We start from the raw sequence: 230,686 nt of genomic DNA, 5'->3' as shown, positions 1-230,686 counted from the left end.
ATTGTTTTCAGCCAACAGCGTCTCTGTGACGACTGTACCGAGAGTCCCTTCCAGTAAAACGCCGATATCTCCTGATCCAGTCTGCTGACTGCCTGTAAAGAAGCTTTTCATTCCATTGCCTTCTTCGGAAAATGCTCTGTACTCTTTCAGTTTTTCCAGCAATTCATCTTGATTGCGGGCAACGAGTGCCAGGCGGCAGTTCATCGCCTCACGGCCGGTCTGAAGCGTATAAGCAATATCCCGCAATGACGGAGTATCTCCAGTTTGCACAAAATCAGCCAGCTGACTTGCGGCCGCCTTAAGACGCCCTTCACTCTTAGCAGAAAGCACGATAAGCTGCGGTTCATGCGCAGATTCTTTGTCTTTATGGCTCGGGCTGTACTGTTCCAAGACGACATGCGCATTCATGCCGCCGAAGCCATAGCTGTTAATTGCGGCCCGGCGCGGGATCGGTCTGCCCGTATGGTCGGTGAGCTGTATCCATTCCTGATTGTCTTCGGTGAAACGGAAGCGGCTTTTCTGAATGGCCATTTGCTCATTTGCAGCTGTAAATCCGGGAATGCCCGGGATGGTATGATGCTTCATGGCCATCGCCACTTTTATAAGGGCGGCCAGTCCGGAAGCGAGTTCGCCGTGCCCGATGCAAGGTTTCACGGTACTGATATAACAAGGCGCGCTTTCCTCTTGATTTGCAGACTCGCCGTAACCCGCTTTGATTGCATTAAACTCCAGCGCATCTGCCATTTCGGAGGCAATGCCGTGCGCTTCAATATAAGTGACGGTTTGCGGATCAACGTCGGTGTCTTCGTACGCTTTTTTCATCGCGGCCTTCATTCCCGCCGGATTCGGTGCGTGAAGCGACATGCCTTTACCGCCGTGAGACACTCCTGTTCCTTTAATGACCATGTGAATATGATCGCCGTCTTCAATTGCCGCCTCAAGCGGTTTGATGATGATAATGCCCGTCCCTTCGCTTCTGACAAAGCCATCGGCATCTTTTTGGAACGATTTCGCCCGGCCGTTTTTGCTTAAATACCCCATTGAATCAAAACCGATAAAGCCCTTCGGCGACTGCAGAATATTGGCGGCACCCACGACAGCCTGCTCACATTCGTTATGACGTATTGATTGAACCGCCCTGTGCAATGCCACCAGGGTTGACGTGCAGGCAGCCTCGTAATATTCACTCGGTCCTTGTAAATTCAAGGCATATGATATTCTGTTCGGAATGATGGACGGAATGGCTGTTCCATTGTTCGGATCGCTGTTGCCCGCGGCAACGAAAACGCCTGTCGGTCTGCTTGATAACGCCTTATTTGTCAGGCCCGCATCCTCCATTGCCTTCCATGTATGCATCAAAAGCAGAAACTGCTCCGGCCCCATTTGTGATGCTTCTTTAGGAGAAATTCCGAAAAAGAGCGGGTCAAATTCGCCGACACCGTCAATAAAACCGCCCCATCTGAGACTCGTGTCATTCTCATCACCGGCGTAACGGCGCCAGTCCCAGCGGTCCGCCGGAATTTCGGTAATACAGTGATCCCCGTTTACGATGTGCTCCCAAAAAGACTGGATATCCGGGGATTGCGGAAACTGAGCTGACATACCGATAATCGCGATTCCTTGCTTGACATCGGCGTTATCACAAGGCGTATGCTGTTTCTTCGGTAAAGTGCGCTCTTCTGTTTCCGTGACCCTGGCCTCTTCTGAATGCTTATGATCGGCAAGCAATTGAGAAAACTTGCTCTCATATGCTGACGCGAAGTGGCGGGTCAGCTCCTCCGCGGTCGGATACTCGAAAAACAATGTTGGATTCACATCGATGTCCGCCTCTTGGCCGATCTCTTTTGTCAGCCCGATCAGGCTCGCTGAATCAAGTCCCAATTCCATGATATTCGCGTCAGAACGAAGAGATGGCCCGGGTTCATCCATCATCTTGGCGAGCTTGCCAAGGACGTAGCTGTGGATATCATCTGTCAGACTGCCGGCAGAAATCGGTGCTCCCGCATTCTTAACAGCCGTTCGGGCCGGCTGATTCATCTGTTCGGTTTTCGGGCGGAACCGTTTCAGGGCATAGCCTTCAAAACGCATCACCACTTCCGATCGGCTGCTGATGACATCTGCGTTAATCAGAATCATTTCCCCCGTTTGTTTGGTCAGCTTGATGTGCAGCCAGCAATCGGTAAGATCTTCAGGGCTGCTGAAGGTGACGGAATTAATGCCGAACGGCAGATAGCTTTCCGCCTCCGTTTGATCCAATAAAGAAAGCGAGGCCAAGTAAGCACTGTTGGCGATTAATGGATTTACGGCATAATGATGCGCTCGTTGTGAGTCGCTATTGTTCAGGTTCACTTTCGCTAAAACGGCATCAGAGCCTTTGTACAGGCGGGTGATCGTTTTAAATTCTTCTCCCCACACGACGGTTCCCGTTCCGTCTCCGTATAACTCATCTATCCGGCCGACTTCCCGGTAAGAGCGCTGAATGGCCGCCAGATCCGCGTGCTGCTTTTGAAACGGATACGGGCTGCACTCGGCATACGCCGCTATGCTCCAATCAGGAGACGTGCGGCTGCGGTGCATTATGCTCAGTTCAAATGCATTCCCATTTTGTTTCGATTCTGTTTTCAGCTCGATGCGATCGCCTTTTTTTACGGTAATGGGGCTGACGTAATTCAGTTTTTTAATTTGTCCTCCTTCCGCTTCAGGAAAAAGATCACAAAAATGATCGACTGCCAGACTGTTATATGTAGCGCCGACGAGTACCGGTTCTCCGCTGAATTGATGCCCTTTCACGTATGGATCGTCATCACTGTATACCGCCTGAACGCCGCCAGCGTTTTCTGATTCACCGAATTGAAAAGAAGTCCCGTGGTCAAAAGCGTAGGCCGGCAGATGAACAGCGTGCTCTTGCTGCAACTGATCAAACGCGATATTCTCTCCTTTTTCCCATTGCCGCGCACGTCGGCCAATATCAGAATCGGAGAAATTGAGATTCCGCTGATCCATACGGTAAGCGGCCAGCTTTTCCAACAGTTCCTGAATGGAGGAAGCCGTAAATGCCGCCCGATACTCCGAATGATGTGTTCTTTTTTGCAGCGCGGATGCGATGGCGGCCGGTTGAAGAGATGGCGTCTTTTCTAAAAAGGCCGCCAGTCTGTCAAGATAGGCTTCAAAACTCCATTTTGTTTTCGCTGACACAGGGAAAATATATTCCTCATCGCCGTGACGGGTCTGATCGGAATTCGGGCTGATATATTCTTCTACGATGAGATTTGCATATGCCCCGCCTGCCCCGAAGGAATTAATCATGCTTCTCCGCGGTATGATGTCCCCCGTTTCGGCATCCCTCATACGCTCCCAATACTCGTTTTTTTCCTGCAGGTAAAAAGCCGTTTGTTCAAGGTTGATATTCGGATTTTGCGGTTTTGCGTTAATCGTCGGGACTAATGTTTCCCGCTCCATTTGCAGCAGCACTTTCGCGAGCTGAGACATGCCGGAAGCCGCCTCTAAATGGCCAAGATTTGACTTGACGGATCCAAGCGCGCAAAAACGTTTTTTACCAGTATATTGCGCGAACGCATTTGTCAGGGCAATGACCTCAATCGGATCTCCCAATACAGAGCCGTTTGCCGCTGATTCAACATAACTGATTGTTTCCGGATTGATTCCGGCCTTGTCGATGGAAGCCGCCATGAGCTTCGCCTGCTGTTTCGGATCCGGAGCCGTGTACATCTGCCTTCCGCCGCTATGACACAACGCGCTGCTTTTAATGACCCCGTAAATATGGTCTTTGTCGGCAACCGCTTTGGAGAGCGGCTTCAAGAGCACTGCCCCGACTCCTTCTCCCGGCATCAGGCCCGTGCCGGTTCCGAAGCTTTTGCTTTCACTTCCCTGTTCAAGCAAATTCGCCCGTTCGAGCGCATCATATTTAGACGGTTCAAGCGTGAGATTGACCCCTCCGGCAATCGCCATGGAACAGCTGTTAAGCTTCAGGCTTTCACAGGCGAGATGAATGGCGCTCAGTGAGCTGGAGCATGCGGTCGTAACGCCCATGCTCGGGCCCGTTAAATTGAAAAAGTGGGAAATGCGGTTGGCGATATGCCAATCCCCTCCGTTAGAGCTGAGCGCAGCTTTTTCCAATGACGGGATATTCCAGAAATATTGATTGTACATACTGCCCATAAATACACCGATGCCGCTGTCTGATTCCTGCCATTCGTTTACTCTTTCTAACGAGTAGCCTCCGTTTTCAAATGTTTCCCATACGGTTTCAAGGCTTAGACGGAGCTCAGGCGTCATCTCCATCACATGGTCTTCCCGGATGTCAAACAAGTGATGGTCAAAAGCGTCAATATGCTGCAGAAATCCGCCGTACCTTGTTTTGCGTTCTTCTTTTCGTGTTTCTTTTGCCATTGTTTTCAGAAGACCGGATTTCCATCTGTTTTCCGGAGCTTCCGTAATACAGCTGTCTCCGGCTTTTAAATGCTCCCACAGCTCATCGAGGGTTTCAGACTCGGGATAGCGGCCGCTGATGCCGATAATGGCAATGTCGTCACAATCAGAACGATTAACGGTGACGGTTTCTGTTTCCGGCTTTGGCGCTTTTGGCTCTTTTTGTTCAGTGATAAACCGCCGCGTTTCCGTGACAAGCGGCACCGGTTCATTCATTGCAGGTTCCGGATGCTTTGTTTCAGGAGGCGCTTGTTCGGCTCCGAATGCCTGTTGCAGCTTATCCGGGTAAGTTTCCAGCAAATACTCGGCAAGTTCTTTCGTATTCGTGTGTTCAAATAAGACCGTTTTCGGCAGCTCGCCCGTCAATGTTTCCAGTTCGCGGATAAAATTCACCTGCAAAATGGAGTCGATGCCGTATTTTTCAAAGCTCGTTTCCGGCTGAATGCGCTCGGGAGCAAGCTTTATGGACTTGGCTAACGTTTCTTTTATGAATTGCACAGTCCGGTCTGTGACTGAGAAAGAGGGTTCTGTGAAATCAGCCGGCTCTTTGGAAGCCGCAGTTTCTTCAACCGCCTGCGCGTCCGGCTGCTTTTGCCTGATGACGCCGTCGCTTTCTGCCGCCACGATCTGCTGGCCGAGGTGGTGTGACGATTCCGCCATAAATGTAACGTACCGATATCCCTCGCTTTCCAGCGCAGACTGCCACGCTTCAGGATACAGCCCCGGGCATCCGGGAATGCGCAGTTCGGCGTCTTCATACAGCCACCAGCCTTCCAAAAGACCGAATGTCAGGTGAGAATAAACCGAATGGCTGCTAATCTCATTTAATAGCAAAATCCCATTCTTTTTCAGCACCGCTTTGGCATTGCGAAGTGTCCGCCTAATATTTTTTGTCGCGTGAAGCACATTTGCCGCAATTACCGCGTCATATGCGCCCGCCTCTATACCCTGCAAAGCCGGGGGCTCTTCCACATTAAACCGCTTATAAGTCAAATACGGATTGTCGGGACCGTATTCTTTTTCAGCATGCATGAAAAAGGCCTTTGACAGATCGGTGTAGCAATATTCTTTCACATGATGTTTGTACTCTTTTAATCTTTTGAACACGGCCGCGCTCGTCCCGCCCGTCCCCGCTCCGATCTCTAATATCCGGATTTCCGCGTTCGGGTCTTCTTTCAGGCGTTCTTCAATGAAAGCCGTCAATGTGTCAGCGAGCACCTCATTATAATAGTCTGCCGTTTCATTGTTTTTATAGATTCCTTCCACCAATTCCATTGAGGAATCAGGAAACAGAACATCAGTGGCAGAAACTCTGCCGGATAAAATATCCGGCAAAGCTCTGAGAGCGGTCTCCACTAAGGTGATCATCGCCTGTTTGCTGCTGTCCTTGAGTAAAGGAGCTTTCTTTTCATCCCATTCTTGCCACAGAACGTCCGCACGCTCTATCGGACCTGTTAACACATACGTACTGCCTGACTGTTTCAAAAAGCCTTTTTGCACCAAGATGGAGATGCTTTCTTCCAGCCACCTGCCGTAAAACCCCTGCATGACAGGCTGCGTTTCGTTTTCCGTAAAAAATCCGACAGATTTCAGCTGGCCTGCCAATAGTTTGTAAAGAAGATCTTCAGTGTTTTGCAAAGCCGTCCCCTCCTTAACTCAATTGTTGTACATGTCTTGTTACTTTAGGCTGATAGCTTCGCAGTTTTTGCATCGCCGAGCCGTGATGTTCAGGGTATACTTCTATCATTTCTTCCGGTTTTTCCTCCGGCTCTTCCGCCTGTTTCATCATGACGAACTGATTCAACGGGCCGCCGAGCAATCGTTCAAGCGCCGCCATTGCTTCCGGCGCTTCAATTGATCCGACTCCCGCCTGTTTCATCCGTTCTTGATAGTCGGCAGATGATACGATTCCGACACTGCCCCAGTAGCTCCAATTCATCACTGCCGCCGAATACGGCCGAACTTGAGCCAAATGAGCGGCAAAGGCATCTTTGAAACTGCATCCGGCAGCATAATTGCTTTGTCCGGCCGCTCGTGCAAATGATTGAACAGATGAGAAGAACAAAGCAAAGTCCAGCGGCTCATTTTGGAACACGCGGGCCATATTCACGCTGACATTGACTTTCGCAGCGAGCACGCTTTTCAAACGGCTTTCCGGCATATTTGCCAGGCTCTGATCCTCTAAAACAATTGCGGAATGGATGATTCCGTTAATTTGCGGGTGCGTGCGTTTGATCGTTTCATACGCCTGTGTGAGCTCATTCGGATTTGCCGCGTCAGCTTCAATATAAATCGGCGCCGGGCCGAATTGGCTGAGTCTGTCGATTTTTTCCTGAATGGCGCTGTTATGTTTTCGTCTGCCGATCCAAACGACTCGCGCCTGATATGTTTTCACGGCATATTCGCTCCATGCCTCGCCGATGCCCCCCGCGCCGCCGATGACGACATAAACGCCGCCTTTTTGGTAAGCGGGCCGGCTTGACACCGGCTGCTGTACAGGAATGAGGCGCTGTTTGTACCAGTGATTGTTCCGGTACGCCCAAGTATTGCCTTGCTCATCAAACGGCGCTGAGAACAGCTCCGCCTTTGAAACATCTTCCGGACAGCCGGCATCAATCAGCCTTGTTTGCCAGTTCGGATACTCTTTTGCGAGCGAGCCGACCAACCCGTGAATGCCTGCATGAGCCGGATCAATAATGTCCGCCGGCTGTACGGACTGTGTTTTTATTGTGACTGCAGTCAAGCTGATTCGCTTGCCTCCATATCCTAAAGCAAGCATGGCCTTAATCACTCTGTACATCTGGATGACGCCCGCATCCTGAGCTTTTACCATGTCATCAGCGCTGTGAAAAGGAGCGATCCATACGATATGCCCGAAAGACCCTGTTGCTTTCAGTTCAGCCGCAACAGCCTCTATTTTATCCTCCGGGTTGATATGAAGCCGTTTCGCAGAAGGATGATGCAATTGAAAAGCCGCGCTTTCCTCATCCCCCGCGATAAAGACAACCTCTTCCGTCTTATATGCCGGGCTTTGATCACGGAATTCCGCGAGATCCCACACCGGAGCCAGAAGGTTTGCTCCATTTAATGATGTTTCCGGCGCGGGGCCTTCCATCATTCTGGAAGAAATCCCTTTAATTTTGACACAGACCCGGCCGGTCTCATCGCATAAGTCAATGTCCATACGCTGTATTTTTTCATCCGTTCCCCGGGAGCTGACATACGCCCACATGCTTGTCGTGCATGGACTGAAAATGTCCAGTTCTTCAAGGGCGAACGGCAGTGACAGCTGGTTATCATCTGCGTGCAGCTTCAGACCGATTGTCGCTTGCAAAGCTGAATCAAGCATACACGGGTGAAGAACGTATTGATCTGCCGTTTCTTCGAGGAAGGAAGGCAGCCGGAGCTCAGCCAATGCTTGATTGCTTCCGATATGAATCTGCTGAATTCCTTGTTGTCCGGGACCGTAGTCAATGCCGATTTTGCTGAATAAGTCGTAACACTGTTCAGAAGTCAGTATACTGAGGCCGCATTGAGCTTTCAGTGCGCCTATATCACGGTGCGGAGCCTCCCTGGCGCTGAGAATGCCGGCAGCGCCCTGACAGTGTATCTGCCTGCCGCTTGCTTCTGTTTGTGAATCCGTGTAAATGTCATACACGATTTCACCGTTTCCCCTCGGGTTCAGGCTGATCTGCGCTTCAATCGGGCGGTGTCCCGCTTCGATCGGCCGAACCCAAACGATGTTTTTCAGGCGGGTGACAGAAGGACGTTCCTTTTGCCCTTTGACTGCCTGAGCAACCGCCGCCCTAGCCATTTCCAAGTAAGCAACGCCCGGCATAACCGGCTTGCCTTTAATAAGATGATCGGTGAAAATCGTCTCTTGTCCCGTAAATTCGGATCGGTACCGCTGCTCTGTTAAATCTGATACATTTTCGTGAAGCAGCGGGTGCAGCACCCGCGACGTCGGCACAGCTTGCGGTTTCTCTGCTTTCGGCCGATTGTCCGTGATCCAGTACCGCTCTTTCGCAAACGGGTAAGCAGGAAGACTCATCCGTTGAGGCTTGATATCAGAATATAGGCCGTCCCATTTGATATCCGCGCCCTGCACCCATAATTCCGCAAGCTTGTCATTCTCTCGGCGGCTTATCAGCTCTTCGATATCCGCCTCGCCGTTTGCACCTGCCAGAATGGATTTCAGGGAGGTTTTACCCGCTTTTCCTTTATAAATACCCGCTATATCATAACGTCCTTTCGCACAGCTCTTTAGCTTGTCCCGCAGTTCTTCGGCCGAGGAAGCGATAATGGCCGCTCTTTCTTCCATCGCATCACGCCCCTGCTGAAGCGTGTAAGCAACATCGGCAAGATCCGCATCCGTAAAAGAAGCTTGCGCCAGCTGCTGCGCCTGTTCCTGCAGACGCTCTTCTTCTTTGGCCGACAGCACAAAGATTTGAGGGTGTGTGAAAACAGCTGTTTTTCTTTCTACCTTCGGGATATATTCTTCAATGACGACATGGGCGTTTACGCCGCCGATGCCGAAAGAACTGATTCCCGCACGGCGCGGCAGATGATTGCCGTTTTCGTCTTTCAATGCCGTCCATTCTCTTTTTTCCTGTACGATGTAAAACGGACTGTCTTTCAGCTTGATATACGGGTTGATGACCTCGCTGTGGAGGCTTTTTGCAAGTGTTTTATGCTTCATCTGCATCAGCACTTTGATCACACCCGCGACACCGGCTGCCAGTGACAGGTGGCCGATATTGGTTTTGGCCGATCCCAGACCGCAGTGACTCGCGTAAACGGCGGGATCGCCTGTTTTTTCGTACAGCTTTTGAAAGGCGGATTTCAGGCCGTTGATTTCGACCGGATCGCCAAGCTCCGTTCCGGTTCCGTGCGCTTCAATATAAGTGACTGTTCTCGGATCAACGCCTGCTTTGTCATAAGCCGTTCTGACGACTTCCGCCTGGGCTTTCGGATTCGGCGTCGTCAAGGAGTTCGCACGTCCGCCGTGATTGACCGCGCTGCCTTTAATGACACCGTAGATATGATCGCCCGCTTTTTCCGCTTCTGATAGCTTTTTCAAAAACAGAATTCCGGCACCTTCACTGACGGCAAATCCGTCCGCCCTGTCGGAGAATGTTTTACATTTCCCTTCTTTGCTCAGCGCACCCGCTTTGTCATAAGCGATGTGGCCTTGCGGTGTGACGACGGTATTCACGCCGCCGGCGATCGCCATATCGCAGTTCCCGTTTTCAATGGCGCATACGGCGTGATGAATCGCGACCAGCGAGCTGGAACAAGCCGTGTCGATCGGTTCACTCGGCCCGTGCAGATTAAGCATATAGCTGACGCGGTTCGGCCCCGCTGACGGACTCATATTTGCGGCTGACGCACCGCCGATATCCAGGTCGGAAAACAGTGAGCCGTATCCGGTATTCCCCGTGCCGATATACAGGCCTGTTTTCGTGCCGGAAAGGCTTTTAGCGGAATATCCCGCATCTTCTATCGCCTTCCACGCATACATCATTAACAAGCGCTGCTGGGGATCCATCTGTTCGGCTTCCAGCGGTGAAATTCCGAAGAACAGCGGATCAAAATCCGCAACTCCGTCAATAAATCCGCCCCACTTTACATTTGTTTTATTGGCTTCATTAAGCGGGTCACCGTAATACTCACGCCAGTCCCAGCGATCCGCCGGCACCTCTGTTATACAATCTTTTCCCTCTTCTAAGTTGCGCCAATACTCATCAATATTTGCGGCCTTCGGAAACACTCCGCTCATGCCGACAATAGCGATCGGTTCCGGTTTATGTTCAGCCGCCGTCTGAACAGGCTGTACGGCAGTTTTTGCAAATCGTTTGTTCCCTGCCAGTCTGATACCGCCATCATCAGTTACGCTGCTTTGTTTTTCTTCTTTCGGCTGTGTGCTGCCGGCAAATTGTGTTTGATAGTCTTCTGCTAAATGATGCGCCAAGGCTTGAATCGTCGCATATTCAAAAAATACGGTCGGTGTCAGATCAAGCTGATAAGTGTCATTCAGCTTGTTGGCGAATTCCGTCAGCGTAATGGAATCAAATCCGTATTGATTAAACTCCAATTCGATATCGATTTCTTCAATGTTTATTTTCAGAAGCCCGGAAACCTCGTTTGCCAGCAATTCCTGAAGTTTTGCCGTCAGGTCTTTCGGCGCAGGCGTTTCATCCGTTTTCTTAACCGGTGCAAAAGCGGCTGCCGGAGTCTTTTGAAGCAGCTTTTCCCGCATTACGGCGCGGTTTCCTTCCATGACGAGCACGCTTGTTTTCCCCATGCTCCATGCTTTGTAAAGAGCTTCTATTCCGGTCTCAGTGCGCATCGGTATTACGCCGGTTCTTTTTTCGGTGAGCTTCGCCATTTCTTCATTGACTTGCATTCCGCCGTTTTTCCACAGCGGCCAATTGACCGACAATGTGTGACCGTGGCGGTACATTGCGGTAACCAGTGCGTTGCGGTATGCCGCATAGCTGTCCATAAATGCGTTTGCCGCCGCATAATCCGCCTGTCCCGCATTCCCGGTGACGCCGGAAATGGATGAGAAAACGATGAAAAAGTCCAGCGCTAAATGCTCGGTTGCTTCATCAAGGTTGACAAATCCGTCCGTTTTAGGAGCCAATACACTGTAAAGCTCTTCGGTTGTTTTCTTTGCGATATACTGATCTTTCATCACACCCGCGCTATGAATGATGCCGTGAAGGCCGCCATATTCCGTCTCAATCGTTTTGACCAGGTCTGCCGCAGTTTGAGCGTTTGTTACGTCAGCCTGCTTGTATTCCGCTTTTGCTCCGAGTGATTCAAGCGATTGCAGCTGCATCCGCTGATTCTCGCTTAATGCGGAACGGCCTGTCAAAACCAGTGTCGGCTCTTTGACTTTGCGGGCGATTTCTTTCGCGAAAATAAAGCCTAAGCCCCCGGCTCCTCCGGTAATGAGATATATGCCTCCGTCGTTCCACGGAATGCGTATTTTGCCGCCGGACACGGCCGTTTCTTTGACATCTGCGCTGTATCGGATGCCGTTTTCATATTTGATATGGCTGTCATCAGCCCGTGTTTTATTTTCTCTGATGATGTCTGTGATTCTGCCGTTTTCCGCCGGTCCTATTTCAATCAGCTGGGTTTTCAGTTTTTTATGTTCCAGGCCGGCTGTTTTTAACAGAGCTGAAATGCCTGAGAGCAGCTGATGCTTATCTGTTTTAGAGAGAACCGTCTGGATAAGGACGTCTCCATCCGTCTCTTCCTTCAGCAGTTTTTGCAGCGTCTCCAATATCCGTCCTGTATAATCACGGAAGCGCGCCGCCGCTTTCCCGTGCTGGGAGGTCATTTCAATACATTCAGCTCCCGCGGCTTCAACGGCTTGTTTCAATCCGGCGTCTGTGTCACAAAGCAACACGATATGCCGGGCAAAAACCGGTTCCGTTTGAACGGCGGTTTCATCGCTTCGGGTCCATACCGGCTCAAGCATGAGCGTTTCCGGAGCTTTTTCTTTTTTCTCAGGTTCTTTTTCAGCCGTTCTGAATGACAAACCTTTCAGCCTTACGCAAACCTTGCCGTTTTCATCACAAATATCAAGATCGCGTTTTTCAATCTGGCCGGCTTTGTGGTCTTCAGAAAGTCTGGCGTAAACCCACATCTCAGCAGCGCATGCGCTGAATACTTCAAGCTCCTGAACCGCAAACGGAAGCATCAGTTTTTCATCATTTGTTCCGGTTAATATGCTTGATGCCTGCAATGCAGAGTCCATTAAGCCCGGATGCATGACATACTCCTGTACCGTGTCCGCACAAGCCGCATCAAGTGACAGTCTGCCCAATACGAAATCATCACCTGTATAAATCGCTTTGACACCCCGGAAAGCCGGGCCGTAATCAAAACCGATTTTGCGGTACATATCGTACACTTCATCTGCAGAAAACGGTGTCTCGGCGGATTGTGATCTCAGCTTTTGGAGATCAATGACCGGAGCCTCGGCGTCAGGGCGGACTGATACTGCCCCTTGGCTGTAAACGGACGGCTGATCTGTTTCCCGGCCGCTGTAAATGTCGAATTGAACGTCATTTGCCGTTTCAGGAATGAGACGGATGTTGACATGAACCGGCTCGTCTTCAATGGTGATCGGCCGCACCCAAACCGTATTCTTAAGCTTGACGCTTCCTTGTCCGGCCGGAACTTCAGATGCCTGTTCCATTGCTGCGCGCGCCATTTCAAGATGTGCCACTCCTGGTAAAATCGGCACGCCTTTTACAACATGGTCCGCAAGGTAAAATTCTTTTCCTGTATAGATTGAACTGAACCGCTGTTCTGCAAGGTTTGAAGTATTTCTGTGCAGAAGCGAATGAAGCGCGTCTTGTTTTCCCGCAGATACAGTGCTTGTTTTTTCGTGTTTTCCGGTGCTTTTTGCCGCCCAATAGCGGTCTTTTGCAAAAGGATACGATGGCAGGCTCATGCGTTTAGGCGGCCGGTCTCCATACAGCTTCGCCCAATCGACGTTCAGCCCTTTGACCCATAATTCAAGCAGCTTCGCGTATTTGCCGCGTGCCATCCATTTTTCAACGGCTTCTTGAATTTCTTCATCTTCCGTCAGCATTTTCAGCGTGCCTTTGTCTATTCTTCCTCTGTACAAGTCCGCGTGCTTATCTCCAGTGATAAACTGTGACAGTTTTTCCTGCAGTTCTTCTGCAGATCCGGCAATAACCGCCAGGCGTTCTTCCATGGCGTCCCTTCCGATTTGGAGGGTATATGCCATAGAAACGAGGGAGGATTGATCGTACCGTTTTTCAGTAAGCGCACGTTTCAGCTGTTTTGCCTGCTCTTTCAGGCGTTTTTCATTTTTGGCGGACAGAACGAAAAGACATGGGTCGATATGAAAATCATCTGCTTCCTCTCTGTCTTCTGGAATGTATTCTTCGATGACGACGTGGGCATTCACGCCTCCGATGCCGAATGAGCTGATGCCCGCGCGGCGAGGCTGTTCGTTTCCGCGTTCGTCCGTCTGCGTCTTCCATTCCATTGTCTCCCGCACCAGATAAAACGGGCTGTCTTCAAGCTGAATGTAGGGATTTACCGTCTCACAGTGGAGACTTTTTACTAGTGTCCGATGCTTCATCTGCAGCAAAATTTTAATAATGCCCGCTGCTCCCGCGGCAAGGGATAAATGGCCGATATTCGTTTTGACCGACCCTAAGCCGCAATAGCCGGCCGCTTTCTCTTTTCCGTCTGCAAACGAGCTGAACGCTTGTTTCAGGCCGTTAATTTCAACGGGATCTCCCAGTTCTGTTCCGGTGCCGTGCGCTTCGATATAAGAGACTGTTTTCGGATCAATGCCCGCTTTTTTGTATGCGGCTTTAATGACTTCCGCCTGTTGTTTCGGGTTAGGCGTTGTTAAAGATGCCGCGCGGCCGCCGTGATTCACCGCGCTTCCTTTAATGACGCCGTAAATATGGTCCCCATCCGCCTCAGCGGCTTTCAGCTTTTTGAGGAAAAAGAGACCGGCTCCTTCACCATGGGCAAAACCGTCAGCCTGATCAGAGAACGTTTTGCATCTTCCTTCTTTACTCAGCGCGCCCGCTTTGTCAAAACTGATATACACATCCGGAAGAACAATCGTATTGATTCCTCCCGCCAAAGCCATGTCGCACGTTCCTTCTTCAATTGAAGAAACGGCATGATGTATGGCAACGAGTGAGCTTGAGCAGGCGGTATCAATCGGCTCGCTCGGCCCGTGAAGATTGAGCGTATAGCTGACACGGTTCGGTCCGACAGACGGACTTGTATTCGCCGCGGATGACCCTTCAATTTCCGCATCGGCATTGGCTAAAAGAGAACCGTAGCCGGTATTTCCGGTCCCGATAAACACACCTGTCTTTGTGCCTGAGAGACTCTTTGACGCATATCCGGCATCTTCGATCGCTTTCCACGCGTACGTCAGCAAGAGGCGCTGCTGAGGGTCCATTTGCTCCGCTTCCCGGGGTGAAATCCCGAAAAATAACGGATCAAATTCAGCAATTCCGTCAATAAACCCGCCTTGGTTGACGTTTGTTTTATTGGCTTCTTTTGCGGGATCCCCGTAATAGTCCCGCCAGTCCCAGCGGTCTTTCGGAATCTCGGTCATGCAGTCTTTGCCTTCTTTCAGGTTCTGCCAGAAAGCTTCAATATCTTCTGCCATCGGGAAAATCCCGCTGATGCCTACGATTGCGATCGGTTCCGGCCCTTGGCCCCGCTGCACTGTCTGCGGAAGTGTCTCAGGCAGAGTGCGGCGCCGCTTAACGGCCGGGCGCGTGATTTGAGTCTCTTTTACCGGTCTTGCCGATTGAACCGTTTTTGTATTTACCGCAAACCTTCCGGCAAATTCCTCTTCGTATTCACTGATTAAATGAACGGCAAATTCATGGATTGTCGGATGATCAAAGAAAATCGTCGGCGTTAACGTAAGCCGGTACGTTTTGTTTAACTGGTTCGTAAACTCAGTCATCGAGATGGAATCCAGCCCGTATTTTGTCATTTCTTCATGAGGGTCAATTTTGTCAATGTTTACTTTTAACAATGAGGCCGTCTGCTGTTTTAACAGATGCTTCACTTTTTCAAGCAGGCTGTCAGCATCAATGTCATGACGTACGCCGGTCTCTGCTTCCGGATGATCATTCTCTTTGCGGAACAGTTTTGCTTTCATATGTTTCACATCTCCTTCAACAACCGTCATCCGGGTTGTCCCGCTCATCAAGCCTTGATATAAAGCCTTGATGCCGGCATCTGTGCCGAGCGGTGCGATTCCCGCCTCCTGCATCAGCATATCTTCCGTTTGCTTTCCTGCCTGCATTCCGCCTTCTTTCCATAACGGCCAGCTGACAGAAAGCGTCTTTCCGTATCTTTGTCCCGCGGCTTGTAAAGAACGGCGGTACTCGGCATACATCTCCATAAAGACATTTGCAGACGCATAATCAGCCTGGCCGACGCTTCCAAGCACACCTGATAAGGATGAAAAGACAATAAAGACATCTAATTTCTCATGTTGTGACGCTTCATCAAGATACACAAGGCCCTTCACTTTCGGAGCGAGAACGTGTTGGTATTCCTCTGCCGTCTTCTTCACCATGTAGTTGTCTTTTATAATGCCGGCACTGTGAACAATCCCGTCCAGCTTGCCGTGCCGTTTGCGGATATTGCGGATCAATCGGTATACTTCTGCTTCGTCCGTGACATCGGTCTGCTCGTAGAAAACAGAAGCGCCGGCAGCACGTACTGTTTCCAGCATGTCTTTCTGCTTTTCTCTGAGAGCGGACCGGCCGGTTAGTATGATGACGGCGTCTTTTGTACGGTTTGCGATCTCTTTTGCAAAGATCAGACCTAAACCTCCCGCACCTCCTGTAATGAGATAAACACCTTCGTCTTTCCACGGAATATCCGGCTCCGCTTGAGAAATCTCCATCTCTTCCCAATCAGCGGCAAAGCGCTTGCCGTTTTCATATTTCACATGGACGCTTTCGGCATGCATACGGTTTTCGGACGCTTTTTCCGCTATGCCTTCAGCACTTTCTTTCTCCTCGGCTTCGATCATTTGACAGATCAGCTTGGAATGTTCAAGGCATGCGGTTTTGAAGAGGCCGGTAATGCCTGAAAACACCCGCTGTAAGCCTGCTGACCGCGTAACAGCCTGAAAAAGAACGCGGCCCTTCGGCTTGCCTTTCATTATGGTTTTGATATGGTCAAACAGCTGGCCCGCATAAGAATGATACCGCTCTGCAATAGATGCGGGACGCTCGTCCAAGATAATGACGCTTGCATGTTCAAGCTTTGCTTCGACAGCTTGTTTTACGGCTTCATCGTACTCACAAAGGAAAATGATATGCTCTTCATATGAAGGCTCGTGATCGGCCGGTTCCGGCTGCTCTTTCCAGACCGGTTCAGCGAGCAATGTGTCCGTACGGCTGACAGGATCGCCTGCACCCGCGTTTTCTTCCATGATCCGTGTTGAGAAACCTCTCACCCGCACACAAAGCCCGCCGTTATTGTCATATAAATCAATATCGGCTTTTTGGATAGGATCGCCGGCTTTATTGTTCGCACTGAATGTGACGTGCACCCACATATCATCAGCGCACGGATTCAGAACGTCCAGCTCCTCTAAAGCAAACGGCAATGCGGCTTTGAATGGTTCCCCGCTTTCTGCAAGCAGCGCTCTCGTCACGTTTTGCAAATATTCGGCGGCCTGAAGCGCACCGTCCATCATACTCGGATGAAGGATATAATCAGCTTTTGTATGAGAGACGGATTCAGGAAGCTTCAATTTAGCAAGCAGCCGGTCTTCGCCTTTGTATACAAGCTGCACCCCTTTGTAACCCGGCCCGTAATCAGCACCGATCATTCCTTTGTAAAACGCTTGAGATTCGATTGTTCCCTGTGTGCACCGGCGCTTCAGCTGCTCAATATCCGCCGCTTCCTCCGGTTCCTTCCGGATGATTTCAGCGATGCCCTGATTATAAAGAGGAGCTTCTTCACCGATAGAATCGTTACCCCCGTACATTCTGTATTGAATCTGTCCGTCCTCTTCTTCATAAAGTCCGATATGGACACGGACAGCCTCCTGATCGGCTATCACCGGACGGACCCATACAATATTCTTTAAGCGCAGGCCCAGAGATTCCTCTGTTGCCCCGCCGATGCTTTTCTCCGCCGCGGCCCGTGCCATCTCAAGGGTAACGGCAGCCGGCACGATCGCCATTCCTTTAATGATATGCTCGGCAATAAAATACTCTTTTCCCGTGAATTCCGAACTGAACCGCTGCTCCTGCAAGACGGATGTATTCTGATGTACCAGCGGATGCAAAAGCTTGGTATCCGTTTGCTTCACAGTTTCCTCCGGCCAGAAGCGCTCTTCTGCGAACGGGTAGGTCGGCGCACTGATTCTTTGCGGCGCGGAATCCGGATACAATAAGCCCCAATCGACACGCGCTCCTTCAACCCAGAGCGCCGCGAGTGCTTTCAGCTTTTCATCCCGTGTCTGACATGCCGCAAGCTCTTCCATCTCCTGAGCTGACACTTCTCTGCTTCTCACTTTTTCGCCCCGTAAGATGTTTTGGTCATTGCCGTTGATGAAATCCTGCAGCTGACGCTTCAAATCGTGACGATCATGACTGATAAAAACGGCCCTCTCTTCCATCGCTTCACGTCCGGTCTGATACGTAAATGCCAGATCATGCAAGGAAACATCGTTTTCGGCTTCATCCAGAAAGCCGGATAAACAAGATGCATAGGCAGTAAGACGCTGCTTATTTCTCGCTGACAGCGGAACGATATAAGGCGGCTGTCCGTCATTTGATCCGCTGATCGTTTTGTTTTCATACTGTTCAAAAATGGCGTGTGCGTTTGTTCCTCCGAGTCCGAATGAGCTTAACGCTGCGCGGTGCGGCGTCTCCCTCTCCGGCAGCGGTTTTCTCTTATCCGCCACATAAAACGGCGAACCGCTGAATTTGATATTCGGATTCGGTGACGTGTAATTAATGGTAGGCGCCAGCTCCCGATGATATAAACTCATGGCGACTTTGATGCACCCGGCCAGACCTGCTGCTGTATCCAAATGTCCGATATTCGTTTTTACGGAGCCGATCCCGCAATACTGCTCCCGGTCCGTGTAACGTTTATACACTTGCTGCAGCGCGGACATTTCAATCGGATCACCCAATGTCGTTCCTGTGCCGTGCGCTTCGATATAGGAAATCGTCTCCGGGTGAATATTCGTGCTGTCTAAAACATGCTGGATGACGTCAGTCTGACCTTTTACACTTGGTGCGTAAAAACCGACTTTATCCGCTCCGTCATTGTTCAGACCGATGCCTCTGAGCATGGCGTATATGTGATCTCCGTCCTGAACGGCTTGTGACGCCTTTTTCAGCAGAATGACGGCCGCTCCTTCTCCGCCCGCCATACCGTCGGCTGAAGCGTCAAATGCTTTGACATGCCCGTCGCTTGAAAAATTCAATCCGTTTTGGTGCACATAGCCGATGCCGGTCGCTGCATGCAGAGTTGCTCCGCCGACGAGCGCGTATTCCGATTCTCCGCTCGTTATGCTTTTGTAGGCTGAATAAAGACCGACTAATGATGATGAGCAATTGGAATGAACGAAATAGCTTGGCCCTTTTAATCCGAGCTTATGGGAAACCATCGTCGGAATCGTACCGCTCTGCGCTAACACCCATGACACATAGCCGTCGGGAGATTCATGGCCTTCTGTCGTTTTTTCCGGCAAAAGCGACCGATACGAATTATTGCTTGCCGACATATATACGCTTGTCTTCGGAATCTCTTTCGATACATATCCCGCATCCTCGACGGCTTTCCAAGAATGAAGCAGCAGAAGCCGAAGCTGAGGATCCATAAATTCTGCGTCTTTCGGAGAAATGTGAAAGAACTCAGGGTCAAAGAGATCTTTTCCTTCTATCGTCGATAATGCCGGCACATAGTCGGGATTTTCGATCAAATCTTCAGGCACGCCGGCTTCCCGAAGTTCTTCTTCCGAGTAGAACCGGACGCTTTCCTTTCCTTCTCTTAACTGCTTCCAAAACTCATGATGATTTTTCGCGCCGGGGAACTGGCAGGAGATCCCCACTATCGCCACACTGTCAACAAAGTAAGACGGCACCCCGTTTTGCGGTGTTTGTTCTCTTTCTCTCTCATCTTGTCCGGGCGCCACTGATTCAGCCGCCTGTTTTGTTTCAACAATAAATCGGCTGATCGCCTGAATGGTAGAGTGTTCGAATAAATCGGTGACGGTAAAATCGCATTCCAGCTCCTGTTTAATGCGTTCTGCTGCCGCAACAGCCAGAAGCGAGTCGCCTCCCACATCGAAAAAGCCGTCTTCGATTTTGATGCCCGCCGTATTCAGCAGGTCTTCCCATATTGCGGTCACTTTCGCTTCCGCTTCTGATAACGGCAGTCTGCCCGTCTTTTCAGACCGGTGAACGATTACCTTGCGCTGTTTTAGGTCTTTGCGGTTCACTTTTCCGCTCGGTGTTAACGGCAGCGCATCCAGACGGATAAAATGGGCAGGCGCCATATAATCCGGCAGGCTTGATAAAAGATGGTTGCGGAGCGCTTTTTCGTCTGCCGCATGACCGGAGCGGGCCGTATAATAAGCAATCAGCTTTTTATGTCCGTTCTTTTCCTGAACCACAACCGCCTGGTCAAGGATATCCGGATGTTCGCTCAATTTCGTTTCAATCGCTCCCAATTCGATGCGGAAGCCGCGAATTTTCACCTGACTGTCAATCCGGCCGGCATATTCTATATTTCCGTCAGGCAGCCATCTGGCCAAATCACCTGTTTTGTAAAGTTTTTCTCCTTCACTAAACGGATTATCAATAAATGATGCCGCCGTCAGCTCAGGCTGATTGTAATAGCCTCTGGCCAGACCGGCGCCGGCCACGCAAAGCTCCCCGGCCACACCGTCAGGGACGGGGCTGAGCTTTTCATCAACGATATAAAGCCGCGTATTGTGAATCGGTTTCCCGATCGGCGTATTCCTGCTTGTAATTTCCTTTTGGCCGCAGCTGTAGTAAGCGGCATAAATGGATGTTTCCGTCGGGCCGTATATGTTTTCAATTCTGGCATGTTTGAAGGTGGAAACTGACTTTTTGACTAAATCTTTCGGAAACGCCTCACCGGCCACCATCACATATTTCACAGGGCCGTCTTCTGTAAATGCCGTATGCCGCTTTACCGTTTCCAGAAATACATTAAACACGGCGGGCGCAAAATTCAGATGCGTGACCTGGTGGGTTTGGATATGTTCCATGCAAAGCTGCGGATTTTTTTCTGCACCAGGCGGCAAAATGACAAGCCGTCCGTTTCCAATAAACCAGCCGAATAATTCAGAAATCGAAACGTCAAATACGTAATTCGTTTTTAACAGATAGGCATCCTCTTGATCGACCGGGTACTCAGCTTCCAAAAACTGCAGCGTATTCATGATGGCCCTGTGCTCAACCATGACGCCTTTCGGTTTTCCCGTGCTTCCGGACGTATATAGAATATAAGCGAGATGATGCGGTTTTGAACGCGGCGTCAGTTTAGCCCCGCTGACAGAACGTCCGCTGTTTTCAATTTCCACCGTGCTCACACCGCCGATGGCCAACTGTTCAATCATGCCGCGCGTCTTTTCCTGCGTTAATACGATTGACACGCCGCTGTCAGTCAACACGTGGGCCATCCGTTCGTTTGGAAAAGCCGGGTCCAGCGGTACATACGCGCCTCCCGCTTTTAAAATGGCGAGGATGCCGATGACCATCTCAAAAGAACGCTCCGTACAAATGCCGACCGGGCATTCCGGTGTGACGCCCTTTTCTTGCAGGTACACAGCGAGCGCCGTGCTTCGTTCATCTAATTCGCGATATGTAAGACTGTTTTCACCGAATGTGACGGCTTCTCTGTCAGGGTGGCGTCCGGCTTTTTCCGCAAACACTTCATGAATGCAGCGCTCATTCGGCTGATGGGATGAACGGCTTTCATCCCGTTTTTGATTGAGCAGGCCGGAACAGGCTTCAAAAGCGATCTCCGGATCAGAAAGCACCTTTTCTGCCAGTTTCATATAATGCTCCGCCATTCGTTCGATGAAAGAAGGGCTGTAGACATCCGGGTTGTACAGAAATTGCAGGACGGTTCCCGTTTCTTTTTTATAGACTTCAAGCGCAAGCTCAAATTCGCCTTCCTGATGAATGTCTTCTATCATTTCAATGCCGAGTGATTGATATAGTTCCGCCAGCTTTTCCGCTCCTTCTGTCCGGAAGAAGTTTTGATAGAAAAACGCGGTTTGAAAAACAGGCGACACCGCAGGCGAGCGTTCCGTCTTCAATTCTTTGACAAGCGCGGGAAACGGATACGCGGCATGGTCCAGCCCTTCTGCCAGTGTCAGCTGCAGCTCCTTCAAAAACGCCGTAAAAGATTTGGCGCCCGTCTCCCTGCTCCTGACCGCGATCATATTAATAAAGTATCCGATGACAGACTCAAATTGAGCCTCAGAACGCCCCATCGTCGGCATGCCGACGATGACATCTTCCTGATTCGTATATTGATAAAGCAGCCCTTTGAAAATAGCGAGATACACAACGGATTCATTGACATTATGTTTTTGGGCGCAAACTTTAATCTGCCGGTTCAGTTCATCAGGAAGCAAGCGCTGATACGCCTGCCCCCTGCAAGTTTGAACCGATGATCTCGGATAATCCGACGGAAGCTCAAGCACCGGCAGCGGTCCTTCCAGCTGCTTTTTCCAATAAGAGAGATGCGTTTTTCCCGCTTCGCTTTCCAGCAGCTCTTTTTCCCATTTCACAAAGTCATGATAATCTGCGGACTGCTGAAGCATGACAGGTTCTTTGCCTTCACTTGCTTTTGCATAAGCGTCCAGCAGCGCCGACATAAACGTCATAAGAGAGACGCCGTCAAAAATGATATGGTGAATGGTGATTAACACAATCGGCTCCCGCTTCGCCCGCCGGAATACTTGAACACGCAGGAGCGGCCCGGTTTCAAGCGAGAACGGTTCTTTTGCTTTTTCTTTAATAAACGAAAGAGCGTCACGCCCGCTTAATTCAGAAAGATCCATTTCTTCAATCGGAAAATGCCGATCCGTATCTTCTATCTGATACGGAAGGCCGTTTTCCTCTTTTATCACACTGGTCAAAATAGGGTGCTGGTGCTGCACGGACAAAAGGGCGTTTTTGAATGTCTCGATATCCAGCTTTTGAAAACGAAAGCATAACGGAATGTTATATGCGCTCATCTCCGGAAACATTTTCTGAAGCATCCACAAACCTTTCTGGCCTTCAGAAAGCGGACGTTTTGCAGTTGTCCGCTTGAAAGCCTGAAGCTTTTGTTCTACTTCAGCGATGGTGAGCGTTCCTGATCTGTAGGCATCGAGAAGTTCTTTATGATTCATAGGTCTTACTCCCTTCTATGATGTCTTGCACTCTTTTAAAATCTAATGTCCCCTCAGAGACCTGTTTCATCATGGCGATGATCTCCTGATCCGTATACTCCTTGTTATCCGGAGCGGCGGCTTCTGTTTCGGTTTCTTCCGTTCGGTAAAACGTTTCGATCGTTTCTTTATGTTCTGTCAGGTAATAGCTAATGACGTCTCCGAGCGTGGCATAGCTGTAAAATAACGCCGGAGTGACTTCAATGCCGTAATGACTCGTCAAAAGAGCGGCAAATTTGGCTAAATAGATGGAATCAAATCCGAATTCCGCCCAGTTTTTATGCAGGACGAGTTTATCTTTGGATATTTTCAGCAGACTGTGTATCAGCTCTTTCAAATCCGCTTCGAGCCGTTTTTCTGCGCTTTCTTCCGGGATGCGGCGGCTCACGGTTTCCAAAAGCGCATCCGGTTTTGATGAATCGTCCCGCCGTATGCCTAAAAATCGTTCGGCACGGCTTCTTTCGCCGGCAATGACAAGGCACTGGGTGTTGTCTTGAGAAATGATGCGCTCAAACAGCTCAATGCCTTCATCTGTTTCTAACAGGCGCTGGCCGCTTGATTTCAGGTACATGCCCGTCGTCTCTTCACCGCCGACGGCCATTCCGCCGTTTTTCCAGACCGGCCAGTTGATGACAAAAGCGTTTCCGCTTTCTGATTGTTCGTTTTTATAGTGGGCATACGCCATTTGGAACCTGTTCGCGACCGCGTAATCACAGCAGCCGAAATCTCCTAAAACAGCCGATGTGGATGAAAAGTAGCAGATGAAATCAGGCGTTTCGTTTTTCAGCCACTCGTCAAGAAGCAGGCTTCCGTTTATTTTCGGTTCAAGCGTACTGCGGAAATTCCCGATTTCATTTTCAAAGACGGATGTTCTGCTTTCGATGCCCGCCGCATGAATGACGCCGTGAATGGCTCCGAATCGTTCTTTCGCGCGCTTGATGCAGTCGCCCATTCCGATCGGATCACAAACATCGGCTTCGGCGTAAAGAACACCCGCACCGAGATTTTCCAGGTCTTTCATTTTTTCTTTCTTTTCTTCATTGATCGGCGACCGCCCCGTGAGAATGACATTTGCCTGGTAGTTCCGGGCGAGATGGCGGGCAAATAAGTAGCCGAGCCCTCCTAATCCGCCTGTAATGAGATATGTTCCGCCGGTTCTGATCCTGCTGTTTTCTTTCGTTAGTCCGGTTGGTTCGGAGTGATAGACATATCGTTTTCCCTCTTCCAAGAAAACGGTATGGTCTGTTTCAGCTTTCAGCTCGTCCCAAATGGTTCTCATCCAGTCCGTTATGGCCGCACCGGCTTTTCTGAAGTGGCCGGTAACACTTGTTTTCGGGAGAACAATGCCGAGCGAACGCTCAAAGCCGATCCATGATTCCAAGTAGCACTTTTCCAGACCGGATGCATATTCCCCCGCCAATAACAGCCTTTCCGGCTGCAGACCGGTCTCAGCCATTGCTTTGAGAATATGGACGATACATGAATAATCTTCGATGCAGCTTTTATCTTCAAGCGCCCATAAATACAAAATGGCAGAAGCTTCACCGTACTCTTTTTGAATATCCGCAAAAGCGTTCACATATGATTGCGGATCTTCCCGCACCACTTGGCAGCGGCCGGCGGACAGAGCCTCATACCGGTCTCCCTGAGCGATAAAAATAACGTCAATGCCACTGTCATACGATTTGATCACAGAGACGGCTTCCTGCTGCTTCTTCTGATCAGATAAGAAAGAAATCACCGTTTTGACTTGCTTTTCTCCGTCAGCCGGCAGAGCCTGTTCTTTAAGAACTTCTCTAAAAGCCATCACTTCAAACTGTTCCGCCGGATCATTTTCATCAGCCGGCGCCTTAACGGGCGCGGCCTTGCTTTGTACAGGCTGCTGATGCCAGAAGCGTTCTTTCGCAAACGGATAAGCAGGCAGGCTGATGCGGGCCGGAGGACGGTCTCCGTATAATTTCGCCCAATCGATGTCCAATCCTTTTACCCAAAGCTCAAGCAGCTTAGAATATTTCCGTTTGCTGATCCAAGCGTCTATGATTGTTTCCATATCATCATCCGCCGAAAATACGGCAAGCATCCGTTTGTTTTCTTCCGTGCCGTCACGGTGCAGTCCGGCGCTGTTTTGTCCGGCGATAAATCCATTCAGTTTTTCCTCAAGTTCATGAAGTGAATGGACGATAAAACCGAGGCGCTCTTCCATCGGCACCCGGCCCGTCTGAAGAGTAAAGGCTATGCTCATAAGGTCGCGGCCGCTGTATCTTTTTTCACGGATGGCGTCTCTGAGCTGTTTTGCTTTTTCAGTGAGCCGTTCGCTGTTTTTCGCGGACAGGACGATGATGGCGGGCTGATCTGCCGGCGTCTCATCAGGTTCTTTGTCTGCCGTATATTCTTCTATGACGAGGTGGGCGTTTGCTCCTCCCGCGCCGAAGCTGCTTAACCCCGCCCTTCTCGGAAGCTCTTGGCCGCCGATGACGGGACGTTTCCACTCACCGAGCTCCTGCTGAACGGCAAACGGCGTATACGCGAAATCAATATTCGGATTCAGCTGTTCCGCGTGCAGGGACGGCGCAATTTGTCGGTCTTTGAGCTGGAATAATATTTTTGTCAGACCCGCAATGCCCGCGGCGCTTTCACAATGGCCGATATTTGATTTTGCGGAGCCGATGGCGCAAAACTGTTTGTCTGTTGTATCCTCTTCAAATGCTTTCGTTAATCCGGCGATTTCAATCGGATCTCCTAATGCGGTCCCCGTACCGTGGGCTTCAATATAACTGACGGTGCGCGCCGGGACGTTTGCCCTTTCGAAAGCTTCTTTTATTAAGGCGGCCTGCGCATTCGGATTCGGAACGGTGTATCCGTTCGTTTTGCCTCCGCTGTTAATGGTGCTTCCTTTAATCACACCGTAAATGTGATCGTTGTCGGCAATCGCTCGGTCCAACGGCTTTAATACGACCGCTCCTACCCCTTCTCCGTCGACAAAACCATCCGCGCGGTCTCCGAACGATTTGCACGTGTCGCCTGCGGAAAGCATGTTCATGACTGACAGATTCATATAATGGATCGGGTCGGTCACTATGTTTACGCCCCCGGCAATCGCACATTCGCTTGAACCGCTGTATATGCTCTCAAGCGCCAGATGAATGGCCGTCAAAGAAGAGGAGCAGGCTGTATCAACGGCAATGCTCGGCCCTTGGAAATCAAAAAGGTAAGATACCCTGTTGGCAATGGACCAATAGCCGTAGCCTGTCGGGTAGTTTTTGTTCATCGCGCCGGCAAAAACACCGATTTTTCTGCTCTGGCACAGGTTGTCAGGCGTATAGCCGGCATCCTCGATACTCGCATACGCCGTTTCTAAAAATAATCGCTCCTGGGGGTCCATTCGCTCCGCTTCCAAAGGAGAAATCTGAAAGAACAGCGGATCAAACTTGTCCATATCCTCAATGAAGCCGCCCCATTTCGTATAAATAGAGCCTTCTTTACCTTTCTCTTCATCGTAGTAATCCTGCCAGTTCCAGCGTTCCCGCGGGATTTCTTCTATGCAGTTTTTTCCTTTTTTAATATTAGCCCAAAGCTCAGCCGCTGTTTTTGCCTGCGGATAGCGTCCTGAAACACCGATGATGGCCACGTCGCGAACCGAAATTTGCCGGACGGTCTCTTTGGCTGCCCGTTTTTCCCTCCGCCGCCAGTCAGTGCGAAGCGGCTTAGCAGGCTGTACAGCCTGCGGTTCTGGTGATGCCTTCCGTTCTTCCTGAACAGGCGTTTGTCCCGTCAGTTTGATCATCGCGTCTTTTTTCGTTTTGATTAAGTGAGCGACGAGCGCCTCAATCGTCTGATATTCAAAAAATAAAGTGCTGCTGACTTGGTCCAATACATTTCGTAACGCGTTTGTCAGCTGTACGACGACGATAGAATCAATTCCGTATTTTTCAAGCGGCGCTTTCGGATCAATTTGAGCCGGCGGAATTTTTAATGTTTCTCCGATTAACGTTTTCAAGTACTCGGTGCTTTTTTCTGTTAAAGACGTGTCGCCTTTTTGCACCGTTGTTTGCGCCTGAAGTTCCGGCGCATGTGCTGCTTTTGGCGGAGCGGTCCGTTTTCCGGCCTCTGCTTTAAACGTTTTTTGGCGAACAATGCCGTTGCTTTTTGCCGCTATAATCTGATGGCTTAATTCATGTGCCGCTTCTGCCGGGAAGAAGACAGAATGCCAGCCTTCACTTTCTAACACGCGCTTCCAGCTTTCCGGATACAAGCCCGGGCACCCCGGAATACGAAGGGCAGAATCTTCATGCAGCCACCAGCCTTCAAGCAGTCCGAAAGTAATATGCGGGAACAGGCTGTTTCCCGCCATTTCATTTAAGAGCAGCAAACCGTTGTCTTTTAAAACGGCTTTGGCATTTCTCAGCGTCTGGCGGATGTCTTTCGTCGCGTGGAGCACATTGGCCGCAACGACGATGTCGTATGCGCCCGGCTCTATGTCTTGGCCGGCAAGCGGCGCTTCTGCGTTAAAAAGCTTATACGTCAGATAAGGATTCTGTTTGCCGTATTCCGTCTCCGCATGCACGAGAAAAGCTTTTGATACATCGGTGTAACAGTATTCTTTTATATGGTTTTGATACGGCCTAAGCTTTTCAAATATGCCTGCGCTTGTGCCGCCTGTGCCCGCTCCGATTTCCAGTATGCGGATCTCGGCTTTTGAATGTTTACTGATGTTTTCTTTCACATAAGCCGTTAATGTATCTGACAGGGCGCTGTTAAAGTAATCCGCGACTTGATTGTGCTTATAAATTCCTTCAACAAGTTCCATTGAAGAGTGCGGGAACATGATATCTGTCGCCGGCACGTCTTCGCGCAGAATGTCCGGCAGTGCTTTAAGCATCGTCTCGGCTAAAACAGTCATCGCTTTTGTATCGGCGTTATTGAGCCATTCCTCTTTTTCCCGCTCCCATTTTTGCCATAGCGAGGCGGTTGTGTTTTCGGCTCGCGCCGACAGTTTATATGAATCCGCATTCCCTTCCAGATAGCCATGTTCCAGAAGGAAAGCGATCGTTTGATTGAGCCATTTTTTAAAGTATTCATGTTCGGGCTCATACGCTTTAAGGCTTTGCGGCGTCAGCAAGTCTGCTTCTTTAAGCTGGGCGATCAACAGCTGATACAGAAAATCATCAAGCTCCTGATGTTCAGCCTCTCTAACAAGACGTGCGCCGGGCGGAGCGACCTTCGGCTGTTGTGAAAAGACAAGCGGCTGAGGCGGATAAACGGAAATCTTTTCTCTTTCATTCATCCCTTCGACTGCGACCGGTTTTGTCGTATGAATGAAAGCCGCCTGATCAACCGGCAGCGTCATAAGGGTTTCAAGCGCCTCCATTGCAGCGTCCGGTTCGATTAATCCCAATCCGATCTGATCCATCAGCTGAATAAAATCCCCGTCTTCAGCCGCTTCGCTATTGCCCCAATAGCCCCAATTCATCACTTTGACCGGACAATTCCATGTCTGATCAAGTTCTTTCGCAAATGCGTCACTGAAAGCGCATCCCGCGGCATAATGGCTTTGTTTCACGTTATGGATAAATGCCACAAGCGAGGAGAAGAAGAGCGCAAAGTCAAGCGGCTCCCGTCCAAATACCTCCGCCATGGACACACTTATATCGGCTTTTGCCCGCAGCACCGATTTGAACTCTTCTGTCTTCATATTATTTAAGCTTTGCTCAGACAGATCCATTGCCGAGTGGATGATTCCGTTCATTTTTGTGTGGCGCTCTTTTATGAACTGATAAGCCCTCTCTAAGGAAGCACTGTCGGCGGCATCGGCGGAAACATATTCAGGCGCCGGGCCGAATGCGCTGAGCCGGTCGAGTTTCGCCTGTATGGAATCATTCAGTGTGCTTCTTCCGATCCAAATGATGCGTGCTTTGTAGCAGCGGATCATGTATTCACTCCATGCCTCGCCAAGATACCCCGCGCCTCCGATCACGGCATAAACCCCGCCTGTTTGGTACAGCGTGCCGTTTTTCGGCATATTGTCAAGCGGTATCAGCTGCCGCTCAAACAGCTGCTGATTGCGGTACGCCCAAATTTGACCGTTTTTCCCGGCAGAAAGACTGAGCGCCTCTTCGATCGGCCAGCTGCCGTCCGTTTCTGTGTCAATCATGCGGATATGCCAATGCGGATATTCTTTCGCCATTGTTCCGGCAAGTCCGCTGACTGCGGCTTGTGACGGGTCGGCGCTGTCTTGATCCGAAAACGGCTGGGCATTTGCTGTGACGATGCACCAGTCCAAACGTTTTTCTCCGTACCCTAAGGCAAGTAATGCTTTCATCAGCTTGAACACATGAAGAACGTTTCTTTCCTGTTCTTTGAGGCTGTCCGCACTCTCAGCCTGCGGAGCAAGCCAAATGATTTGCTCCAGTTCTTTTTGTCCTTCAAGCATGTGCGTAAGAGATGTGATATCATCCGTACTTCTGATCGGATAATAGGAAGCGTTCGGCAGATGTTCTTTTATGCGCGTATGTCTCGAATCCGTTCCGCCGAATACTGCCGTCTGCTTATCCGCCGCTGCTTCCCCGGCTTTTTCAAGCGCAACAGGCTCCCAAGCCGGAATCAGCATCGTATGGCCGACAGGCGCCTCCGAGGTTTCTCCGCCCGCTGTTTGGCTTGTGTCAAGCGCCCGGACGGACGCGCCTTTCATCCGGACATAAACCGTACCGGCATCATCGCACATATCAATGTCAAATTTTCTTACGTTGTCATCTGCTTTGCTGCCTTCTGTGTACCGGATATATGACCAGATATGTTCAGGACACGGCCCGAACACTTCCACTTCCTGCATCGCAAACGGCAAAGAAAGCTCGTGGCTGTCTGCATCATCATGTATTGAGCGGACAAGCAGACCGACGGAAGCGTGAAAAGCGGCGTCCATCATACTCGGGTGAAGCGTATACTGTTCTTTTTTGTCATGTACGGCTGCTGGGAGTGAAATACGGGCCAATAATCGGTCTTCTCCGATCAGCAATTGCTGTACGCCCCTGTATGCCTCTCCGTAATCCAGACCGATCTTCTCAAAAGCACCGTAACATTCTTCCGCAGTCACAATTCCTAAATTGCAGGAAGTTTTGACAGACTCGATATCAATCTGGGCGCTTCCCGGTTCGGTAATGACCGCTTCACCCTGGCTGTGAATAACCGGATCTTCGCCGTTTTCTGCCTCACTGTATATTTCATAGGTAATCTCACCATTATCTTCTGGGTAAAGGGCAATATGTATTTCCTTCGGTTTGTCTTCAACCATGACCGGCCGGACCCAAACAACCTGCCTGAGTGTGACGCTTTGGCCTTTTTCCGTCACGGCAGCGGCCTTTTTGACCGCCTCTCTGGCCATTTCCAAATAGGCGACGCCCGGCAGTATTTTTTGCCCGTTGACGACATGGTCAGATAGGAAAAATTCATCTCCAGTAAAAAGAGACGTGAAGCGCTGCTGCGAAAAATCTGACGTATTTTCTTGTAAAAGCGGATGCAGGCCTGACAGGCTTTTCTCCTGTTTTTTCTGCTGCGGAATCCAATAGCGTTCTTTTGCAAACGGATAAGTCGGAACGCTTGTTTTACGCGGTTTACCCGAAGCGTACAGCTTATTCCAATCTATTATTTTCCCTTCTGCCCATAACGCGGCAAGCCGTTTCGGATCGTCCGTCTCGGGAGCGGCTTCGCTCATCTCCGGCAGCTCGGCTTGTCCGCGCCAAAGACCGGGGATGTTTTCGTTTCCTTTTACGAAATCATTCAGCTTTTCTTTCAAGTCGCGGGTGTCATTTACAAGGAAGACAGCTCTTTCCTCCATTGCTTCACGTCCTGTCTGAAGAGTATAAGCCAGTTCAGACAGCACCGTCTTTTCTGAAAGCGATCGGGCTAGTTTTTCCGCATAGGCCAGAAGCCTGTCTTTATTTCTTGCTGACAGCGGGATGAGTTTTGCTGCATCGTTCTCAGGTGCAGGCGCTTTTTGTTCAGGCTGAATGTATTCTTCTAAAATGATATGGGCATTCGAACCTGATGCACCGAAGGAACTGAGCCCGGCCCTGCGCGGATAATGTGTGACTTTACCGTTTTCTTCGGCTGCCGGCTGCTTCCACGGAGCAGTCTGCTGCTGTACGTAAAAAGGAGATTCCTCAAATTTCAGGTAAGGATTTAATTCCGCAGAATGCAGTGATTTGACAAGCGTTTTGTGATGAAGCTGCAGCGCCGCTTTTGTTAACCCGCTGATCCCCGCCGCTGATTCTGCGTGGCCGATATTTGATTTGACCGAACCGATGGAACAAAATTGCTGATCCTGCGTCCCTTGGCTGAACGCTTTTGACAGACCTTCAATTTCAATCGGGTCTCCTAACGAAGTACCCGTGCCATGGGCTTCCACATAACTGACGGTCCGCGGGCTGATACCTGCTTTTTTCAGACAGGCCTTAATGACTTCTGCCTGTGCAGCAGGATTCGGGACGGTAATTCCGCTTACTTTCCCGACGTGGTTAACGGCGCTTCCTTTAATGACCGCGTAAATGCGGTCGCCGTCTTGTTCGGCTTTTTCCAGCGGCTTCAGCAATACCGCACCGACTCCTTCTCCGGAAACGTAGCCGTCCCCGCCCTCGCCGAATGTACGGCAGCGGCCGTCACTTGAGTGCATGCCCACGCTTCCGTAGCTGAGATATTTCGCCGGGTGCAGCGACAAGTTCACCCCTCCCGCAAGCGCGGCCTCACATTCGCCGCGGCGAATGCTTTCGATGGCCAGATGGACGGCGGTCAATGATGAGGAACAAACGGTATCCACCGCGATGCTCGGCCCGTGGAAGTCACAATAATAGGACACTCTGTTGGCGATCTGCGCATAATTCAGTGAAACCGGAAAAGGATCAGTTTCAGATAATTGTTCTGCGCCGATTAAGGAATAATCTTTATGCATCACCCCTGCAAATACGCCGATCGGATGCTGTTTCTCCCCTTTATTTCCCAGCGTTTCAGGCGTATACCCCGCATCTTCAATCGTTTCCCAGCATGTTTCTAAAAACAGGCGCTCCTGCGGGTCCATCGTTTCCGCCTCACGCGGTGAGATTCTGAAAAACTGGGGATCGAAGCAGTCGGCATCGTCAATGAAACCGCCCCATTTTGATACTGTTTTTCCAGACGGGGACGTTACGTTTTGATATGTTTTCCAATCCCATCGGGACTTCGGAACTTCAGTGATGCAATCCGTGCCTGCCTTCAGGTTTTCCCAAAACTCCGCCACACTTTTCGCTTTCGGATAGCGGCCGGCCATTCCGATAATCGCGATGTCTCCGGTGTTTTTATGATGTTCTGGCGCGTCCGGCGCTTCAGCTTCAGACCGTGATGGTTCGGCTGCACGTTCCGCACATTCAAATGAAACGGTCTTTTTCAGATAGGCTGCGAGTTCTTTTATATTTGTATATTCAAAGAGAAGAGTGGGCGCGAGGTCCGCACCCGTCTTTTTATTGATATCCTGTACAATCTCAAGCAAAGAAGATGAATCCAGCCCAAGCTCATAGTAGCCTGCAAGAACGTCCAGCGTCTCCCAAGGCTGCCCAAGCTTATCAGCCAAAAGCTTCTTTAAAAACAGAATGATGTCTTTTTCATCTGCGCTTTCCGGCTCAGCTGCAGCCTGTTGATTCTGTTCGGCTGTATTCTCGTCTTCTTCGAACCGAACCGCTTTTCCCGTAATGTTTTTAAGCTCCGCCACCTTTTGTCCGGATCGGCTGAAGTACTCGATCGTCATCGTTGTGAGTTCTTTTTCCTGACGGACGCCGGAAGCGGCGATACGCGACGTGCACTCAGATTGCAGTCTGTCGGCGGCCGTGAACGATTCATAATATAAAGGCAGGTGAAGCCGGTTTGTTTCAGAAAGCAAACCGCTCCCCCCGATTCCGCTTGCATCCAAAAGGGCCGGATGGAATAAAAAGAAACCTTTTCCTTCTTTGCAAGAAAGCTCAGCCAGCATGCCGTCTTCTGTTTCGTACAATCGTCCGTTCGATTTCATCATGCCGGAATGAACCAAGTCATGATCCAGGCAGCGGTTATACATGTCATCAAGATTCAGAGATCTGCCTGACTGCTTCACATCGCCGAAATCAATGGTTTCGTCAAATGTCACAGCGTCTCTTTTCACCATTTCAGCTGTCGCATATTGTATATTGTCTGACAGCTCGTCACCTTGCTGTTTCTGCCCTGAAAGGGAGATGAGCCACTTTCCATCTCCGGTTTCAGAACATTGAATGGTCAGAATGATTGCAGCCGTTTCACTGACGGTTAAAGGCTGATAAATCGTAACGTGCTTCAATTCGAGCTCATTGTATACATAACCGTGTTCCTGAAAAACCTGATAAATCAAATCGATATAAGCAAGACCGGGCAATACCGCTTCACCAAAGACCATATGGCCCTTCATGATGGGATGATCCAGTGAGATATTGATTTTTTCCGATATCATTCCTTCCCACTCCTCTCTCATTTAAATGCTTTCCAGAACATTTTTTTCGCAGGAAGCTCTTGTTTCTCCGCCGGTGCGTCAGGCTCTTTTACCAGAGCCTTACGTCTTAATGACGGTACCGGCAGCGGCTTTCTTTTCATTCGGGTGTCTTTTTCTTCCCAAGCTTCCAGAATGACGTGGGCGTTCGTTCCGCCGTCGGCAAAGCAGTTGATGGCTGCTGACGGTCTGGATGCATCCCATTCGCCGGCTGTTTTATGAAAATGAAAATCTGTCTTTGTTATATCAAAATGCGGCATCGGTTCATCTCCTGAGAGGAACGGAACCGTTTGTTTATGCTTCAGCATTAATACGACTTTAATGAAGCTTGCGATGCCTTCTGCGCAAAGCGGATGCCCGATGTTCGGCTTAATTGACCCGATGCCGAGCGGAACATGCTGGCCAGAGCGGTATACGGATTGAATCGCCTTCAGCTCAAGCAAATCAGTTACAGCGGAACCCGATCCGTTTGCTTCGATATAACTGATGTCTTCCGGCTTTTTGCCGCTTTTGAAAAGCGCGCTTTGCATGACGTCTTTTTGCGCCTGCATATTAGGAGCTGACGGGCCTGCCGTTCTGCCGTCATTGTTCATGGCGGCAGCCTTAATGACCGCGTGTATCGTGTCGCCGTCTTTTTGCGCCTGGCTTACTGTTTTTAACAGCACCATGCCGACGCCTTCACCGAGGACAACTCCGCCTGAACGCTTGTCAAATACGTGAAATGCCGGCTTTTCGTTTAACAGCCCGCGCTCTTGGAACATCCGGTGCGCCGCATCCGTGTTCAGCAGGCTGACGCCGCCAACTACCGCCGCTTTGATATCGCCGCTTCTCAGTGCCTGAACGGCCATGTTCATTCCTGTCAAAGCCGATGAACAAGCCGTATCAAGCACGATGCTCGGCCCGCGCAGATCAAAAAATTGCGAAACGTTTGCCGCTAAATAATTCTGCCCGCCCGCAACGATCGGGTTGCGGGTATTCGCAAGAATTTCAGGATCAGGCTGATGCTGGCTTCGGCCTCCGATATACACACCGGCCTCTATACCCTTGATTTCTTCACGGGAATAGCCGGCATGGCACCAAAGTTTCAAGCTCTCTTCCAACACCGCCAATGCCTGAGGGTCCATCGCTTTCGCGTCGTTTTCCGGAATGAAAAAGAATTCGGAATCAAAGTGATCCATATTGTCAATCAATCCCGCAACGTATTGATTTGCATATCCGAAACGTTCCGCCGGGACGGAGCCGATTGCGGACCTGCCGCTTCTCAGCAAGTCCCAATATTGTTCTAACGATTCCGCTCCCGGAAAACGGCAGCTCATTCCGACGACGGCAATGTCTTCAGTTACGGCATCACGCTTTTGTTCAGTATGAACCGTTTGTACGGCAGCCGGAACCAAGATTTCTGTATCCGGTTCCTCCCTTTCTGCAAGCAGCGGCTGTCCATTGGATACAAGCCATTCGGCAAACGCGTCAATCGTCGGATGTTCATATAAAACAGACGGATCTAAGTCCTCTTTGAGCGCTTGATTCATTTGCTGTAAAAGCTGCGCTAAAATGATCGAATCAACCCCGTAATCCTGAAACGGTTCGTCTGTTTCCAGTTCTTCCGGAGCGATTTTCAGCTCATCGGAAAACAGTTTCACAAGCCACGTCTTCGTATCAAGAAGCAGTTCTCTGTCTGAATGTTTTTCAGCGGCTTTGCCGTTTATTACGGCTTCAGTCTCTTTTTGTTTTTTCTCTTGACAGAGCAGCCTGTCAGGATGCCATTCGCTCCGATCAATGATAGCCGGCAGAACGGACGGGCGGATGTTTTCAGATAAAATGCGGTCCAGCAAGTCAAGTCCTTCCGCGTTGGACAGTCCCAGCAGCCCGGTCTGCTTCAAGCTTTCTGTGCGGACTTCACCCAATCCGGTTTCCTTCCAGTTCGGCCATTGAATGCTGACTAACGGATATTGATGCTGATGAGCCGCCGCGAAATAATCCATGTACGCATTTGCCATCGCATAATCCGACTGTCCCGCCGCGAGCGCCGGAACGACTGCAGATACTGAAGAAAATAAGACAAAAAATTGCAAAGGATCATTTGTGAAAAGGCTGCTTAATGTTTGAAGCCCTGCGACTTTCGGTTCCAGCACTTCTTGTATATCGTCAGCAGTCTTTCTGATAAACGCCGGATTTACTGAATTAACAGATCCCGCACAATGAATGACGCCGCCGATCGGTCCCATCGTGCGCCGGATCGTTTCAATTTCCGCTGCCGCCGCATCATGATCAGACAATTTCAGACTGATCACCGCCACTTGCACTCCTTTTGCTTCAAGCTCTTCAATCGCCCGTATCTTCTCTTTCAGCCTCGTATTAACGGCTGACCGTTTATGACGGGGAGGAATCGGCTCCCTGCCTGTCAGCACTACTTTTTTCACGCCGTGTTTTTCTGTGAAATGGCGGGCGCATAAGAGACCCAGTCCCCTCGTGCCTCCGGTAATGAAAAGCACATGGTCTTCAGGAAACGGTGCGGGCTTATGTTCTGCTCGCTTCCCGCTTGGAATCTCCCTGAATAAAGCACGGTATCTCTGTCCGTTTCGGCGGCAGATTTCCGGTTCTGTGCTGTCCGCCGAAAATTCATCTGCAATCTGTTTGGCAAGCGTCTGCTGATCCGTATCTGTATCGGCATCCATGTGTCTGGACGTCACGTTTTGATACTCATTTTGAAGCATTCTGTACAGGCCGCTTTTTGCCGCTCCTGCAAGTTGAATCGTTTTCTGCTGAAATGGCTCCAAGCCTTTTGTTACATATAGCAGCGTCAGCGGCCGCGCTTGCCGGCGGCTTGTATCAATCAGAGTCTGGAGCCGGCTGATCCCTTCCAGTGAAGGGTCTTCGTCTCCGCATCCCGTCAGATCGATTGCGCCATCTATGTGATTCCAATCGCTAGCTGCAGTGTCAGCCGAATCGACCGGGAGAATGAATGAGTCAGTGAAATGCTTTGCAGTCTCTTCGGCTAGCTCCGCTGTTCTTGCATCAGCCAGAATCATGACAGTCTTGCCGCTTTTCTCACCGGCCGAATCGATCTCACAAGGAACCCATTGCTTTTCTAAAAGCACAGCCTCGCGCCGGTCTTCTGTTTCCTGCGGTACAGCTTTCGGCTCAGGCAGCCAGTACGGCTCCTTCGCAAACGGATAAGCCGGCAGACTGATTCTGCGGGGTTTTTCGCCTTGATAGAGTCTGTCCCAGTCCATCTGAAGCCCTTTGGCCCACAATTCCGCTATTTTGGCGTATTTTTTCTTATCGAACCATGACCTCACAAGCTGCTTCAGGTCATCGTCCGTTTCAAATGCTTTGATTTCTTTTTTAGCCGTTTTGATATGGGCTTCATATATCCCTTCACCCGTATTTCCGTTTACAAAATCGGTTAAACGGCTGATCAGTTCTTCTCTCGAACCGGCTGTAACCGCAAGACGGTAATCCATCGCATCACGCCCGGTTTGAAGCGTGTACGCCATATCTGAAAGATTGATATTCTGATTGGCTTTTGCAAATTCGATCACAGACTCGGCATAGGTTTTTACCTGGGGCGCTTTTTTCGCCGACAGCACAAAAATGTTTGTCTCATCAGGCTTACGGCTTCCCCGGTCTTTCGGCTGATACTCTTCGATAACGAGATGAGCGTTTGTGCCGCTGTAGCCGAATGAGCTGACACAGGCCCGCCGCGGTGCTCCGCCTGTTTCCCAAGGTTTGAGTTCGGTATTGACAAATAAAGGCGAGTCATCGAAATCAAAATGTTCATTCGGCGTGCTGAAATGAAGGGTCGGCACAAGCTGCTGATGCTTCATCGACAGCAGAACCTTCTGGACGCTTGCTACACCTGCCGCCGCCGACGTGTGCCCAATATTCGATTTAACCGAACCGATGGCGCAAAATTGTTTGCGATCCGTTTTTTCCTTAAATACAGAAGACAGGGCTTCTAATTCAATCGGATCCCCCTGCTTTGTGCCGGTGCCGTGCATTTCCGCATAGGTGATGCTCTCAGGGTGGATGTTGTGCGCTTCATACACTTGGCGCTCTAAATCCATTTGGCTTTTCGCGCTTGGTGCGGTAATGCCGTTGGTTTTTCCGTCCTGGTTAATTCCAGATCCGATAATGACTCCGTAAATATGGTCTTGATCGGCTTCCGCATCTTTCAGCCTCTTCAAAACGAGCGCCCCCGCGCCTTCGCCAGGCACAAATCCGTTCGCACTGTTATCAAATGCTTTACATTGGCCGTCAGGAGACAGCATTCCTGCTTCACACATGCTGATGTATGATTCAGGCGTTAAATACAAGGTCACACCGCCGACAAGCGCCATGTCAATTTCATGATTCAACAGCGCCTGACGCGCCAAATGAGTCCCGACGAGAGATGAAGAGCATGCCGTATCGATCGGAATGGCCGGCCCTTTCAAATTGAGATAATAAGGCAGGCGGGCCGCCGCGATGCTGAAACTGTTGCCCGTCGCGCTTCCTCCTGTCTGATGTTTGTTTAACATCATGCCGTATTCATTGTTCATAATCCCCAAATAAACGCCGCAATTTTTCCCGTTTAATTCTTTTGAGCTGTAACCCGCATCTTCAAAGGCTTTAAAACCTTCCTGTAAAAATATCCGGTGCTGCGGGTCCATAAGTTCCGCTTCAGACGGAGATATATTAAAGAACAGCGGATCAAACTCTTCAATGCCGTCAAGCATACCGATTGATCTGCAGTATACTTTGCCCTTCTTGTTTAAGGCCGGATCATAGTATTTGTTTACATCCCAGCGGGAAAGCGGGATGTCGCGAATGGCGTTTTTCGCACGGGCTAAGTTGTCCCAATATGTCTTTAGGTCCGGCGCATCCGGGTACTTGCCCGACATGCCGACGATGGCTATCGCGTCCGCTATCTCGTCTTCAGGCTCCCGTTTGGCCTGCACCGGTTCAGGTTCCTTTTGAACCGTTAATCTCTCCGGCTCGGCAGGTGTTTTCTCCTGCGGGGCATGTTGCGTAAGCGGCTTTGTACGTACGGGAACCGCCTGTTTTTTTCTTCCGCGGACAGACGGCTGCGTACGCAGAAAATCGGCAAATTGACGGATTGTCGGATAATCATACACTTTCGTTACGTTACAGTCCGTGCCGTACCGTTTATTGACGGCCTTTATCCATTCAAGACCGGTAATCGAATCCATACCCAAGTCAATAAAGGCCTCATCAATATCTACTTCATGCCGCTCCATGTACAATACATCAGCCAGTGCTTTTGATAACTCGTCATGCACCGCTTCAATCGGTTCTTCCGGTTCGGCGGAAGCTGCCGTTTCAGACATCGCCTCCAGAATATCCGCTTCTGCTTGTGTCACATGCTGCTTATGAGCGTTTAAAGGCTGCAGCATGATGTTTGATGGTTTTTTCACGGCCTCTGTTTTCTGCGGTTCGGTTGCTTCCTCAAGGATCGGTTCTGTCCCGAGCTCTTTTTGCAAGAAAGCCGCAAACTGGCGGATTGTCGGATAATCATATACTTTCGTCACCGTAAGGGACGTGCCGTATGCTTTATTAACAGACTTTATCCATTCAAGACCGGTAATTGAATCCATGCCGATATCAATAAATGTGTCGTCTGCGTCGATATCGTCGGCATCCATATATAAAACGTCTGCCAAACTTTCGTTCAATACGGCACTTACTTTTTCAGCGGAAACCGCCGGACGGGAAGCGGGCTGTACGGTTCTTTTCGGTTTCGCGCCGCTCAAAGTCTGCAGTGTAATGTTTGACGGTTTTTCTTTGACAGTCTCCTCGTGAAGAGTTGTTACTTCAATGACCGGTTCCGGGGCGGCCGCCGGTGCGATCGGCGCAGACTGTGTTTCGGCCGGTCTTTTGACAGCTGCATCAGCTGATGTGTCGATCCAATAACGGTCTTTTGCAAACGGGTAGGCCGGAAGACTGATTTTTTGCGGTCTGCCCATTTGATACAGCTTATCCCAATTCAGCGGAAGGCCCTTCACCCAAAGCTCTAATACCTTTGCGGCTTTGCCTTTTTCAAGCCACGCCTCAATGGTTTTTTCCATGTCCTCATCAGCCGTAAACAGCGCCATCGTGTCTTTATTCTGTTTGACTTGTCCGCGGTAGAGCTGGTCAATTGACTCCTTGCCGCCCGTAAATTCGTCAAGCTTCTCTTCAAGCTCGCGCAAATTGCTGACAATCATTCCGAGACGCTCTTCCATCGGTTCACGTCCGACTTGAAGCGTATATGCGATCCGGCTCAGATCCGCTTCCCGGTAACGCCCGCTCCGCAGTGCATCAAGAAGACGTTTCGCCCGTTTTTGAAGCCGTTGCTCATTTTTCGCGGAAAGGACGATCATCGACGGATGAGGTGCGGCAAAAGCCGTCTCCTTATCCTCATCAGCGGAATATTCTTCGATGACGATATGAGCGTTGACGCCGCCGGCTCCGAATGAGGAAAGCCCCGCGGTTCTCGGCAATTCTTTATTTACTCCGTTTTCATTTATGACCGGTCTTTTCCACTCTTCAAGCGTCTGCTGCACTTTAAACGGCGTAGCGAGAAAATCAATATTCGGGTTAAGCGTCCGGGAATGCAGTGACGGTGCGAGCTGCTTATGTTTCATTTGCAGGAGCACCTTCGTCAGACCCGCGATGCCCGCGGCGCTTTCACAGTGGCCGATATTGGATTTCGCTGAGCCGATGGCACAAAACTGTTTATCTTGTGTTTGTTCTGAAAAGGCTTTTGTCAGACCCGTGATTTCAATCGGATCGCCGAGTGAAGTTCCGGTGCCGTGGGCTTCGATGTAGCTGACCGCCCTCGGATCGGTTCCCGCGTCTTTTAACGCCTGTTTGATCACCGCGGCTTGGGCGTTCGGATTCGGTACGGAATACCCGTTTGTTTTTCCATCATGGTTCACGGCCGTTCCTTTGATCAGGCCGTAAATATGATCACCGTCCGCTTTCGCTTTAGAAAGCGGCTTAAGGAGTACGGCTCCCACTCCTTCACCGGGCACATAACCGTCTCCGCCTTCTCCGAAACTTTCACATCTGCCTTTGCTTGATAAAAATCTGTTCTGGCCGAGCATCAAATATTTATTCGGATGAACGGATACATTGACGCCCCCGGCAAATGCTGCCTCGCATTCCCCGTTCCGCAAGCTTTGGCATGCCAGATGAATGGCTGTTAAAGAAGAAGAGCACATCGTATCCAGAGCCATGCTCGGGCCGTTAAAACCGAATACATAGGAAGCCCTGTTCGCGATTGATGACGGATTTCCGGTCAGCGCTAGCGATTTTCCGCGCGCCTGTTCTTCGGCTCCGTAAAGCTGATATTCCTCGTACATGACGCCGACGTAAACACCGACATTAGCGCCAAGCAAATCACCCGATTTGTCCGTGAGCTTTTTGCGCGTGTAACCGGCATCTTCCATCGTTTCGTAGACACATTGCAGGAATAACCGCTCCTGCGGGTCCATCAATTTTGCATCCCGGGGCGAAATAGAGAAGAATTGCGGATCAAATTTGTCCACGTCTTTCAAAAATCCTCCCCATTTTCCGTACGTCTTGCCTTCTTTATCTTTATCAGCGTCGTAATAAAGACTGTGATCCCAGCGATCGTTTGGAATTTCGGTTATGCAGTCAGTGCCTTCACTTAAGTTCTTCCAAAATTCATGAAGATTTTCGGCCTGCGGATATCGTCCTGATATACCGATAATCGCGATATCTTCACGCTCTGTCAGCTGCTGATTTTTCCGCGTGTCTGGACGGACTTGCGCAAAGCTTTTTTTGCCTTCATTCCGTTTGAAAACGGGCTTTACTTTCGCTTTCTCAGACAGCGCAGGTTTGGCTGCAGGGGTTTCTTCTGTTTTCATCCCGGTCACTTCCAGCAGCGTGTCCCGGTGTGCTTTCATAAAATACTGCGCCAGCGATTCGATATTCTGATATTCGAAAAACAAAGTTTTTGACAATGAGCCGAAGCTCTTTTCCAGCCGGCCCGTCAAATGCATAATCATAATCGAATCAATTCCGTAATCTTCCATAGGCGCCTTGGCGTCAATTTTGCCGACAGGAAGTTTGGTCACTTCCGAAAGCACTTGTTTCAAAAAATGCCCCGTTTTTTCTGCAAGCATGTTCTCTCCGCCTGCTGTAAGACCTGCCGGTTCTTCTGTTTCGCTGCCCTTATCCGGCTGATCATCCGCTGATTTTTTCAGAAACGCCCGGATTTTTGCGGCGTAGCCTTCCGTCACCATGACTTGGGATGTGTTTGCCGCCCACCCGCGGTACAAAGCCTGAATGCCGTTTTCTGTTTGCATAGGGACCATGCCGCTTTCTTTTGTCAGCATGGCTTCCGTTTCAGCATCAACCGTCATGCCGCCGTCTTTCCAAAGCGGCCAGCAGATTGAAAGGGTGTGTCCATAGCGTTCATTTCGGGCTTTTTTACGGTTTCTTTTTTCACTGAAGGCGTTCATAAACGCATTGGCCATCGCATAATCAGCCTGGCCCGCGCTTCCGGCGCTTCCGGCTCCGGAAGAGAAAAGAATCAGAAAATCAAGCTCAATGTCCTTTGCCGCTTCATCAAGATGAACCAGCCCGGAGACTTTCGGCGCCAGTACATCACGGATTTCATCTTTGTGTTTTTTGAGAATATAGTTGTCTTTTATCGTTCCGGCGCTGTGTATGATACCGTTTAATCCGCCGTACTGCCGACAGATGTCCGCTATGAGCGATTGAACTTCTTGTTTTTCCGTCATGTCCGTTTGTTTGTACACAGCTTGCGCGCCGAGATCGGACAGTTCTTGAAGCTGGGCTTTTTTACGGTTATCCAACAGAGAACGCCCCGTTAAAATAAGAACGGCGTCTTTTGCATGCCGGGCGATTTCTTTGGCGAATAAAAATCCGAGTCCGCCCGCACCGCCTGTGATCAGATAAACACCTTTATCCTTCCACGGCTTTTCGGCGCCGAACTGTTCAAGCCCTGTTTCCTGCCATTGTGCCGTATAGCGCCTGCCGTTTTCATAGCGAATATGCTTGTCATCAGGATGAGCGCTGCATTCTTTTACATATCGGGACAGAATTTCTGCCTTGACGTCCGGCTCCAATTCAATCAGCTGGCCGGTCAGGTTCGGGTTTTCAAGCGCCGCTGTTTTCAAAAGCCCCGTTAAGCCGCAAAGGAGCTGCGTATCCGCTTCTTGAGGCACGACAATCTGTATGAGCTCGCGCCCGCCGGAATTTGAAGAAAGGATTTTCTTCACTTCTTCGAACGCCTGAAGCGCACAAGCTTCAAACCGTTCGTCTTCACTCTTATGCTGATCACGGAGCACATGACAGCTGAAGTCCGTCTGTATGCTGTTCATTTGATCCGTAAACCTGTCAGATATCATCACGTGACGGGCTTTGAAATGGATCGGCGCTTTTTCATGTACAGCGGCCTCCTCTTCCCATACGTGTTCAAAAAATAGTGTATCTGATTTATCCGTTTCAATTTCCCGTGCGGAATAACCAGTCATTTTCACACATATATTGCCTTGTTCGTCACATACATCAATATCCAGCTTCTGCACGGCATCTTCAGGCTTACTTTCGCCGCTGTACGCAATGGAAACCCACATATCGCTTTTACAGCTTTTCAACACATCAATCTGTTCGAGAGCAAACGGCAGCATCGGCCGTATGTCAGTCCCGTCTCTGTCAAGCATTAACCCGATTGTCGCGTGGAAGGCCGCATCCAAAAGGCTCGGATGGAGGACAAACTGATCTTTTGTATGAGAAATAGATGACGGGAGTGAGAGCTTCGCGAGCACTTTGCTGTCTTTTGCATAGATTTCCGTGACCGCTTTGTGAGCATCCCCGTATTCAATCCCCATCTGTTTGTATGCCTGATAGCAAACGTCAGGTGTGATCAGACGGCGTGACTCTCTTAATTTTTCAATCTCGATTTTGGCCGGTTCGCCCGCTCGGACAAACGCTGCGCTTCCTTGCGCATAGAGTACGGGTTCTTGTTCCGAGGAAGCCGATTCACTGTAAACCGTAAATCCCATCTCTCCATTTTCTTCGTCATAAAGGCGGAGATACAGTTCTGAGGACTCATCCGCCGTTGTAAACGGACGTATCCATACGACATGTTTCAGACGGACTGTTCCTTCTTCCTTCGTTTCTGCCGCGTGTTCAACGGCCGCCCGGACCATTTCCAGATAAGCCGCGCCCGGTAACGTCCGCTCGTTTTTGACGATGTGATCTTTCAGGAAAAATTCTCCGCCGCTAAACGAGGACCGAAAACGGACGCCTGACATGTTTGATACATTTTCATGCAGGAGCGGATGCAGCATGCCTGCATTTTTTTGCGGCAGCGATTCTCTTTTCTCCGCCTTCGGCACCCAATACCGGATTTTTTCAAACGGATATGTCGGCAGGCTGATCCGATTCGGTTTGTTTTCACCGTACAAGAGATTCCAATCCATCGTTCCTCCGCCGGCCCACTTTTCGGCAATCATCTCCAGAGTTCCGGAAGAAAGCCATTTATGTATCAAGTCCGGAGCAAGCTCTGCCTGTTTGCTTTTATCGGCTCGGTTCCGCCAGCACCCGCTGACCGTTTTACCCGCCAGAAAGCCTTCCAGCCGCTCTTTGAGCTGTGTCATATTCTGAGCGGTGAACGCAACCCGCTCCTCCATCTGTTCACGGCCGATCTGAAGTGTATACGCCGCATCCTCAAGCGGCAGGCCGGGATGAATAAATGCAGACAGCTTCGCAACATACTCTTTTAGCCGTTCTTCATTCCGGGCTGAAACCGGGAAAATGAATGTCTGTTCTTCTGCCGGTTCATACGCTGTTCCGTGTGATTCTTCAGGGATAAATTCCTCCAGAATGAGATGCACGTTTGAACCTGTCGCCCCGAAAGAACTGATCCCAGCACGCCGGGGATATACGGTTTCGTTTCCGTTTTCCTTTACTGAAGGCTGCTGCCACTCTTCGGTATGATGCTGGACGTAAAACGGTGATTGTTCAAAATCTAAATACGGATTCAGCTCCTCGGAATGAAGAGACGGCACCAAAGTTTTATGGTGAAGCTGCAGGGCAACCTTGCTTAAGCCGCTGATGCCCGCCGCCGATTCCGCATGGCCGATATTGGACTTCACTGATCCGATCGAACAGAACTGTTTGTCCTGTGTGTACTGGCGGAACGCCTTGACAAGGCCTTGAACCTCAATCGGATCGCCGAGAGAAGTTCCCGTCCCGTGCGCCTCAATATAACTGACCGTGCGCGGATCGATGCCCGCTTTGCCCAGGCATTCTTCAATCAAATCGGCCTGCGCGACAGGACTCGGCACGGAAATTCCGCTCACTGTCCCCACGTGATTGACGGCACTGCCCTTTATCACCGCATAAATCCGGTCTCCGTCTTTTACCGCCTCTCGCAGCGGTTTTAATAAAACGGCACCGATTCCTTCAGCCGGTACATAGCCGTCTCCGTCTTTCCCGAATGTATGACAAACCCCGTCTGTTGAAAACATGTCCCATAAACCGTATGTCAGATATTTATTCGGATGCAGCGACAAATTGACCCCTCCGGCAACCGCCGATTCACATTCCCCGCGCCGAATGCTTTCCGCAGCAAGGTGAACCGCAGTCAGCGAAGATGAACAGACCGTATCGACCGCCATGCTCGGCCCGTGAAAATTGCAAAAATATGAAACTCTGTTTGCGATTTGCGCATAATTAAGAGAAAGCGGGAATACATGATCTTCAGAAGAAGCTTCAGCCCCGACCAACGTATAATCCTTATGCATCACCCCTGCGAAGACGCCGACGCGCTGTCTCTTATTCCGTCCGCGCGCCTCTGCGAGCGACTTCGGCGTATATCCGGCATCCTCAATCGTTTCCCAGCATGTTTGTAAAAACAGCCGTTCCTGAGGGTCCATTGTTTCAGCTTCCCGCGGCGTAATCCGGAAAAATTGGGGATCAAAGCAATCCGGATCATCAATAAATCCGCCCCATTTTGAAATGCTCTTTCCGGAAGGCGACTTTACATTTTCAAACCGGCGCCAGTCCCAGCGAGACTCCGGGATTTCGGTGACACAGTTTTTTCCTTCTTTCAGGTTTTCCCAGAATTCATGAATATTTTCGGCCTGCGGATAGCGGCCGGCCATGCCGATAATCGCGATATCTTCATCTTGCGGAACACTGCTTTTCCGTCTTCTCTCTGTTTGCGTCTCAACCGGCTTCTCCATTTTTGCCGGAGACGCGCTGAAATGGCTCCCGTACTGCTCAGTCAGGAAAGCTGCCAGCTCTGCTGCCGTCGTATATTCAAACAGCAAAGTCGGAGAAAGGGTTTCGCCGATTTTTTCGCTGATCGTTTCGACGACGTCAAGCAGTCCGGACGATGTCAGCCCCATTTCATAGTAGCCGACTTGAGAATCAATCTGTTCAAGCGGCTTGCCGATTTTTTCCGCCATCAAATTCATGACATACCGCTCTGCTTCCTCATGCGGGTGTCCGCCTTCAAGCGATGCCGCAACTTCCGGTAAACCGGCTTTTTCAGGAGACTTCTCAGCAGTCTTTCGTTCTGTATTGATCAGCTCGGCATCCCGCACGAGCTTGCTTGTGAAATCTTTCAGCTCGGCTACTTTCCGGCCGGATGCGTTAAAAAACTCCAGTGTAATGTAAATGAGCTCCTTTTCCTGCCGAAGCGACGAACGTTTGATTCTCGTGATGCAGCCGCTCTGCAAAGGTTCGGAAGCTGTAAAAGATTCGTAGAAAAGAGGCAGAAACAGCCTCTTTTCCCCATTTAACAGCGATGAGATCAATAGGTTTGCGCCGACGCCGCTTCCGTCAAGGAGAGTCGGATGGAACAAAAACCCCCCGGCCTGTCCCATCGCGTCTTTTCCGAGCGATACATCAAAGATGACGCCGTCCCGCTCCTCAAACACTTCTCCTTCTGCTTTCATATATCCGCTGTGAACCAATTCCTGGCTTCTGCATTGTGCATACAGCTCATTTAAATCGATGGTGCGTTCCGCCTCGCGTTTGACAGAGTCAAGATCAAGCGTGTCACTGAAAATTGCGGGTGCCGTCTCGTGCATTTCCGCTTTGACGTAAATACGTTCTTCCGGCTGTACTCGTCCGCCGCTGACCTCAGCCCCTTTTGCGGTAAGTTTCCAGCGCCCTTCTTTTACCTTTGTACATTCAACCGTAAGCTTGACGGCGCTGTCTTCTTTCGCAATAAGCGGCTGATATATGGATAAATGGCGCAGCTGAAGCCCGTCGTATGAATAGCCGCGCTCTTTGAAAATCTGATAAAACATATCAATATAAGCCAATCCCGGAAGGACTTTTTGTCCGTAAACGTCATGATGTACAATAAACGGATTTTTCAGCGATAAAGTGATTTGCTTATTGAAGTTCTTCACGTTAAACCTCCACTTCATAGGTATCCCAGATGTTTGCCGCAGCTTTTTCGTTCGTTTCTTCTTTGCTGTCCGGCGAAATCAGCCGCTTTTTTAATGCAGGCGGTGTTAAAGGATGGCGCTTGATTCGGCGCCCTTCGTCTTCCTGCCACGCTTCCACAATGACGTGGGCGTTTGTTCCGCCGTCGGCAAAGCAGTTAATTCCTGCCGCCGGTATTGGTGACGGCCAGTCTGCCAGAGTGCGGCTGAACTGAATATTGGCCTTTTCTCTATCAAAATGTGTGTTTTCATGCTCGCCTGATAAAAACGGAATAAAGCTCTTTTCTTTCAGCATGAGAACAACTTTTATGAAACTTGCAATTCCTTCCGCGCAAAGCGTGTGCCCGATGTTCGGTTTCACAGATCCGATTCCGAGCGGGCCGGCGTCTTTTGAACGGTAGACGGATTGAATGGCCTTCAGTTCTAACAGATCCGTCACGACCGTGCCTGAACCGTTCGCTTCAATATGAGTAATGTCTTCCGGCTGTTTTCCGCTTTTTTCAAGAGCCGTCTTCATGACGGATTTTTGCGCTTCCAGACTCGGCGTAGCCGGGCCTGCCGTTCTTCCGTCATTATTGACGGATACCGCCTTCACTACGGCATAAATAGAATCTCCGTCTTCAATGGCCTGAGACACGGTTTTTAATAGAACCATTCCGACACCCTCGCCCAGCACGACTCCATCGGCGCGTTCGTCAAATACATGGAACGACTGCGCTTTACTTAATATGCCGCGCTGTTCAAATAATTTATGGGTTTCTTCTGATTCAAACAGGCTCACGCCGCCGACGACGGCCGCTTTTATTTCTCCTGTTACAAGAGCCTGCACGGCCATATTCATTCCGACTAAAGCAGAAGAACAAGCCGTATCGAGGACAACGCTCGGGCCGCGCATATCAAAGTATTGAGAGAGATTGGCGGCCAAATAATTCTGGCCCAGCGCGACGATCGGGTTTTTCGCGTCCAGCAGTTTCTCTTCACCCGGTCTGTGACGGCTGCGTCCGCCGAGATACACACCTATTGCTTCTCCCTTTATCTCATCCGGCGTATAGCCCGCGTGATACCACAGGTTAAGGCATTCTTCCAGAGCGGCCAAAGCTTGAGGGTCCATTGCCTTTACATCTTCTTCTGCCAGTAAAAAGAAGTCCGAATCAAATTGATGAATTCCATCAAGCATTCCCGCGTAATAAGGTGTCTTCAACCCCCATCGCTCAGCCGGAACAGGATCGATAGCCGAACGGCCCTCAGCCAAAAGCGACCAGTACGCCTCTAAGGAAGCCGCCCCCGGAAACCGGCAGGACATGCCGACGACCGCGATATCTTCCCGGTGAATCTGTTTTCCGGCCGGCTCTTCTTGCACCTTAACGGCTTGTGTTTCAATTACCGGCTCAGCCGGCTTCTTCAGAACAGGCTTCGCCGCCGCCAAATCAAACCGTTCTGACAAAACTTCTGTATACCCTTCGAGAAGCCAATTTGCGAAAGATTGAATCGTCGGATATTCATACAGAATGGACGGGTCAAGCGATGCCGAGAGATTCCGATTGATCCGCTGCAGAAGCTGAGCGAGAATAATGGAATCCACTCCGTAATCTTGGAATACTACGTCTGTCTCAAGCTGATCCTGGTCAATCCGCAGCTCTTCAGAAAATAATTCTTTCAGCCATTCTTCTGTTTTCCTTGTTAATTGAGCGTTGTCTGCGGCAGTATAAGCGGTTTTTTCCGCCGGTTTTACCATAGCCGGACTCATTGGCTGATCCTGCCTGCTCCGCCGCAGGAATCGCTCCGGCTTCCACAGCTTAGGATTCAGAACGGCCGGCAGCACCGGGCCCCTTGCTGATTCAAGAAGTATGCCGTCAAGGAGCTGTAATCCTTCTGCATTCGTGATGCTGTATAGCCCGCTCTCTTTATAAGCTTTGTTCGTTACTTCGCCCATTCCGGTTTCTTTCCAGTTCGGCCACTGAATGCTTACGATCGGCAGCTGCTCTTTGTATGAGTTTGCAAAATAGTCCATATACGCATTGGCCATGGCATAGTCGGCCTGTCCTGCCGAAAGCGCCGGTATCGCAGCTGACACGGAAGAGAACAAGACGAAAAACTTCAGCGGCTCTTCTCTGAGCACACTGTATAACGCCTGAAGCCCGTCTACTTTCGGCTCGAGCACGCGCTGTATGTCTTCATCGGTTTTTCTGATGAATGCGAGCGTCTCTTTATCGGTCACACCCGCGCAGTGAATCACGCCGCCGATAGGTCCGAGCGTCTGTTTTATCTGACTCAGTTCCTGTCTCAGCCCGGCTTCATCAGCTAACGGGACTGACAAAACCTTCACTTGTACACCTTTGGATTCCAAGTCGAGAACAGCTTCAGTTTTCGCTTTTACAGAAGCCGTCACCCCATTCAGTCCGCCCGTCCACTCACTTCGCGGCGGAAGGGTCTCGCGGCCTGTAAGCACCAGTTTTTTCACTCCGTAATGTTCGGCAAAATGGCGTGCGCATAAAAGACCGATCCCCCTCGTCCCTCCGGTGATCAGAAGCACATGGTTGTCCGGAAAATCAATTCTCTCGCCTTGCATATTCATATTTTCTGAGCCGCTTAATACAGCGCGGTAACGCAAGCCGTCCCTCCGGCAAACTTCCGCGTCATCAGTGCGGGCATGAAACTCATCGGCAATCTGCTTCGCCAGTTTGTCATCCGAAAGCGCTCCTTCAAGGTCGAGATGCCTTGAAGACAGGTGACCGTACTCGCATGCCAGCATTCTGTACAGACCGGCCCGTTTTGCTCCTGTTGTTTGATTGGCCTCTTTATTTAATGACTCAAGGTCTTTTGTGACACAAAGCAGTGTCATCCCTTCTTTATGCCCATGCTCAATCAATTGCTGAAGCCATTTGATTCCGGCCATGTCTTGAGAATCTTCTTTCGCTGCGCCGAGGAGGTCGATGACTCCGTCAAACGCCTGCCAGTCATATTCACCGGTAAGGTCTGATGCGGTGATGATACGGTGATTCGGCATGTGCGCTGCGATCTCTTCTGCGAGATTGATCGTGTCCCCGCCTGTCAAAATCGCAACGGAACGTGCGCACGGTTCGCCCAGTTCGAGCGGGCTCAGTTCCCATTGTTTCGTCAGAATACGTTTCATCCGTTCCTCTGTATGGACCCTCTTTTTGTCAGGATTCTCAGGCACCCAATACGTGTCTTTTGCGAACGGATAAGACGGAAGACTGAGTAAACGCGGCGTACCCTTTTCATACAGCCGGTTCCAATTCAATACGCCGCCTTTCACCCATACCTCTGCCAGCTTGGCGAATTTGCCTTTTTTAATCCAGGCGTCAATGACGATGTCCATATCTTCATCGGCCGTGAACAAGGCAAACGTATCTTTATTGCGGTGAGACTGGCCGGTGTACAGCCCGGCGATGTTTTTCTCATTTTTCGTAAATGCTTCCAGCTTTGTTTCCAATTCCGCCATCGTCGCTGCAAGAATGGCCAAGCGCTCTTCCATTTCGTCCCTTCCGGTTTGCAGCGTATAAGCGACGCCCGCCAAGTCTTGATCTGTATACGGCGTTTGACGGATCGCTTTTTGCAGCTGCTGCGCCTGTTCAAACAGTTTTTCTTTTGATTTGGCGGACAAAAGGATGATTGCCGGATTTTCCGGGCTGTGCTCAGGCTGAGCGGCTGCTTTCGGGACATACTCTTCAATGACGATATGGGCGTTGACCCCGCCGATGCCAAATGAGCTGACCCCGGCCCGGCGCGGAATGGCATTTCCGTTTCTATCTTTTGCTGCCGCCCATTCCTGATTTTCCCGCACGATGTAGAAAGGACTGTCATCAAGCTGAATGTACGGATTGATCGTTTCGCAATGCAGGCTTTTCACCAGCGTTTTGTGCTTCATTTGCAAAAGCACTTTCATGACGCCTGATACTCCCGCGGCAAGCTCTAAATGGCCGATATTGCTTTTGACCGAACCGATGCCGCAGCGGTGACCGGAGACTTCAGGCTCTTGATTTGTTTTCGCCAGCTCGTGAAACGCCGCTTTCAGACCGTTTATTTCAATCGGGTCGCCCAATTCCGTTCCTGTACCGTGCGCTTCAATATACGTAACGGTGCTCGGGTCCACTCCCGCTTTCCGGTATGCTTTCACTAATAAATCAGCCTGCAGGTTCGGATTCGGCGAGGTTAGCGTATTCGCCCGGCCGCCGTGGTTTTCAGCCGTACCGCGGATCACGCCGTAAATCGGATTGCCGTCACGTTCTGCATCTGTCAGTTTCTTCAGCATCAGAATTCCCGCGCCTTCTCCTCTGACATACCCGTTGGCATCTTTGGAGAAGGTTTTGCATTTTCCGTCTTTGCTGAGCATGCCTGCTTTGCTGTAGCTGATATGCGCTTCTTCCGTCAGAATCGTATTGATTCCCCCGGCAATCGCCATGTCGCATTCTCCGTTTTCTATAGCGGATACCGCCCGGTGAATCGCCACAAGCGAGCTTGAGCATGCCGTTTCAATCGGCTCGCTCGGCCCGTGAAGATTTAACAAATAGCTCAAACGGTTCGGACCAATGGAAGGAATCATGCTGCCTGTCGCCGCATGTCCTTCCGGCGCAAGACCTGCCCTTGTGAACAAATCTTTATAACCGGTATTTCCGGTGCCGATAAAGACGCCCGTATTTGTGCCGGAAAGGCTTTCCGGCTTACAGCCCGCATCTTCTATCGCCCGCCATGCATAAGTCAATAACAGCCGCTGCTGCGGATCTAAATATTGGGCTTCCCGCGGTGAAATCCCAAAGAACAGCGGATCAAATTCAGCTATTCCGTCGATAAAGCCGCCCCACTTGATATTCGTTTTGTTCCCTTCAAGATTCGGGTCGCCATCAAACGCTTGCCAATCCCAGCGTTCTTTCGGAATGGTTGTGATCGAATCCTTTCCTTCTTTCAAATTGCGCCAAAATTCCTCTATATCCTTCGCGCCCGGGAATCGGCCGCTGATTCCGACAATGGCAACCGGGTCAAAGCGGCGCGGCTCTTGTGTCGCTGCCGCAGCGTTCATTACCGTTGCGAAGCGCTTTTTCCGCTGCATTTTCGGTTTTTGGGCTTTTGGCTGCTCTTTTTTCGGAGACTCTTTCTTCTTTTCGCCGAAACGGCCCGGATGCTCTTTTGCCAAATATCCGGCGAGACCGCTGATCGTTCCGTACTCAAAGAAAATCGTCGGCGCCAGCTCCAGCTGATACGCTTCATTTAATTGATTCGTAAAGACGGTAAAGGATACGGAATCAAAACCGTATTCACTCAATTCCGTATCTGTATCTATGTCTTCACGGTCAACTTTTAAAATGCCGCTTACCATGGCTGTCAACTCGGTGTGAAGCGTTTGAAGAGATTCTTCTGCATCGTGTTTTTCTTCCGGCTGAGAAGGAAGGCCGGCTTCTGCCTCATCCGTCAAATACTCTGCTAAACTGCGGATCGTCCCGTGTTCGAAGAAGATCGTCGGCGCCAGCTCCAGCTGATACGCTTCATTTAATTGATTCGTAAAGACGGTAAACGATACGGAATCAAAACCGTATTCACTCAGTTCCGTATCAATATCAATCTCGTCTTGGCCGACTTTTAAAATTGAACTGACCATTCGGATAAGCGCACCGTGCCATTTGTCTCCCGAAACGGCGGATACAGGCTCTATTTTCTCCACCTGCGGCTTTTCAGTTTCAGAAACGGATAGGAACGACTGTTTTAATTTTGCAGCTTGTCCTTCAGCTGCTAAAAGCTGCGGCTTTTCCTGAGCCATTCCTTCATAAAATGCAGCCAGGCCTGACGCCTTTTGAAGCGGAACCATGCCGAAAGCTTTTTTCATCATTCTCTCCGTCTCGTCTCCCGCCTGCATACCGCCATCTTTCCACAGCGTCCAGTTAAAGGCGACCGTTTTTCCGTGCCGAAGGCCATTCTCCGTAAGGGATTGCCTGTAAGCGGCGTATGCATCCATAAACGCGTTGCCGGCGGCATAATCAGCCTGCCCGACGTTGCCGAGAACGCCGGAAACACTGGAGAACAATACGAAAAAGTCAAGATTGCAGTCTTTGCTGGCTTCATCTAAATAAGCGGTTCCGTTGACTTTCGGATCAAGCACTTTCCTGAACTCTTCCTTCGTTTTTTGCAGCAGGAAGCGGTCTTGTATCACTCCCGCAGCGTGAATAATTCCGTTAAGCTTTCCGAATTCCGCCGTAATCTCTTTGATCAGCGCTTCGTTTTCCCGCCGGTCCGCCGCATTCAGCTTTTTGTAGACGACATTTGCGCCTGAGTGCTGAAGCATAGCAAGCTCACGCTGTTTGGCTTCTGCCAGATTTGAGCGGCCCGTCAGAATGATTTTCGGGTGTTTTACGCGACCTGCGATTTCTTTTGCGAACATCAAGCCCAGGCTTCCTGCGCCTCCGGTAATCAGATATACACCTTCGTCCTTCCAGACGATGCCGCCCCCTGCGGGATGCATTTCTTCCCAAGCCTTCACATACCGTTTTTCTCCTTTATAACGGATATGTTTATCATGCGGCCGATGACTGTCGTTTTTCAGTTTTTGAGCGACAGCCGGCATTTCGCCGATTGATTCCATTTCGATGAGCTGACAGTCAAGTTTTCCGTATTCCAGCTCGGCTGTTTTTAACAAACCTGTTAACCCCGCAAACAATTGCTGGCTGCCGTCTGCTGAGATAACGGTCTGAATCAGAATGCGGCCCTGCCTTTTTTCGCTGATGATCAGCCGGATGTGTTCGGCGATTGTCTGCGCGTAGCTTTGGAAGCGTTCAGCGGCTGTTTCACCCTCACCTTCTGCAATCAGCAGTTCGGCGTCTTTCAGGCCGGATGCCGCTTCATCTTTTATACGGCAGGCATCTTCGCAAAGTATGATCAAATGCTCATCAGCACGGACAGCAGCTTTCTCGGATGCGGCGGCTTCTTTCCAGACCGGTGCAAACAAGACCTTTTCCGATCCTGATGGCGGCTGAGCCGATTCTGCATCGCCTTCAAGCACTCTCGTAGAGAATCCTCTCACCTTCACGCAAAGCGCTCCTGTTTCGTCGAACAGGTCAATGTCGGCTTTCTGCACGGAATCACCGGTTTGATATCCTTCACTGAAGCGTGCATGCGCCCGCATAGCCGGTGTGCATGCTTTGATGACTTCAAGATATTCCAGCGCAAACGGCAGAATCAGCTTTTGTCCGGAAAACTCCTGCATAATGCAGATCGTCGCCGTCTGAATAGCTGAATCAATGATGCTCGGATGAAGCGTAAATTTTCCGTTCGTGTGAGAAACAGAATCCGGAAGCTGTATGTCCGAAAGCACTTCTTTCTCGCCGATAAAGGCGGACTTAATGCCTTGGAAGGCTTTTCCGTGGAACATCCCCCTGCTCCGGCCTTCCCGATAAAAGGCCGCCGGATCAAGAATGTCCGCTGTGCATCTGTTTTGTATGGCAGAAAGGTCTCTCTCAGGCTCTTGTTCAGCCTTAATGATTTCGGCCCGTCCTTGGCTGTGCAGCACTTCTTCGCCGTCAGCGTTGACGCTGTAAATGTCATATGAGATGATGCCGTCCTCTTCAGGGAACAGCGCAATATGGACTTGGCGCTCTTGTTCGTGAACGACGATCGGCTTCATCCAGACGGTATGATGGAGCGTTATTCTGTCTTGGTCTTTTAATAAGCCGCCAAGCGCCCGTTTTACCGCTTCATAAGACATTTCCAAATATGCCGCTCCCGGCAGCACCGCTTTTTCCCTGACCACATGATCCTTCAGGAAAAATTCTGAGCCTGTAAACCGTGAGCTGAACCGCTGAACGGCCAAATCTGACGTATTTTGCTGCACGAGCGGGTGTAAAACTGAGACTCCGGTGTGTGCGGCAGATGTGTTCTTTTCTGCTTTTTTCGGCCAGTACGGCTCCTTTGCAAACGGGTAGACCGGCACGCTGATTCGTTTCGGATGCTTGTCTTTGTAAAGCTTGCGCCAATTGATGGCGACACCTTTACTCCACATTTCACAGAGCTTCGGTCCTTTTCCTTTCGCAAGCCATTTCTCAATGAGTTCAGCGCTGTCATCATCATCAGAAAGCCAGGCAATATCTTTCGCCTGCTGTTTTTCTCCTCTGAAGCAGCCTGTTACAGCCGGCTTATCATTGATAAAATCGGCAAGCTGCCGCTTGAGCTCCGCAATGCCGCTTGTGATAAAGGCCGCGCGCTCTTCCATCGCTTCCCTTCCGACTTGGAACGTGTAGGCAAGATCAGCGAGGTCTGTGTCCGTTTTTCTTTCCAGAAAAGCCAGCAGCTGTTTTGCGTACTCCTTCAGACGATCTTTTTTTCTGGCAGACAACGGAATGATGAACGGACCGGCAGCGTCTGCTGCTTCGGATGCATCCGGATATTGTTCAAAAATCGCGTGTGTGTTTGTTCCGCCAAGACCGAAAGAGCTTAAAGCCATGCGGTGCGCTCTGTTCTCACGGGTTAACTCTTTCTTTTCTCCCGCTACGTAAAACGGAGAGTCTTCTAAATGAAGATTCGGATTCGGCTCTTTGTAATTGATGCTCGGCGCGATTTCCTGATGATATAAGCTCATGACAACCTTGATGCAGCCCGCCATTCCGGCCGCTGTATCCAAATGCCCGAGATTTGTTTTGACTGAACCGATGCCGCAGTATTGTTTTTTATCTGTATATCGGCCGTACACCGATTGAAGTGCGGACAGTTCGATCGGATCGCCGAGTTTTGTTCCTGTGCCGTGAGCTTCGACGTACGCGATCGTTTCGGGATGGATGCCCGTCTGATCAATGACCTTCTGAATGACCTCAGCTTGTCCTTTGACGCTCGGCGCATAAAATCCGACCTTATCCGCTCCGTCGTTATTGACGCCGATTCCGCGCAGCAGCGCATAAATATGGTCGCCGTCCTTAACCGCATCAGACGCTTTTTTCAAGAGCACGGCGCCGGCCCCTTCACCGCCGATCATTCCGTCAGCATTCGCGTCAAACGCTTTAATATGCCCGTCGCTTGAAAAATTCAGCCCCGGCTGATGAACATATCCGGCGCTTGATTCCGTATGAAGGGTCGCACCGCCGACAAGGGCGTACTTGGCTTCGCCGGACTGCAGGCTTTGAAAAGCCGAATGCAGGCCGATTAACGAAGATGAGCAGTTGGCATGGACAAAATAGCTCGGCCCTTTCAACCCGAGTTTATGAGAAATCATCGTCGGAATCGTACCGCTTTGGGCAAGCACCCATGACACGTAGCCATCCGGCGTTTCCAGCTGTGCTGTCGTCTCCTCCGGCAGCAGGCTGCGGTAAGAGTTCGTGCTGGCAGACATATACACGCTTGTTTCCGGAATTTCTTTGGAGGTATACCCCGCATCCTCGATTGCCTTCCATGAATGGAGCAAAAGCATTCTCAGCTGAGGATCCATATATTCCGCATCTTTCGGTGAAAAGCCGAAGAAACCGGGATCAAACATTTCTTTCCCTTCTAAAACTGATTTAACCGGAACGAAGCCGGGATGATCAGCCAGTTCTTCAGAAATACCGAATCGGAGGAGCTCTTCTTTTGAAAAGAAGGTGATGCTTTCTTTGCCTTCTTTGATGTTATTCCAAAATTCATAATGATCTTTCGCTCCCGGAAACTCACAGGATATACCGATAATCGCAAGGCTGTCCTCGTAATAATCGGGAAATTCTCCCGCCGGGTGTTCCCGATCTTCTGTATTCACTTTCTTTTGCGGCACAGGAGCCAAAACGGTTTCTTTCGGTTTTTGTTCTGTGATGTACCGGCTGATGTCTTTTACCGTCGCGTATTCAAACAGCTCCGTTACACTGAATTCACAATCCAGTTCCTGCGTCATCCGGTCAGTGACCGTCACGGCAAGAAGCGAATCTCCCCCCGCATCAAAAAAGCGGTCATCAAGCTCTATATCTTTGCTTTTCAATACATCCTGCCAAATCGCCAGTACCGCCTGCTGGATATGAGTTGATGAAAATGTTTGTGTGTCCGGCTGCTTTTCCGTCAGATCGCGGGCAGCAAGAAGCTTGCGATCCACTTTTCCGTTCGGCGTAAGCGGCAGCTCTTCAAGACGGACAAACGAAGCTGGCGTCATATAGGCCGGCAGCGCTTGTTTCAAATGATTGCGCAATTCCTTTGCAGACGGAAGCGGCTCTCCGTTTTTCCGGATATAAAACGCGCAAAGCTTCTCATTTCCGGAGTGATTGTTCACAACAACTACACTTTCCTGTACAGCCGGATGGGCATTCAGCCTGCTCTCAATATCTCCGGGTTCAATGCGGTAGCCGCGGATTTTGACTTGGGTATCCATCCGTCCCATGTATTCAATGCGGCCGCCGGGAAGAAAACGCGCCATATCGCCTGTTTTATAAAGCTTTGATCCCAGTTCGAGCCGGTGACTGACGAAAGCTTTATCTGTCAGCTCAGGCTTGTTGAAATACCCTCTTGCCAATCCGTCTCCCGCAATACAAAGTTCTCCCGGCACCCCTTCTAAAACAGGGTTGAGACCGGAATCCATAATATACACGCGGGTATTGGCGATCGGGCGTCCGATCGTAAGCGCGCTCTCATTCTCCGTTATCCGCTGCACCGCGGACCAAATTGTCGTCTCTGTCGGCCCGAACATATTCCAAGCCTCACTTTTCGTATCGAGAAACTGCTGCTTCAATTGTTCGCTAAGCGCCTCTCCGCCGCAAAGGATTTTCACATTTTCTTCATTTGACCATCCGGAATGAAAGAGCATTTTCCATGTAAACGGCGTCGCCTGCATGATCGTCGGTTTGTACTCTTGAATCAGCTCTTTCAGCTTCCGTGCGTCTTTTGTGACTTCTGTCTTACAGATGTTGCACTCCGCTCCTTTGATTAAAGGAAGGTAAAGCTCCAGTGCCGCGATGTCAAAGCAATATGTCGTGACGGCAAGCAGTTTGTCTTTAGACGAAAGCCCCGGTTCATTCGCCATCGAGAGTAAGAAATTGGTCAGCGCCCGGTGCGGAATCATCACGCCTTTCGGTTTGCCCGTGCTGCCCGACGTGTAAATGACATACGCCAGATCGTCAGGTGTCACTAACCGCTTCAGCGACGTTCTTTCCGCGGCTGTACTTTCAATATGAGACCAATTGCGGTCAATGGCAGTGGTCTGCACGCCTCCCAAATTCAAAGAGTGCTCTAAATCAGCTGTCGTCAGGCACATTGAAATCCTGCTGTCGGCGATCATATATTCCAATCTGTCAGCGGGATAAGAAGGATCAAGCGGCACATACGCTCCCCCGGCTTTTAAAATGCCGAGAAGGCCGACAGCCATATGCAATGAACGGTCTGTATAAATGCCGATGAGATCATCAGGGCCTGCACCGTGCGCCTGCAAATAGAGCGCCAGCTTCGTGCTTTTTTCATCAAGCTCACGGTACGTCAGCTTTTGCTCTTCATACACGACCGCACAAGCGTCCGGCGTTTCTGCCGCCTGACGTTCGAATAATTCATGGAAGCAGGCATCCGGATATTCACGGCTTGTCTCATTCCAAGACTTAAGAATCATGTGCTCCTCTCTTTTTGTCATGAGAGAAACGTTCTCAAGCGGCGCATCCGGATTCGCCGTCAAAGCTTCAGCAGCTTGTACAAATTGGCTGAAAAGCCTGGCCGCCCCTGCTTCGTCGAATAATTCGGTGCTGTATTTAATCGTAAGATCCATGCCTGATGCTTCTTCCCACATTTCAAATACAAGATCATATTCCCCCTCCTGATGAATGTCTTTTACAAACTCACAGGAGAATTCCTTGTATTCATCAAGCATCGATTGATAGCTCGAATGCTGCAGAAAGTTCTGATAGAAAAAGGCATTGCTGAAAACAGGCGAACCGTTCTGCCGGGGTTTCGCATGCACATCACGCACCATTTTCGGAAACGGATAAAAGGAGTGATCCAGTCCGTCCAGGACGGCATCCTGCACCTTTTGAACAAAGTCAGCAAATGTTTCTTTTCGTCCGGCTCTGCTCCGTATGGGAAGCATGTTAAGGAAATGGCCGACCACTCCGTCAAAGCGTTCTTCGGGTCTGACCATTGCAGGCATGCCTGTCACAATATCTTCCTTATCCGTATATTTGCTTAAAAGCACCATATAGCAGCTCAGCATGACGGTAGACAAATGAATCGAACGGGATGCGGCAAACGCCGTTATATTATTCAGCAGCCGTTCGGGAAGACGGCGTGTCAGCGTATCTTCTGTAAACTCCGGAACACTGCTTTCCGTGCGCATCGGCGGAAGCTGAAGGTCAGGCAGATCGCCCTCGAGCTGTTTCATCCAGTAAGCGCGGGCAGCTTTGCTTTCTTCACCCGCTAAATACCGCTTTTCCCAAGCCGCGAAATCGGGATGAATACCGGGAGCGGCAGCTGTAAACTCTTCTTTTCCCTCCAGCAGCGCCTGATAAAGATCCAGCAGACTGTGAATAAATGTAATGGATGAAATGCCGTCAAACACGATGTGGTGAATGACCGTCAAAAGATAATGTTCCTCGGCGGATTTTGAAAGCAGCTGCACGCGCAGCAAAGGCCCGCCTTCTTTGACAAACGGCTCTTTCACTTTTTTCCGTATCAGAGCGGATATTTGTGATTCATTGACGTCAGAAATATCTTCTTCCGAGAATACAAAAGGATCTGCCGCTTCTATGAAATAAAACCCGCCGTCTGTTTCATTCACGGCGCTTTTGAGCATCGGATGCTGCTTTAATACGAGCTGAAACGCCTGTTTCAGTTTCTCTTTGTCGATTCCGGATGTGAATCGGAAACAGAGCGGGACATGGTATGCAGTCGTTTCAGGCGACATTTTCTGCAATGTCCACAGCCCTTTTTGGACTTCTGAAAGCGCTGGCGCCGTTTGCCGTCTCTCCCGTTCTGCCGGCGGTTCGGCTTTTTGGGGATGATGGTCCGCTGACATGTTTGCCGCTTTTTCAGCAGTATAAGCCGCTAAAGCGCCAATCGTCGGGTTTTTGTGCAGCTCTCTTGCCGTCAGCCGGATGTGATACGTTTTTTCAATTGATCTGGCGAGTTTCATCATCTTGATGGAATTGACGCCAAGACTTTGAAACGGTGTATTTGGATCAACGAGCTCATCCGCGATGGAAAGTTCCTCTTTCAGAAAACGGATAAAATCCCGTTCAATTTCTTTCTCTGCAGAAGCCGTGTCTGAATTGCCCCCTTCTTGTCTGTTATTATGTAATGAATCAAATTGCCCTTGTTCAAATGAATGTTTCAGCTGAGTGCGCTGGATTTTCCCGATCGCCGTCTTAGGAATGTCTTCTTTTGCGACCGGAAGCAGATAATCAGGGGTAACGCCGATTCTCTGTGTCACGTGCTGGTGAATGTGATGAAGAAGCTTCGTCATGCGGTTCTCATCCAACGGAACAGATGTCACAAAGAAAATCGCCAGCTCATCTGTCGTGCTTTGATTCGGCCGGACGGCGCATGCCGCTGTATATGACGTTTCAATTTCCGGCAATTCCTCAACGGCTGATTCAATGGCGTGGCTGTAATAATTCACACCGTTGATAATGATGGCATCTTTCGTGCGCCCCGTTATCGTCAGGCGGCCTTCACGCAGAAATCCGAGATCTCCCGTTTCAAACCAGCCGTCTTCTGTAAAGACACTCTCATTTAAGTCCGGGCGCTCATAATATCCGCTCGTTACAGTCAGACCTGACACTTGGAAGCGGCCGATTTCTCCTTCTTCCACCACTTGATTGCGGTCATCCGTAATTCTCATATTAAATCCCGGGATCGGCAGACCGATCTCGACGAAACGATCGTCGTCACTCGTGTTTTCCAGTGTAAACTCATCTGAGAAAATAACGCCCGAAGACGTTTCGGACATTCCCCATGCGGGACGGATGGCATTAGCCGGCAGACCGTGCGGCTCTAAAAGCTCCATAATTCTGCGTCCGACTTTCGCAACCGCGGCCTCCCCGCCGTTCAGCATGTAACGCATGGAAGATAAGTCCCATTTCCGCGTTTGAATCTCTTCTGCAAAATCAGCAAGCAGTCCAAAGGCAAAATTGGGGGCCCACGTAACCGAAGCGCGGTAATGATCAATCAGGTCGAGCCATTTTAAAGGGTCCATCAAAATGGATTCGCTCGGTATGTTGATTTCCTCACATCCGAGATAAACATCACGCAGATGAAGCATTCCGATGCCGCCGACATGGTCAAAAGGCATCCAGTTAAACGTGACATCCTCACTTGTATAGCCCTGCATCTGAATATTTCCTTTGACCATGCAGACGATGTTTTCATGGCTGAGCATCACGGCTTTCGGCGTGCCCGTGCTTCCCGAGGTCAAAAGCAGCATCGCCAAATCTTCCGGACGGGGATGATGACAGTCCGTATCCATTTCGTGCGCACTGAGATCTTCTGCCGCCAAAGCGCAAAACCCGGAAAGCTCCTGCTCCTCCGCCCATTCAGTCATCTCCGGCAGCACGTCACGGCTTGTGATGACATACGGCCGATTCAAAAGCGTCCAGGCGTCTTTCAGTTTTTGCGTCCCGCTGTTCATTTCTGTATAAGCCGGAGCGGCCGCAAGCGGAACCGGGATCGCTCCTAAAAAAACACAGCCCCAAAAAGCAGGAATCAGCTGGGAATTGTCACTGAGCTGTAATATGACTTCATCCTGAGCCTTCACTCCTGATTGGCGGAGCCCTTTCACAATCGAAAGAGCGATCTTTTTCAGGCCGCTGTAAGTCTGGTACACTTTGGTGCCGTCAGGCTGTATATATGTGATGCCCTTTTGATCTCCCGCGGCCGCGGCGGTTTTGTGCAGGACTTCAGGAATCGTCATCGGCTGATCCGCTGAAAGCCGCAATGATTTTCCATAGCTGACAGATGGCTTGAGTAACCCGCTTGCCTTCATATCACTTTTCATAGAGCTGCCTCCATTTCATCTGTATGTAAGATGTATGCCTTATACTCCGTACATCGTCGTGATTCGTTTTTTCACTTCATCATCATGAAACGTCTCATCGTGCATGATTAACTCCTTCTCAATGACGGCCGGAAGCTGCTCGCGAAACGGCTTCACCAAGTGCCTTTTCAATGTAATTAAAGAGTTTCTCGGTTTTTCCGCAAGCTCACGGGCCAATTCCTGCGCATAGTCTAGTACTTCCTGCCGAGGAAGTACCGGAAAAGGCACCCCTCTTTTCTCCAGGTCACCGCCGCGGTAGTGGCCGCCGTTTAACAGCATTTCATGGCCGAGGCTTGCCCCAAGCTTCTCCGGAACGATAAAGGTAGCGCCCATTCCGGGGGTGAAACCGTATTTCATAAAGTTTGCGGTATACACGCTTTCTTTGCTTAAAATGACAAAATCACTGAAAAGCCCCATGACAAATCCGCCTCCGATTCCGTGTCCCTGCATGGCGGAAATGACGGGGATATCACATTCCAGCGCCAAAGAGTACATGCGGTCTTCCGTAAACTTCGTGATGCCCTGCTGAATCCTGAGCAGGCCTTCCTGTGTGCCTCCGGAAGCAAAGTAATGGCCGTATCCTGTTAAAATCACAGCTTTATAGACTGACGATTTTTTTATACGGGTGAATGCTTCCATCAATCCATCCGTCAGTTCTTTGGAGAAGGCGTTTTTATGGGCTTTATCCTGCATTGTCACTTGGATAATATCCGGTTCAATTTCGAGCAGTTCAACTGCGGCGTTCGGCATGATATCCTCCTAACTGTTCTCCGTTTCCCAAGGAAGCCGCCCCGTTTCTGCATAACGGGTGATGGCTGATTGGTTATCCGGATCTGAAAACATCGCTTGATTTTCGGCTAAAGCAATGGATTTCGAACGATGAACAAGGTCGTTTAAAGAATCCATGTATTGTTTATAGCGGACGACTGCTTTTTTCGACAGCGGGCGGAGGCGCAGCAAATGCTTTCTCAGCTCTGTTGCTGAGTCCGGGACGCATACGTCACAAAGTCCCCATTCAAGCGCCTGGCGTGCCGGCACGGGCTTTGTCATGATCGTCATATAATGCGCCTTTTGAAATCCGATTCTTTGAATTAAAAACGGCAGAACGCAGGCCGGATAAAGTCCGAATAACAGTTCAGATAAACTGAACGAAGCATTCTCCTCTGCAATGACGATATCGCACGCGGCGGCAAAACCGACACCTCCCGCATTTACTTTTCCGCGGACGCGGGCGATTGTGATGTACGGCCCGGATTTTAATGCCAGCCACAAACGGTAAAGCGGCTCCTGCGATTCCGCATGCTGCATTCCCTGCCTCATTTTCCGGTACATCTCATCAAAATCCGCCCCGAAACAAAATACCTCCGGCTGCCCTTCAAGCACTACGGAGGTCACGGAGTCTTCACATTCAGAAAGAACATGCAGGCATTCCTCCACTAAACGCTCATTAATCGTATTGTTGGCTTCAGGCCGATCAAAGGTGATGAAGCAGACATTTTGCTGAAAACGGACGTTTATCGTTTCATAGGTCACGATATCCACCTGTATTTCCGATGAAATTCCGTGATTTCTTCCAAATATAAACGAGGGCTCCCGGCATGATGGTCTAAAATGTTCGGAATCATATTCATATCCAATTTGACATTCCGGGTACCGAACTTCACCAGACCGCTGCCTTTAAACAGTTCTTCATACTCTTCCATGGACAGCCTGTACCTGTTGTTCAGATGCTCTTCTATTTTGAAAGAATGCTGCCGCGCTTGCCCTTCAGGCGTCACAACGCCGCTGTAAAATTCTGAACAGCATCCGGAGCCGTAGGAGAAACAGCCGATCCGCTTAGAAGTGTCGAATCCCCCTTGGTCAATCGTGCTTGCAAGAGCCAGTAAAGAGGCTGCCCCCATAATGTTTCCGACTCTTTGGCAATAGCGGAGCCCCGGCTCTACCCTGGTTTGAAAATCCTGTTCGATTTCAGCGTTTTTCGCTTTTGCAAGCTTGCGCATCATCGTCCGGTGGGCCCCTTTGACCATGCCGCCAAACGGTGTATGGAAGGCTAGATAGTGAAACGTCTCTTTGTAGTCAGCGCCCGGCACACGGTTTTTGTACTCGCGAAATGTCTGTTCACAGCAATCGAGGTAAGACATCAATGACAAATCGGCGTCACCGGCTTCACTGTCCGGGATCGGACGGCATGTATCCATCACCTCATAGCCGTAGTATCCGTTAGCGCCCGCATCCGCCTGAAATACGATTGGATTTTCACCTATCAATAAGGCGACGGCACCCGCTCCAGCGCTCGGTTCTGCGTAAGACCAATCCTCGCTTAACGCATCACCGCCTTCGGCAATTAAAAACCGGGAAATATCCGTCGCGACGACAAGCGCCTTCGCTCCGGGGGATGTCTGCGACAAAATAAAGTTAAGCGCCATCTGCAAACCCGCCGTTCCTGAATAACAGGCTTGTTTCAGTTCAAATAAACGGCAGTTCCGGTTGAGGCCTAAGTAATCATGAATATATGTACTGAGTGATTTTCCGAAGTCGATGCCGGACTCCGAGCAGGTAATCAGCAGCTCGATTCTGTCTTTTTCAGCCTCTGTCAATCGGTCGATAATCGGCTTTGCCGCGTTAACGCCGAATGTAACGGGGTCTTCGTACGGAAGCGCCACCGCTTTTTCTTTCATCAGTAAATTTTCAAATCTGGCAGGGTCTAAGTTTCTGTACTCCGCCAGCTGCATGACATCAAGGTATGCTGTCCCGCCAAACACATTTATCGCTTCTATTCCGGCAGCCGCCATGAACTTCGCCTCCAATATGAATTTTGAGTTTCCGATTATTTCACCGTTTTATCAGACAGCCTGTACCTTTTCATAAAGCTTTGCCGCCAATTCGCCGATGTTTGACACTCCCGTCAGCTCAACACGCGGGATCTGCAGTGATAATTCTTCAAGCATCATCGTGATAATTTCGGCGCGGTCCACTGAATCCGCCCCCAGATCAACTAACCGGTCTTCCTGTGAAAGCTGTTCGCCTTCTAAATCAGGCAAAACCTCGTAGATTGTGTTCTGCAGCAATTCAAAGATTTTTTCTTTACTCATTGTCAGTTCCTCCCTGTTTCATCTTTTATGAATATTCCATGTTTTCAATCTATCATTTCGTCTTGTCAACACGTTTGCAAAAATGAACCTAACTTCTGATTCAAAAGCGTGGCCGTCTCTTCCATAAGCCGCAGGCCGATACCATCGGCATGGCGGTTTTTCCAGGACTCCAGCTCCGTACCTTTCACCCATTGATTAAAGGCGCCTAATGCCGGGCCGCAATGAATCTGGAAGTCTACCTTGGCATCCGGGTCACCTTTAATCGCCGAAGCAGAACTTTGCCTGAAATACCATTTGAATATGAGCGCCATTTTCTGTTTCGGATTCCGTTCGGCTTTTGAAATGTCTTCATTTGAATAATGAGCCTTCACTTTGTCATAAATACTGCTTACACTTGCCTTAAAATACTTCTCTTCTATTTGTCTGAGTGTCTTTTCATCAATTTCTTCAATTGAGCGGTGACGCTGATACAGTTCATGCAGCTTAGAGGCGCGGGTCGGAAAGAACAGCCCTTTCTTTAATACCTGCACCTTGCTGCCTGATTCAAACATATCGCCGGCCGGCGCGTAGGCCGTGTCCTGTACATTCATCTGCTGCAGGAGGTCCTTTACGAGGCTGCTCGTCGCTGCCTCAACGGTGCATTGGTTAATAGATCCGGTCACAATAAAATCAGCGCCGAGCATAAATGCGGCCATGGCAGCCTCGGGCGTTCCGATTCCCCCTGCGGCTCCGATGCGGACGGTTTTGCCGTATCGGTATTTTTTCATCATGTCATCTCGTAAACGGATGATCGCCGGCATGAGACTGTAAGCAACTCCGCCGTCAGTGTGGCCGCCTGAATCAGCCTCTACGCAGATGTCATGCGCAACGGGTATTTCTCTCATCAGACTTGCTTCTTCAGCGGTAATTTTGTTTTCGGCTGCAAGTTTCTGCAGAATGTGATCAGGCGCCGGGCTGAGAAACGCTTCCGCTACTTCCGGACGGGACAGCTTGGCGATAATCCGCTGACGCGCTATTATTTGTCCGCCGGCACCGCGTTTTAACCCCTTAGCGCGAAACCTTACTAAAGCGGGAGTAACCGTTAAAAACGCTGATGCTTCCAAGTTCTGAATCCCATGCTTCAGTAAAAGATCAATCATTTTTTCTTCTGAATCTGTATGCTTCATGTTATGTACAACATTTATGCCGAAGGAACCGCCGTCACGAAGCTCATGCTGAATTGACAAAATGGCGTCCTCAACGTGCGCGATGTTCAAACCGCCCGTTCCGAAAAAGCCCATCATTCCTTTTTCAGCCAGTTTGACAACCATTTCCTTCGAAGAAATTCCGCGGTACATGCCGCCGGCCAAGTAGGCGTATTTCAATTGATAATCGCGCTTAAACTCTTCATTTCCTAAAGACGCCGCCGTAATTGAGCTTTTTCCAGCCTCAGCCGGGACTTTGATTTCATCTGTTATCGGCTCCGCTTCAGCCGTAATTCTTTGTATCAGCCCCGTCAGCACTTTTCCGGGACCGATTTCCTCAAAGCTCATGTTCTTTCTTCCCATTAAGAAACGGATGCTGTCTGTCCAGTTCACCGATCCCGTTATTTGTCCGGTGAGTGTCTCTTTCAGCTCTCTCTGCTCATAGGGTCTTGCCGTCACATTTGAAATGACCGGGATGGACAGCGGCTTAAAATGGAAAGATTCAATAAACCGTGAAAACTCTTCCTTCGCTTCCAGCATGTATCTGGAATGAAAGGCGCCGCTGACATTTAAGCGGTGAACCATTTTTACGCCGGTTACGGCTTCAAAAACGGATGCTGCTTTTTCAATATCTTCTTTATATCCGGAAATGACAATTTGCTGCGGTGTGTTCATGTTGGCGATATCAATCATATCCAAGTGATTTTCTCTTAAAACATCCGTCACCTGCTCATGAGTCAGGCCGATCACCGCTGCCATGCCGCCTCCTTTTGCGCGGCTCATCAGTTCGCCCCTTTTTTTGACCAGCTGTAAGCCTTCTTCAAAATCAAAGGCGCCCGAAGCGTATAACGCGTTATATTCGCCCAAACTGTGTCCGGCGGTAAAATCCGGTTTCAAGCCGGTTTCTTCTGTTTTTTTCAAATAACTGAGGGCATTGACGACATAGAGCGCCGGCTGAGTGAATTGAGTCTGATTGAGACGTTCTCCGTCCCGGCACAGCTCCTGAATGGAATATCCGAGAATGTGATCGGCCTTTGCGGTTAATTCAGGATAGCGGCCGAACAGGTCCTCCCCCATCCCTATTCTTTGCGAGCCTTGGCCTGGAAAAACAAAGCTGATCATCTTACAGTCTCCTTCCGGGCGGTGATAAAATGCTGTCTTCGATTTGCTGCAAATGTGTTTGTTCTTTATGAAACGGCGTCATAATGGCACGGATGCGTTCAGCCGATCCTGCGGGAAGAATCTGTTTGGCAAATGCGGCCAATGTTCCGGAAGGCCCGGCATCGATATAGAATCCTTTTTGGCGGCTGTCTGCGAATTGAAGCGCTTCGCGGAATCGAATCGGCTTTCTTACGATATCCCAGAAAAAGTCCGCTTGTATATCGGTCTCAGCCTCTCCGGTCGCACTGGAGATGTACGGTATAAACGGAGTCCGGATTGATTTCTGAGCTAAAAAGCGCTTGTACGGCTGTTCCGCCTGATCAACCAGCGCTGAGTGAAACCCGTAAGATACCGGCAATAGCTGATGAGGAATCTGCTTTTCTCTCAGATCGTCCATGATCTTTTTGATATGTTCCCGCTCTCCAGAGATGACAAAGTGAGAATGATAGTTTACAGATGCCAATTCACTATGTTCGCCGAGCAGCGGATCATTTTGATATAAAGCCGGATCACCCAGTATCGCAAGCATGCTGCCGTTACGGCAAGTTTCCGTAACGATTCGGGCCTGTTCCAGAACGCAATCTAAAGCATCCTCGGCGCTCAGCACGCCCGACACAGCGGCCGCTGCATACTCTCCGAGGCTTGCTCCGATCACATAATCGGGACGTATGCCTCTTTGCTCCAAAGCATATGCAAGTGCGTACTCAGCCATAAAAATGGCAGGATGGCTGAAAAGAAGGCGGTCAAATGGATCAGACAGACGATTGCCTGTATGATACATCTCTTTAAGGACAGAGTAACCGAAACGGCTGACTGCAAAATCGTCCAAGTCAAGCATTTTCTGCCGAAAAGCGGCGTTATGTGCAAACAGCTCTTTCCCCATTTGATAGTATTGGGAACCCTGTCCAGAAAACATGAAAACAATTGGCTGGTTCATTTGTTCTCCTTTTTGCTCTTTATTTTTTCAAAATATTGATTTGTGAGTTTTTCGTGATGTCGTGTGCAGGTGAAGTGGTCGTGATGCTGTATGGCTGGCACTATTGTGTGAGATAAGAATTTTGACTTGCGTTCCGCTACATGGCGGGTGAAGCTTCAGTTTCTTTTTTGATGCGGTGAATAAGTCCTGTCAGCACATGGCCCGGGCCGACTTCTTCAAATTCCATCCGCCCTTTGTCCAGCAGATAGCGGATGCTGTCGTTCCATCGCACTGAATGGTCGATCTGATCGGCCAGAACGGAGTGGATTCCGTCTTGCTCATAAGGTCTGGCATGCACATTAGAAATGACAGGAATTGATATAGCAGAAAAATGAAATGACTGTAAAAATTTTTCGAACTCTTGTTTTGCTTCACTCATATACCTCGAGTGAAAAGCGCCGCTTACGTTTAACGGATGAAACATCGTAACGTCTTTTAATCCTTCGAATACGCTTTTGGCTCTTTCAATGTCTTCTTTGCGTCCGGATATGACAACTTGGTGAGGAGAATTCATATTGGCAATATCAATCGTATGTAATCCGTGCGTTTGAAGGGCGTCTGACACTTGAGCTGCAGTTAACCCCATAACAGCGGCCATTTTTCCGTCAGTGGCCATACTCATTAATTCGCCTCTTTTACGGACAAGCTGCAGGCCGGTAATAAAATCAAACGCACCTGCTGCAAACAGCGCATTATATTCTCCCAAACTGTGGCCGGCCACATAATCCGGCTTTATGTCGTTGTCTTGGATTTTTTTCAAATAGCTTAACGCGTTTACAACATATAAAGCAGGCTGGGTGAACTGCGTCTTGTGAAGGTTGGAATACGGATTCTCAAGACAAAGCCGTTTCATGGAATATCCGAGTGTTTCATCAGCCTGCTCCGTTAAGTCTTTAAATTCATCAAACAATGAGCTCCCCATTCCCTGCTTTTGAGAACCTTGTCCGGGGAATAAGTATGTGATCATTTTCTCAGCCATCCTTTCTCGGATTCAGATAAGAAGCATGTTCAAGTTGATAGTAACTTCACAAAAATACCATGTCAAGTTAATTTATCCTATGCGAACTCCTGAATAATGCCTATTTTTCCCTGTCGAAAGGCGGGCTCAGGGCTTTCGGAACAGGCGTAAGCAGAATGTCCCATCCGGCCTGCCCGGCGTTCTCTTCCGCAAACTCCCGTTACTCAGCCATTCATCACCAGAAATCTAGTAATAACTACCATTCCATTTCAAAACTTCTTTGCCTCAAAAGAAAAGCTAGTTAGAAAGAACTAAATCACACATTACTTAAAATGAAACAGCCCTTTTTGATTTTTTCTGTTGCGGAAATTCACAAAATGTTCTTTTTTTTCAATCTGAAAGTAAATATTGTTTTTCAAAAGACTCTCCATTTTTTGACCCGGCTTCTCCCCGAAGGAGTGCCCCGGATACACACGCACATGCGGCGGAATGGAGGCTTTGATCCTCTGTATACTGTGAAACATATCTTCAGCTGAGCTGCCCCTGTCCTCACATATACCACACCCTTCTGTAAACACGGTGTCACCGGTAAAAAGATGATCAGATAGCAAATAGCACATTCCCCCGGCCGTATGTCCCGGGGTCAGTATACTTCTGATGATAAACCCTCCGGCCGCAAAGGTTTGGCCGTCTTCAAGCGCTATTAAGTTTCTGCACCGGAATTGATAGAAATCGATTTCCGCCGACGACATGTATATATCAGAATGATAGATTTGCTGAAGCGGCTCCGCCAAGTTTACATGGTCATAATGCGAATGTGTTAATAAAATAGCTGATAAATCAACATCCAATTCATGCAGTTTATCGGTTATTTTATCGATTTCCCAGGACGGGTCCACCGCTATCGCAGATTTTTTTGAGCGGTCTGCGATAATATAGCAATAGTTGGACCACATCTGGTGATAAGTTTTGATTTGATGCACTTCATATGTATGATCCATTGTCACCATTCCCATTTAAAAGATCCGGGCAGACTGCTGCCGCCGCCCAGCCGACTGTAACCACTTTACCAGATGACACCACGTTTTTCCATGGATTTTCCGGTAAAGATAAAAAACTGTTCAAATCAACCAAAAGAACCAGCCGAAGTTTTTAAAATTTGTTATCGTAATATATAAGGAAATAAGAATATTCATTTACATGAATACTTTAGGAGATTTTATTCAGAAAATGAAGAAGGTATAATTTTCGAATAAAAAGAAAGAAAAACAAATCGAGTTTTTATTTTGAAAAGAATTGTCGAAGTAGCCTGAGAGGATACTCAGTCTTTAAATGACTCTCAATCTTGATTCTTATTTCAATTCTTTTCTTCAAGCTAAACTAAAACCATACGGCGGCTTCCCCAAAATATATCAGAATACCTTAGCTCCTTACACCGAATAACAATGTTATGCTTATGAGTTGGCACTAACACACAATTCGAATTAGAAAAAATACGACGTAATTCACACAAAAGATGTTGTTTCTTCACTTTCTTTTGCCAGAATACAGTCCAAAACTTGGAACAGCCGGAGCATTCTCTCCTGAGTATTCTTTTATGCTAGAGATAAAGCATCTTCTGGACCAAACGGCACGTACGCCGCTTGGCGGATTACTTAACCCCTTATGTTTTCCCTTTAAACGGGACTATTGTTGGTGATTATCAAATTTAACCTGTGTTAAGCTTAGACGGGAGGTAATTATGGAAAATAAAAGAAACGCTGAACCGAGCCCAAAAGCTATAAGAATTCTAACTTACATCATTCCTATAGTTTTAATAGGGCTTATCCTTGTTCTTAAGAATATTAATACCGCAGCAGCAGAAATTTCATTTTATATTGTTGCTGTCGGTGTGGTTCTCTTAGTGGTTTTCAGTTTAATCAAAAACAGAAAAAAACGCAGGAAGAACTAAATGTAAGGGGGGCTAATTACTAGTCCCCTTTGACTTGCACATTGTCAACTCTCCAAATTCCAATTTTATTCAAATTCTTCCCCCATCTCTTCCCATGAGAATCATCTTGCTCTTTAAGAGATTTTTCACAAGTAATATTCAATGAAAAATTCGGGACCATACAAAAAGACCCCTTGCTTTTTTTATTGTGCTTCCAGGTTCATCTTCAGTGACAGCAAACTCTTGCAAGTATGGAAATCCTTCCTCTTTTGTTTTAAAATGTTTATGTTCGCAGATAGGAGAGGAGATCATTATGGCTTTATTTATTGCATTGTTTGGTGGTTTCATGGTTATAGGGGCATTTATTGGGGTAATATTGCTGGTTCCGGGAAAAACAAGAAGAACTGGACTTCGGCTGTCTCTTACATGTATCGTTATATTACTTTCAATAGGGTTCATTAATAAGCATTTTCTTAAATATGAAGATGAACCTATTGCGACCATTACGCCAGGCGAATATAAAAAAATAAGAGAAGATATGACTTATGATGAAGTCAAAAAAATTGTTGGCGGGAAAGCGAAATCTGAATATAAAATTAATAAATATTCATCACCAGATTATGATTTTGATGGAGAGGACGGCTTGGAAAATGATGCAACGGTATCTCTTCATTTTGTTGATGATAAGTTAAGTGTTAAAAGTGAATATGGGTTAATTACTAAAAGTGATCAATCAGAATTAGATGACTCACCGTATGTGGATGTAACGGAAAACCCCGAAAATAAAATTAAAGAATTAGTAAATGAACACCTACATAACGTTTCTGTCGAAGATATTGAAGTCAATCAGGATCTTGGAACTAAAGAAAACGGTCAAAACATTGCACTGGTTCACTTGTCCTTTGATTTAAAAAATTCATTAGCAAGAACTAAGAAAATGATTGAATTATATAGTGATGATTTAGCTGCTCGCACAGCAATAGAAGACAAAAGCGTTAGTGAAATCTCTGTATTTTGGAAAGCTCCATACATAGACGAAAACGAAACCCTAGCAAAAGTCTCTTACAAAAGATCCGGTGAAAAGATGAAGGTCAGTGCGAGAAACTATTCTCAACCTTTAAGTTATTAATCAATTTAAATGAAAAAAGCCCTCTCATTAAGGGAGGATTTCATTCCTTCGTGTTACGATGAAATCAACAACAAAACCAGTCGTACCAAGCCCTCTCGGCAAATTTGCTGAGGGGGCTTTCTGCTGTTTCCGGAACTTTGAAAAGCGGTGTTTGTTTGCAGAAGGGGGAGCGCCGTTCTCCGTTCGTTTCCCTTTCAAAGATTTGTTAGCGGGAGGGTCACTTGCCCTTGCTGCCGTGAGCCTTGTTGTGACAGGCGTTACACAAGCTTTCAAGGTTCTTTATGTCTAATCGTTTTGACCAATCTTGCTTTACTTCCACAATATGATGCACCATATCAGCCGGAGTGAAGCAGTGATCTTTCAAACAATGCTGACAGAGATAATTGCCTCTTATCAAAGCAAGTTGTCTTGTTCTTTTCCATGCAGTTGATTTGTAAAAACTTGTTGTTGTTTTGTTTCTTGAATGTTTGTTGTAATGTTTTGTTTCTTCTTGTTGTTGTGTCTTGTGTGCTTCACAGTACCTATCCCGGTTAAAGAGCACGGCAACCACGGAAGCGCATTCCTTTAGTGGCTTTGGCGTCAAGCTATTTCACCTCCGTTCATAATTCACAAAATAAAAACGCCCTTTTAAAAAGGCGCATAACAATATATCCTATAGTTACTCAATTTCAAGCTTTCCATTTATTCTTTTAACACATATTATTTTTGGAAATGTATAAGGACTATCAAATTTATCCAACTTTTTTATTCTTTTATAATTATTTTTACAGCTAAGGACAGGGAATACCACATCAATAATTTCTTTTTGTTCTTTCGAAACTTTAACCGAACCTACTAATACTATTTTCTTACTAGTAATACCTAAACTCAACTTACCTATTTCTTTTTTCTTGTGATAAATTTTAATGTCTTGCAGAATGGAAAGAAGGCATAGCAAAAAGTCATTAATAATATCTATGTTTAATTCCTCTAAATTGAATTTTTTAAAAACAGAATTCAAACCATTTTTTATTTCTTTGAAAGTAAACACTTCTTCAACTTTAATTTTCATCTGTTTTTCAACGGAATTATTATATATTTTATTAAATTTATCTTTTAATTCTTCCAAATACTCTTTTATATATCCTCTACTTTTATCTCTATGAGCTATAAAATCTGCAAGTTTGTTTATACTTCTATTATCAGGGCAATGTCGCCTTATTAAAATTAAAAAAGCATAAACATCATATTCTTCAAATGTGGAATTCCTAAACTTTTCGTAATAGTAATAAAATAATTGTTTTTCTTTTGAATCCATAAATTATGTATCCACCTCTATACCACGCAGAGTATTTTTTATTCTTATTCATTTCAATAGCTCTTACTTCACAGACATTCTTGTTTGGAATTGTAGGAATGGCCCTATCTGTTTATTACCTATTACCATAATACCTTATCTAAAACAAAATGGTGTGCAGTTATCGTGCCATCTTTCTGCCAAAATCTTTTTAGTACATTCCTTTTTGCTCTGCCACAGTCATGCCGCTCACCTCCTGTAACACGATGGTACCACAAAAAACACCCAAATTTTCCATTTATCCACAAAATCCACGAATTACCCCTATGTTATATACTGTGCAACTGCCCGAAGTACCGTCAGCCCTTTCCACCCTTGTTTTCAAGCGATATCCCTAAAATGAATTCCACGTTTGCTTTTTGAAGGGAATCAATAAAAATATGCAGAAAAAAGACTCATCTTGTTATGAGATGAGCCTGTTTATATCTTGAATTTCTTCATGGCGTTGTTCATGGCATCCTGATTGATTCCAATGTATCGAAGGGTTGTCCGCTGGTCCGAGTGATTAAAAATCTCCTGCAGCATGGCAACATCTTTTGTTTGCTTGTAAAAATGGTACCCGAATGTTTTCCTCAGCATGTGCGTGCCTATATCATCCAAACCGACATGCTCAGCGGCAACCCTTAAAATTTTAAAGGCCATCGACCGGGAAATAGGCTTGTTGATCCTTTTGCGGCCGAAAAGATATTCAGCATTAACCGGTTTGATGAATACCTAAACAGCTAAAATCCGTGGGCAAAATGTGGGCACGAAGGGTACAACCCACACAGAACCCTGCTACATCACACGCTTAAACATCTTCTCCATCTCATACGTACTGTGGTGAATTATAATCGGCCTGCCGTGCGGGCATGTGAACGGGTCTGTCGTTCGGCGCAGGTCGTCCAAGAGCGCTTTGATTTCATCGTTTCGCAAATGGCGGTTCGCTTTGATTGAGCCTTTGCAGCTCATCATAACGGCCGCTTCCTCCCGCAGTTTTTTAATATCGATCTGTTTGGCGTCAAGCACCTGCTGAATGATTTCTTCAATCAGTTCAGCTTCTTCCCCTTTTGGAAACCAGGCCGGATGGCAGCGAACGATGTAGCTGTTCGTGCCGAATGCTTCTAAAAATACTCCGACGCTTTCAAGCTCATGCTGATGCTGGTCAATGATCAGCGCTTCATTTGCCGCATAATGAAAGGTGAGCGGCACGATCATATCCTGCACTTCAGGCTCGACCTGCCCGACTTTCTCCCGGAAATATTCGTATTTAATCCGTTCTTGGGCCGCATGCTGGTCAATGATATACAAGCCGTTTTCGTTTTGGGCTAAAATATATGTCCCGTGCATTTGGCCGATCGGATACATCACCGGAACTCTTTCTTCACGTATTTCTTCAGAGACAGCTTCCGGTTCCGGAGTATCGGAAACAGGCGCTTCCGTTTCGGGCATGCCGATCTCCGGCGGCACATCGTGATCCGCTTCATTCGGGAGGATCTCTTCTTCTATTATTACCGGCTCAGGCTCTTTTACGACCGAACTCAGCTTCATTGGTGAGTAAGACGGCTCCGGCGTTTTTTCAGGAAGTTTCCGCTCAGGCGCGCTTTCCTCGAATGTCATAAATTGCTGTTCGTTTTTGGCCGGTGCCGGCGCGGATTTTTTCGGGAGCTGGGCGCTCGGAATAAGCCGCTGCTTTTGAAACACTTCCTTTATCCCGTCACGGATCAGCTCATGCAGCTCCGTCTCTTTGCTGAGGCGGACTTCAAGCTTCGAGGGATGGACATTGACATCGACCAAAATCGGGTCCATCGTAATTTCGATAAACGTAATCGGATGGCGGCCGATCGGCAGTAGTGTGTGATAGCCCTCATGCACCGCTTTTACAAGCGGGAAATTCTTAATGTATCTTCCGTTAATGACAGATGACATGTAGTTTCTGGATGCACGCGTGATTTCCGGAAGCGCAATGTAGCCCTTGACTTCAAAATCAAGCGAGCTGACATGGAGCGGTATCATTTTTTTCGCAACCGCCGTCCCGTAAATTGCGGCCAGCACATGGCGCACGTCCCCGTTACCGTTTGTCTGCAGCAGATTTTTCCCCTGATGGCGGAGACGGATCGATACTTCCGGATGCGCAAGAGCGATCCGGTTGACAACATCCGTAATATTGCCGAGCTCCGTATGCACGGTTTTCATATATTTCAATCTGGCGGGTGTATTGAAAAACAGGTTGGTAACGATAATCTCCGTTCCTTTTCTGCTGGAGGATTTCTGCTCAGAAATGATATTCCCGCCCTGAAGAATGAGATGGGTTCCCGCTCCCTCGCCGATGCTCGTTTTGATTTCCAGATGAGAAACAGACGCGATACTTGGCAAAGCTTCTCCGCGGAAACCGAGTGTTCTCACCCGGAACAGGTCGTTTTCATCTTTGATTTTACTGGTCGCGTGGCGGCGGAAAGCCCGCTTGCAATCATCGGTTTCCATCCCTTCGCCGTTATCGAGCACCCGAATCGACGAAAGCCCCGCTTCCTCTATGTCGATTTCAATGACTGTGCTGTTTGCGTCGATGGCGTTTTCCACCAATTCTTTAACGACTGAGGCAGGCCGTTCGACCACCTCGCCGGCCGCTATTTTATTCGAGAGTTCATCTGACAGCTGGATGACTTTTGCCAAGTCCGTCACCTCTTTCTATTTTAATTTTTTTTGCAGCTTGTACATTTCGTTCATCGCTTCAAGCGGCGTCATATCGAGAATATTGATTGACTTAAAGGCTTCAAGCACTTGTTTTTCTTTATTAGAAACAGCCGGTGCCTTCTGTTCTTTTTCACCGTCAGCAAAAAAGGACAGCTGTGCCGGTTCTTCTCTGACGGCGGGCTTTTTCTCAGATACCGCCGGAAGCTCCGGTTTATCTCCCGTCTGCTCAAGCTGTTTCAAAATCTCCTGCGCGCGGCTGATCAGATCGTCCGGGAGCTCGGCAAGCTGGGCGACATGAATGCCGTAACTTTTATCTGCGGCTCCTTCTTTGATTTGATGGAGAAACACGACCGTTCCGTTATATTCCTCTGCGCGCACATGAACGTTTTTCAGCTGAGGAAGCTTATCTTCAAGCACCGTCAGCTCATGATAATGCGTGCTGAACAGTGTTTTAGCGCCGATATGATCATGGACATACTCAATAATCGCCTGTGCCAGCGCCATTCCGTCGTACGTTGATGTCCCGCGGCCGATTTCATCAAACAGGATCAGGCTGTCTTTTGTGGCGTTCACAATCGCGTTTTTCGCTTCCAGCATTTCCACCATAAAGGTGCTTTGTCCGGAAATCAAATCATCCGCTGCCCCGATTCTCGTGAAGATTTGATCAAAAATCGGCAGAACCGCTTCTTTTGCGGGCACAAAACAGCCGATCTGAGCCATGATCGATAGAAGTGCGATCTGTCTCATATACGTGCTTTTACCTGACATATTCGGACCCGTAATCAGGAGCATTTCCCGCGAATCGCCCATCAGGCAGTTGTTCGGGACGTATTCTTGACTGTCCATCACCTTTTCAACGACGGGGTGTCTCCCTTCAATGACTTTTACTTCATTATCAGAAAAGACAGGCTTTGTGTAATGCCTGTTTTCACTGATCGTAGCAAAGCATTGCAGTGCGTCCAGCTCACTCATTTGTTTGGCAAGACGCTGCAAGCGCGGAATAAATTGTTTCACCTTTTCACGCAGTCCGGCAAAAAGCTCATATTCCAGCTCGCAGATGTTGTTTTCCGCTTCTAAAATAAGCGCTTCTTTTTCCTTCAATTCCGGCGTAATGTACCGTTCGGCGTTTGTGAGGGTCTGTTTCCGCTCATACCGTCCGTCTTCAAGCAGATGAAGGTTTGCTTTTGTGACTTCAATATAATAGCCGAACACTTTATTGAAACCGACCTTTAATGAACGGATGCCCGTATAAGCGCGTTCCTGCTGCTCCAGTCTGGCAATCCAGTCTTTACCGTTTTTGCTGGCGTCACGGTACTCATCGAGCTTCTGATGATAGCCGTCTTTAATTAAATTGCCTTCTTTTAACGATAACGGCGGGTTTTCATGAAGGGCTTCTTCTAACAGGTCAAGCAAATCTCCGCACGGATCAATCAAGCCGGCGCGTTCTTTTGCTTTTTTATGGTTAAGAGACCCTACAAGCTCTTTGATGCTCGGCACTTGTTTTAAAGATTCTTTCAGCTGAATTAAATCCCTTGCGTTGACGTTTCCGAATGCGACCCGGCCCGCCAGACGTTCTAAATCGTATACTTCCTTCAGGCGCTCTCGCAGATCTTCACGCTCAAACAGATGATTGATCAGCGTCTCGACCATTTCCTGGCGTTCTTCGATTTGGGATGCCCTGATCAGCGGGCGGTCAATCCATTGTTTGAGAAGCCGGCCGCCCATCGCTGTTTTCGTCTCGTCTAAAAGCCAAAGCAATGACCCTTTTTTGCTTTTCGAACGGATCGTTTCCGTCAGCTCAAGATTCCGTTTTGAATACAGGTCAATTTTCATCGCTTCTTCCAATTCATATACTTGAACCGGCTGCAGGTGATCCAGGCTCCGTTTTTGCGTTTTTTGCAAATACGTATATAAACGCATAAACGTCTCTGTCAGCTCTTCGCCCGGCAAGTGCTTTGCGATTTCAATGCGTTCTGTTATTTCCCCGTCTTCGATGGAAATCGTGGCGCCGCACCGTTCTTTCAGCTGAGCAGCTGTATGTTCGTTAAACTTGCTCGATACGACAATTTCCTTTGCGCCGACTGAGTAAATTTCTGACATGACATCTTCAATCCGCTCAATAAATACGGCCAGGTTTTCTCCGGTCGTTAAGTCCGATAAAGCGAGACCGTATCCGTCACGAAATTCGGAAACGGAAGCGATAAAGTTGTTTTCCGACTCGTGGATGCCTTTTCCATCCATCACGGTTCCCGGTGTGATCAGCTGGACGACTTCTCTTTTTACAACGCCTTTAGCCGCCTTCGGATCTTCCGTCTGTTCACAGATCGCCACTTTATAGCCCTTTTTAATCAGCTGTTCAATATAAGCCGCCGCGGAATGATAAGGCACGCCGCACATCGGAATTTTATCAGCCGAACCTCCGTCTCTGCTTGTCAGTGTAATTTCAAGCTCTTGTGACGCTTTTTTTGCATCTTCAAAAAACATTTCATAAAAGTCACCAAGCCGAAAAAATAAAAAGGCATCTTGGTGCTCTGCCTTTATCTTCAAGTATTGCTGTATCATAGGCGTGTAACTAGCCATCATTTAATCCCTCACTATGTATCTTCTCTTATCCGAATCCCATTATAACATAAACAAAAGAGTGATATCTTTATATATAAAAAAGAGACTTGGGGTGTTAAACTCCCCTAGCCTCAACTTATTCTTCAGGATCTCCGACTAAAAATTCAGGGTTAATGTCCTCTAATTCTTCATCAAGATCGTCTTCCCAATCATCATCATCGTCTTCTTCCCAGTCAGGATTGACTTCGACGACGACTTTCGTTTCACCGACCACTTCTGCTAAAAATTCTCTCTCTGCCTGAACCACGATTTTATTTCCGTTAGGAGAAATGGTGACTTCAAGACAATTCGGCTGCTGCAGCACTTTGGCAATGACTTCGTGTTCGTCATCTAAGTAATTTGTGTCTCTGTATCTGAGTTTAATCACATCGACATACTTTACTCTCTCGGTTACAACTTCCGTTTTTGTATTATCGGCGTAAGAGTACCAGACGTTTATATCATAATACCCTTCAATTTCTACAGTCTTCCCGATCTTTTCGGCATCGTACTTGTGGTTGATAATCCAGCCGCCCAATATACTTGACGGTTTTTCTCCAGGTGAGATCGTGTTGGTGCATTGGGTGAATTTTCTTCCTTTCGCAACTACCGCTTTCGTAATAATTTCCCTGTATTCAGACATTCCGGCAGGCCTCCTTGTTCTTCTTCGTGTTATCTTATGCTGGGCATTTGTCTCATGTGCATTTTTATAATAAAAATATAAAAATACAAAGTTTCTGTTTCATTGTATGCAGCCCTGCCCAGAAACTTTACTTTTAAGCATGATAAAACTTTCCAGTAAAATGGGACAAAACGGTGAGTCAATGAAAATTTAGTACATATTACAATTAGTTCTCAAATAACAAAAAAAAACACGGGCCGATGAAGGCCCCGTGTTTAAATAGAACAGCTGTTATTCGAATGTTTTACTTTTGAACCGGTTTCTCCCGTCAGCAGGTTGCCTCCGGTAGATGTAATGATTTCGTTTGTCACCTGATTTGAGATCGTATGTGCGACAAGCTGAAGAAGGTCATTGACCTCAATCTGGGAATCTCTGAATTCCTGAATGATCGGAATCCCTTCAAGCTCTTCCTGCAGGGCGTCAATTTTACTTTCCACTTGTTTCAGCGCTTCAAGCTTTTCGTAGTGCTTCAGGTTAACGGCTTGCTTTTGCAGAGTTTTAATCTGATTAATAATCGCAGAGACTTTTTCATTTTCGTTAATCTGCGCCTCGGCACGTTTAAAAAAATCAACTTCTTCTGTTTCAGAAATCATTTTCGCAAGGTTCCTAGCCTGCTGTACAATGTCTTTCTTAGAGTAAAGCGTCATTATTATTTCACCTCGATTGCTTCTCCTGCCATCACACCGTCAAGCGACCATGTTTTCGCCTGTTCGATTTTGACGCGTACAATCTTGCCGATGGCGTCTTTCGGCCCTTTGAAGTTGACGAGCTTGCTTTTTTCCGTATAGCCGGCAAGAATGTCAGGGTTATTTTTGCTTTCTCCCTCAACTAATACTTCGACAGTCCTGCCTTCATATTCCTTCATTTTTTTGGCTGAAATTTCTTTCACCAAATCATTGAGGCGCTGAAGACGTTCTTTCTTGACCCTCATCGGAACATTGTCTTTCATCTTCGCTGCCGGCGTGCCTTCACGAGGAGAGTAAATAAACGTATATGCGCTGTCAAATTCCACTTCGCGATATAACGAAAGCGTTTCTTCAAATTGTTCATCGGTTTCATTCGGAAAACCGACAATAATATCGGTCGTCAGTGAAGCGTTCGGCATCGCCGCTTTAATTTTTCCGACAAGCTCCAGATAGCGTTCTCTGTCATATTTGCGCGCCATCATTTTTAACATCGCTGAGCTTCCTGATTGAACCGGAAGATGGATATGGTCAAGAAGGTTGCCGCCTTTGGCGAGCACTTCGATCAGATGATCATCAAAGTCACGCGGATGACTCGTCGTGAATCGGATTCTCGGAATATCAATTTTACGCAGTTCGTCCATTAAATCACCGAGACCGTACGTCATATCCTCAAAATCTTTTCCGTACGCATTCACGTTTTGACCGAGCAGTGTGATTTCTTTATAGCCTTCGCTTGCAAGTCTTCTGACTTCCTGGATAATTTCCTCAGGACGGCGGCTTCTCTCTTTTCCGCGGGTATACGGTACGATGCAGTATGTGCAGAACTTGTCACAGCCGTACATAATGTTGACCCAGCCTTTAATTTTCCCGTTGCGGACTTTCGGAAGGTTTTCAATGACATCCCCTTCCTTCGACCACACTTCAATGACCATCTCTTTTGATAAATATGCCTCTGATAACAGTTCCGGCAGACGGTGAATGTTGTGCGTGCCGAAAATCATATCGACAAACGGGTGCTTCTTAAGGATGCGGTTTACGACTGATTCTTCCTGTGACATGCAGCCGCAGACGCCCAGAATCAGGTCCGGGTTATTTTTTTTGAGCGCCTTTAAATGGCCGAGCTCTCCGAACACTTTGTTTTCAGCATTTTCCCGGATAGCGCAAGTGTTTAATAAAATAACGTTCGCGTCATCAACCGAATTTGTCGCTTCATAACCGAGCGCCATAAAAATACCCGCCATGACTTCCGTATCATGCTCGTTCATTTGGCATCCGTACGTGCGGATATAAAATTTCCTGCCTTCACCGAGGCCTTTAAATTCTTCTGAGATTTTAAAATCGTTATGATATTGAACGGATTCTTTGCCCCGTTTTTTCGCATCTTTTAAAGAAGGCGGAATATATACGGCTTCAAAATACTTGCTGTAATCCTTTTCGGATGTTTTGTCCGCCGGATTCACTTGTCCGCTTTCCTGCTTTTGCTTTTCATTCATGTTCGAATGTCTCCTTTCAACCGAAACTTCCACCCTCAAGTATACTGGTTAAAAGCGTTTGGCACAACCGCCAGCCTATTATTGTACACCTTATTGAGAATAAGAATCAATAAGAAATAAAAAAGAGGGAATCATTTCCCCCTTACACAAGCTGAAGCTCTTTTGCGGCTGAACGGATTACTTCCAGCGCCCGGTCAAGCTCCTCTTTTGTATGCTCCGCCGTAATAATGGTGCGGATTCTCGCTTTTCCTTGGGCGACCGTCGGATACACGATGCTTTGTGCAAAGACGCCGCGGGTCAATAAAAGGTCTGATAATGCCTGGGCTTTTTCTTCCTCCCCTATTAATATCGGCACGATCGGTGTTTCGCTTTTTGTGAGGGTCAGCCCCATTTGAACCAGTTTGTCTTTGAAATACGCCGTGTTCTCCCATAGCTTTTCCATATGCTCCGGCTCTTCCAGCAGGACGTCAATGGCTTCTATGCATGCGGCCGTTACCGCAGGCGGATGAGAAGTGCTGAATAAGAAAGGGCGCCCTTTATGGCGCAGGTAATCGATCAGAACCTGCGACCCTGCGGCGTAACCGCCAAGCACTCCGATGGCTTTGCTTAATGTGCCCACCTGTATGTGGACTCTTCCGTCAAGCCCGAAGTGATTAACCGTTCCCCTTCCGTTTATTCCGAGTACGCCGGAAGCATGCGCGTCGTCGACCATCACAAAGGCATCGTACGCCTCTGCAAGTTTGACGATGTCAGGCAAAGGAGCGATGTTGCCGTCCATTGAGAATACGCCGTCGGTGACGATCAGGCGCATGCGGTAATTCATTGATTTTTTCAGCACCCTTTCCAAATCGTCCATATCAACATGGCGGTACACCTTTTTATCTGCTTTCGTCAGCCTGATCCCGTCAATAATGGAAGCATGGTTCAGTTCGTCAGAGATCACGATATCCTCTTTTGTAAGAATGCTTGATAAGACGCCCTGATTCGTTGTGAACCCCGATTGAAAAACAAGTGCCGCTTCTGTTTTTTTAAAGTTTGCCAATTTTTTCTCCAGCTCATTGTGCATTGTGAATGTTCCGGCGATTGTCCGGACGGACCCCGTACCCGCTCCGAATTCTTCCGCGGCGCGTTTGGCCGCTTCGACAAGCCTTGGATGCGACGTCAAACCGAGATAATTGTTCGATGAAAGCTGTATCACGTTTTCCCCTTTGACTGCCACCGACGGACCCTGCTTCGTTTCAATTTGTTTCATTTGCTGCCACGTTTTATTTTCTTTCATTTTATCAAGCTCTGCTTTTAGAAATTCAAATTCTTTCATTATAGAACCCTCCCCTTATGGAATCAAAATGACTTTGCCGCACTGGCCCTTTCTCATCAGGTCAAACCCTTTTTCAAAGTCTTCAAGCGGAAACTGATGCGTGATCACCGGCGTCAGATCAACAAGGCCGGATTCAAGCAGGTGCGATACCTGCCGCCATGTTTCAAACATTTTTCTGCCTGTGATGCCTTGGACGGTAAGTCCTTTAAACACCACGTCATTTGTCAGGTCAACCGTCACCGGACGTTCCGGCAGACTCAGCATGTGGAACCTTCCCCCGTTGGCCGCCATCTTTAATCCTTGTGCTATAGCTGCCGGGTGGCCTGACATTTCGCAGACAAGGTCGATCCCTTCTCCGCCTGTTAAGGTGTCGATCACCTCAAGCGGATCTTCCTTATCAGCTGAAATGGTGATCGTGGCTCCCAATTTCTTCGCAAGAGCCAGCCTGTAATCATTTTTATCAATGGCCGCAATACGGGATGCACCGGCCGCTTTAGCCACCGCCACCGCCATCAGCCCGATCGGTCCGCAGCCGATAATTGCAGCGGAACCGCCCGCAAGCTGGCTGCTTTCCAGCACTGTATGCACCGCGTTGCCAAGCGGCTCTTGAACAGAAGCGACGGCTGGGTCCATATCAGCGGGGTTTTTCCAAACATTTCGAGCCGGCACTTTGACATATTCAGCGAAGGAACCGGCTGTATCTACGCCGAGGATCTTTGTATGGGTGCACACATGATGTTTTCCTGTTAAACAAGGGACACAAGTACCGCAGACGAAGTGGGTTTCAGCCGAAACGTAGTCACCTGTTTTGACATTTGTGACGTGCTTGCCCGTTTCCGCTATGATACCGCTGAATTCATGTCCGAATACTTGAGGTGTTTTGATTCGTTTCTGCGCCCATTGATCCCAATTATAAATATGCACATCTGTACCGCATATAGATGCGGCCTGTACTTTAATGAGAACTTCATTCTCATTAATGGAAGGTATGGGAATTTCTTTCAGAGTTGCTCCGAAAGCGTTTTCATTTTTGACGATAGCTTTCATCTTTCCTCCCAACACGTACACTCCTCCTCGAAAAAACACTGTAATAACTGGATTGTAACATGATATAAAAAGGAGGTAAATACCAGTGTCCACTCCAAGAAAACAACTGCTTCCGTCCGGAAAAATGGGCGGGATTTTTTTTGAATATTATATGAATAAAGCCATTTATCATCTCTTCGTACTATCAATATAATATTGTGAGAAAATATGACAACAATAAAAACAACCCGCTCGCCTTACGCAAGCAGGTTGAGAATGTCATGTTTTTGTTTTTAACGGGGTTCGACGATTAACTTAATCGCCGTTCTTTCTTCTCCGTCAATCTGTATATCTGTAAAAGCCGGAATACAAATCAAATCTACGCCGCTTGGCGCGACAAAGCCTCTGGCAATCGCAACCGCTTTAACAGCCTGGTTTAAGGCGCCCGCCCCAATTGCTTGAATTTCGGCGGCTCCGCGTTCCCTCAATACACCGGCAAGCGCGCCTGCTACTGAATTTGGACTTGATTTTGCTGAAACTTTTAAGATTTCCATTTCTGCTCCCCCTTAGTTTTACAATGGATAAGTGAGTGTTCATTAGAACAATCATTATTAGATGTTGCTATCCAAAAAGCCATCCCCACAATGCTTTTCAAAAATAGCGGGCTACCTTCCATTTCTACTATATTCACTAAGAAGTTGCTATATTCCTGCTTTTCCTTTTAATATTTTTATAAAATAAACACATGATCACCTATTCAAAGAACATATGGTCATCATTGATTAATATCCGTTCGATATTTACGGCCTTTTTCGTTTGATCGTCGATGTCAATGAGCACTCCGCTCAGCGTAGTTTTACCTTCCGCCACCGTAAACCGGACGGGAAGATTGGTTTTAAACCGCTTGATGACCGTTTCTCTGTCCATACCGAGAATTCCGTCGTACGGACCCGTCATGCCTACATCAGTAATATATGCCGTTCCTTTCGGCAAAATGCGGTTATCTGCCGTTTGCACGTGTGTATGGGTGCCTACCACGGCAGAGACTCTTCCGTCTGTGTACCAGCCGATCGCAATTTTTTCGCTTGTCGCTTCGGCGTGAAAATCAATAAAAATGTACGGCGTGCGCTTTTTCGCTTCTTCTATTAATTCATCCGCTTTAGCAAACGGATCATCAAGCGGCGGAAGAAACGTCCGCCCCTGTAAATTAATGACGGCAAGCTCTTTTCCGTTCGATTTAATATAAGTAATGCCTTTGCCCGGCGTACCTTCCGGGAAATTCGCCGGCCGGACAAGATGCGGCACATCATCAATAAAGTCGAAGATCTCTCTTTTATCCCACGTATGGTTTCCCATTGTAATGGCATCTGCTCCCGCTTCCATCAGGCTGTGGTAGATCTTTTCTGTCAGTCCTTTTCCATGTGCTGCATTTTCTCCGTTAATAATTGTAAAATGCGGTTTATGTTTCGCTTTCAGTTTCGGGACATATTCTTTTACCATGTCGCGGCCCGGGGAACCGACAACATCTCCGATAAATAAAATTCTCATACATTCCATTCCTTCCTTTTCAGGGACTCAAAAAAATAAAGTGATGCGCTAAGCATCACTTTATTTTGCATACTCTACGGCTCGAGTTTCTCTGATTACGGTCACTTTAATGTGGCCCGGATAATCAAGCTCGTCCTCAATTCGTTTACGGATATCACGTGCCAAACGATGGGCTTCTAAATCATTAATGGAGTCCGGCTTCACCATGATGCGAACTTCACGGCCGGCCTGAATCGCAAATGATTTTTCAACACCTTCGTAAGACTCGGAGATTTCTTCAAGCTTTTCAAGTCTGCGGATATAGTTTTCGAGCGTTTCACTTCTCGCGCCCGGTCTTGCGGCTGACAGTGCATCAGCGGCAGCGACCAGAACGGCGATAATGGAAGTCGGCTCTTCGTCTCCGTGGTGTGACGCAATACTGTTAATGACGACTGGATGCTCTTTATATTTGGTCGCAAGCTCCACTCCGATTTCCACGTGGCTTCCTTCCACTTCATGGTCAATTGCTTTTCCGATGTCATGCAGAAGACCGGCCCGCTTGGCAAGTTTTGCATCTTCTCCAAGCTCGGAAGCCATTAAACCTGCTAAAAACGCAACTTCCATTGAATGTTTCAGTACGTTCTGCCCGTAGCTTGTACGGAATTTCAACCGGCCGAGGATCTTGATCAGATCCGGGTGGAGTCCGTGAACGCCGACTTCAAACGTCGTCTGCTCACCCATTTCCCGGATATAGTCATCTACCTCACGGCGGGATTTTTCAACCATTTCTTCAATGCGCGCCGGGTGAATACGGCCATCCTGAACGAGTTTATCAAGAGCGATTCTTGCCGTCTCCCGTCTGATCGGATCAAATCCGGAAAGAATGACTGCTTCAGGTGTGTCATCAATAATCAGGTCAATACCTGTAAGCGTTTCAAGCGTACGAATGTTACGCCCTTCACGGCCGATGATACGTCCTTTCATCTCATCATTCGGAAGATTGACGACCGATACCGTCGTTTCGGCAACATGATCTGCTGCACAGCGCTGCAAAGCAAGCGACAGAATGTTTTTCGCCTTTTTATCTGCCTCTTCTTTCGCACGGTTTTCGGTTTCTTTTGTCATGATGGCGATGTCATGTGAAAGCTCATTTTCAACCCGGTCAAGAATGATTTGTTTCGCTTCATCCCGTGTCAGGCTCGAAATGCGTTCGAGTTCTGACTGCTGCATACGAATCATCTCATCCACTTTGCTTTCCATCTCTTCAATATGTTGTTGTCGTTCATTCAGAGAATGATCTTTCTTCTCCAACATCGCTTCCCGTTTATCAATTCCTTCATGTTTACGGTCAAGATTTTCTTCTTTTTGAAGTAAACGGTTTTCTTGTTTTTGAAGCTCATTTCGTCTTTCACGAACTTCCTGTTCAGCATCTATTCGAAGTGTATGGATTTCGTCCTTTGCTTCAAGCAGAGCTTCTTTTTTCAGTGCTTCAGCATCACGCTTTGCATCTTCAAGGATTTGCTCGGCAGCACCGCGTGCGCCCGCAATCTTTGCTTCGGCAATGGTTTTACGAACATAGTAGCCAACAACTAAACCGAGCAGAGTCAGCAAAATGGAGATGAGAACCGTCATTGGGGTCATACTTTCACCTCCTCTTGCTATGAACTTGGTTTTTGCTTAAATAAGTGCCGGCATGTACATTGTCTGATTTTCTCAACATACAGAACCTTCACAGGGAATGAGTCTCTCATGCCCTTGTCAAGTTTAAATGGTTTAACAATCATGTTAAAAAAACAAATGTTACAACTTCATTGTAATTGTGTCGGAAATACTTGTCAAGCTTGCCAGCTTAACGATTCGCCTTCAGCTCGGATCTTCGCCCATGTATATATCATACCATACCTTCATCCGCTTTTCGTGAATGACGGCTCTGTTAGTCCGGCTGGTTAAGCAGTTGGTAAATTCTATTGTTTACCTGTCCTAATTTGGCGTTATTCTGAATGTTTGACAGTAATATGACATATTTGCTTGCCGAATGGCTGAAGCTGTTCAAAATGTTGTAACCGGGCATAACACCGTGATTGGAATAGCTTCCCGGATCAATGTAAAACCCCATGCCGTAAGCGGCACTGCTTCCTGCTGTAAACATTTTTGTGAAGCTTTCTTTTGAAAGGAGCGTGCCATTTACGATCGCTTTATCAAATTTATAGAGATCTTCAGCGCTCATATACATGTCGCCCGCCCCGTACAGCTGCGATAAGTCCAGAAGGTGCGGCGTTACAAGACTGCCGCTCTCATCGACTTTGTAGCCGACGGCAGGATATTTGGCTTTGACAAATGTTTTGTAAAATCCGGCATGCTTCATTCCGGCCGGTTTGAACACGTGTTCTTTTATATATTGTTCATAAGACTCCCCGCTGACTTGAGATACGATATAAGCAAGCACTGAATAGTTGGAATCCCTGTAATCCCAAACCCCGGGCTGCCGTTTAATTCCGCGGTATTCTATATCCTTGATTAAATCAATTGGAGAAATCGGTCCCTGTCCCTCAATATGCCCGTTTATGCCGGACGTATGATTGAGCAGGTTTTTCAATGTGATGCGCGTGCCGTTAGGAAAATTCGGCAAGTATGTACTGACGGGGTCACTCGTCTGCAGCAGCCCTTTTTCTTCAAGCTGCAGGACAGCCGTCGCGATTAACGCTTTTTGTGAAGAACCGATATAATATGATGTCTCCGGATTGTTTTTAATTTTTTGTTTTCGGTCCGCATAGCCAAAGCCTTTTTTCAGCACAACTTTTCCATCTTTTACGATCATTGCCGTGCCGCTGAACCCGATCTGTTGTAAGTAATTGCTGATCTGTTTATTGTGATCGATTGATTTAGGTGTTTTCTCTTTTTGCGTCTTTTCTTTTTTCTGTTGAGTCTGGTCTTTTGAAGTATCAGATTGAGCGGCGGGAGCGTTTTTAACGGATTCCTTCTCCCGGTGATGCGCTGTGACGGTCCAGATCATAATAAAAACAGTGACAAGCAGCAGAAAAAGAAACAGCCCTCCCGTTTTCATCAGCTTCTTCTTTCTTTTTTTGTTAATTCTTGTGCGGCGGGGGCTCGTCATCTTTTTTCCTCCTCAGATATAATTTCAACTTTCGCCATGATGTTAGACGAGTGAAGGGTGAAAAAAGTTGTAACATTCCAGATAAAATTTTCCGAAACAGCCAGTGTTTTTTTGAAACACACAAAAAAAGAGCGGAAATTGCTTATTCCGCTCTTTTGATCGTGTTTTTATTCTTCTAATTCCATCTCTTCCTGAACTTCTTCCGCTTTGTCCGTTACACCGTTATTGTCTAAACCGTAATGTTCACGGATTTGTTCCTGAATCATCAGCATGATGTCTTTATTTTCTTTTAAGAACTGCTTGGCATTTTCACGGCCCTGACCGAGGCGTTCTTCTTCATAAGAATACCACGAACCGCTTTTTTGCACGATATCCAGTTCAGTTCCAAGGTCGATGATTTCCCCTTCTTTGGAGATTCCTTCACCGTACATAATGTCCACTTCAGCCGTACGGAACGGAGGAGCGACTTTGTTTTTTACGACTTTAATTCTCGTTTTATTCCCCATCACGTCGTTGCCCTGCTTTAATTGCTCGGCACGGCGCACTTCAAGGCGCACGGAAGAATAGAATTTCAGCGCGCGGCCGCCCGGTGTCGTCTCCGGATTTCCGAACATAACGCCGACTTTTTCACGAATCTGGTTAATAAAGATTGCGATTGTTTTAGATTTATTGATGGCGCCGGAAAGCTTACGGAGCGCCTGAGACATGAGACGCGCCTGTAAACCGACGTGTGAATCACCCATGTCACCTTCAATTTCAGCTTTTGGAACAAGCGCCGCAACAGAGTCAACGACTACGATATCAACAGCTCCGCTTCGCACCAGCGCTTCAGCAATCTCTAGCGCCTGCTCTCCCGTATCCGGCTGAGAAAGCAGAAGCTCTTCGATATTGACACCGAGCTTTTGCGCGTAAACAGGATCAAGAGCATGCTCAGCATCAATAAATGCTGCCTGTCCGCCTTTTTCCTGAACCTCAGCGATTGCGTGAAGCGCTACAGTCGTTTTACCTGAGCTTTCAGGTCCGTATACTTCAATAATCCGTCCGCGCGGGTATCCGCCTATTCCGAGAGCGGTATCAAGTGCAAGGGAACCGCTTGGCACCGTTGAAATTCTTGTATCCGTTTTTTCTCCGAGCTTCATGATGGAACCTTTGCCGAATTGTTTTTCTATTTGCTTAAGAGCCATATCTAAGGCTGCCTGACGATCACTCATTTATTTTTTCCTCCTTTATCTTGCCACTACATATACTATACCTTGTTTACTGGCATTTGCCAAGAAAAAAGCGAACGCATATTCGGATTTTTTCCGCGTTCGCTTTTCTGCAAAAGAGCATAATTTCCCTTGTAAAACTTAAAAATCAGAGAAAACGCCTCTTTAAAACTTTATTTTTGATCCAGCATTTTCAAAATGAGATGGCAGCCGTATTTAGCGGCGCGCTTTCTGATTCCGGTTCTTGAGCCGGCAAAGTTAAATTCGTGCACCTCTTCTTTTCCTTCCGCCGCAATGCCGATAAAGACGCGGCCCGGCGCATGCCCTTCCTGCGGGTCGGGACCCGCCACCCCGGTAAAGCTGATGCCGATATCGCTTCCGGTCAGCTTTCTCACACCGGCTGCAAGCTCTTTCGCACACTCTTTGCTGACCGCTCCGCTTTCTGCGAGCGTCTCAGCTTTCACGCCGAGCACATGCTGTTTCACGCTGTCGGAATAACAGACAACGCCCCCTGCAAATAGTTGAGACGCACCGCTTAAATCAGTCACCCACTCTGAAAACAGGCCGCCTGTAAAGCTTTCGGCAGAGGAAATCGTAATTCCGTTTTGTCTGCATGCTGTTGAAAGCTCCTTCACCAGAGACGTATCATCATATCCGTAGAAAAATTCACCGACACGCTCTAAAATGGCGGCTTCCGTTTCTTTTAAAAGCCGTTCTGTTTCTTTTTCGTCGGCATGTTTCGCCGTTAAACGCAGCGTGACCTCTCCGTCAGCAGCAAGCGGCGCAATCGTCGGGTTCGTCTGCGCATCAATAATATCTTCTAAATCAGCTTCAAGCTGGGATTCACCGATTCCGAAAAACCGCAGCACGGTTGAAACGATTTTCTCATTAGAACCGAGCCTTTTAAGAAGCAGCGGCTTCGCTTCATTTTCAAACATCGGACGCAGCTCGCTCGGCGGCCCGGGAAGCAGCATATAAAGCCTTGAGCCGTGCTCTGCAAGCATTCCCGGCGCCATGCCGAAATGATTCGCCAAAACGTCTGAGCCCTCAATGACGAGCGCCTGTTTGCGGTTATTCGGCGACATGGTCCGTTTTGTTTTCGCGAAATATTCTTCGATCGACCGGAATGCTTCGTCATTCAGAACGAGCGGGCGCCCCAGTGTGTTTGCAATGGTTTCTTTCGTCAAATCGTCCTTGGTCGGTCCGAGGCCGCCTGAAAAAATAATCAGGTCTGAGCGCTCTTCGGCAATGCGGATGACTTGCTTAAGCCGCTCCGGATTGTCACCGACAGCGGTATGATAAAACACGTTCACACCGATTTCCGCCAGCTCTTTACTGATAAACTGCGCGTTCGTATTGGCGATCTGGCCGAGCAGAAGCTCCGAGCCGACTGCAATGATTTCTGCTTTTTTTGCTATTTCCATCTTTAAGTCCTTCTTTCTTAGTTAGATGTTTTTAACGCATCCCAGTTCTTCGCAAAATAATCCCAGCCGGAAATGACTGTGAAGAGCACGGCCACCCATAAAGCGATATCGCCGAACGGGAAAGAAACGAGCTCAAACGGAAGATTATGCAGCAAAAGCGCGGCAACAGCGATGATCTGAGCCCATGTTTTAATTTTCCCCAGCATATTGGCGGCTACAACTTCCCCCGTTCCCGCCAGCACAAGTCTTAATCCCGTTACGGCAAATTCGCGGCTGATGATGATGATGACCATCCACGCCGGCGCAAGGTCAAATTGCACAAGCGTAATTAATGCCGCGGACACCAGCAGTTTGTCAGCCAGCGGATCTAAAAATTTCCCGAAGTTTGTCACGAGGTTCAGTTTTCTGGCATAGTAGCCATCCACCCAGTCAGTCGTTGATGCGATAATGAACAAAACAGCTCCCGTAAGATGCGCGACCGGAATCGATTCATCCCCTATATGAACGCTGCCCCACTGAAAAGGAACAAGCATGATAATCATAAATACAGGAATTAAAGCGATTCTTGCCAGTGTGATTTTATTCGGTAAGTTAAACATAAAGCCCCTCCAATATATGTACTCGGACGTGAAGAAAAAGTCATCTTAATCGTTCAGATGACTTTTCCCCTTTTATTTTTTCATCTTGATTGTGATGGTCTGCGCCATCACATCATGCGGATTGAGTTCATAGGACAGAACCTCTCCGTTGATTTTAATTTTCAGGTTAGGGGCATAGCCCGTGCGGATTTCAATCTCCTTTTGATCCGTGACGTCTTTTTTAAAGGTTTCGCCTTTTTGCAGCGTTCCTTCTTTTAAAGAACCGCCGCTGTCATCACGGACGCGGATCCATGCGCTGTCAGAAGCAATCAGTTCAAGCTTATACTTATCTGCCCCGGAGACGTTGTATGAAGAAGCCGAGCCTTCCGTTCCGGCCGCTTTGATCTCCGTCTTTTCACTGCTTTTTTCTTTCTTTTTCTGCTCTGACGCTTTTGTGTCCTTTTTGTCTTTCTTGCTGTCAGATTGCGCTTCGTCATTTGTATTGCCGTCGTTTTTCAGCGCAGAATCCTTAGGAATCTCATACTTGCTCTCACTTTGGGTGACGGCCTTATCTCCGTCTGTCTGCCCGGATTTGCTCATTCCGAGCTGAATAATCGCATAAATGATCGCGATGACGATAATGACACCGATGACGACAAGGACGGTCGGAAGCCATTCCGCCGCCTTTGAAGCGGACTTAGGAAGCTCCCTTTGCATGGCGAGACCGGAGATTTTTTCCGACACATCGTCATGGTACGTGTTAGGGATGTCTTTTTTATATTCTTCAAATAACTGATCTGAATCAAGCCCGACAGCTTCAGCGTATTGCTTGATAAACGCCCGCACATAAAAATTGCCGGGAATGACGTCATAATTGCCTTCTTCCAGAGCGGTTAAGTATCTTTTCTGAATTTTCGTCGCCGCCTGGAGTTCATCCAATGACATCCCTTTTTCCTCTCTGGCTTCTTTAAGCCGGATTGCTAATTCTGTCACAACAAACACCTTCCAATATTAAAAATCAAAGCTTGAAAAACCGGTCTGATCAAATATTTGCGGTTCTTCTGCATGTTCATATGTAATAACTTCGTCAGGATCATTTCTGAGTTCGATAATATAATCGAAATCATCGAGCGTATACTCCGAATTTTGAACAAAAATATCGGGGTGCTCCACGACCTTTGTCGCCGGAAGCCGCATAATTTCACTGACGAGCTGAAGATGGCGCTCAGATCCCCGTCTTGTCGAAACGATGCCGTCGAGGATAAACACGTTTTCCGTGCTGTATTCATCGGCAACCAGCTGGCTCCGGATCGTTTGTTTTAGCAGCGTTGATGATACGAAAAGCCATCTTTTGCTGGCACAAACGCTTGACGCAACGATGGACTCCGTTTTTCCGACCCTCGGCATTCCCCGGATTCCGATCAGTTTGTGCCCTTCTTTTTTAAACAGCTCGGCCATAAAGTCAACCAGAAGACCGAGCTCGTCTCTTTCAAAACGGAAGGTTTTTTTGTCATCGGCATCACGCTGAATGTATCTTCCGTGGCGGACTGCGAGACGGTCGCGAAGCCTCGGTTCTCTCAGCTTCGTTACTTTAATGGTCTCCATTGTTTTTAAAATTGATTCCAATCGTTTAATTTGATCTATATGCCGGCATCTGAGCAGCATTCCCCTTCTGGAAAGGTCGACACCGTTAATTGTGACAATATTAATTGACAGCATCCCGAGAAGAGATGAAATATCCCCGAGCAGGCCGGGGCGGTTCACTTGAATTTCATATTCAAAATACCATTCGAGCTTTGCCAAATGATATACCCCCTCCATTGTGGCAAATTTTTACCTTCCTTTATCATAAAACATTTTTCTCTAATTAGAAAGAAGAATGTTGCTCTATAGAGGAAAACATAAAAAAAGAGAGGAGAAATCCCCCCTCTTAATGAGTGCTGTTATTTTCAACAAGCTTCACCATCATATTTGCGATGGCGCGCTGTTCATCTTCAGAAGCAACGCTCCAAAGATCAGCAAGCACTTTTTCCTGATGGTTTTTCGAGTCGACTTCGTTCGCAAGGTAACCGCCGATTTCTGTAGCGAGGTCAGTGATCGTTTCATCACTCATCCCTTTTTCCTGCGCATAGTTCAATCTGTCGCCAAGGAAATTCTTCCAATTATCCCAGTTTTCTAATACTGACATGTTGGGTTCCTCCATTTCATCTGTTGTTACAAAATTATTTTGTCCGTACAGATGCAAACTATACACACATTTTTTTCAGCAGTGCCAGCCGCCGTTTACGGATAATATATGCCCCGTGATATAGGAAGCCTTGTCCGATAATAAAAAGGCCGCCGCTTCGGCGATTTCCTCCGGCTTTGCCAGCCGGCCCGCGGGAATTTCCTCTGCCAACGCTTCTTTTTCATCATACGTGAACTGATCAAGCATATTTGTGTCCACGGCACCCGGCGAGACTGCATTCACGCGGACGCCGCTCGGAGCAAGCTCTTTGGCAAGCGCTTTGACGAACGAATGCTGCGCTCCCTTGACCATGCTGTATAATACCTCGCACGATGCGCCTGTTTCTCCCCAGACGGAACCGATCGCGACGATGCCCCCGCTTTTTTTCCGGATCATGCCGGGCATCAGATTACGCGCCAAAAGAAACGGACTCGTTACATGCAGCTGCACCATCTCCCGCGCCGTGTCATCCGTAACGTCCGTAATCAGGCCGAAATGACTTTTGCCGCTGTTTAATATCAGAGCATCCACAGGCTGCTTAACGGAACGGCTGAGTGTCTCCGCGCCATCCGGTGAGGACAAATCCGCCTGAATTACGGAGGCTTTTACGCCGAAGGATGCGCTCAGCCTTTCCGCAAGCCTGTGTGCGGCTTCCTTATTAGAATGATAATGCAAGAGGACGTCATATCCGTTTTTTGCGAGGACTTCACTTATACTTTGTCCGATTCCGCCGCTTGCTCCGGTTACGAGCGCTGTCTGTTTCATCAATCAATACTCCTTCTTTCCCCAGAAAAACATCCCTCAGGGCGTGAGGGATGTTTTTGTTATGATTTTGGCACGACTTTGCAGACTGTCAGCCTGTCTTCTGATATTTCTTCTTCAATGACCCGCTTTACGTCATCCAGCGTAATCTGCTCCAGTACGGTTACGACATCAAACAGACTCATATCTAAAAAGGCGTAGCGTGTGAATTGGTTGGCGATATATTCAGGCGAATTGAGCGCTTTTAAGAATGACCCGATCTTCTTTTTTCTCGCAAGATCAAGTTTTTCCGCAGTCACGGCTGATTCTGCATCAAGCAGCATGTGTTTTAATTCGTCAGCGAGCTTATCCGGCTCCGGTGTATCTCCTCCGACAGAGGCAAAACCGAATCCGTATTCAGCCGTGTAATCAAAGCTGAAAGTTTCATCAATGTAGCCTTTGTCGTACAAGTCACCGTAATGCGGTGAGCTTTTTCCGAAGAGACATTCAAGCATGAGGTTCATGCTGAGCTCGTGCTTTAACAGCTCCCGCCCCGTTTTATAAGGGTCTTTCGCCTTTAAACCGACAAGACATTTTGAGCCTTGCACGTTCATTTTTAATTCCTGCTCCCGGCGGAAAACCGCTTCCTGCTCCTGAACTTCTTCACGTTTGATTTCAGGCTGGTCTGTAAACGGCTTTTTCTCCTGGTTTTTCCGCACCTGGCTGATGACCGCTTCAGGATCTACGGGACCGACGATAAAGAGCAGCATATTGCTCGGGTGATAAAACGTTTCGTAGCACTCATACAGCAGATCTTTCGTAATATGAGAGATGCTCTCCACCGTTCCGGCAATGTCAATTTTCACAGGGTGGTCTTTATACATATTTTCGATAAGGCCGAAAAACAGCCGCCAATCCGGATTATCATCATACATATTGATTTCCTGGCCGATGATGCCTTTTTCTTTTTCAACTGATTTTTCCGTGAAATACGGGTCCTGAACAAAATCTACGAGTGTTTCCAGGTTTTTCTCCACATTAGAAGTGCTGGAGAACAGATAAGCGGTTCGTGTAAATGATGTAAAGGCATTTGCCGACGCCCCCTGCTTACTGAAGTCCTGAAACACGTCGCCGTCCGCTTTTTCAAACAGTTTATGCTCCAGAAAATGCGCGATTCCGTCAGGGACGTGTACCATTTCTTCCTTATTTAAAGGAACGAATTGATTGTCAATGGAACCGTACTTTGTCGTAAACACGGCGTATGTTTTATTAAAGCCCTGTTTCGGCAGCACATAGACATCAAGGCCGTTTGCCATTTTTTCATGATACAGCGTTTCCTGAAGCTGTTCGAAGTTTATCGGTTTAGTCAAGATGCTCCCCCCGTCCCTTTTAAGAAATAAGTCGTATCCAGCTTAATGTTCTTTCCGACATTGATAATGTCCTCTTTTGTCACTTTCTCGATATTGTCAAGGAATTTTTCGATCGGTATCTCTACTTGGGCTGAGGCCTGCTGATACAGAAATTCCGCTAAGCCGTATGCCGTATCAATGGTTTCTAATACTTGATTTTTAATAACGGCTTTCGTTTGGGCGATATCATCTTCTGAAAAGTCACCGTTTTGCATAGCCTGAAACTGTTCTTCAATGATGGTGACGGCCTGCTTGTAATTTTTCACCTCAATGCCCGACATGACCATCAAAAGCCCTTTGAAGCTTTCCACCCTTGAGGCTGCATAATAGGCGAGGCTCGCTTTTTCACGGACATTTATAAACAACTTTGAATGAGAGAAACCTCCGAACAGCCCGTTAAACACCTGCAATGCCGGATAATCCGGATCTGTATATGTCGTATTGGTCCGGAATCCGATATTCAGCTTGCCCTGCTTGACGTCCTCTTCATCAATGACTTCCTTCGGATCGGGCTGTTCATTCGCCGCGCTTCTTTCAAAAGGCTGCAGCTCCCGTTCTTCCGTTTTAAAATACGTATCAACGGCCGTTTTCACCTGATCTGTATCAACATCGCCGATGACGTACAGGTCCAGCTGATCTTCGCGTATGGCTTTTTGATAGGCTTCATACAAATCTTGCGGTGAAATGTGTTCAACATCATCGAACTCGCCGTTGACGTGAAGGGCATACGGTTCGCTTTTGCACATTTCCTGAACGAGACGCAGATTAGAATATCTCATCTTATCATCATATACGGCTTGAATCCGCTGTTTCAGCGTCCGTTTTTCCTGCGTGACATAAAGGGGCAGGAAGGCGCCGTTTTCCAAAGCGGGCGAAAAGACAAGCTCTGATAAAAGCTGAAGGCCTTTTTCCAATAACGGTGTGCGGTCCTTCAGATACTTTTCATTAGGAATCTCAAGCCTGAACGTAATGACATGACGTTCTCCCTTTTTTGTCAGATCAGCTGAAACGGATGTGCCGTACAGTTCATCAAAATAAGACCGCAGATCAGCGGTTTTCGGGCGGCTTTCTGTTCCGCGCAGAAGCACATGCGGAAACAGCGCCCTTTTTGTTACGAGCTCTTTCGTTAAAGGAGCCAGCATTTTAAACGTCAGCGAAACGGTTTTAAATTTCTCGGTCTTTACGATGTGGGCGGTGATCCCGCCGTGCTTTGACTTCATTTCATTTACGTAAGTCATGTGAAACCTCCTTCGTTCATTCTTTCATAGTATGTATTATGACCAAATTTCAGCATTCGCAAAAAAGAGTGCGCAGATGTAATTATATCAACTGGAGGATTTATAAGGAAACAAAAAAACCTCTGCCCGAAAACAGGCAGAGGCATTGAACGTTATTTTTTCAAATTGAAAGGCCACCAGTTGGCTCTTCCGAATATTTTCACCATGACCGGTACAAAAAACGGAAGGACGACAATTGCGTACATGAGAAGGCCTGTTAATACCACGGTTGCAATCTGTAATAAGGAAAGAACGCCTGACGGCAGCATGGCCGCAAAGGTTCCCGCTAAAATAATGGCTGCAGAAATGATGACGGAACCCATATTTTTCATACTGCTGATCATTGCGGGTTCCGTTCCTTCTTTTTTAAGCTCATTAAAGCGGTCCATTAAAAAGATGGAATAATCTACGCCTAGAGCCATCAAAATGACAAAGCCGAAGAACGGCACGGCCCAGTTTACGCTCGGGTACCCGAAGAAGTGTGTAAAGATGTATTCCGTCACGCCGATGGATGCGAAATACGTCAGTACGAGCGACGCCACTAAATAAACAGGCATAATGAGGGAGCGCAGCATCACGATGAGAATCAGAAAAATTCCCGCCAGCATAAACATGGCCGTCCGTTTGAAGTCTGAATCCGATACTTCCTTCAGATCGGCATTCATGCTGGAGACTCCCGAAACGCCGAAGGAAGCATTCTTCAGATCCGTGTTCGGAATGGCTCTTTTTACGCTCGCTTTGATCGCTTGAATATCTTGAATGGCCGTATTTGAGTAAGGATTGTTATCAAGAACGACGGTCAATTCTGTCGTTTTTCTGTCATCTGACATGTACGTATTAAACACGCTTGTGAAATCACTGTTTGTCAACGCGTCTTTCGGCACAAACCAGCCTGTCATTTCTTTGTCTGACGCCTTGTGAAGCTCACCCAGGTAATCATTCGCCCCCATCATGCCGCTTGATACTTTCTTAAGCCCTTTTACACTGTCGTTAAGGCCGGAAGAAAGTTCGCTGAGCCGGGAAGAAAAATCACCGAGACCGCTCTTCATTTTTTTCTGGCCCTCCGCGAGCTGTCCTGCCGCCGATTCAAGGCGCGGCATTTGTCCCGCGAGAGCCCCCTGTCCGTCTGACACTTGCTGCAGACCGTTTTCAATACTGGTCAGACCATTGATCATTGCGTTAATTTGAGTGTCAATCTTCTTCTGAGCGGCTGCCAGTCGGGCAAATTGTTTTTCCGCTTGCTGCAGATGAGCCTTTTGACTGTCGACCTGTTTAGAAAACGCTTCTGCATCCGCGTTTGCCTTGGAAACGGCTGACTGTACACCCGTAAAGGCTGATTTGATTTCTTGGTAAGAGGGATCGGTTTTGACTGACGGTATTGACGCTTCCAATTTTGCAAACGGCAGCCGGGCAAGCTGCTTGTTCAAATGGGCAAGCTGTCTGCTGGCTTCATCTTTCATCGGCAGGACGGTTTTTACCAATTTTAAAGCGTTTTGCGTTTCTGAAGCGAGACCGCTGTTTTGTTTGAGCTGTGAAGTCAGCATTTGTTTTTGCTCTTCAATCCGCTTTCTCATCTGGGCGACGCCGGCTTTATTCTCGTTCACGCCAGCCTGCAGTTTATTCAGGTTTTCTCCTATATCAGAAAGCCCGGATTTCAGAGACAATGTTCCATCAATAAGCTGATTGACGCTTTTGCCCGACTCTTCGATCTGCGGCTGTGAATCAGCTAACGACTTTGCGGCATGCCCTAATCCGTCCGTGATTTTTTCAAGTCCTGTATTGCCTTTATCAAGCCCTTCTTGAAGCTGCTTTGCCTGATTTGTGACAAATAATTGATTCAATCCGTTTCCAGCGGGGCGCGTGGCGCTTCTGACCGTTTTTACACCCTCTGTTTTTTCAAGTTCTCTGCTGATTTTTTCGATATCAATCAGGTGTTTTTCGGTATTTAATGTCTCATCATTTTTGATGACGACTGTGGCCGGAAGAAGTTCTCCCGGGCCGAATGCGTCTGAAATCGTATGAAACGCGCGGACGGATTCATATTTATCCCCGATTTCGTCAAGACTGTTGTAAGACAGCGACCCTTTGTAAAGAAGGATAGGCGGGACGGTGAATACCGCAACGATTGCAAGACTGATGAGCGGCCTTTTAAATGAAAACCGCCCTGACGATTCCCATGCTTTGCTTTGAGGATGCGAAATATCGCCCTTAACAGGCCAAAACAGGCTTTTTCCTAAAACAGCCATAAAAAACGGCACGATCGTCATGAGCGCAAGCAGCAGCACCGCGACACCGACCGCAACGGCCGCTGCCGACTGATACAGCTTAAATGTCGCAAATCCGATGCAGGCAAATCCGATCAGCACCGCACCGCCGCTGTACAAAACCGTCTTTCCGGCCGTTTTGTAGGTGACGACGATCGCTTCTCTTATATCAGCGCCATGCGACAGCTCTTCTTTAAATCTGCTGAGAAGCAGAATGCAGTAGTCTGTGCCGATCCCGAACATAATCGCAACCATAAAAATCTGCGTAAAAGTTGAGAGCGGAAAATTCAGCTGATCGACTAAAAATGCGACAATCGACTGGCTGACTAAATAAGATATCAATACTGATAAAAGCGGCACGAACGGAGCGACCACTGACCGAAATACAAGGATCAGCACGATCAGGATAAAAGCGACCGTTATATATTCAGTCTTTTTCAAGCCGTCCTGTGAGCTTTTTAACACATCTTCGTCGATCAGCGATTGGCCTGTAATGCCGTATGATACGCCGTACGGTTTCAGCTCTTTATCAATTTTATTTTTTATTTCGATGATATCGTTTTTGGATGTATCAAGCTGCAGCTGAACGAGCATCGTTTGTCTGTCTTTTGAGAGCAGCTGTTTTTTAATATCGTCATTTTTCTCCCCGAAGTATGAAGTCACCGTTTTAATCTGAAGCGCTTTTTTATGTTCAGACAAAGTGCTGACGGCTTCTTCCAGACGATTTTTTTTGTCTGTCATTAAGCCTTTTTCGTGAAATACGATGACGGCAGAAGAAGACGGTGCATCGGAATCAGACATTTCATCAAGCAATTCATGGGCGTAAGAAGAGGAATATCCGTCCGGTACGGAAATCTGCCCTTTCTCCCGTGTCAATTCAGCCATATCAGGCGCTGTAAGCATAAATATCACCGTTGCGGCGACCCACACCGCGGCGATGATCCAGCGGGCTCGGATAATGTTTTTCATTATGTCTGCTGATCCTCCTCAGTCATCATCAATCGATATAATTTTTCATATGTATTTACGAACATTTCCGCCTCGTCTTCATCAAAATACATAATATATGATCGGACGAGTTCCTCAATCCGCCGCTCCACACGGTGAAATACTTCCGTCCCCTTTTCCGTGACATTTAAAAGTATGCTCCGGCGGTCGCTTTGGCTGCGTTCTCTATTGATGTAGCCTTTTTCATACAGGCGGTTCGTCATAGATGTAATGGCGCTTTTATTGACGTGGCACACCGCGGCCAGTTCAATTGATTTGCAATCGGGATTGAGCATAATATAGCGGAGGATGTAATATTGATCCAATGTCAGTTCTTTGTTCACTTTTTCAGCGATAATGCTGTCAATTTTTTTTAAGACGTGCAGGTATACATCGGAATAACGCTGAATCAGCTGCTTTACTTTTTCTTCATGCACCTTTTCCCCCTCCTTCCAATAGTTAATATGTTTAACTATTAAAAAGGATAACGACTTGACGGTATCATGTCAATCTTCAAAATAAAATAAAAAAAGACAGTGCAGATTACACCGTCTTTAATGATTCCTTTTTTTCTTTTGCTTGTGATGAGATATTTAACAGCGCTAAAAATACAGACACAATGCCGCAAAAAGCGGATAAAATAAAAATCAGCCAGCCTGCATTTGACATCAGGGCAGCAAAGATCGGCGGTCCCGCCGCTACTCCGATAAACCGCATGCTGTTATAAAATGAGGTGATGGTTCCCGATTCCTCGTTGTCTACGCCTTCTGTGATGACAGCGTCTAAAGCCGGCAATGCCATTCCGATACCGATACCGCTGACACACAAAAAGATAAATAATAAATAAAAACTGTGATTCCACCATAGGCCGATAAACGACAGTGTCACGGCACTCATTCCGAAAACGATGCAAAACTTCATTTTGCCTTGGTCTTTTCCGATTTTCCTGCCTGCTATATATGAACTGACGGATAGAAATAAAAGCGGGATTGCCAAAAGCGCTCCTTTAGCCACACCGTCAATGCCGTATTTCTTCTCCAGAGAGTCTGATAAATAAAAAAGAACCCCGAACAGCAAAAACATAATCACGCAGCCGATGATAAAAACCGTAAAGAGCCAGCGTCCGTCACGCTTAAATATGCGGCCGACATTTTTCACAAATTCGGAAATAGAAGGCGCTTCTTTTTGTTCCTCCGGCTTTGCCACCAAAAACAATACGAGAAAAAAACTGATGAGCGAAAAAAACGGAATGAACCAAAATGGCATAAACCAAAACCATGCAGCCAAGAGCGAACCGAGAATCGGGCTTATTACTTTCCCGGCAGTGTTAGACGTCTCAATATCGCCGAGCCCCGCGGTAATCCGCTCATCATCCCCTTTGAATAAATCACCGATAAACGGCATCACTACAGGAGCCGCCCCTGCCGAACCGATTCCCTGCAGCACCCGCCCCGCCAAGATAATGGGATAAGGATGCTTGAACGCGGTGGAAGCTATCGCGGCAAGCGCTCCGCCCGCACCGGCTATGAGAAGACAAGGCAGAAGAACCTTTTTTCTTCCGAATTTATCGGACAGATATCCGGCAATCGGAATACAAATAATCGCCACAATCGAATAGACCGTTATAATTAACGATACTTGAAAAGACGATATGGACAGCTTCTTTTCAATCATCGGAAGCACAGGAATCAGCATGGAATTCCCGAGTGTCATCACGAGCGGTACAGAAGCCAGAGCAATGATATTTTTCGTTCCATTTTTCTTCTTACTCAACTTATTCACCCATTCACTATACTTGGTTGTTTCCTGTTTTATTGTGCCTTGCAGAAAACAAAGTATGTACTGAAACGGCAAATAAAAAAACAGACACATGACGCGTCTGTCTTAAAAACGTTTTCTTACAACATGAAAACTGAACTTATCAGCCCGGAAATAATTTAATGAATACAGCACAGGTTCATCATTCTGATTATAGTGGGTTTGCTTCAGCAATAAAAGCGCCGTCTCCGGCTCGCATTCCAAAACCGGTGAAATCGTATCGTGATATCCGATCGGTTCGATATCAGCAACGGCATAGCTGATCACAGATCCGGAGTTTTTTTCCAAAAGATCAAAAATAGACTCCTGTTCATGACAGAAAGAATTCGGCAGAATGTGCATCGGAATCGTATCTAAACAGTAAACGACCGGAGTGCCGCTTGCCGTTCTCACGCGTTCCAAATAAAAAAGCTCCTGCTCAGGCTCAAGCCGGAATCTAGCGATATCTTCATCAGACGGCGTGATGACCTGAGACGACAAAAAAATCGTACCCGGCACCATGTTCGCCTGCTGAATCGTTTTCGTCACGCTGTTGAGCTGTTCAATACCTGAAAGAAACAGCGGTTTTGTATGGACGAAAGTGCCCACACCGTGCCTTCTGATAATCACATGCTCCTCTTCAAGGATACGCAAAGCTTCACGCAGAGTTGCCCGGCTGACACCCATTGATTTTGAAAGCTCAAATTCAGAAGGAAGCTTTTCCTTTTCGGTGTAAATTCCGTTTTGTATATCCTCTTTGATTCGCTCAATCACTTTTAGATACAAGTGACGATTGTCAGCTTTTGTAGACATGTTTCCCCTCCGTAAACCACTTTCATAAATTATTGAACAATTGGGACAACTATATCATGTTTTGATAAAAAAATAAATAGGAATGATTTTGGTGATATCATTTTCAGTGAAACTCTCTCCTTTTTAAGAAGAGAGCTCATCATATTGTTCCTTAGATAATAGTACTTCCCTCGGTTTGCTTCCTTCATACGGCCCGACGACGCCCCGTTCCTCCATTGCGTCAATCAGACGGGCAGCTCTCGTATATCCGATTCTGAACCGCCTTTGAAGCATGGAGACTGATGCCGTCTGCATGCCGATAATCAAATCGACCGCTTCGTCATAGAGATCATCCGTTACTTCACTGTGTGTTTCCGAAACTTCTTCCGGAATCATCTCTTCTTGGTACTGCGCTTTTTGCTGCGTAATGACATGATCAACGACATGCTCAACCTCTTCATCGGATAAGAATGCCCCTTGCACACGCACCGGCTTATTTGCGCCTACAGGCAGAAACAGCATGTCTCCGCGCCCCAGAAGCTTTTCAGCGCCGCCCATGTCTAAAATTGTCCGTGAATCGGTCTGAGATGAGACACTGAAGGCGATTCTTGACGGGATGTTGGCTTTAATAACACCGGTAATAACGTCGACTGAAGGCCGCTGTGTCGCGATAATCAAATGAATTCCCGCCGCCCGCGCCATCTGTGAAAGTCTCGTAATTGAATCTTCCACGTCGGAAGAAGCGACCATCATCAGATCGGCAAGCTCGTCAACGATGACGACGATGTACGGCAGCTCAGGCTGCTTGACTTCTTCTTCGGCATTTGACCGCTTAATATGATCGTTATAGCCTTCTATATTTCTCGTACCCGTATGGGAGAACAGCTCATAGCGGCGCTCCATCTCATTGACGACCTTTTTCAAAGCCTGCGAGGCCTTTTTCGGATCTGTCACGACCGGCGCAAGCAGATGAGGAATGCCGTTATACACATTCAGCTCAACCATTTTCGGGTCAATCATCATCATCTTCACTTCATGCGGTTTGGCCCTCATCAGAATGCTCGTAATAATACCGTTGACACAGACGCTTTTTCCGCTTCCCGTTGCCCCCGCTACGAGCAGGTGGGGCATTTTGTTCAGTTCGGCAAGCACGGCTTCCCCGGAAATATTTCGTCCCAAGCCGATCAGAAGCTTTGCGTCCGGCTTGTCATTGAGCTTGGATTCAAGCACTTCTTTTAACGAAACCATCGCAACTTCAGCATTGGGTACCTCGATGCCGATTGCCGATTTACCCGGAATCGGCGCTTCGATCCGGATATCCTTCGCGGCAAGCGCGAGCGCGAGGTCATCGCTCAGATTCACGATTTTACTGACTTTGACCCCGACGTCCGGATACACCTCATATTTTGTGACCGCCGGACCGAGATGAACCTGCGTCACTTTCGCCTTTACGCCAAAGCTTTGAAAAGTCCGTTCGAGTTTTCTTGCATTCTCGTAAATGTTTTTCTTATCGGTCTGCTGGCCGGTATGTTTCGGGTCAGCCAGTATGTCCAATGAAGGCATTTGATAATCTTTATTTTCAAGCTCTGTAAACGTCATCGGCGGAGCCGCAGCCGTTTCGCCACTGTCTTGAGCGCCGCCGGAAGGCTCATCTTTTACCGCTTGTGCAGCCTCCTGCGTTTTTTCCGGAATCAGCGGTTCGGCGGGCTCTTCCTGACGGTCTGAAAAGCTTGAAATAATCGGCTCTGAATGGATGATCGGCGAAATGATTTCCTCATCCTCTTCCTCCGGTTCAGGCTCTTCTTTTTTCTTTTGAACCCGTTTTTGTTTTTTGCCCGATTTTGTTTTTGTTTTCGGCGAAGACATATTCGTTCTGACCGTCTTCATATCCTCAAGAAATGCCTGCCATTGACCGCGGATAAACCGGCCGACGGGGCTCGTCCACTTTTTGAGCGTTTCCTGCAGTGAACGGCCCGTTACAAGAATCAGCCCCATTAAGATCAGCACGATCGCCATGATCTGTGAACCCGTTGATGCAAATAAAAAGTGGGAAGCTGCAAACAGTACCGCGCCGATCATGCCGCCGCCCAAATCAGGGGAAGCAGCCTGCTGTTTCATGTCAATCATAAACAGCTCCCACGTGTTGCCGATGACACTTGCCGACCGAATCGACCCGTGATGAGACAGATTTTTAAAGAGCTGCACGTGAGACAGCAGCAATATACTGGCGATAATACAGTACAGCCCTGCCTTTCTTCTCGTTAAAAGGCTTGGACTCTTCTTTTTCCAAAACAGCGAAATTCCGAGAAGGAAGAGCGCAATTAAGCATAAAATAAACCACTCTCCGGCAAAAAAACGGAACAAGTACACAAATGTCTGTCCCACAACGCCGAGCTGCAAAACAGCAATAATTGAGATTGCAACACAGAGCAGTCCGCTTAGTTCGTATTTTAGATTGAGCTTACTCTCTTGTTTCTTTTTAGATTTCCGTTTTTTCTTTGCCACACTCATCACCTTACTGCGTTAAAAAATGTAAAATCATACATCATGAAGAAAAGCAGCCTTTTGCCGGCTGCATTTTTCTGTAGGATTCCCCTATTATAGCATATTTTGCCCCCGAGAAACGGACTGAATGCCGGTTAGATTTTCAGCTTGATTTTTTGTCCCGGAGCGATGTCCGGATTCAGAAAATCCATCGGGTTCGTACTTAAAATCTGTACGACTTCAGCTTCATTTCCCTTCATCTCAACTAGCAGCGGCACGCCGGCGTAATCTACCTGTTCATGCACGCTTTGCTCTATTTCCTGACCGTAAACGACTTCTTGGGGCATGACGGTATAAAGGATCATTGAATCATCCTTCCTTCCTCGCCCTTTCGTTCCTCAATCAGCTGATTCAGCTTTTTTATCGCCTGTCCGACGCCGCCCACGGCATCAATTAATCCGTAATCAGCCGCATCTTTCCCGACTACGTTCGTCCCGATGTCCCTGGTTAAGTTTCCTTTTGAAAACATCAGCTCTTTGAATTTTTCTTCGGAAATATTTGAATGATGGGTCACAAAGTTGACGACCCGCTCCTGCATTTTGTCCAAGTATTCAAATGTTTGCGGAACCCCGATAACCAGACCTGTAAGCCGAACGGGGTGGATGGTCATAGTCGCTGTTTCCGCGATAAAACTATGATCACATGACACGGCGATCGGCACACCTATCGAGTGTCCCCCGCCGAGTACGATTGAGACGGTCGGTTTTGATAAGGATGCGAGCATTTCCGCAATCGCAAGCCCCGCTTCCACATCGCCTCCGACGGTGTTTAAGATGATCAGAAGTCCTTCGATTTTCGGATTTTGCTCAATGGCGACGATTTGCGGAATGACGTGTTCATATTTGGTTGTCTTATTTTGCGGCGGGAGCTGGACGTGCCCCTCAATTTGGCCGATGATCGTCAGGCAGTGAATATTGCTATCTTGGGACATTTGCGGCAGAGATGTCTCTCCCAGCTGCTGAATTTTGCTCATAATGCTGTCTTTCGCATCTGATTTTTCGGGCTGCTGTTCTTCGGTGTTTTCCATACGATGATCCATTTTATCTTTCACCCTTTCCGAATGTCTCTTTGTATTATGAACAAAGATGATGATTTCCATCCGGGACATGAACAAAAACAAAGCCGGAGCATCATGCGCTCCGGCTTTGTATACATTATACTTCCATAATGATCGGAATGATCATCGGCTTGCGTTTTGTTTTTTCATAAAGGAATTGATTCAGCGCATCACGCATGGCTTGTTTCAGCGTGGACCATTCTACGGCAGATGTTTCCGTCGCTTCAGTCACGATAGAGCGGACGAGCTCAGTAGCTTGTACAATTAGACCCTCTGATTCTCTGACATACACGAAACCGCGCGTAATGATCTCAGGACCTGATACGAGGTTCTTTTTCTGCTTATCGAGTGAAATCACGACGATGAGAATGCCGTCTTGTGACAATAAGCGGCGGTCTCTCAGCACGATGTTGCCGATGTCGCCGACTCCGAGGCCGTCAATCAGAACGTTTCCGTACGTGACTTTATCCCCGATTTTCACATTCTGGCCGCGGAATTCAACGACGTCACCTTTTTCAATCAAGAAAATGTCGCTGCGTTTCATGCCGATCTCTTCTGCGATTTTGGAATGCGCTTTTTGCATTCTGAATTCACCGTTAACCGGAATTAAATATTTCGGTTTCAGCAAATTAAGCATGAGTTTCAATTCTTCCTGCGAACCGTGACCGGACACATGCACGCGCTTTTGGGCGAAAATGACTTGAGCGCCGGCTCGGGCAAGCAGGTTGACGGTTTTGGAATATATCAATTCATGCCCCGGAATCGGTGTTGATGCAATGACAACGGTGTCTCCTTCTTCAATGTTAAGCTGCTTGTGCGCCTGCTTGGCCATCCGCGTAAGAGCGGCCAGCGGCTCACCATGGCTTCCGGCTGTAACAATTGCCACTTCCCGCTTCGGATATTTTTTCACATCCTGCACAGGAATAAACATTTCATCTTCGGCTTCAATATAGCCGAGCTTGCGCCCAAGCTGAAGCACGTTTTGCAGATTTTTTCCGGCGATTGCAAGTTTGCGGCCGTTCTGGACGGCAGCCTGTATCACTTGCTGGATCCGGTTGATATTAGACGCGAATACAGCAATGATGACACGGTTTTCTGAATTGTTCATCGCATCGGAAATTTCACCGCTTACATATGCTTCTGACGGAGTATACCCCGGGCGCTCCGCATTGGCGCTGTCAGAAAGCAGGGCGAGCACGCCGCTGTTTCCGATTTTGGCAATTTCGCCAATATCACATGATTGGTGATAAGCAGGCGTCTGGTCAAATTTAAAGTCTCCCGTGCATACAATAGAGCCAAGTGATGTTTTGAAGCTGACTCCCACTGAATCCGGAATACTGTGAATCGTTTTAAAGAACGATACTTTCGTTGATTCAAATGTAATGACTGATTTAGAGTGAACTTCACGCAAATCAGCTTTTCGATTATGCCCGTACTGCTTGAGTTTTTCTCTCAGTAATGCAAGCGTAAGCTTCGTTCCGTATACCGGCACCGACAGCTTGTTCAATAAATAAAAGACGCCTCCGATGTTTTCATCGTGCCCGTGTGTCAGAAAGATGGCCTTCACGCGGTCAGCCCGTTCTACTAAGTAGGAAATATCCGGAATGACGACATCAATACCGAGCATTTCATTTTCAGGGTGCATCAGCCCTGCATCCACTACAAATATGTCTGAGTCAATTTCAATGACATATAGGTTCTTCCCAATTTCTCCGACGCCGCCAAGGGCGATAATTCTGACGTTTTCTGTATTTTTCTTTTTCAAAATCTGTATCCTCCTAGTCTCATACCCGTCCATCATCACTTGTTCCTATTATAACTGATATCAATTTTAGAAAACAAGAAGAAGCGGAAGGTTTAGGGAAAACCAATATGTATACAAAACGGTCAAACTCACGATAAAAATGAGAATGACCGCGCATTTTAACTGTATAAATTTTTTCTTACAGTTCGCTGATGACGCTGCTCAGGCTCAGACGTTCATCTTCATTCAGCGGGATAAGAGGAAGACGCACAGATCCGACATCAAGGCCTTTCAGCTGTAGCGCCGTTTTGACCGGAGCCGGATTAGGCGCTTTAAAGAGCTCCTTCATGATCGGCAGAAGCTTCTGATGAATCAGTGCCGCGGTTGCCGTCTGCCCGTTCGTATAGTTTTTAATCATCTGCTGCATGTCAGAACCTACGATATGGCTGGCCACTGACACGACTCCTCTTCCGCCGACTGCGAGAATAGGAAGCGTTAACCCGTCATCACCTGAATAGACGTAAAAATCTTCCGGTGTTTCGGCAATGATTTTCGTAATGGCATCAAGATCGCCGCTCGCTTCTTTAATCGCAGAGATATTCGGAATCTCCGCAAGTCTGATGGCCGTTTCCGGCGCAAGCGAAGCGACCGTTCTGCCCGGCACGTTGTAAAGCATCACAGGAAGAGACGTTTCTTCAGCTATGGCTTTAAAATGACGGTACATCCCCTCTTGGGAAGGCTTATTATAATACGGCGTGACAAGCATAACGCAATCGACGCCGGCTTCTTCAGCTTTTTTTGTCAGTTTAATGGAGTCTTTCGTATTGTTGCTCCCCGTACCCGCAATAACAGGCACGCGTCCGTTCACTTCTTTGACTGTAAATTCAAAGAGTGCAATTTTTTCTTCCGTTGAAAGTGTCGGGGATTCGCCGGTCGTGCCTGCGACGACTAAAGAATCCGTGCCGTTTTTCAACAAATAGTCGATTAATGTAGACAGTTTTTGAAAGTCTACATTCCCTTTACTGTCAAAGGGGGTAATCATCGCTGTAGATATATTTCCGACATTCATTTTTTTCACCTCATCATGATTCAATCACATTTACTTTGAAAGTTCAAACACTTCATGCAGCGCATTTACCGCCGTTACCATATCTTTTTCATGAACGAGCACCCAGATCGTCGTATGGCTGTCGGCAGATTGCAGAATCGGAATGCCTTTATCAGAAAGTGCGGAGACGATTTTTGACGTGACACCCGGAACACCCATTATTCCGGCGCCGACCGCTGACACTTTCGCACAGCTTTCCGTCACTGTCGGCTCATATCCTAATTCAGCCAAAATGCTGCGCGCGGCTTCCGTTTTACTGCCGGCTACGGTATATACGATTTCACTCGGCGTAATGTTAAAGAAATCTACGCTGATTCCGGCATTTGCCATTGCTTTAAAGACTTCAGTCTGAACGTTGTATTGCCCCATTTTGGCGGGAACCTTAAATTGCGTCACATCTTTCACATGGGCGATCCCCGTGATCAGCCGTTCGAATACATCGCTGCCGATGTTAGACGAATGATGGGACGTCACCAAAGTGCCTTTGTCTTTTGAATAAGTGGAGCGCACGCGGATCGGCACCTTTGCCTGCATGGCGATTTCCACCGCGCGCGGATGAATGACTTTCGCGCCTTGATAGGCAAGGTTGCAGATTTCCGTATATGTGACGTTCGGAAGCGGCTTAGCATTTTCCACGATTCTCGGATCGGCTGTCATAACGCCTTCCACGTCCGTAAAAATGTCGATAAACTCAGCATCTACCGCCGCGCCGAGCGCCGCTGCTGAAGTATCGCTTCCTCCTCTGCCGATCGTCGTCGTGTCGCCTTTTTCAGTCGCTCCCTGAAATCCCGCGACAACGACAGCGTCATGGCTGGCGAGTGCAGCGAAAAGCCGCTCTGTTTTCATTTCTATAATTTTGGCGTCAGTATGCTGGGCATTGGTTAAAAAGCCGGCCTGGGCTCCTGTTAAAGCTGCGGCTTTTATGCCGTTTTCCTTCAGCATGCTGGAAAAAACAACGGACGAAATCGTTTCTCCGCAAGACAGAAGCATATCCTGCTCTCTCGGAGAAATGTCGGACTGGCTGCCGTAAAGGAGCCCGATTAAAGAATCTGTCGCGTACGGGTCTCCTTTTCTTCCCATCGCCGATACGACAACAACAACTTTATAACCTTCACTGATGGCATCTTTAATGTGTGCTAGCGCAAGCTTGCGGCCTTTGTCATCTTTTACGGATGTTCCGCCGAATTTTTGAACAATGATCTTCACTATTTTCACTCCAAATTAGTCTGACGTAACAGAAGAGAGCAGGCAGAGCCTTACTCTCTTCTGTTCGCCTATAGAAAATACGTTTGTTTTATACGAGGTTCAGTTTTTGCAGGCTTTCCGCGATTTGAACTGAGTTCCAAGCGGCGCCTTTTAACAGGTTATCAGAAACAACCCACAAATGAAAACCGTTTGCTCTGTCCAAATCTTTACGGATTCTTCCTACAAATACATCGCGTTTGCCGACGCAATCAGCAGGCATCGGGTAAAGCTGCTCCGCCGGATCATCCTGAAGCGTAACACCCGGAGCTTCTTTTAAAAGCTGTTTCATATCTTCAACGGTTGCGTCATCACGGTCAAGCTCAATGTAAACAGATTCTGAGTGCCCTGTTTCAATCGGCAGTCTGACACATGTCGCAGCCACTTCCAGCTTCGGCATATGCATGATTTTTTTCGTTTCATTAATCATTTTCATTTCCTCAAACGTATAGCCGTTATCTTGGAATTTATCAATTTGCGGAATGGCGTTAAATGCGATTTGATAATGCTTTTTGTCGCCTTTAACCGGCATAATGGACGGTTCTACAGGTTCATTGTTTAAAATCGCCTTTGTCTGGCTGTACAATTCCTTCGCCGCTTCATTGCCGGCCCCGGACACAGCTTGGTAAGTAGATACAATGACTTTTTTCAAACCGTACGCTTTGCGGATCGGTTCAAGCGCAGCCACCATCTGAATCGTTGAACAGTTAGGGTTGGCGATAATGCCGTTATGTTTGTGCAGATCACCTTCGTTCACCTCAGGCACCACGAGCGGTGTATTTTCGTCCATCCGGAATGCGCTGGTATTGTCAATCACGATGGCTCCCCGTTTTACAGCCTCAGGCGCCAAGCTTTGTGATACGCTTCCGCCGGCGCTGAATAACGCGATATGAACGCCTTCGAAGCTTTCAGGAACAGCTTCCTGCACTGTATATTCTTCGCCTTTAAACGTTACTTTCGTACCAGCAGAACGCTTTGAGGATAGTAGTGTGAGTGTTTCGATTTCAAAGTTTCTGTCTTCCAGTGTTTTCAGCATTTGCTGTCCTACGGCTCCCGTCGCTCCGACAACTGCTACGTGTAATCCTCTTCCCATCTGTAAAACTCCTTCCGCCAATTAAGCATCATTTGTTGAATTGACTTTGCATTTTACGTTTTATTTTACCATAGAATAGTCACGGATTGATCGAATTTTTTTATTCCGGAATGATTTTCTGTCATCATGATTTTTTATTCATGATGGTGTACGAGCACCGGCTGAACCTGCTGGTGCAAAAGAGCTTTTTCTACCGTAATCGGAAGGAGATCCATTCTGGCGACGAGCGATGTCGGTTTTTTCACGTGGTCGTCCTGGCCGAACGGGATGAAATATATGTTTTTTGCGGACATCAGCCTCATTAAATTCGTTCCGTTTAAACCGAGTCCGTCGTTTGTCGAAATTCCGAGCACGACCGGGCGGCCGTTGCGGATCGTGGCTTTCGCAGCCATAAGGACGGGGCTGTCAGTCATCGCATTTGCGAGTTTGCTCATTGAATTTCCGGTTAAAGGGGCGATGACCATGCAGTCGAGCGGAAGTTTCGGCCCGAGAGGCTCCGCTTTTACGATGGAATCAATCGCCTCAAAGCCTGTTGCTTCTTCAATTTTTCTGACCCAATCTCCCCCCTCCCCAAAGCGGGTATCGGTCGATTGAACGGTTGATGTCACGACCGGCCGGACTTCAGCTCCTTGACTGATAAGCGCCTCTATTTGCGGAAAAACTTCCTCATATGTGCAATGCGAGCCGGTTAATCCGAATCCGATTCTTTTCCCTTTCAGAGACATGGTTATTTCCCCTCTTTCTTTAAGTCTGCCAAAAGCTTGCTCAATACGTTCGCAATAATCTGTCCGGCTGTTTTCGGGGCCACAATTCCCGGAAGACCCGGAGCAAGCAGCGCTTTAATGCCTTGTTTTTCAGCATATTTGAAATCCGTTCCGCCCGGACGGGATGCTAAATCCAAAATCAAGGTCTTCGGCGTCATGCGCGATAAAACGCTTTGATTCAGAATCAAGCTCGGTACGGTGTTAATGCAGATATCAATATCATTTACATGTTCAGTAAGCTCTTCAAGTTGAAAAGGAGAAAGCCCCATTTCCGTTATACGGGCCAAATGAGCCGAACTCCGCGCGCCCACTTTTACCTTCGCCCCTAACGCCGCAAACGTCCGGGCGATCGTCATACCGGTGCGCCCCATGCCGAGAACGGCGACATTTGATCCGTGAATGGTATAATCCGTATGCTGAATCGCCATCATGATTGTTCCTTCAACAGTGGGAATCGAGTTGAATATCGCGATATCGTCCCGCTCAAATAATTTCACAAGCTTGCGGCCCGCTTCGCTGGCGATCCCCTCAAGATACGCGTTGGAGATGCCTGAATAAATGACGCAATGCTCCGGTGTCCGCTCAAGATAGCTCTGCTTTAATACCACTTCTTCATTTGAAAAAACCGTGGAAACAACGCCTTCTCCGGTCGTTGCCGATACAGGCAGGATGATACTGTCTATTTTTTGAAAGGGAATCTCATCGATTTTGCATTTGACGGTTCCTGTAAAACCGTCATCCAATTGGTCAAACCCTGCAAGATAAATATCGGCATGCTGTTCTGTCAGCTTTCTTATAATCTCAAGCTGTCTTGCGTCACCGCCAATGATCGCAATTGTCAATCCGGTTAACATCTGAAACGTTCACCTTCTTTACAGTTACTGGATCTTTTAAGTGTCATCCTCCTCTTCATCGTATGTGCGAAGAGAAAGGGCGGTGAATGTACAGCGTCTTTTTCATAAAAAAAGCACCGGCTGTATGAGCCGGTGCTTGCAAAAAATGAATAAGATCTACTCTTCGGGAGGCGTGATCTCCCCCGGAACGTCTAAAATGATCATGTCTGACCCGATTTTTTGGATATGGTTCCAGGGGACGCGGATGTCGTGGCCTTGTTTTCGCAATCCGAACCATTTTACCGTCGGTATCAACAGCGCGGTAATTTGTCCGTCCTGTTCATTAATTTCCAAATCGGTCTGGCCGAGCACGCCGAGCCGCTCTGCCCGTTTAATGTCCACTATTTCTTTACCTGACAGTTCACTGAGCCTCATGATAGCCACCCCCTTGTACTATATGACCCGGAGCAAAAAAAAATGCCTGCCCCGTATAGAGGCAGACTGCTTTTCCGCTTAAGATGAAGCCGGCATATTGCCGGTCGGGCTGATGAGCGATAGTGCGTAATCATCCGTAAATAAGCGGCGGCTGAGGCCGTTGACGCTTTCCAGGCTGACCGCATTTAATTCAGTGATAATTTCATCCATGGTCTTATGCTTTCCGAGCAGGAGTTCGTTTTTCCCGTTCCGGCTCATTTTGCTGTTTGTGCTCTCTAAGCTGAGCATTAAGCTCCCCTTCATTTGCTCTTTGCTGTTTTCCAGCTCTTTCGGGGTGATACCGTCACGTTTTAGAACCGATAACGTTTCCTGAATGGTTTCAGACAGAAGTCCGAGCTGATTCGCGCCGGTGCCTCCGTAAATCGTCAGCATACCGCTGTCTTCATAGGAACTGTGATAGCTGTATACAGAATAGGCCAGTCCTTTATCTTCACGCACATCCTGGAAAAGACGGCTGCTCATGCTTCCGCCCAGCACGTTGTTTAAGACGATCAAATCGTAAATGTCCGGATCTCCGACTTTCAGGCCTTTGAAACCGAGACAGAGATGCGCCTGTTCGGTGTCTTTTTTTCTGGTCAGCTTTTCATAATGAAACTCAGGCTCGCTGATGCCGCTTGCTTTGCCCTTCGCTTCGTATGTACCGAACCATTTCTCCACGTCTTTAATGAATTGTTCCGTTACATTTCCGGCGACAGAAATGACGACGCGGTCCGGCGTGTAAAAGTCATCCATATGCTGTCTGAGAGAATCGCCGTTAAATGACGAAAGCGTTTCCTCCGTCCCGAGAATCGGGTAGCCGAGCGAATGATTGCCGTATGTCGCTTTGCTCAGCAGATCGTGGACAATGTCATCCGGCGCGTCTTCATACATTTTGATTTCTTCATATACGACGTTCTTTTCTTTTTTGAGCTCATCTTCGTCAAAAGCAGAATGAAAGAACATATCAGCCAGCACATCAAGTGCGTAGTTTGCATGCTCATCCAGCACTTTGGCGTAATAGCACGTATATTCTTTTGAAGTGAAGGCATTCACTTGGCCGCCTATCCGATCGAAGGATTCTGCGATTTCACGTGCGGACCTGGTATTTGTTCCTTTAAAAAACATATGCTCAAGAAAGTGCGAAATACCGTTTGTATCCGGCGTTTCATGACGTGATCCCGTCCCGATCCAGACGCCGATTGCCACAGACCGCACCGTTGGATTATTTTCAAGCACAACTCTTACACCGTTTTGGCATGTATAGCGTTTTATCAAGTCTGTTCCTCCTATTCAAAGACAGGCAACTGCCGCCTGCTACTTCATCAGCCTGTTTTCATCCATTAAGTCAGACACTGAGCCGAGCGCGTAGCCTTTTTCTTTGATTTTTGCAATCAGTGTATCCAGGCTTTTCGCAGTCGGATCAGTCGGATGCATTAAAATCATGGCTCCGTTATGTATTTTGCTCAACACCCTTGTTTGTAAAACAGCCGGAGACGGTTTTTGCCAGTCAATGGTGTCCACGGTCCACATGATGGTGCCCATTCCTTTTTCCGCCGCAAGATCGACCACGGCTTTTCTGAAGCTGCCGCTTGGCGGCGCAAACCATTTCGGCTTTATGCCGAGCGTCTCGCTGATTTGTGCATTGGTTTTGTCAAGCTGTTCGGAAATGCTTCCTGAAGTCAGTTTGCTCATATCAGGGTGATTGTATGAATGATTTCCGATTTCATGTCCGTCTGCCGCTATTTTTTTCCCCAGTTCCTGATTGTTTTTCAGCCATTTCCCTTCAAGAAAGAAAGTTGCTTTGACCTGGTGCTGCTTCAGAATAGGCAGCATTTGCTCCACGTATTCATTTCCCCAGGCGACATTTATCAGGAAAGCGACCATCGGTTTGTCGGGATTTCCTTTATAAATGGGTTCGGGCGCGAGAGAATCAAGATGGACTTTCGGTTTTACCTGCTCATAGACAAGGCCGTCTTCGTGAAATTCTCCGTCCTTTTTCATTTGTTTATAGGATTTTTCCACATTGACTTTTAAACCGTTATATCCCGGTATACTCTTCCATATTTTATCAATCCGCGCGTCTTGCGGCTTCACTTCATACTCTGACGCTTTTTGCAGTAATTCTTCATAGAGCGGATCTTTTGATGCTGACACAGTTACAGCGTCTTTTTTCATTGCGTCTATGTAATCAACTGTATACGGATTTTTTAACATTTCAAACGAAACAAAAAAAAGAAATAAAAAAACGGCAAACGGCACGAATTTTTTCAACATGTCCTTCCCCCCTCCTCACACATTATGTATGAGGAGGACAAGGTAGAACCCGTCTGTTGTCTTTCTCAAAATAAAGAAGCCGGGTCTCCCAGGCTCCTTGTTAGGTTTTCATTTAAGATTGTTGTTGTTCCTGTTCTTTTTCTTTCTCTTCGCGCAGCACTGCTTTACGCGACAGATTCACTCGTCCCTGTTTGTCAATTTCAGTTACCTTCACAAGGATTTCGTCACCGATTTTCACAACATCTTCAACCTTGCCGACCCGTTCGAGCGCTAGTTCAGAGATGTGAACGAGACCGTCTTTTCCGCTGAAGATTTCAACGAAAGCGCCGAATTTCTCAATCCGTTTGACTTTACCGAGGTAAAGCTGGCCGACTTCGACTTCTCTGACAAGATCTTCGATGATTTTTTTCGCTTTTTGGTTGCTGCTTTCATCAGTAGAAGAAATAAAGATGGTGCCGTCTTGTTCAATGTCAATTTTAACACCGGTATCTTCAATGATTTTGTTGATTTGTTTACCGCTCGGTCCGATAACGTCACGGATTTTATCCGGATTAATGTTCATCGTTAAAATTTTCGGCGCATATTGAGAAAGTTCTTTTCTTGATTCACCAAGCGTGCTGAGCATGCTGTTCAAGATTTCCATTCTTCCTTTTTTCGCCTGCTGAAGCGCTTCTTCAAGAATTTCTCTTGAAAGTCCTTCAATTTTAATGTCCATTTGCAGCGCTGTCACGCCTTTTTCCGTGCCGGCTACTTTAAAGTCCATGTCACCGAGGGCGTCTTCCATCCCTTGAATATCCGTTAATACCGTATAGTACTCGCCTGATTTCACAAGTCCCATCGCGATACCCGCAACAGGGGCTTTAATCGGAACACCTGCGTCCATCATGGCAAGCGTGCTCGCGCAAATGCTGGCCTGTGAAGTGGAACCGTTTGATTCAAGCACTTCGGATACGAGACGGACCGTATACGGGAAGTCTTTTTCATTCGGAATGACCGGCTCAAGCGCACGCTCTCCAAGAGCACCGTGACCGATCTCACGGCGTCCCGGTCCGCGCATCGGGCCTGTCTCCCCTACGCTGAACTGCGGGAAGTTATAATGATGCATAAAGCGTTTTGATTCTTCCACGCCTAAACCGTCAAGAATCTGAACGTCCCCAAGGGCGCCTAATGTACAAACGCTGAGCGCCTGCGTCTGTCCTCGCGTAAACAGCCCGGAGCCGTGCGTTCTCGGCAGAAGGCCGACTTCTGAAGAAAGCGGGCGGATCTGATCAACGCCGCGGCCGTCCGGACGGACTTTTTCTTCTGTGATTAAACGGCGCACTTCGTTTTTCACGAGTTTAGACAGTGTCTGTTTCACTTTTTTAATCGTATCTTCATCATGCTCTTCTTCTTCGAATTTCGCGACAACTGCATTTTTCACTTCATTGATCGCGTCTTCGCGAGCATGTTTTTCGTGAACCTGAATGGCGCTGAGAAGATCCGGCTCCGCAAGGCTTTTTACTTTTTCGCTGAGCTCTTCGTCAATTTCATACAGGTCGATTTCTGTTTTCTCTTTGCCGACTGCTGCGACGATTTCTTCTTGGAATGCGATCAGGCGCTTAATTTCTTCGTGACCGAACATAATCGCCTCAAGCATGATTTCTTCAGGAACTTCATCCGCTCCGGCTTCCACCATGTTGATGGCGTCTTTTGTGCCTGCAACGATGAGGTTGATATCACTTTTTTCAAGCTGGTCAACCGTCGGATTGATGACGAATTTCCCGTCAATGCGGCCTACCGTCACACCCGCGATCGGGCCTTCAAACGGGATATCGGAAACGCAAAGAGCAAGTGATGAACCGAACATTGCAGCCATTTCAGATGAGCAGTCCTGATCAACACTCATGACAATGCTGATGACCTGTACTTCGTTACGGAATCCGTCTGCGAAAAGCGGGCGGATCGGACGGTCGATCAGACGGCTGGCTAAAACGGCCTTTTCACTTGGACGGCCTTCTCTTTTAATAAAACCGCCCGGAATTTTACCTACTGCGTATAATCTTTCTTCATAGTTAACGGTAAGCGGGAAAAAATCTAGCGGTTTCGGTTCTTTTGATGCGGTTGCTGTGCTGAGCACTGCAGTATCGCCGTAGCGGATCATGACAGCGCCGTTTGCCTGTTTGGCAAGCTGGCCGGCTTCTACTGTAAGCTGTCTGCCGGCCCAATCTATGGTAAAGACATGTTTCTCTTGTCCCATTCGATTACGAGCTCCTCTCTTAATGTGTGAAATAATCAATTACTCCTATTATGAACGAAATGAATTGAACATATCAATGTCAAAGTAGTATGTAAAAGGATTTCATTGTTTTTTTATTATTATTTTTTTCGCTTTAATACGATAAAAAAGCGGGAATCCTCCCGCTTTTTACGATTATCGACGTAAGCCTAGTTTGTTAATTAACTCACGGTAACGAGTTACGTCTTTATTACGCAGATACGTAAGAAGATTACGACGTTTACCTACCATTTTAAGAAGACCGCGACGTGAGTGGTGATCTTTCTTGTGAGTACGCAAATGCTCGTTCAAGTTGTTAATTGAGTCTGTTAGGATAGCGATCTGAACTTCTGGAGATCCAGTATCAGATTCGTGTGTTTTGAACTCGCTGATGAGTTGATTTTTACGCTCTTGAGTAATTGCCATCCTGTTTCACCTCCATATCATAATTAGCCCCAGTTACCTAGCAACCGTCGGTGACTTCGGATTGCCAAGCAATGGTTTTAAGACTACGAAACATATGATACTAAAAATCGCGCCCATATGCAAATCTTTTAGAAGAAAATTTGTGTACTTTTGATGTTTTTTCCGTTATTTGCTGAAAAAACGGATCGCTTCTTGTTTGTCTTTTCCGATCTGAGCCGTCAGTTCATCGATGCCGTTAAACTTCCGTTCGCTTCGGATTCGTTTGTACCACTCGATTTTAACGTCTTCTCCGTATACATCCTGTTGAAAATTAAACAAATGAACTTCAATTGACGGCTGATCGGGACGCTTTTCATAAAAGGTCGGTTTGTAGCCGATGTTGCAGACGCCTTCATACACCTCGCCTTTTATTTCGGCTTTCACTGCATACACGCCTGTCGGCGGCACGATATAACTGTTGTGCAGGCCGACATTCGCGGTCGGAAAACCGATGGTGCGGCCTCTTTTATCTCCGTGAATCACAGTGCCCCGGACAAAATACGGCTGGCCGAGAAGAGTGTGCGCAAGTTCAACGTCACCATCCTGCAGCGCTGACCGGATATAAGTGGAGCTGATCTTTCTGTCCTGCTCGGTCTGTTTCTCGACAGTCGTGCATCCGGCCTTGCCGTTTAAATCGTCCGGCAGCGTCTCCATCGTGCCTTTTCCGTATTTTCCGTACGTAAAATCGAAGCCTCCCACAGCGTGCCGCGCGTTTAACCCTAAAATATACTCCTCGGCAAATTGTTTTGGAGACAGCGACGCAAACGCCTCATCAAACTTTACGACATACAGCACATCAGCGCCTAAACGCCCGATCTGGCTGATTTTATCTTCAAGCGGCGTAATCAGATCCTTTGGCTCTTTGTCCCTGCCCAACACATGGGAAGGGTGGGGATGAAACGTCATAACGGCCAGCGACAGGCCTTTTTCTTCGGCTATTTGTCTGGCTGTTCCGATTACTTTCCGGTGTCCCAAATGAACGCCGTCAAAGTAGCCGAGTGCCATGACAGACGCCGGCTGCTCTTCTTTTTGTAAATGATGCGGATGAGAAATATGTATCGTCTTCACAGAACGGTCACCTTTTTTCTTATTGTTCGCTTTTTTGCATGAGCACTTTAGCCGGTTTCAGCAGTCCTTTTTTTGAAGGATGCGGCATATAAATGGCCACACATTCTCCGTCTTCAGTACAGACCGCTATACGGGCGTCAGCTGTCAACGCAGAAAATTCCGCCGGGATGTCAAACACTGACCCGTTTTCAGCTTTCTTAGCTAATGTATCACTTATGACCCATTTCGGCAAATGATTGAGCGCTCTTTCAATCGGCACGGCATGCTCTGCAACCATGCCGTCTGAAACCTGCTGTTCAAGTTCCTCAAACGTGAAACACTCATCAAGGCTGAAATCGCCGGAAGCGGTGCGGATGAGATGCGACATATGCGCGGGATAGCCGAGTTTTTCACCGATTGTCACCGCCAATGTTCTCACGTAAGTGCCCTTTGAGCACGTGACTGTAAAGCGGAATGATGCTGTGTCTTCTTTATAAGTGACAGGGGAAGTGAGCGCGATATCTTCAATCGTGATATTCCGCTTCGGCCGCTCCACTTCAATACCGGCTCTGGCGTATTCATAGAGCTTTTTCCCGTTAACCTTTACAGCGGAATACATCGGCGGCACTTGCTCCTGCGGTCCCTTCAGTTCGTCTAAAACGGCTTTGATATCCACTTCTTTCAGCGGCTCCTTGACAGGTTTTACGCTGACCGTTTCTCCCGTCTGGTCTTCGGTCGATGTGGAGAAACCAAGAGTGATCTCAGCATCGTACGTTTTTGACTTGTCGGTGACGTACTCAACAATCTTTGTGGCCCGTCCGACACAGATCGGCAGTACGCCTGACACTTCCGGATCAAGCGTTCCCGTATGTCCGACTTTCTTTGTTTTTAACAGTTTTCTTATTTTCATTACACAGTCGTGAGAAGTCATGCCGACCGGTTTATGTAAAAGGAGAACTCCGTTAACCATATGTCTTTCGCTCCTTTGTTATCAATTGTATCCCGTAAAACGCAGAAAAGAGGACAGACGACACTCGCCCATCCTCTTTCCTTGTTATTCAGACGGTTTATCTGAATGCAGTTCGTGAATCAATGTTTCAATACGATTGCCGTACTCAATTGATTCATCAAATTCAAATTCAAGCTCAGGCGTTTTGCGGAGTCTGATTCGGCTGCCGATTTCGGAACGGATAAACCCTTTCGCTTTCTCAAGCCCTTTCAGCGCCTCCTCTTTCTTTTTCTCTCCGCCGAGAACGGAGATATACACCTTCGCTATTTGTAAATCACCTGAAACGCGTACGTCTGTTACAGTGAGAAATCCGATTCTCGGGTCTTTCAGCTTTCGGCTGATAATATCCCCGAGCTCTTTTTTCATCTGCTCGCCGACACGGTTTGCTCTCATACTCAATTCAATCACCTCTAAGTTAAAACCACTCTGTTCTAGTGATCGTCCGTTCTATTTCGGGAAAGGAGTCAATAAACGCGAGTACGCGCTGGATCTCCTTTTCCGCCTGAACGTGAGAGGAGGAGACGACGGCGATTCCGAAGCTGGTCCGCTGCCAAGTGTCCTGATAGCCGATTTCTGCGGCCGACACGTTGAACTTATTCTGAACCCTCGTTATAATCCGCTTCAGAACGGCTCGTTTCTCCTTTAATGATCCCGCATCATAAATGATGCATTCACATTCCGCAAATCCGATCACTTTCTTTCGATTTCCTGCATGACATACGCTTCAATGATGTCGCCTTCGCGAATGTCATTGTATTTCTTAATTGTAATACCACATTCATATCCTTGTGAAACTTCTTTCACATCATCTTTGAAGCGTTTCAGAACGTCTACTTCGCCTTCGAAGATAACGACGCCGTCACGGATCAGGCGGAGTCCGCTGTCACGTGTAATGTGGCCGTCTGTTACATATCCGCCGGCAATCGTACCGATTTTCGACACTTTGAATGTTTGGCGCACTTCAACCTGGCCGATGACTTTTTCTTCGTATTCAGGATCAAGCATTCCTTTCATCGCCGCTTCAATTTCTTCGATGACTTTGTAAATGATACGGTGAAGACGGATATCTACATTTTCAGCTTCAGCCGTGCTCTTAGCATTTCCGTCTGGGCGCACATTAAACCCGATAACGATTGCATTTGAAGCAGATGCGAGAATGATGTCTGATTCCGTAATCGCACCGACGCCTGTGTGAATGATTTTCACTTTTACGCCTTCTACTTCAATTTTTTGAAGAGCGGCTGTTAACGCTTCGGCTGAACCTTGAACGTCAGCTTTTACGATTAAATTGATGTCTTTGACATCGCCTTGTTTAATTTGTTCAAACAGATCATCGAGGCTCAGCTTCGCTTTGTCGCTGCGCTGTTCTTCCAGTTGCTTGGAAGCGCGTGCTTCACCGACAGAACGGGCTGTTTTTTCGTCTTTAAAGACGAGGAATTGATCGCCAGCCTGCGGTACGTCGTTTAAGCCAGTAATTTCTACAGGTGTGGACGGTCCGGCTGTTTTCACGCGGCGGCCGAGATCATTGACCATGGCCCGCACGCGGCCGAATGTATTTCCGACAACGATCGGATCTCCGACATTCAATGTTCCCGTTTGAACGAGAAGTGTCGCGACAGATCCTCTTCCTTTATCGAGCTCAGCTTCAATAACCGTTCCTTTTGCCTGACGGTTCGGATTGGCTTTCAGCTCTTCCACTTCACTGACAAGCAGAATCATTTCGACAAGCTCGTCAATTCCCTTGCCTGTAAGAGCGGACAGAGGAACGAAAATCGTTTCTCCTCCCCATGCTTCAGGAACGAGTCCGTATTCAGTCAGCTCCTGCATGACACGGTCAGGGTTCGCGCTTTCTTTATCCACTTTATTCACGGCAACGATAATCGGAACCTCAGCCGCTTTCGCATGGTTGATGGCTTCGACTGTCTGCGGCATAACGCCGTCATCAGCCGCTACGACTAAAATGGTAATATCAGTTACTTCCGCACCGCGCGCACGCATTGTTGTGAACGCCGCGTGTCCCGGAGTATCTAAGAACGTGATTTTTTTGCCGTTTTCTTCGATCTGGTAAGCCCCGATATGCTGGGTGATTCCGCCGGCTTCACCTTCAACAACTTTTGTTTTTCTGATGCTGTCAAGGAGGGTCGTTTTCCCGTGGTCAACGTGGCCCATGATCGTCACGACAGGCGGACGGATTTGAAGATCTTCTTCTTTGTCAGCCTCTTCATATTTTTCAAGCTCAGTTTCTTCAAGCACAATCACTTCTTCTGTTTCTACACCGTATTCAGATGCGATCAGTTCGATTGTGTCTTTGTCAAGCTCCTGGTTAATGGTAGCCATTACGCCCAAAAGCATCAGTTTTTTAATGAGTTCAGACGGCTCTTTGCCCAGTTCCTCGGCTAAAGCTCCGACTGTTAAAGAGCCGGAAAACGTAATTTTCTCAGGAAGCTCTTTTTTCGGCTTCAGCGGTTTTTGCTGATACTGATTTTTGTTGTTATGATTGCGTTTGTTTTTGTTTTTGTTGTTGTTGTTATTCTTCTTGTTTTTGTTAAATTGATTATTCTGCACGTCATTCTTCTTTCCGTCTCGAATTTTGTTTGGTTGATTCCCAGCAGGCTGCTGATTAATCCCTTGCGGCTTGTTTTTGTTCGTTTCCGCAGGCTTCTGAGATGTAACGCCGGCGCCGCCTTTTTTAAATTTCGCATCAAGCTGCTTAATGGTCTTTTCTTCAAGCATTGCCATATGGTTATTTACTACTATATCCATGTTTTTCAGCGCAGTCAAAATTTCCTTGCTTGAAACATTGATGGCTTTTGCATATTCGTAAACTCTCATTTTAGCCATTCGTTCACCCCCAAAAATATTAATCGAGCAAGCTGATCAGCTTATTCGCAAAACCTTGGTCAGTGACGGCGACAACGACACGTGATTCCTTGCCGATAGAGCGGCCGAGATCAGCGCGGCTTTCGACTTTTTTATAAGGCACTTTATAATAATTGCATTTATCGGATACTTTTTTTGCAGTATTCGCAGATGCATCTTCTGTCAGCAGAACAAGTTTTGCACGCGCATTTCTAATTTCTTTTATAACCAAGTCCTCGCCCGACACGACCTTACGAGCTCGATTGGCCAGACCCAGCAAGGGAAACCATTCCATTCCAGACATGTTATTTTTTCACCTTTTCCGCCAGTTCCAGCAATTCTTCGAAAATCTGGTCATCGATTTGTGATTGAAATTGATTTTGCAATGTGTTTTTCTTTTTCGCAGCTAAGATGCATTCTTTCTCAAGGGTGATATAGGCACCCCGCCCGTTCTTCTTTCCGGTCGGATCGACTGAAATCTCTCCTTCTTTAGAACGGACAATTCGGATCAGTTCCTTTTTAGGCTTCATTTCCCCCGTTACCACGCATTTGCGCAGAGGAATTTTTTTTCGCTTATTCACCTAAAGTCACCTCTTATTCATCCGATTCGGCTGTTTCAGGCTCCATAAAGAGCGGCTCTAAATCGTCATCTTCTTCATGCTCTCTCGGATAGATGCCAAGGTCTCTTGCATCCGTTTCGCTTTTGATATCGATTTTCCAGCCTGTCAGTTTCGCAGCTAAGCGGGCGTTTTGCCCTCTTTTTCCGATTGCCAGAGAAAGCTGGTAATCAGGAACGATGACAGTCGTGGCTTTTTCTTCTTCGCTGACGATGACATCCAGCACTTTAGACGGGCTGAGCGCATTGGCAACAAATTCAACCGGATCATCAGACCAGTTGACGATATCAATTTTTTCGCCTTTCAGTTCATTGACGATCGCTTGCACGCGCTGGCCTTTAGGACCGACGCATGAACCGACCGGATCAACGTCAGGATCATCAGTGCGGACGGAGATTTTAGAGCGGTCGCCCGCTTCTCTGGCAACGGATTTCAGTTCGACCGTTCCGTCATAAATTTCCGGCACTTCGATTTCAAAAAGACGCTTCAACAGACCAGGATGTGTTCTTGATACATAGATCTGAGGCCCTTTTGTCGTTTTTTCGACTTTTGTAATAAATACTTTAATCCGATCGTGCGGTTTATAGCTCTCATTCGGCATTTGTTCATTGACGGGCAGCAGCGCTTCAATCTTGCCGAGAGACACGTAAATAAACTTGCTGTCTAAGCGCTGTACAATTCCCGTCATGATGTCTTCTTCACGATCGATAAATTCTGAGTAAATCACGCCGCGCTCAGCTTCACGGACACGCTGCGTCACCACTTGTTTCGCCGTCTGCGCAGCAATGCGGCCGAAGTCTTTCGGCGTTACTTCTATTTCAACGACATCTCCGACAAGGTAGTTCGGATGGATGTGCTGGGCGTCGTCAAGCGAGATTTCAAGTCTTGAATCGTATACCTCGTCTACGACATCCTTTCTTGCGAACACGCGGATCGTGCCCGTCTCACGGTTCAGATCGACCCGTACGTTTTGCGCCTGGTTAAAATTTCGCTTATACGCGGAAATTAAGGCAGCTTCAATTGCTTCGATGATAATGTCTTTACTGATGCCTTTTTCTTTTTCAAGAATAGTGAGAGCATCTAATAGTTCACTGCTCATGTTAGCGGTCTCCCCCCTTAAACACTAATACTTCATTCATTAAAATGTTACAGCTAATCTTGCGTTAGCTATTTTTTCATACGGAATATTGACCCGTTTCTTTCTTGTTTTGACCGTCATCTCTATTGTAACAGTTTGTCCATCGAATTCAGCCAATTTGCCTTCAAACACTTTTAAACCGTCAATCGGTTCGTACGTTTTCATGTACACATTTTTGCCCAGTGATTTTTCGAAGTCGGCTTTTTTCTTTAATGGACGCTCGGCTCCAGGAGAAGATACTTCAAGAAAGTAGTTCTGGGTGATCGGATCGGCCTCATCCAGCTTTTCGCTTAACGCTTCGCTGACTTTGGCGCACTCCTCAATATCAACACCGTTCTCGGAATCAATAAACACGCGAAGGAACCAGTTTTGACCCTCTTTGACAAATTCAATGTCTACGAGTTCAAGCTGAAGGTCATCCAGTATGGGCTGAGCCATTTCTTGAACGGTATCAGTCACTTTTTTGCTCATGTTTTTCCTCCTTGTGCTGTCGATATCATATCAGCCGTTCCTCTGCATAAAAACCCTGCTTCAAAAGAGCAGGGGCATTGAGAAAACGATGGACATGTCGAGGCAAAATTGCCTGTTCAATACAAAAGAGCGGGTTTCCCCACTCTTTGCCTCGGTAATCGTTAGCATTTCCAATAAAACTATACCATAACCATATATTTAATGCAAATCAAACTCCGCTCGGAGGCTGTGCACAAAGCTTAAAACAGAGACAGCTGATTTTGGTCCGGAAGCGACTCAAGACAGCCGTGACGGTCTAAATACTCTAAAATGGTTTTTGACACTTTTCCTCGTTTTTGAAGATCCTCTTTTGAAAGGAACTCCCCTTCTTTCCGCGCTTTCACAATATTGAGAGCGGCGTTGGTTCCGAGTCCCGGAATTGAGTTGAACGGCGGGATGAGACTGTTGCCGTCAATGATAAATTCCGAAGCGCTCGAACGGTATAGATCGACCTTCTGGAAGGAATAGCCGCGCTCACACATTTCAAGCGCAAGCTCTAACACGGTAAGGAGGTTTTTCTCCTTCGGCGAAGCATCAAGCCCTTTAGAGCTGATATCATCCATCACCGCTCTGATGGCGGTCGAGCCTTTAATCATTGTATCAATGTCAAAGTCATCTGCGCGGACGGTAAAATACGCAGCATAATATAAAAGCGCGTGATGTACTTTAAAATAGGCAATCCGCACCGCCATCAGCACGTATGCGGCGGCGTGAGCTTTCGGGAACATGTATTTGATTTTTTTGCATGAATCAATATACCAGTTCGGCACATTGTTCTTTTTCATTTCTTCTTCCCATTCCGGCGTCAGGCCTTTGCCTTTACGGACGAATTCCATGATTTTAAAGGCCAGTGAAGGCTCAAGGCCCTGATAGATCAAGTAAACCATAATGTCATCACGGCAGCCGATCACTTCGCTCAGTTCACACGTATTGTTGTGTATCAGTTCCTGCGCATTGCCGAGCCATACGTCCGTTCCGTGAGAAAGCCCGGAAATCTGGACAAGCTCGGAGAACGTCGTCGGCTTCGTATCCTCAAGCATCTGCCGCACAAATCGCGTCCCGAATTCAGGAATGCCGAGCGTCCCCGTTTTACAGCCGATCTGCTCTTCAGTAACGCCGAGCGATTCTGTACCTTGGAAAATCTTCATAACTTCCGGATCATCTGTCGGAATCGTCTTCGGATCAATTCCGCTTAAATCCTGGAGCATCCGGATGACGGTCGGATCATCGTGCCCTAATATATCAAGCTTCAGCAGGTTGTCATGAATGGAGTGGAAGTCAAAATGAGTCGTTTTCCATTCAGACCCCGTCGCATCTGCCGGGAATTGTATCGGTGAAAAATCGTAAATATCCATGTAATCCGGGACAACGATAATCCCCCCCGGGTGCTGGCCGGTCGTTCTCTTAACCCCGGTGCAGCCTTGCACCAGACGGTCGATCTCCGCGCCGCGCATGTGCAGGTTGTGGTCGCCCGCATAGCCTTTCACATATCCGTAAGCCGTCTTTTCCGCGACGGTGCCGATCGTTCCAGCGCGATACACGTTATCTTCACCGAACAATACTTTCGTGTAGTTATGGGCATGCGGCTGATACTCACCTGAGAAGTTCAAGTCGATATCGGGTACTTTGTCACCTTTAAAGCCTAAGAACGTTTCAAACGGGATATCATGCCCGTCCTTTTTCAAAGGTGTGCCGCAAGACGGGCAGCTTTTATCCGGCAGGTCAAAACCGGAACCGACTGATCCGTCATTAAAGAATTCGGAATATCGGCAGCTCGGGCACACATAGTGCGGAGCGAGCGGGTTCACTTCAGTGATTTCCGTTAAGGTCGCCACAAGCGATGAACCGACGGACCCCCGGGAGCCGACGAGATAACCGTCATCCAGAGACCGTTTTACAAGCTTATGAGAGATGAGATAAATAACGGCGAACCCATGACCGATGATACTTTTTAATTCTTTTTCTATTCTCGCTTCCACAATTTCGGGAAGCTCTTCACCGTAAATGCTTCTGGCGCGCTGATAGCTCATTTCACGGATTTCTTCATCAGCCCCGTCAATTTTCGGCGTGTACAGATCGTCTTTGATCGGTTTGATCTCATCGACCATCGAAGCGACTTTCTGCGTATTGTCAACCACGATTTCTTTCGCTTTTTCCGCACCCAGAAAGGAGAAAGCCTCCAGCATTTCATCTGTCGTTCTGAAGTGCACTTTAGGCAGTTCGTGTCTGTTTAACGGGTTGGCGCCGCCTTGGGAAGATATTAAGATCTTCCGGTAAATTTTATCCTCATCGTTTAAATAGTGGACATTTCCCGTAGCCACGACCGGCTTATTCAATTTTTCTCCGAGCTTCGTAATGTTGGCGATGATTTCTTTCAGCGCTTTTTCATCCCGGACGAGCTCAAGCTGCAGAAGGTGTCTGTATACTTCCGGCGGCTGCACTTCAAGATAATCATAGAAGGATGCGATATCTTCAACCTCTTCAGGAGATTTTTGCATCATGCCTTCAAAGACCTCACCCCTGTCACAGGCAGAGCCGATTAACAGACCTTCTCTGTATTTATTAAGCTGCGACCTCGGAATGCGCGGCACTCTGTAGAAATATTGAATATGAGAAATGGACACGAGCTTAAACAGATTTTTAAGGCCGGTCTCATTTACGGCAAGCAATGTAGCGTGATAAGGTCTTGATCTCTGATAAGCATTGGATTGTCCCATATTCTCATTCAGCTGATCATGATAAAAAATGTCTTTTTCAGCGGCATCTTTGAGCATTTTCAACAGCAGGTAGCCCGTTGCTTCAGCGTCAAAAACCGCTCGGTGATGCTGGGTTAATTCGATATCAAACTTCTTACATAACGTATTTAAGCGGTGATTTTTAAACTCAGGATACAGGAAACGCGCGAGTTCCAGCGTATCAATGACCGGATTTTTCGCTTTTTCCGTTTTCAAAAGACGCTTGTACGCCACATTTAAAAATCCCATATCAAAGCTGGCGTTATGAGCCACAAGCACGTCATCGCCGATCCATTCTTTAAAATCCCGGACGACGTCAACGACATCGGGAGCGTCGCGGACCATGTCGTCCGTAATCCCGGTAAGCTCTATCGTCGTTGCTGACAGCGGATGGTGCGGATTGGCGAACGCTTCGAATTTATCGATAATTTCTCCGCCTCTTATTTTGACTGCGGCAAGCTCAATGATGGTGTCATACACTGCGGACAGACCTGTCGTTTCAACGTCAAAGACAACGTATGTGTCTTCTTCCAGGAGACGGTGAGCTGGATTGTATGCGATCGGAACGCCGTCATCTACGATATTGGCTTCCATTCCGTAAATCATTTTAATGCCGTGTTTTTTCGCGGCGGAATAGGCATCCGGGAAAGACTGCACAACGGCATGATCAGTTAACGCAATCGCTTCATGTCCCCATTTTTTCGCCTGTTCGACAAGCTTTCCGATGCCCGTTACAGCATCCATTTGGCTCATCGGAGAATGCAGATGAAGCTCAACCCGTTTTTCGCCTTCAGGAGCGGTGTCTTCACGGGTTTTGGCTTTTATTTCATTCACGTCATTTGCAATCATGACGAGGTCTCTGACGAATGTATCGTTTTGAATGCTTCCCCGCGCCTTCACCCACATGCCTTTTTTCAGCGTTTTCATCAAAGCGGCGTCTTCTTTTTCTCTGGCGAACATTTTTACTAAAATGCTGTTTGTATAGTCCGTGATTTTGAAAATGCAGAGCGTGCGTCCGCTTTTCAGCTCGCGTGTTTCAGCATCAAACACAAACCCCTGCACCGTAATTCTTCTTTCTTCATCCATGATGCTGTCAAGCGTCCGGATTTCTTCGTTCTCTTTAATTTGATAGCCGATGACAAGCGGTCCGGACGGTGCCTGATCCTCATCGCCCTCTTTTTCCTTCTTCTCCATCTCGATAAGCGCCTGCATCGCCCGCTCCTGATCTTCAGCAAGCTTTTGCTCGCGGAATTTCTGGACTTCTTGGTCAGATACGAAAATTTCGGTATCCAGCTGCAGTTCCGGAAAGCCGAATTGGCGGTAGCTGTGCTGAATCAGTGCGCTGTATTTATTTTTGAGCGCAGATGCTTCTGTATCTGTTTTTGTTTTCACGATCAGTTTGTTTCCCTTGAGCTTCGGCTTCTGCTGATTCAAAAGAGCCACCATCGGCGGCGAGGTTCCTTCAAGCTCTTCAATACAGCGTGTCCAATAATCCTGTACAAGCTCCTCTGTCACTGTAGGGTCGATGACCTGAACAGACGATGTGACACGGGCGATGTGAGCAAACGATTGTGTTAACCTCATCATGAATGAATCATATATTTGATACGGCAAAAGAGCCTTAAAGCGAAATTGGAAATGCCAGGCCTTTTCTGCTTTATGGATTGTCAGTTTATCAATCTCTCCGTCTTCAAAGTATGTCATGAAGGTATCATCTGTCATATTAAGCTGCTGCAGAAGAATCTGAAACTGTCTTCTGTTTACTGATAACTGTTCCATTCAGACAGTATCCCTCCCTTAAAACATCATAAGTGAAGGTACCTCCGCAGGTGATGAGGTACCTTCTTTTTTCTCTATTTTAACATGATTTTGTATGATTCGTTATGGTGATTACTTCGTCTTAATAAATTCAGAAAGCTCATCCACTGAAACTTCGGCAGATTCACCGGTTTTGCGGATTTTCACTTCTACGATGCCTTCGTCGGCACGTTTTCCGACAGTGATGCGGATCGGAAGGCCGATCAGATCAGAATCAGCAAACTTCACGCCTGCGCGTTCAGCACGGTCATCGTATAATACCTCATAACCTTCCGCCTGGAATTTGCCGTAAAGCTGTTCAGCAAGCTCTTTTTGCGCTTCGTTTTTCATATTCAGTGCCAAAATATGAAGATCATACGGAGCAACGCTTTTCGGCCAGATCAAGCCTTTTTCGTCGTGATGCTGTTCAGCGATGGCTGAAAGCGTTCTGGACACGCCGATTCCGTAACATCCCATCAGCATCGGCTGCGCACGCCCGTTTTCATCAAGGTATGTCGCATTCATCGCTTCAGAGTAACGCGTGCCGAGTTTAAAGACTTGTCCGACCTCAATCCCTTCAGCGAAACGGATCGTGCCTTTTCCGTCAGGTGACGGATCGCCTTCCTGAATGATTCGAAGATCGGCATATGCTTTTACTGACGCGTCACGTTCGATGTTTACGTTTCGGTAATGACGGTCTTTTTCATTCGCGCCGCTAACGGCGTTTACCATTACTTTTACGGCTTGGTCGGCATAAATCTCAATGTCGCCGGCAGCGCCGATCGGCCCCGCAAATCCCGGCTCCGTGCCAAGTTTCTCTGCTACTTCTTCATGAGACGCAAGCTCAACCACTTCCGCGTTCAGAAGGTTTTTCACTTTCACGTCATTGACCTCATGATCGCCTCTTACTAACACGAGAACAAATCGGTCATCAGCTTTAAACAGCATTGATTTGATGCAGGCGCTCGGCTCGATCTGCAAGAATGAAGCGAGCTCTTCAATGCTTTTGACATTCGGCGTATCAATTTTCTCCAATGCTTTGGGTGTTTCATCTGACGGCTCGCTGTTCATGACAACTTCCGCCATTTCCGTATTGGCTGCGTAAGAGGATCCATCGGAATAAGCGATGGTATCTTCCCCTATTTCAGAAAGAGCCATAAATTCATGCGTGTCTTTTCCGCCCATCGCGCCCGAGTCGGCAATAACGGGACGGACGTTTAATTCACAGCGTGCGAAAATGCTGCTGTATGCGCCGTACATGTTTTGGTATGTTTCCTCCAGACTTTCTTCAGAAGCATGGAAAGAATACGCATCTTTCATGATGAATTCGCGTCCGCGCAATAACCCGAAACGCGGGCGTTTTTCATCTCTGAATTTAGACTGGATCTGGTAAAGAGTGAGCGGCAGACGCTTATAAGATTTCACCTCATCGCGCACGAGAGAAGTAATGACTTCTTCATGTGTCGCGCCTAAAGCAAATTCACGGCCGTGGCGGTCTTTCAGACGCATTAATTCAGGCCCGTACGTATACCACCTGCCTGATTCCTGCCATGTTTCAGCCTGCTGAAGGGCCGGCATCAGCATTTCCACCGCGTTGATTTTTTCCATTTCTTCACGCACGATCTTCTGAATGTTTTGAATGACCCTGTAAGCCAGGGGCATGTAGCTGTAAACCCCGCTCGTATTTTGTCTGATAAATCCCGCTCTCAGCAGAAGCTTATGGCTTTTTGCTTCAGCATCAGCCGGCACTTCTCTCAGGGTCGGAATAAGCGTCAAACTTTGTCTCATGTCTTCGCACCTCTGATTTTTTACTAGTCAATTATAAGAATAAACGCTGGATATCGTTCCATGTGACAACCAGCATAAGAAGCATTAAGAAAGCTACGCCGATAAATACGACAAATGCTTCCTTGTCACGGTTTATCGGCTTGCCGCGGATTGCTTCAATGAATAAAAACAGCAGCCGCCCGCCGTCAAGCGCCGGGATCGGCAGCAGGTTGACGATTCCCAGGTTGATGCTTAAAAACGCCGCAAACTGGAATAGGTTGATAATACCGGTTTTTGCAACTTGATCCGTCATATCATAAATGCCGACAGGACCCGAAAGCATATCAAGCTTAAACTGGCCTGTCACAAGTTTGCTCAGATTGGTCAGGATCGCTTTTGTGACATCAACGGTAGATGTCGCGCCGTAGGCAATCGCTGCAAGCGCGCCTTTTTCAGTCGGCGCATAAGAGCCGAAGCGGCCGATTGTTTTTTTATTTTCATCTTTTACAGCTTCAGGTGTAACCGAGATATGAAACGATTTGCCGTCCCGTTTGACGGCGACATCGATTTTTTTCCCGGGATTTTCTTTTACCGCTGTCACGATGTCGGTCCATGACCTCATTTTTTCACCGTTAATGCTCTGGATATAGTCGCCTTCTTTTAAACCGGCAGCCGCTGCGCGTCCATTGTCTGTCAGCTTCCCGAGCTCAGGCTGATTCGAAGGCACGCCTTGAATGAATCCAAGCATGACGAGAATGACATACGCTAAGATGAAGTTCATTATCGGACCGGCAGCAATCGCCTTAATCCGCTTCCATACGGGTTTAGACCCGAATTGTCGATTGTAAGGCGCAATCTGCACTTCTTCTCCGTCTACGATAAAAAAAGAGGTCTGACTGACAGTAAAGCCCGCCAGTTCATCTTCTTTCCCCTGCTCGTACCCGGTAATCTTCATTTCGTGCTCAAGATCAGCCGTCTCCACCTCGATAATTAAAGCGTCGGGGTATTTTTCCTTTTGATTAATGATGACTTTTTCCACTTCGTCATCTTTATTAAAAAGAAGCCCGACGGTATAACCGGGTTTGACTTCGATCATCTCCGGGTCTTCACCGGCCATGCGGACGAACCCGCCGACCGGAAGGAGTCTGATCGTATACACGGTTTCATTCTTTTTAAATGAAAAGATTTTAGGGCCGAAGCCGATCGCAAATTCACGGCAAAGGATTCCCGCTCTTTGGGCGAGCAATAAATGCCCGAGCTCATGGAAAAAAACGAGCGTTCCGAAAATAATAATAAACGCGATAACTGTATTCACGAACATACCACCTTATGTGAGTATTGAATTAACGTATCCCCGGGTGTCTTTGTCCACTTCTTGGATATCCGCAAGACTCGGATCCTGAATTACGCTGTGGCGGTCCAATGCTTTTTCAATCAGGTCCTCAATCGATAAGAATGAAATCCGTCCGGCAAGAAAAGCGGCAACGGCTTCTTCGTTGGCCGCATTTAAAACCGTCGGCATCGTTCCCCCTATTTTACCTGATTCAAAGGCAAATTGTAAGCAGCGGAACCTTTCAAAGTCAGCTTTCGCAAAATGGAGGCTTCCGATCTCCCATAATTCAAGCCTTTTTGTTTCAGGCAGAGGCAGCCGGTCCGGATATGTCAGCGCATATTGAATCGGCACCCTCATGTCCGGATTTCCGAGCTGGGCGATGACGCTTCTGTCGTGAAATTCAACCATCGAATGAATGATGCTCTCCTTATGTAATACAACGTCAATCTGTTCATACGGAATGTCAAACAGCCAATGCGCCTCAATGACTTCAAGTCCTTTATTCATCATTGTAGCCGAGTCAATCGTAATTTTTGCGCCCATCGACCAGTTCGGGTGGTTAAGGGCGTCGGCAATCGTTACAGACTCAAGCTCCTGCCGCGTTTTATCTCTGAAACTGCCGCCGGATGCCGTAATGACCAGGCGCTCGATATTTTTGCTCTGTTCGCCTTGCAGGGCTTGAAAAATAGCGGAATGTTCGCTGTCGACCGGAAGAAGAGGAACACCGTATCGTTTTGCGTGTCCTTTCACTATATGCCCGGCAGTGACGAGAGTTTCCTTATTTGCAAGCGCAATTGTTTTTTTCTGTTCAATCGCTTTCAAAGTCGGGATTAAACCGACGCTTCCAAGCAGCGCATTGACCACGATATCCACTTCGTCCATGACTGCCGCTTCAATCAGGCCTTCTTCTCCGATGCCGATTTGACATTCATGAGAAAAAGACGCTTCTTTCACTTTTTGGTATGTATCCATGTCGCCGACTGCTACATATTTCGGCTGAAACGTTCTGATCAACGGGATCGCTTTCTCGGCGTTTTTACCGAAAGTCATCGAGACGAGACGGAACTGATCTTGATGCATGCGCAATACGTCTAACGTCTGCTCCCCTATTGATCCTGTTGCTCCTAAAAGACAAATATTCTTCAAAATGCCACTCCCATTCTATGCGTCCAGATCGGTCTTATTTTCATATTAGCCTTTCTCATGAAAAAAGCGCAAGCAGAAAGTATAAGAACGGCATGACAAACAAAAAGCTGTCAAATCGATCTAAAATGCCGCCGTGCCCGGGAAGGATTTTTCCCGAATCCTTCACATCATAGTGCCGCTTAAGCGCTGATTCAACCAAATCCCCGATCTGTCCGAATACAGACAGAACAAGCGTGATGACCAAAAGAACCGGGTATGAAATCGGAAGGTGCGCAAACAGCTGAAAAACAGCCGTAAAAATAAGGGCGATGACAATACCGCCGAGAAACCCTTCCACCGTTTTGTTGGGACTGATTTCGGGCCACAGCTTCCGCTTCCCGAGCGACTTTCCGACGAAATATGCGCCTGAGTCCGTTGACCATATGACAACGCAGGCATAAAAGATATACAAAAGCCCGTTTGTTTCAATGTTTCTGATTTCAATAAAATAATGAAAACACAGTCCGATATATACCGTCGCGAGAACGATAAACCCGACTTCGTCAAACGTAAAGGTGTTTTTCACGAGCACCGTATAGCTGAGCAGAATCAATACAGCGAAAATCGTTACTTCCATTTTCGCATCGAAAAAATGATACTTGTCCGGCATCATATACAGCCATAACAACAAGAGGCTGATCAGACCCGGAAAAGAAAAAAATCTGAGCTTTTTCATCCGCAAAAGCTCAAAAAGCGCTATACTTCCCATCACGTAAACAAATACGGTGAACGGCAATCCTCCGAAAATAACCAAAAATAAAAATAATGCCGCTGCCAGAACACCTGTTAACAATCTTTGTTTCATTTCCACCATCCTCTAAATTCCGCCAAACCTCCGGCCCCGCTGCTGAAATTCTCCCACTGCCTGCAGAAAGTGATCTTCTTTAAAATCGGGCCACAGGACATCTGTAAAAACAAATTCACTGTAAGCCACCTGCCAAAGCATAAAGTTGCTCAATCTGATTTCTCCGCTCGTTCTGATGAGCAGCTCCGGGTCCTGGATTGATTCTGTCATTAAATGCCCGGAAAAGAGCGCTTCATCAATGTCTTCGATATTCAGCGTGCCGCTTTTCACCTGTTCAGCCAGTGCTTTTGCCGCATTGACGATTTCCGTGCGTCCGCCGTAGTTCAAAGCGAAATTGAGAATCAGCCCGTCATTTTGTTCTGTATCTTTTACGGCCTTCTCAATCGCCCTGTACGTATGAGAAGGGAGCGCGGATTCATCTCCGATAATTTTCACCTGTACATTTTCCTCTATTAATTCAGGAAGATACGTATTCAGGAACTCTTCCGGAAGCTTCATCAAAAAGTCGACTTCCATCTTCGGGCGCTTCCAGTTCTCCGTTGAAAACGCATAAAGAGTCAGAACTTTAACGCCGAGCTGACTTGCGAGCTTTGTCACCCTTTTTACCACTTTCATTCCTTCATGATGTCCTGCAATCCGAGGGAGTGAACGCTTCTTCGCCCAGCGTCCGTTTCCGTCCATAATAATGGCAATGTGTGCGGGAATTTCACCCTTCAGTATGTCTTCTTTTGTATACCGTTCTAAGTTGGAAGCCGCATTCTGCTGATTCTTCCAATTTTTGAGTATGTTGAGCATGAGATTCCTCCGTCACCCAAAAAGGTTGCGTTGCTGATGATCAATGTAATCAACAGTATTAACAAAAAAACCCCCTGTAAACATGAGAGGGTCTTTTCACATTATCTATTGTACATAGTTTTTCATTAAACTTCCATGATTTCTTTTTCTTTGTCCTTTGTGACGCTGTCAATTTTTGACACATATTCATCTGTCAGCTTTTGAACGTCTTCACTGGAAGCACGAAGCTCGTCTTCTGTGATGTCTCCGTTTTTCTCAAGTTTTTTGAGGTCATCGTTGCTGTCACGGCGGACATTACGGACTGCTACTTTCGCTTCTTCCGCGTATTTTTTCACGACTTTGACAAGTTCTTTACGTCTTTCTTCCGTCAGAGCCGGGATCGCGATGCGGATAATTGTGCCGTCACTTGTCGGCGTTACGCCAAGATCAGCTTTCAGAATCGCTTTTTCAATATCGCCGATTGCCGTTTTGTCATACGGTGTGACAACAAGCATACGCGCTTCAGGCACATTGATGGAAGACAGCTGGTTTAAAGGTGTTTGGGCACCGTAGTATTCTACTGTCACTTTATCCAATAGAGATGGGTTGGCACGTCCTGCGCGGACTGACGCCAATTCACGTGAATAAGCGGCAACCGCTTTTTCCATGCGTTCTTTTGTTTGTGTTAATACTTCGTTTGACAACGTTATTTCCCCCTTACGATCGTTCCGATTGATTCGCCGATTACGGCACGCTTAATATTTCCTTCTTCCATAATAGAAAAGACGATCAGCGGAATATCATTATCCATACATAGTGAAGAAGCCGTAGAATCCATGACTTCCAGCCCGTCTTTTAACACATCGAGATAAGATAATTTTTCGTATTTAACGGCTGACTCATCTTTTCTCGGATCAGCATTATACACACCGTCGACATTATTTTTTGCCATTAAGATCACGTCCGCTTCGATTTCAGCGGCACGCAGCGCTGCGGTTGTGTCCGTAGAGAAATAAGGGTTTCCTGTTCCCGCGGCAAAAATAACAACGCGTTTTTTCTCCAGGTGGCGGATGGCTTTTCTTCTGATGTAAGGCTCAGCGACCTGACGCATTTCAATTGATGTCTGCACTCTGGACTGAATTCCGAGCGTTTCCAGGCTGTCCTGCAGGGCAAGTGAGTTCATGACAGTAGCAAGCATGCCCATATAATCGGCCGTCGCACGGTCCATTCCTAAGTCACTGCCCGTTTTTCCGCGCCATAAGTTGCCGCCGCCTACGACTACGGCCACTTCGACGTCAAGCTCAGCGATTTCTTTTACCTGTTTAGCGATGGATTGGATGACAGTCGGATTAATGCCGTTTCCCTGCTCTCCTGCCAATGCTTCTCCGCTAAGCTTTAAAACGATACGATTGTATTTTGGTTTTTCCATAATAACCTCCAAGTGTAAACATTGCCGTTTCCTATTATGCAAGAGAAAAAAAGGTTTGTAAATATAGTTTTAAAAATAGGGAACACAAGTAGTGTCCCCTATACTGCCTGAAAAGCCGCGAAAGATTCGCCAAGGCTTTCCGCCATTATTTTTTCACTTGGTTCATAACTTCTTCAGCAAAGTTTTCTTGGCGTTTTTCAATACCTTCTCCAACTTCGTAGCGGACGTAAGTTTTAACAGATGCGTTTTTCGCAGCCACAACTTGTTTCACTTTTTCGTCTGGGTTTTTAACGAAAGCTTGGTCTAATAAGCAAATTTCTTCGAAGAATTTGTTCAGACGGCCTTCAACCATTTTAGCTACGATGTTTTCCGGTTTGCCTTCTTGAAGAGCTTGCTGAGTCAGAATCTGACGCTCATGGTTTGCTTCTTCTTCAGACACTTGGTCGCGGGAAATGTAACGAGGATTTACCGCTGCAACATGCATCGCGATGTCTTTTGCAAGATCTTCGTCAGTTGTTCCGCTAAGAACGGATAATACGCCGATGCGGCCTCCCATGTGAAGGTAAGCACCGAACGCTTCGCTGTCTTCTTTTGTAATAACAGCAAAACGGCGAAGAGTGATTTTCTCTCCGATTTTAGCAACGTTGCTTGTGATGTATTCTTCAACAGTAGAACCGTTTTCCATCTTTTGACCCATTGCTTCTTCAAGATCAGCAGGAGCGTTTGCAAGAAGGTGGTCAGCAAGCGTGTTCAGAAGCTCTTTGAAGCCTTCGTTTTTCGCAACGAAATCAGTTTCAGAGTTTACTTCTAAGATAACGCCTTTGTTGCCGTCAGTTTTAATAAGAGTAGAACCTTCAGCAGCGATACGGTCAGCTTTTTTAGCCGCTTTCGCAATTCCTTTTTCTCTCAGAAGGTCGATTGCTTTGTCCATATCTCCGTCAGTTTCAGTCAATGCTTTTTTACAGTCCATCATACCAGCGCCTGTTTTTTGACGCAGTTCTTTTACCTGCTGTGCAGTAATAGCCATTTGAATTCCTCCTATATGTGTAAACAAGATATGTATAGATACATTTTTCTTGAAAAAAGGTGATAAAAGGCAGTCCCTCTTATCACCTTTTGATTAGGTTACGCAGTTGTCGTTTCTGTTTCAGGTGCAGTCTCTTCAGCAGCTTCCGCTTCTTCTTCGCCTTGCTTCGCTTCAAGAATAGCATCTGCCATTTTAGAAGTAAGAAGTTTGACAGCGCGGATTGCGTCATCGTTTGCAGGGATTACGACATCAATTTCATCAGGATCACAGTTTGTATCTACGATTCCGATGATAGGAATGTTCAATTTGCGAGCTTCCGCAACAGCGATGCGCTCTTTGCGAGGATCGATGATGAATAATGCATCAGGAAGATCCTTCATGTCTTTAATTCCGCCGAGGAATTTTTCAAGACGCTCTAATTCTTTTTTCAATTGAACAACTTCTTTTTTCGGAAGTACTTCAAATGTACCGTTTTCTTGCATTTTCTCGATGTCTTTCAGACGCTTAATGCGTTTTTGGATTGTTTCGAAGTTTGTCAGTGTACCGCCCAACCAGCGTTGGTTGACATAGTACATGCCAGAGCGTACAGCTTCTTCTTTAACAGAATCCTGAGCTTGTTTTTTTGTGCCGACGAAAAGGATTTTTCCGCCTTCAGCAGCAAGGTTTTTCGTGAAGTTGTAAGCTTCCTCTACTTTTTTCACTGTTTTTTGAAGGTCAATGATGTAGATTCCGTTACGCTCCGTGAAAATGTAACGCTTCATTTTTGGGTTCCAGCGGCGTGTTTGGTGGCCGAAGTGAACACCAGCTTCAAGCAATTGTTTCATAGAAATAACTGACATGTGATTTCCTCCTAATAAAATGGTTTTTTTCCTCCGCTTAGGTCATTTTTGTGCAGAACTGCCGTTTGCAGCACCCTCTGCATAAATCGTTAAGCGTGTGTATTTAACACCAAGACATAATATAACACAGCTTTATGCGACAATCAAGAATCCTTTACAGCTTTGCCGCGAAATTTTAAAAACAGCTCGATTTCTGTCTTTCCGCTCTGCATCCGTTTGGCGATTTCCGCGGGGGTGAGCCCTTGTTCATATAATTCTGAAACACGTTCTTCAAACGAATGCGCGCCGTTGTTTTCATCACTTTCAGCCCGTTCCGTTGCACTGATGAGCTTTTCCATGTGGTCAGGAATATCAGGCTCTTTTTTCGGTTCCGGCCGGGGTTCGGCGTCTTCTGCGTCAGGCGCTTGATCATTCCGGCTTTTTGCGTCTTCGAGTCTTTCATTTTCTTCTTTCAGCTCAAGCAGAAACGCTGCAAGGGTGTTTTCCGTCTCTTCAAGAATCTTCTTCTGCTGGCGCTCCGTCTCCTTGAGGGCTGAAAACCTCGTGTACAGAATAATGACGGCATAAAGCAGTACGCCGTGAAGCACAAAGCTTAAAAGCCATAATAGTGTTGACATGTTTTTCACTCGCTAACCATGAGTTCATTATTGAATTACTTTTTCAAGCAGATGCTTTAATTTAAACAGCGCCTTTGAATGAATCTGTGAAATCCGCGACGTCGAAAGGTTCAGGACTTGTCCGATCTCGGTCAAAGTCAGTTCTTCTTTATAGAATAAACTGACGACAAGCTGCTCTTTTTCAGAGAGCTCGTGAATTTTGCCCGCAAGCTGAGCGATCAGCTCGTCCTTCATGATTTTTTCTTCCGGCGGCACATTTTTGTCATCTCTGATCATCACTTGAATATTCTCACCGTCATCCTGGTCGTGAAGCTTTTCATCAATTGATAAGAGATTGGCAAAAAACCCTTCATTCATCGTTGATACTACGTCCTGCTCCGTCATCCCCAGCTCTTCTGCGATCTCTGAAGGCGTCACATTCCGAAGGTAGCGCTGTTCAAGTTTTTCGATCGCCGCTTCGACTTTTTTTGTCTTCTCCCGTGAAGTTCTGGGCAGCCAATCTTCTTTACGCAGCCCGTCGATGATTGCACCGCGAATTCTAAACGAGGCATAGGTATCAAATTTTAAATCCCGGCCGGGGTCAAATTTTTCCAGGGCATCATATAAACCAAGCATACCAAGGCTCATTAGATCGTCTTTATGCACCGATTTCGGCAGTCCGACGGAAATTCTGCCGACATGATATGTGACCAGCGGCATGTAACGGCGCATTAAATCATCACCGGCTTTAGGATCTTTCCACTCTTTCCAGCGCGACCAAAGCACCTGATCTTCATAATTCAAGGATTGCATTGTTATCCCCCTACCTCATACCTTTATTAAATCGTTGTTTCACCTTGTTTAACAGTTCGAATGTGCAGCATGCAGGACTTTGGCTCAAATTCAATCGTCCGGCCGCTTGAGCCGCCCGTATCTTCACTGATGACCGGAATGTTATACAATGAAAGCTGCTCTTTGATGGCCGCTACATTCCTCGGACCGATTTTCATCAGGTCGTTCGTCATTTTAAACTTAAACATCTCCGCTCCCCCGGCGAGTTTTGCCTTCAGGGCAAACTTGCGGCAGCCGGCTTTCAAAAGCATATCAATCGTCATCTTAACGGCGGTGTCCGCGTATTTTGCACGGTTGAGCTCCGCCGTTTTTGATAAACCGGAGTCCGGCAGCATGACGTGAACGAGTCCTGCCGTTTGTTTGTCTTTATCGTATAAAACCAGCCCTACGCATGAACCGAGTCCCGAGGTCCGGATTTTATCCGGGTAACGCGCGACTTGAACATCCGCAATCCCCACTTTAACGACTGCGGCTTCCGCACGGCTCATAAAGCCGCACCCAATGAGACGAAGAGCTTTTCAAAAGAATCATAGTCCGGGAGCATAAACATGTGGGCTTTGAGCTCCTGCCGGCTGCCCTGGTCAAAAATAGAAGTATCCACGACAATGGCATGCTCTCCGACTTGGCTGAGCTCCATCAGCCCTTCACTGATAACCGCGCCGAACATATCAAGTGAGATTTCCGGCACGCTCGGGTAAATCTCAAGCTTTGTCAAATCAGCCAATGCCGTTAAATAGGAACCTGCTAAAATATTGCCGAACTCATGTAAAGCAGAAGAACTCAAATGATCTTCACCCAACTGGTCAATATCAAAATCCGGATTTCCGATCAGCTCTCTGATAAACTGTTCCGCCTGATGGAAAGGCATGATGAGAAAGATAGAGCCGGTCATGTCGCCTTCCATTCTTAAAAAGATACTGGCGACCGGCGTTTCAGCCCCGCCGAAAAAATCAGCGAGCTCATCAAATGTCAATAAAGTCGCAAACGGCACTTCCATGTCTATCTTTCTGTTCAGCAGCTGAGCCATTGCAGAAGCCGAGTGACCCGCCCCGATATTTCCGACTTCCCGCAAAATATCCATCTGCTCTTCTTTGATCGCTTCAAACTTACTCATGTTGTCTTTTCCCCTTTAAGCATTAGGCTCTCCGGACGCAGATGCCGAAGCACCTTTATCCAGCACCGCATGCGCATCGATAATATTGAGGAGCCTGTTATCTTGCTTGACGATCTGTTTAATCCACACATCCGTTTCCTTTGTCTGGCTTTCAGGCGCGGATTCGATTTCATTTTCATGCACGGTGATGACGTCATTGGCCTCATCCACGACCCATCCGACATCAGCGTCACGGTAAGAAATGATGATAATCCGAGTCTCTTCTGTGATGTCCTGTTCAGGCTGATTCAGACGTTTTCTTAAATCAAGAACCGGGGTAATCACTCCGCGCAGATTGATAACGCCGCGGATATAAGATTCCACACCCGGGACCCTCGTCGGTTTTTGCCACTTTTCAATTGATTTCACCTGGGAAACTGAGATAGCGTATTCTTTCCCGTTTATCATAAACACAATCATTTTTTCACCTGTTTTGATTTCAGCAGTCATTCGGGCACCTCCTCGTGTCGTTTTAGTAGATCAGCGCATTGCAATCAATAATCAGCGCCACTTCTCCGTTTCCGAGAATCGTAGCGCCGGAAATCGCAAAGACGTTCGTCAAATAGTCGCCGAGTGATTTCAGTACGACTTCCTGCTGTCCGATAAAAGAATCCACGACAAAAGCAGTGGATTTATCGCCCTTTTTCACGACGATTACATGGAACTGATCGGCATCCTGTTTTGAATCCGTAATGCCGAATTCTTTTTTCAGATAGACGATCGGAACGATTTGGCCTCTGAAATCAATCACTTCTCTGTCATGCGTCTGCAGGATATCTTTCTTATCAATAACAGCCGTCTCTATAATAGAAGAAATCGGTATCGCAAACGTCTCTTCTTCCAGTTTAATGAGAAGAACGGATATAATTGAAAGTGTCAGCGGAAGCTGGATACTGAAAAGAGAACCTTGGCCTTCCGCGGATTTGACACTGACAGAGCCGCCGAGTGATTCGAGTTTATTTTTTACGACATCCAGGCCGACGCCCCGCCCTGAAATGTCAGAAATTTGATCGGCAGTCGAGAAGCCCGGAGCAAAAATAAGTTCGTAAATCTCATTATCTTCAAGCGTTTCAGCATCACGTTCGGTGATTACACTCCGCTCGAGCGCTTTTTCAAGAATTTTCTTTCTGTTCAGGCCGGCCCCGTCATCTTCAACCTCAATAAAGACGTGGTTGCCGCTGTGATATGCCTTAAGCACGACATGACCTGATTCCGGTTTTCCTTTATTCACCCGCACTTCAGGCGATTCAATGCCGTGATCGATGCTGTTTCTGATTAAATGAACAAGCGGATCGCCGATTTCATCAATCACCGTGCGGTCCAGCTCCGTTTCAGCTCCGATGATGGACAATTCGATTTTCTTGTTTAATTCCTTTTGAAGCTGGCGGATCATTCTCGGGAAACGGTTAAAGACGGTTTCTACCGGCACCATCCGCATATTAAGAATAATAGACTGAAGGTCGCCCGAGATTCTGGTCAGGCGTTCAACGGTTTCAGTCAGCTCATTGTGGTCAAGCTCTTTGGCGATCTGCTCAAGACGTCCGCGGTCAATGACAAGTTCTTCAAAAAGGTTCATTGAAGAATCCAGTCTTTCAATGTTGACGCGAATCGTTTTCGAGCCGCTGTGATGCTTCGGCTGTTCTTCCGTTTTCGCTTGCGGCTTAGGCTGTTTCTCAGCCTTTTTAACCGGAGCTTCCTTCACCGGTTCAGCCGCTTGCGGTTTTTCGGCCGTTTTTAACGGCGCACCGGCAGAAATTTCGACATTCTCCACTTCTGAAATGCCGCTGATGAGTTCTTTAATTTCTTCAGCAGGCTGCTTTGTCAAGAAACACACTTGAAAATCCGTTCCGAAATCTTCCGTCTCAAGCACTTCCGCGGCGGGTATTGTTTTTGCGACTTCCCCGGCTTCATTCAGCTTTTCAAATATCATGTACACGCGCACGGCTTTGAGCATGCAGCTTTCATTCAGGGAAACCGTTATTTCATAGCGGCTGAATCCTTGCTCTTCCGCCTCTTCAATAACAGTCCGTTCGAACTCGTCATAATTCCATTCAGTTGAAGCCTGTTGTTTTGAAGCCGGCGGTTCTGCTGTTTCGGCTGAAGCCGCAGTCTCATGCACCGCATTTACGTCGAGCTTCGCACTCACTTCAGAAATATCACGTTTGCCGTCTCCTCCGTCAATAATGGACTGCACCATCTCTTCAAGATGATCAAGCGCTTCAAACAGCACATCCAGCCAATCTGATGTAACGGGCATTTCTCCGTTGCGGATGGCGTCCAGCACATTTTCCATCAGGTGGGTTAAATGCGCCAGATCTGTATATCCCATCGTTGCGCTCATGCCTTTCAGCGTATGGGCAGCTCTGAAGATGTCATGCACAAGCTGAAGGTCTGCCGGATCTTTTTCCAACAGCAGCAGCTTTTCGTTACATGTCTGTAAGTGCTCTTTACTTTCATCAATAAAGACATCTAAATATTGATTCATATCCAATTGATTCACACCCTCTCTTTTTTCACACATCCGGTGATGGATGCCGCGATATCTTCCACATGTTTAATCTCATGAATGAGGCCCGCCTTTATCGCTGACTTCGGCATTCCGAACACAACACAGGATTCGTCCGATTCCGCAATCGTTTTAACGCTGCCTGTTCTGAGCATTTCTTTTACGCCCTCGGTTCCGTCGCTGCCCATGCCTGTCATAATGACGGCTACCTTTTCGTAATCGGATAAGCGGCTTGCCGACCGAAACAAATAATCGGCTGACGGTTTATGCCGGCTTTCCGTATCATGAACGTCAAGAATGATGCGGAGCCTTCCGCCTTCCTCTGCAACCGTCATATTTTTTCCGCCGGGCGCGATGTACACCCATCCGTCTTTCGCTTCTTCACCGTTTTCCGCTTCTTTGACCTGAATATCTGACAAATGGTTGAGTCTGTCTGCAAGTGAAGCGGTGAAGCCTTCAGGCATGTGCTGAACGACAAATACAGGCGCCTTTAAATCCTTCGGCAGTTTCGGAATCACCTTTTGCAGAGCCCGCGGTCCGCCTGTAGAGGTCGCGATGAATACGGCCTGCTTGGCGGATTTTGCTTTCGGTCTTTCAAATCCCGCCAAAGCCGGACGTTCCGGGATAGAAGACTCTTTCACTGCCGCCTCAGGTTTTTGTGCGCGGGACAGCCCGGCTGCAATCACCCTCTCAATCAGCTGCTCTTTAATTTTATAAAGATCAAGTGAAATCGCTCCGGAAGGCTTGGTGATAAAATCAAAAGCGCCCATTTCCAGGCAGTTGATCGTTCGGTCCTTCCCTTGCTGTGTCTGGCTCGATACCATGATTACGGGAAGTTTATATATGCTGATGATCTTCCGCAATGTATCCGTTCCGTTCATGACCGGCATTTCAATATCAAGCGTGACAACATCCGGTTTGAGAAGCTCTATTTTCTTCAGCGCCTCTTCCCCGTTTCTGGCTGTCCCGATGACTTCTATCTGCACTTCCGCAGCCAGAAAATCGGTAATCATCTTTCTCATAAAAGCTGAGTCATCAACGACAAGCACACGAATCACTGTAAAGTCCTCCTCAATAAAAAAGAAGATAATCTCTCAATAAATGCCGGTTTCTCTTCTCTTGGTTTGTTTTCTTCCGTTTGAAACAAGACATCCGTCAGAAGACGGACGGACCTGCTGGCTTTTGCTTGAGGACTTTTTATTAAAAAAGGCACCTGGTCAATGACGGCTTGACTTACTAACGGGTCATCGGGTATGGAGCCGGCGAAACGCACCTCCGCGCCTAAAAACGTGTGAATCGCATGAGAAAGGCGGTTGTACGTGTCCAGCGCCTGTTTTTGGGCGCGGGCGCGATTGACGGCAATGTTTACGGTCAGCCGTTCATCCGCGAGCAAAAGATGTTTGATCGCGCTGTAGGCATCCATAATGGCCGTCGGCTCAGGCGTTGTCACGGCGAGAATGTCTTCCGCCGATAAAATAAACGGCAGCTGCTCTTTTGAAAGCCCCGCTCCCATATCAAACAGAACGTAATCAAAATCGCTTAATACAGCGGAAAGACCATTCATAAAAGCCGACCACTTCTCTCCGTCTGCTTGATAGATCGCCTCAAGCCCCGTTCCTCCGGATATGTAGCGAAGGCCTTTCGGACCGGAGGACAGTGATTGAGCCAATGCGTGCCGATTCTCCATCACATCAATAATGGTGCGGGAAGAAGCAGCGCCGATCAGCACATCAATGTTGCCCATTCCGATGTCAAGATCAATGATGAGTGCTTTTTTTCCTTTTTCCTGCAGGGCAACTGCCATGTTTAATGTTAAATTAGATTTTCCGACGCCGCCTTTACCGCTAATGACGGCTAATGTCTTCGCTTTTTTCTCATAAAGCTCCGGCTTGATCATTTGCCGCTCTCTCATTTTCCTTCTTAATGACTCTGCCTGATCAGGTTTCATGTCAAAAGCATCCTTACAAACTCTTTTGGTGAAGCCGATAGGATGTCTTCAGGCACATCCTGTCCATTTGTCAAATAGGCGGCGCCGATTCTTGATTCCGACAGCACTTGAAACACGGAGCCGAGTGAGGCGGTTTCATCCGTTTTCGTGAAAATGAATTGATTGACCGGCACACCTGAAAACTGTTTCAGCACCTGTTTCATATCTTCGTATTTTGCAGATGCCGATAATACGAGAAAGGATTGTAAGCCTGATTCAAACGGAATCATCTCTTGTAATTCCGTAATATACTGCTCTTCTTTAAAGTTTCTACCGGCTGTATCAATGAAAACATGGTCATATTCAGCGAATTTTTCCAGTGCCTTCAGACATTCTTCCTTTGAATAACATACTTCAAAAGGAGCCTGAAGCAGCTCCGCATATGTCTTCAGCTGCTCGACCGCGGCAATCCGGTAAGTATCCGTCGTCATAAAGGCAATTTTTTTATGCTCTGTCAGCATTGATGAGGCCGCGAGTTTCGCAAGTGTAGTCGTTTTGCCGGCCCCGGTTGAACCGAAAAGCACGACGTATTTTGATTGAATCCCTTCCTGCCATCTGTCTGCCGAAGGGAGTTTTTTCACTAACAAATCCTGCAGTTTGGAGCTGACATTTTCTTCAGTTAAATCTCCGGAAACAATTGAAGAACGGAGCAATTCACTGAGTACGGCGTTTTGCATATGATCAGGAAGCCCGGCTTGCTTCAATAGTCTCTCGGCTTTTTTTAATGGTTCAGGGAGCACTTCTTTAAAATGCGCCAGTTCGCCGGAAATACTTTGATCCGGAAGACGCGGCGGCTGAACAGGCTCAGCTTTCTCCGCCGTTTTCGTCTTTTTCATTTCTTCAGCGGCAGCCGGCGGCGTTTTTCTCGCTTCCCTGACGTCACGATCTAAAACCGCTATCACTTCGACGGCCTGCTGCGACCGCAGCCCCAGCCATTTTCGTTTCTTTACTTGTTTGGAATGTAAAATAACGGCATCATTGCCAAGTTCCTTTTTGATTTGCTTCGCGGCATCCTGCATTGAAGCGGCTGTAAATTTTTTTATTTTCATTAAATATCCACCACTCCAATGCTCTGCACTTCAACATTTGCTTCCAGCTCATTATAAGAAAGAACCGGAAGATCAGGGAAATACCGTTCTAACAGCTGTTTTACATACATTCTGACAGCAGGCGAGCAAAGAAGAATCGCCGACTCCTGGCGGATGGAAAGCTGCTCGGCCTCTTTAGCGACAGAACGGATGATGCTGTCTGAAACCTCAGGGTCGAGTGACAGGTAATTGCCCTGTTCAGTCTGCTGTACCCCGTCTGCAATCGCTTTTTCCACCCGGCCTGAGCATGTGATGACCTTTAGCGTTTCATGCTCTCTCGCATATTGTGCCGTGATTTGTTTGGCAAGCGACTGTCTCGCGTATTCTGTCAAAAGATCTGAATCTGTCGTTAATCTTCCGTAATCGGCAAGAGTTTCAAAAATGGTCACCAAGTTTCTGATTGAAACTTTTTCTCTCAGCAATTTGGCAAGCACCTTTTGAATATCGCCGACAGAAAGAGGGTTTGGCGTGACTTCCTCAACAAGCACAGGATAATTTTCCTTCAGATGATCGATCAGCTGCTTGGTTTCCTGTCTGCCGACCAGTTCATGGGCATGCTGCTTAATTTTTTCTGTAATATGCGTAGATACGACTGACGCCGGATCAACAACTGTATACCCCAGCATGTCCGCTTCATCTTTTGCAGCTTCGCTGATCCATTTTGCGGGAAGTCCGAACGACGGCTCTATCGTTTCAATTCCTTCAATGACGTCATCTTCAGGCGTCGGTGACATCGCTAAGTAATGATCTAGCAGGAGCTCTCCTTTAGCGACTTCATTGCCTTTAATTTTCAATCTGTATTCATTCGGCTGGAGCGCGATGTTATCCCTGATGCGCACAACCGGAATAACAAGTCCCAATTCAAGCGCAAGCTGACGTCTAATCATGACGATGCGGTCAAGAAGATCACCGCCCTGCCCCGCGTCTGCAAGCGGCACGAGTCCGTATCCGAACTCAAATTCAATCGGATCAATATGTAAAAGCTGCACAACGCTTTCCGGGCTTTTCAGTTCATCCGCCTGAGCCTCTTCTTCAAGAATTTCTTCCTCTTCTTCGCTCGGCTTATCCGCTTTGGACAGCATGTAAGCGCCGAATGCAAGCAGACCGGCGATCGGCCCCGTCAGCAGAATGCCGATCGGTGTAAGAAGACCGAGCAAAAGTACAGTTCCCGCGGCTACATACAAGAGCTTCGGATAAGCAAACAGCTGGCCTGTAATATCATGACCGAGGTTTCCTTCAGATGCCGCTCTCGTCACGACAATCCCTGTAGCCGTTGAAATGAGCAAGGCCGGCATTTGAGAAACGATACCGTCACCGACCGTCAGCATTGTAAAGTGAGACGCAGCTTCTTGTATGCTCATCCCCTGCTGCAGCATGCCGATTACGATTCCGAAAATAATATTGATCATCACGATGATGATACCCGCGATGGCATCCCCTTTGACGAATTTGCTCGCACCGTCCATGGCGCCGTAAAAATCCGCTTCCCGGGCGACTTTTTCACGTCTGTGCTTTGCATCCTGCTCCGTAATCATGCCGGCATTTAAATCCGCGTCAATACTCATTTGCTTTCCGGGCATCGCATCGAGCGTAAATCTCGCCGCCACTTCCGATACCCGCTCGGCGCCTTTTGTAATGACGATAAACTGAATAATAATCAAGATAATGAAGACAACAAGCCCTACCAGCACATTTCCGCCGACAACGAAATTCCCGAATGTCTCAACAACCTTTCCCCCTTCTCCGTGAGAAAGAATCGAACGTGTCGTCGACACATTGAGCGAAAGCCGAAACAGCGTCAATAACAGCAGCAATGACGGGAATATCGAGAATTGCAGCGGTTCTTGCATATTCATTGTGGTGAGAAGCACGATCAACGCAAGAGAGATATTAATGATGATCAAAATACTTAACAACCATGGAGGGAATGGAATCACCAGCATTGCCACAATGAGGACAACACTTATTAAAACCGATAAATCTCTTGTTGACATGCTGTTTTTCTCTCCTTTTGAATCTGAAATTCACTATACTTTTTGTTTCGTTTTATATACATAAGCCAAAATTTCCGCAATGACTTTGAAAAACTCTTCCGGCACAGCCTGGTCAATGTCAACCTGATCATATAACGCACGCGCGAGCGGCCTGTTTTCAATCGTCATGACATCGTGTTCTTTGGCGATCTGTCTGATTTTTAATGCGAGATGGTCGACCCCTTTTGCAACAATGTAAGGGGCGTCCATTTTCTTTTCATCATATTTTAAAGCTATCGCATAATGGGTCGGGTTGGTAATGATGACATCCGCTTTCGGCACTTCCTGCATCATCCGCCTCATCGCCATTTCCCGCTGCTTCTGCTTAATTTTGGACTTGATAATCGGATCACCCTCCGATTTTTTGTATTCATCTTTTATATCCTGCTTTGACATTCTGATATTTTTCTCATAATCAAAACGCTGATATAAGTAATCAAGCCCGGCCAGCAGCATTAAAGCCCCTGATCCCGCAAGCCCCATCCAAAGCGTGAGCTTGGAAACGAAAGTGAGCACTTCCGCAGGCGTTAAAAGCGGAAGGCGAAGAATATCGCCATAATGCAGCCAAAGCACCATAAAGGCGGCAAAACCGACCACAGTAATCTTCAAAATGGATTTGACCAGTTCAACAATCGCCCTCATGCTGTAAATCCGCTTAAATCCTTTCAGCGGGCTGAGCTTATTCAAGTCAGGCTTGAGGACTTCCGCAGAAAACAGAAAACCCACCTGCATGTAATTGCTCACGACACCTGCCACAAGCGCGACCAGCATAATCGGCGCGAGAATGAGGCTGATATCTTTCACCGTATCCACGAACAGTTCATGCACGGCAGATGCTGACAGATGTAAAGATATCGATTTCGTATAAAACGTTTTAATAAAGGACAGCAGCCTGTCTCGCATATAAGGACCGAGCGCGATCAGCGAAAGAAAGATAATCAGTAAAGAAACGGCTGTATTCACATCCGTACTTTTCGCGACCTGTCCTTTCTTTCTTGTATCCTTCCGTTTTTTCGGCGTGGCTTTCTCCGTTTTTTCACCGGCAAAGAATTGCAGATTCAGTCTGAGCCTCATCATGTCACACCGACCAATGCCAATAGATTCCGCATGGTTTCAACGGTAAGGCTGAAGATGTTGCGGACAACGACAAACATCACCGCCATACAAACGATCAGCATAATAAAGCTCACGGCTATTTTCAGAGGAAGCCCGACAACGAAAACATTCAGCTGCGGCACCGTTCTCGCCACGATACCGAGCGCCAAATCAACTAAAAACAGACTGGCCACAACCGGCGCAGACATTTGAAAAGCGATAATAAACATGGCATTGAAGCTTTTTGCGATAAAAAGTCCAAAGTGATCATTTCCAAACGACGGAAATGCCTGATCAAGCGGGATATACTGAAAGCTGTAATAAATCCCGTCCAATAAAAGATAATGGGCGTTTATGCTGAGCATAAATAACAGCGCCAGCGTATAAACGAATTGTCCGATCAGCGGGCTTTGCGTTCCTGATTGCGGATCAATGACATTGGCGATGGAAAAGCCCATCTGAAAATCAATAAAGGAACCTGCTATCTGAATGGCTGTCATCATCATGAAAGCGATCAGCCCGAGGCTCAAGCCCACAACGGCCTCTTTTATGACAAGCAGCATATACTGTTCCCCTATTTCTATTTCCGGCGCATGTTTCAGCGTGCTGAAGCAGATCACCGAAAGAAAAAAAGCAAAGCCGATTCGGTGAACCGCCGGCAGATTCCGATGTCCGAACACCGGCACCGTTACAAAAAAAGCAGAGATTCTGATAAAGACCAATAAAAAAGCGGGAAATAAATCAATGATGGAATTCATTTGATTCTACCCTGCAAATCGGTTCAGATGAGAAAACAGATCAGTTGTGAACGAAAGAATCGTCGACAGCATCCAAGGACCGAAAAAGATCAGTCCAAGCATCACCGCCACGATTTTCGGAATGAACGCAAGCGTCTGTTCCTGGATTTGAGTTGTCGCTTGAAAGATACTGACGAGCAAACCGACAATCAGCGCGATCGCAAGCAGCGGCCCGCTGATCATTAGTGTTACATATACGGCTTTTTCCGCCATGGAAATTACAAATTCTGAACTCACAATTAGCACCTACCCTAAAAGCTGTCAAGCAAAGATTTCACGATTAAATACCATCCATCGACCAAAACGAAAAGCAATATTTTAAAGGGCAGAGAGATCATAACCGGCGGTAGCATCATCATTCCCATTGACATTAAGACGCTCGCCACGACCATATCGATAATTAAAAACGGAATAAAAATCATAAAGCCCATTTGAAAAGCGGTTTTGAGTTCTGATATCGCATAAGCGGGCACCATCGTCGTCAAAGGAATATCCTGAATCGATTCAGGTTTTTTCATTTTGGCATAGTTCATAAACAGCGCCAGATCCTTCTGCCTTGTATGCTTGCTCATATACTCTTTAATCGGCTTCTCGGCTTTTGTATATGCTTCATCGAGACTGATTTTATTGTCCATCAGCGGCGTTAAGGCTTCCTTATTAATCTCTGAAAAAGTCGGCGCCATAATAAAAAACGTCAAAAACAGCGCAAGGCCGATTAAAACCTGGTTGGGAGGCATGTTCTGCGTCGCCAGTGAGGTTCTCACAAAAGACAGGACGATGACGATTCTCGTAAAGCAGGTCATCAAAATCAGAATCCCCGGCGCCACTGAAAAGACAGTCAAAAGCAGCAGTAATTTAACAGTGGAGCTGACTTCGGTCGGACTGCTTGAATTAAAAAGATTAATAAATTCATTCATGATGATAAGGGCCTTTCTTCTTTCCTTCAGAACGGCTTTGTTTCAGCTCGTTCAGCTGTTCTTTCAGCGCTTTTGAAAACGACGGAAGCATCGTTTGCGGCTTTTTTTCTCCATCCTTACGCCGATTTACGAGCTTGGTCCATTCCACTTTTGAAGACATCGACTCTTCGTATTGGCTCAGAATCGCCTCGCGCTCTTTTTCATCTTCAATTTCTTTTAAAAGCTGTATCGTTTCGCCCACACCGACTACGAGAACACTGTTTCCCACTTTAATCAGCTGCACGGAACGGTTTTGGCCGACTGACGTTCCGCCGATATTTTCTACATATTGAAACGGCTTCAGCAGACGGTTTCTTCTATTCATCAGTTTGACAAATCCATAGATCAGCAGAATGACGAATAATAACGCCCCAATCATCTTTACAAAATCAAAAGCGGAGACAGAAGATGCAGAAGCATCCCCTATCTCTTGATCAGCCGTTTGTTTCGATGTATCGCTTTTTTTCTCTGTTTTGTTTGTTGATTGTTTGTCAAACCATTCGTTGACGGTGGAATTGTCAGACTCCGCCGCAAAAGCAGGGAACGGATGTACATTGAGTAAAACGAAACAACAAATCAAAGCTAGTAAACCATGACTCTTTTTCAACAGTCGTACACCCTTTAGCTTAATGTTTTATTAATAGCTTCAAGCACGCGGTCCGCTTGGAACGGTTTCACGATAAAGTCTTTTGCGCCGGCTTGAATCGCGTCAATAACCATTGACTGCTGGCCCATAGCCGAACACATGATGATTTTCGCCTGCGGATCGATTTGTTTAATTTCCTTTAAAGCTGTAATCCCGTCCATTTCAGGCATTGTAATATCCATTGTCACAAGGTCGGGGGAATGCTCTTTGAATTTTTCGACTGCCTGCGCTCCGTCTGAAGCTTCAGCTACAACGTCAAAACCGTTCTTCACTAAAATATCTTTGATCATCATTCTCATAAATGCTGCATCGTCTACAATTAAAATTCTGTGTGCCATAATCTGTTTCTCTCCTCTATGTTCGCTTATTTTAAATTGTTAAGGCGGTCTGCCTGACTTAAAATATCAGTGACTCTCACGCCGAAGTTTTCTTCTATGACAACGACCTCGCCCTTTGCCACGATCCGCTGGTTGACCAGAATGTCAACAGGTTCACCAGCCAGCTTGTCAAGCTCAATAATGCTTCCCGCAGAAAGTTCAAGGATTTCTTTGACGCTTCTCTTCGTTCTGCCGAGCTCAACCGTAACGGAAAGCGGAATATCCATCAGCATATCAAGGTTATTCCTTGATCCTTGCGCCGCTTCGTTATGATCAAACGCCTGGAATTCTACCGGAGCGACTTGAACAGGAGCAGCTTTTTTTGCGGTTCCCTGTCTCTTCGGAGGCTCGGGTTTTGCCTGCGGCTCCGGCTGCATGGCAGGTTCCGGCTGCGGCGTTTCGTATGTTTGCTGAGGTTCTGATACAGTTTCTGCGGCCTCTGACTCATGCTGGTCTGCAGTCATCAGGTCTGCGATCAGATCTTTCGCAAACGTAATCGGATAAAGCTGCATGATGCTCGAATCGATTAATTCGCCGACTTTCAGACGGAATGACACTTTTACGAGCAGGTCATCCTCAGGTATTCTGTCGGTCCCTTTTTCTTCCGTCACATCCAGAAGTTCAACCCTTGGCGGAGAAATGTCAATCTTTTTACTGAACACGGTCGACATTGACGTAGCAGCCGAGCCCATCATTTGATTCATTGCTTCCTGCACGGCGCTCAGGTGGATTTCACCGAGTGACGGATCGGCGCCCCGGCCGTCCCCGCCGATCATCAAATCCGCGATGATGGCCGCGTCGCTTTGTTCGACGACGAGCAAATTGCTGCCGTCAAAGCCTTCTGTGTAGTTCACTTCAATGGCAACATACGGATGAGGAAATTCATCACTGATTTTGCTTTTTGAAATGACGGTCACACTCGGGGTCGTAATGTCCACTTTTTGATTTAAAAGAGTGGACAGCGCCGTAGCCGAGCTGCCGAACGAAATATTCCCGATTTCTCCGATCGCATCGCGCTCAAGTTCAGACAAGTTCGCCCCTTGAGGCTGTTCTGTATCCTCTGACTGACTGTTTGTGCCGTTAAGAAGAGCATCGATTTCATCTTGAGATAATCTATTGTTCATCTTGTTCACCTCTTATGTCGTGATCTAAAATTTGCACTGCCTGTCTTCGATTCACCCGGCCGGCCTGCCCTAAAAACTTCGGTTTGTTTCCGACCAATACAGTAAGAGGATCAGTCACTGATTTGTCCAGAGTTATACAGTCCCCGACTTCCAAACTTAAAAATTCTTCTATTGTCAGTTCAGAAGCGCCCAAGAGAGCCACAACGGGAATTTGAGCCGTCATGATGCGCTTTTCAAGCAACTTCGTTTCTTCGGGCTTCGCTTCATTCCGGTCTGATTGCATCCAATAATGTACGGAAAGCTTAGGGATAATCGGCTCAAGTACGACATGGGGAATACAAAGATTAATGACACCGCTGATTTCACCTATCTGCGTATTGAGAGAAATGACAACGACTGTTTCATTTGGGGAAACCATCTGTACAAACTGAGGATTCACTTCAAATTCAGTCATTTCAGGGTCAATATCAGCAATCGATTGCCACGCTTCTTTGTAGTTGCCCAGTGCATTTTCAAATAAGTTAGAAATAATATTCGTTTCAATTTCCGTAAGGCTGTCAGCTTTGTTATGAGTGATGCCGATGCCTCCCATGACGCGGTCAAGCATTGCGTATGCGATGGTGGGATTAACCTCCATCATGATTCTGCCTTCCATCGGATGAACATCGAATAAATTTAAAATCGTCATGTTCGGTATGGAACGGATAAATTCTTCATACGGCACCTGGTCAACTGAGCTGACGGATATATGAATATACGTTCTGAGCTTGGCGGAAAAGTGTGTTGTGAGAAGCCTCGCAAAGTTATCATGTATCCGGGTTAAACTGCGTATCTGATCTTTCGAGAATCTGAGAGCCCGTTTAAAATCATATACCTTTACTTTCTTCTCTTTAACTTCCTTTTTCAGCTCTTCCGCATCCGCCTCACCCGTGGAAATGGCGGAAAGCAGTGCGTCTATTTCATTTTGGGAGAGAACTTCTCCTGACATTTTCTTCACCTCCGTATTCTGTCAAATTTGTTTTTATTGCAGATTAAAGGAGGTAATGTACACTTTCTGAACTTTTCCTTCTTGGAGATAGCTGTTTACTTTCTCTTTTAATGATTGTTTAAACGCTTCTCTTCCTTTATCTCCCTCAATCTCTCCGGCGCTTGTGTCAGCTAAAATGGAAATGATGTTGTCTTTCACCTGAAAATCGCGTTTTTCAAGTTCTTCCTTCGCTTTAGCCGAGTCGGTTTCAAGCTTGATGCCGATACGGATGATGCTGTCAGACTTTAAGTTTGTCGTGATATCGTCGACAGACACAGTGGCTGCAACGACTTCGTCAATTGTCGGCTTTTTATCTTTGCCGGAATGTCCGCTGACGACAAAATATGCTGCCGTTCCGAGGCCGGCAATGACAATTAAAATAATCAGCAAAATGATGACTAATTTTTTCTTCATTCTTCTTCCTCTATTCCCTGATCCAGTGAAAATATTTGTATGCTATGGTAAAACGATATGACTTTTTTGAGAACTGCTTCTTCCGGTTCTTTCACTACGAACTTTTTGCCGTTGGACAGTGTAATCGTCGTGTCGGGGAAGCACTCAATCTGTTCGATAAACAGCGCGTTCAGCGTAAAAGGCTGGCCGTTTAAACGGGTGACTTGAATCATGCAATCCGGAGAAGCGGCCTAACCGCCTCTCCTCCCTCCTTACCGTTTCAGATTAACCAGCTCCTGAAGGATTTCATCTGAAGTCGTAATGATTTTTGAGTTTGATTGGAAACCGCGCTGAGCAACGATCATTTCGGTAAATTCATCTGTCAGATCTACGTTTGACATTTCAAGATAGCCTGCCAAAAGCTTACCTGTTCCGTTTTCGCCCGGAGTGGTGACTGCGCTTGCAGCTCCTGAACTTAATGATTCTCTGTAAAGGTTGCCTCCGATTTTTTCCAGACCGGCGCTGTTAGGGAACGTGACCAGACCGATTTGTCCGGCATCATGAACCTCATCCCCTGCATCAGTGTATGTAACGGTTCCGTCTGCACCGATGCTGTAATCTTTCGCATCAGTCGGAATATTGATTTTGCCGCCGCCGATTTTTTCAAGATAGTATCCGTCAGTCGTAACAAGGTTTCCTTGATTGTCCTTTCCGAAATTCCCCGCACGTGTGTAAACAATTCCCGCACCTGTATTAATCTGAAAGTAGCCGTCTCCGTCAATGGCTAGGTCGGTTTTATTCTGTGTAGCCTGCGGGGCGCCGGTTGAATGAACAACATCAATGGAAGAAGTCGCGGCACCCAAGCCGATTTGTTTTGAATTGGTCACGTTTGAACCGCCGGCGACTGTCTGGCTGATCATATCTTTAAATGTAACGCGGCTTTTCTTAAATCCCACTGTGTTGACGTTGGCGATGTTATTGCCGATTACATCTAGTTTTGTCTGAAAGTTTTTCATGCCGCTGATACCGGAATATAATGAACGTAACATGTTAAATTCCCCCTGAGTTTCTTATTATTTAGATGTTTCGCTGACGGCCGTGACATTCCACGGACTGACCTCTTTGCCGTTTTCAAGCACGAGCACGTAATTGCCGTTTGAATGCTTGACTGAATTGACCGGGCTTGTCTGATCCTTCCCGTCGCTGTCGCTGAATGTGACATTTTTGCCGATCCAGTTCACATACATCGTAAACGGATCTTGATTTTCTACAAATTTAGTCATCGTCGTATTCATATTCATCATTTGCTCCAATGAAGAAAATGTCGCCATCTGGCTGATGAATTCTTTGTCATCAACCGGATTGAGCGGGTCCTGGTTTTGAACCTGTGTCATTAAGATCTTCAGAAATTCGTCTTTCCCTAAATTCGTGCTGCTGTTTACTGCGGCGGTGCTCTTCGCGCTTGAAGTGGTTGAAGCGCCCGCCGCGGCATAATCCGAGTTTACTGATGTCAACTATTCTTCCTCCATTTCATTGAGAGAAAGCTCCTCCAGCATATCTCCGAAATCGCCTGACTGCTGCTGGTTCTTCTGCTCTCTCTGTCCCTGATGCTGCTGTTTATTGTGATCGGCCGTCTGCCCGTAAACAGGCTGCTGATCCCCGCTTTGAAGCGGGACTGTAAAACGGTCGACCTGGACCGACATATTCGGAAGCGACTGTTTCAGCTGAGGAAGATGCTGTTCCAGCAGCTCTTTCGCGGACTGGCTGGATGCGATTATTTTGCTTTGAAACATCCCGTTTTCGTTTGTCACCTTAATTGTGACAAATCCGAGGTTCTCGGGATTAAGACGAATCGTAAAGCTTCCGGTTGTTTTCCCGAAAGGCGTGTATTTCATCTGTTTCCAGCCGCTGATGACCTGATCCGTTAACGGTTTATTTTCTGCCGGCTGCTGTTCAGCTCCTGCGGACGTTTGCTGAATGCCGGCAAGGCTTCTCGTTCCCGAAAACAGTATATGTGCAGACAATTTGCTGTCAGGCGCCTTTGCGTGAGTAACCGTGCCGCCGTTTTGCTGTTCTGTTTTCCCGGCTGACTCTTGGGATGATTCAGATGATTGAGATAACACAAAAGCTTTCAGCTCAGTTTCAGCCATATCCCATTCCTTTGTTCCCTTTTGAGAAAGGCCCGCAAGCTGCTCCGCGACGCTTTGAAAGCTCTTCAGCTCAGCGGCTGTCATGGAGTAAAGTTTAGATGCAGATTCGTTTTTCGGAAAAAATGTCTGCCGCAGGTCTTGAATCACGCGGTCTGGGACGCCTTGTTTTTTCAATGCCTCTAATAAACGGGCGCCTTCCTGGTAAACCGCCTTTGCCTGCGCGCTGTCCGGCAGTTCCTGCTGAGATGTGAAGAGCTGGGATACGGCTTCTTGAATGAAAAGCAGACCCTTCTCAAGCGCATCCTTGACGGAATCCCCGTCTTTTGCGGAAGAATCCGGCTCATCCGTTTCAGGCTTCGCCCCATGCTGTTTGCCCGCTAACATGTCTTCTACAGATTCGGCAAGCTGTTTCAATAAAGGAAGAGCTGTTTCAGCCGTCTGCTTTCCTTCAAGAGCTTTTACCGCCTCAAGCAGCTTTTTTAGCTCCAATTCTTTATCTTCCGGGCCGGCTTTCAGCCAATCACCGATTTTCGATAGGGCATCATTCAGCTCAGCGTCACTTGTTTTTGTTTCATCTCCGGGCTGCCGGGGAGAAGTGATTTCCGACAGGAGCCAGTTCTGAAATAGACCTAAGCTGTTTACATTCATCTTCACATTGCTGTTTTGCACAGTCTGCGTACGATTACCCGTTAATTCAAGCAGCTTCAACTTACATCACTCCTTATTTCCGTCAGCGGATAGTTTTTCTGTATATTTAGCCGCTTGTTCAGGAGTCATTTTCGTCAAGATTTCAGCAAGCTGCTTTTTACTTAATCCGTTTAAAATATCGAGGGCTTCTTTTTCTTTCAGCTTTACGATAATGCTTGCCGCTTTACCGCTGTCCATACTTTTATAGATGTTGATCATTTTATCTTTTCCGGCTGATTCCGCAGCGTCTTTTTTCGTTTCATCCGTCTTCGTTTTCTGCTGCTGTTCAGCTTCCTGTTTCAGTGAACGGATTTTCTGATTCAGATTATCGATTTCGGACTTGCTTGTGTCTAAATCTTTATTCAAAATGTTAATTTCACTTTTTTGTTCCTTTATGGTCTTTTCAAGAGAAGCCGTTCTGTCTGCCTTCTGCTTTTCCGCCGCGCTTTTCATTTCTTTCGTTTCGGGAACCAATTCTTTTAAAACAGGCGTTTTAGCGGCTGTTTCCTGAATCGGCTTCATCACATCAACGCCGGCAGCCCAAAGGATGATGCTTGCGACGAGGATCAGAAAAATCAGCGGGATCATGATAAAAAGCAGGATTGAACCGAACTTTCCAGATCTCTTTTCTTTATCGGCCATTTCATTCGCTCCTAATGCCCCTGAATCATAAACTGCTTGATTGAAATGTCGTCCATTTCCCTCATCTCTGCAGCTTTGTCTTCAAGTGCGAACATATTAAATTGTTTTTCCCGCATTTTTTCAAATTTCTTTACTTCAATGTTTTTTTCGGTGAGCTGTTCCTGCTTCTCATTCATTTCATTTCGTTTCATGATGACAAGCTTTTGATAATGATAGATGGTGTTCTCAAGATTGGAAACGAATTGCTGATAATGTCTCATTTCCTGAACGCTCATCCCGCATTTCAGCTTTGATTCTTTGTCTTTTTCGAGCAATTCTTTTTTGCTCATATTTTCATATAGTTTTTCAGCCACTGTCTCAAATTCAGAAACCGATTGTCTGTATTCAGTCAATGTTTGGTCTTTTTCATTTTCTTTTAATTCCAGCAGCTTTTGAAATCTGAATTGGTATGCCACGATGTTTATTCCTCTTTTCCTGTCAGACTCGTCAATGCCGCAATGCTGTCTTCCAATTGAGCAGGTTCTTCCGTTCCTTGTTTTAAAAATTGAATAAGCTGCGGATAAAACTGAATCGCTTCATCAATTTCTCTTGATGATCCTCTTTTGTAAGCTCCGATATTAATGAGATCTTCAGAGTTTTGATAAGTTGACAGAAGATCGCGGAATTTGTTGGCCGCCTCTTTGTGCGCTGTGTCTGAAATATTAGACATGACCCTGCTGATGCTTTTCAGGATGTTCACGGCCGGGAACTGCCCTTTGTTGGCAAGCGCCCGATCGAGAACGATATGCCCGTCTAATATTCCGCGCACCGTATCGGCAATCGGTTCGTTCATGTCATCTCCGTCTACGAGAACCGTATAAAAAGCGGTTATCGTTCCTTGTTCATTCGCGCCCGTTCTTTCCAGCAAACGGGGCAAAATAGCGAACACAGAAGGTGTATATCCTTTTGTTGTCGGCGGTTCTCCCGCTGCCAGGCCGATTTCCCGCTGAGCCATCGCGACCCTCGTGACAGAGTCCATCATGAACATCACATTCCGGCCTTTATCGCGGAAGTACTCTGCAATGGCGGTGGCCGTATACGCCGCTTTCAAACGCATTAAGGCAGGCTGATCAGAGGTCGCGACTACGACTATCGAGCGTTTCAGGCCTTCTTCGCCTAAATCCTTCTCGATGAATTCACGCACCTCGCGCCCCCGTTCCCCGACGAGTGCGATAATGTTTAAATCAGCTTCAGTCTGCTTCGCGATCATTCCCATCAGGGTGCTTTTTCCGACTCCGCTTCCGGCAAAAATCCCGATTCTCTGCCCTTTTCCTACCGTCAGCAGACTGTCAATCGATCTTACGCCGACACCCATCTTTTCCCGTATCGGCGGGCGTTTCATCGGGTTTGGCGGCGGCTGTTCCGTCGAAACGGGGGACAAACCTTTCGGGAGCGCCCGGCCGTCAAGAGGTTCGCCGAACGCGTCGACAACTTGTCCGATTAAACCCGCGCCTACTTTGATGCGGAGCGACTCCCCAGTGGCCTCCACAATGCTGCCCGGCGCGATGCTGGCCGCTTCCAGATAAGGCATTAACAGAATGTTTTCATCTTGGAAGCCTACAACCTCAGCTTTAATCGCTTTTTTCGCATGGCCTTTCGGATAAATGAGACAAACATCTCCGATTGAGCTTTCGGGCCCTTTTGATTCAATCATCAGCCCGATGACCCGTTTAACCTTGCCGTAGCGCTTGTACGGATCCGCTGTTTCAATTGAGTCTATTAAATACTGTGTCTTCATTGCTCCGCTCCCGCCTCAAGCGCCGTTAAAAGCTTTTGCTTTAATTGCATCAGCTGGGTGTCTATGCCTGCATCAACACGTCCGAACGGAGTTTCTATCGAGCACGTTCCCTTCGCGGCTTTTTCATCGGCATATAAGCTTAATCTGCATTCTTTGTATAACAGCTGCTGAATTTCGTCCATATGCTGATGAACCGTCTCATAATATTCAGGGTCCACATAGATGGAGATGTCATCATAATCTTTCACTTCGGCTACTACCTGTTTGACCAGCAGAAGGAAAGCCTCTTTATCATCACTTTTTTGCCGCCATACTTTTTTAGCGAGCGCAACGGAAAGCTCAATGATTTCTTCCTCAGCGCTTTCCAGTTTTTCCTCGACTGACTGTCTCGCCATTTCCATAACGGCATTGGCCCGGCTGATGAGATTGGCGTATTCAGCTTGAGCCTCGGCTTTTCCCAATGCCATGCCTTCTTCATATCCTTCTGCCTTTGCTTCTTCTATCAATCTTTGTTTTTCTTCCGCCCAGCGGTTTTTCTCTTCTTCAATCTGCAGAAGAGTGTGCTCTAATTGATTTTTCGCTTCTTCAGACACCCTGTCGGCTTCTGCTTTGGCAAAAGCCATGAGAGCCTCCGGATTTTCGGGTTCCTCCCGGTCTGGATGGGAATGTGTTTTCCTGACTTCCTGCAAGGAAAGCTTGCGCCGTTTTTGTTCAGGAGAAAATGATGATTGCTGTTTAATGATATTAGACAATAATATCGTCTCCTCCGCCTCGCGCGATTACAATTTCTCCGGCTTCTTCCAGCTTGCGGACGACGCCCACGATTCTTGATTGCGCCTCTTCCACATCACGCAAACGCACAGGCCCCATAATTTCCATTTCCTCTTTAAACGTTTCAACCATACGCTGTGACATATTGCTGAAGACGATTTCTTTGACTTCCTCGCTCGCAACCTTCAATGAAAGCAGGAGGTCGTCGTTTTCAACGTCTCTGATCACGCGCTGAATCGCACGGTTATCAAGGGTGACAATATCTTCAAAGACAAACATCCGTTTTTTGATTTCATCCGCCAACTCAGGATCTTGGATTTCTAATGAATCAAGGATCGTTTTTTCCGTTCCTCTGTCTACGCCGTTTAACACTTCAACAACGGCTTCTATGCCGCCGGTCTGCGTATAATCCTGCGTAAAGGAGGAGGACAGCTTTTGTTCAAGGACCCGCTCCACTTCATTTATGATTTCAGGAGACGTTCTGTCCATAACCGCAATCCTTCTTGCCACCTCAGCCTGAACGTCCGGGTTCAGCTCAGACAAAATCTGTCCGGCCTGCACCGGGTCAAGGTAGGATAAAATCAGCGCCATCGTTTGCGGATGTTCCTGCTGAATGAAATTTAAAATCTGTTCGGGCTCCGCTTTTCTCGCGAAATCAAACGGCTTTACCTGCAAAGAAGAGGTGAGCCTGTTTAAAATGCTTACCGCTTTGTCTTCTCCGAGCGCTTTTTCAAGCACTTGGCGGGCGTAATTTAAACCGCCTTGTGAAATATAGTCCTGAGCGATTGCGATATTATGAAATTCTTCAATGATTTCATCTTTTCTTTGATGATCGACGCTTCTGACTCCCGAAATCTCGAGTGTCAATCTTTCAATTTCTTCTTCAGACAAATGCTTGTACACAGAAGCTGATACATCAAGGCCTAAGGAAATCATGAGGATGGCTGCTTTTTGTTTTCCTGTAAGCTTGTTCTGATCACGTTTCGCCATTTTCCATTCCCCCTAATCCTCGTCCAGCCAGCTTCGAAGCAATTTAGCAAAGTCTTCCGGTTTTTCTTTAGCCATTTTTTCAAGCTGTTTTCGTCTGACTGTTTCTTCCGTTTCAATTTTCTCTTCGTTGATATCAGGCAATCGAACCGGCTCGGGCGGTGTTTCATATTCATATTCTTCGTATTCATCCTCTTGTGAGCGTTTCTTTCTGATGAGGAGAATAATAAGCAGAATAATGGCCGCAAGCAGTACGCCGCCTGTAATGTATACCCAGATCGGAAGACTTGAAGATTGTGCCGAATCTGTGTTCAGGCTTGTTTTTCCGTCAAACGGCTGAACGGATACAACGATTTTATTATTGATATCATTGTCTGTCAGGTTTTGATTTTGCGTTTCGTTTTTATCAAGAGACGTTCTGACGACCGTTCCTAAAATCTTCTGTATATCAGCCTGTCTCTGTGCTGATAAGGAAGCGGCATTTTTCGGATTAGGCGGCTCCACCATGACCTGAATGCCTAAATCACGCACTTTATACGGGCTTTCAGCGATTTCTTTATGAATGCGGTTGACTTCATAGTTGATTTTATTGCTGCTTTTTTCGTAGTCCCCGCTGTTTGAACCGCCGTTTGTCTCGGCATAGTTCGCGGTGTCATTGCTTCCCGTTCCGGCCGTGCCGCCGTTGGCCGCGCCGTCGCCTTTATACGTTTCCGCAACTTTTTCGGCGCTTACCGCTATGCCTTCCATGTTATCTTTATCGACAGGTTCGACAGTGTCTTCAGTGCGTTTTTCCTTCGTGAAGTCAACATCCGCCGTCACGGAAACAACGACCTTATCCTGTCCCATCATTGTGCCGAGCAGTGACTGAACATGTTTTTGAATGTCCTTTTCGACCTGCGACTTAATACCTTGCTGAGAAGCATAACTGTCAGAAACGGCCCCTGCACCGCTGTCACTTTTGTCATAATATGTAGAATTTTGATCCATTATGACGATATTATCTTCTTTTAAGTTCGGAACACTTTTAGAAACGAGGTGGTACAGCCCGTTGATCTGGTTTTGATCAAGCGAGTAGCCCGGTTTCATCTGCAAAACGATTGATGCGGACGCTGCCGGCTGATCTTCACCGACGAACACGGCTTCTTTCGGCATATTGATCATGACCTTCGAGCTTTTAATACCGTCCATTTCATTTATCAGGTTTGACAATTCGGTCTGAGTCGCCTCAACCTTTAAAACGTCAAACTCATTATCCGTCAGGCCGAAGCCCGCATTTTGTCCGAAAAACGAATAATCAATTGATCCCGTTTTCGGCAGGCCTTCCGCGGCAAGCTGGACTTTAAGCGAATCCACTTGGCTCTCAGGAACCTTAATGACCGTGCCGCCGTCAGCAAGTTCAGAAGACACCTTTTTCGTATCGAGCTCTTCTTTAATCTTCCCCGCTTCTTCCGCGGACAAATCTTTATAAAGAGGCACCATCTTTTCAGACGAAGTAAAAATAATAACGACGATGAGTAAAATAATGAATGCGGCCAAGCCGCTTACCATGAGTATCTTCTGTGTTTTTGATCTGTTGTTCCAAAACGCTGCCGTTTTGGTTTTCATTTGCATTAGAGTACGATTCATGTTAACCCCCGGTCATTCCAGTCATTCTCTTCAATCTGACCACTACATCTGCATTCTCATGATTTCCTGATAGGCTTCCACGGCTTTATTGCGGAATTCGGTAGCGGCCGTCAGAGAAATATTTGCTTTTTGGGCAGCGATCATGACCTCGTCAAGGTTTACATCCTTTCCTGCAGCCAGTTCGTTCGTTATTTGGTCAGATTTTACTTGTGACTCATTTAACGAATCAATAGAGTTTTTTAAAAGCTCCGAAAAGCTTGTTTGGTTTGAAGAATCAGTTTTTTGAGTTTGGTTTAATTGATTCGTTACGTTTTGAGTATTTTGGGTTTGTTGAAGCTGAAAAGGAGTAATAGCGTTAACCACTTACATCACCTTACTTTCCGATTTCTAACGCCTTCAAAAGCATGCCTTTGGAGGCGTTTAATGCAGTTACGTTTGCTTCATATGATCTCGAGCTGCTGACAAGATCCACCATTTCCTTTAATGGATCTACATTTGGTTTTTGTACATATCCGTCTTTATTCGCATCAGGATTCTCCGGATCATAAACGAGATTAAAAGCGGACGGGTCTTCCGTAACACCCGATACCTTTACGCCACTTCCCGCGCTTCCTGTTCCGTTCATCTTGGAATGTAAAAGGGACGAAAATGATTCGCCTCCGGATTGGAGAGATACCAGCTTTCTTCTGTAAGGCACCCATTCGCCATTTACCTGCTTCGCTCTCGTTGTATCCATATTGGCCAGGTTGGACGATACGACGTCCATCCGGACACGCTGTGCAGTTAAAGCGGAACCCGAAATATTTAAGCTTTGAAAGCCACTCATTATTTTCCTCCTGTCAAGACGGTTTTCAGAGAATTGAATTTGCCGCTCATTCTTTCAACCAAAGCCTGATAATTAATTTGGTTTTCGGCTAAATCTGTCATTTCTTTGTCGATATCGACATTGTTTCCGTTTTGCTGGTACGATGTATCACTGCTGGACACGATAGAATAATCGTCCCCCGAACCCGTAAAGTCAACGTGCCGATAGTCGGTTTTTACAGCCTCAAGATTGGATGTTTCCTGATCTAACAAATTTCGGAAAGAGACTTTTTTTGCCTTGTAGTTCGGTGTATCTATATTGGCGATATTATTAGTTAAGACTTTTTGCTTAATGTCCGCTCTCCCCAAGGCATTCTCAAGATTTTGTATAGTTCCAGAAAATAAGTCCAAATCCACTTACCTCCATTTCAGATATTTTTCTCCTAAAAATCCTTGTCGAGAATTGTAAAACCATATGCTTATTGTAAGAAATAACAGGCTTAAAGTCTATGAAGTTAGGCTAAAAAAAAGTGCTCAATTATATCTATTTTGCATGTAGGTATTAAGTCCTAGAATATTTGTACTACAAGGATTTGTTTAATATAAGACTGAAAATAGCCCAATTTCTGTTTCTTCCTCCTTTTTTCACACAGCAAGATGGATTATCTCAGATCAGATTCCAATAAGCAACTTTAAACTGCAACTTTTCACCTATTGTCCATAAAAAAAGCAGAACCCCCATTTTCAGGGATCCTGCTTTTGTCTTAATGAGATTTAAGGTTTTCCAATTCAATAAGGAATTTGTTGTTCAGAACTTTAATGTACGTCCCCTTCATTCCCAGTGATCTGGATTCAATGACGCCTGCGCTTTCCAGCTTTCTCAGCGCATTAACGATTACTGAACGCGTAATGCCGACACGGTCCGCAATCTTACTTGCCACAAGCAAGCCTTCGTTTCCGTCAAGCTCTTCAAAGATATGCTCAATCGCTTCAAGTTCACTGTAAGACAGAGAACTGATCGCCATTTGAACAACCGCTTTGCTTCGCGCCTCTTCTTCGATTTCTTCCGCTTTTTCTCTTAAAATCTCCATTCCTACAACGGTTGCTCCGTATTCAGCAAGAATGAGATCATCATCTTCAAATTGATCCTGCAGACGGGACAGAATGAGCGTGCCCAGTCTCTCTCCTCCGCCGATGATCGGCACGATCGTTGTTAAGCCCGCTTGGAACAGGTCTCTGTTTTCCACAGGAAAAGCCGTGTATTCGCTGTTGATATCAAGGTTTGAAGACGTCTCCGGAACATTGAACAGATTTCTCGTGTACTCTTCCGGGAACTGGCGGTCTTCAAGCATTTTTTTCATGCGGTCATTTTCAATCTGCTGATTAATAGAGTAGCCCAAAAGCTTTCCTCTGCGGCTGACGACGAAAATATTAGAATCAATGACGTCACGAAGCGTTTCAGCCATTTCTTTAAAGTTTACGGGTTTGCCTGCCGCAGCCTGCAGCATGCTGTTAATAATTCGTGTTTTTTGTAGTAAAGCCATGATAAATAATCCTCCTAGAATTCCTCTTATTAAATTTTCACAATATAAATTGACTTAGATCTTTGTTGTTTGCAATCGTTCCGAGCTTTTCTTCAACGTATTGCGGCGTGATGGCGACTTTTTCCATCGTCACGTCCGGCGCTTCAAACGACAGGTCTTCCAAGAGACGTTCCAATATCGTGTGAAGCCTTCTCGCTCCGATGTTGTCCGTATCCTGATTCACATGATAAGCCACTTCGGCGATCTTACGAATAGCTTCGTCAGAAAATTCAAGAGATATACCTTCTGTCTGCAATAAAGCCTGATATTGTTTTAACAGCGCGTTATCGGGTTCGACGAGAATCTTCACAAAATCATCTACCGTCAGCTTGCTCAATTCTACACGAATCGGAAAGCGGCCCTGCAGCTCCGGAATCAAATCAGACGGTTTGGCCATATGGAATGCCCCGGCTGCGATAAACAGCACGTGATCTGTTTTGACGGAGCCGTATTTCGTGACGACGGTAGATCCTTCGACAATCGGAAGGATATCTCTTTGAACGCCTTCTCTCGATACATCTGCTGATGAAGAAGCCCCTCCGTTTTTTGCGATTTTATCTATTTCGTCAATAAAGATAATGCCGCCCTCTTCAGCTCTTAACACGGCCTCTTGGCCGACTTCATCCATATCGATTAATTTGCCTGCCTCTTCATTGGTCAGAACCTTCCTTGCTTCTCTGACCGTCATTTTGCGGCGTTTTTTCTTTTTTGGCACCAGATTGCTCAGCGCATCCTGCATATTCATGCCCATCTGCTCCATCCCGGAGCCTTGCAGCATGTCAAACATCGACGGCTGCTGCTCTTCCACCTCTACGGAGACGTAATGGTCTTCGAGCTCTCCCAATGCGAGCTGATGCGCCATGCGCTTTCTTTTCTCTTCAAGGCTTGCTTCTTCCTGCTGGTCGGCTTCATCATCATTTGCCGCCTGGCTTCCTCCGAAAAGCATTTCAAACGGATTTTTCACACCCGCTTGTTTTTTCTTTCCCGGAACGAGAAGCCGCACTATACGTTTGTTTGCATTTTCTTCAGCCTGTTCTTTCACTTCGCTGATTTTTTCTTCTTTAATGAGCCGCACGGATGTCTCAACGAGGTCTCTGACCATTGATTCGACATCTCTGCCTACATAGCCGACTTCTGTAAATTTTGTCGCTTCAATTTTTATAAATGGCGCACCGGTAAGCTTGGCGATCCGTCTGGCGATCTCTGTTTTCCCCACCCCGGTCGGGCCCATCATCAGGATGTTTTTGGGGACGATCTCGTCTCTCAGTTTTTCATCAAGAAGACTTCTGCGATAGCGGTTTCTTAATGCCACGGCGACAGCTTTTTTCGCATCCTGCTGTCCTACAATGTATTGATCCAACCGATCTACGATTTGTCTCGGTGTTAACGGTTTGTTTTCCATGCGCCTCAAGTCCTTTCTATTCAAGTTCTTCCAAAATGATCTGATCGTTTGTGTACACACAAATCTCGCCCGCGATTTTCAAAGCGGCTTTTGCAATATCTTTGGCGGACAGATTCTTTCCGGCATAGGTTTTCAGCGCTCTTCCTGCTGACAGAGCGTAGTTTCCGCCGGAGCCGATTGCCAAAATGCCGTCATCCGGCTCAATCACTTCACCTGTTCCCGATACGAGAAGCAAGGTATCCTGGTTCATGACAATCAGCATGGCTTCCAGCTTGCGCAGCACTTTATCGCTGCGCCATTCTTTCGCAAGCTCAACCGACGCACGTTTTAAATTGCCGTTGTATTCTTCAAGCTTCGCCTCAAACATTTCAAAAAGTGTGAAAGCGTCTGCAACAGATCCCGCAAATCCGGCCAGAACCTTTCCGTTAAACAGCTTTCTCACTTTTCTCGCGGTATGTTTCATGACTACAGCCTGACCGAATGTGACCTGGCCGTCTCCTGACATAGCGCTTTTCCCGTTATGCTGGACGGCAAAAATCGTTGTCGCATGAAAAGATGACATGAGAAGGGCCTCCTTTTAATTTTCTTTAAAAGCTCTCGGGTGGTGGGACATATATGTGTTTCTCAGCATTTCCTTCGATACATGTGTGTATATCTGCGTAGAAGACAGATTGGAATGGCCCAAAAGCTCCTGGACGCTTCTTAAATCAGCCCCTTCATTCAGCAGATGAGTCGCAAACGTGTGCCGAAGCATATGCGGGTGTATATGTAAAGTGCCGGATGCTTTTTTTACAAGCCCGCTTAAAATATACCGGATTCCTCTGGCGGTCAGCGGGCCGCCTCTTTGATTGACAAACAGCACATCATGAGGCTCTTTTGCTTTTTCAAGCAGGCACTGCCTTCCGCTGTTGATATACAGCTCCAGCGCATCACGGGCATATGAGCCGAACGGGATATAGCGCTGCTTCTTGCCTTTCCCGTGAACGAGCACCGTATCCATGAACAGGTCAAGATCGCCGACAGTGAGCGTACAACACTCACTGACCCTCATTCCGGTCGCATAAAGAAGCTCAAGCAGGGCCTGATCGCGCATCCCTGACGGCTGACTTCTGTCTGAAACAGCGAATAGTTCCTCAAGTTCTTTTTCATAAAGAAACTTCGGAATCCGTTTCTCTTGTTTCGGCAGATGAACAAGCTGAAACGGATTCTCTTCAACAAGCTTTTCCCTCATTAAAAATTTATAGAAGCTTCTCAAAGCTGAAATTTTCTTGCTGATTGTTTTTCTTGACAGGCCTTTTTCATAAGCCTCCGTCAAAAATATTCTCACATCATGATATGCAGCTTCTTTCATTCCATTTATATTTTGAGCATGCAGAAACATCCCAAATTCTTCAATCGAATTAACATAATTCACAATAGTATATTGTGAATAATTTTTTTCAATTTGTAAATATTCAACGAATAACTTTAAAAAAAAGTTAACATTCTCAGTCATTATGAAGACCTCCCTCTCCGAAGGGCTTTTAAATGGTATCATATAATGCATCGAAGTTGCAATGAAAAGCTATATCGTTTTCGAAATAGTTTGAATAGTCTCAATTGCGCGTTTAGCGTATTCTTCATTTCGTTCTTTTTTGTTTTTAATTTTTACAGGTAATTCTTTTAAGAGGCCGAAGTTTGCATTCATCGGCTGGAAGTTCTTCTGATTTGTCGTCGTAATGTAGTGAGCCATGCTTCCGATCGCCGTCTCCTGCGGGAATGTCACAAGATCCTGACCGAGCACAAGTTTGGCGGCATTGATTCCCGCTACAAGACCTGAAGCGGCAGATTCAACATAACCCTCTACACCGGTCATTTGGCCCGCGAAAAACAGATCGTTCCGCTGTTTAAATTGATATGTCGGGTTCAAAAGGCTCGGCGAGTTGATAAATGTGTTTCTGTGCATGACGCCGTATCTGACGATATCAACATTTTCAAGGCCGGGGATCAGTTTAAGCACTTCTTTTTGGTCTCCCCATTTTAAATGTGTCTGAAAACCTACAATATTATAAAGCGTTCCCGCCGCATCATCCTGTCTGAGCTGAACGACTGCATAAGGGCGCTTGCCTGTTTTCGGATCTTCCAGTCCGACCGGTTTCATCGGTCCGAACAGCATTGTTTTCTTGCCTCTTTTCGCCATGACTTCAATCGGCATGCAGCCTTCAAAGAAGATTTCTTTCTCGAATTCTTTTAAAGGAACCGTCTCAGCCGTCGTCAATGCTTCATAGAAACGGTCAAACTCTTCCTCTGTCATCGGGCAGTTTAAGTATGCCGCTTCTCCCTTGTCATAACGGGATTTTAAGTACACTTTCTCCATATCGAGGCTGTCTTTTTCGACAATCGGCGCCGCCGCGTCATAAAAATACAGATACTCTTCTCCCGTGAGCTCTTTCAGCTGCTGTGAAAGCGATTCTGACGTAAGCGGTCCGGTCGCGATAACAGTCGGGCCTTCCGGAATCTCTGTTACTTCCTCAGTAAGAACCGTTACGTTCGGATGGTTTTTCACGAGATCCGTCACGCTTTGCGCAAATTCATGACGGTCAACGGCAAGCGCTCCCCCGGCCGGAACCGAGCATTTATCAGCAGATTGAATGATTGCCGAGTCAAGCGCCCGCATTTCTTCTTTTAATACGCCTACCGCATTGGCGAGTGTATTTGAACGGAGGGAGTTGCTACATACCAGTTCGGCGAATTTATCAGTATGATGGGCTGCCGTCTGCCTGACGGGCCGCATTTCATATAGTTTCACTTGAATTCCTCGTTTTGCAAGCTGCCATGCCGCTTCACTTCCGGCAAGGCCTGCTCCGATTACATTAACTGTTTGCTGGTTCATTTCTTTTCATCTCCTGTTGTTTGTCCCTTCCACACAAAGAAGGTGAGCAAGGCTCTGCTCACCGCTACTTCTGTGGTTCTTCCTTATAATCGCATTCGACGCATTGGACTTGTATGCCTTTTTTAAGCTTTTTCTCTACGAGCATATTTTCACATTTCGGGCATTTTCGTTCAATCGGTTTGTCCCAAGATACGAAGTCGCATTCAGGATAACGGTCACAGCCGTAAAAGATGCGTTTCTTTTTTGATTTTCGTTCGACAATGTTTCCTTCATGACACTTAGGACATTTTACGCCGATTTGTTTGACAATCGGTTTTGTATTCCGGCAGTCAGGGAAATTGGAGCACGCCATAAATTTGCCGTATCGGCCCATTTTATAAACCATCCGGGAGCCGCATAACTCACAATCTTCATCGGCGTATTCAGGTTCAATTTCCACTTCTTTCATTTCGGCTTCCGCTTTTTTCACGCGTTTTTCGAAATCAGTATAGAAGCTGTCAATGATTTGAACCCATTCTGTCTGGCCATCTTCAACATGGTCAAGATCTCTTTCCATTTTAGCCGTGAATTCAACGTTAATGATTTCCGGGAAAAACTCCATGATAAGATCCAGCACGATCTGCCCAAGCTCAGTCGGCACAAACCGTTTATTGTCTAATCCCACGTAACCGCGGCGCTGGATGGTGTCAAGAGTCGGCGCATATGTCGAAGGACGGCCGATCCCCAGTTCTTCAAGCGTTTTAACCAGGCGCGCCTCTGTATAACGCGGAGGCGGCTGAGTAAAGTGCTGCTCAGGCTCAATATCTTTCGATAAAACCGTGTCTCCCTCTTTAAGGTCCGGAAGCATGCGGTCTTTTTCTTCCAGCTGATCGTCTTTACCCTCTACATAGACTTTCATGAAGCCGGCGAATTTGACTTTACTTCCGTTTGCCCGGAATGTCAATCCGTTATTGCTGAGATCGACGCTCATCGTATCAAGGACGGCAGGCGCCATCTGGCTTGCAACAAAGCGCTCCCAAATCAGCTTGTATAATCTGAGCTGGTCTCTTCCAAGCACCGCTTTTAAGTCGGCAGGTTTTCTGAGCACCGAAGTCGGGCGGATCGCTTCGTGGGCATCTTGAGCGTTTTCATTTTTCTTTGCCGGTTTCCGTTTTCCCGCTAAGTACTCTTTTCCGTACGCCTGATCAATAAAAGCTGACGCTTCTTCAACGGCTGTATGGGAAATCCGCGTTGAGTCCGTTCTCATATACGTGATGAGCCCGACTGTCCCTTCTTTGCCGAGATCAATTCCTTCATATAATTGCTGCGCGATCATCATCGTTTTCTTCGCTCTGAAATTCAGCTTTCTTGCAGCCTCCTGCTGCAGAGTGGACGTTGTAAACGGCAGAGCGGGATTTCGTTTGCGCTCTTTTTTCGTAACCTTGTCAACTGTATACTTATTGCCTTTCAGCTGAGCAAGGATGGCTTTTACGTCTTCTTCGCTTTTTAAAGGAAGCTTTTTGCCGTTTTTCCCGAAAAATCCGGCTTCAAACGTCTCTTTTCCCTTTAAAAATGAGCCGGTAATCGTCCAGTACTCTTCAGGTTTAAAGTCATTGATTTCCTTTTCCCGGTCGATGATCAGCCGGAGCGCAACGGATTGCACACGGCCCGCACTGAGGCCTTTTTTTACTTTTTTCCAAAGAATCGGGCTGATTTTGTATCCGACGAGTCTGTCTAGTATGCGGCGCGCCTGCTGCGCATCGACAAGATCCATATTAATCATGCGCGGATGTTTAAATGATTCTTTAATGGCGTCTTTCGTTATTTCATTAAAGACGACCCGGCAGTCCGAGCTGAGATCCAGATCAAGACTGTGTGCGAGGTGCCATGCAATCGCTTCCCCTTCTCTGTCGGGGTCGGCCGCGAGATAGACTTTTTTTGCTTTCTTTGCCGCTGTTTTTAATTCTTTTAAAACAGGGCCTTTTCCGCGGATCGTAATATATTTCGGTTCAAAGTTCTGTTCGATGTCAACTCCCATTTGACTTTTCGGAAGATCCCGGACATGTCCCATTGAAGCTTTGACTTTATATTTCTTCCCTAAATAACGTTCAATCGTTTTCGCCTTTGCCGGCGATTCCACGATGACTAGATAATCAGACATTTTCATCCCCCTCAAGAGGTGTTCTCTCTCTTTTCAAGTATCAATTCATTTTAGAGCTGCCTTTTTATGGCTTTCAACATTTCATTCTTTATGATGAACGTCATTTTATACATGAAAATAATGTGCAACTTTAAATCCTCACTATTATTAAATATTACAATACCGTTTGTCAAACGATATTTCAAAAGGGTTCCGTATACTGAACGCATCGGGCGGTCAGCTCTCCGTCAATATCCTCTGCGCATAATACAGCTTTCGCCCCTTCTTGAATGAGTTTTATAGGTCCTCCGGAATATGGATTAAATATGGAACCCGGAACGGCAAATACCTCTCTGCCTTGGTCGAGAGCCTGGTAAGCTGTGATTAATGAACCGCTTTTTTCTTTTCCCTGCACGACCACAATTCCTTCACTTAGTCCGCTGATTATGCGGTTTCTCATCGGAAAGTGCCATTTTTTCGGCTTTGTTTCAGGAGGATGTTCTGAGAGTAGGAGATGGTGTTCAGCCATGTATTCTGCTAACAGGAGATTTTCCCGGGGATAGATGTGATGGAATCCGCCGGCTATCACGCCGATCGTAAGCCCTTTTGCCCTGATGCTCGCCTTATGAGACAATCCGTCTATACCGGATGCAAGCCCGCTTACAATGACCCAGCCTTTTTTTGAGAGTTCGGCGGAAAGATGCCCAACCGCTTTTATTCCGTCTTCCGTCGGTTTCCGCGTTCCTACAACCCCGATTTTTCTGCCTTTTTCAAGAAGCAGCGTGTTCCCTTTTGCATACAAGACAGCCGGCGGATCATAAATCGCTTTAAGCCATGTTGGATAGCGGCTTGATGAAATCGGAATGACAGTAATGCCTTCGCGGCGGTAATCGGACAGAACTTCATCAAGTTTCGGATCCTTGCGCTCTATTTCCCGAAAAATTGCTTCCGGGGCTGTTTTCCCTTCTGATAAAACAGTTAATGGATGCGGATCCGGTAAAAAAGACAGAGAATGATCAGCTTTCCACCATTTTAATAGAAGAGACGGGGAAATGATTTGATTAATACTGCAGACCATTAAACAGCGCGATGCTTGATCCAAATCTGGAAACCTCCTCTTTTTTTCAGCAAAAACAGGAACAGCCGTTACGGCTGCCCCTGCTTCGATCAGTGCGTTTTGCACGTTTCAAATAAGCCTTTTTCTTTTAACACCTTAATCAGCGTTTCACCCATTACAGAAGGGGTTTCCGCGACTTCAATTCCGCAGGCGTTCATCGTTTTGACTTTTTCTTCTGCCGTGCCTTTTCCTCCGGAGATGATGGCGCCCGCATGGCCCATGCGTTTTCCCGGAGGCGCGGTTTTACCGCCGATAAAGCCGACAACAGGCTTCGTCATGTTCGCTTTCACCCACTCAGCCGCTTCTTCTTCAGCTGTGCCGCCGATTTCTCCGATCATGATGACGGCATGTGTTTCTGGATCTTCATTGAACGCTTTTAACACATCAATAAAGTTCGTGCCGTTGACCGGATCGCCGCCGATCCCTACAGCGGTAGATTGGCCTACGCCGGCTTCTGAAAGCTGATGGACGGCCTCGTATGTCAATGTTCCTGAACGGGACACAACGCCTACATGACCCTTTTTATGAATGTATCCCGGCATAATGCCGATCTTGCATTCTTCAGGTGTAATAACACCCGGGCAGTTCGGCCCTATTAATCTCGTTTTCTTGCCTTCCATAAAGCGCTTCACTTTCACCATGTCCAAAACCGGAATGTGCTCAGTGATACAAATGACAAGATCAATTTCCGCGTCAACCGCTTCCATAATTGCGTCCGCCGCAAACGGAGCCGGCACGTAAATAACTGACGCATCAGCGCCCGTTGTATGAACCGCTTCTGCGACCGTATTGAATACCGGTACGCCTTCCGCTTCCGTTCCGCCTTTTCCAGGTGTTACACCGCCAACGATATTCGTGCCGTATTCCAGCATCTGCTTTGTATGAAATAAAGCGGTAGAACCTGTAATCCCCTGTACAATAACTCTTGTATCTTTATTGATAAAAACACTCATTATCTGGTCCCCTGCCTTTCATTCTTTCCTAAACTAAGGATACGATTTTCTGTGCGCCGTCTGCCATTGATTCCGCAGATGTGATGTTTAAGCCTGATTCATTCAGGATTTTCTTTCCTAAATCTACGTTTGTCCCTTCAAGGCGCACGACCAGCGGCAATGTCAATCCGACTTGTCTCGTCGCTTCAACAACGCCCTCGGCGATGACATCGCACTTCATGATGCCTCCGAAAATATTGACGAAAATTCCTTTTACGTTTTGATCGGAAAGAATGATTTTAAAAGCTTCCGTAACTTTTTCTGCGGTTGCGCCGCCCCCGACATCAAGGAAGTTTGCAGGTTCTCCGCCGTAGTGTTTAATGATATCCATTGTAGACATTGCAAGACCCGCGCCGTTTACCATACAGCCGATATTTCCATCAAGGGAAATGTAGCTTAAATCGTATTTTGACGCTTCGATTTCTTTCGGATCTTCTTCATCTAAATCTCTGTATTCCATAATGTCTTTTTGTCTGTATAACGCATTGCTGTCGAAGTTCAGCTTAGCATCCAGCGCCATGACGTTTCCGTCCCCCGTAACGACGAGAGGGTTGATCTCGGCGATCGAGCAGTCCTTCTCAACAAATGCTTTGTATAAACCGAGCATAAATTTAGCGGCTTTGCCGACAAGCTCTTTCGGGATGTTAATTGCGAATGCAATTTCCCTTGCCTGATAGCCCTGAAGGCCGACAGCCGGATCAATTACCGCTTTTTTAATTTTTTCAGGTGTTTTTTCCGCTACTTCTTCAATCTCCGTTCCGCCTTCTTCAGACGCCATTAAAACGATTCTTGAAGTAGCGCGGTCAAGTACAAGCCCGACATAGTATTCCTTTTTAATATCGCAGCCTTCTTCAATAAGTAAGCGTTTTATTACTTGTCCGTCCGGACCCGTTTGATGTGTGACGAGCGTCTTGCCTAACAGTTCTTCGGCATACTCTTTCACTTCATCTTTTGTTTTTGCAATCTTTACCCCACCAGCTTTGCCGCGGCCGCCAGCATGGATTTGCGCCTTTACGACATAAACCGAGCTTGACAGGCTCTCTGCTTTTTCAACTGCTTCCTCTGCTGTAAAAGCCACTTTACCTTCAGGAACAGACACCCCGTATTTTCTGAGGACTTCTTTTCCCTGGTACTCATGGATATTCATTTCCCATCCTCCTAACTTATGTAGCAAAACTAAAAATAGACTGCGCTTTCATTCTATATAATACTGGAAGAATTGTCTAGGGTTCAAAACAAAATCTTTATATCCTTCCAAACATTCTAACTTTTATTTTATTGAAAATATAAATTTAAACGGAGTCCGGGAAATGAATGGTCCTTATTTTTCGTTTTTCAGGGTTTCGTCCAGTCTGTAAACAAATGAAAAAATTTCGGCAACGGTTTCATAAAGCGCCTCCGGTATCTGATCGTCAACCGTCAAATGGCGCATTAATTCGACAAGGGTTCGGTCTTCCTGAATGGGGACCCCAGCCTTCTCAGCTTCTTTTATAATATTTTCCGCCACGTGCCCCCTGCCTGTTGCGACAACCTTCGGGGCTTGGTCTTTCTGCCGGTCGTAATGCAGGGCGACAGCTCTTCTTAACGGCGTTTGCTCTTTCATATTTTCACATCCACTTTTCTTCCGCCGTCTTTTTCTATAAACTCTTCCACAAGAGCGCTCTGGTCTTTCGGGCGCCGTTTTTTAGCCGTGACGCCTGACAGGCTGAAGCCCGTTTCTTTTACAGCTTCTTTTAAAGCCGGTACGAGAGGGTCGATGGCCGCCTGAAGCTCAAAATCAGTCTCAACCGTAATGGTCATTACATTTTGCTGAATCATGCAGTCCACAACGGTTTCTTGCAGTGTTTCAAGATGCAGCAAAAACAGGAGCCTGCAATGTGACGGGTCGAGTTTTCCGTCCGGCTTCTTCCGTCCTTTAAAGAGAACTGTGATGTCATTCTCATACGCGGACGCTCCCAGCGGAAATGACAGCACCATCTGCGTAAAAGAAGGATTATGCTGCTCAATAAACAGCTGGCCGTTTAATTTATGAATAAGCGGTTCCGCCTCTTGTTTAACGGATTGGGGCGCCTCTTGAAGCGTCCGGACGGCTTGGAGGGCTGTTTTCAGCGCTTGTTTCTCCGGCTGCGGAGATACGCCTTTTTCAAGCGCTGTAATGAATGATAATTCATCACGCGTGCCCAGTCCTTTTTTGATTTTCTGCAAAAGGCTTAATACATCATGTTTTTCTGCATATTTCAATTCGGTGAGCTGAGCGGCTTTTTCAAAAACAGCCGCCTCCTGTTCTGTCAGATGTGCGTTTTGAAGAACAGGTGCTGTTTTAAATGTTTTTTCTTGAGAAATGAAAGCCTTAATGATCTCCGCCGTTACTTTTACGGGACGGTTTTCAGTTTTTTCTGCCGATGTCATTAATTTCTCTATAATCTGTTTTGCCGTTTTTTCAGGCAGTTCCGGATGTGTGCGTGCACTCGGAGGAGAAGGCTGGCTTGAGACTGCCTTTCCGTTTTCACGAGTCTCTCGGACAAATGGTGATTGTTTTGATTCCGTCCGTTCTCCTTCATCCATCAGCCCGGTTTCTGAGAGCGGCATGCGTGCAGCCTCGGCAAGCTTCTTCAGGAGACGTTCTGCATGAAGATCCGTTTCCGCGTTTAACACGTCAGAAACCGCCTCTTTGAGCACAGACAGCTCTTTTGCCGATTGCGGAGCCTGATTGATTGCCTGAAGCAGTCCTGAGAGGAGACGCCGGGTCGGAACCGGATATTTAACAGCATGAATGGCTGACAAGACTTCCGGATGTGCGGGCAGTTCCCGTTTCAGCGCAAATACGATTGTTTCCGCCGCTTTTTTCAATTCGGCGGCCGGAAACGATTCAGCCCAGCGGATGCAAGCTTTGAGGCTGTTTTCCGTCATCGGCAGCTTCTGCTGCATAAACGTTTCGGCAATCTGCAGAGACACAGGGCCTGGTTTGACAGAAAGAGCGTTTAACAGTCTTCCCGCCGCTTCCTGAACGGTTTTCGGGCTTCCTTCGAATTGGTCAATTACATGAAGCCGGCCCGTTTTTTCCGCCGGCTGTTTGTCATAAGAAAACCAGTAATACGCCTGCGGACGAAGGGGGGTTTCAAGTTTTCCCTGCATCGTCCGGCCGCCGATTTGGATAAGAGCGCTTTGATCGTCCAGCAAACGGAGAACCTTCCCTAACAGCAGCCTTTGAGCGCCGCTGTCTTTACCGCCGTCTTGCCGGTCCGGAGGGATTTCCGCCGTCAGCTGTCTGAAAGCCGCTTGGATTTCGCCGCTTATGTTCATGTCTTAAGCCTCTTTTCTAACAATAAGATTGAACGGGAGCGAACGTTTTTCGGTGAATAGTTGTCGGTCCGTATGCCTGAAGAGCTTCAAGATGTTCTTTCGTTCCGTAGCCTTTATTTTTTTCAAAGCCGTACAGGGGGTAGGTTTTGGCGTACTCAGCCATGAGACGGTCCCGCGTTACTTTTGCGATGCAGGCTCCGGCGGCAATTGACACGCTTTTGGCATCCCCTTTTATAACTGATGACTGCGGAATGTCAAGCGGAAGGGTCATGGCATCAACAAGCAGATAATCAGGTGTTTCCGTTAAAGCATTGACGGCTTTTACCATCGCCAGTCTCGCGGCCTCATAAATGTTGATCCGGTCAATGACGTCCGCATGGACAATGCCGACTCCTACAGCCGCCGCTTCTTCCGTGATCCGGCTGTAATACTCCTCGAGCTTCTTTTCAGACAATTTCTTCGAGTCCGTGAGACCGAGAATCTCGCATTCTGCCGGCAAAATGACGGCGCCGGCGACAACCGGTCCGGCAAGCGGCCCTCTTCCGGCTTCGTCAACACCCGCAATCAGGCGGAAGCCCTTTTTGGATGACAGTCTTTCGTATGCCGTCATGTTCAGCCATTGCTCTTTAAGAGCTTTTTCCTTCGCGTGCTTTTTCAGCCATTGCTCTAAAAGCGTCTGTACGCTTTTTCTCGGGTCTTTCTCACATTGGGCAAGGAAGGGGTCGCTTTCGTCCCTGACCTCTTGCAGGCGTTCTTTTACGCTTTTTACGGTTAATGTATTCACGTTCTCTTCTCCCTTACATTATGTATATCGGTATTCTGCGGAAAAAATAAAGACCCGCATCGCTGCGCGTCTTTATTCTGATGGTGTTTCAAATGAAAGCCTGCCGAATTTTTCCGTCCGGATGTCCCGAATGATGACTTCCGTTGTTTTATCATAGTCAACCATTCCGCCGCCCATCAAACAGCCGCGTTTTTCACCGATCGCGTCGAAAAGAGCGGCGATATCCTCAGGGATTTCCTGAAGTCCGTAGCGCTCCTTCAAGCGGTCGGGATAATGCTCTTCCAGAAAGCGCAGCCCGAAGACGGCCACATCCTGCAGGTTGATAATCGTATCTTTAATCGCCCCGGTGATCGCCAGACGCAAGCCGACAAGCTCATCTTCAAATTTAGGCCATAAAATTCCCGGTGTATCGAGCAGCTCTAATTCCTTGCCTACCTTTACCCACTGCTGTGAAGTGGTAATGCCGGGCCTGTCTCCCGTCTTGGCAATGTTTTTTTTGGCCAGCCGGTTAATGAGCGTAGACTTGCCGACATTCGGAATGCCGATGATTAATGCGCGGATTGCTCTTGGCCTAACACCTTTTGCTTTCATTTTATCGAACTTATCTTTCAGCAGCTCTTTTGAGGACGGCACGATTTGATGCAGTCCCTGCCCGTTAACGGAGTTTATTGAAAGAGAGGGAATGCCCTGTTCCTGAAAGTGGTCCTTCCACTGGGCAGTCACAGCCGCATCCGCCTTATCGGCTTTATTTAAAAGCATAATGCGCGGCTTATTTTTTAAAATCTCCTCAATCATCGGATTTCTCGATGACATCGGGATTCTCGCATCCACCAATTCGTATACGATATCAATTAATTTCAGTTTTTCTGTTACTTCCCGTCTCGCTTTAGCCATATGGCCTGGGAACCATTGAATGGTCATGTGACTTCGACACCTGCCTTATTTACCGGAACCGGATGTTCCGATGATCTCTTATGTATTTTACGTTGCTTGTTCTGCTTTTACAAATTTCATATAAAAAAAGAGCCTGTTACGGGTAACAAGCTCTTTTCGTTCGTTATCATTATCGTCTGATTTCTTTAATACGAGCCGCTTTTCCGCGAAGTTCACGCAGGTAGTAAAGCTTAGCGCGACGTACTTTACCGTAACGTACAACTTCGATTTTCGCGATTTTTGGTGTGTGTACAGGGAATGTACGTTCAACGCCAACACCGTAAGAAATCTTACGAACTGTGAACGTTTCGCTGATTCCACCACCACGACGCTTGATCACAACACCTTCGAAGATCTGGATACGCTCACGGTTACCCTCAACAACTTTTACGTGTACACGTAAAGTGTCACCAGGACGGAACGCAGGAAGATCAGTGCGAAGCTGTTCTTTTGTGATATCTTGAATTAGTTTTTGCATCGTTTTCAACTCCTTCCAACAGATGCTCTTGGCCACAACTGCAAGGCACAGCGGAACATCGTTTTCAAGCTTCTGAAGGATAAGCCTCCTTAAGCCACAAGTAGTATCTTATCATATCTTCATCGCCTGCGCAATAGAATCTATTCGTTTTCCCACTCGGAAATCCATTTTCTTTGCTCATCAGTGAGAGGATAGTTTTCAAGAAGATCGGGACGTCTTAAAAAGGTTCTTCTGATTGATTCTTTATTGCGCCATTTTTGTATTTTTGCATGGTTGCCCGACAGAAGGGTCTCAGGCACTTTTAAGCCTCTATAATCTGCAGGCCTCGTATAGTGCGGATGCTCTAAAAGCCCCGTGCTGAAGGAATCCTCCACGTGGGATGCTTCTTTTCCGAGGACGCCCGGCAAAAGCCTGACAACGCTGTCGGCAATCATCATGGCAGGGAGCTCTCCCCCGGTCAGCACAAAATCCCCGATGGAGATTTCATCAGTGACAAGATGTTCCCGGATCCGTTCATCATACCCTTCATAATGTCCGCAAATAAACATGAGATGTTCCTCTTGTGCCAGCTCCTCGGCTTTCTTCTGCGTATAACGCTCACCTTGCGGGCAGACGAGAATAATGCGCGGCTTGGCGTCCGTACCGGCTGTCAGCTTTTCAACCGCATCAAATACAGGCTGCGGCTTTAACACCATCCCGGCTCCCCCGCCGTACGGGTAATCATCAACCGTTTGGTGTTTATTATCCGAAAAAGCCCGGAAATTGATGACGTCAAAACGGACAGCCTCTTTTTCCTGTGCTTTTTGCAGAATGGAGGAGCCGAGCACCCCTTGAAACATTTCGGGAAACAGTGTTAAAAAGTCGATTTTCATTCGTCTATTAACCCTTCCATTACATGAATCTTAATTTTCTTCTCATTTATATTAATATCCTTTACCACAGAAGCAATATACGGAATGAGCGCATCTTTTTTGCCTTTTCTTGCAACCACCCATACGTCATTAGCCCCGGGCGTCAAGATTTCCTTCACTGTGCCGATCAGTTCCCCGTCTTCTGACACAACCTCGCAGCCGATGATTTCATGAAAATAAAATTCATCTTCTTCAAGCTCTCCCAAGTCTTCTTCAGGGACTTTGATCACCATGTTTCTCAGGTGCTCGACTTCATTGAGACTCGGCATTTCTTTGAATTGCAGCAGGTGAAACTGCTTGTGAAGCCTGTGGGCGCTGACCGTTACTTTGATTGGCTCCGCAGCCCCTTCCGCAAACAAATAGAGCGTATTGCCGGGCTTGTACCGTTCTTCGGCAAAGTCCGTTTTAGAAATGACCCGCACTTCGCCTTTAATGCCGTGGGTATTTACAATTTTGCCTACATTAAACCATCTGTTTGTCATATTATCACCTCGGGCGGATTTCAATTACTACCCCGTCTTTTATGACGATGGTATTTGCCGCTGTTTTTTCATGCCAGTTATCACCGACGTTGATTGAAAGCAGCGCATCGATCTCCTTTTCCTTCACTTCGCTTCCAAGCGGGAGCGACTCTGTCTGGCTTATTTGGAAATCGATCATTTTGATTTTGTCTTGTCTTTTCTCAATGGCTTTTTTAAAAGATTCCGCTACATCGGGATTCTGCTGATCTTTTTCATGTTTTCTAAGCTGAAAATAGAGCTGGCTGCATTCTCGTTCAAGCGTTTGCTTTTTTTCTGCAAAAGAGGCCAAAAGCTTTTCCTTGCTTTGCTCGGTCAGAACCTGCATAACGGTTACCCTGTGAATAATCTGCATAGGACCAGACTCCCCACTCTTCCAACATATTTCTGTTCATTTGCCTTTTTTACGTGTAAAAAAAGGGGAGGTGCCGGCCCTCTCCCTTTTTCAGTCAAATATTTCAAATTGAACTTTCTTAGAAGACTGTGCGCCAGCTGCAAAAACGACGGTTCGAATCGCTCTTGCAGTCCGGCCTTGCTTTCCGATAATCTTACCGGTATCTGACTTATTGACAGATAAGCGCAGCGCAATCTTTTGATCAGTCTCTTCCTTTGTGACCGTTATGTCTTCCGGATGGTCGACAAGCGGAGCCACAATGCTGACAATCAAATCTTCCAAGTTCTGATCAGTCATTACTTGCCTTGTTTAGCGTTGTGGAATTTTTCCATAATTCCTTGGCTTGAGAACAAGTTGCGGACTGTATCAGAAGGTTTAGCTCCTGTTTGAAGCCATTTAAGAGCAAGCTCTTCGTTGATTTTCACTTCAGCCGGCTTTGCAACCGGATTGTATGTGCCGACTGTTTCGATGAAACGGCCGTCACGCGGTGAACGAGAATCTGCTACAACAATACGATAGAAAGGAGATTTTTTTGCTCCCATACGTTTTAAACGAATTTTTACTGCCATTTTACTAGCACCTCCGAAAATATTTCAACAAGATAGTATATTAACAATGATAAAAGTGTTTGTAAAGTGTTTTTTCTTAACAACGGTTTTATCATGTATAACCGATTACATAAAAGGTAATTTAAAGCCTTTTTTCTTCCCTTTTGTCATGTTGGTCATCTGCTTCATCATTTTTTTCATTTCCTCAAACTGCTTTAAAAGACGGTTGACTTCCTGAACGGATGTTCCGCTTCCTTTGGCAATCCGCTTCCGCCGGCTGGCGTTAATGATATCCGGCTGTTCTTTTTCAAGAACAGTCATTGATTTAATGATCGCTTCCACATGATTCAGCTGTTTTTCATCGACTTGGATGTTTTTTAAGCCTTTCATTTTGCCTGCGCCGGGCATCATTTGCAGCAGTTCGTCAAGAGGCCCCATGTTTCGGACCTGGCCGAGCTGCTCCAGAAAATCATCCAATGTGAAGCTCATCGTTCTCATTTTCTGCTCAAGCTCTTTGGCTTTGTCTTCATCAACGGTCGCCTGAGCCTTTTCAATCAAGGTCAGCACGTCACCCATTCCGAGAATCCGGGATGCCATCCGTTCAGGATGGAACGCTTCAAGAGCATCGAGCTTTTCTCCCATTCCGGCGAATTTAATCGGCGTTTCGGTGACCGCGCGGATAGAAAGCGCCGCACCTCCGCGGGTATCCCCGTCAAGCTTTGTTAAAATGACACCCGTTAAACCGAGCTGGTCATTAAAGCTTTTGGCGACGTTTACCGCATCCTGACCGGTCATTGAGTCGACGACAAGGAAAATTTCCTCAGGATTTGCGACTTCCTTTACGCCGGAGAGCTCATCCATCAGTTCATGATCGATGTGCAGCCGTCCGGCGGTATCTAAAATCACATAATCATGATGCTCTTCCTTCGCTTTTTCAATCGCCTGTCTGGCAATTTCCACCGGGCTGACCTGATCGCCAAGCGAAAAGACCGGCATATCAAGCTGTTTCCCCAGGGTTTCCAGCTGTTTAATCGCGGCGGGGCGGTAAATATCCGCAGCCACGAGCAGCGGTTTGCGGTTATGTTTTTTGCGCAGCAGGTTGGCAAGCTTCCCCGTGGTTGTCGTTTTACCGGCACCTTGGAGCCCGACCATCATAATAACGGTCGGGGGGCGTTTGGCGACGGCAATTTTGCTTTCTTCGCCGCCCATCAGCTCGGTAAGCTCTTCTTTTACGACTTTAATAACCTGCTGACCGGGTGTCAGACTCTGCATAACGTCCTGTCCGACAGCCCGTTCACTTACTTTTTTCACAAAATCCTTTACGACTTTAAAGTTAACGTCAGCCTCAAGAAGCGCAAGACGAACTTCACGCATCATCTCTTTTACGTCTTGTTCGCTGACTTTTCCTTTTCCGCGGATTTTTGAAATCGTCTTTTGCAGTCGGTCGGCTAATCCTTCAAATGCCATTGTTTGCCGCCTCCTAATCTAATTTCTCAAGCGCTTCAATCAGAGCCGTCATTTTTTCCTCTTCCTGCAACCCGGAAGCAAGCTCTTTCAGCTTTGTAAACATTTCTTTACGCTCCTGAAACTTTTTAAAAAGGAGCAGTTTTTCTTCATATTGTTCAAGCATCGCTTCAGTCCGTTTGATGTTATCGTAAACGGCTTGCCTTGAAACGTCATATTCTTCGGCTATTTCACCAAGGGAGAAATCGTCCAGATAATAAAGCGACATATAGCTCTTTTGTTTTGACGTCAGCAACGACTGATAGAAGTCAAATAAATAGTTCATTCTCGTCGTTTTTTCGAGCGACATTTGAGCTCTCCCCTTTGTTAAGTCAAATCCCTTTACAAAAACTTAGTTTACATGGTTTCAGAGCGTGTGTCAAGTTTTTATCTTGTCAAAGCAGGATGCTCTTTTTACATAATAAGTTTTTTCAAAAAAATTCATATAGACCGTCGTTAAAATACTCGAATTCTTGTTTTGATACACGATAGCGGCAATAGCCTTCGTAAAAAGCATTGAGGCATGCTTCATTTGTGACAAAATGACTGATCGCTAATGATTCATCATATCGCGGATCTCCCGCCGATATTCCCGCAGCATCGATAAACAGATAGACCTCTCCGTCTTTCACCAGCACATTATCAGTCGTGCAGTCACCGTGAATCATTGTCTGCTGAACAGGAACAGGCCTGCACCTGTCCAATTCCTTCAAAAGCTCTGCACTTCCTTCAGCTTGTCCTTTTTTGACATATTCCCCGGCTCGTTTGATTTGCAGATCGAGCCAGTCTGTTTCCGGCTGTAAACCAGAGACCATTTCGGTTTCATGCAGACGTTGCAGAAACTGGCCGAAACTTTTGATCAGCTTTTTCTTTTCAGTATCCCCTTTTGCTTTTCTTAAAGCCGAAGTCAGTGTGATTCCATCCTCAAATGACATTACGATATGGCTGGCATGCTGTTCCTGTATCATCCCATAATAAATAGGAACAGGCAGACGACGAGTTTCCGTCAGTTTTTGTAAAACGAAGGCTTCTCTCATTAACCATTCCCGATACTTCTGTTGAAAAGAACTTTTCAGCAGAAATGCGTCTTGGCCGGTCACTATTTTCCGAACGGTTGAAGTGCCTCCCTGTTCATCCAACAGCGACATATGGTTTATCGCGCCGATCTTACTTTCCAATTCAGCTTTCAGCCATTTGTCCAACAATTGCCCCCTCCATTCCGATCTATCAATGCGTATAAAAAAACGAGTATAAAACCGTCCATTTTATACTCGTTTTTTATTCATTAATCCTCGGCTTTTTCAACTAAATCAGAAAAGAGACCGTATACGTAAGATTCTGCATCAAACCGCTGGAGATCGTCAACCTTTTCTCCGAGGCCGACCAGTTTCACGGGGATGTGAAGCTCATTGCGGATCGCCAGGACGATACCGCCTTTAGCGGTGCCGTCAAGCTTCGTTAACGCGATACCCGTCACATTCGTCGCTTTGGAGAATTCTTTCGCCTGCGCCATCGCATTCTGGCCTGTCGTCGCGTCCAGCGCAAGGAGAACCTCATGCGGAGCCTCAGGCACTTCGCGTTCGATGACGCGTTTGACTTTTTCAAGCTCTTTCATTAAGTTTACTTTATTCTGAAGGCGGCCGGCCGTATCACAAATCAGCACATCCGCTCCTCTTGCTTTAGCCGCGTGTACGGCATCATAAATAACCGCAGCAGGGTCGCTTCCGGCAGCCTGTTTAATGACAGGCACGCCTGTACGCTCCCCCCACACTTCAAGCTGTTCAATCGCCCCGGCTCTGAAGGTGTCTCCGGCAGCGAGCACAACGGATTTGCCTTCATTCTTCAGCTTATGGGCAAGTTTTCCGATCGTTGTCGTTTTTCCGACGCCGTTTACCCCGACAAGCAGAATAACGTTCAGGCGCCCGTCCTGAATATTTAATTCAGAAATCTGTTCGTCGCCGCTGTTATAAATGTCGACAAGCTTTTCAGAAATGACGGACTGCACTTCCTGAGGATCCTGGATGTTTTTCAGCTTCACTTCTTTTTTGAGCTCATCAATCAGCTCCATGACGGTTGTAAAACCTACGTCAGCGCCAATCAGCACTTCCTCAAGCTCTTCGAAGAAATCCTCGTCGACTTTCCGGTAGCGGGAGACGAGTTCGTTCACTTTATTTGAGAAGGAATTTCTTGTTTTTTCAAGACCATCTTTAAATTTTTCAGAGACGGAGTCTGTCTGTTTCGTGATTTTCTCTTTTAATTTTTTAAAAAAGCTCATCTTTCAACCTCTTTCCTCGTTACTGAACGAATTCTTTTGTTTCTTCCAGTTTGACCGAAACCATTCGGGAAACGCCGGATTCCTGCATCGTAACACCGTAGAGGACATCCGCTTCTTCCATGGTGCCTTTTCTGTGGGTGATGACGATAAACTGGCTGTCGCCGCTGTATTTTTTTAAATATTGCGCAAACCTGAATACATTGGCTTCATCAAGCGCAGCTTCCACTTCATCAAGGACGCAGAACGGCACGGGCCTTACTTTCAGAATGGAGAATAAAAGGGCAATGGCAGTCAGCGCCCGTTCTCCCCCTGACAAAAGATTTAAGTTTTGCAGTTTTTTACCCGGAGGCTGCGCGATAATGTCCACCCCGGAATTAAGAAGATCATTCGGATCAGTCAGCTTCAGTTCAGCCCGTCCTCCTCCGAATAAAGAACGGAACACGTCGTTGAATTGAGAACGGATCTGGATAAACGTTTCATGGAATCGCTTCGTCATTTCAGAATCCATTTCTTCAATGACTTGAAACAGTGTATTTTTCGCTTCCGTCAGGTCATTTTTCTGCTCTGTTAAAAACTGATACCGTTCGTTTACTCTTTCAAATTCATCGATGCTGCCGAGATTGACCGTTCCGAGCTCTTCAATTGAAAGCTTGATCAGTTTGACCCGTTTTCTCGCCTCTTCAGGCTCGAGTTCGAGCTGATATTGTTCTTTTGCCCCTTCAAAGGATAAGCTGTATTCCTCGCGTAAATACTGCAAGAGATTATCAAGCTCAACTTCCATCCGGCCGAGTTTTACCTCTTCATCTTTCAGAATGTCTGTTTTTTGCTTATACAGACGCTTCATCTCTTTCAGTTCAAGCTCGTTCGTATCAAGAGCCCGCTGGAGCTTCACCCGCTGGTCGCGCCGGCTGGCGATCAATTCGATCGTTCTCGTTTTATCGTGAAGCTTGTGATGGGCTGCTTTTTCAAGCTGCTCCTCACCGCTTGTGCTGGACGTCATCTCTGAGGTCAGGAGGCTTAAATCTTCCCGTGTTTCTTTCAGAGCGAGCTGCGTTTCTTCAAGCTCTTTTTTCAGCCGTTTGAGGTTGTCTTCTTCACTCGAACACGCCTGTTCTTTTTTCGCAGCAGCCACTTTACATTCCGTCAGTTCATGAGAGAGCGTTTCTTTTGTTGAGGATAGGGTCTGCTTTTGTTTTGTCAGCCTTTCCATCTCTTCCTCAAGCTCTTTCAGCTGGCCGGATGCCTCACTCAGCTGTTCTTCCAGAGCTGATTTGCGCGTCTCTTTTTCCCGGCTGCTTTCGGTCAGTGATGCTTTCTCCTGATCGTAAAGCTCCAGATGGGTATTGATGTTCTTTTCAGCGACTTCGAGTTCATACAGCCTGCCTTTTACATCCTGCTGCTTTGTTCTGAAAGCTTCACCGTCTTCACGGAGACCGCTCAGCGTATGTTCAAGCTCTTGAATGGCCTGCTTCAGCGTTTTGACCTCTTTTTCGAGCAAAGCTGTTTTTTCTTCCATTTCGGCAAGCCGCGCAGTCACCGTCTCAAGCTCACGGCTTCTGCCGAGCAGAGAATTGTTTTTCTTTTTGACCGCGCCGCCTGTCATTGATCCGCCTGGATTGACGACATCGCCCTCAAGCGTCACGATGCGGTAGCGGTGCCCGAGAAGCTTGGCCAGTTCATTCGCACCTTTTAAATCTTCAGTGATCAGCACGGTGCCGAGAAGGTTTTGAATGACATTCCGATACGCGGCATCATATGTGACAAGCCCGCTCGCTGTGCCGAGGAAAGACGGATGCTTCTGAGCCGTCTGTTCATCACGGGTTTGGAGCTGGCGCGGTTTCATAACCGTAAGCGGCAGGAACGTCGCGCGGCCGAATGAATTCTGTTTTAAATATTGAATCGCTTTCCGCGCCGCCTGCTCATCGTCTGTGACAACGTGCTGCGCCGCTGCGCCGAGTGCAATCTCGATCGCCGTTTCATACTTTTGTTCGGTGGCAATCAGTTCGAGAACGGCGCCGCGGATGCCGCCGAGCTGCTCTTTCTGCTTCAGCACTTCTTTTACGCCTTGGTAAAATCCTGAAAAATCGCCTTGCATCGTTTCAAGCATATCTTTTTTGGATCTGGCCTGCTGGACGAATTGATATGCCTGATACAGCGCTGATTCTTTCTTTTCATATTGGCGTTTTTTCTGTTCATATGCTGTCTGGACTTCGCGAAAGCGGACGACCTGATTGTGAATATCCTCTTCAACGGCAGCCAATTCTTCTTCGCACGCCGCTTTGCGGACTGCAATATCGTTACGTTCTTCAAGATATTTTTCATTGTTTGCTGTCAGTCTCGCCTGCTGGACCGCGGATTGGGACATCTGGTCATCTAAAAGCTGCAGCTCGTTGCGAATCGACGCCTGGCTGTTTAACAATTCAAAGTAATCGCTTTTTAATTGTTCGATTTTCTCATCTACATTTTCATTATGCAGACTGAGAGCCTGCTGCTTTTCTTTCACTTGGGCGTTTAACCGCTTCACTTCCGCACGCAGCTTATCATAGACGGCAGACTGTTTTTCAATGTCCGCTTTCAGTTCGGCTTCTTTGTTCGTGTATTGTGTAACGGATTCCTCAAGCTGTTCCCGGTTTTGCGCGGCGTTTTTTTTGCGCTCTTTCAGCACTTCTTTCCGGCCTTCCAGCTTTTCCAGCTCTTCACTTGTCACGAGCAGAACCTGCTGCAGTTCGTTGACGGATTCATCAAGCGCGTGGATTTTATCTCTCGTCTCTTCTATCATCGCTTCTTTTGCGGATAGAGCCGATGATTCCGCCAATTCTTCTTCTTTAGCAGCCTGCACCTTGTCTTTTAAACCCGACCATCTGCCATGCAGTTGTTCGATGTCAAAGGCGGTAAGGGCAATTTCGACATGCTCAAGCTCTTTCTTTTTTTCTAAGTAGTCTTTGGCGATTGAAGCCTGGATTTTCAGCGGTTCGACCTGATCTTCAAGCTCATGGAGAATATCTTCCACCCTGTTTAAGTTATCCTGCGTCTCAAACAGTTTGTTTTCCGCTTTTTTCTTTCTTGTTTTATATTTCAGCACGCCGGCCGCTTCTTCAAAAATACTGCGGCGGTCTTCCGCTTTGCTGCTGAGAATCTCTTCGACTTTCCCCTGGCTGATAATAGAGAATGCTTCTTTTCCGAGCCCGGAGTCCATAAATAAGTCAATGATGTCTTTCAAACGGCACTGCTGATTGTTGATGAGAAATTCACTCTCTCCGGAACGGTACACCCGTCTCGTCACGCTGACTTCGTGGTAATCGATCGGGAGAAAATGATCTTCATTATCAAGCGTTAACGTGACTTCGGCAAGGTTCAGCCGCTTGCGCGAATCACTTCCCGCAAAAATGATATCTTCCATTTTTCCGCCCCGAAGCGAGCGGGCTGATTGTTCGCCGAGCACCCAGCGGATGGCTTCGGTAATGTTGCTCTTTCCGCTGCCGTTCGGACCGACAACGGCCGTGACGCCTTTTACAAAGTCAACGGATATCCGTTCTGCAAATGATTTAAATCCTATAACGTCTAAACGTTTGAGGAACATCCCAGATCCTCCTTATCGTATAAGTATCTCAATATTATCATAATCACCCGCTTATATCAGGCGCAGACATACTGAAATCCCCCTAGGGATACAGGGGGATTTTATTGTTTCGTATGATGTTTTTGCATTTTTGCAAGAGCTTCCTGTGCCGCATGCTGCTCGGCTTCTTTTTTGGAACGTCCGTTCCCGATACCGAGCGCCTCACCTTTAAGAGAGACAAGCGCCTCGAATTCCCGGTTGTGGGCAGGCCCTTTTTCATTGAGAATTTTGTACTCAAGCGATCCTTTTCCGTCCCGCTGTACAAATTCTTGAAGCTGGCTTTTGAAATCCATCACATGAGAAAAAGCACCATCGTTTATTTTAGGGAACACGTACACTTTCAGGAATTGCTGAACCGGCTCAAGGCCCTGATCCAGATACAGTGCGCCGATAAACGCTTCAAACACATCCGCTAAAAGCGCAGGACGCTTTCTGCCGCCCGTCATTTCTTCTCCTTTTCCCAAGAGAACAAGATCGCCGAATGACAATTCATGGGCAAGTGAGACGAGTGACGGCTCGCATACGATAGCGGCTCTCAGCTTCGTCAAATCTCCTTCACTCATGGCCGGATATTTGGCAAATAAGAATTGGGAGATCGTCAGTTCCAAAACAGCGTCACCTAAAAATTCAAGCCTTTCATTGTCTTCATACGGCTTTTTCCGATGCTCATTCACATAAGATGAATGTGTAAATGCTTGATACAAAAGTTTCTCGTTTTGAAAATGAACCGAAATCCGTTCTTGGAACTCTTTAAATTGCTCTATTTTTTTATAGAACTTTTTTTTATCTTTAAAATGTGAGTGTTTTGACATAGTAACCTCCATAGGCACATCAGGTTCACCGCGCTCCCCGCCGTAAACGGAATCGGCAGCGCGTACAGCGTCAGACGCCGGTAACCGAACGATTAAAGGGCTAAAGCCCCGCTGTCAGGCGGGACTTTTAGCATCAGCTTATTGCTGGTTTTGTATGTAGTTCACAGCGTCGCCGACTGTTGCAATCTTTTCAGCATCTTCGTCAGAAATCTCCATATCAAACTCGTCTTCAAGTTCCATAACAAGCTCAACTACATCTAGGGAATCAGCACCTAAGTCTTCCTTGAAAGAAGCTTCAAGTTTGACGTCAGCTTCATCAACGCCAAGGCGGTCTACGATGATTTTCGTTACACGCTCTAATGTATCTGCCATAGCAATTCACCTCCCCTCAAGTATTATAGAGGATTCGTTTTTAAAAAACTAGAGAAACTAGGATGAAATTTTAAAAACAAATCTTTACATCACCATTCCGCCGTCAATATGAAGGGTTTGGCCCGTCATATAACGCGATCCTTCAGAAGCAAGGAACGTAACAACGCTGCTGATATCGGAAGGATCACCGAAACGCGCGAGCGGAATCTGCTTCAGCATTTCATCTTGGACTTCTTTAGAAAGCTTGTCCGTCATATCTGTAGAAATAAAGCCCGGAGCAATGGCATTAACCGTAATATTGCGGCTCGCAAGCTCTTTGGCTGATGACTTCGTTAAGCCGATTACACCGGCTTTTGCCGCCACATAGTTCGCCTGGCCGGGGTTTCCGCTGACGCCGACGATTGATGATACGTTGATAATCCGGCCGGAGCGCTGTTTCATCATCTGTCTTGTCACGGCTTTCGTGCAGTTGAATACACCTTTCAGGTTAATGTTAATGACATCATCCCATTCATTTTCTTTCATTCTCATCAGAAGATTGTCTTTTGTGATCCCCGCATTGTTCACGAGAATGTCGATTGAAGAAAATGCAGCGACAGCCTCTTTCATCATGTTTTGTACTTCTTCGGAATTTGATACATCGGCTTTTACCGCGATCGCGTTTCGGCCCAAAGATTTGATTTCATCTACGACTTCGTTCGCTTTCGCTTCATTCCCGGAGTAGTTGACTACTACGTTACAGCCGTTTTTCGCAAGATCAAGCGCGATCGCCCGCCCGATTCCGCGGGACGCTCCCGTTACCACTGCTGTTTTTTCATTAAGCATCCTGATTCTCCTCCTTCAGCGTTTGAATCGCCAGTTCGATGGTTTCATGGTCAGAAACCGCGATTGTTTTAAGGCGGCGGTTCACTTTTTTCACAAGGCCTGAAAGCACTTTTCCCGGCCCGATTTCAACAAACGTCGTGACGCCTTCGTCAATCAGTTTGTTAATGGTTTCTTCAAAGCGAACAGGTGAATACAGCTGTTCGATCAGTTTTTTCTTGATATCGTCTTTTTCTGTCATAACGTCAGCCGAAACGTTTGAAATCACGGGAACAGCCGCATTTTTTAACTCACAGGCGCTGAGCACCTCCTCGAGTTTTTGCGCTGCCGGCTTCATTAATTCAGAATGGAACGGTCCGCTTACTTCTAATGGGATTGCCCGTTTTGCTCCGTTGTTTTTCGCTTCTTCTGAAGCCAGCTCCACGCCTTTTGCCGTTCCGGAAATGACGATCTGGCCGGGGCAGTTCAAGTTTGCAAGCTGTACGAGATGACCGTTTTCCGTCACTTGATCCGTCACCTTTTTCAAGGACTCCGCATCCATTCCGAGAATAGCGGCCATGGCGCCTTCTCCGGCCGGCACGGCTTCATTCATGAATTCTCCCCGTTTTCTTACCGTGTAAACGGCATCTTTAAATGTCATCGCTCCCGCCGCAACAAGCGCCGAATATTCTCCGAGGCTGTGGCCGGCGGTGAAATCAGGGGTGATGCCGGATTCTTTAAACTTTTCCAATACGGCGATGCTCGTTGTCAACAGCGCAGGCTGCGCATTGTATGTAAGGGTCAATTCTTCGGCGTCACCTTCAAAAATGAGCGAGCTCAGCTTTGTTTCAAGCGTTTCGTCCGCTTCATCAAAAATACGTTTTGACGCTTCTTCGCGTTCGTACAGGTCTTTTCCCATACCGATATATTGTGATCCCTGTCCGGGAAATAAAAATGCAATCTTACTCATGATGCGGTAACCTCCAGACTACTCATCTGTTTTTTCTTCTTTTACTTCTTCTTCTATAAATGCGGCCACGTTTTGGCTGACCATTTCTCTCGCCTGGCGCAGCGCATGGTAAACAGCGCGTGCGTCAGAAGAGCCGTGCGCTTTAACGACGGGCGCTTTCAAACCGAAAAGACTCGCCCCGCCGTACTCAGAATAGTCCATTTTCAGTTTCATTTCCATCAGCTTCGGCTTCAGCACTCCCGCTGCGAGCTTAGAAACAAAACTTGAAGTCAGTGTATCTTTCAGCATTTTGAAAATCGATAACGCTGAACCTTCCAATGTTTTCAACGTGACGTTGCCCGTAAAGCCGTCTGTGACGATGACGTCAGCAGCGCCTTCGAGCAAGTCTCTCGCCTCAACGTTTCCGACAAAATTCACGTTTGTTTCTTTTAATAATTCAAACGTCTTTTTTGTCAGGTCGTTTCCTTTCTTTTCTTCCGTGCCGACATTTAACAATCCGACGCGGGGCGAGCTGATTCCGAGAACCTGCCGGGCATATACAGATCCCATAATTCCGTACTGGACGAGATGCTCCGGTTTGGCATCGACATTGGCTCCCACGTCCAAAAGAAGGAAACCGTCGCCTGAAACGGTCGGAAGCGTCGGCGCAAGCGCAGGCCGGTCGATTCCTTTAATTCTGCCGACGATAAACAGTCCCGCTGTCATGAGTGCGCCCGTATTCCCCGCTGAGATGCAGGCGTCCGCTCTGTTTTCAGCCACTTCCTGCGCCATCAGCACCATAGAAGAGTTTTTCTTTCTGCGTACGGCGCGGACCGGTTCATCCGTCGGTTCAATCACTTCATCGGCGTGCAACACAGTGATGCGGTCTGATGTTGTTGGCAAGTGTGATTCTATCGTTGTCTTGTCACCGACCAGCGTAATATGAAGATCGTCAAATGCCTCAATACTCTTCATTACTCCGTCAATAACAGCTTTGGGTGCGTTGTCGCCCCCCATTGCATCTACAGCTATTCTCATGCATGCTCCACCTTTATGATTGTTTTGAACGATACATGTCAAAGCTGCCGGAGAACACGACTTCTTCTCCCACATAGCTGTTGACTTCAACTACCGTTCTGCCTTTTTCTTTTTCGACTGCCGTCACTTTGGCTTTCGCAACGACGCGCTCGCCTTCTTTCACCTGTCTTGTAAAGCGGATATTTGCGCTTGCGGTCAGCGCCAGCTCATCATCAATGACGGCTACGGCGAGTGAGTTCGCCTGCGCAAACAAATGATGCCCCCGCGCAATTTGATTGCGGCTGAAGACATGTTCGCGTCTTACTTCTAATATGGAAATGGCCTGGCCGTCAAGCTCCAGATCAATAATTTCACCGATCACTTCGTCTAAAGACAGTGATTTCACTTCATCATCAAGCGTTTGTTCTGCCACGTTTTTAATTCTTTCCCTCAGCTCCGGTATTGAGAGCTCTAAGCGGTCTAAACGGATCGTCTGAATGCTGACGCCGAATTTCCCCGCTAATTCTTCATCTGTGATGAAGGGTGTCGATTTGATCGTCTGCTGCAATAATTTTTGGCGTTCTTTCTTGCTTCTTCTCATCTGTAAACACCATCCGGACAATTAAGACTAGGTACTAATAGTAGTATATAATCTCATAGATTGGAATGCAATGATTGTTTTTTGAAAGCCGCCGAATTTTGCAGAATCAGCTTAATTTCTCCCCTTCCAGGACGCCGCTTGAAAGTAATTGACCGCGCAGCATGCGGTATTCGTCATCTTTCCAAAACGCCTCTGAAGACACCAGATTGGCCGCATCCTGGCGGGCCGTCTCCAAAGCTCTGTAGTCATGAACCATATCCGCCACCTTGAACTCGGGCATACCGCTCTGTTTTTTTCCGAAGAAATCACCGGGGCCGCGCAGTTCAAGGTCCTTTTCAGACAGCTCGAAGCCGTCGTTTGTCTCTGACATGATTCTCATCCGTTCCTTCCCGGTTTCGGATTTCGGATCTGCCATCAAGATGCAGAAAGATTGGTGGTCTCCCCGCCCGACCCGGCCGCGGAGCTGATGGAGCTGAGATAACCCGAAACGGTCGGCGTCATAGATGACCATAATCGTCGCATTCGGCACGTTCACCCCGACTTCTACGACGGTTGTTGACACAAGTACCTGACATTGATTGGCGCTGAATTCTCTCATCACCTGATCTTTTTCATCAGAATGGAGCTTCCCGTGCATCAGGCCGACATTCCATTTACCGCGGTAAACGTCAGACAGCATGTTATATACGTCAATCGCATTCTGTACATCCAGTTTATCCGACTCTTCAATGAGCGGGCAGATAATATAGGCTTGCCTTCCCTGCTTCAGCTCTTTTTCTATAAAAGCCAAAATCCGCTCCAGCATGTCGTGTTTCACCCAATACGTTTCGATTTGTTTTCGCCCCGCGGGCATTTCATCTATCACGGAAACATCCATTTCTCCGAAGACGGTAATGGCCAGCGTTCTCGGAATCGGGGTGGCTGTCATAAACAGCACATCCGGATCCTGACCTTTATTCTTGAGTTTTTTGCGCTGTTCGACCCCGAACCGGTGCTGCTCGTCCGTAATAACAAAGCTCAGCGCTTTGAATTCCACTTCATCCTGGATTAAAGCATGGGTCCCTACTAAAATATCAATCTCTCCGAGAGCAAGCCGCTCCAAAAGCTCCCTGCGCCGCTTTCCTTTGACAGAACTCGTCAAAAGCGCGATATTTACATCTTCATTTGCAAACAACGATACGAGAGAATCTGCATGCTGTTCGGCCAGAATTTCAGTCGGCACCATTAATGCCCCCTGATACCCCGACAAAATCGCAGCATACAAAGCGATGGCGGCGACGGCCGTTTTCCCTGAACCGACATCACCTTGCAGCAGACGGTTCATTCGGTAAGGGGATGTCATATCAGCGGTTATTTCCCGAAGCACACGCGTCTGTGCGGTTGTGAGCGAAAACGGCAGGCTGTCTGTGAAAGCGGCGAGCTTTTCAGCAGGAAACACATGGCTGATGCCTTTTGACTGTTCCCTTTCCGCTTTACGGAACGCCTGCATTTTCAGCTGAAATAATAAGAATTCCTCGTAAACAAACCGGCGTCTTGCCTGCTGTAACGATTCCCTCGTTTCAGGCTGATGCATCGTCTGCAGGGCATGTTTGTAATCAGGCAGCTTGTAGCGGATTCTCAATTTTTCAGGAAGCGGATCGGCCGCACTGTCCAAATGATGCTGCAGCGCTTCCTTAATAAACCGTCTCATCATTTTTACGGTGACGTTTTCTTTAACGGAATAAACAGGCTCAATGCTTTTATCTTCTTGATGAGGACCGTTTTTTAATTCCTGCACGGAAACGGTCTGTCTGTGTTTATCCCATTTCCCGGATATCGTGACGACAGAACCTAACGTCAGTTTCTTTTTTAAGTAGGGACGGTTAAAGCAGACCGCGGTAATTAAATAATTGCCGACAAGCACCCTGAATGTCAGCCTGTTTCGTTTTTTGCCGTAATAGGTAAGAGAAGGTTCTGAATGAACCTTCCCTTCTACCGTCACTCTTTCTTCATGTTTTACTTCTTCTAAATCCCTCAGCTCATAGTCGTCATAACGGTAAGGGAAATAATTCAGAAGATCAGAAATGTCATAGATACCAAGTTCGTGCAATGTTTTTTCTGTTTCCGGCCCAATGCCCTTAATTTCCGCTATACTAGTTTGCTGATGGTGTGCCACTTGATTTCAGCGCTCCTCCGAAAATTTTTTTCTCTAATTCTCTTCCCGTCGGTGTCGCGGCTAAACCGCCTTGTCCCGTTTCACGCAGTGCTGTCGGCATTGTCTGGCCGATTTTGTACATCGCGTCAATCACCTCATCGCAAGGAATGCGGCTTGTAATCCCGGCCAGCGCCATATCCGCCGCGATCATTGCGTTGGATGCTCCCATTGCGTTTCGTTTGACACACGGCACTTCTACCAATCCGGCGACCGGGTCACATACGAGACCGAGCATATTTTTCAGTGTAATCGCCATTGCTTCCGCTGATTGCTGAGGCGTTCCGCCCGCCATTTCCACAATCGCAGCCGCTGCCATGCCTGATGCTGACCCGACTTCCGCCTGACAGCCTCCTGCCGCTCCTGAAATACTCGCATTATTTGCTACGACAAAACCGAACGCGCCGGCTGTAAACAGAAAACGGATCATTTGTTCTGTCGTAGGATTCAGCTTATGCTTTACGGCGAATAACGTTCCCGGCACGACCCCGGCAGAGCCGGCGGTCGGTGTAGCGCAGATCGTTCCCATCGCCGCATTGACTTCATTTGTCGCCACAGCTTTAGAAACGGCGTCTAAAATCAGATTGCCCGACAGGCTTCTTCCCGATTGGATGTATGCCTGAAGTTTCACGGCATCTCCGCCTGTTAAACCGGTCTGACTCGTGACGCCCTTCAGCCCTTTTTCAACAGCTGCTTCCATGACGGAGAGATTGCGCTCCATTCCTTGAAAGATTTCTTCCCGCGTTTTTTGCGTCACTTCCATCTCTTGGGTGATCATCACTTCCGAAATCGGAATTTGTTTTTCTTGAGTGATTTCTATTAATTCTTTTACATTACGAAACATGTCATTTTCCTCCTGACTTTTTAGTCAGCTATCTTAGTAACCTGTATAATATTAGGAAGTGTTGAAAGCTCGTCAAGCACTTCTTCTTCAATATTCTGATCGACCTCAATCGTCATCAGCGCAAGCTGGCCGACGTCCTTACGCGCCACTTCCATATGTCCGACGTTGATGGAGAATTTCGCAAGCACATTGGCAACGCCTGCAATCGTGCCGAATTTATCATTGTGAACGACTAAAATAGCCGGATGGTTTCCGGACAAACGCAGCTCAAAGCCGTTGAGCTCCGTGATTTCTATTTTTCCGCCGCCGATGGAAATACCGGTAAGGGCAAGCTCTCCCTCATCATCAGAAATGACGATACGCGCCGTATTCGGATGAACGGGCACGGCATCCTCTGTACGGAACTCTACATATATGCCCTTCTCTTCCGCAATTTGAATCGCTGTTTTAATCCGTTCATCAAATGTATCAAAATCAAGCAGGCCGCCGATAATCGCGACATCAGTGCCGTGACCCTTATACGTTTCCGCAAATGAACCGTAAAAAGACACAACGATCCGGCGGGGCTCCCGCCTGAATAAGCTTCTGGCCACTCTGCCGATCCGGGCGGCGCCTGCGGTATGTGAACTGGACGGACCGATCATTACCGGGCCGATAATATCAAAAACGCTTCTATACTTCATGCTGGTTTGCTCCTCCTTAACATCACTTCATTCAGCGCTTTTCTTTAGACTAATTGAACATTTCTCAATTGGCAAGCAGGCACACTGCCGCACTGCCGCAGGTAAATAAAGGCATAAGAATAGAAGGGCCTGATAAGCCCTTCTATTCTGCCGCAAATATATATGGATACAGAGGCTGTCTGCCGTTATGGATTTCAACCTCGATATCTTCACAGACGCTTGCAATATACTCAGCGAGTTTCTCAGCTTCTTCTTCCGGCGCGTCCTCTCCGTACAGGATGGTGACGATTTCATCTTCATCCCCGATCATTTCATCCAGCAGCAATTTCGCCGCACTTATCCGATCTTCGGCGCTGCCGATAATTGAACTGTTTAAAATGCCGATAAAATCACCTTTTTTAATATCCTTGCCGTCGATATGGGTGTCTCTGACTGAATATGTCACCTGTCCGCTTTTCACATTCCGGATGGCCTCAAGCATATTGGCTTCATTTACATCAGCCGGCTGGTCAGGGTTAAACGCAAGCAGGGCGGTCATGCCTTGAGGGACCGTTTTTGCCGGAATGACAATGACATTTTCTTCAGCCACGCTCGCCGCCTGATTGGCAGCCATCACAATATTGGAATTGTTCGGAAGAATGAAAACCGTCTCCGCATTGACAGACTGAACGGCTTCAACAATATCTTCCGTGCTCGGATTCATTGTCTGGCCGCCTTCGATTACGTGTGAAGCGCCGATGCTCGTAAACAATTCAGAAATGCCCTCTCCCATTGCCACAGTCACGATGCCAAAAGGCTTGCGGGCTTCTTTCATAACGCCGGCCGGCTTTTTTTCATCATGTTCTTGGCTGATGATTGAAGTATGCTGTTCCCTCATGTTTTCAATTTTAATTTTAATCAAATCGCCGTAACGCTGTGCGAGATTGAGTACGTTCCCTGGTTCTTCGGCATGAATATGAACTTTCGCCAGCGTGTCATCAGCCACGACCAGCAATGAATCGCCGAAACGGCTCAGTTCGTTTCTGAACGTCTCTTCCTTGAACGTCCGTTTATCTTGATCCAGCCTTACCATCACTTCCGTACAAAATCCGAATTCAATGTCTTCTGTACTCAGCATGCTCTGCGCGCTTTTATGATGCTCGGCATTCACCATATCATCGAGTGCCGGAAGAACCGCTTTTTTCGGTACGGCCTCTCCTTTTAAAGCAGCCAAAAAGCCTTCATATACACAAAGCAGACCTTTTCCGCCGCTGTCAACGACACCGACGTCCTTTAAAACAGGAAGCAGATCCGGCGTGCGGTTCAGCGACGCTTCCGCTTCTTCAATAACGGCCTCCATGAGAGCAATGATATCGGTTTCTTCTTTGGCCGAGGCGACCGCTTTTTTAGCCGCATCCTTGGCCACGGTTAAAATCGTTCCTTCAACCGGTTTCATGACCGCCTTATATGCCATATCCACTCCCGCTTGGAGTGCTGCGGCAAATTCTTGGGCGTCTATTTGGTTTTTGTTTTCAATGCTCTTTGTGAAACCTCTGAACAATTGGGACAAGATCACCCCTGAGTTTCCTCTCGCTCCCATAAGCAGGCCTTTTGACAAGGCGATGCCGACTTTGCCGATGTCGGGTGAGTCAATGTGCTCTACCTCTCTTGCACCGGATGACATCGATAAATTCATATTTGTTCCGGTGTCGCCGTCAGGCACGGGAAACACGTTCAGCGCATCCACCGCGGATGCGTTTTGAGACAATGTCTCAGCCCCCGCCAGAATCATTGCCGCAAAAGCTCTCCCATCTAAGTTTCGTCTAGACAATACTCATCCTCCTCACTACGGGTTCGTTACTCGTACGCCTTGGACATAAATATTTACAGAATCAACTGCAAGTCCGATTGTTTGATTTACTGTGTATTTTACCTTCGTCTGAACATTGTGGGCTACTTCGGATATTTTAGTGCCGTAGCTGACAATAATGTACATGTCGATATGTATTTGTTCGGCTTCCTGACGGACATGTACGCCTTTTGCGAAGTTCTCTCTCCGGAGGATTTCAGACAAACCGTCTTTAATCTGGTTTTTTGAGGCCATCCCCACTATTCCGTAACAGTCAATGGCAGCGCCTCCGGCAACCATTGCGATGACTTCGTTGGATATATCAATCTGTCCGTATTTTGTCTTCATTTCAATGGACACACAGGTTCCTCCTTCAGATGCATAGAGTTATCATTATTCTACTATATGTATCCCATTATGAAAAGAAAAGATACAGACAGCGGCCTTCAGCGCGGAAATGTGATTGGTTTTACATGTCAAGTGATTTTTCTTGAAAGTAAGGGAAACAATAGTTGCAAACGGTTTTTAGCTGTGGTAAATTATTTAAAGTATTGTATAACGAAAGCATCTGAGACACTATGTTTGAAAAGATGTTTCGCGCAGTTAGGAGGGAAACAAATGGCACGTAAATGTTTTATTACAGGTAAAAAAACAAAAGCCGGAAACAACCGTTCTCACGCAATGAACGCTTCTAAGCGTACTTGGGGCGCCAACCTTCAAAAGGTCCGCATCCTCGTTGACGGCAAACCTAAAAAAGTATATGTATCTGCCCGGGCTTTAAAATCCGGTAAAGTTGAGCGTGTATAAGCAAAAATGAACGCCTGCCCTTTTATGCGGCAGGCGTTTTTTATGCGTTCAAAGAGGGCAATTTCAGCTTCTTGGGCTTACTCTTTTCTAAATGAGCCCAGCATCGCCCGGACAATTCCTCCTAAAAACTTCGGCAATTTAATGGTATAAAATTTCATTTTGTCCCCTCCTATAAGTCCCGTATCCGCTGCGTTCATCACTTTAGGATTCATGGTTTTTTCCGCATATGGCAGAAGCCGCTTTTCTAATCCGCGCTCCTTACCATTATTAATATGCCTTTTGCAAACGAAAAAGTACCTCGTGAATGAATGAGTTCGTTACTAATACATAGTGTGGAACCCACAGGAATATGACAATTATCAAGGGGATATTTAAAACCGTCGAGTGTCAGGCCGTCTGCCGCTTCCGTAAACGGAATGAAAGAAATATAGCGTCTGCGCGCTTTTTCTTCAATTGTATAACGGCCGGGCCCGAACATCTGAATGTCATTCTGCCGGTCGATCAGCACGACATCGGTATTCTTATGTAAGGCTTTATACAGCAGCTGGATGTTCCCTAAAAAGTGATCGGCTCTTCCGCCCGTCACACCGAATATCCGAATGGTTTCCGGTTCTTTTTGTAAAGCCCAGTCAAGGGCGAGTTCAAGATCGGTATAATCTTTTTCCGCCTGATACACATGGAGGGCCGGCGCTGCTTTTTGAATCTGCATGAGCTCCTCTTCCGTAGTGCTGTCAAAATCACCGAAAGCTTCCTGCGGAATGATTCCGGCCTCCAAAAGAGCAACCGTCCCTTTATCGACTCCGACCCACGTCGTATCTCCGGCTGTGTATTCGGATAGATCGGGAATAAGCTCCCGCGGGCCTCCCGCAACGATATTGATTGTATTCATATGTTATCCTCTCTCTTAGACGCGAAAAGAGCCGGCGGCTTTCACCGGGCTCTTTTTCAGCATGTTTATGATGCGTTTCGGATGTCAGCGATGGCTTTTTTCCGATCCGGCTGATTATATACGGCAGACCCGGCAACAAGCAGATTGGCGCCCGCTTCAGCGCATAAAGGGGCTGTTTCTTTATTAACGCCTCCGTCCACCTCGATTAAAAGCTCAGACAGGCCTTTCTCCTCAGCCAGCTGTTTGACCTGACGGATTTTCGGCAGAACCGAATGAATGAAGCGCTGTCCGCCAAAACCGGGGTTAACCGTCATTAACAGCACAAGGTCAAGCTCCTCGATCACATGTTCAATCATTTGGACGGGCGTATGCGGATTGAGCACAACTCCCGCTTTTACCCCTTGCTCTTTTATCAATTGAATGGTCCGGTGAAGATGCGGACACGCTTCAGCATGAACGGAAAGGATGTCCGCGCCGGCTTTTGCGAATGCCGGGATGTAGCGGTCCGGGTTTTCAATCATAAGATGGACATCCAGCGGCAGATCAGTCACCGGACGGACGGCTTCAACGATAAGCGGCCCGATTGTAATGTTAGGGACGAAATGGCCATCCATGACATCAATATGGATATAGTCCGCCCCTCCTTTTTCCACGTCTTTAATTTCCTCGCCCAGTGAAGCAAAATCGGCGGAAAGAATTGATGGCGCAACCTTAATCATATTAATACCTCGGCTTTCTCTCTTTTATTTCCTGCATAAATTCTTTGTAATGCTCATAGCGGTACGGCTGAATCTCTCCTTCTTCCACCGCTTGCTTTACCGCGCATTTCGGCTCTTTAAGATGCAGACAGCCTCTGAATTTGCAAGAGGCGCTTATTTCTCTGATCTCAGGGAACGTGCTGCCCAGCTCTTCTTCCTCAATGCCGGTAAATTCAAGCGAACTGAACCCCGGAGTATCCGCAACCAGACCGCCTGATGTATGAATGAGCTCCACATGGCGCGTCGTATGTTTTCCGCGTCCCAAATGCGTGGAAATCTCGTTTGTTTTCAGCTCAAGCTCCGGGCTGATCGCATTTAAAAGCGAAGATTTTCCGACTCCGGACTGACCGGCAAACACCGTTGTTTTGTTCTCGAAGTGTTTCACAATGCCTGTTAAGCCGCTGTTTTCTTTTGATGACGTCACATATACGTCATAACCGATCGCCTGATAGTCTTTCACGTAAGAAAGTATCGCCTCTTTCGATTCCCCGTCTGCAGCTAAGTCCATTTTGGTTATGCAGATGATCGGGTGAATGCCGTTGGCTTCCACAAGGACGAGAAAACGGTCCAATAAAGACGTGCTGAACGCCGGCTGAACGGCAGAAAAGACGAGAACGGCCTGATCGACATTTGAAATCGGCGGCCTGATCAGCTCGTTTGTTCGTTCTTTGATTTCCAGCAGGTAGCCTTCTTTATCATTTTCAGCCTGATAAACGGCATAATCGCCGACCAGGGGCGTTATTTTATTTTTTCTGAAAATGCCCCGGCCCCTGCATTGAGTGATCTTGTCCTGTGATTCATCCAAGACATAATAGAATCCGCTTAACGCTTTTATAATTTTGCCCTCAGGCATAGGGTCCCTCCTTGTCAGTCATTATCTTTCGGGTATTCAATCGTTTTGTAGCTGACGACTTTATGATCGACCATCACTTGATAATACCCCTTCTGTCCCTGATCAATCTTCAGTTCAATTGTTTTTTCAGTCGGCTCTTTTATTTTAAATGAGTCATACGTATCAGAGATGCTGTGGTCCTTATCATCGATGGCGATTTGCACTTCAAGCTCGTCCCCTTCATGTTCGGGTTCGTAAGGAATGCTGATTTTTTCTTTTACCGTTTTCGCCGGTTTTTCTTCAGGTCCGAGCGAGAACGTCACTTCAACATTACTTCCCGGCTTAACCGCAGTGCCGGCTGCCGGCTCTTGCTTCATGACTTGTCCTTCCGGCACGTCATCTGAATGGGCTTGTTTTTCAACAAGCTGCAGGCCGTTATCTTCAAGATACCCTGAAGCCGCTTCTTTGCTGTAAGTCTTTAAGTCCCTCAGCGTAACGTCCGCCGGGCCGAGGCTGACCGTTAGATTGACTTCATCGTCGCTTGCGACCATGTCGGTGCCGGCTGACGGGTTCTGATCAATTACGGTGCCGGCCTCGCTGTCATCGTTCTCTTCTTTGACATTGACATGTTTGAAGCCTTTTTCCTTCAGCGATTTTTTTGCGTCGCCGATCTGCCTTCCTTTCACGTCGATCAGCTGGGTTTTCGGTTTTCCGATGCTTTTGTACAGTTTTACAGAAGAGCCTTCTTTAACGGTAGACCCCGCTTTTGGGTCCGTTTTGACCATTAATTCCTCTTCTATTTTTTCATCTTCAATATCCGTTATATCAGGATCCGCCCGGAGCCCGTTCTTTTCAAGCAGGGCTTCCGCTTTTTCGTACTTCATGCCCCGTACATCGGGGACGCTTACATCTTTAGGCATAAATAAAGACGGAAACACGGTGACCGCAAGAACAGCTGCCATAATGAAAATGAAACAGACGGCCAGCAAAACCCACGGCCATTTCCGTTTTTTCTTTTTGGCGGGCTGCTGTTCCTTATCATCCGTCTCCCCCGGCGTTTCCGCCTGAGGCGCGGCTTTTGCGCCGTCAGTAATAACGGGAATGGCTTTTGTCATTTCCTCATCATCCTGCACGGAAAATTTTTGTTCATTCAGCCTGCCGGCGTCAAAAGCCGTTCTGATGTCCGCTTCCATGTCCTCGGCGCTTTCATAGCGGTGAAACGGGTCTTTAGCGGTTGCCTTTAAAATAATGTTTTCGACGCTCTGCGGAATGGAAGGGTTCCACTTTCTGGCGGAAGGCGTTTCTGTTTGCAGATGCTTTAGCGCTATGCTGACGGCTGATTCTCCGTCAAAAGGAATTTTACCTGTTAAAAGCTCAAACAGCACGATGCCGAGCGCGTAAATATCTGATTTTTTCGTTGCCAGACCGCCTCTCGCCTGCTCCGGAGACAAATAATGAACCGAGCCCAGCACAGAATTCGTATGTGTGATTGTCGTAGACGTAAGCGCTGTGGCGATGCCGAAATCCGTCACCTTGATATGCCCTAAATGATCTATCAATATATTGTGCGGTTTAATATCCCGGTGCACGATATGGTTTTGATGGGCATGGGCGATGGCCGAGACGATCTGCTCCATAACGGACAGCGCTTCTTTCGGATGAAGCGGTCCGTGTGCGTTTATGTATTCCTTTAATGTCATGCCTTCCACATATTCCATGACAATGTAATAAATATCGCCTTCCTCCCCGATATCGTAAATACTGACGATATTCGGATGATCGAGGCTTGATGCCGACTGTGCTTCTCTTCTGAAACGCCTGATAAAATCAATGTCATTCACAAAGTCAAACCGCAGAATTTTAATTGCGACTTCACGTTCGAGAATGATGTCCTCAGCTAAAAAAACGTTTGCCATTCCGCCGCCGCCAATGGGCCGGAGGATATGATAACGCCCGCTGATCCGCTTGCCGGTTAGCACTTGTCTTCACCCTCTTTTGCATCTGCGGAAAACTCAATCAACACAGCCGTGATGTTATCTTCGCCGCCGTTTTGATTCGCTTTGCTGATGAGAAGGTCTACTTTTTCCTGAGGATCAGATTCGGCTTGAAGCATTTGTTTGATCTCGTGATCTTCTATTTTATTTGACAGTCCGTCAGAGCATAAAAGCAGCTGATCGCCGTCAGACAGTTCAAAAGAACGGGCGTCGGGACTGATGGTTTCATCTGTCCCCAGCGCTCTCGTCAATACATTTTTCCGCGGATGGTGCTCGGCGTCCTCTTTCGAAATTTCCCCCGTCTTGACCAGCTCATTCACAAGCGAATGGTCCTCAGTCAGCTGAGTGAATTCCCCCTCTTGAAGCAGGTAGCACCGGCTGTCACCGATATGAGCCACAGTGACAAACTTCCCGGTGAATAAGGCGCACACAACGGTGGTGCCCATTCCCCGGCATTCTTCATTCGCTTTAGCGTGGTCATGTACTTTGACATTCGCCTCATGAATCCGGTCTTTCAGCCAATCTTCGCAAGCAGACGGCAGAGATGGAACCGTTTCGGTCCGGTTCCACTGCTCTTCCATCGCCGCAACCGCCATCCTGCTCGCTACATCTCCGGCAAGATGACCGCCCATGCCGTCGGCGACAACCGCAAGCACCGCGTCTTCTTTTGTGAAAATGCCCGCCGCATCTTCATTATGCCGGCGGACTTTACCTGTATCTGTTTTCAAGGCTGTAATCAACCTCTTCACCTCGTCTCGTCTTGACGCTCCTTCGCGCGAAGCTGACCGCAGGCCGCGTCAATGTCATGGCCTTGCTCTCTTCTGATCGTGACATTTACACCGCGGGATTTTAACGTTTTTTCGAATGCGAAAATCTGATCTCTCGGTGTGCGGACGTAATCCCGTTCAGGCACATAGTTTACCGGAATTAAATTGACATGGCATTTCACGTCTTTTAACAGTTCTGCAAGCTCTTCTGCATGTTCGACCTGATCATTTACGCCGCCGAACAGCCCGTATTCAAAGCTGATCCGTCTGCCTGTTTTCTCGATGTAATATTTGACGGCCTCCATAAGGTCAGGAAGCTTATAGGCTTTGTTAATCGGCATCAGACGGCTTCTGATTTCCGTATTCGGAGCATGCAGAGAAATCGCGAAATTGATCTGCATTTTTTGATCGGCGAAATCGTAAATCTTCGGAATGATTCCGCTGGTGGAAACTGTGATATGACGCGCTCCGATGTTCAGCCCTTTATCGTGGTTAATGATTTTTAAGAAAGCGAGCATTTCATTGAAATTATCAAACGGCTCTCCGATTCCCATGATGACGACTGAGCTGACGCGTTCATCCGTTTCATCAAGCGCCTTTTGCACTTTCACGACTTGAGCGACGATTTCTCCCGCTTCAAGATTCCGTTTCAGTCCGCCGAGCGTTGACGCGCAAAATGTGCAGCCGATCCGGCAGCCGACCTGTGTCGTTACACATACAGAATTACCATACTCGTGTCTCATTAAAACCGTTTCGATCGTATAACCGTCATGAAGCTCAAATAAAAATTTCATCGTGCCGTCTTGAGATGTCTGTTTTACAGCCGTTTTCAGCGTTGTCAGCACAAAATTGCTCTCGAGTTTTTCACGCAGGCTTTTTGAGAGGTTTGTCATCTCATCAAATGAAGAAACCCGCTTCTCATAAAGCCATTCAAAAATCTGTGCTGCGCGGAACGGCTTTTCGCCATTCTCGGTCAGCCATTGTTTGATTTCATCTAATTCAAAAGAGTAAATGGACGGCTGCTCAGTCCGCAGCTCTTTCCGTACGCTTGTCTTTTTTAATTGTGTCATTTTTTATCCCTTCTTTCTCATGCTGCTAATAAAGAAACCGTCTGTTCCGAAATAATGCGGAAGAATTTGAAGGCTTCCATCCTGAACAAAGGGTCTCGCCTTTTCAGGCAGCCGCTTTTCAAGAGACAAATCGGGTTCAAACTCAGGGTGTTCTTGTATAAACGCATGCATAACTTCTTCATTTTCTGTCCGGTCCATTGTACACGTACTGTATACGAGTGTGCCACCTTTTTTTACTAATGGGGCGATTTCCCTTAAAATGCCGAGCTGGATTTCTGACAGCCGTCTGCTGTCCTCCGGCGTCTTCGTATATTTCATATCGGGTTTTCTTCTGATGACGCCGAAACCTGAGCAAGGGGCATCAACGAGAATACGGTCAAACCGTTCTGCGCCAAAGGCCTCTCCCGCTTTTCGCGCATCCATCGTTTGCGCGTCGATGATCGTAAGTCCGAGCCGTTCTGCGCCCTCTTTAATCAGCTTTACTTTATGGCGGTGAAGATCAAGTGATGTGAGGCTCCCCTCGTTCTCCATCAGTTCCGCAATGTGAGCCGACTTTCCGCCCGGTGCGGCGCATGCATCTAAAACGGTTTCGCCCGGCTTCGGGTCCAGCGCCCGCGCGACAAGCATTGAGCTTTCATCCTGTATGGATACCCGGCCGTTTTGGAAAAATGCCGTGTTCGCGATGCTTCCTTTCAAAAGCTTAATCGCATCAGGAGAAAGGTCTCCGGCTTCCGCTTCCAGACCGGCATTCTCCATCTCATTCAGCACCGTTTCCCTGTCGCTCTTTATGTGATTGACACGGAGCGTCTGCTTCGGCGGAATGAGATGAATCCGGCAGATCTTTTCAGCTGCCTCAAAGCCGTACGCCACGACCCACTCTTTTACGAGCCATTCGGGATGGCTTGTCTCTGTAGAAAGACGGAGAACCGGGTCTTCAATTTCAGCGAATGACGGCGCCCCTTCACGCTGCAGGGAGCGGAGGATGCCGTTGACAAAGGACGCAATGCCCTTATGCCCGCGTTTTTTGGCGATCTCAACCGCTTCATGAATGGCGGCGCGATCCGGTATTTTTTCTAAATACTCCATTTGATACGCGGACAGACGAAGCAGCTGAATCACCCATGGCTTCACTTTATTCGGCTTGCGGATAAAAGGCTTCAGCATGTAGTCTAAGGCGATTTTATTTTGCAGCGTTCCGTAGACAAGCTCTGTCAGCAGTCCTCTGTCCTGATCGCTGAGCGTGTTCGTTTTGATAACCGAGGTAAGAAGCAGGTTGCTGTATGCCTGATTTTGCTCAAGCTTCTCAAGCGCTTCAAGGGCGAGCTCCCGGACATTAATTTTCTTCATTTGCTTCTCCTAACACGTCACCGGGCTGCACATTTTTGCCTCTTACAAAATCTTCGCCCTTCATCCGTTTTTTTCCCGCCGGCTGCAGCTCTGTGATTAAAAGGGCGGTGCTGTTTCCTGATGCGACGACAATGCCGTTTTGCTCCGTGCGGATGACTGTTCCGGGCGCAGCTTCAGTTTTTGCCGCAACTTTTTCAGAAGCCCATACTTTCATATTTTGACCGTTCAAAGTTGTATAGGCGACAGGCCAAGGGTTTAAACCTCTGATCTGGTTGTAAATCTCTTCTCCGGGCTTTGCCCAATCAATCCGCTCCTGCTCACGCTTAATGTTAGGCGCGTAAGTCGCTTTTGATTCGTCCTGTTTGATCGGTTTAATATTTCCGGAAATGACGTTCGGGACGGTCTCTGACAAAAGCTTTGCCCCCGCTATGCTTAATTTGTCGTGAAGCGTGCCGACGTTATCCGTTTCATCAATTTCCACTTCGATTTTCGAAATCATATCGCCCGCATCAAGCTTTTCAACCATATACATGATTGTCACGCCCGTTTTCTTCTTGCCTTGGAGAATCGAATAATGTATCGGCGCTCCGCCTCTTAATTCAGGCAATAGTGACGCGTGTACGTTGATACAGCCGTATTTCGGGCCGTCCAGCAGCTGCTTGGGCAGGATCTGTCCGAATGCCGCCGTAACAATCAGGTCCGGCTTCAGGCTGAGCACTTTTTCTATTTCTTCTTCGAGCCTTACTTTTTCGGGCTGAAGCACGGGAATGCCGTGACGTTCAGCTTCAGCCTTAACAGGAGGGGGCGTCATGATTTTTTTTCTGCCTTTCGGGCGGTCAGGCTGCGTAACGACACCAACCACTTCATACCCGTCTTCAATAAGCATGCGCAGGACGGGAACTGAAAAATCGGGCGTTCCCATAAAAACGATCCTTGTCATCCAATCATCCTTCCATTTCTGCCAGTTCTTCTTCAGTGTAGTAAGCCGTAATTTTTGATGTGAATAAAATGCCGTCTAAATGATCCATTTCATGCTGAACGGCTCTGGCCAAAAAACCCTCCGCTTCTAAAATAAACGGTTTTCCTTTACGGTCATAGGCTTTTACCTTTACGTAATCCGGGCGGGTGACATCGCCGTAAACCCCTGGAAAGCTTAAGCAGCCCTCGACTCCGGTCTGTTCACCGCTCTTTTCAAGAATAACCGGATTTACAAGGTCGATCCGGCCGCTTTCTTCACCGATGTCCACGACGGCCGCTCTTTTTAAAATGCCGATTTGCGGCGCGGCGAGACCGACGCCATCCATTTCGAGCATCGTATCGTACATATCGTCAAGCAGTTTTTTTAATTTTTTATCAAACACTGTCACTTCATCGGCTGGTGTTTCCAGAACCTCCGCCGGATGTGTGACGATTTTTTTCACAGCCAAAATTTTGCCCTCCAAAAACTAATGTTACATCAGCATGTACGGATTCATATCGATTGAAATCATGACATGCTTTTGCGCAATGTCGCGTTTATAGTGCTCCAGTATCTTTTTCAACTGAATCTGCAACTCGTTTTCCTGTCTGTATTTTATCACGCATTGATAGCGATATCTATCTTTGATCCTGGCGATCGGGGAAGCCGCCGGCCCGAGAATTTTCGTATCAGGCCCGCATCCCGCTCTTAAATAGTTTGTAATCTTTTCTGCGGTGACCGCGGCTTTTGCCGCTTCTTCATGAGAAACGGTCACCAGCGCCACGTAATAATAAGGCGGGTATGACTGGGCCCGTCTGTGCGCCATTTCCTGCTGAAAAAAAGTTTCATAGTCATGCGTTTTCGTCAGCTGAATGCTGTAATGAGACGGTGTATACGTTTGAATGACCACCGTTCCCGGCTTTTCATGCCGCCCGGCCCGGCCGCTTACCTGCGTCAGCAGCTGGAATGTCTTCTCCGCGGCCCTGAAATCAGGGATGTGAAGCGTCGTATCTGCGCTTAATACTCCGACGAGCGTCACGTTCGGAAAATCAAGCCCTTTTGCGATCATCTGCGTACCGAGCAGGATATCCGCTTTTCCTTCACCGAACGCTGACAACAGTTTTTCATGGGCGCCTTTTCTTGAAGTGGTGTCCACATCCATCCTGATCACGCGCGCCTGAGGCAGCACTTTCGTAAGCTCCTCCTCCACACGCTGCGTGCCCGTGCCGAAAAAGCGGATATGTTCGCTGCCGCATTCCGGGCATGTTCCCGGGACAGGTTCCTCATGGCCGCAGTAATGGCATTTCAGCCTTTGTCCGTAGCGGTGATAAGTCATCGAAATGTCGCAATGCGGACATTGCGGCACATAACCGCAGTCCCGGCACATCACAAACGAGGAATAACCCCGTTTATTCAGAAAAAGGACGGCCTGCTCTTTTTTTGCAAGCTTCTCTTCCAGCTGTTCCATCAGTTCTCTTGAAAACATTGATCTGTTGCCGTTTCTCAGTTCTTCTCTCATATCAACGAGAGAAACGTCAGGCATGAGCTGGCGATTTACGCGATGTTTTAACGGAAGCAGCTCATAAACGCCTTTTTTCGCCCGCGCAAATGATTCCAATGTCGGCGTGGCGCTCCCGAGGACGACCGGACAGCTGTGATGCTCGGCCCGGCGGATGGCTACGTCCTTTGCATGATACCGCGGCATTTCCTCCTGCTTATAGGAAGATTCGTGCTCTTCATCAATAATGATCATGCCGAGATTTTCAAACGGGGCAAAGATGGCCGATCTGGCTCCGACGACAAGCCGGACTTCCTTGCGCTGAATCTTCCGCCATTCATCGTATTTTTCACCTGTGGATAATCCGCTGTGCATGACCGCAACCTGTGAGCCGAAGCGGCCTTTAAAACGGTTGACCATTTGCGGTGTCAACGAGATTTCCGGAACGAGCACGATGGCTTCTTGTCCTTTTGCCAGCACTTTTTCAATGGATTGCAGGTAAATTTCCGTTTTGCCGCTTCCTGTGACGCCGTGAAGCAGAAAGACGTGATGGACATGATCGGCTACAGCTTGTTTAATCGGCTCAAAAGCGGCCTGCTGCTCTTCTGTAAGAGAGAGCGGCTCTGTTTTTTTGAACATTCTGTCCTGATAAGGATCGCGGTAAACCTCCTCAAAGCTTTCCGTAAGAAGCCCCTTTTTAAGAAGCGTTTTCAGCGTCGCGGAACTGGAATCGGTCTTTTTGCAAAGCTCGGCCGCGGAAATCTTTGCTCCCCCGCCGATAAAATAAGTAAGCACGGCGAGCTGTTTAGAAGCCTGCTTTGTCAATGAATCTGCGTGCCGGGCGAGTTCTTCTTTGTCCGCCCCCGCTTCAATCATGCGGATCATTTTTTTATTCGTTTTTTGGGCGACTTTATATGTGACATCAATGCTTCCTTTGCGCACGAATTTTTGAAGTGACGAAAGAATGCTTTCATCGGTAATATCCGAGTACAGAAGACTTTTTTGATTCCTGAAAAGCTGTTTGATGTCCGGTGTCAGCGCTTCTTCGTCAACGACTTTCAGCTCTTTCTCGTACTTCGCCTTCAGTGCGGCGGGCAGCATTGCCTGAAGCGCCGTGATTTTAAACGACAGCGTTTTGTCAGAAAGCCATGAAGACAGCTGCATCAGTTCCTCAGTCAGAACGGGCGTCAAATCAAGAAGCTTCTCGACTTCCTTCATTGAGCCGCCGTTTAATTCAGACGAATCTTTCAAACCGGTCACAAATCCTTGAAGCTTGCGCGGGCCAAACGGGACAATCACCCGCATGCCGACTTCGATCATCCCTTTTAAATGATCGGGAATTTTGTAATCAAAGGGTCTGTCAATGTTTTTGGAGCTGACATCGACAATAACTTCTGCTACATTCATACGGGTTTTCGGTCCTCGGCTTTCAAAGCGGTCATTTCCTTCAGCATTTCAAAGGAAACGTCAAGTTTAGACATAAGCGCAAGCTCCCGTTTTCTTCCGTCCCGGAAATAGAAGGTGACGACATTCGTATCCGTGCCAAATCCGGCCCCTTCTGCTTTCACATCATTCGCAACGATCATATCAAGGTTTTTCTGTTCGAGTTTTCTGCGCGCATAGCGTTCGACGTCTTGCGTTTCAGCCGCAAAACCGACCAGCAGCTGGTGTGTTTTCCGTTCGCCGAGTTCTTTCAGTATGTCTGCCGTACGGTTGAATTCGATCACGAGCGAACCGTCTTTCTTCTTCATTTTGTGATCAGAAACAGCCGCCGGCGTAAAATCGGCCACGGCCGCCGTCTTAATCACCATGTCGCATGAATCAAACACAGAAAGCACGGCTTCTCTCATATCGGCTGCCGATTGCACAGGAAGAAACTGATACAGCCCGACTGGCGGCTCTATTGACACCGGGCCTGAAATCAGCGTCACCCGCGCCCCGAGACGGACGGCGGCTTCAGCAGCGGCGTAGCCCATTTTGCCGGTGGATTTATTTGTGAAGAAGCGGACAGGGTCCACGGCTTCGCGCGTCGGACCGGCCGTAATGACAATATGTTTTCCTTTCAGCGGCGCATCGTCTTCAAGCTCCTTAAAATGCTCTCTGACACGCTCAACAATAAGCTCCGGCTCCTCCAGCCTTCCTTTGCCGACATATCCGCATGCCAAATAGCCTTCACTCGGCTCGATAAAGCGGACCCCGTCCTGATAAAGCACAGAGATGTTCCGTTTCACCGCCGGATGATCATACATATGGACATTCATCGCAGGCGCCACCCAGACCGGGGCCTCAGCCGCCAGCACCGTCGTTGTGAGCATATCGTCAGCAATTCCGTTGGCAAGCTTTCCGATGATATTTGCCGTAGCGGGCGCGACAATAATTAAATCCGCCCAGTCAGCGGCATCAATATGAGAAATCACCTTCGGATTTTGTTCATTAAATGTATCTGTATACACTTCATTCCGGCTCAGCGCCTGAAATGTCAGCGGAGAAACAAACTCACGCGCGGACTCAGTCATAATCACTTTGACGTTTGCGCCGGCCTGAACCAGCTTGCTCGTGAGTGCGGAAGCTTTATAAACGGCAATTCCTCCGCTTACGCATAGCAAAATGTTTCGGTTTTTCATGAAGTCTTCTCCCCTTTATGAAAGCATTGGACAAATCCCAAACGGAAAAAAATAACAACCTATGTAGAGATAGGTTGCTACGTGTGCTTGTTATTCGCTGTCTTCTCTTTCAAACGAAAGCAGGCCCGCGTCAATTTCTTCTAAAGCTTTGCCTACATATTTGTGAGAAATGGTATGTTCAATCTGCTGGTCTTTTTTGATCTGCATTTCACGCGCGCGTCTTGCAGACACGGTCACCAGCGTATATTTAGAATCTAATTTATTCATTAAAGAGTCAATTGACGGATCTAACATAAGTTATTCTACCTCCAGCATTTTCTTATATCTCGGAGCGACGCGTTCACGTTTTAAGTGCTCGGCGAGAACGATTGCGTTAATCTTATCACAAGCCGTTTGGATATCGTCGTTTTCAACGACATAATCATACGCGTCCATCATTTCGATTTCAGCTTTTGCGGCATTCATTCTGTTTTCGATTAAATCGTCGGTTTCAGTCCCTCTTGTCACGATTCTGTTTTTCAGCTCAGAAAGACTCGGCGGCGCTAAGAAGATAAACAGGCCTTCCGGAAATGCATTCCGCACTTGGAGCGCGCCCTGCACTTCAATCTCTAAGAAGACGTCTTTTCCTTCTTGAAGCGTCTGTTCGACATAATCAACGGGCGTTCCGTAATAGTTGCCGACATATTCTGCCCACTCAAGCAGTTTGTTGTTTTCAATCATGCGTTCGAATTCATCTCTAGATTTAAAGAAATAATCGACGCCATCGACCTCGCCCTCTCTCGGGTTTCTCGTCGTGACTGAAATTGAGTATTCAAATTTCGTGTCCTGTTGTGAAAATATTGCTTGCCGAACCGTTCCTTTTCCAACTCCGGAGGGACCTGAGAGAACGATTAATAACCCTCTTTCTTTCATGCGGCAATTACCCCTGCCCTTCATCCATAATTTCTTCTTTCACAGAAAGTCTGTGTGCAACTGTCTCAGGCTGGACGGCAGATAAGATAATGTGATCACTATCCATGACGACAACTGCACGGGTTCTTCGTCCGTATGTAGCGTCTATTAGCATTCCGCGGTCTCTTGCATCCTGGATCATTCGCTTTATTGGCGCAGACTCCGGGCTGACAATCGAAATCATCCGATTGGCGGAGATGATATTGCCAAATCCGATATTAATCAGTTTAATCGTCATCTTCTACGTTCCCCCTGTAAAATAGACGTCTCTAGTGTAACCTGAAGAGGCCGTCTGTAAACAATACGCACAGTCGCTATTCTATATTTTGCACTTGTTCCTTCAATTTTTCAATAGAACTTTTCATTTCAACGACAAGCTTTGTGATTTGATGATCATTGGCTTTTGAGCCGATCGTATTCGCTTCTCGGTTAAGCTCCTGAACAAGGAAATCAAGTTTGCGGCCGACTGCCCCGCCTTCTTTTAATATATCACGGAATTGAACAAAATGGCTCTTCAACCTGGTAATTTCTTCCGTTATATCAGAACGATCGGCGAAAATGGCGCATTCCGTGATCAGCCTGCTTTCGTCGAGCGCATCCTCCGTCCATTCCTTCATTCGGGCGTAAAGACGCTCGCGGTATTGAATAACAACGGCCGAAGCGCGCTCTTTCACCTGTTCGGACAGCGTCTCAAGCCGCTCAATGTGCAGAAAGCAGTCTTCCGCCAAAAGCCGTCCTTCTTTTTCTCTCATGTCACAAAGTTCCTTTACAGCCAGCTCAGCGGCTTCCCTGATGACTTCTTCAAGCTTGTCATCACGCATCTGTTCTTCGTGTATCTGCGCAATATGTTCAACTTTAAAGAACTCCATTGCATCGGGTTCTGCGGCCAGGCTGTAGCGCTCTTTCATGACGCGTGCGGCGCTCACATATTCATCAAGGAGCTCCCAATCGATGTTCAGGCTTCTTTTTATGAGCGCGTCACTGTTTACAGTGAGAAACAGCTCTACTCTTCCGCGCTGTATATGCTGCAATATCGTTTGTTTCAGCTTATCCTCTACATATAGCAAAGGCCGTGGCAGGCGGGCGTTCACTTCTTTGAACCGGTAATTGACGGATTTCAATTCAACGGTTGCCGAGAGATCGCCTTTTGTGCTGCTTGCGCTGCCGAAGCCTGTCATACTCCGTATCATATGAAACACCCAATTCTTTCCCGTTATCAAAATAAAAGGGCAATAGACATGCTATTACCCCTAAGATTATATCATATGGAATTATTTTTTTCTTGTCAAAAGTGAACCCGCCAGCAAAAAAGTAGGTATGCCCGACATACCGATAATCAGCATCCAATCGCCCGGCGTAATCGGCACTGTTTTGAAAATCGGCTGCAGCGGCGGATAATAGATGACGATGACCATCAGGAAGATAGAAGAAATGATGGCCCCGAGCAGATAGATATTTTCAAACGGATTCCGGGAGAAAACAGACGTTTCGCTCCGGCAGTCAAACACGTGTATAAGCTGAGCCAGGACAAGAGTCGCGAATGCAACGGTCTGTGCGTAGGGCAGATTTTCAGGATTGCGGTGATAGACGATGATAAACGCTAAAATGGTTGCAGCTCCGATTAAAAACCCTCTTGATACGACTTTCCAGCCCAGTTTTCTCGCAAACACTCCTTCTTTCGGATGCCGCGGCTTCCGCCTCATCAGGTCTCCTTCCGGCTGATCCATACCGAGGGCCATCGCCGGCAGCCCGTCAGTGACTAAGTTCACCCACAATATCTGAATCGGAACGAGCGGCAGCGGCAGAGCGAGAAGCATCGCAAACAGCATCACTAAAATTTCACCTACGTTGGAGGCGAGCAAATACCGGACGAATTTTCTTATATTTTCATAGATATTCCGTCCCTCTTTTATGGCTGATTTAATCGTAGCAAAGTTATCATCTACCAGAATGAGAGAAGAGGCTTCCTTTGCCACATCCGTTCCCGTCACGCCCATGGCAACACCGATATCTGCCTGCTTTATGGCCGGCGCGTCATTAACCCCGTCTCCCGTCATGGCGACGACGTGTCCGTTTTCCTGGAACGCTTTGACGATTTTCAATTTATGTTCAGGCGACACGCGTGCGAAGACGTAGACATCATCGACCGTTTCGATAAGTTCTTTCTCCGTAAGCTCATTCAGCGTCTTGCCGTCCATCACACGCCCCTTTTTCGGAAGAAGACGCAAATCTTTTGCAATGGCCTTTGCCGTTTCGACGTGATCCCCTGTGATCATAACCGTTTTAATGCCGGCTTCACGGCATTCTTTAATCGCCTGTCTGACCTCCGGACGGGGCGGATCAATTATGCCTGACAAGCCGAGCATCGTCAGATTTTTTTCCGCCTGCTCCATTGTCGGCTTTTCTCCGGGCTTAAGCGGTTTATAAGCAATCGCGATCGTACGCAAAGCTTGCGACGCCAGCTCTTTCAGAACCGCTTCCGTTTCTGCTTTCTTTTCTTCTGAAAAAGGCGTACTTCTTGCGCCGTGCATCAGATGTGACGAGCGGTCAATCAGCACATCGGGCGCTCCTTTAGTGATGACGAACTGCTTTTTTTCCTGATCCTCTACAATGACGGTCATCATTTTGCGGACGGAGTCAAACGGAAACTCGGCAACCACGCGGTAGTGCCCGTTGAGCCAATCGTTTGAATAACCGCCCTTTCTTGCAGCCGTCAGCAGCGCTCCTTCTGTCGGATCGCCGTCGAGTACATAACGGCCGTCTTTCAGTGCGATTTCGGATGTGTTGCACAACGCGCCGAAAACCAACATCTGTTCAAGAATCTTCTCATCTTTCGGCTTGATTTCCCGCTCATCTCGGGTGAAAACGCCCTCCGGCTCATAGCCGATGCCTGACACTTTATAAATTTTGCCGCCTGACCACATATGGGTGACGGTCATTTTGTTTTGTGTCAGCGTGCCGGTTTTATCAGAACAAATGACAGAGGCGCAGCCCAATGTTTCAACCGCCGGGAGCTTTCTGACAATTGATTTTTGTTTGATCATGCGCTGGACGCCGATTGATAATGCCACCGTAACAATGGCGGGAAGCCCTTCCGGAATCGCGGCGACGGCCAATGACACCCCGGCCAAAAACATGCTGTAAAGATCATGTCCCTGTAAGACGCCGACTGCAACGACCAATACCGTTAAAAGGAGCGCGACGATAATTAAAATTTTGCCGAGCTCTTCAAGTCTTCGCTGCAGCGGTGTTGAAAGGCTGCCGGCGGATTCCAGCATATCGGCGATTTTCCCCATTGCCGTATTCATTCCTGTACCGACGACGACGCCGACACCGCTGCCGCGCGTTACAATCGTACCCATAAACGCCATATTGCTGATGTCGCCTAACGAAACATCCGGCTTTCTCAGTTTATCAGCTTGTTTAACCACCGGAATTGATTCCCCGGTCAGCGCCGATTCCTCAATTTCAAGGCTTTTTGCTTCAACGATCCGCACATCCGCGCCAATCCGGTCTCCGCTTGAAAATTTCATAATATCGCCGGGAACGAGCTCCTTGGACTGAATCTTCTTCCAGCTCCCGTCCCGCAACGCTGACACATACGGCGTTGACAGCTCTTTTAATGCATGTAAAGACTTTTCCGCACGCCGCTCTTGAAAAAAACCGAGAACCCCATTGACAAATACAATCGCCATAATCGCTACGGCATCTACATATTCGCCTAAAAACCCGGATATTAAGGTTGCCGCCAGCAGCACGAGCACCATAAAATCTTTAAATTGGGCGAAAAACACGGCGATCGCCGGTGTCCTCTTGCCCTCCTGAAGCTCGTTCGGTCCGTGCTTTTCAAGGCGTTTTTTCACCTCTTTTTCGGTCAACCCCTGTTTAATGGACGTATTTGTTGCTTTCAGCAAATCGGTTTGTCCCATTTCATGAAACTTCATTCTTCTCGTCCACTCCCCTGCCTCGCTTTAGAGATGTCACTCTGTAAACAAGCTTATTCTGACTCGTCCCTTTTCATGCTATAATTATCGAATGCAGGAAGAAGGAAAGGGTGTTTTATATGTCTTTTGATGGCATGTTTACATACGGAATGACACATGAATTAAACAGCCGGATCGCCGGAGGCCGGATCACGAGAGTCCATCAGCCTTTTAAACACGATGTGATATTTCATATCCGCGCTAACGGAAAAAACCATAAATTATTATTATCGGCGCATCCGAGCTATTCACGGGTGCACATGACAAACCAGGCCTATGAAAATCCGAGCGAGCCGCCGATGTTTTGTATGCTGCTCAGAAAGCATATAGAAGGCGGATTTATTGAGAAAATAGAACAGGCCGGATTAGACCGGATTATGATATTCCGCATAAAAAGCAGAAATGAAATCGGCGACGAAACCGTCAGAACGCTGTATGTTGAAATTATGGGGCGGCACAGCAATATTATCCTGACTGACGGAGAAGGAGCCATCATCGACGGACTGAAGCATTTATCTCCGTCGATGAACAGCTACCGGACCGTTCTGCCGGGATATGATTACAAGCTTCCTCCCGCTCAGGAAAAAATTTCGCCGCTTGCCGCGGATGAAGAGGACGTTTTGCGTTATCTCAGTTTTCAGGAAGGACGGCTTGACCAGCAGATCGTCAGACACTTCTCAGGTGTTTCTCCGCTTTTTGCAAAAGAAGCCGTGCACAGAGCGGGTCTCGCTAACAAAATAACGCTGCCGAAGACGCTGATTGAAATGTTCCATGCCGTGAAAGATTGCAGGTTTACACCAAACATTACGACAGCCGGCGGAAAGGAATACTTTTATCTCCTGTCTCTCACACATGTAAACGGAGAGGAGCGCACCTTTCACTCTCTGAGTGAGCTGTTGGACCGGTTTTATTTCGGCAAGGCGGAACGCGACCGCGTCAAACAGCAGGCTCAGGATCTCGAGCGGTTTGTCGCAAATGAACGGAAAAAGAACGCCAATAAGATAAAAAAGCTGGAAAAGACGCTCGACTACTCAGAAAATGCGAAGGAATTCCAGCTATACGGCGAACTGCTGACGGCAAATTTGTATATGCTGAAAAAAGGTGACAAAGAAGCGGAAGTCATCAATTATTATGATGAAGAAAGTAAGACGGTGACCATCCCTTTAAATCCGAACAAAACACCGTCAGAAAACGCGCAGATGTATTTTACAAAGTATCAAAAGGCGAAGAATTCCGTCGAGGTGGTAAAAGAACAGATCCGTCTGGCCGAGGAGGAAATCGCTTATTTCGATCAGCTGATCCAGCAGCTCTCCTCCGCCTCCACAAAGGATATTCACGAAATAAGGGAAGAGCTTGTGGAAGGCAAATATCTGCGACCGAAACAGCAGCGGGGACAGAAAAAACAGAAGCAGCACGTTCCTGTTTTGGAGCAATATGAATCTTCACGGGGATTGACGATTCTTGTCGGCAAAAACAATAAACAAAATGAATACTTAACGACAAAAGCTGCCGCAAGGGATGATTTATGGTTCCACACGAAAGACATTCCGGGTTCCCACGTTGTGATTAAAAGCAGCGATCCAGATGAACAATCCATACTGGAGGCGGCTGCGATCGCCGCTTATTTTTCCAAAGCGAAAGATTCCGGCTCCGTTCCCGTTGATTATACAAAAATCAGACACGTGAAAAAGCCAAACGGCGCAAAGCCCGGATTTGTCACCTATGACAGCCAGCATACCGTATTTGTCACACCTGATGCCGACCTTGTCATACGGCTGAAAAAATAAACGCACCTCCAAGCTGAAACCCGCACTCAGCTTGGAGGTGTTTTTTATTACGTATAAACGGAGATGACACTCTCCCAGCCGTCAGAACCGATCTATACAGTATCTGATCAGTTTCCCGTCATGTCTGCCTGATCCGCCGGGGGCCGTCTCTGATTAAAGCGGTCACACCTGATTTGGCGGCGGATACTGTCACCTTCCCTCGCCGCACCTGAGCACATCCGGGCGGGTCTCTGACCTTTCCTTTGCATGCGGGCGGAATCAAGGCGGCATGGGGATCAGATACATATTCCGCATCACTTCGCAATCCTGACCGCTTGCCGGCATATACCGTTCAAACTGCCCGCTTTCGTTTTGAATTGTTCACATTCGGGGACTGTGAGGACAGTATAAAAAACACCCTGCCTGATGACAGACAAGGTGTTTTCTATGGTCTTCTTCTTTTCTCAAATAATCGATCCACTTCTTCAGCCAAATCAGCAGTAATGAGAGGCTCTATGTCCTCAGCCAGTCTTTTCGTATGTGCCGGGCTTGCGCCGCTTGTTGATACGGATACTTGAATGCGCCCTTTGCGGATGATCTTCGGCATATACACGCTGCCCTGTTCAGCATCGCTTACACAATTGACCAGCTGCGTTTCAGAAGCGCTCGCGGCTATCTCCTGATTTACGCTGCGGTCATTTGTCGCGGCAATGATGAAGAAAGCGGGCGCGAGATCCTTCATTTCAATTTTACGGGAAACCCAGCGGATACGTCCTTCATCCGCCAGCTGTTTAATTTCAGGCAGGGCATCGGGACTGATTACAGTAATATCCGCGTCTTCCGGAAGCACCGTTTTGAGCCTTCTTAAGGCAACATTGCCACCGCCCGCGATGATAATTCTTTTTCCGCTTAAATTAATGTGCAGAGGCAGCATACTGTCCCCCCTTAAAATCAAACTGACCGCCGGGGTTTCGAACAGCTTCTGACACACGGTTCAAAAACGCCTGCTTAATATGCGGGTGAAAACCTAAGTATGAAGCGAGATGAACATTTTGATTGATCGTTTGAAGCTTTTGAACTTCCCGTTCAATCTCAGTCATTAAAAGCCCGGTAAACAGAAGATATGGAACGATAAAAACGGGTGCTCCGTCATCCTCTTCAAGGCCGGCAAACACTTCTTTATAGTGCGGGTCACATGCTGTTAAAAAACAAGGGATGACTTCTTTAACAGGTGTAATCGCCTCAAGTTTTCCGGCAATCTCACTGACTGCGTTTTTAACTGCCGGATCTGTGCTTCCTCTTCCGATCAGCACCACTTTCGCCTGCTCAATGGGCACTCCGGTATCTTCAATGCGATGATGCACCGCTTTTACGACTTCATCGTCCACTCCGATCGGAACACCATATGTCACTTTTATATCGGGATGCAGGGCCGCCGCACGGGCGATTTCAGCCGGAATGTCATGTTTTGCGTGGGCAGCGGTCAACAGCAGCAAAGGCACGGCCGCAATATGAGTGGCGCCTTGTCTGACACATGCTTCAAATCCCGCTTCAATAGACGGTTCCTGCAGTTCTAAAAAACAGATTTCCTGAATGGGAGCGTCAGCGTGCGGCATACACCCTTTTAAAAACGCCGCCGACTCTGTCTGCGCTTTTTTCAGCCTGCTTCCGTGCCCGATGTATAAAATCGCCTGCTTCATTTACAACGCCTCGCTCAAATCCAGATTTTTCTGATCAGATGCATACCAGTCCAGTTTGCAGTGATAATTGACGACATCGCCGATAACAATTAAGCTCGGGTTTTTGATTTCTTCTTTTATCACTGTGTCTGAAAGCGTGCCGACGGTGCAGACGACTGTTTTTTGCCTGTCCGTCGTTCCCCAATGAATAAAGGCTGCCGGGGTGCCGGCGTCTCTGCCGTTTTCCAGCAGCATTCTTTCAATCTGCCGGATATTTTTAATTCCCATATAAATCACCAGCGTATCAATACCCGTCGCCAGCGCTTTCCATTTTTCTTCAAAGTCGTCTTCTTGTTTATAATGCCCCGTAACGAATGCGACATTGGAGCTCGCCTCTCTGTGCGTCACGGGAATGCCGGCATAAGCAGCAGCCGCGATTCCTGATGTAATGCCGGGAACGATCTCAAACGGAATGGCGTTTTGCGCGAGAGCCTCCGCTTCTTCGCCTCCGCGGCCGAAAACAAACGGGTCGCCTCCCTTGAGCCTTACAACGGTTTTCCCCTTTTTCGCATACTTCACAAGGAAACGGTTGATCGTATCCTGTTTCATAATGTGAAAATCCGGGAGCTTTCCGCAGTAAATCAGATCCGCTTCTTCTCCGGCATATTGTAAAATCTCTTTGCTTACCAATCTGTCATATAATATAACGTCCGCTTTCTGTATGGCTTTCATTGCCTTCACCGTTAATAAGTCCGGATCTCCCGGACCGGCTCCAACGATAAATACTTTCCCCATAGCATGTCTCCCCGATCCGTTTTGAAATCTTCCCAGAACAGCCGCGAGGCCGCACTTCAGCTATTTTACCATATCCCGCCATTGCGGGGGATATCCGGCTGATTGCGCGGCCTTTTTGGACCTATTATGCTAAGCTGTTTTTCACAAAGTCAACCAGTCTTCCGGTGCATTCTTCGCGTTCACATTTGCCTGAATCAAGTACGAGCTCAGGCGCTTTCGGCTCTTCATACGGTGAGTCGATCCCCGTAAAGAACGGAATTTCACCATTTCTTGCTTTTTTATATAAACCTTTCGGATCGCGCTTTTCACATATATCGAGGTCGCATTTAACATAGATTTCATTAAATTCGCCCTCCGCCACAAGCTCTCTCACCTGATCTCTGTCCTCACGGAACGGAGAAATAAAAGCCGTGATGACGATGGTTCCCTGCTGAACGAAAAGCTTCGCCACTTCCCCGATGCGGCGTATATTTTCCTTGCGGTCATCATCAGAAAAACCTAAGTCCTTGTTTAAGCCGTGGCGGATGTTATCACCATCAAGCACGATGACTTGATAGCCTTGTTCAAACAGCTCGCGCGCTGCGGCGTTTGCAATCGTGGATTTCCCTGAACCGCTTAAGCCCGTCAGCCAGAGGATAGAGCTTTTATGCTTGTTTTTCTGCTGGTATTCTTCTTTCGTTATTGAGGCTTCATGCCACACGATATCACGATTTGTCACTCTATTTTCCTCCTTAAGAAACGCCTGCTTCTTCTTTCGTTTTCAGCCCTTTAATCAACACCTCGACAACTTCAGGACGGCTGAATTCCGCCGGCGGCATGACGCCGCTTCGCAACATTTCTCTGACCTTTGTTCCTGACAGAATGACGTGGTCTTCTCTGTCATGCGGGCATGTTTTGGCCGTTCCCATGTTGCCGCATTTCTGGCAGAAGAAGCTGTGCTCGAATTTCATCGGTGTAATCCCGAGTTCATCCGCTGTAAATTGATCAAACAGCTCTTGCGCTTCATATGTGCCGTAGTAATCACCGACGCCGGCATGATCGCGGCCGACGATAAAATGCGTGCAGCCGTAGTTTTTGCGGACAAGCGCATGGAAAATGGCTTCTCTCGGCCCCGCATACCGCATAGCCGCCAAAAACACGCCGAGGAACACGCGGTCTTTCGGATAATAATGATCGAGCAGCACCTGGTAGCTTTCCATTCTGACATCCGCCGGAATGTCATCTGACTTTGTTTCACCGACGAGCGGGTTCAAAAACAGGCCGTCAACCGTCTCAAGCGCGGTTTTTTGGATATATTCGTGGGCGCGGTGGACCGGATTTCTCGTTTGGAAACCGACGATGGTTTTCCAGCCCTTTTCTTCGAAGCTTCGTCTTGTATCGGCAGGTTCAAATGTAAACTCGGGAAACTGCTTTGACGCTTTTTTAACTAATGTGATCGGCCCGCCGACATACGTATCGCCGCGTGAAAATAATTTTTTCACGCCCGGATGCGCGGCATCATCGGTTTTATATACGTGAACGGCTTCTTTTTGTTTATCCGGCGTATAAATATCTTCGATGTCGACTACACCGTATGTTTCTCCGCCGTAAGTCAGTTTCACCGTGTCGCCGACGGCAAGCTCAGCCGCTTTTTCTGAATCGACCGGAAGCGTGATCGGCAGGGACCAGACAACCCCGGATGCCAGACGCATATTTTCAACGACTGACACGTAATCTTTTTCTGTGAAAAATCCTTCAATCGGGCTGTACCCCCCGATCCCGATCAGCTCTAAATCAGCGAACGAAATCAAATCAAGCTCAATTTCTTTTTGGACGGATGTAAGATCATACTGCTCATTTACCCGATTAATTAATGTTCCTCCGTGCGGTGCTAAACTCATAATACATGATTCCTCCCAGTTAACAGATAAATAAACTCAGATTAATAGTTAAATGCCTCCGCCTTGTTCATGGACAGAGCGTTTCTCTTTTCGGATGGCTTTCATCAGACTGGCGGCTCCGCCAGCTGCCAAAAGCACGCTGGCCATCATAAAGATGGAATAGTAATCTCCTTTTAACAGCAGGGAGACAAGCAAATACGAAATCGACAGTGACAAAAACGGCGAAACGACCCATACTTTGAGCATCGTTTTCACGACTTCTTTATGAAAAACGTTCGGCCCGTTTTTGGCCATTCCGATACCGATAATTGATGATGATGTGACTTGCGCCAATGGGACCGGCAGACCGAAGACGGAACTGATAATGACAAGCCCCGCGCCGGTTCCTGAAAGCAGTATGCCTTCTCCGGCTGAAAATCTCGTAATCTTTTTCCCGTTGGTTTCAAGCACTTTACGTCCTAAAAGCAGAGCGCCGAGAGCGACAAAGATGCCTCCGTACAGCGTTCCTTTGGACACGCTGAGCACGCCCGCAGCAACCAAAGGGCCCACCGCATTTGCGACATTGTTCATTCCGGCTGAAAAAGCTTCCCAAAAACCCGCAATCAGCAGCACAATCCCCAAAATCTTCTGTTTCCGATTCGAAATGACTCGAATATTCAGAGAACTGAATACCTTCGAGACGAGAAACGTGAAACAGAACGCGACGAACGGTACGAGCACCCAAAAACTCACGATGACTAAAAGATGCTGTAAAAACAATACTTTGTACGCGACGCCGACACCGACAATCGCCCCGACAGTGACCTCACTCGTCGACAGCGGAATGCCGAGCACATTCGCCGTGAATAATGATAGCGCCGCCGATCCGATAATAATGCAGACAATGGTGAGCGTAATGGTTTGTTCGGGAATGATTCCGCCGCTGATCGTCTTAACGACTTCTCCGCCGCCGATAACCGCCCCTGACAGGACTCCGGCCGCGCAGATGATCAGCGCATACGTTTTCTTTTTAACTGCGCCGGACCCGTAAGCGACTCCCATTGAAGCCGCGGCTCCGCTGGCTCCGATATTCATGGCAAAAAACAGGCAGAATAAAATAGCGGCTAATTCCATCGTGCAGCTCCTTTATTCATGCAGTCCGCATTCTGTTTTCGCCATGCCGTTCCATCTGCCGCTCCGCAAATCTTCCGCGGTAAACGCAGGTGAAGTGCACGGTTCACAGCCGATGCTCGGATACCCCTGATCATGAAGGATATTGTAATCCAGCTCATGCTTGGAAGTATATCTCCAGATGTCTTTCCATGTCCAATGGATCAGCGGGCATACTTTAATCGATTGAAACTTGTCGTCTTTATTCAGGAAATTCGTATTCGCCCGGCTCGGCCCTTGATCCCGGCGAAGGCCGGACAGCCATGCCGGATGCCCTGCGAGCGCTTCTCTTAACGGCAGAATTTTTCTGATGTAGCAGCACTGGTTCGGTTCTCTTTCCCACAGTTTATCTCCGTGAGCCTCGGCCTGTTCTTCAAGAGTAAGGCTTGGCTTTTTCAGGATAATGTTCAGTCCCGGGTAACGCTCTTTCACTTTTTCGATCGTTTCATATGTTTCTTTAAAGTGAAGACCCGTATCGAGAAACACGATTTCCGCGTCTTTCTTTACTTTAGAAATTAAATCGATCAGGACGATGCCCTCAATCCCGAAGCTGCACGCGTAAACAAGCTGGTCTCCGTAGTGGCCGTATGCCCATTTTAAAACGGACAGCGCGCCTTTATAGGAATCGTCTTCCGGAAATGTAATCGCCGGCTCTTCCCATGTGTCATACGTTAGCATTTTTCCTTTCCTCCTCCCGGAGACAATCAAACAGCTGTTGTTTTCTGCCGGTTGTCTTATCCCTCAATCTTTTTTTCATATAAAAAACTTTCAATCCAGCGGAATGAAAGACAGTGACCCGGTATAGCCCTTATCTTCAAAATGCTGTGCATTTTTCTGGATGCGGCACCTTGCATGACACGCAGGTTGCCGGGCGTCATCGGTCCAGTCCCTCAGCCGCTCTTGATAAGCTTTTTAGATTTGTACTAAATTTTAGCACAATTCTAACAGAAGTCAACCCGAGTTTTTTGATAGGAATAATAAAACAGGCCCTGAGGCCTGTTTTTATTGTCATTATTTTTTAAACCAATCTTCTGACTCGGGATTCTGTTTCCATGATTTCAGTTTCTCAATGTCATCTGAATGAATCGTTCCGTTTTCAAGCGCGACTTCAATCAGCGTGTCATAATCCGTTAACGAGTAATAAGGAAGACCCGCTTTTTTAAAGGCTTCTTTTGCTTTCGGCAGTCCGTATGTAAAAATGGAAATGACGCCGAGGACTTCCGCGCCCTCTCTTTGAAGGGCCGCCGCAGCTTCAAGCACGCTGCCTCCGGTAGAAATCAAGTCTTCAATCACGACTGTTTTTTGTCCTTTCTTAATGGCGCCTTCTATTTGATTTCCTTTGCCGTGCGCTTTCGGTTTGCTTCTGACGTAGCACATCGGCGCGCCTGTACGATCTGCGAGAAGCGCAGCATGCGGAATGCCCGCCGTTGCAGTGCCCGCGATCATCTCCGCCTCGGGAAAATGCTCTTTCAGCAGTTTGCCAAGCCCGTCCGCCACATCATTTCTCACTTTTGGATACGACAATGTCAGACGGTTGTCACAATAGATCGGTGATAAAATGCCGCTCGCCCACGTAAACGGCTCATTCGGGCGTAAAAAGACAGCTTCAATGTGTAATAGATGTTTTGCGATAGCCTGTTTCATCGGCGAACGCCCTCCCATTCCAGTTTAATTGCTTCATATGCTTCAACGGGGTTTTCCGCTTTTGTAATTGAGCGGCCCACGACGATGGCTGACGAACCGTTTTCTTTCGCAAATGACGGAGTCGCCGTCCGGACTTGATCGTCAGCTGTGTCACTGGCCGTGCGGATGCCCGGTGTGACTGTCAGAAATGAAGGCCGGACCGCTTCATAAATGGCTTTTGTTTCATGTACCGAACATACCACTCCGTCCAACCCGCACTCTTCCGCCATTTTGCCGTAATGCACAACCGTTTCTAACAGCGGCTTATGCAGCAGAAGCTCTTCCTTCGCCACCTGCTCTGAAGTGCTGGTCAGCTGAGTCACCGCGATTAAAGACGGGCGTTTGCTGCCTGCCGGCGTGCCTTCTTCAAGTCCCTCAAGGGCCGCGCGCATCATGCGTGCGCCCCCTGCCGCATGCACATTGACGAGATCAACGCCGAGGCCGGCCAGCCGCTTCATCGCTTTATTGACCGTAGTCGGGATATCATGAAGCTTTAAATCTAAAAATATATCACAGTTCCGTTCTTTTAATTGGTGAATGATGGCGGGGCCTTCCTGATAAAAAAGTTCCATCCCCGTTTTGACAAAAAGTCTTTCCTTTTCAAACAAGTCTAAAAACGTTAAAGTCTCTTCCCCTGATGCAAAATCAAGCGCGATGATGGGCAGGTTGTTTTTCATGTTTCCAGCTCCTTCCGATGCATTCACTTACAGATTGAAAGCCGTGCTGGCGCAGCACACGGGGGAGCTGTTCTATGATTTCCGGGCAGACGAACGGATTGACGAAGTTTGCCGTGCCGACGGCAACCGCACTCGCTCCCGCAAGAAGAAATTCTAATGCATCCTCTGCGGTCTGAACGCCGCCCATCCCGATAATCGGGATTTGAACGGCCTGGCTGACTTCGTATACCATCCGGATGGCGACCGGTTTGATCGCCGGGCCTGACAGTCCGCCCGTTTTATTTGCTAAGATCGGCCGTCCCGTCTTGAGATCGAGCCTCATCCCGATGAGTGTATTAATCATCGTCAGACCGTCAGCACCGGCCGCTTCAATCGCCTTGGCAATTTCGGTTATGTTTGCGACATTAGGCGAAAGCTTCACATACACAGGCACTGCGGAAACTTCTTTCACCGCTTTTGTCAGTTCGGCCGCCATAACGGGATCAGTACCAAAAGCAATCCCCCCCGTTTTGACATTCGGACATGAAATGTTAAGCTCAAGCGCATGCACATTCGGCGCTTGGCTGATGTGCTCGGCCACTTCTTTATAGTCGTCCACCTGAGAACCGGCGACATTTGCGATAATCGGCGTGTCAAATTGTTCGAGCCAAGGCAGCTCATGATTGAGCACATGCTCGAGGCCGGGATTTTGCAGACCGATGGCATTCAGCATTCCCGCGCTTGTCTCCGCCACTCTCGGCGTCGGATTTCCGAAGCGGGCTTCGTTCGTCGTTGCTTTAATCATAATGCCTCCGAGGCATGATAAATCGTAAAATCCGGCATATTCTTTCCCGAAACCGAAACATCCGGAAGCGGGGATGATCGGGTTTTTCAATTGGAGACCCGGCAGATTCACCTCTAACATTACAGCGCCACCTCCTCAGCTTTAAATACCGGCCCGTCAAGGCAGACCTTTACATAGGATGTATCGCTTTCACCCGTGCGGCATACGCAGGCGAAGCAGGCTCCGATGCCGCAGCCCATCCGCTCTTCCATCGAAAGATAAACCTCTTTATGGCCGTACTGCTGCTTCAGAGCTTTCAGCATCGGTGTCGGTCCGCAGCTTAGCAGGACATCGAATTCGAGTTGCTTTTCACGGATGACATCGGTGACAAACCCTTTCTCTCCATATGTGCCGTCAGCCGTCGCCACATAGGTGTCTCCGTACGCACGACATTCCTGTTCGTAAAAAACATCCTTTGCTGATTGAAATCCAAGCACATGAATGACGTTTACGCCTTTTTCCGTCAGGCGCTTTGACAGTTCCTGCAAAGGCGGAACCCCCACTCCGCCTCCGACTAACAGCGCGGTTTTGCCGGGTTCAATCCGCCGGATGGGGAATCCGTTG

The 230,686-nt window shown here is 47.5% G+C and carries 171 protein-coding genes, 1 pseudogene and 1 riboswitch (2 of these 173 only partly in view); of the genes and pseudogenes, 4 read left to right on the top strand and 168 right to left on the bottom strand.

Annotated features, from left to right (window positions below; genetic code table 11):
• From NYE36_RS09140 to NYE36_RS09080, 13 genes are all read right to left on the bottom strand, one after another.
• Positions 1–6,087, bottom strand: partial view of a beta-ketoacyl synthase N-terminal-like domain-containing protein gene (locus NYE36_RS09140; RefSeq protein ID WP_094032451.1) — the 5' portion only. The gene continues 1,371 nt to the left of window position 1, outside the view; 6,087 of the gene's 7,458 nt are visible here — the first part of the coding sequence; it begins with the start codon at positions 6,085–6,087; the stop codon falls past the left edge of the window.
• 13 nt (positions 6,088–6,100) lie between these two features.
• Positions 6,101–22,402 carry an amino acid adenylation domain-containing protein gene (locus NYE36_RS09135; protein ID WP_342496889.1) on the bottom strand — a complete coding sequence of 5,434 codons (16,302 nt, stop codon included), beginning with the start codon at positions 22,400–22,402 and terminating at the stop codon, positions 6,101–6,103.
• Entirely contained in the window at positions 22,392–32,921 is a 10,530-nt protein-coding gene (locus NYE36_RS09130) for an SDR family NAD(P)-dependent oxidoreductase (RefSeq protein WP_265450930.1), read from the bottom strand. Before NYE36_RS09130 ends, NYE36_RS09135 begins: the two co-directional genes overlap by 11 nt.
• 17 nt (positions 32,922–32,938) lie before the next feature.
• Positions 32,939–46,363 (bottom strand): type I polyketide synthase, encoded by a 13,425-nt coding sequence (locus NYE36_RS09125; RefSeq protein WP_269845069.1) that lies wholly within the window; start codon positions 46,361–46,363, stop codon positions 32,939–32,941.
• A 1-nt stretch (position 46,364) separates the two neighbouring features.
• Positions 46,365–61,316: a non-ribosomal peptide synthetase gene (locus NYE36_RS09120; RefSeq protein ID WP_265450929.1), complete on the bottom strand. Its 14,952-nt coding sequence runs from the start codon at positions 61,314–61,316 to the stop codon at positions 46,365–46,367.
• 39 nt (positions 61,317–61,355) lie between these two features.
• Positions 61,356–62,105: a polyketide synthase gene (locus NYE36_RS09115; protein WP_015417509.1), complete on the bottom strand. Its 750-nt coding sequence runs from the start codon at positions 62,103–62,105 to the stop codon at positions 61,356–61,358.
• 9 nt (positions 62,106–62,114) lie between these two features.
• Positions 62,115–62,888 carry an enoyl-CoA hydratase/isomerase gene (locus NYE36_RS09110; RefSeq protein ID WP_033574784.1) on the bottom strand — a complete coding sequence of 258 codons (774 nt, stop codon included), beginning with the start codon at positions 62,886–62,888 and terminating at the stop codon, positions 62,115–62,117.
• Complete coding sequence (locus tag NYE36_RS09105; protein WP_061581364.1) at positions 62,885–64,147, bottom strand: hydroxymethylglutaryl-CoA synthase family protein; 1,263 nt, start codon at positions 64,145–64,147, stop codon at positions 62,885–62,887. Before NYE36_RS09105 ends, NYE36_RS09110 begins: the two co-directional genes overlap by 4 nt.
• A gap of 51 nt (positions 64,148–64,198) precedes the next feature.
• On the bottom strand, positions 64,199–64,447 hold the full coding sequence (locus tag NYE36_RS09100; protein WP_014417817.1) for an acyl carrier protein: 249 nt from the start codon (positions 64,445–64,447) through the stop codon (positions 64,199–64,201).
• Between the two features lie 65 nt (positions 64,448–64,512).
• Positions 64,513–66,753: an ACP S-malonyltransferase gene (fabD, locus tag NYE36_RS09095; RefSeq protein WP_064115528.1), complete on the bottom strand. Its 2,241-nt coding sequence runs from the start codon at positions 66,751–66,753 to the stop codon at positions 64,513–64,515.
• 1 nt (position 66,754) lies between these two features.
• Positions 66,755–67,729, bottom strand: a complete 975-nt coding sequence (locus NYE36_RS09090) for an acyltransferase domain-containing protein (RefSeq protein ID WP_064107817.1) — start codon at positions 67,727–67,729, stop codon at positions 66,755–66,757.
• A 136-nt stretch (positions 67,730–67,865) separates the two neighbouring features.
• Entirely contained in the window at positions 67,866–68,735 is an 870-nt protein-coding gene (fabD, locus tag NYE36_RS09085; protein WP_015417505.1) for an ACP S-malonyltransferase, read from the bottom strand.
• Between the two features lie 314 nt (positions 68,736–69,049).
• Positions 69,050–69,727 carry an MBL fold metallo-hydrolase gene (locus tag NYE36_RS09080; RefSeq protein WP_003154103.1) on the bottom strand — a complete coding sequence of 226 codons (678 nt, stop codon included), beginning with the start codon at positions 69,725–69,727 and terminating at the stop codon, positions 69,050–69,052.
• A 740-nt stretch (positions 69,728–70,467) separates the two neighbouring features.
• Between NYE36_RS09080 and NYE36_RS09075 the strand changes: the two genes are divergently transcribed.
• Together NYE36_RS09075 and NYE36_RS09070 are read left to right on the top strand one after the other, a co-directional pair.
• Positions 70,468–70,677, top strand: a complete 210-nt coding sequence (locus NYE36_RS09075) for a hypothetical protein (RefSeq protein WP_060674180.1) — start codon at positions 70,468–70,470, stop codon at positions 70,675–70,677.
• A 292-nt stretch (positions 70,678–70,969) separates the two neighbouring features.
• Positions 70,970–71,785: a hypothetical protein gene (locus NYE36_RS09070; RefSeq protein ID WP_094032446.1), complete on the top strand. Its 816-nt coding sequence runs from the start codon at positions 70,970–70,972 to the stop codon at positions 71,783–71,785.
• 217 nt (positions 71,786–72,002) lie between these two features.
• Here the strand turns inward: NYE36_RS09070 and NYE36_RS09065 are convergent, their stop codons facing one another.
• From NYE36_RS09065 to NYE36_RS08435, 127 genes and pseudogenes are all read right to left on the bottom strand, one after another.
• Positions 72,003–72,368, bottom strand: a complete 366-nt coding sequence (locus NYE36_RS09065) for an HNH endonuclease (RefSeq protein ID WP_265450928.1) — start codon at positions 72,366–72,368, stop codon at positions 72,003–72,005.
• 75 nt (positions 72,369–72,443) lie between these two features.
• Positions 72,444–73,082 (bottom strand): hypothetical protein, encoded by a 639-nt coding sequence (locus tag NYE36_RS09060; RefSeq protein WP_094032444.1) that lies wholly within the window; start codon positions 73,080–73,082, stop codon positions 72,444–72,446.
• A gap of 459 nt (positions 73,083–73,541) precedes the next feature.
• Positions 73,542–73,811, bottom strand: a pseudogene (locus tag NYE36_RS09055) (tyrosine-type recombinase/integrase); the annotation flags it as partial.
• A gap of 87 nt (positions 73,812–73,898) precedes the next feature.
• On the bottom strand, positions 73,899–75,773 hold the full coding sequence (gene mutL, locus NYE36_RS09050) for a DNA mismatch repair endonuclease MutL (RefSeq protein ID WP_094032443.1): 1,875 nt from the start codon (positions 75,771–75,773) through the stop codon (positions 73,899–73,901).
• 15 nt (positions 75,774–75,788) lie between these two features.
• The gene (mutS, locus tag NYE36_RS09045) at positions 75,789–78,374 is read right to left on the bottom strand and encodes a DNA mismatch repair protein MutS (RefSeq protein WP_144664730.1); all 2,586 of its coding nucleotides are present in this window, start codon (positions 78,372–78,374) and stop codon (positions 75,789–75,791) included.
• Between the two features lie 118 nt (positions 78,375–78,492).
• Complete coding sequence (gene cotE / locus NYE36_RS09040; protein WP_003154111.1) at positions 78,493–79,038, bottom strand: outer spore coat protein CotE; 546 nt, start codon at positions 79,036–79,038, stop codon at positions 78,493–78,495.
• Between the two features lie 254 nt (positions 79,039–79,292).
• Positions 79,293–79,724 (bottom strand): RicAFT regulatory complex protein RicA family protein, encoded by a 432-nt coding sequence (locus tag NYE36_RS09035; RefSeq protein WP_003154113.1) that lies wholly within the window; start codon positions 79,722–79,724, stop codon positions 79,293–79,295.
• Positions 79,725–79,726: 2 nt separating this feature from the next.
• The gene (gene miaB, locus NYE36_RS09030) at positions 79,727–81,256 is read right to left on the bottom strand and encodes a tRNA (N6-isopentenyl adenosine(37)-C2)-methylthiotransferase MiaB (protein ID WP_012117585.1); all 1,530 of its coding nucleotides are present in this window, start codon (positions 81,254–81,256) and stop codon (positions 79,727–79,729) included.
• Positions 81,257–81,398: 142 nt separating this feature from the next.
• Positions 81,399–82,577, bottom strand: a complete 1,179-nt coding sequence (locus NYE36_RS09025) for a glycine C-acetyltransferase (RefSeq protein ID WP_199022645.1) — start codon at positions 82,575–82,577, stop codon at positions 81,399–81,401.
• A 12-nt stretch (positions 82,578–82,589) separates the two neighbouring features.
• Complete coding sequence (gene tdh / locus NYE36_RS09020; RefSeq protein WP_025284747.1) at positions 82,590–83,636, bottom strand: L-threonine 3-dehydrogenase; 1,047 nt, start codon at positions 83,634–83,636, stop codon at positions 82,590–82,592.
• Positions 83,637–83,893: 257 nt separating this feature from the next.
• Positions 83,894–84,154, bottom strand: a complete 261-nt coding sequence (gene spoVS, locus NYE36_RS09015) for a stage V sporulation protein SpoVS (RefSeq protein WP_003154135.1) — start codon at positions 84,152–84,154, stop codon at positions 83,894–83,896.
• 199 nt (positions 84,155–84,353) lie between these two features.
• Entirely contained in the window at positions 84,354–85,148 is a 795-nt protein-coding gene (locus NYE36_RS09010; RefSeq protein ID WP_064107822.1) for a TIGR00282 family metallophosphoesterase, read from the bottom strand.
• Between the two features lie 60 nt (positions 85,149–85,208).
• Positions 85,209–86,768 carry a ribonuclease Y gene (gene rny / locus NYE36_RS09005; RefSeq protein WP_003154140.1) on the bottom strand — a complete coding sequence of 520 codons (1,560 nt, stop codon included), beginning with the start codon at positions 86,766–86,768 and terminating at the stop codon, positions 85,209–85,211.
• 292 nt (positions 86,769–87,060) lie between these two features.
• Positions 87,061–88,242 (bottom strand): serine hydrolase domain-containing protein, encoded by a 1,182-nt coding sequence (locus NYE36_RS09000; protein WP_015239879.1) that lies wholly within the window; start codon positions 88,240–88,242, stop codon positions 87,061–87,063.
• Between the two features lie 167 nt (positions 88,243–88,409).
• A complete protein-coding gene (gene recA / locus NYE36_RS08995) occupies positions 88,410–89,453 on the bottom strand; it encodes a recombinase RecA (protein ID WP_060675476.1) in 1,044 nt (347 codons plus the stop codon).
• Between the two features lie 170 nt (positions 89,454–89,623).
• The gene (locus tag NYE36_RS08990; RefSeq protein ID WP_265450927.1) at positions 89,624–90,874 is read right to left on the bottom strand and encodes a competence/damage-inducible protein A; all 1,251 of its coding nucleotides are present in this window, start codon (positions 90,872–90,874) and stop codon (positions 89,624–89,626) included.
• A 17-nt stretch (positions 90,875–90,891) separates the two neighbouring features.
• The gene (pgsA, locus tag NYE36_RS08985; protein WP_007409821.1) at positions 90,892–91,473 is read right to left on the bottom strand and encodes a CDP-diacylglycerol--glycerol-3-phosphate 3-phosphatidyltransferase; all 582 of its coding nucleotides are present in this window, start codon (positions 91,471–91,473) and stop codon (positions 90,892–90,894) included.
• A 72-nt stretch (positions 91,474–91,545) separates the two neighbouring features.
• Positions 91,546–92,445 carry a RodZ domain-containing protein gene (locus NYE36_RS08980; protein WP_094032441.1) on the bottom strand — a complete coding sequence of 300 codons (900 nt, stop codon included), beginning with the start codon at positions 92,443–92,445 and terminating at the stop codon, positions 91,546–91,548.
• 18 nt (positions 92,446–92,463) lie between these two features.
• Entirely contained in the window at positions 92,464–93,255 is a 792-nt protein-coding gene (locus tag NYE36_RS08975) for a YmfK family protein (protein WP_007409819.1), read from the bottom strand.
• Positions 93,256–93,382: 127 nt separating this feature from the next.
• A complete protein-coding gene (locus NYE36_RS08970) occupies positions 93,383–93,640 on the bottom strand; it encodes a DUF3243 domain-containing protein (RefSeq protein ID WP_003154150.1) in 258 nt (85 codons plus the stop codon).
• Positions 93,641–93,715: 75 nt separating this feature from the next.
• On the bottom strand, positions 93,716–94,444 hold the full coding sequence (locus NYE36_RS08965; protein WP_094032440.1) for an SDR family oxidoreductase: 729 nt from the start codon (positions 94,442–94,444) through the stop codon (positions 93,716–93,718).
• Between the two features lie 59 nt (positions 94,445–94,503).
• Entirely contained in the window at positions 94,504–95,790 is a 1,287-nt protein-coding gene (locus NYE36_RS08960) for a pitrilysin family protein (RefSeq protein ID WP_061046780.1), read from the bottom strand.
• Positions 95,787–97,067, bottom strand: a complete 1,281-nt coding sequence (locus NYE36_RS08955) for a pitrilysin family protein (RefSeq protein ID WP_094032439.1) — start codon at positions 97,065–97,067, stop codon at positions 95,787–95,789. Before NYE36_RS08955 ends, NYE36_RS08960 begins: the two co-directional genes overlap by 4 nt.
• Before the next feature lie 152 nt (positions 97,068–97,219).
• Complete coding sequence (locus tag NYE36_RS08950) at positions 97,220–100,339, bottom strand: MMPL family transporter (protein WP_241458204.1); 3,120 nt, start codon at positions 100,337–100,339, stop codon at positions 97,220–97,222.
• Entirely contained in the window at positions 100,339–100,794 is a 456-nt protein-coding gene (locus NYE36_RS08945; RefSeq protein WP_003154157.1) for a MarR family transcriptional regulator, read from the bottom strand. Before NYE36_RS08945 ends, NYE36_RS08950 begins: the two co-directional genes overlap by 1 nt.
• Before the next feature lie 106 nt (positions 100,795–100,900).
• Entirely contained in the window at positions 100,901–102,130 is a 1,230-nt protein-coding gene (locus NYE36_RS08940; RefSeq protein ID WP_007409814.1) for an MFS transporter, read from the bottom strand.
• 111 nt (positions 102,131–102,241) lie between these two features.
• Entirely contained in the window at positions 102,242–102,967 is a 726-nt protein-coding gene (locus NYE36_RS08935; protein WP_007409813.1) for a GntR family transcriptional regulator, read from the bottom strand.
• A gap of 123 nt (positions 102,968–103,090) precedes the next feature.
• A complete protein-coding gene (locus NYE36_RS08930; protein ID WP_029973456.1) occupies positions 103,091–105,451 on the bottom strand; it encodes a DNA translocase FtsK in 2,361 nt (786 codons plus the stop codon).
• A gap of 134 nt (positions 105,452–105,585) precedes the next feature.
• A complete protein-coding gene (locus NYE36_RS08925; protein ID WP_061861465.1) occupies positions 105,586–105,795 on the bottom strand; it encodes a YlzJ-like family protein in 210 nt (69 codons plus the stop codon).
• Positions 105,792–106,529, bottom strand: a complete 738-nt coding sequence (locus tag NYE36_RS08920) for a ClpP family protease (RefSeq protein WP_040238970.1) — start codon at positions 106,527–106,529, stop codon at positions 105,792–105,794. The genes NYE36_RS08925 and NYE36_RS08920 overlap by 4 nt, the downstream gene beginning before the upstream one ends.
• Positions 106,530–106,644: 115 nt before the next feature.
• The gene (rnjB, locus tag NYE36_RS08915; protein ID WP_007409811.1) at positions 106,645–108,312 is read right to left on the bottom strand and encodes a ribonuclease J2; all 1,668 of its coding nucleotides are present in this window, start codon (positions 108,310–108,312) and stop codon (positions 106,645–106,647) included.
• A 178-nt stretch (positions 108,313–108,490) separates the two neighbouring features.
• Complete coding sequence (gene dapA, locus NYE36_RS08910; RefSeq protein ID WP_003154166.1) at positions 108,491–109,360, bottom strand: 4-hydroxy-tetrahydrodipicolinate synthase; 870 nt, start codon at positions 109,358–109,360, stop codon at positions 108,491–108,493.
• A gap of 30 nt (positions 109,361–109,390) precedes the next feature.
• The gene (gene dapG, locus NYE36_RS08905) at positions 109,391–110,605 is read right to left on the bottom strand and encodes an aspartate kinase (protein ID WP_003154168.1); all 1,215 of its coding nucleotides are present in this window, start codon (positions 110,603–110,605) and stop codon (positions 109,391–109,393) included.
• Positions 110,606–110,693: 88 nt separating this feature from the next.
• Positions 110,694–111,734, bottom strand: coding sequence for an aspartate-semialdehyde dehydrogenase (asd, locus tag NYE36_RS08900; RefSeq protein WP_094032436.1), 1,041 nt, complete (start codon positions 111,732–111,734; stop codon positions 110,694–110,696).
• Between the two features lie 134 nt (positions 111,735–111,868).
• A complete protein-coding gene (gene dpaB / locus NYE36_RS08895) occupies positions 111,869–112,459 on the bottom strand; it encodes a dipicolinate synthase subunit B (protein ID WP_007409809.1) in 591 nt (196 codons plus the stop codon).
• 2 nt (positions 112,460–112,461) lie between these two features.
• Positions 112,462–113,352: a dipicolinic acid synthetase subunit A gene (gene dpaA / locus NYE36_RS08890; protein WP_007409808.1), complete on the bottom strand. Its 891-nt coding sequence runs from the start codon at positions 113,350–113,352 to the stop codon at positions 112,462–112,464.
• Between the two features lie 156 nt (positions 113,353–113,508).
• Positions 113,509–113,766 carry a YlmC/YmxH family sporulation protein gene (locus NYE36_RS08885; RefSeq protein ID WP_003154176.1) on the bottom strand — a complete coding sequence of 86 codons (258 nt, stop codon included), beginning with the start codon at positions 113,764–113,766 and terminating at the stop codon, positions 113,509–113,511.
• Positions 113,767–113,844: 78 nt separating this feature from the next.
• A complete protein-coding gene (locus tag NYE36_RS08880) occupies positions 113,845–115,080 on the bottom strand; it encodes a pitrilysin family protein (protein ID WP_012117570.1) in 1,236 nt (411 codons plus the stop codon).
• Positions 115,081–115,119: 39 nt separating this feature from the next.
• Complete coding sequence (locus tag NYE36_RS08875) at positions 115,120–116,079, bottom strand: polysaccharide deacetylase family protein (protein ID WP_012117569.1); 960 nt, start codon at positions 116,077–116,079, stop codon at positions 115,120–115,122.
• Positions 116,080–116,191: 112 nt separating this feature from the next.
• The gene (pnp, locus tag NYE36_RS08870; protein ID WP_199022522.1) at positions 116,192–118,315 is read right to left on the bottom strand and encodes a polyribonucleotide nucleotidyltransferase; all 2,124 of its coding nucleotides are present in this window, start codon (positions 118,313–118,315) and stop codon (positions 116,192–116,194) included.
• A 174-nt stretch (positions 118,316–118,489) separates the two neighbouring features.
• Entirely contained in the window at positions 118,490–118,759 is a 270-nt protein-coding gene (rpsO, locus tag NYE36_RS08865; protein ID WP_003154182.1) for a 30S ribosomal protein S15, read from the bottom strand.
• Positions 118,760–118,924: 165 nt separating this feature from the next.
• Positions 118,925–119,866 (bottom strand): bifunctional riboflavin kinase/FAD synthetase, encoded by a 942-nt coding sequence (ribF, locus tag NYE36_RS08860; RefSeq protein ID WP_007409804.1) that lies wholly within the window; start codon positions 119,864–119,866, stop codon positions 118,925–118,927.
• A gap of 19 nt (positions 119,867–119,885) precedes the next feature.
• Entirely contained in the window at positions 119,886–120,815 is a 930-nt protein-coding gene (truB, locus tag NYE36_RS08855; RefSeq protein WP_053573444.1) for a tRNA pseudouridine(55) synthase TruB, read from the bottom strand.
• 84 nt (positions 120,816–120,899) lie between these two features.
• A complete protein-coding gene (gene rbfA / locus NYE36_RS08850; protein ID WP_003154185.1) occupies positions 120,900–121,253 on the bottom strand; it encodes a 30S ribosome-binding factor RbfA in 354 nt (117 codons plus the stop codon).
• A gap of 16 nt (positions 121,254–121,269) precedes the next feature.
• A complete protein-coding gene (locus NYE36_RS08845; protein ID WP_003154188.1) occupies positions 121,270–121,548 on the bottom strand; it encodes a DUF503 domain-containing protein in 279 nt (92 codons plus the stop codon).
• The gene (infB, locus tag NYE36_RS08840) at positions 121,545–123,695 is read right to left on the bottom strand and encodes a translation initiation factor IF-2 (RefSeq protein WP_007611462.1); all 2,151 of its coding nucleotides are present in this window, start codon (positions 123,693–123,695) and stop codon (positions 121,545–121,547) included. Before infB ends, NYE36_RS08845 begins: the two co-directional genes overlap by 4 nt.
• Before the next feature lie 19 nt (positions 123,696–123,714).
• Positions 123,715–124,017, bottom strand: a complete 303-nt coding sequence (locus NYE36_RS08835; RefSeq protein ID WP_003154192.1) for a YlxQ family RNA-binding protein — start codon at positions 124,015–124,017, stop codon at positions 123,715–123,717.
• Between the two features lies 1 nt (position 124,018).
• Positions 124,019–124,294, bottom strand: coding sequence for a glucose-induced regulator RulR (gene rulR, locus NYE36_RS08830; RefSeq protein ID WP_003154193.1), 276 nt, complete (start codon positions 124,292–124,294; stop codon positions 124,019–124,021).
• 13 nt (positions 124,295–124,307) lie between these two features.
• The gene (gene nusA / locus NYE36_RS08825) at positions 124,308–125,429 is read right to left on the bottom strand and encodes a transcription termination factor NusA (protein WP_003154195.1); all 1,122 of its coding nucleotides are present in this window, start codon (positions 125,427–125,429) and stop codon (positions 124,308–124,310) included.
• Between the two features lie 39 nt (positions 125,430–125,468).
• Positions 125,469–125,939 carry a ribosome maturation factor RimP gene (gene rimP / locus NYE36_RS08820; protein WP_007409801.1) on the bottom strand — a complete coding sequence of 157 codons (471 nt, stop codon included), beginning with the start codon at positions 125,937–125,939 and terminating at the stop codon, positions 125,469–125,471.
• 239 nt (positions 125,940–126,178) lie between these two features.
• Positions 126,179–130,492, bottom strand: coding sequence for a PolC-type DNA polymerase III (locus tag NYE36_RS08815; protein WP_015417483.1), 4,314 nt, complete (start codon positions 130,490–130,492; stop codon positions 126,179–126,181).
• 111 nt (positions 130,493–130,603) lie between these two features.
• A complete protein-coding gene (gene proS, locus NYE36_RS08810) occupies positions 130,604–132,298 on the bottom strand; it encodes a proline--tRNA ligase (protein ID WP_031379116.1) in 1,695 nt (564 codons plus the stop codon).
• A gap of 31 nt (positions 132,299–132,329) precedes the next feature.
• Entirely contained in the window at positions 132,330–133,598 is a 1,269-nt protein-coding gene (gene rseP / locus NYE36_RS08805; protein WP_007611459.1) for an RIP metalloprotease RseP, read from the bottom strand.
• 6 nt (positions 133,599–133,604) lie between these two features.
• Positions 133,605–134,756, bottom strand: coding sequence for a 1-deoxy-D-xylulose-5-phosphate reductoisomerase (gene dxr / locus NYE36_RS08800; RefSeq protein WP_007409797.1), 1,152 nt, complete (start codon positions 134,754–134,756; stop codon positions 133,605–133,607).
• Between the two features lie 55 nt (positions 134,757–134,811).
• Positions 134,812–135,609, bottom strand: coding sequence for a phosphatidate cytidylyltransferase (locus NYE36_RS08795; protein WP_007409796.1), 798 nt, complete (start codon positions 135,607–135,609; stop codon positions 134,812–134,814).
• A 3-nt stretch (positions 135,610–135,612) separates the two neighbouring features.
• Complete coding sequence (locus NYE36_RS08790) at positions 135,613–136,395, bottom strand: isoprenyl transferase (protein WP_007611457.1); 783 nt, start codon at positions 136,393–136,395, stop codon at positions 135,613–135,615.
• A gap of 125 nt (positions 136,396–136,520) precedes the next feature.
• Complete coding sequence (frr, locus tag NYE36_RS08785; RefSeq protein WP_003154212.1) at positions 136,521–137,078, bottom strand: ribosome recycling factor; 558 nt, start codon at positions 137,076–137,078, stop codon at positions 136,521–136,523.
• Positions 137,079–137,080: 2 nt separating this feature from the next.
• Positions 137,081–137,803, bottom strand: coding sequence for a UMP kinase (gene pyrH, locus NYE36_RS08780; protein ID WP_003154213.1), 723 nt, complete (start codon positions 137,801–137,803; stop codon positions 137,081–137,083).
• Positions 137,804–137,948: 145 nt separating this feature from the next.
• Positions 137,949–138,830, bottom strand: coding sequence for a translation elongation factor Ts (gene tsf / locus NYE36_RS08775; RefSeq protein WP_007409794.1), 882 nt, complete (start codon positions 138,828–138,830; stop codon positions 137,949–137,951).
• 98 nt (positions 138,831–138,928) lie between these two features.
• A complete protein-coding gene (rpsB, locus tag NYE36_RS08770) occupies positions 138,929–139,669 on the bottom strand; it encodes a 30S ribosomal protein S2 (RefSeq protein WP_003154215.1) in 741 nt (246 codons plus the stop codon).
• A 143-nt stretch (positions 139,670–139,812) separates the two neighbouring features.
• Positions 139,813–140,286 carry a hypothetical protein gene (locus NYE36_RS08765; RefSeq protein WP_007409793.1) on the bottom strand — a complete coding sequence of 158 codons (474 nt, stop codon included), beginning with the start codon at positions 140,284–140,286 and terminating at the stop codon, positions 139,813–139,815.
• Between the two features lie 27 nt (positions 140,287–140,313).
• Positions 140,314–141,078 carry an RNA polymerase sigma-28 factor SigD gene (gene sigD / locus NYE36_RS08760; RefSeq protein WP_003154217.1) on the bottom strand — a complete coding sequence of 255 codons (765 nt, stop codon included), beginning with the start codon at positions 141,076–141,078 and terminating at the stop codon, positions 140,314–140,316.
• 26 nt (positions 141,079–141,104) lie between these two features.
• Positions 141,105–141,605 (bottom strand): chemoreceptor glutamine deamidase CheD, encoded by a 501-nt coding sequence (cheD, locus tag NYE36_RS08755; RefSeq protein WP_003154219.1) that lies wholly within the window; start codon positions 141,603–141,605, stop codon positions 141,105–141,107.
• The gene (gene cheC / locus NYE36_RS08750) at positions 141,602–142,231 is read right to left on the bottom strand and encodes a CheY-P phosphatase CheC (protein WP_003154222.1); all 630 of its coding nucleotides are present in this window, start codon (positions 142,229–142,231) and stop codon (positions 141,602–141,604) included. The genes cheD and cheC overlap by 4 nt, the downstream gene beginning before the upstream one ends.
• A gap of 15 nt (positions 142,232–142,246) precedes the next feature.
• Entirely contained in the window at positions 142,247–142,720 is a 474-nt protein-coding gene (gene cheW / locus NYE36_RS08745; protein WP_003154225.1) for a chemotaxis protein CheW, read from the bottom strand.
• A gap of 22 nt (positions 142,721–142,742) precedes the next feature.
• Entirely contained in the window at positions 142,743–144,761 is a 2,019-nt protein-coding gene (gene cheA, locus NYE36_RS08740; RefSeq protein ID WP_007409792.1) for a chemotaxis protein CheA, read from the bottom strand.
• 5 nt (positions 144,762–144,766) lie between these two features.
• Complete coding sequence (locus NYE36_RS08735) at positions 144,767–145,834, bottom strand: chemotaxis response regulator protein-glutamate methylesterase (protein ID WP_015417477.1); 1,068 nt, start codon at positions 145,832–145,834, stop codon at positions 144,767–144,769.
• Positions 145,831–146,724 carry a MinD/ParA family protein gene (locus NYE36_RS08730; protein WP_061861461.1) on the bottom strand — a complete coding sequence of 298 codons (894 nt, stop codon included), beginning with the start codon at positions 146,722–146,724 and terminating at the stop codon, positions 145,831–145,833. Before NYE36_RS08730 ends, NYE36_RS08735 begins: the two co-directional genes overlap by 4 nt.
• The gene (gene flhF / locus NYE36_RS08725) at positions 146,721–147,812 is read right to left on the bottom strand and encodes a flagellar biosynthesis protein FlhF (RefSeq protein ID WP_113766244.1); all 1,092 of its coding nucleotides are present in this window, start codon (positions 147,810–147,812) and stop codon (positions 146,721–146,723) included. Before flhF ends, NYE36_RS08730 begins: the two co-directional genes overlap by 4 nt.
• Entirely contained in the window at positions 147,812–149,845 is a 2,034-nt protein-coding gene (gene flhA / locus NYE36_RS08720; RefSeq protein WP_007409788.1) for a flagellar biosynthesis protein FlhA, read from the bottom strand. Before flhA ends, flhF begins: the two co-directional genes overlap by 1 nt.
• A gap of 33 nt (positions 149,846–149,878) precedes the next feature.
• Positions 149,879–150,958 carry a flagellar biosynthesis protein FlhB gene (gene flhB, locus NYE36_RS08715; protein WP_007409787.1) on the bottom strand — a complete coding sequence of 360 codons (1,080 nt, stop codon included), beginning with the start codon at positions 150,956–150,958 and terminating at the stop codon, positions 149,879–149,881.
• Positions 150,958–151,737 (bottom strand): flagellar biosynthetic protein FliR, encoded by a 780-nt coding sequence (gene fliR / locus NYE36_RS08710; RefSeq protein ID WP_012117557.1) that lies wholly within the window; start codon positions 151,735–151,737, stop codon positions 150,958–150,960. The genes flhB and fliR overlap by 1 nt, the downstream gene beginning before the upstream one ends.
• A gap of 6 nt (positions 151,738–151,743) precedes the next feature.
• The gene (gene fliQ / locus NYE36_RS08705; protein ID WP_003154234.1) at positions 151,744–152,013 is read right to left on the bottom strand and encodes a flagellar biosynthesis protein FliQ; all 270 of its coding nucleotides are present in this window, start codon (positions 152,011–152,013) and stop codon (positions 151,744–151,746) included.
• A 14-nt stretch (positions 152,014–152,027) separates the two neighbouring features.
• Positions 152,028–152,693, bottom strand: coding sequence for a flagellar type III secretion system pore protein FliP (fliP, locus tag NYE36_RS08700; RefSeq protein ID WP_007409786.1), 666 nt, complete (start codon positions 152,691–152,693; stop codon positions 152,028–152,030).
• On the bottom strand, positions 152,686–153,339 hold the full coding sequence (fliZ, locus tag NYE36_RS08695) for a flagella biosynthesis regulatory protein FliZ (protein WP_020955822.1): 654 nt from the start codon (positions 153,337–153,339) through the stop codon (positions 152,686–152,688). Before fliZ ends, fliP begins: the two co-directional genes overlap by 8 nt.
• A gap of 14 nt (positions 153,340–153,353) precedes the next feature.
• Entirely contained in the window at positions 153,354–153,716 is a 363-nt protein-coding gene (gene cheY / locus NYE36_RS08690) for a chemotaxis protein CheY (protein ID WP_003154238.1), read from the bottom strand.
• 26 nt (positions 153,717–153,742) lie between these two features.
• Positions 153,743–154,879 carry a flagellar motor switch phosphatase FliY gene (gene fliY, locus NYE36_RS08685; protein WP_064115457.1) on the bottom strand — a complete coding sequence of 379 codons (1,137 nt, stop codon included), beginning with the start codon at positions 154,877–154,879 and terminating at the stop codon, positions 153,743–153,745.
• Positions 154,869–155,867 carry a flagellar motor switch protein FliM gene (gene fliM, locus NYE36_RS08680; RefSeq protein ID WP_003154240.1) on the bottom strand — a complete coding sequence of 333 codons (999 nt, stop codon included), beginning with the start codon at positions 155,865–155,867 and terminating at the stop codon, positions 154,869–154,871. The genes fliY and fliM overlap by 11 nt, the downstream gene beginning before the upstream one ends.
• Positions 155,868–155,900: 33 nt before the next feature.
• Entirely contained in the window at positions 155,901–156,320 is a 420-nt protein-coding gene (fliL, locus tag NYE36_RS08675) for a flagellar basal body-associated protein FliL (RefSeq protein ID WP_003154241.1), read from the bottom strand.
• Positions 156,317–156,532: a flagellar FlbD family protein gene (locus tag NYE36_RS08670; RefSeq protein ID WP_003154243.1), complete on the bottom strand. Its 216-nt coding sequence runs from the start codon at positions 156,530–156,532 to the stop codon at positions 156,317–156,319. Before NYE36_RS08670 ends, fliL begins: the two co-directional genes overlap by 4 nt.
• A gap of 39 nt (positions 156,533–156,571) precedes the next feature.
• Complete coding sequence (gene flgG / locus NYE36_RS08665; protein WP_007409783.1) at positions 156,572–157,348, bottom strand: flagellar basal body rod protein FlgG; 777 nt, start codon at positions 157,346–157,348, stop codon at positions 156,572–156,574.
• 24 nt (positions 157,349–157,372) lie between these two features.
• Positions 157,373–157,813: a flagellar hook assembly protein FlgD gene (flgD, locus tag NYE36_RS08660; RefSeq protein ID WP_015239855.1), complete on the bottom strand. Its 441-nt coding sequence runs from the start codon at positions 157,811–157,813 to the stop codon at positions 157,373–157,375.
• On the bottom strand, positions 157,814–159,157 hold the full coding sequence (locus tag NYE36_RS08655) for a flagellar hook-length control protein FliK (RefSeq protein ID WP_064115458.1): 1,344 nt from the start codon (positions 159,155–159,157) through the stop codon (positions 157,814–157,816).
• Positions 159,158–159,163: 6 nt separating this feature from the next.
• A complete protein-coding gene (locus tag NYE36_RS08650) occupies positions 159,164–159,778 on the bottom strand; it encodes a MotE family protein (RefSeq protein ID WP_113766246.1) in 615 nt (204 codons plus the stop codon).
• Between the two features lie 11 nt (positions 159,779–159,789).
• Positions 159,790–160,233: a flagellar export protein FliJ gene (gene fliJ, locus NYE36_RS08645; protein ID WP_003154253.1), complete on the bottom strand. Its 444-nt coding sequence runs from the start codon at positions 160,231–160,233 to the stop codon at positions 159,790–159,792.
• 5 nt (positions 160,234–160,238) lie between these two features.
• Complete coding sequence (fliI, locus tag NYE36_RS08640) at positions 160,239–161,555, bottom strand: flagellar protein export ATPase FliI (RefSeq protein WP_015417467.1); 1,317 nt, start codon at positions 161,553–161,555, stop codon at positions 160,239–160,241.
• Positions 161,552–162,307 carry a flagellar assembly protein FliH gene (gene fliH, locus NYE36_RS08635; protein ID WP_015239852.1) on the bottom strand — a complete coding sequence of 252 codons (756 nt, stop codon included), beginning with the start codon at positions 162,305–162,307 and terminating at the stop codon, positions 161,552–161,554. Before fliH ends, fliI begins: the two co-directional genes overlap by 4 nt.
• On the bottom strand, positions 162,300–163,316 hold the full coding sequence (fliG, locus tag NYE36_RS08630; protein ID WP_003154256.1) for a flagellar motor switch protein FliG: 1,017 nt from the start codon (positions 163,314–163,316) through the stop codon (positions 162,300–162,302). The genes fliH and fliG overlap by 8 nt, the downstream gene beginning before the upstream one ends.
• A gap of 12 nt (positions 163,317–163,328) precedes the next feature.
• The gene (gene fliF / locus NYE36_RS08625; RefSeq protein WP_199022520.1) at positions 163,329–164,939 is read right to left on the bottom strand and encodes a flagellar basal-body MS-ring/collar protein FliF; all 1,611 of its coding nucleotides are present in this window, start codon (positions 164,937–164,939) and stop codon (positions 163,329–163,331) included.
• 42 nt (positions 164,940–164,981) lie between these two features.
• Complete coding sequence (fliE, locus tag NYE36_RS08620; RefSeq protein ID WP_007409777.1) at positions 164,982–165,302, bottom strand: flagellar hook-basal body complex protein FliE; 321 nt, start codon at positions 165,300–165,302, stop codon at positions 164,982–164,984.
• A gap of 10 nt (positions 165,303–165,312) precedes the next feature.
• On the bottom strand, positions 165,313–165,765 hold the full coding sequence (gene flgC, locus NYE36_RS08615; RefSeq protein WP_007409776.1) for a flagellar basal body rod protein FlgC: 453 nt from the start codon (positions 165,763–165,765) through the stop codon (positions 165,313–165,315).
• On the bottom strand, positions 165,765–166,154 hold the full coding sequence (gene flgB / locus NYE36_RS08610) for a flagellar basal body rod protein FlgB (RefSeq protein WP_003154260.1): 390 nt from the start codon (positions 166,152–166,154) through the stop codon (positions 165,765–165,767). The genes flgC and flgB overlap by 1 nt, the downstream gene beginning before the upstream one ends.
• Positions 166,155–166,507: 353 nt before the next feature.
• On the bottom strand, positions 166,508–167,287 hold the full coding sequence (codY, locus tag NYE36_RS08605) for a GTP-sensing pleiotropic transcriptional regulator CodY (protein ID WP_003154263.1): 780 nt from the start codon (positions 167,285–167,287) through the stop codon (positions 166,508–166,510).
• Positions 167,288–167,324: 37 nt separating this feature from the next.
• Positions 167,325–168,737 (bottom strand): HslU--HslV peptidase ATPase subunit, encoded by a 1,413-nt coding sequence (hslU, locus tag NYE36_RS08600; RefSeq protein WP_254894347.1) that lies wholly within the window; start codon positions 168,735–168,737, stop codon positions 167,325–167,327.
• 7 nt (positions 168,738–168,744) lie between these two features.
• Positions 168,745–169,290: an ATP-dependent protease subunit HslV gene (hslV, locus tag NYE36_RS08595; RefSeq protein ID WP_241458200.1), complete on the bottom strand. Its 546-nt coding sequence runs from the start codon at positions 169,288–169,290 to the stop codon at positions 168,745–168,747.
• A 15-nt stretch (positions 169,291–169,305) separates the two neighbouring features.
• The gene (xerC, locus tag NYE36_RS08590; RefSeq protein WP_007409774.1) at positions 169,306–170,223 is read right to left on the bottom strand and encodes a tyrosine recombinase XerC; all 918 of its coding nucleotides are present in this window, start codon (positions 170,221–170,223) and stop codon (positions 169,306–169,308) included.
• A gap of 69 nt (positions 170,224–170,292) precedes the next feature.
• The gene (trmFO, locus tag NYE36_RS08585; RefSeq protein WP_012117550.1) at positions 170,293–171,600 is read right to left on the bottom strand and encodes an FADH(2)-oxidizing methylenetetrahydrofolate--tRNA-(uracil(54)-C(5))-methyltransferase TrmFO; all 1,308 of its coding nucleotides are present in this window, start codon (positions 171,598–171,600) and stop codon (positions 170,293–170,295) included.
• A 64-nt stretch (positions 171,601–171,664) separates the two neighbouring features.
• A complete protein-coding gene (gene topA, locus NYE36_RS08580; RefSeq protein WP_342496888.1) occupies positions 171,665–173,740 on the bottom strand; it encodes a type I DNA topoisomerase in 2,076 nt (691 codons plus the stop codon).
• A gap of 181 nt (positions 173,741–173,921) precedes the next feature.
• Positions 173,922–174,821 (bottom strand): DNA-processing protein DprA, encoded by a 900-nt coding sequence (gene dprA, locus NYE36_RS08575; RefSeq protein WP_094032435.1) that lies wholly within the window; start codon positions 174,819–174,821, stop codon positions 173,922–173,924.
• A 65-nt stretch (positions 174,822–174,886) separates the two neighbouring features.
• Positions 174,887–175,789 (bottom strand): succinate--CoA ligase subunit alpha, encoded by a 903-nt coding sequence (gene sucD, locus NYE36_RS08570; protein ID WP_003154281.1) that lies wholly within the window; start codon positions 175,787–175,789, stop codon positions 174,887–174,889.
• A 28-nt stretch (positions 175,790–175,817) separates the two neighbouring features.
• Complete coding sequence (gene sucC / locus NYE36_RS08565; RefSeq protein WP_003154283.1) at positions 175,818–176,975, bottom strand: ADP-forming succinate--CoA ligase subunit beta; 1,158 nt, start codon at positions 176,973–176,975, stop codon at positions 175,818–175,820.
• A 174-nt stretch (positions 176,976–177,149) separates the two neighbouring features.
• Positions 177,150–177,431, bottom strand: a complete 282-nt coding sequence (locus tag NYE36_RS08560; RefSeq protein ID WP_007409769.1) for a FlhB-like flagellar biosynthesis protein — start codon at positions 177,429–177,431, stop codon at positions 177,150–177,152.
• Complete coding sequence (locus tag NYE36_RS08555) at positions 177,428–179,131, bottom strand: glycosyl transferase (RefSeq protein WP_094032434.1); 1,704 nt, start codon at positions 179,129–179,131, stop codon at positions 177,428–177,430. Before NYE36_RS08555 ends, NYE36_RS08560 begins: the two co-directional genes overlap by 4 nt.
• A 16-nt stretch (positions 179,132–179,147) precedes the next feature.
• Positions 179,148–179,915 (bottom strand): ribonuclease HII, encoded by a 768-nt coding sequence (locus tag NYE36_RS08550; RefSeq protein WP_094032433.1) that lies wholly within the window; start codon positions 179,913–179,915, stop codon positions 179,148–179,150.
• Between the two features lie 72 nt (positions 179,916–179,987).
• Entirely contained in the window at positions 179,988–180,836 is an 849-nt protein-coding gene (gene ylqF, locus NYE36_RS08545) for a ribosome biogenesis GTPase YlqF (RefSeq protein WP_007409766.1), read from the bottom strand.
• Positions 180,837–180,978: 142 nt separating this feature from the next.
• Positions 180,979–181,326: a 50S ribosomal protein L19 gene (rplS, locus tag NYE36_RS08540; protein WP_003154288.1), complete on the bottom strand. Its 348-nt coding sequence runs from the start codon at positions 181,324–181,326 to the stop codon at positions 180,979–180,981.
• A gap of 140 nt (positions 181,327–181,466) precedes the next feature.
• The gene (trmD, locus tag NYE36_RS08535; RefSeq protein WP_007409764.1) at positions 181,467–182,198 is read right to left on the bottom strand and encodes a tRNA (guanosine(37)-N1)-methyltransferase TrmD; all 732 of its coding nucleotides are present in this window, start codon (positions 182,196–182,198) and stop codon (positions 181,467–181,469) included.
• Positions 182,195–182,719 (bottom strand): ribosome maturation factor RimM, encoded by a 525-nt coding sequence (gene rimM / locus NYE36_RS08530; protein ID WP_003154290.1) that lies wholly within the window; start codon positions 182,717–182,719, stop codon positions 182,195–182,197. Before rimM ends, trmD begins: the two co-directional genes overlap by 4 nt.
• 4 nt (positions 182,720–182,723) lie before the next feature.
• Positions 182,724–183,110, bottom strand: a complete 387-nt coding sequence (locus NYE36_RS08525; RefSeq protein WP_003154291.1) for a YlqD family protein — start codon at positions 183,108–183,110, stop codon at positions 182,724–182,726.
• 90 nt (positions 183,111–183,200) lie between these two features.
• Positions 183,201–183,446: a KH domain-containing protein gene (locus tag NYE36_RS08520; RefSeq protein ID WP_007611392.1), complete on the bottom strand. Its 246-nt coding sequence runs from the start codon at positions 183,444–183,446 to the stop codon at positions 183,201–183,203.
• Complete coding sequence (rpsP, locus tag NYE36_RS08515; protein WP_003154296.1) at positions 183,446–183,718, bottom strand: 30S ribosomal protein S16; 273 nt, start codon at positions 183,716–183,718, stop codon at positions 183,446–183,448. Before rpsP ends, NYE36_RS08520 begins: the two co-directional genes overlap by 1 nt.
• 105 nt (positions 183,719–183,823) lie before the next feature.
• Complete coding sequence (gene ffh, locus NYE36_RS08510; RefSeq protein ID WP_007409763.1) at positions 183,824–185,164, bottom strand: signal recognition particle protein; 1,341 nt, start codon at positions 185,162–185,164, stop codon at positions 183,824–183,826.
• A 13-nt stretch (positions 185,165–185,177) separates the two neighbouring features.
• Complete coding sequence (locus NYE36_RS08505) at positions 185,178–185,510, bottom strand: putative DNA-binding protein (RefSeq protein WP_003154299.1); 333 nt, start codon at positions 185,508–185,510, stop codon at positions 185,178–185,180.
• Positions 185,511–185,631: 121 nt separating this feature from the next.
• Positions 185,632–186,402: an aminoglycoside phosphotransferase family protein gene (locus tag NYE36_RS08500; protein ID WP_007409762.1), complete on the bottom strand. Its 771-nt coding sequence runs from the start codon at positions 186,400–186,402 to the stop codon at positions 185,632–185,634.
• Between the two features lie 83 nt (positions 186,403–186,485).
• Positions 186,486–187,475, bottom strand: coding sequence for a signal recognition particle-docking protein FtsY (gene ftsY / locus NYE36_RS08495; RefSeq protein ID WP_003154301.1), 990 nt, complete (start codon positions 187,473–187,475; stop codon positions 186,486–186,488).
• Between the two features lie 19 nt (positions 187,476–187,494).
• On the bottom strand, positions 187,495–191,055 hold the full coding sequence (smc, locus tag NYE36_RS08490; RefSeq protein WP_094032432.1) for a chromosome segregation protein SMC: 3,561 nt from the start codon (positions 191,053–191,055) through the stop codon (positions 187,495–187,497).
• A 101-nt stretch (positions 191,056–191,156) separates the two neighbouring features.
• Positions 191,157–191,906 (bottom strand): ribonuclease III, encoded by a 750-nt coding sequence (gene rncS, locus NYE36_RS08485; RefSeq protein WP_014417754.1) that lies wholly within the window; start codon positions 191,904–191,906, stop codon positions 191,157–191,159.
• Between the two features lie 138 nt (positions 191,907–192,044).
• Positions 192,045–192,278 (bottom strand): acyl carrier protein, encoded by a 234-nt coding sequence (acpP, locus tag NYE36_RS08480; protein ID WP_003154310.1) that lies wholly within the window; start codon positions 192,276–192,278, stop codon positions 192,045–192,047.
• Positions 192,279–192,362: 84 nt separating this feature from the next.
• Complete coding sequence (fabG, locus tag NYE36_RS08475; RefSeq protein ID WP_003154312.1) at positions 192,363–193,103, bottom strand: 3-oxoacyl-[acyl-carrier-protein] reductase; 741 nt, start codon at positions 193,101–193,103, stop codon at positions 192,363–192,365.
• Complete coding sequence (gene fabD, locus NYE36_RS08470) at positions 193,096–194,049, bottom strand: ACP S-malonyltransferase (RefSeq protein ID WP_007409759.1); 954 nt, start codon at positions 194,047–194,049, stop codon at positions 193,096–193,098. Before fabD (NYE36_RS08470) ends, fabG begins: the two co-directional genes overlap by 8 nt.
• An 18-nt stretch (positions 194,050–194,067) precedes the next feature.
• Positions 194,068–195,066, bottom strand: a complete 999-nt coding sequence (gene plsX / locus NYE36_RS08465) for a phosphate acyltransferase PlsX (RefSeq protein WP_007409758.1) — start codon at positions 195,064–195,066, stop codon at positions 194,068–194,070.
• A 13-nt stretch (positions 195,067–195,079) separates the two neighbouring features.
• Entirely contained in the window at positions 195,080–195,646 is a 567-nt protein-coding gene (gene fapR, locus NYE36_RS08460; protein WP_003154320.1) for a transcription factor FapR, read from the bottom strand.
• A 106-nt stretch (positions 195,647–195,752) separates the two neighbouring features.
• Positions 195,753–197,801 carry an ATP-dependent DNA helicase RecG gene (gene recG / locus NYE36_RS08455; RefSeq protein WP_020955813.1) on the bottom strand — a complete coding sequence of 683 codons (2,049 nt, stop codon included), beginning with the start codon at positions 197,799–197,801 and terminating at the stop codon, positions 195,753–195,755.
• Entirely contained in the window at positions 197,779–198,681 is a 903-nt protein-coding gene (sdaAA, locus tag NYE36_RS08450; protein ID WP_007409756.1) for an L-serine ammonia-lyase, iron-sulfur-dependent, subunit alpha, read from the bottom strand. Before sdaAA ends, recG begins: the two co-directional genes overlap by 23 nt.
• A 20-nt stretch (positions 198,682–198,701) precedes the next feature.
• Positions 198,702–199,364: an L-serine ammonia-lyase, iron-sulfur-dependent subunit beta gene (gene sdaAB, locus NYE36_RS08445; protein ID WP_003154325.1), complete on the bottom strand. Its 663-nt coding sequence runs from the start codon at positions 199,362–199,364 to the stop codon at positions 198,702–198,704.
• A gap of 142 nt (positions 199,365–199,506) precedes the next feature.
• Positions 199,507–201,174: a DAK2 domain-containing protein gene (locus NYE36_RS08440; protein ID WP_265450924.1), complete on the bottom strand. Its 1,668-nt coding sequence runs from the start codon at positions 201,172–201,174 to the stop codon at positions 199,507–199,509.
• 15 nt (positions 201,175–201,189) lie between these two features.
• Positions 201,190–201,552 carry an Asp23/Gls24 family envelope stress response protein gene (locus NYE36_RS08435; RefSeq protein ID WP_003154327.1) on the bottom strand — a complete coding sequence of 121 codons (363 nt, stop codon included), beginning with the start codon at positions 201,550–201,552 and terminating at the stop codon, positions 201,190–201,192.
• Between the two features lie 258 nt (positions 201,553–201,810).
• Here NYE36_RS08435 and rpmB point away from each other — a divergent pair, with 258 nt between their 5' ends.
• On the top strand, positions 201,811–201,999 hold the full coding sequence (gene rpmB, locus NYE36_RS08430) for a 50S ribosomal protein L28 (protein WP_003154328.1): 189 nt from the start codon (positions 201,811–201,813) through the stop codon (positions 201,997–201,999).
• Between the two features lie 77 nt (positions 202,000–202,076).
• Here rpmB and spoVM read toward each other — a convergent pair whose 3' ends face one another.
• The 17 genes from spoVM to NYE36_RS08345 form a co-directional block, all read right to left on the bottom strand.
• Positions 202,077–202,157, bottom strand: coding sequence for a stage V sporulation protein SpoVM (spoVM, locus tag NYE36_RS08425; protein ID WP_003154329.1), 81 nt, complete (start codon positions 202,155–202,157; stop codon positions 202,077–202,079).
• An 86-nt stretch (positions 202,158–202,243) separates the two neighbouring features.
• Entirely contained in the window at positions 202,244–202,888 is a 645-nt protein-coding gene (locus NYE36_RS08420) for a thiamine diphosphokinase (RefSeq protein WP_227578889.1), read from the bottom strand.
• 65 nt (positions 202,889–202,953) lie between these two features.
• The gene (gene rpe / locus NYE36_RS08415; protein ID WP_003154331.1) at positions 202,954–203,607 is read right to left on the bottom strand and encodes a ribulose-phosphate 3-epimerase; all 654 of its coding nucleotides are present in this window, start codon (positions 203,605–203,607) and stop codon (positions 202,954–202,956) included.
• A 1-nt stretch (position 203,608) separates the two neighbouring features.
• Positions 203,609–204,499 carry a ribosome small subunit-dependent GTPase A gene (gene rsgA, locus NYE36_RS08410; protein WP_342496887.1) on the bottom strand — a complete coding sequence of 297 codons (891 nt, stop codon included), beginning with the start codon at positions 204,497–204,499 and terminating at the stop codon, positions 203,609–203,611.
• Positions 204,500–204,513: 14 nt separating this feature from the next.
• Positions 204,514–206,457, bottom strand: coding sequence for a Stk1 family PASTA domain-containing Ser/Thr kinase (pknB, locus tag NYE36_RS08405; RefSeq protein ID WP_227578890.1), 1,944 nt, complete (start codon positions 206,455–206,457; stop codon positions 204,514–204,516).
• Positions 206,451–207,212 carry a Stp1/IreP family PP2C-type Ser/Thr phosphatase gene (locus tag NYE36_RS08400; RefSeq protein ID WP_007409750.1) on the bottom strand — a complete coding sequence of 254 codons (762 nt, stop codon included), beginning with the start codon at positions 207,210–207,212 and terminating at the stop codon, positions 206,451–206,453. Before NYE36_RS08400 ends, pknB begins: the two co-directional genes overlap by 7 nt.
• A gap of 5 nt (positions 207,213–207,217) precedes the next feature.
• The gene (rlmN, locus tag NYE36_RS08395; protein WP_003154339.1) at positions 207,218–208,309 is read right to left on the bottom strand and encodes a 23S rRNA (adenine(2503)-C(2))-methyltransferase RlmN; all 1,092 of its coding nucleotides are present in this window, start codon (positions 208,307–208,309) and stop codon (positions 207,218–207,220) included.
• Between the two features lie 3 nt (positions 208,310–208,312).
• Positions 208,313–209,656, bottom strand: coding sequence for a 16S rRNA (cytosine(967)-C(5))-methyltransferase RsmB (gene rsmB / locus NYE36_RS08390; protein ID WP_095352168.1), 1,344 nt, complete (start codon positions 209,654–209,656; stop codon positions 208,313–208,315).
• Positions 209,643–210,596 (bottom strand): methionyl-tRNA formyltransferase, encoded by a 954-nt coding sequence (gene fmt / locus NYE36_RS08385; RefSeq protein ID WP_265450923.1) that lies wholly within the window; start codon positions 210,594–210,596, stop codon positions 209,643–209,645. The genes rsmB and fmt overlap by 14 nt, the downstream gene beginning before the upstream one ends.
• A gap of 4 nt (positions 210,597–210,600) precedes the next feature.
• Positions 210,601–211,083 (bottom strand): peptide deformylase, encoded by a 483-nt coding sequence (gene def, locus NYE36_RS08380; RefSeq protein WP_012117530.1) that lies wholly within the window; start codon positions 211,081–211,083, stop codon positions 210,601–210,603.
• Between the two features lie 24 nt (positions 211,084–211,107).
• The gene (gene priA / locus NYE36_RS08375) at positions 211,108–213,519 is read right to left on the bottom strand and encodes a primosomal protein N' (RefSeq protein WP_039063083.1); all 2,412 of its coding nucleotides are present in this window, start codon (positions 213,517–213,519) and stop codon (positions 211,108–211,110) included.
• The gene (coaBC, locus tag NYE36_RS08370; protein WP_064115472.1) at positions 213,516–214,736 is read right to left on the bottom strand and encodes a bifunctional phosphopantothenoylcysteine decarboxylase/phosphopantothenate--cysteine ligase CoaBC; all 1,221 of its coding nucleotides are present in this window, start codon (positions 214,734–214,736) and stop codon (positions 213,516–213,518) included. Before coaBC ends, priA begins: the two co-directional genes overlap by 4 nt.
• Before the next feature lie 90 nt (positions 214,737–214,826).
• Complete coding sequence (rpoZ, locus tag NYE36_RS08365; RefSeq protein WP_003154346.1) at positions 214,827–215,030, bottom strand: DNA-directed RNA polymerase subunit omega; 204 nt, start codon at positions 215,028–215,030, stop codon at positions 214,827–214,829.
• 3 nt (positions 215,031–215,033) lie between these two features.
• The gene (gmk, locus tag NYE36_RS08360) at positions 215,034–215,648 is read right to left on the bottom strand and encodes a guanylate kinase (protein WP_003154347.1); all 615 of its coding nucleotides are present in this window, start codon (positions 215,646–215,648) and stop codon (positions 215,034–215,036) included.
• Between the two features lie 7 nt (positions 215,649–215,655).
• On the bottom strand, positions 215,656–215,925 hold the full coding sequence (gene remA / locus NYE36_RS08355; RefSeq protein WP_003154355.1) for an extracellular matrix/biofilm regulator RemA: 270 nt from the start codon (positions 215,923–215,925) through the stop codon (positions 215,656–215,658).
• A gap of 76 nt (positions 215,926–216,001) precedes the next feature.
• Positions 216,002–216,877 (bottom strand): YicC/YloC family endoribonuclease, encoded by an 876-nt coding sequence (locus tag NYE36_RS08350; protein ID WP_144664705.1) that lies wholly within the window; start codon positions 216,875–216,877, stop codon positions 216,002–216,004.
• A gap of 81 nt (positions 216,878–216,958) precedes the next feature.
• Positions 216,959–219,631, bottom strand: a complete 2,673-nt coding sequence (locus NYE36_RS08345) for a calcium-translocating P-type ATPase, SERCA-type (RefSeq protein ID WP_144664706.1) — start codon at positions 219,629–219,631, stop codon at positions 216,959–216,961.
• A 119-nt stretch (positions 219,632–219,750) separates the two neighbouring features.
• Between NYE36_RS08345 and NYE36_RS08340 the strand changes: the two genes are divergently transcribed.
• Positions 219,751–221,457, top strand: coding sequence for an NFACT RNA binding domain-containing protein (locus NYE36_RS08340; RefSeq protein ID WP_031378752.1), 1,707 nt, complete (start codon positions 219,751–219,753; stop codon positions 221,455–221,457).
• Positions 221,458–221,881: 424 nt separating this feature from the next.
• On the opposite strand, the gene NYE36_RS08335 is transcribed toward NYE36_RS08340, so the two are convergent.
• From NYE36_RS08335 to NYE36_RS08285, 11 genes are all read right to left on the bottom strand, one after another.
• Positions 221,882–222,370, bottom strand: coding sequence for a bifunctional precorrin-2 dehydrogenase/sirohydrochlorin ferrochelatase (locus NYE36_RS08335; RefSeq protein WP_061046799.1), 489 nt, complete (start codon positions 222,368–222,370; stop codon positions 221,882–221,884).
• Positions 222,351–223,136 (bottom strand): sirohydrochlorin chelatase, encoded by a 786-nt coding sequence (locus NYE36_RS08330; protein WP_020955802.1) that lies wholly within the window; start codon positions 223,134–223,136, stop codon positions 222,351–222,353. The genes NYE36_RS08335 and NYE36_RS08330 overlap by 20 nt, the downstream gene beginning before the upstream one ends.
• The gene (cobA, locus tag NYE36_RS08325) at positions 223,137–223,910 is read right to left on the bottom strand and encodes a uroporphyrinogen-III C-methyltransferase (RefSeq protein ID WP_015417441.1); all 774 of its coding nucleotides are present in this window, start codon (positions 223,908–223,910) and stop codon (positions 223,137–223,139) included. It abuts the gene before it with no gap.
• Positions 223,911–224,034: 124 nt separating this feature from the next.
• A complete protein-coding gene (gene cysC / locus NYE36_RS08320; protein ID WP_007611313.1) occupies positions 224,035–224,628 on the bottom strand; it encodes an adenylyl-sulfate kinase in 594 nt (197 codons plus the stop codon).
• 13 nt (positions 224,629–224,641) lie between these two features.
• Positions 224,642–225,790 carry a sulfate adenylyltransferase gene (gene sat, locus NYE36_RS08315; RefSeq protein WP_007409738.1) on the bottom strand — a complete coding sequence of 383 codons (1,149 nt, stop codon included), beginning with the start codon at positions 225,788–225,790 and terminating at the stop codon, positions 224,642–224,644.
• Between the two features lie 48 nt (positions 225,791–225,838).
• Positions 225,839–226,903 carry an inorganic phosphate transporter gene (locus NYE36_RS08310; RefSeq protein WP_012117522.1) on the bottom strand — a complete coding sequence of 355 codons (1,065 nt, stop codon included), beginning with the start codon at positions 226,901–226,903 and terminating at the stop codon, positions 225,839–225,841.
• Positions 226,904–226,915: 12 nt separating this feature from the next.
• Positions 226,916–227,617 carry a phosphoadenylyl-sulfate reductase gene (locus tag NYE36_RS08305; RefSeq protein WP_003154369.1) on the bottom strand — a complete coding sequence of 234 codons (702 nt, stop codon included), beginning with the start codon at positions 227,615–227,617 and terminating at the stop codon, positions 226,916–226,918.
• 127 nt (positions 227,618–227,744) lie between these two features.
• Positions 227,745–227,849: riboswitch (SAM riboswitch) on the bottom strand.
• A 101-nt stretch (positions 227,850–227,950) separates the two neighbouring features.
• On the bottom strand, positions 227,951–228,583 hold the full coding sequence (pyrE, locus tag NYE36_RS08300) for an orotate phosphoribosyltransferase (protein WP_061861443.1): 633 nt from the start codon (positions 228,581–228,583) through the stop codon (positions 227,951–227,953).
• Positions 228,580–229,299 (bottom strand): orotidine-5'-phosphate decarboxylase, encoded by a 720-nt coding sequence (gene pyrF, locus NYE36_RS08295; RefSeq protein ID WP_095352172.1) that lies wholly within the window; start codon positions 229,297–229,299, stop codon positions 228,580–228,582. Before pyrF ends, pyrE begins: the two co-directional genes overlap by 4 nt.
• A complete protein-coding gene (locus tag NYE36_RS08290) occupies positions 229,268–230,203 on the bottom strand; it encodes a dihydroorotate dehydrogenase (protein WP_003154377.1) in 936 nt (311 codons plus the stop codon). Before NYE36_RS08290 ends, pyrF begins: the two co-directional genes overlap by 32 nt.
• Positions 230,203–230,686: the 3' portion of a dihydroorotate dehydrogenase electron transfer subunit gene (locus NYE36_RS08285; protein WP_095352173.1), read on the bottom strand. 287 nt of this gene lie beyond the right edge of the window; the window shows 484 of its 771 coding nt (coding positions 288–771); its start codon lies off the right edge, out of view; it ends in the stop codon at positions 230,203–230,205. The genes NYE36_RS08290 and NYE36_RS08285 overlap by 1 nt, the downstream gene beginning before the upstream one ends.

Source organism: Bacillus sp. FSL R5-0593 (assembly GCF_038603755.1).
Lineage (GTDB): Bacteria > Bacillota > Bacilli > Bacillales > Bacillaceae > Bacillus > Bacillus velezensis.
Note: the sequence above shows the minus strand (reverse complement) of the source record. Positions and strands in the feature narration are given on the sequence as shown.

Excerpts from the sequence above, each read along its gene's own strand:
- NYE36_RS08420 (WP_227578889.1), bottom strand. The coding sequence starts at position 202,888 with ATGAATACAATCAATATCGTTGCGGGAGGCCCGCGGGAGCTTATTCCC.
- rpmB (WP_003154328.1), top strand. The coding sequence starts at position 201,811 with ATGGCACGTAAATGTTTTATTACAGGTAAAAAAACAAAAGCCGGAAAC.
- fabD (WP_064115528.1), bottom strand. The coding sequence starts at position 66,753 with ATGATCAGCTTTGTTTTTCCAGGCCAAGGCTCGCAAAGAATAGGGATG.
- NYE36_RS08330 (WP_020955802.1), bottom strand. The coding sequence starts at position 223,136 with ATGAAGCAGGCGATTTTATACATCGGGCACGGAAGCAGGCTGAAAAAA.
- NYE36_RS09080 (WP_003154103.1), bottom strand. The coding sequence starts at position 69,727 with ATGGATCATACATATGAAGTGCATCAAATCAAAACTTATCACCAGATG.
- cheD (WP_003154219.1), bottom strand. The coding sequence starts at position 141,605 with ATGAGCCGTGCGGAAGCCGCAGTCGTTAAAGTGGGGATTGCGGATGTT.
- flhA (WP_007409788.1), bottom strand. The coding sequence starts at position 149,845 with ATGTCAACAAGAGATTTATCGGTTTTAATAAGTGTTGTCCTCATTGTG.
- NYE36_RS08525 (WP_003154291.1), bottom strand. The coding sequence starts at position 183,110 with ATGCAGATTATTCACAGGGTAACCGTTATGCAGGTTCTGACCGAGCAA.
- rimP (WP_007409801.1), bottom strand. The coding sequence starts at position 125,939 with ATGAGCAAAAAAGTGACTGATACCGTTCAAGAAATGGCTCAGCCCATA.
- sucD (WP_003154281.1), bottom strand. The coding sequence starts at position 175,789 with ATGAGTGTTTTTATCAATAAAGATACAAGAGTTATTGTACAGGGGATT.
- codY (WP_003154263.1), bottom strand. The coding sequence starts at position 167,287 with ATGGCTTTACTACAAAAAACACGAATTATTAACAGCATGCTGCAGGCT.
- NYE36_RS08345 (WP_144664706.1), bottom strand. The coding sequence starts at position 219,631 with ATGAAGTTTCATGAAATGGGACAAACCGATTTGCTGAAAGCAACAAAT.
- fabD (WP_015417505.1), bottom strand. The coding sequence starts at position 68,735 with ATGATCACATACTTATTCCCCGGACAAGGTTCTCAAAAGCAGGGAATG.
- rny (WP_003154140.1), bottom strand. The coding sequence starts at position 86,768 with ATGACCCCAATGACGGTTCTCATCTCCATTTTGCTGACTCTGCTCGGT.
- NYE36_RS08350 (WP_144664705.1), bottom strand. The coding sequence starts at position 216,877 with ATGATACGGAGTATGACAGGCTTCGGCAGCGCAAGCAGCACAAAAGGC.
- NYE36_RS09060 (WP_094032444.1), bottom strand. The coding sequence starts at position 73,082 with ATGGATTCAAAAGAAAAACAATTATTTTATTACTATTACGAAAAGTTT.
- cheC (WP_003154222.1), bottom strand. The coding sequence starts at position 142,231 with ATGAGTAAGTTTGAAGCGATCAAAGAAGAGCAGATGGATATTTTGCGG.
- pyrF (WP_095352172.1), bottom strand. The coding sequence starts at position 229,299 with ATGAAAAACAACCTGCCCATCATCGCGCTTGATTTTGCATCAGGGGAA.
- fliF (WP_199022520.1), bottom strand. The coding sequence starts at position 164,939 with ATGAATCGTACTCTAATGCAAATGAAAACCAAAACGGCAGCGTTTTGG.
- ffh (WP_007409763.1), bottom strand. The coding sequence starts at position 185,164 with ATGGCATTTGAAGGATTAGCCGACCGACTGCAAAAGACGATTTCAAAA.
- rncS (WP_014417754.1), bottom strand. The coding sequence starts at position 191,906 with ATGTCAAAACACTCACATTTTAAAGATAAAAAAAAGTTCTATAAAAAA.
- spoVM (WP_003154329.1), bottom strand. The coding sequence starts at position 202,157 with ATGAAATTTTATACCATTAAATTGCCGAAGTTTTTAGGAGGAATTGTC.
- NYE36_RS08835 (WP_003154192.1), bottom strand. The coding sequence starts at position 124,017 with ATGTCTGGAATGGAATGGTTTCCCTTGCTGGGTCTGGCCAATCGAGCT.
- NYE36_RS08560 (WP_007409769.1), bottom strand. The coding sequence starts at position 177,431 with ATGAAAGAGCAAACGCCGTTAAGAAGAGCTGTCGCCCTGCATTACGAC.
- NYE36_RS08335 (WP_061046799.1), bottom strand. The coding sequence starts at position 222,370 with ATGCTGCCTCTGCACATTAATTTAAGCGGAAAAAGAATTATCATCGCG.
- rseP (WP_007611459.1), bottom strand. The coding sequence starts at position 133,598 with ATGTTCGTGAATACAGTTATCGCGTTTATTATTATTTTCGGAACGCTC.
- NYE36_RS08790 (WP_007611457.1), bottom strand. The coding sequence starts at position 136,395 with ATGCTCAACATACTCAAAAATTGGAAGAATCAGCAGAATGCGGCTTCC.
- flhB (WP_007409787.1), bottom strand. The coding sequence starts at position 150,958 with ATGAGGCTCAGACTGAATCTGCAATTCTTTGCCGGTGAAAAAACGGAG.
- fmt (WP_265450923.1), bottom strand. The coding sequence starts at position 210,596 with ATGACAAGGATCGTTTTTATGGGAACGCCCGATTTTTCAGTTCCCGTC.
- rpe (WP_003154331.1), bottom strand. The coding sequence starts at position 203,607 with ATGATTAAGGTTGCGCCATCAATTCTTTCCGCCGATTTTGCTTCACTG.
- rplS (WP_003154288.1), bottom strand. The coding sequence starts at position 181,326 with ATGCAAAAACTAATTCAAGATATCACAAAAGAACAGCTTCGCACTGAT.
- NYE36_RS09035 (WP_003154113.1), bottom strand. The coding sequence starts at position 79,724 with ATGACGCTTTACTCTAAGAAAGACATTGTACAGCAGGCTAGGAACCTT.
- NYE36_RS08650 (WP_113766246.1), bottom strand. The coding sequence starts at position 159,778 with ATGGCCGATAAAGAAAAGAGATCTGGAAAGTTCGGTTCAATCCTGCTT.
- NYE36_RS09115 (WP_015417509.1), bottom strand. The coding sequence starts at position 62,105 with ATGCCGAACGCCGCAGTTGAACTGCTCGAAATTGAACCGGATATTATC.
- rpsP (WP_003154296.1), bottom strand. The coding sequence starts at position 183,718 with ATGGCAGTAAAAATTCGTTTAAAACGTATGGGAGCAAAAAAATCTCCT.
- pgsA (WP_007409821.1), bottom strand. The coding sequence starts at position 91,473 with ATGTTTAACTTACCGAATAAAATCACACTGGCAAGAATCGCTTTAATT.
- ylqF (WP_007409766.1), bottom strand. The coding sequence starts at position 180,836 with ATGACCATTCAATGGTTCCCAGGCCATATGGCTAAAGCGAGACGGGAA.
- fabD (WP_007409759.1), bottom strand. The coding sequence starts at position 194,049 with ATGAGTAAGATTGCATTTTTATTTCCCGGACAGGGATCACAATATATC.
- rpsB (WP_003154215.1), bottom strand. The coding sequence starts at position 139,669 with ATGTCAGTTATTTCTATGAAACAATTGCTTGAAGCTGGTGTTCACTTC.
- NYE36_RS08520 (WP_007611392.1), bottom strand. The coding sequence starts at position 183,446 with ATGACTGATCAGAACTTGGAAGATTTGATTGTCAGCATTGTGGCTCCG.
- pyrH (WP_003154213.1), bottom strand. The coding sequence starts at position 137,803 with ATGGAAAAACCAAAATACAATCGTATCGTTTTAAAGCTTAGCGGAGAA.
- NYE36_RS08920 (WP_040238970.1), bottom strand. The coding sequence starts at position 106,529 with ATGGATCATCGTATGGAAAACACCGAAGAACAGCAGCCCGAAAAATCA.
- NYE36_RS08505 (WP_003154299.1), bottom strand. The coding sequence starts at position 185,510 with ATGTCGCTCGAAAAAACGACGAGAATGAACTATTTATTTGACTTCTAT.
- fliY (WP_064115457.1), bottom strand. The coding sequence starts at position 154,879 with ATGAACAATAGATTATCTCAAGATGAAATCGATGCTCTTCTTAACGGC.
- remA (WP_003154355.1), bottom strand. The coding sequence starts at position 215,925 with ATGACGATTAAACTGATTAATATCGGATTTGGCAATATCATCTCCGCC.
- NYE36_RS08310 (WP_012117522.1), bottom strand. The coding sequence starts at position 226,903 with ATGGAATTAGCCGCTATTTTATTCTGCCTGTTTTTTGCCATGAATATC.
- NYE36_RS08925 (WP_061861465.1), bottom strand. The coding sequence starts at position 105,795 with ATGATCCTTTATACCGTCATGCCCCAAGAAGTCGTTTACGGTCAGGAA.
- fabG (WP_003154312.1), bottom strand. The coding sequence starts at position 193,103 with ATGCTTAATGAAAAAACAGCAGTGGTAACGGGAGCGTCCCGCGGAATC.
- rpsO (WP_003154182.1), bottom strand. The coding sequence starts at position 118,759 with ATGGCAATTACTCAAGAGCGTAAAAATCAACTCATCAGCGAGTTCAAA.
- hslV (WP_241458200.1), bottom strand. The coding sequence starts at position 169,290 with ATGTCATCTTTTCATGCGACAACGATTTTTGCCGTCCAGCATAACGGG.
- trmD (WP_007409764.1), bottom strand. The coding sequence starts at position 182,198 with ATGAAAATCGACTTTTTAACACTGTTTCCCGAAATGTTTCAAGGGGTG.
- NYE36_RS09135 (WP_342496889.1), bottom strand. The coding sequence starts at position 22,402 with ATGAATCATAAAGAACTTCTCGATGCCTACAGATCAGGAACGCTCACC.
- sdaAA (WP_007409756.1), bottom strand. The coding sequence starts at position 198,681 with ATGTTTCGTAATGTAAAAGAATTAATAGAAATCACTCAAGAAAAACAA.
- cheY (WP_003154238.1), bottom strand. The coding sequence starts at position 153,716 with ATGGCACACAGAATTTTAATTGTAGACGATGCAGCATTTATGAGAATG.
- topA (WP_342496888.1), bottom strand. The coding sequence starts at position 173,740 with ATGTCTGATTATCTAGTCATCGTGGAATCGCCGGCAAAGGCGAAAACG.
- dpaB (WP_007409809.1), bottom strand. The coding sequence starts at position 112,459 with ATGTCTCTGAAAGGGAAAAGAATCGGATTCGGATTAACCGGCTCGCAT.
- NYE36_RS08885 (WP_003154176.1), bottom strand. The coding sequence starts at position 113,766 with ATGAGGCTCAGTGAACTGTCAGGTAAAGAAATAGTGGACATTAAACGG.
- NYE36_RS08670 (WP_003154243.1), bottom strand. The coding sequence starts at position 156,532 with ATGATTCAAGTCACCCGTTTAAACGGCCAGCCTTTTACGCTGAACGCG.
- NYE36_RS09100 (WP_014417817.1), bottom strand. The coding sequence starts at position 64,447 with ATGAGTAAAGAAAAAATCTTTGAATTGCTGCAGAACACAATCTACGAG.
- NYE36_RS09000 (WP_015239879.1), bottom strand. The coding sequence starts at position 88,242 with ATGACGAGCCCCCGCCGCACAAGAATTAACAAAAAAAGAAAGAAGAAG.
- acpP (WP_003154310.1), bottom strand. The coding sequence starts at position 192,278 with ATGGCAGATACATTAGAGCGTGTAACGAAAATCATCGTAGACCGCCTT.
- cotE (WP_003154111.1), bottom strand. The coding sequence starts at position 79,038 with ATGTCTGAATACAGGGAAATTATTACGAAAGCGGTAGTTGCGAAAGGA.
- asd (WP_094032436.1), bottom strand. The coding sequence starts at position 111,734 with ATGGGAAGAGGATTACACGTAGCAGTTGTCGGAGCGACGGGAGCCGTA.
- xerC (WP_007409774.1), bottom strand. The coding sequence starts at position 170,223 with ATGACTGAGAATGTTAACTTTTTTTTAAAGTTATTCGTTGAATATTTA.
- plsX (WP_007409758.1), bottom strand. The coding sequence starts at position 195,066 with ATGAGAATAGCTGTAGATGCAATGGGGGGCGACAACGCACCCAAAGCT.
- dapA (WP_003154166.1), bottom strand. The coding sequence starts at position 109,360 with ATGAATGTCGGAAATATATCTACAGCGATGATTACCCCCTTTGACAGT.
- recA (WP_060675476.1), bottom strand. The coding sequence starts at position 89,453 with ATGAGTGATCGTCAGGCAGCCTTAGATATGGCTCTTAAGCAAATAGAA.
- fliL (WP_003154241.1), bottom strand. The coding sequence starts at position 156,320 with ATGAAGAAAAAATTAGTCATCATTTTGCTGATTATTTTAATTGTCATT.
- pnp (WP_199022522.1), bottom strand. The coding sequence starts at position 118,315 with ATGGGACAAGAGAAACATGTCTTTACCATAGATTGGGCCGGCAGACAG.
- ftsY (WP_003154301.1), bottom strand. The coding sequence starts at position 187,475 with ATGAGCTTTTTTAAAAAATTAAAAGAGAAAATCACGAAACAGACAGAC.
- NYE36_RS09010 (WP_064107822.1), bottom strand. The coding sequence starts at position 85,148 with ATGAGAATTTTATTTATCGGAGATGTTGTCGGTTCCCCGGGCCGCGAC.
- NYE36_RS09075 (WP_060674180.1), top strand. The coding sequence starts at position 70,468 with ATGGAAAATAAAAGAAACGCTGAACCGAGCCCAAAAGCTATAAGAATT.
- flgC (WP_007409776.1), bottom strand. The coding sequence starts at position 165,765 with ATGAGTGGCTTTCAAAGCTTAAATATTTCGGGTTCCGCTTTAACTGCA.
- coaBC (WP_064115472.1), bottom strand. The coding sequence starts at position 214,736 with ATGAAAAACCGAAACATTTTGCTATGCGTAAGCGGAGGAATTGCCGTT.
- cheW (WP_003154225.1), bottom strand. The coding sequence starts at position 142,720 with ATGACTGCTGAAATCAAAACAGGTGAAAAAATGATTGTGTTTATGATA.
- tsf (WP_007409794.1), bottom strand. The coding sequence starts at position 138,830 with ATGGCTATTACTGCACAGCAGGTAAAAGAACTGCGTCAAAAAACAGGC.
- flgG (WP_007409783.1), bottom strand. The coding sequence starts at position 157,348 with ATGTTACGTTCATTATATTCCGGTATCAGCGGCATGAAAAACTTTCAG.
- rlmN (WP_003154339.1), bottom strand. The coding sequence starts at position 208,309 with ATGACACAATTAAAAAAGACAAGCGTACGGAAAGAGCTGCGGACTGAG.
- mutS (WP_144664730.1), bottom strand. The coding sequence starts at position 78,374 with ATGGCTAGTTACACGCCTATGATACAGCAATACTTGAAGATAAAGGCA.
- trmFO (WP_012117550.1), bottom strand. The coding sequence starts at position 171,600 with ATGAACCAGCAAACAGTTAATGTAATCGGAGCAGGCCTTGCCGGAAGT.
- NYE36_RS08875 (WP_012117569.1), bottom strand. The coding sequence starts at position 116,079 with ATGTTGAAAAAATTCGTGCCGTTTGCCGTTTTTTTATTTCTTTTTTTT.
- NYE36_RS08730 (WP_061861461.1), bottom strand. The coding sequence starts at position 146,724 with ATGAAACCTGATCAGGCAGAGTCATTAAGAAGGAAAATGAGAGAGCGG.
- NYE36_RS08950 (WP_241458204.1), bottom strand. The coding sequence starts at position 100,339 with ATGAAAAACATTATCCGAGCCCGCTGGATCATCGCCGCGGTGTGGGTC.
- NYE36_RS08290 (WP_003154377.1), bottom strand. The coding sequence starts at position 230,203 with ATGTTAGAGGTGAATCTGCCGGGTCTCCAATTGAAAAACCCGATCATC.
- sigD (WP_003154217.1), bottom strand. The coding sequence starts at position 141,078 with ATGCAATCCTTGAATTATGAAGATCAGGTGCTTTGGTCGCGCTGGAAA.
- NYE36_RS08765 (WP_007409793.1), bottom strand. The coding sequence starts at position 140,286 with ATGTCAACACTATTATGGCTTTTAAGCTTTGTGCTTCACGGCGTACTG.
- sat (WP_007409738.1), bottom strand. The coding sequence starts at position 225,790 with ATGAGTTTAGCACCGCACGGAGGAACATTAATTAATCGGGTAAATGAG.
- fliI (WP_015417467.1), bottom strand. The coding sequence starts at position 161,555 with ATGAAGACACAGTATTTAATAGACTCAATTGAAACAGCGGATCCGTAC.
- NYE36_RS08305 (WP_003154369.1), bottom strand. The coding sequence starts at position 227,617 with ATGCTAACGTATGACACATGGGAAGAGCCGGCGATTACATTTCCGGAA.
- nusA (WP_003154195.1), bottom strand. The coding sequence starts at position 125,429 with ATGAGCAGTGAACTATTAGATGCTCTCACTATTCTTGAAAAAGAAAAA.
- spoVS (WP_003154135.1), bottom strand. The coding sequence starts at position 84,154 with ATGGAAATCTTAAAAGTTTCAGCAAAATCAAGTCCAAATTCAGTAGCA.
- rpoZ (WP_003154346.1), bottom strand. The coding sequence starts at position 215,030 with ATGTTAGATCCGTCAATTGACTCTTTAATGAATAAATTAGATTCTAAA.
- NYE36_RS09120 (WP_265450929.1), bottom strand. The coding sequence starts at position 61,316 with ATGAAAAGTGATATGAAGGCAAGCGGGTTACTCAAGCCATCTGTCAGC.
- fliR (WP_012117557.1), bottom strand. The coding sequence starts at position 151,737 with ATGAATTCCATCATTGATTTATTTCCCGCTTTTTTATTGGTCTTTATC.
- cobA (WP_015417441.1), bottom strand. The coding sequence starts at position 223,910 with ATGGGGAAAGTATTTATCGTTGGAGCCGGTCCGGGAGATCCGGACTTA.
- rsgA (WP_342496887.1), bottom strand. The coding sequence starts at position 204,499 with ATGCCTGAGGGCAAAATTATAAAAGCGTTAAGCGGATTCTATTATGTC.
- NYE36_RS09130 (WP_265450930.1), bottom strand. The coding sequence starts at position 32,921 with ATGATATCGGAAAAAATCAATATCTCACTGGATCATCCCATCATGAAG.
- proS (WP_031379116.1), bottom strand. The coding sequence starts at position 132,298 with ATGAGACAAAGTTTGACGCTTATTCCGACCCTGAGAGAAGTGCCGGCT.
- NYE36_RS09105 (WP_061581364.1), bottom strand. The coding sequence starts at position 64,147 with ATGGCGGCTGCCGGAATAGAAGCGATAAATGTGTTTGGCGGGACAGCA.
- NYE36_RS09070 (WP_094032446.1), top strand. The coding sequence starts at position 70,970 with ATGGCTTTATTTATTGCATTGTTTGGTGGTTTCATGGTTATAGGGGCA.
- fapR (WP_003154320.1), bottom strand. The coding sequence starts at position 195,646 with ATGAGAAGAAGCAAGAAAGAACGCCAAAAATTATTGCAGCAGACGATC.
- fliM (WP_003154240.1), bottom strand. The coding sequence starts at position 155,867 with ATGTCAGGAGAAGTTCTCTCCCAAAATGAAATAGACGCACTGCTTTCC.
- NYE36_RS08955 (WP_094032439.1), bottom strand. The coding sequence starts at position 97,067 with ATGACTTACGTAAATGAAATGAAGTCAAAGCACGGCGGGATCACCGCC.
- sdaAB (WP_003154325.1), bottom strand. The coding sequence starts at position 199,364 with ATGAAGTATAGAAGCGTTTTTGATATTATCGGCCCGGTAATGATCGGT.
- fliP (WP_007409786.1), bottom strand. The coding sequence starts at position 152,693 with ATGAATGAATTTATTAATCTTTTTAATTCAAGCAGTCCGACCGAAGTC.
- NYE36_RS08990 (WP_265450927.1), bottom strand. The coding sequence starts at position 90,874 with ATGGAAATAGCAAAAAAAGCAGAAATCATTGCAGTCGGCTCGGAGCTT.
- rsmB (WP_095352168.1), bottom strand. The coding sequence starts at position 209,656 with ATGAAGAAAATTAATGTCCGGGAGCTCGCCCTTGAAGCGCTTGAGAAG.
- NYE36_RS08965 (WP_094032440.1), bottom strand. The coding sequence starts at position 94,444 with ATGAAACAGACAGCGCTCGTAACCGGAGCAAGCGGCGGAATCGGACAA.
- NYE36_RS08935 (WP_007409813.1), bottom strand. The coding sequence starts at position 102,967 with ATGTCTACAAAAGCTGACAATCGTCACTTGTATCTAAAAGTGATTGAG.
- NYE36_RS08340 (WP_031378752.1), top strand. The coding sequence starts at position 219,751 with ATGTCTTTTGATGGCATGTTTACATACGGAATGACACATGAATTAAAC.
- rimM (WP_003154290.1), bottom strand. The coding sequence starts at position 182,719 with ATGACAAACAGATGGTTTAATGTAGGCAAAATTGTAAATACCCACGGC.
- flhF (WP_113766244.1), bottom strand. The coding sequence starts at position 147,812 with ATGAAAATAAAAAAATTTACAGCCGCTTCAATGCAGGATGCCGCGAAG.
- dpaA (WP_007409808.1), bottom strand. The coding sequence starts at position 113,352 with ATGTTAACCGGATTGACAATTGCGATCATTGGCGGTGACGCAAGACAG.
- smc (WP_094032432.1), bottom strand. The coding sequence starts at position 191,055 with ATGTTCCTCAAACGTTTAGACGTTATAGGATTTAAATCATTTGCAGAA.
- gmk (WP_003154347.1), bottom strand. The coding sequence starts at position 215,648 with ATGAAAGAAAGAGGGTTATTAATCGTTCTCTCAGGTCCCTCCGGAGTT.
- truB (WP_053573444.1), bottom strand. The coding sequence starts at position 120,815 with ATGGTTAACGGAGTTCTCCTTTTACATAAACCGGTCGGCATGACTTCT.
- NYE36_RS09090 (WP_064107817.1), bottom strand. The coding sequence starts at position 67,729 with ATGAACCAGCCAATTGTTTTCATGTTTTCTGGACAGGGTTCCCAATAC.
- fliG (WP_003154256.1), bottom strand. The coding sequence starts at position 163,316 with ATGGCGAAACGTGATCAGAACAAGCTTACAGGAAAACAAAAAGCAGCC.
- NYE36_RS08815 (WP_015417483.1), bottom strand. The coding sequence starts at position 130,492 with ATGGAACAGTTATCAGTAAACAGAAGACAGTTTCAGATTCTTCTGCAG.
- NYE36_RS08795 (WP_007409796.1), bottom strand. The coding sequence starts at position 135,609 with ATGGTGGAAATGAAACAAAGATTGTTAACAGGTGTTCTGGCAGCGGCA.
- NYE36_RS08970 (WP_003154150.1), bottom strand. The coding sequence starts at position 93,640 with ATGTCAGTATTAGAAAACTGGGATAATTGGAAGAATTTCCTTGGCGAC.
- infB (WP_007611462.1), bottom strand. The coding sequence starts at position 123,695 with ATGGCTAAAATGAGAGTTTACGAATATGCAAAAGCCATCAATGTTTCA.
- priA (WP_039063083.1), bottom strand. The coding sequence starts at position 213,519 with ATGAATGTAGCAGAAGTTATTGTCGATGTCAGCTCCAAAAACATTGAC.
- pyrE (WP_061861443.1), bottom strand. The coding sequence starts at position 228,583 with ATGAAACAGGCTATCGCAAAACATCTATTACACATTGAAGCTGTCTTT.
- sucC (WP_003154283.1), bottom strand. The coding sequence starts at position 176,975 with ATGAATATCCATGAGTACCAGGGAAAAGAAGTCCTCAGAAAATACGGG.
- NYE36_RS08555 (WP_094032434.1), bottom strand. The coding sequence starts at position 179,131 with ATGAACATAAGCGGCGAAATCCAAGCGGCTTTCAGACAGCTGACGGCG.
- miaB (WP_012117585.1), bottom strand. The coding sequence starts at position 81,256 with ATGAATGAAAAGCAAAAGCAGGAAAGCGGACAAGTGAATCCGGCGGAC.